Source organism: Collinsella sp. LCP19S3_H3, assembly GCF_052119145.1.
GTDB lineage: Bacteria > Actinomycetota > Coriobacteriia > Coriobacteriales > Coriobacteriaceae > Collinsella.
Genome location: NZ_JBQKFW010000004.1, coordinates 1 through 197,785, shown reverse-complemented (window position 1 = coordinate 197,785; position 197,785 = coordinate 1). Strand labels below are relative to the sequence as shown.

Annotated in this window: 170 protein-coding genes, 8 tRNA genes, 1 other RNA gene and 1 pseudogene; 154 read left to right on the top strand and 26 right to left on the bottom strand. The window is 59.9% G+C overall.

What is annotated here, in order from left to right; all coding sequences use genetic code 11:
- Positions 1–127 precede the first annotated feature (127 nt).
- The 27 genes from ACTQZF_RS03640 (at position 128) to ACTQZF_RS03510 (ending at position 29,057) form a co-directional block, all read left to right on the top strand.
- Positions 128–1,609, top strand: coding sequence for a DUF1846 domain-containing protein (locus ACTQZF_RS03640; RefSeq protein ID WP_154515227.1), 1,482 nt, complete (start codon positions 128–130; stop codon positions 1,607–1,609).
- A gap of 193 nt (positions 1,610–1,802) precedes the next feature.
- A complete protein-coding gene (locus ACTQZF_RS03635; protein WP_441048612.1) occupies positions 1,803–2,186 on the top strand; it encodes a hypothetical protein in 384 nt (127 codons plus the stop codon).
- 180 nt (positions 2,187–2,366) lie between these two features.
- Positions 2,367–4,028, top strand: a complete 1,662-nt coding sequence (locus ACTQZF_RS03630; RefSeq protein WP_154515231.1) for a CTP synthase — start codon at positions 2,367–2,369, stop codon at positions 4,026–4,028.
- Positions 4,029–4,069: 41 nt separating this feature from the next.
- Positions 4,070–4,972 carry a site-specific tyrosine recombinase XerD gene (gene xerD / locus ACTQZF_RS03625; RefSeq protein ID WP_441033218.1) on the top strand — a complete coding sequence of 301 codons (903 nt, stop codon included), beginning with the start codon at positions 4,070–4,072 and terminating at the stop codon, positions 4,970–4,972.
- A gap of 463 nt (positions 4,973–5,435) precedes the next feature.
- A complete protein-coding gene (locus ACTQZF_RS03620; protein ID WP_035137949.1) occupies positions 5,436–5,870 on the top strand; it encodes a division/cell wall cluster transcriptional repressor MraZ in 435 nt (144 codons plus the stop codon).
- A 20-nt stretch (positions 5,871–5,890) separates the two neighbouring features.
- Positions 5,891–6,856 (top strand): 16S rRNA (cytosine(1402)-N(4))-methyltransferase RsmH, encoded by a 966-nt coding sequence (rsmH, locus tag ACTQZF_RS03615; RefSeq protein WP_441554574.1) that lies wholly within the window; start codon positions 5,891–5,893, stop codon positions 6,854–6,856.
- 90 nt (positions 6,857–6,946) lie between these two features.
- Positions 6,947–7,417, top strand: coding sequence for a hypothetical protein (locus ACTQZF_RS03610; protein ID WP_441554573.1), 471 nt, complete (start codon positions 6,947–6,949; stop codon positions 7,415–7,417).
- 260 nt (positions 7,418–7,677) lie between these two features.
- Positions 7,678–9,300 carry a peptidoglycan D,D-transpeptidase FtsI family protein gene (locus ACTQZF_RS03605; protein WP_441554572.1) on the top strand — a complete coding sequence of 541 codons (1,623 nt, stop codon included), beginning with the start codon at positions 7,678–7,680 and terminating at the stop codon, positions 9,298–9,300.
- Between the two features lie 124 nt (positions 9,301–9,424).
- Positions 9,425–10,849, top strand: coding sequence for a UDP-N-acetylmuramoyl-tripeptide--D-alanyl-D-alanine ligase (locus ACTQZF_RS03600; RefSeq protein ID WP_427719184.1), 1,425 nt, complete (start codon positions 9,425–9,427; stop codon positions 10,847–10,849).
- A gap of 3 nt (positions 10,850–10,852) precedes the next feature.
- Positions 10,853–11,872, top strand: a complete 1,020-nt coding sequence (gene mraY, locus ACTQZF_RS03595) for a phospho-N-acetylmuramoyl-pentapeptide-transferase (protein ID WP_441554571.1) — start codon at positions 10,853–10,855, stop codon at positions 11,870–11,872.
- A 9-nt stretch (positions 11,873–11,881) separates the two neighbouring features.
- Entirely contained in the window at positions 11,882–13,288 is a 1,407-nt protein-coding gene (gene murD, locus ACTQZF_RS03590; RefSeq protein ID WP_441554570.1) for a UDP-N-acetylmuramoyl-L-alanine--D-glutamate ligase, read from the top strand.
- A 36-nt stretch (positions 13,289–13,324) separates the two neighbouring features.
- A complete protein-coding gene (gene ftsW, locus ACTQZF_RS03585; RefSeq protein WP_441554569.1) occupies positions 13,325–14,818 on the top strand; it encodes a putative lipid II flippase FtsW in 1,494 nt (497 codons plus the stop codon).
- Positions 14,808–15,923 carry an undecaprenyldiphospho-muramoylpentapeptide beta-N-acetylglucosaminyltransferase gene (gene murG / locus ACTQZF_RS03580; RefSeq protein WP_441554568.1) on the top strand — a complete coding sequence of 372 codons (1,116 nt, stop codon included), beginning with the start codon at positions 14,808–14,810 and terminating at the stop codon, positions 15,921–15,923. Before ftsW ends, murG begins: the two co-directional genes overlap by 11 nt.
- 96 nt (positions 15,924–16,019) lie before the next feature.
- Entirely contained in the window at positions 16,020–17,438 is a 1,419-nt protein-coding gene (murC, locus tag ACTQZF_RS03575; protein WP_154515246.1) for a UDP-N-acetylmuramate--L-alanine ligase, read from the top strand.
- Positions 17,439–17,443: 5 nt separating this feature from the next.
- Entirely contained in the window at positions 17,444–18,355 is a 912-nt protein-coding gene (gene murB / locus ACTQZF_RS03570; RefSeq protein ID WP_154515248.1) for a UDP-N-acetylmuramate dehydrogenase, read from the top strand.
- 187 nt (positions 18,356–18,542) lie between these two features.
- Entirely contained in the window at positions 18,543–19,577 is a 1,035-nt protein-coding gene (locus ACTQZF_RS03565) for a cell division protein FtsQ/DivIB (RefSeq protein ID WP_441016687.1), read from the top strand.
- A 200-nt stretch (positions 19,578–19,777) separates the two neighbouring features.
- Entirely contained in the window at positions 19,778–20,929 is a 1,152-nt protein-coding gene (gene ftsZ, locus ACTQZF_RS03560; RefSeq protein ID WP_427719199.1) for a cell division protein FtsZ, read from the top strand.
- Between the two features lie 210 nt (positions 20,930–21,139).
- Complete coding sequence (locus ACTQZF_RS03555; RefSeq protein WP_441554567.1) at positions 21,140–21,940, top strand: polyphenol oxidase family protein; 801 nt, start codon at positions 21,140–21,142, stop codon at positions 21,938–21,940.
- Positions 21,937–22,773 (top strand): phosphate ABC transporter substrate-binding protein, encoded by an 837-nt coding sequence (locus tag ACTQZF_RS03550; RefSeq protein WP_427727615.1) that lies wholly within the window; start codon positions 21,937–21,939, stop codon positions 22,771–22,773. Before ACTQZF_RS03555 ends, ACTQZF_RS03550 begins: the two co-directional genes overlap by 4 nt.
- Before the next feature lies 1 nt (position 22,774).
- The gene (pstC, locus tag ACTQZF_RS03545; protein ID WP_441554566.1) at positions 22,775–23,701 is read left to right on the top strand and encodes a phosphate ABC transporter permease subunit PstC; all 927 of its coding nucleotides are present in this window, start codon (positions 22,775–22,777) and stop codon (positions 23,699–23,701) included.
- A gap of 3 nt (positions 23,702–23,704) precedes the next feature.
- Positions 23,705–24,610, top strand: a complete 906-nt coding sequence (pstA, locus tag ACTQZF_RS03540) for a phosphate ABC transporter permease PstA (protein ID WP_427727613.1) — start codon at positions 23,705–23,707, stop codon at positions 24,608–24,610.
- A 12-nt stretch (positions 24,611–24,622) separates the two neighbouring features.
- On the top strand, positions 24,623–25,426 hold the full coding sequence (gene pstB, locus ACTQZF_RS03535) for a phosphate ABC transporter ATP-binding protein PstB (RefSeq protein ID WP_089571588.1): 804 nt from the start codon (positions 24,623–24,625) through the stop codon (positions 25,424–25,426).
- Positions 25,427–25,518: 92 nt separating this feature from the next.
- The gene (locus ACTQZF_RS03530) at positions 25,519–26,376 is read left to right on the top strand and encodes a phosphate signaling complex PhoU family protein (RefSeq protein WP_427719211.1); all 858 of its coding nucleotides are present in this window, start codon (positions 25,519–25,521) and stop codon (positions 26,374–26,376) included.
- Between the two features lie 120 nt (positions 26,377–26,496).
- Entirely contained in the window at positions 26,497–27,234 is a 738-nt protein-coding gene (locus tag ACTQZF_RS03525; protein WP_441554565.1) for a YggS family pyridoxal phosphate-dependent enzyme, read from the top strand.
- A gap of 60 nt (positions 27,235–27,294) precedes the next feature.
- Complete coding sequence (gene sepF, locus ACTQZF_RS03520; protein ID WP_154515266.1) at positions 27,295–28,023, top strand: cell division protein SepF; 729 nt, start codon at positions 27,295–27,297, stop codon at positions 28,021–28,023.
- Positions 28,024–28,038: 15 nt separating this feature from the next.
- A complete protein-coding gene (locus tag ACTQZF_RS03515; protein WP_441041719.1) occupies positions 28,039–28,326 on the top strand; it encodes a YggT family protein in 288 nt (95 codons plus the stop codon).
- 62 nt (positions 28,327–28,388) lie between these two features.
- Positions 28,389–29,057 (top strand): DivIVA domain-containing protein, encoded by a 669-nt coding sequence (locus ACTQZF_RS03510; RefSeq protein WP_154515270.1) that lies wholly within the window; start codon positions 28,389–28,391, stop codon positions 29,055–29,057.
- Between the two features lie 166 nt (positions 29,058–29,223).
- On the opposite strand, the gene ACTQZF_RS03505 is transcribed toward ACTQZF_RS03510, so the two are convergent.
- The 3 genes from ACTQZF_RS03505 to ACTQZF_RS03495 all read right to left on the bottom strand — a co-directional run bounded on the left by ACTQZF_RS03505 (position 29,224) and on the right by ACTQZF_RS03495 (position 31,780).
- Complete coding sequence (locus ACTQZF_RS03505) at positions 29,224–29,754, bottom strand: nitroreductase family protein (RefSeq protein WP_441554564.1); 531 nt, start codon at positions 29,752–29,754, stop codon at positions 29,224–29,226.
- A 286-nt stretch (positions 29,755–30,040) separates the two neighbouring features.
- Positions 30,041–30,664 (bottom strand): DUF47 domain-containing protein, encoded by a 624-nt coding sequence (locus tag ACTQZF_RS03500; protein ID WP_427719219.1) that lies wholly within the window; start codon positions 30,662–30,664, stop codon positions 30,041–30,043.
- Between the two features lie 66 nt (positions 30,665–30,730).
- Positions 30,731–31,780 (bottom strand): inorganic phosphate transporter, encoded by a 1,050-nt coding sequence (locus tag ACTQZF_RS03495; protein WP_427719222.1) that lies wholly within the window; start codon positions 31,778–31,780, stop codon positions 30,731–30,733.
- Positions 31,781–32,065: 285 nt separating this feature from the next.
- On the opposite strand from ACTQZF_RS03495, the gene ACTQZF_RS03490 reads away from it, so the two are divergent.
- The 4 genes from ACTQZF_RS03490 (at position 32,066) to ACTQZF_RS03475 (ending at position 34,685) form a co-directional block, all read left to right on the top strand.
- Positions 32,066–32,368 carry a hypothetical protein gene (locus ACTQZF_RS03490; RefSeq protein WP_441554563.1) on the top strand — a complete coding sequence of 101 codons (303 nt, stop codon included), beginning with the start codon at positions 32,066–32,068 and terminating at the stop codon, positions 32,366–32,368.
- Positions 32,369–32,446: 78 nt separating this feature from the next.
- Entirely contained in the window at positions 32,447–33,142 is a 696-nt protein-coding gene (locus tag ACTQZF_RS03485) for a Bax inhibitor-1 family protein (protein WP_154515280.1), read from the top strand.
- A 136-nt stretch (positions 33,143–33,278) separates the two neighbouring features.
- The gene (locus ACTQZF_RS03480) at positions 33,279–34,394 is read left to right on the top strand and encodes a TIGR02452 family protein (protein WP_441536850.1); all 1,116 of its coding nucleotides are present in this window, start codon (positions 33,279–33,281) and stop codon (positions 34,392–34,394) included.
- A 78-nt stretch (positions 34,395–34,472) separates the two neighbouring features.
- Positions 34,473–34,685, top strand: coding sequence for a hypothetical protein (locus ACTQZF_RS03475; protein WP_441540647.1), 213 nt, complete (start codon positions 34,473–34,475; stop codon positions 34,683–34,685).
- An 80-nt stretch (positions 34,686–34,765) separates the two neighbouring features.
- On the opposite strand, the gene ACTQZF_RS03470 is transcribed toward ACTQZF_RS03475, so the two are convergent.
- A complete protein-coding gene (locus ACTQZF_RS03470) occupies positions 34,766–35,986 on the bottom strand; it encodes an MFS transporter (protein WP_002584949.1) in 1,221 nt (406 codons plus the stop codon).
- Between the two features lie 898 nt (positions 35,987–36,884).
- Here ACTQZF_RS03470 and ACTQZF_RS03465 point away from each other — a divergent pair.
- Positions 36,885–37,154: a hypothetical protein gene (locus ACTQZF_RS03465; protein WP_441540648.1), complete on the top strand. Its 270-nt coding sequence runs from the start codon at positions 36,885–36,887 to the stop codon at positions 37,152–37,154.
- A gap of 73 nt (positions 37,155–37,227) precedes the next feature.
- Here ACTQZF_RS03465 and thiD read toward each other — a convergent pair whose 3' ends face one another.
- Positions 37,228–38,058, bottom strand: coding sequence for a bifunctional hydroxymethylpyrimidine kinase/phosphomethylpyrimidine kinase (gene thiD / locus ACTQZF_RS03460; RefSeq protein WP_427719233.1), 831 nt, complete (start codon positions 38,056–38,058; stop codon positions 37,228–37,230).
- A gap of 177 nt (positions 38,059–38,235) precedes the next feature.
- Positions 38,236–39,570, bottom strand: coding sequence for a phosphomethylpyrimidine synthase ThiC (gene thiC / locus ACTQZF_RS03455; RefSeq protein ID WP_441554562.1), 1,335 nt, complete (start codon positions 39,568–39,570; stop codon positions 38,236–38,238).
- A 171-nt stretch (positions 39,571–39,741) separates the two neighbouring features.
- Between thiC and ACTQZF_RS03450 the strand changes: the two genes are divergently transcribed.
- Positions 39,742–40,257 (top strand): hypothetical protein, encoded by a 516-nt coding sequence (locus ACTQZF_RS03450; protein ID WP_441053950.1) that lies wholly within the window; start codon positions 39,742–39,744, stop codon positions 40,255–40,257.
- 40 nt (positions 40,258–40,297) lie between these two features.
- Here the strand turns inward: ACTQZF_RS03450 and ACTQZF_RS03445 are convergent, their stop codons facing one another.
- Both ACTQZF_RS03445 and ACTQZF_RS03440 read right to left on the bottom strand, forming a co-directional pair.
- The gene (locus ACTQZF_RS03445) at positions 40,298–41,107 is read right to left on the bottom strand and encodes a YaaA family protein (RefSeq protein WP_441554561.1); all 810 of its coding nucleotides are present in this window, start codon (positions 41,105–41,107) and stop codon (positions 40,298–40,300) included.
- A 103-nt stretch (positions 41,108–41,210) separates the two neighbouring features.
- Positions 41,211–42,608, bottom strand: coding sequence for an aminopeptidase (locus ACTQZF_RS03440; protein WP_441536913.1), 1,398 nt, complete (start codon positions 42,606–42,608; stop codon positions 41,211–41,213).
- A 166-nt stretch (positions 42,609–42,774) separates the two neighbouring features.
- Between ACTQZF_RS03440 and polA the strand changes: the two genes are divergently transcribed.
- Positions 42,775–45,525 (top strand): DNA polymerase I, encoded by a 2,751-nt coding sequence (gene polA / locus ACTQZF_RS03435; RefSeq protein ID WP_441554560.1) that lies wholly within the window; start codon positions 42,775–42,777, stop codon positions 45,523–45,525.
- 272 nt (positions 45,526–45,797) lie between these two features.
- On the opposite strand, the gene ACTQZF_RS03430 is transcribed toward polA, so the two are convergent.
- The gene (locus tag ACTQZF_RS03430; RefSeq protein ID WP_427727591.1) at positions 45,798–46,625 is read right to left on the bottom strand and encodes an HAD family hydrolase; all 828 of its coding nucleotides are present in this window, start codon (positions 46,623–46,625) and stop codon (positions 45,798–45,800) included.
- Between the two features lie 554 nt (positions 46,626–47,179).
- Between ACTQZF_RS03430 and ACTQZF_RS03425 the strand changes: the two genes are divergently transcribed.
- The 4 genes from ACTQZF_RS03425 (at position 47,180) to ndk (ending at position 51,150) form a co-directional block, all read left to right on the top strand.
- Complete coding sequence (locus tag ACTQZF_RS03425; protein ID WP_035138001.1) at positions 47,180–48,406, top strand: argininosuccinate synthase; 1,227 nt, start codon at positions 47,180–47,182, stop codon at positions 48,404–48,406.
- A gap of 234 nt (positions 48,407–48,640) precedes the next feature.
- The gene (locus ACTQZF_RS03420) at positions 48,641–48,811 is read left to right on the top strand and encodes a hypothetical protein (RefSeq protein WP_154515301.1); all 171 of its coding nucleotides are present in this window, start codon (positions 48,641–48,643) and stop codon (positions 48,809–48,811) included.
- 118 nt (positions 48,812–48,929) lie between these two features.
- Entirely contained in the window at positions 48,930–50,360 is a 1,431-nt protein-coding gene (gene argH / locus ACTQZF_RS03415) for an argininosuccinate lyase (protein ID WP_441068122.1), read from the top strand.
- Between the two features lie 385 nt (positions 50,361–50,745).
- Positions 50,746–51,150 (top strand): nucleoside-diphosphate kinase, encoded by a 405-nt coding sequence (gene ndk / locus ACTQZF_RS03410; RefSeq protein WP_441016258.1) that lies wholly within the window; start codon positions 50,746–50,748, stop codon positions 51,148–51,150.
- Between the two features lie 177 nt (positions 51,151–51,327).
- Here the strand turns inward: ndk and rpiB are convergent, their stop codons facing one another.
- Complete coding sequence (gene rpiB / locus ACTQZF_RS03405) at positions 51,328–51,795, bottom strand: ribose 5-phosphate isomerase B (RefSeq protein WP_427719257.1); 468 nt, start codon at positions 51,793–51,795, stop codon at positions 51,328–51,330.
- 266 nt (positions 51,796–52,061) lie between these two features.
- Between rpiB and ACTQZF_RS03400 the strand changes: the two genes are divergently transcribed.
- Positions 52,062–53,381, top strand: coding sequence for an L-cysteine desulfidase family protein (locus ACTQZF_RS03400; RefSeq protein ID WP_441554559.1), 1,320 nt, complete (start codon positions 52,062–52,064; stop codon positions 53,379–53,381).
- On the opposite strand, the gene ACTQZF_RS03395 is transcribed toward ACTQZF_RS03400, so the two are convergent.
- Positions 53,378–54,112: an HAD family hydrolase gene (locus ACTQZF_RS03395; RefSeq protein WP_441554558.1), complete on the bottom strand. Its 735-nt coding sequence runs from the start codon at positions 54,110–54,112 to the stop codon at positions 53,378–53,380. The two genes, ACTQZF_RS03400 and ACTQZF_RS03395, sit on opposite strands and share 4 nt — an antisense overlap.
- Positions 54,113–54,449: 337 nt before the next feature.
- Here ACTQZF_RS03395 and rpsA point away from each other — a divergent pair, with 337 nt between their 5' ends.
- The 3 genes from rpsA to ACTQZF_RS03380 all read left to right on the top strand — a co-directional run bounded on the left by rpsA (position 54,450) and on the right by ACTQZF_RS03380 (position 57,269).
- The gene (rpsA, locus tag ACTQZF_RS03390) at positions 54,450–55,616 is read left to right on the top strand and encodes a 30S ribosomal protein S1 (RefSeq protein ID WP_154515317.1); all 1,167 of its coding nucleotides are present in this window, start codon (positions 54,450–54,452) and stop codon (positions 55,614–55,616) included.
- A gap of 341 nt (positions 55,617–55,957) precedes the next feature.
- An RNA gene (gene rnpB / locus ACTQZF_RS03385) (RNase P RNA component class A) lies at positions 55,958–56,319 on the top strand.
- Between the two features lie 311 nt (positions 56,320–56,630).
- A complete protein-coding gene (locus ACTQZF_RS03380) occupies positions 56,631–57,269 on the top strand; it encodes a YigZ family protein (protein WP_195838524.1) in 639 nt (212 codons plus the stop codon).
- Positions 57,270–57,336: 67 nt separating this feature from the next.
- Here the strand turns inward: ACTQZF_RS03380 and ACTQZF_RS03375 are convergent, their stop codons facing one another.
- Positions 57,337–57,843, bottom strand: coding sequence for a C-GCAxxG-C-C family protein (locus tag ACTQZF_RS03375; RefSeq protein ID WP_427727569.1), 507 nt, complete (start codon positions 57,841–57,843; stop codon positions 57,337–57,339).
- A 170-nt stretch (positions 57,844–58,013) separates the two neighbouring features.
- On the opposite strand from ACTQZF_RS03375, the gene ACTQZF_RS03370 reads away from it, so the two are divergent.
- The 4 genes from ACTQZF_RS03370 to ACTQZF_RS03355 all read left to right on the top strand — a co-directional run bounded on the left by ACTQZF_RS03370 (position 58,014) and on the right by ACTQZF_RS03355 (position 60,810).
- The gene (locus ACTQZF_RS03370; RefSeq protein ID WP_441031847.1) at positions 58,014–59,297 is read left to right on the top strand and encodes an O-acetylhomoserine aminocarboxypropyltransferase/cysteine synthase family protein; all 1,284 of its coding nucleotides are present in this window, start codon (positions 58,014–58,016) and stop codon (positions 59,295–59,297) included.
- A gap of 141 nt (positions 59,298–59,438) precedes the next feature.
- Positions 59,439–59,810, top strand: coding sequence for a hypothetical protein (locus ACTQZF_RS03365; RefSeq protein ID WP_441554557.1), 372 nt, complete (start codon positions 59,439–59,441; stop codon positions 59,808–59,810).
- Positions 59,768–60,346 carry a xanthine phosphoribosyltransferase gene (locus ACTQZF_RS03360; protein WP_154515325.1) on the top strand — a complete coding sequence of 193 codons (579 nt, stop codon included), beginning with the start codon at positions 59,768–59,770 and terminating at the stop codon, positions 60,344–60,346. The genes ACTQZF_RS03365 and ACTQZF_RS03360 overlap by 43 nt, the downstream gene beginning before the upstream one ends.
- 65 nt (positions 60,347–60,411) lie before the next feature.
- Entirely contained in the window at positions 60,412–60,810 is a 399-nt protein-coding gene (locus ACTQZF_RS03355) for a peptide chain release factor-like protein (protein ID WP_441554556.1), read from the top strand.
- 87 nt (positions 60,811–60,897) lie between these two features.
- On the opposite strand, the gene ACTQZF_RS03350 is transcribed toward ACTQZF_RS03355, so the two are convergent.
- Complete coding sequence (locus ACTQZF_RS03350) at positions 60,898–61,860, bottom strand: diacylglycerol/lipid kinase family protein (protein WP_441554555.1); 963 nt, start codon at positions 61,858–61,860, stop codon at positions 60,898–60,900.
- An 87-nt stretch (positions 61,861–61,947) separates the two neighbouring features.
- Positions 61,948–63,366 (bottom strand): chloride channel protein, encoded by a 1,419-nt coding sequence (locus ACTQZF_RS03345; protein ID WP_441554554.1) that lies wholly within the window; start codon positions 63,364–63,366, stop codon positions 61,948–61,950.
- 210 nt (positions 63,367–63,576) lie between these two features.
- Between ACTQZF_RS03345 and ACTQZF_RS03340 the strand changes: the two genes are divergently transcribed.
- From ACTQZF_RS03340 to ACTQZF_RS03195, 30 genes are all read left to right on the top strand, one after another.
- Positions 63,577–64,839 (top strand): molybdopterin molybdotransferase MoeA, encoded by a 1,263-nt coding sequence (locus ACTQZF_RS03340; protein ID WP_441554553.1) that lies wholly within the window; start codon positions 63,577–63,579, stop codon positions 64,837–64,839.
- A gap of 10 nt (positions 64,840–64,849) precedes the next feature.
- A complete protein-coding gene (locus ACTQZF_RS03335; protein ID WP_441554552.1) occupies positions 64,850–65,329 on the top strand; it encodes a MogA/MoaB family molybdenum cofactor biosynthesis protein in 480 nt (159 codons plus the stop codon).
- 205 nt (positions 65,330–65,534) lie between these two features.
- A complete protein-coding gene (gene modA / locus ACTQZF_RS03330; protein WP_441554551.1) occupies positions 65,535–66,407 on the top strand; it encodes a molybdate ABC transporter substrate-binding protein in 873 nt (290 codons plus the stop codon).
- 115 nt (positions 66,408–66,522) lie between these two features.
- Positions 66,523–68,004 carry a molybdate ABC transporter permease subunit gene (gene modB, locus ACTQZF_RS03325; RefSeq protein WP_441554550.1) on the top strand — a complete coding sequence of 494 codons (1,482 nt, stop codon included), beginning with the start codon at positions 66,523–66,525 and terminating at the stop codon, positions 68,002–68,004.
- Between the two features lie 3 nt (positions 68,005–68,007).
- A complete protein-coding gene (locus tag ACTQZF_RS03320) occupies positions 68,008–69,078 on the top strand; it encodes a sulfate/molybdate ABC transporter ATP-binding protein (protein ID WP_441554549.1) in 1,071 nt (356 codons plus the stop codon).
- Between the two features lie 429 nt (positions 69,079–69,507).
- A complete protein-coding gene (locus ACTQZF_RS03315; RefSeq protein WP_441540662.1) occupies positions 69,508–70,791 on the top strand; it encodes a double-cubane-cluster-containing anaerobic reductase in 1,284 nt (427 codons plus the stop codon).
- A gap of 148 nt (positions 70,792–70,939) precedes the next feature.
- Entirely contained in the window at positions 70,940–72,103 is a 1,164-nt protein-coding gene (locus tag ACTQZF_RS03310) for a double-cubane-cluster-containing anaerobic reductase (RefSeq protein ID WP_441554548.1), read from the top strand.
- A 155-nt stretch (positions 72,104–72,258) separates the two neighbouring features.
- Positions 72,259–73,023 carry an acyl-CoA dehydratase activase gene (locus ACTQZF_RS03305; RefSeq protein ID WP_441554547.1) on the top strand — a complete coding sequence of 255 codons (765 nt, stop codon included), beginning with the start codon at positions 72,259–72,261 and terminating at the stop codon, positions 73,021–73,023.
- Between the two features lie 84 nt (positions 73,024–73,107).
- Positions 73,108–74,157, top strand: a complete 1,050-nt coding sequence (gene selD / locus ACTQZF_RS03300) for a selenide, water dikinase SelD (protein ID WP_441554546.1) — start codon at positions 73,108–73,110, stop codon at positions 74,155–74,157.
- A gap of 60 nt (positions 74,158–74,217) precedes the next feature.
- Positions 74,218–74,844, top strand: a complete 627-nt coding sequence (yedF, locus tag ACTQZF_RS03295) for a sulfurtransferase-like selenium metabolism protein YedF (protein WP_441053910.1) — start codon at positions 74,218–74,220, stop codon at positions 74,842–74,844.
- 19 nt (positions 74,845–74,863) lie between these two features.
- Positions 74,864–75,115, top strand: a complete 252-nt coding sequence (locus ACTQZF_RS03290) for a DUF3343 domain-containing protein (protein ID WP_427795782.1) — start codon at positions 74,864–74,866, stop codon at positions 75,113–75,115.
- Entirely contained in the window at positions 75,112–76,251 is a 1,140-nt protein-coding gene (locus tag ACTQZF_RS03285) for an aminotransferase class V-fold PLP-dependent enzyme (RefSeq protein WP_441554545.1), read from the top strand. Before ACTQZF_RS03290 ends, ACTQZF_RS03285 begins: the two co-directional genes overlap by 4 nt.
- A 66-nt stretch (positions 76,252–76,317) precedes the next feature.
- Positions 76,318–77,676, top strand: coding sequence for a branched-chain amino acid transport system II carrier protein (gene brnQ / locus ACTQZF_RS03280; RefSeq protein WP_441554544.1), 1,359 nt, complete (start codon positions 76,318–76,320; stop codon positions 77,674–77,676).
- Positions 77,677–77,767: 91 nt separating this feature from the next.
- A tRNA-Pro gene (locus ACTQZF_RS03275) sits at positions 77,768–77,844 on the top strand.
- 6 nt (positions 77,845–77,850) lie between these two features.
- A tRNA-Gly gene (locus ACTQZF_RS03270) sits at positions 77,851–77,924 on the top strand.
- A gap of 329 nt (positions 77,925–78,253) precedes the next feature.
- Entirely contained in the window at positions 78,254–78,508 is a 255-nt protein-coding gene (locus tag ACTQZF_RS03265) for a hypothetical protein (protein WP_427727528.1), read from the top strand.
- Positions 78,509–78,519: 11 nt separating this feature from the next.
- Entirely contained in the window at positions 78,520–78,729 is a 210-nt protein-coding gene (locus ACTQZF_RS03260) for a hypothetical protein (protein WP_427727526.1), read from the top strand.
- A gap of 39 nt (positions 78,730–78,768) precedes the next feature.
- Positions 78,769–79,608 carry a formate/nitrite transporter family protein gene (locus tag ACTQZF_RS03255; RefSeq protein ID WP_441554543.1) on the top strand — a complete coding sequence of 280 codons (840 nt, stop codon included), beginning with the start codon at positions 78,769–78,771 and terminating at the stop codon, positions 79,606–79,608.
- 140 nt (positions 79,609–79,748) lie between these two features.
- Positions 79,749–81,206 carry an L-seryl-tRNA(Sec) selenium transferase gene (gene selA, locus ACTQZF_RS03250; protein ID WP_441554542.1) on the top strand — a complete coding sequence of 486 codons (1,458 nt, stop codon included), beginning with the start codon at positions 79,749–79,751 and terminating at the stop codon, positions 81,204–81,206.
- Complete coding sequence (selB, locus tag ACTQZF_RS03245) at positions 81,203–83,170, top strand: selenocysteine-specific translation elongation factor (protein ID WP_441554541.1); 1,968 nt, start codon at positions 81,203–81,205, stop codon at positions 83,168–83,170. Before selA ends, selB begins: the two co-directional genes overlap by 4 nt.
- Positions 83,171–83,206: 36 nt before the next feature.
- Positions 83,207–83,303: transfer RNA gene (locus ACTQZF_RS03240), tRNA-Sec, on the top strand.
- Positions 83,304–83,652: 349 nt separating this feature from the next.
- Entirely contained in the window at positions 83,653–85,008 is a 1,356-nt protein-coding gene (gene gdhA / locus ACTQZF_RS03235) for an NADP-specific glutamate dehydrogenase (protein ID WP_441554540.1), read from the top strand.
- Positions 85,009–85,141: 133 nt separating this feature from the next.
- On the top strand, positions 85,142–86,044 hold the full coding sequence (locus tag ACTQZF_RS03230; RefSeq protein ID WP_441041645.1) for an FAD binding domain-containing protein: 903 nt from the start codon (positions 85,142–85,144) through the stop codon (positions 86,042–86,044).
- The gene (locus ACTQZF_RS03225) at positions 86,044–88,875 is read left to right on the top strand and encodes a molybdopterin-dependent oxidoreductase (RefSeq protein ID WP_441554539.1); all 2,832 of its coding nucleotides are present in this window, start codon (positions 86,044–86,046) and stop codon (positions 88,873–88,875) included. Before ACTQZF_RS03230 ends, ACTQZF_RS03225 begins: the two co-directional genes overlap by 1 nt.
- A 269-nt stretch (positions 88,876–89,144) precedes the next feature.
- Positions 89,145–89,228: transfer RNA gene (locus tag ACTQZF_RS03220), tRNA-Leu, on the top strand.
- 88 nt (positions 89,229–89,316) lie between these two features.
- Entirely contained in the window at positions 89,317–90,618 is a 1,302-nt protein-coding gene (gene tig, locus ACTQZF_RS03215) for a trigger factor (protein WP_441554538.1), read from the top strand.
- A 163-nt stretch (positions 90,619–90,781) separates the two neighbouring features.
- Positions 90,782–91,402 (top strand): ATP-dependent Clp protease proteolytic subunit, encoded by a 621-nt coding sequence (locus tag ACTQZF_RS03210; RefSeq protein WP_022095182.1) that lies wholly within the window; start codon positions 90,782–90,784, stop codon positions 91,400–91,402.
- Between the two features lies 1 nt (position 91,403).
- Positions 91,404–92,819 carry an ATP-dependent Clp protease ATP-binding subunit ClpX gene (gene clpX, locus ACTQZF_RS03205; protein WP_154515377.1) on the top strand — a complete coding sequence of 472 codons (1,416 nt, stop codon included), beginning with the start codon at positions 91,404–91,406 and terminating at the stop codon, positions 92,817–92,819.
- Positions 92,820–93,128: 309 nt separating this feature from the next.
- Positions 93,129–95,825, top strand: a complete 2,697-nt coding sequence (locus ACTQZF_RS03200; RefSeq protein ID WP_441554537.1) for a valine--tRNA ligase — start codon at positions 93,129–93,131, stop codon at positions 95,823–95,825.
- A gap of 246 nt (positions 95,826–96,071) precedes the next feature.
- Positions 96,072–97,415, top strand: coding sequence for a bifunctional folylpolyglutamate synthase/dihydrofolate synthase (locus tag ACTQZF_RS03195; RefSeq protein ID WP_441554536.1), 1,344 nt, complete (start codon positions 96,072–96,074; stop codon positions 97,413–97,415).
- A gap of 239 nt (positions 97,416–97,654) precedes the next feature.
- On the opposite strand, the gene ACTQZF_RS03190 is transcribed toward ACTQZF_RS03195, so the two are convergent.
- From ACTQZF_RS03190 to ACTQZF_RS03175, 4 genes are all read right to left on the bottom strand, one after another.
- Positions 97,655–98,743, bottom strand: coding sequence for a M24 family metallopeptidase (locus ACTQZF_RS03190; protein ID WP_441554535.1), 1,089 nt, complete (start codon positions 98,741–98,743; stop codon positions 97,655–97,657).
- Positions 98,744–99,209: 466 nt separating this feature from the next.
- Positions 99,210–99,608 (bottom strand): DUF1667 domain-containing protein, encoded by a 399-nt coding sequence (locus tag ACTQZF_RS03185; protein WP_441554534.1) that lies wholly within the window; start codon positions 99,606–99,608, stop codon positions 99,210–99,212.
- 2 nt (positions 99,609–99,610) lie between these two features.
- Positions 99,611–101,035 (bottom strand): NAD(P)/FAD-dependent oxidoreductase, encoded by a 1,425-nt coding sequence (locus tag ACTQZF_RS03180; RefSeq protein WP_441554533.1) that lies wholly within the window; start codon positions 101,033–101,035, stop codon positions 99,611–99,613.
- Position 101,036: 1 nt separating this feature from the next.
- A complete protein-coding gene (locus tag ACTQZF_RS03175) occupies positions 101,037–102,509 on the bottom strand; it encodes an NAD(P)/FAD-dependent oxidoreductase (protein ID WP_441554532.1) in 1,473 nt (490 codons plus the stop codon).
- Positions 102,510–103,307: 798 nt separating this feature from the next.
- Between ACTQZF_RS03175 and ACTQZF_RS03170 the strand changes: the two genes are divergently transcribed.
- The 4 genes from ACTQZF_RS03170 to ACTQZF_RS03155 all read left to right on the top strand — a co-directional run bounded on the left by ACTQZF_RS03170 (position 103,308) and on the right by ACTQZF_RS03155 (position 107,196).
- Positions 103,308–103,739: a double zinc ribbon domain-containing protein gene (locus tag ACTQZF_RS03170; RefSeq protein ID WP_006234085.1), complete on the top strand. Its 432-nt coding sequence runs from the start codon at positions 103,308–103,310 to the stop codon at positions 103,737–103,739.
- Positions 103,740–103,996: 257 nt separating this feature from the next.
- The gene (thrS, locus tag ACTQZF_RS03165; RefSeq protein WP_441554531.1) at positions 103,997–105,760 is read left to right on the top strand and encodes a threonine--tRNA ligase; all 1,764 of its coding nucleotides are present in this window, start codon (positions 103,997–103,999) and stop codon (positions 105,758–105,760) included.
- Between the two features lie 118 nt (positions 105,761–105,878).
- On the top strand, positions 105,879–106,124 hold the full coding sequence (locus ACTQZF_RS03160; protein WP_441053866.1) for a hypothetical protein: 246 nt from the start codon (positions 105,879–105,881) through the stop codon (positions 106,122–106,124).
- A gap of 172 nt (positions 106,125–106,296) precedes the next feature.
- Positions 106,297–107,196 (top strand): abortive infection family protein, encoded by a 900-nt coding sequence (locus ACTQZF_RS03155; RefSeq protein WP_441554530.1) that lies wholly within the window; start codon positions 106,297–106,299, stop codon positions 107,194–107,196.
- A gap of 255 nt (positions 107,197–107,451) precedes the next feature.
- Here the strand turns inward: ACTQZF_RS03155 and ACTQZF_RS03150 are convergent.
- A pseudogene (locus ACTQZF_RS03150) lies at positions 107,452–107,897 on the bottom strand (transposase); the annotation flags it as partial.
- 395 nt (positions 107,898–108,292) lie between these two features.
- On the opposite strand from ACTQZF_RS03150, the gene ACTQZF_RS03145 reads away from it, so the two are divergent.
- The 4 genes from ACTQZF_RS03145 (at position 108,293) to rfbB (ending at position 113,508) form a co-directional block, all read left to right on the top strand.
- Complete coding sequence (locus ACTQZF_RS03145) at positions 108,293–108,889, top strand: hypothetical protein (protein WP_441554529.1); 597 nt, start codon at positions 108,293–108,295, stop codon at positions 108,887–108,889.
- 155 nt (positions 108,890–109,044) lie between these two features.
- Positions 109,045–109,302: a hypothetical protein gene (locus ACTQZF_RS03140; protein WP_427719873.1), complete on the top strand. Its 258-nt coding sequence runs from the start codon at positions 109,045–109,047 to the stop codon at positions 109,300–109,302.
- A 325-nt stretch (positions 109,303–109,627) separates the two neighbouring features.
- A complete protein-coding gene (locus ACTQZF_RS03135; RefSeq protein ID WP_441055834.1) occupies positions 109,628–111,628 on the top strand; it encodes a hypothetical protein in 2,001 nt (666 codons plus the stop codon).
- An 860-nt stretch (positions 111,629–112,488) separates the two neighbouring features.
- Complete coding sequence (gene rfbB, locus ACTQZF_RS03130) at positions 112,489–113,508, top strand: dTDP-glucose 4,6-dehydratase (protein WP_441554528.1); 1,020 nt, start codon at positions 112,489–112,491, stop codon at positions 113,506–113,508.
- Positions 113,509–113,683: 175 nt separating this feature from the next.
- On the opposite strand, the gene ACTQZF_RS03125 is transcribed toward rfbB, so the two are convergent.
- On the bottom strand, positions 113,684–114,025 hold the full coding sequence (locus tag ACTQZF_RS03125; protein ID WP_441554527.1) for a hypothetical protein: 342 nt from the start codon (positions 114,023–114,025) through the stop codon (positions 113,684–113,686).
- Between the two features lie 423 nt (positions 114,026–114,448).
- Here ACTQZF_RS03125 and ACTQZF_RS03120 point away from each other — a divergent pair, with 423 nt between their 5' ends.
- The 3 genes from ACTQZF_RS03120 to ACTQZF_RS03110 all read left to right on the top strand — a co-directional run bounded on the left by ACTQZF_RS03120 (position 114,449) and on the right by ACTQZF_RS03110 (position 117,885).
- Positions 114,449–114,820: a hypothetical protein gene (locus ACTQZF_RS03120; RefSeq protein ID WP_441554526.1), complete on the top strand. Its 372-nt coding sequence runs from the start codon at positions 114,449–114,451 to the stop codon at positions 114,818–114,820.
- 776 nt (positions 114,821–115,596) lie between these two features.
- Positions 115,597–116,040: a hypothetical protein gene (locus ACTQZF_RS03115; RefSeq protein ID WP_441055333.1), complete on the top strand. Its 444-nt coding sequence runs from the start codon at positions 115,597–115,599 to the stop codon at positions 116,038–116,040.
- Positions 116,041–116,892: 852 nt separating this feature from the next.
- Entirely contained in the window at positions 116,893–117,885 is a 993-nt protein-coding gene (locus ACTQZF_RS03110; protein ID WP_441554525.1) for a PLP-dependent transferase, read from the top strand.
- A gap of 237 nt (positions 117,886–118,122) precedes the next feature.
- Here the strand turns inward: ACTQZF_RS03110 and ACTQZF_RS03105 are convergent, their stop codons facing one another.
- Complete coding sequence (locus ACTQZF_RS03105) at positions 118,123–118,470, bottom strand: winged helix-turn-helix domain-containing protein (RefSeq protein WP_441554524.1); 348 nt, start codon at positions 118,468–118,470, stop codon at positions 118,123–118,125.
- A gap of 193 nt (positions 118,471–118,663) precedes the next feature.
- On the opposite strand from ACTQZF_RS03105, the gene ACTQZF_RS03100 reads away from it, so the two are divergent.
- The 27 genes from ACTQZF_RS03100 (at position 118,664) to ffh (ending at position 150,353) form a co-directional block, all read left to right on the top strand.
- Positions 118,664–120,175, top strand: a complete 1,512-nt coding sequence (locus tag ACTQZF_RS03100) for an IMP dehydrogenase (protein ID WP_154515410.1) — start codon at positions 118,664–118,666, stop codon at positions 120,173–120,175.
- 259 nt (positions 120,176–120,434) lie between these two features.
- The gene (gene leuS / locus ACTQZF_RS03095) at positions 120,435–123,011 is read left to right on the top strand and encodes a leucine--tRNA ligase (protein WP_154515413.1); all 2,577 of its coding nucleotides are present in this window, start codon (positions 120,435–120,437) and stop codon (positions 123,009–123,011) included.
- 256 nt (positions 123,012–123,267) lie between these two features.
- On the top strand, positions 123,268–123,762 hold the full coding sequence (rimP, locus tag ACTQZF_RS03090) for a ribosome maturation factor RimP (RefSeq protein ID WP_441554523.1): 495 nt from the start codon (positions 123,268–123,270) through the stop codon (positions 123,760–123,762).
- A 1-nt stretch (position 123,763) separates the two neighbouring features.
- Entirely contained in the window at positions 123,764–125,011 is a 1,248-nt protein-coding gene (nusA, locus tag ACTQZF_RS03085; protein WP_154515419.1) for a transcription termination factor NusA, read from the top strand.
- Positions 125,012–125,102: 91 nt separating this feature from the next.
- A complete protein-coding gene (gene infB / locus ACTQZF_RS03080; RefSeq protein WP_441033496.1) occupies positions 125,103–127,778 on the top strand; it encodes a translation initiation factor IF-2 in 2,676 nt (891 codons plus the stop codon).
- 11 nt (positions 127,779–127,789) lie between these two features.
- Positions 127,790–128,200 carry a 30S ribosome-binding factor RbfA gene (gene rbfA / locus ACTQZF_RS03075; RefSeq protein WP_006234038.1) on the top strand — a complete coding sequence of 137 codons (411 nt, stop codon included), beginning with the start codon at positions 127,790–127,792 and terminating at the stop codon, positions 128,198–128,200.
- On the top strand, positions 128,193–129,236 hold the full coding sequence (locus ACTQZF_RS03070; protein ID WP_427719632.1) for a DHH family phosphoesterase: 1,044 nt from the start codon (positions 128,193–128,195) through the stop codon (positions 129,234–129,236). Before rbfA ends, ACTQZF_RS03070 begins: the two co-directional genes overlap by 8 nt.
- A 15-nt stretch (positions 129,237–129,251) precedes the next feature.
- Positions 129,252–130,184 (top strand): tRNA pseudouridine(55) synthase TruB, encoded by a 933-nt coding sequence (truB, locus tag ACTQZF_RS03065; RefSeq protein WP_441048819.1) that lies wholly within the window; start codon positions 129,252–129,254, stop codon positions 130,182–130,184.
- Positions 130,181–131,188, top strand: coding sequence for a riboflavin biosynthesis protein RibF (ribF, locus tag ACTQZF_RS03060; RefSeq protein ID WP_441554522.1), 1,008 nt, complete (start codon positions 130,181–130,183; stop codon positions 131,186–131,188). The genes truB and ribF overlap by 4 nt, the downstream gene beginning before the upstream one ends.
- A complete protein-coding gene (gene dnaG / locus ACTQZF_RS03055; RefSeq protein ID WP_441554521.1) occupies positions 131,181–133,289 on the top strand; it encodes a DNA primase in 2,109 nt (702 codons plus the stop codon). The genes ribF and dnaG overlap by 8 nt, the downstream gene beginning before the upstream one ends.
- A gap of 110 nt (positions 133,290–133,399) precedes the next feature.
- Complete coding sequence (gene rpoD / locus ACTQZF_RS03050; protein WP_441554520.1) at positions 133,400–134,743, top strand: RNA polymerase sigma factor RpoD; 1,344 nt, start codon at positions 133,400–133,402, stop codon at positions 134,741–134,743.
- A 342-nt stretch (positions 134,744–135,085) separates the two neighbouring features.
- A tRNA-Asn gene (locus ACTQZF_RS03045) sits at positions 135,086–135,160 on the top strand.
- A gap of 33 nt (positions 135,161–135,193) precedes the next feature.
- Positions 135,194–135,268: transfer RNA gene (locus tag ACTQZF_RS03040), tRNA-Asn, on the top strand.
- A 161-nt stretch (positions 135,269–135,429) separates the two neighbouring features.
- The gene (locus ACTQZF_RS03035; protein WP_187361832.1) at positions 135,430–135,819 is read left to right on the top strand and encodes an Asp23/Gls24 family envelope stress response protein; all 390 of its coding nucleotides are present in this window, start codon (positions 135,430–135,432) and stop codon (positions 135,817–135,819) included.
- A gap of 27 nt (positions 135,820–135,846) precedes the next feature.
- The gene (locus tag ACTQZF_RS03030; protein WP_441554519.1) at positions 135,847–137,508 is read left to right on the top strand and encodes a DAK2 domain-containing protein; all 1,662 of its coding nucleotides are present in this window, start codon (positions 135,847–135,849) and stop codon (positions 137,506–137,508) included.
- A 10-nt stretch (positions 137,509–137,518) separates the two neighbouring features.
- Positions 137,519–139,696, top strand: a complete 2,178-nt coding sequence (recG, locus tag ACTQZF_RS03025; protein WP_441554518.1) for an ATP-dependent DNA helicase RecG — start codon at positions 137,519–137,521, stop codon at positions 139,694–139,696.
- Positions 139,693–140,337, top strand: a complete 645-nt coding sequence (rsmD, locus tag ACTQZF_RS03020; RefSeq protein WP_441554517.1) for a 16S rRNA (guanine(966)-N(2))-methyltransferase RsmD — start codon at positions 139,693–139,695, stop codon at positions 140,335–140,337. Before recG ends, rsmD begins: the two co-directional genes overlap by 4 nt.
- Entirely contained in the window at positions 140,330–140,827 is a 498-nt protein-coding gene (gene coaD / locus ACTQZF_RS03015) for a pantetheine-phosphate adenylyltransferase (RefSeq protein ID WP_154515440.1), read from the top strand. Before rsmD ends, coaD begins: the two co-directional genes overlap by 8 nt.
- A gap of 68 nt (positions 140,828–140,895) precedes the next feature.
- The gene (locus ACTQZF_RS03010; RefSeq protein ID WP_154515443.1) at positions 140,896–141,393 is read left to right on the top strand and encodes an ATPase; all 498 of its coding nucleotides are present in this window, start codon (positions 140,896–140,898) and stop codon (positions 141,391–141,393) included.
- Positions 141,393–141,947 (top strand): YceD family protein, encoded by a 555-nt coding sequence (locus ACTQZF_RS03005; RefSeq protein WP_441554516.1) that lies wholly within the window; start codon positions 141,393–141,395, stop codon positions 141,945–141,947. The genes ACTQZF_RS03010 and ACTQZF_RS03005 overlap by 1 nt, the downstream gene beginning before the upstream one ends.
- Positions 141,948–142,011: 64 nt before the next feature.
- On the top strand, positions 142,012–142,191 hold the full coding sequence (gene rpmF / locus ACTQZF_RS03000) for a 50S ribosomal protein L32 (protein WP_022094017.1): 180 nt from the start codon (positions 142,012–142,014) through the stop codon (positions 142,189–142,191).
- 88 nt (positions 142,192–142,279) lie between these two features.
- Positions 142,280–143,296 (top strand): phosphate acyltransferase PlsX, encoded by a 1,017-nt coding sequence (gene plsX / locus ACTQZF_RS02995; RefSeq protein WP_154515449.1) that lies wholly within the window; start codon positions 142,280–142,282, stop codon positions 143,294–143,296.
- 117 nt (positions 143,297–143,413) lie between these two features.
- Positions 143,414–143,656 carry an acyl carrier protein gene (locus tag ACTQZF_RS02990; protein ID WP_441548341.1) on the top strand — a complete coding sequence of 81 codons (243 nt, stop codon included), beginning with the start codon at positions 143,414–143,416 and terminating at the stop codon, positions 143,654–143,656.
- Between the two features lie 3 nt (positions 143,657–143,659).
- Positions 143,660–144,385 (top strand): ribonuclease III, encoded by a 726-nt coding sequence (rnc, locus tag ACTQZF_RS02985; protein ID WP_154515455.1) that lies wholly within the window; start codon positions 143,660–143,662, stop codon positions 144,383–144,385.
- A 10-nt stretch (positions 144,386–144,395) separates the two neighbouring features.
- Positions 144,396–147,932, top strand: a complete 3,537-nt coding sequence (gene smc, locus ACTQZF_RS02980; RefSeq protein ID WP_441554515.1) for a chromosome segregation protein SMC — start codon at positions 144,396–144,398, stop codon at positions 147,930–147,932.
- Complete coding sequence (gene ftsY, locus ACTQZF_RS02975) at positions 147,932–148,849, top strand: signal recognition particle-docking protein FtsY (RefSeq protein ID WP_271807278.1); 918 nt, start codon at positions 147,932–147,934, stop codon at positions 148,847–148,849. Before smc ends, ftsY begins: the two co-directional genes overlap by 1 nt.
- Before the next feature lie 10 nt (positions 148,850–148,859).
- Positions 148,860–150,353 carry a signal recognition particle protein gene (gene ffh / locus ACTQZF_RS02970; protein ID WP_441016333.1) on the top strand — a complete coding sequence of 498 codons (1,494 nt, stop codon included), beginning with the start codon at positions 148,860–148,862 and terminating at the stop codon, positions 150,351–150,353.
- A 116-nt stretch (positions 150,354–150,469) separates the two neighbouring features.
- Here the strand turns inward: ffh and ACTQZF_RS02965 are convergent, their stop codons facing one another.
- On the bottom strand, positions 150,470–151,234 hold the full coding sequence (locus ACTQZF_RS02965; protein ID WP_441554514.1) for a NifB/NifX family molybdenum-iron cluster-binding protein: 765 nt from the start codon (positions 151,232–151,234) through the stop codon (positions 150,470–150,472).
- 216 nt (positions 151,235–151,450) lie between these two features.
- Between ACTQZF_RS02965 and thyA the strand changes: the two genes are divergently transcribed.
- The 4 genes from thyA (at position 151,451) to ACTQZF_RS02945 (ending at position 155,327) form a co-directional block, all read left to right on the top strand.
- Complete coding sequence (thyA, locus tag ACTQZF_RS02960; protein ID WP_441554513.1) at positions 151,451–152,299, top strand: thymidylate synthase; 849 nt, start codon at positions 151,451–151,453, stop codon at positions 152,297–152,299.
- Positions 152,300–152,308: 9 nt separating this feature from the next.
- Entirely contained in the window at positions 152,309–152,827 is a 519-nt protein-coding gene (locus ACTQZF_RS02955; protein ID WP_441554512.1) for a dihydrofolate reductase, read from the top strand.
- Positions 152,828–152,936: 109 nt separating this feature from the next.
- A complete protein-coding gene (locus ACTQZF_RS02950) occupies positions 152,937–153,851 on the top strand; it encodes a TrmH family RNA methyltransferase (protein WP_441033339.1) in 915 nt (304 codons plus the stop codon).
- A 126-nt stretch (positions 153,852–153,977) separates the two neighbouring features.
- Positions 153,978–155,327, top strand: a complete 1,350-nt coding sequence (locus ACTQZF_RS02945; RefSeq protein ID WP_427728135.1) for an MATE family efflux transporter — start codon at positions 153,978–153,980, stop codon at positions 155,325–155,327.
- An 85-nt stretch (positions 155,328–155,412) separates the two neighbouring features.
- On the opposite strand, the gene ACTQZF_RS02940 is transcribed toward ACTQZF_RS02945, so the two are convergent.
- Positions 155,413–155,898, bottom strand: a complete 486-nt coding sequence (locus ACTQZF_RS02940; RefSeq protein ID WP_441083342.1) for a cob(I)yrinic acid a,c-diamide adenosyltransferase — start codon at positions 155,896–155,898, stop codon at positions 155,413–155,415.
- A gap of 92 nt (positions 155,899–155,990) precedes the next feature.
- Here ACTQZF_RS02940 and ftsH point away from each other — a divergent pair, with 92 nt between their 5' ends.
- Positions 155,991–157,883: an ATP-dependent zinc metalloprotease FtsH gene (gene ftsH, locus ACTQZF_RS02935; RefSeq protein WP_195838531.1), complete on the top strand. Its 1,893-nt coding sequence runs from the start codon at positions 155,991–155,993 to the stop codon at positions 157,881–157,883.
- Positions 157,884–157,959: 76 nt separating this feature from the next.
- Positions 157,960–158,412 (top strand): DUF523 domain-containing protein, encoded by a 453-nt coding sequence (locus ACTQZF_RS02930; protein ID WP_441554511.1) that lies wholly within the window; start codon positions 157,960–157,962, stop codon positions 158,410–158,412.
- Between the two features lie 130 nt (positions 158,413–158,542).
- On the opposite strand, the gene ACTQZF_RS02925 is transcribed toward ACTQZF_RS02930, so the two are convergent.
- Positions 158,543–159,631, bottom strand: a complete 1,089-nt coding sequence (locus ACTQZF_RS02925; RefSeq protein WP_441554510.1) for an iron-containing alcohol dehydrogenase family protein — start codon at positions 159,629–159,631, stop codon at positions 158,543–158,545.
- Between the two features lie 510 nt (positions 159,632–160,141).
- Here ACTQZF_RS02925 and ileS point away from each other — a divergent pair.
- The 25 genes from ileS to ACTQZF_RS02800 all read left to right on the top strand — a co-directional run bounded on the left by ileS (position 160,142) and on the right by ACTQZF_RS02800 (position 186,101).
- Positions 160,142–162,919: an isoleucine--tRNA ligase gene (ileS, locus tag ACTQZF_RS02920; protein ID WP_441554577.1), complete on the top strand. Its 2,778-nt coding sequence runs from the start codon at positions 160,142–160,144 to the stop codon at positions 162,917–162,919.
- A gap of 415 nt (positions 162,920–163,334) precedes the next feature.
- Entirely contained in the window at positions 163,335–163,916 is a 582-nt protein-coding gene (lspA, locus tag ACTQZF_RS02915; RefSeq protein ID WP_427717279.1) for a signal peptidase II, read from the top strand.
- The gene (locus ACTQZF_RS02910) at positions 163,916–164,929 is read left to right on the top strand and encodes an RluA family pseudouridine synthase (RefSeq protein ID WP_441554509.1); all 1,014 of its coding nucleotides are present in this window, start codon (positions 163,916–163,918) and stop codon (positions 164,927–164,929) included. The genes lspA and ACTQZF_RS02910 overlap by 1 nt, the downstream gene beginning before the upstream one ends.
- Before the next feature lie 82 nt (positions 164,930–165,011).
- Positions 165,012–166,307 carry a glycosyltransferase family 2 protein gene (locus ACTQZF_RS02905; RefSeq protein WP_154515488.1) on the top strand — a complete coding sequence of 432 codons (1,296 nt, stop codon included), beginning with the start codon at positions 165,012–165,014 and terminating at the stop codon, positions 166,305–166,307.
- Positions 166,308–166,386: 79 nt separating this feature from the next.
- On the top strand, positions 166,387–166,809 hold the full coding sequence (locus tag ACTQZF_RS02900) for a prepilin peptidase (RefSeq protein WP_441554508.1): 423 nt from the start codon (positions 166,387–166,389) through the stop codon (positions 166,807–166,809).
- 31 nt (positions 166,810–166,840) lie between these two features.
- Complete coding sequence (locus ACTQZF_RS02895) at positions 166,841–168,088, top strand: deoxyguanosinetriphosphate triphosphohydrolase family protein (protein WP_441069285.1); 1,248 nt, start codon at positions 166,841–166,843, stop codon at positions 168,086–168,088.
- 60 nt (positions 168,089–168,148) lie between these two features.
- Positions 168,149–169,498 carry a replication-associated recombination protein A gene (locus ACTQZF_RS02890; RefSeq protein WP_441535923.1) on the top strand — a complete coding sequence of 450 codons (1,350 nt, stop codon included), beginning with the start codon at positions 168,149–168,151 and terminating at the stop codon, positions 169,496–169,498.
- Between the two features lie 100 nt (positions 169,499–169,598).
- Positions 169,599–170,189 (top strand): hypothetical protein, encoded by a 591-nt coding sequence (locus ACTQZF_RS02885; RefSeq protein ID WP_441547269.1) that lies wholly within the window; start codon positions 169,599–169,601, stop codon positions 170,187–170,189.
- The gene (locus tag ACTQZF_RS02880) at positions 170,182–170,559 is read left to right on the top strand and encodes an ATP-binding protein (protein ID WP_441554507.1); all 378 of its coding nucleotides are present in this window, start codon (positions 170,182–170,184) and stop codon (positions 170,557–170,559) included. Before ACTQZF_RS02885 ends, ACTQZF_RS02880 begins: the two co-directional genes overlap by 8 nt.
- Before the next feature lies 1 nt (position 170,560).
- Entirely contained in the window at positions 170,561–171,349 is a 789-nt protein-coding gene (locus ACTQZF_RS02875; protein WP_441554506.1) for an RNA polymerase sigma factor SigF, read from the top strand.
- Complete coding sequence (locus tag ACTQZF_RS02870) at positions 171,349–172,758, top strand: AI-2E family transporter (protein ID WP_427747351.1); 1,410 nt, start codon at positions 171,349–171,351, stop codon at positions 172,756–172,758. The genes ACTQZF_RS02875 and ACTQZF_RS02870 overlap by 1 nt, the downstream gene beginning before the upstream one ends.
- 148 nt (positions 172,759–172,906) lie before the next feature.
- Positions 172,907–175,564 (top strand): alanine--tRNA ligase, encoded by a 2,658-nt coding sequence (alaS, locus tag ACTQZF_RS02865; protein WP_441554505.1) that lies wholly within the window; start codon positions 172,907–172,909, stop codon positions 175,562–175,564.
- 17 nt (positions 175,565–175,581) lie between these two features.
- Positions 175,582–176,010, top strand: coding sequence for a Holliday junction resolvase RuvX (gene ruvX / locus ACTQZF_RS02860; protein ID WP_035138185.1), 429 nt, complete (start codon positions 175,582–175,584; stop codon positions 176,008–176,010).
- Entirely contained in the window at positions 176,003–177,436 is a 1,434-nt protein-coding gene (gene mltG / locus ACTQZF_RS02855) for an endolytic transglycosylase MltG (RefSeq protein ID WP_441554504.1), read from the top strand. Before ruvX ends, mltG begins: the two co-directional genes overlap by 8 nt.
- Positions 177,437–177,438: 2 nt before the next feature.
- The gene (locus ACTQZF_RS02850) at positions 177,439–177,936 is read left to right on the top strand and encodes a YqeG family HAD IIIA-type phosphatase (RefSeq protein WP_117646451.1); all 498 of its coding nucleotides are present in this window, start codon (positions 177,439–177,441) and stop codon (positions 177,934–177,936) included.
- Between the two features lie 8 nt (positions 177,937–177,944).
- Positions 177,945–178,478 (top strand): shikimate kinase, encoded by a 534-nt coding sequence (locus ACTQZF_RS02845; RefSeq protein ID WP_154515515.1) that lies wholly within the window; start codon positions 177,945–177,947, stop codon positions 178,476–178,478.
- Positions 178,475–179,584, top strand: coding sequence for a hypothetical protein (locus ACTQZF_RS02840; RefSeq protein WP_441554503.1), 1,110 nt, complete (start codon positions 178,475–178,477; stop codon positions 179,582–179,584). Before ACTQZF_RS02845 ends, ACTQZF_RS02840 begins: the two co-directional genes overlap by 4 nt.
- Before the next feature lie 132 nt (positions 179,585–179,716).
- On the top strand, positions 179,717–180,847 hold the full coding sequence (locus ACTQZF_RS02835; RefSeq protein ID WP_154515521.1) for a M24 family metallopeptidase: 1,131 nt from the start codon (positions 179,717–179,719) through the stop codon (positions 180,845–180,847).
- A gap of 159 nt (positions 180,848–181,006) precedes the next feature.
- Positions 181,007–181,570 carry an elongation factor P gene (efp, locus tag ACTQZF_RS02830; RefSeq protein WP_154515524.1) on the top strand — a complete coding sequence of 188 codons (564 nt, stop codon included), beginning with the start codon at positions 181,007–181,009 and terminating at the stop codon, positions 181,568–181,570.
- 24 nt (positions 181,571–181,594) lie between these two features.
- Complete coding sequence (locus tag ACTQZF_RS02825) at positions 181,595–181,957, top strand: Asp23/Gls24 family envelope stress response protein (RefSeq protein WP_154515527.1); 363 nt, start codon at positions 181,595–181,597, stop codon at positions 181,955–181,957.
- A gap of 3 nt (positions 181,958–181,960) precedes the next feature.
- Positions 181,961–182,545 (top strand): transcription antitermination factor NusB, encoded by a 585-nt coding sequence (gene nusB, locus ACTQZF_RS02820; protein WP_441554502.1) that lies wholly within the window; start codon positions 181,961–181,963, stop codon positions 182,543–182,545.
- Positions 182,546–182,547: 2 nt separating this feature from the next.
- A complete protein-coding gene (locus ACTQZF_RS02815) occupies positions 182,548–182,814 on the top strand; it encodes an exodeoxyribonuclease VII small subunit (protein ID WP_154515533.1) in 267 nt (88 codons plus the stop codon).
- 8 nt (positions 182,815–182,822) lie between these two features.
- The gene (locus tag ACTQZF_RS02810; protein WP_441554576.1) at positions 182,823–183,626 is read left to right on the top strand and encodes a TlyA family RNA methyltransferase; all 804 of its coding nucleotides are present in this window, start codon (positions 182,823–182,825) and stop codon (positions 183,624–183,626) included.
- Positions 183,623–184,483, top strand: coding sequence for an NAD(+)/NADH kinase (locus ACTQZF_RS02805; protein WP_427728169.1), 861 nt, complete (start codon positions 183,623–183,625; stop codon positions 184,481–184,483). Before ACTQZF_RS02810 ends, ACTQZF_RS02805 begins: the two co-directional genes overlap by 4 nt.
- Positions 184,473–186,101 (top strand): DNA repair protein RecN, encoded by a 1,629-nt coding sequence (locus ACTQZF_RS02800; RefSeq protein WP_441056201.1) that lies wholly within the window; start codon positions 184,473–184,475, stop codon positions 186,099–186,101. The genes ACTQZF_RS02805 and ACTQZF_RS02800 overlap by 11 nt, the downstream gene beginning before the upstream one ends.
- Positions 186,102–186,321: 220 nt before the next feature.
- Here the strand turns inward: ACTQZF_RS02800 and ACTQZF_RS02795 are convergent, their stop codons facing one another.
- Positions 186,322–187,179 (bottom strand): MurR/RpiR family transcriptional regulator, encoded by an 858-nt coding sequence (locus tag ACTQZF_RS02795; RefSeq protein ID WP_427795869.1) that lies wholly within the window; start codon positions 187,177–187,179, stop codon positions 186,322–186,324.
- Positions 187,180–187,450: 271 nt separating this feature from the next.
- Between ACTQZF_RS02795 and ACTQZF_RS02790 the strand changes: the two genes are divergently transcribed.
- From ACTQZF_RS02790 to ACTQZF_RS02750, 9 genes are all read left to right on the top strand, one after another.
- Positions 187,451–189,460 carry a fructose-specific PTS transporter subunit EIIC gene (locus ACTQZF_RS02790; protein WP_441048795.1) on the top strand — a complete coding sequence of 670 codons (2,010 nt, stop codon included), beginning with the start codon at positions 187,451–187,453 and terminating at the stop codon, positions 189,458–189,460.
- A 506-nt stretch (positions 189,461–189,966) separates the two neighbouring features.
- On the top strand, positions 189,967–190,230 hold the full coding sequence (locus ACTQZF_RS02785) for an HPr family phosphocarrier protein (protein WP_154515548.1): 264 nt from the start codon (positions 189,967–189,969) through the stop codon (positions 190,228–190,230).
- A gap of 133 nt (positions 190,231–190,363) precedes the next feature.
- Positions 190,364–192,067: a phosphoenolpyruvate--protein phosphotransferase gene (gene ptsP / locus ACTQZF_RS02780; protein ID WP_441554501.1), complete on the top strand. Its 1,704-nt coding sequence runs from the start codon at positions 190,364–190,366 to the stop codon at positions 192,065–192,067.
- 74 nt (positions 192,068–192,141) lie between these two features.
- Positions 192,142–193,074 carry a 1-phosphofructokinase family hexose kinase gene (locus ACTQZF_RS02775; protein ID WP_441554500.1) on the top strand — a complete coding sequence of 311 codons (933 nt, stop codon included), beginning with the start codon at positions 192,142–192,144 and terminating at the stop codon, positions 193,072–193,074.
- Between the two features lie 228 nt (positions 193,075–193,302).
- On the top strand, positions 193,303–194,235 hold the full coding sequence (locus ACTQZF_RS02770; RefSeq protein ID WP_427795365.1) for a 1-phosphofructokinase family hexose kinase: 933 nt from the start codon (positions 193,303–193,305) through the stop codon (positions 194,233–194,235).
- A 192-nt stretch (positions 194,236–194,427) separates the two neighbouring features.
- Positions 194,428–195,822: a CCA tRNA nucleotidyltransferase gene (locus tag ACTQZF_RS02765; RefSeq protein ID WP_441554499.1), complete on the top strand. Its 1,395-nt coding sequence runs from the start codon at positions 194,428–194,430 to the stop codon at positions 195,820–195,822.
- Between the two features lie 226 nt (positions 195,823–196,048).
- A tRNA-Glu gene (locus ACTQZF_RS02760) sits at positions 196,049–196,125 on the top strand.
- A 22-nt stretch (positions 196,126–196,147) separates the two neighbouring features.
- A tRNA-Glu gene (locus ACTQZF_RS02755) sits at positions 196,148–196,224 on the top strand.
- A 151-nt stretch (positions 196,225–196,375) separates the two neighbouring features.
- Entirely contained in the window at positions 196,376–197,668 is a 1,293-nt protein-coding gene (locus ACTQZF_RS02750) for a lysylphosphatidylglycerol synthase transmembrane domain-containing protein (protein WP_427793548.1), read from the top strand.
- A 46-nt stretch (positions 197,669–197,714) separates the two neighbouring features.
- On the opposite strand, the gene ACTQZF_RS02745 is transcribed toward ACTQZF_RS02750, so the two are convergent.
- Positions 197,715–197,785, bottom strand: a 71-nt coding sequence (locus tag ACTQZF_RS02745; RefSeq protein ID WP_441554575.1) for an IS3 family transposase, incomplete at its 5' end; no start/stop codon positions are given.

Below are 197,785 nucleotides of genomic sequence, written 5' to 3'. Positions count from 1 at the left end.
ACCCTTTATGTGGGGGTAGTCAAAAAAGCCCCGTCCCAAATTAGCTGCCCCGGCCTCGTCGGTGGGGGAGGGTCTGCTCCGCTATAATCGCCTAGGACATTAAATGGAAACGGGACGGGAGCCATACATGCGCCAGGGTTTCGACAACGCGAAGTATATCGAGCTGCAGGCTGCTCACATTAAGGAGCGCATCTCGCAGTTTGGCGGCAAGCTGTATTTGGAGTTTGGCGGCAAGCTGTTCGATGACTATCATGCGAGCCGCGTGCTGCCGGGTTTTGAACCGGACAGCAAGTTCCGCATGCTCAAGAGCATTGCCGACGACGTCGAGGTCATCATCGCAATCAATGCAAACCATATCGAGAAGAACAAGGCCCGTGGCGACTTGGGCATTACCTATGACGAGGACGTCCTGCGTCTGGTCGATCTGTTCCGCGGGAACGGATTTGCCGTTGCCGCCGTGGTCATCACGCAGTATGCCGGTCAGCCCGCTGCCGACGTCTTCCGCAATCGTCTAAACGCGCTCGGCATTCCCGCCAAGCTGCACTATCCCATCGAGGGCTATCCGCACGATGTCGACCTGATCGTTTCTGATGAAGGCTACGGCAAGAACGAGTTTGTCGAGACCACGCGTCCGCTCGTTGTCGTGACGGCGCCCGGCCCTGGCTCGGGTAAGCTCGCCACCTGCCTGTCGCAGCTGTATCACGAGCACAAGCATGGCACCGCTGCCGGCTATGCCAAGTTTGAGACCTTCCCGGTCTGGAATCTCCCCCTCACGCATCCGGTGAACATTGCCTATGAGGCTGCCACGGCAGACCTCGATGACGCCAACATCATCGACTCGTTCCACCTTGAGGCATATAACAAGACCACGGTCAACTACAACCGAGACGTTGAGGCGTTCCCGGTTGTTCGCGCCCTCATGGAAAAGATCTTGGGCGAGAGCCCCTATCAGAGCCCTACGGACATGGGCGTCAATATGGTCGGTTTTGCCATTACCGATGACGATGCATGCCGAGATGCCTCCAAGATGGAGATCGTGCGCCGCTATTTTGCCGCGGTTGAAAGCGTGCGCCGTACTGGCGTGGGCGATGAGCAGGTCGACCGTCTCAAACTCATTATGAAAAAAGCCGGCATCGACAAGAACTATTCTCCGGCACGCTCGGCTGCTCTCACCAGGGAGCAACTGACGGGCGGTCCCGTGGGTGCCATGGTGATGCCGGACGGTTCGGTGGTGACCGGAAAGACCTCAACGCGTCTGGGTGCCGCGAGCTCGCTCATCATGAACGCGCTTAAGCATGTTTCGGGCGTCGATCTTGAGCTCGAGGTCATCAGCGATGAGGCGATTGAGCCTATCAGCAAGCTCAAGACGCATTTCCTTGGCAGCAAAAACCCGCGTCTCCACACCGACGAGACGCTCATGGCGCTCTCTATCACCTCGGCCACGAGCGAGACGGCTACTCGTGTTCTTTCGGGTCTTGAGCAGCTGCGCGGCTGCGACGCCTTCTTTAGCGTGATTATCTCGCCTACGGACGAGACGGTGCTGCGCAAGCTGGGCATTAACGTGTGCTGTGAGCCCAAGTTTGAGCGCCGCGGCTTCTTCCATCGCTAAGATTGAGATGAGACGCCGCATCGGAGTGCGCACCCGATGCGGCGCTTAGGGGTTTTTAGGGCTTAATTTGCCGAAATTTAGGCCGTTTACCTGCCCAAAAGCGATTTGCGCGGTATACAATTACCTCAGTGGATACATCCTTTGCGGGGCTACCCATGATGGATGTTACCGGCCATCGAGGGATGCGCCGGTCATGCGCGGTGCTTTTGATGCTCGTGCTCGGTTTGAGGAGGCTGCCATGGCGGGCAAGGGTCGTGCGAGTGTCAACGATATGAAGCGTGTCGAGGTGCTGGTGCTGATGGAGATCGCTCGGCAATCTAAGGGAAACGGTGCGCCGTACGGTTTCTCGCGCAAGACACTCTCCGAGTGCGTAGGGGTTTCGCCGTATCGTGCCCGCGCTGCAATCGACCGTTTGGATTCTGATGGCCTTATCGAGGTCGTTTCTCGTTATAACGATGATGGCGGCCAGCTTGCAAACGGCATATGCCTGACCGGGCGAGGCGAGTGGTACCTTAAGGGTGTTCGTGCCGGCATGCTTGTTCAAGATATGTTGAAGGATGAGACTGCCGATCGGTAACAACACGGCAGTTTCGACGAGCCTGCACCGCCCAAAGCTACTTGGGCGGTGTTTTGTTTCGAGATGGAGAAATGCGGGCATGCGGGTGAAAAATAGCGAGCGGCTTGCTTTTCGAGTATTACAATGAAGACCCGTAAGATGTGAATGGAAAACTTCTACGGGAAGCGCAGGTAATTCAATATGACCAAGCATGTGTTTGTAACCGGCGGCGTAGTTTCGTCCTTGGGTAAGGGCATCACCGCGGCCTCGTTGGGCCGTCTGCTCAAATCGCGCGGCTACAAGGTGACGATGCAGAAGGCCGACCCGTATCTGAACGTCGACCCCGGCACCATGAGCCCGTTTCAGCATGGTGAGGTCTTCGTGACCGAGGATGGCTACGAGTCCGACCTGGACCTGGGCCATTATGAGCGCTTCATTGACGAGAATCTGACCCGTGATTCCAACTTTACGACCGGCGCTATCTACAAGAGCCTGATTGCCCGCGAGCGTCGCGGTGACTTTTTAGGCGGCACCGTTCAGGTGATTCCGCACGTCACCAACGCCATTAAGGATAAGTTCCGCCGCATCGAGGAGCAGACCGGTTCCGACGTGGTCATCACCGAGCTGGGCGGCACGATTGGCGATATCGAGTCGCAGCCGTTCGTGGAGGCCATCCGCCAGTACCGTAAAGAGGCCGGTCCCGAGAACGTCTGCTACATCCACGTGTCGCTCGTCCCCTATATCGCCGCCGCGCACGAGGTCAAGACCAAGCCCACGCAGCATTCGGTCAAGGAGCTTCGCAGCTTTGGCATTCAGCCCGACATCATTGTGCTGCGTTCTGATCACCACATCGACGATGCCATCCGTGGCAAGATCGCAAGCTTCTGCGACGTCGATACCGACTGCGTCTTTACCAACGAAGATTGCGCGAGTATTTACGATGTGCCGCAGCTGCTCGCCGAGCAGGACTTTGACCTGCGCATTTGCGAGCGCCTGGGCTTGGACCCGCGCGAGCGCGACATGAGCGAGTGGAACGAGTTCCTGCGCAAACAGAATCATGCCAACCACCATGCCGACAAGGTCAAGATCGCCGTTGTGGGCAAGTATACCCAGCTCCCCGATGCCTACCTGTCGGTCATCGAGGCCCTGCATCATGCAGGCGTTTTCTATGATCGTCATGTGGACGTGCAGCTGGTCGACGGCGAGAGCCTCGACGAGCAGAACGTCTCCGAGGTGCTGGGCGACGCATCGGGCATTTTGGTGCCCGGCGGCTTTGGCAAGCGTGCCCTGGAGGGCAAGATTCTTGCTGCCGAGTTTGCTCGCGAGCATAAGATTCCGTATCTGGGCATTTGTCTGGGCATGCAGGTCGCCGTGTGCGAGTTTGCCCGCAACGTGGTCGGCCTTGCCGGCGCTAGCTCCTCCGAGTTCGATCCGGACGGTCCGTTTAGCGTAATTGACCTGATGAGCTCGCAGGAGGACGTGACCGAGAAGGGCGGCACCATGCGCCTGGGCGCCTATCCGTGCAAGCTCGCTGCCGATACCCTTGCGCGCGAGGCCTATGGCGAGGAGCTTGTCTATGAGCGCCACCGTCATCGCTTTGAGTTCAACAATGCCTTCCGCGACCAGCTCGAGGACGCGGGTTTGGTTATCTCGGGTCTTTCGCCTGACGAGCGTCTGGTCGAGATGGTCGAGCTGCCGCGTGACGTGCATCCGTGGTATGTGGCCACCCAGGCCCACCCCGAGTTTAAGAGCCGTCCGACCAAGCCGCAGCCTCTGTTCCGCGAGTTCGTGCGCGCCTCGATTGGCCAGCACGAGGGTGTCGATCGCCTGCAGGTGACGCCCATGAACCTCGCGACGGACTAAGGGTGCCAGCGAACGAAAGACATACCGAAGATACTCCCTCGTTGCTCGATACGGTGACGGGGGAGTATCTTGATTACCTTGCGGTCGAGCGAGGCTTGGCGCGCAATACGATCGCGGCATATCGTCGTGACTTGACGACTTACTGTTCCTACCTGGAGCGGGCCGGTGTTGAGTCCTTTGAAGGCGTGAACCGTCAGATAATAGAGGGTTTTGTCGGTGATCGGCGCGACGGGGGCTACTCCGATGCCTCGGTGGAGCGTGCAGTTGCGGCCGTGAAAGGTTTGCATGCCTTTTTGGTTCGCGATGGAATCGTCGCCCAAAACCCGACGGCTGCACTGCGCCTGCCCAAAAAGGCGGAGCGCCTTCCGGAGTGTCTCTCGGTAGGGGATGTCTCGGCGCTCCTCGACCAAGATTTCCCGGAAGGGGAGATGGGTTTGCGGGACCATGCCATTTTGGAAGTGCTCTATGGATGTGGCCTGCGCGTGAGCGAGTTGGTGGGGCTCGATGTGGGCGACGTTCATTTTGACGACGGCTTTGTGCTGGTGCGCGGCAAGGGCTCGAAGGAGCGGCTTGCCCCACTCGTGGGAAGTGCCGCACGGGCTATGGCTCAATATATTGCTGATGGGCGTCGGCGCCTGGCCGCTCATGCCCGCGGGTCAAAGACGCCGGCAGTCTTTTTAAATAAGAACGGTGGTCGCCTGTCGCGTCAGAGTGTTCACGTCATATGCGAGCGATACGGGCGTCAGGTGGGACTGGTGGGGCTTCATCCTCATACCTTGCGTCACTCCTTTGCGACCCATATGCTTGCGGGCGGTGCCGACCTGCGCGTGCTACAGGAGATTTTGGGACATGCCGACATTTCGACCACACAGGTCTACACGCATGTCGACCGCACGCAGCTGACCGAGGTCTACCTGGCGGCTCATCCGTTGGCGCATCGCTAGCGACTCTTTGACCTGCATATTTACAACTAATGGGGGACGGACCCCAGGTTGTCGTGACGCGGTTTTGTGCGCGTATCGGCAATCTGGGGTCCGCCCCATCTTTTGTCTTGCGCCGATGCGCCGGTGGGTCGCGCGTGACGTTGGTGGGGAAGTTTGGGGGGTGATGTGAACGGCGCGTAAAGGGACACAAAATTCGCCTCAAGGTCAACTTGAAGGTTGAGGTTGAAAGCCGGGCTGCTACAGATGGCATCCCGGCTTTGCAGTAAACACAACATATTGTGTTTTCGAACATATGAACGAGGGTGTTTTACAGCATATAGAGGGTGGAGTGGTGGGGTGTTGTGGGGGAAGGTGTGGGGAAAGATGTTGAAAAATGGGGCAGTTCCCCATATTATTAATGACGTCGACAGGCGGGGTGGTTCCCCGCGTACGTGCCATCTGAGTAACCGAGGGGAGGGCGCACATGGGAATGACGGGTGCATACGAGCGCAATCTCGATGCAAAAGGTCGTCTGTCCCTGCCTGCACCCCTTCGCGAGGAGCTTGGAGAGCATGTTCGCGTGTTCAAAGCCCTGGATGTCGATGCTCTGTACGTGTTCTCTGCCGAGGCCTTCGATAAGTGGGTCGAAGGACTCTTCGCGGGTCGTGAGGGCCACGAGGGTTTTAACCCGCGTGACATCAACGACCAGAAACTCATGAGGGCGATCAACAAGCGCACCACCTCGATGGATGTGGACAGCGCCGGTCGTATCGGTCTTTCTGAGTCTCTCCGCAAGCAGGCGAACCTCGACCGCGAGGTCACGGTTGTGGGCAACTACGACCACCTCGAGGTTTGGGACCGTGCTACGGCCGATGAGGACGATGACGATGAGGCTCTGCTGGACCTCTTCTTCTCGTAAGGGCAAGGCATGAGTAACGGATGGAGCGTGGGATCTTGACACAAGAATATCGGCATGAACCTGTCATGCTCGGCGAAGTGCTTGAGTCGCTGCAGCTAAAGAGCGGATCTGTCGTCTGCGATTGCACCCTTGGCGGTGCCGGTCATTCGGTAAAGATGGCCGCGCAGGTGGGGGAGACGGGTCTTTTGCTTGGCGTCGATCAGGACGACATGGCCCTCGAGGCCGCTGGTGCCCGTCTGGACCGCGAGGTCCCCGGCGTCCCGCATCAGCTGCTGAAGGGCAACTTTGGCGACTTGGACGAGCTGCTTTGCTCGGCCGAGGTGCCCGGGGTCGATGGCTTCCTGTTCGACTTGGGCGTTTCGTCACCGCAACTCGATATCCCTGGCAGGGGCTTTTCGTATAACGAAGATGCCCCATTGGACATGCGGATGGATCCGGGTAACAACACCCTAAACGCAGCTGAGGTCATCAACACCTATAACGAACACGACCTCGCCCGGATTCTACGCGTCTATGGCGAAGAGAAGTTCGCCTCGCAGATCGCACGCGAGATCGTGCGTCGACGCGAGTCCGAACCGATTGAAACCACCGGTGAGTTTGTCGAGATCATCAAGGCTGGCATTCCGGCTGCCGCTCGTCGGCATGGCGGACACCCGGCCAAGAAAAGTTTCCAGGCCATTCGCATCGAGGTCAATCGTGAACTCGATGTGCTCGAGAGAGGACTTGACGCCGCCACCAGGTGGCTCAACCCGGGCGGACGCATCTGCGTCATCTCGTATCACTCGCTCGAGGACCGTATCGTAAAGAACCACTTTAAGGAGATGAGCCAGGGGTGCACGTGTCCGCCGGAGATTCCGGTGTGCGTGTGCGGCAACGTGCCGATACTCAAGGTCATCACCCGCAAACCCTTGGTTGCCCAACCCGATGAGGTTGCGCGCAACCCTCGGGCGAGATCAGCCAAAATCCGCGTGGCGGAGCGCTTGTAGCGTTACGCGCGCGATATTGGACCTCCCGCTCGCACCATAAACGAAGCTTAAACACACTACCAACGTACTCGGGATGGGAGGCGGCATATCATGGGCTACAACACCTCAAACGCAGCACTCGCCTATGATATGAACGCCATGCCCGCCTACCGCGAGGCACCGCAGGCGCCCGCTGCTCCCCGTGAGCAGCGCACACCGCGCTTTGATGTCTACACGGGCGCGGGCCGTCAGGCAAACCAGGCGGTAAGCCCGGTTTTCATGAGCGTTCTTAAAACGTTTTGCATCATTGCGGCTATCTTCATGACGATTGGCGTCGCCCGCGTGGCGCTTGCAAGCGTTACGGCCCAGGTGCTCAACAGCAACGCCGAGCTTACCAACACGCTCGAGAAGGCGACCGATGAGAGCTCTGACCTTGAGGTCATGCACTCTGTTTATGGTGCCGATACGCGCATTCGCGATCTTGCGGGCGCTTATGGCATGGTGGAGCCCAGCGAGAGCGTTACACTTGATTTTTCGCAGGATGCAGCCACGGGCGCTAGCTCGGTTGCGGCTGTCCAGTAATAAGACGGTAGCTGAGTATGACAAATGATTATCACCGCGGTCCAGACGGGAGTCGCGGGCAGGGACGTCCCTCTTCGCGGGGACGTTCTGGTTATCAAGGATCGGGTCGGTCATCTTACAACTTGGGGTCGAATCGTGGCAACGATCCAACGTCGCGCCTTCGCGGCTCGGATGACCCTCAAGTACGCAATAGCAGATCGAATAGACGATCTTCGACCGAATGGCTTACGGGGACGCCATTGCCTCGCCGTAATGTCGTCATGGGTTGTATCGGTTTGGGCCTGGCTGCGGGCGCCATCCGCCTTGCCGACTACCAGATCGTAAATGCCGATGAGCTGCGCGGGCGCGCCGATGCTCGACGCCTGCTTGCGGAGACGCTTTACGCCAAACGCGGCACGATCTACGACCGAAACGGCAACGTGCTGACGTCGTCGGTCGAGTGCAGCAATGTCGCCGTGAACCCACAGCTGATCGAGGATGTCGATAAAACGGTGTCGGCCTTGGTTAAGGCGACTGGAATCGATAAGAAGACTTGCCGCAAGCTGGTTCAGTCCGATGGCACCTGGGTGTATATCAAGCGCCAGGTGGACGAGGACGATGCCGCGGCATTGAAGAAGAAAAATCTGCCCGGCGTGCTCTTTGAGCAGGCGATGAAGCGCGTGTATCCATACGGCAATCTGGCTTCGCAGGTTCTAGGCGTGGTGAACGTTGACAACGTGGGCCTAACGGGCCTTGAAAAGCAATATGACAAATTGCTGACCGGAACAAACGGTACGCTGGTACGAGAGCGCGCGAGGGACGATAGCTATATTGCGGGTGGCGCCTATAAAAAGGTTGCCGCCATCGATGGCGTTGACATCGTGACGACGCTGGATGTCAATATCCAGCGTGCAGCAGAGGACGCTCTGGCGGAGGCGGTTGAGAAGACCAAAGCCAAGAACGGTTCGGCTTTGGTGACAGACCCTACTACCGGCGAGATTCTGGCCGCCTGTTCGTATCCGACCTACGACCCGACCAATTTGGAGAACGCCAAGACCGAGGATATGAACTTGCGCTTGGTCACCGATGCGTATGAACCCGGTTCGGTCTTTAAGACGCTCGTTGCAGGTGCGGGTTTCGACTTGGGCGTCGTGCGCTCGAGTACGTCGTTTGAGGTGCCGGCGAGCATTAAGGTCGGCGACGATACCGTCACCGATGCCGATAAGCGTGACTACGCCATGACCATGGATGTGCGCGAGATGATGCGCCGCTCATCCAATGTTGGCTTTGTATTGGTCGGGCATAAGATCGGCGCGGACGATTTTGCCGCGTACGTGGACAAATGGGGCGTTGGACACAGTTCGGGCATCGATTTTCCCGGCGAGAGCCTTGGCATTGTCAAGGAGCGTGACCAGTATGACGGTGCCACGTTGGGCTCGATGAGTTTTGGCCAAGCGCTGTCTGTCTCGCCGATCGAGATTGCGCGCGCCGTGGGTGGCATTGCCAACGACGGCGTGATGATGACGCCGCACTTTTATAAATCCAGCAAAGGCGAGGAGAAGGACTGGGGTGAGGGCGAGCAGGCGATTTCTGAGGATGCCGCCGCCCAGGTGACATCGTGCATGCAGACGGTCGTTTCCGAGGGCACGGGTGTCGGGGGCGCCGTCGACGGTTACGACGTGGCGGGTAAGACCGGTACGGCCGAGCGCGCCGATGAAAAGGGCGGCTACCTCAAAGCGAGCTATATGTCGTCCTTTATGGGGTTTGCCCCGGCGCAAGCACCCAGGGTTTTGTGCTATATCACGCTCGACGGAACGCCGAGCGGTTCGGATGCCGCCGCCGTGCCGTTCCAGGTCATTATGGCTAACGCGCTCGATGTGTTGGGTATCCCACGCACCAAGTAGGGGGTTACAATCCTGAAAAGGGCTGCCGATTAATCTGGAGGGTGTTCACATGCCCTGCACCACGCATGCGCGGCGCTGGGATACAATACGCCGATAGCATTATTAGGTTTACAGGGGAGCTGCAATGATAGAGATCGCCGTCAACAACCTCGCGGCCGCAACAGGGGCCCGGACCGTGACGGGAGAAGCCGATCGGGTATGCCGTGGGTGCGTTATCGACTCGCGCCAGGTTGAGGAAGGCACGATTTTTGTTGCCTTTCCGGGTGAAAAAGTCGACGGCAACGATTTTGCTTCCCGCGCCATCGAATCGGGCGCCGGCGCTGTTGTGATGACGCGCGAGCCCAACGCCGAGCTTGTATCGCTGGCTCAGCGTAAGGGCTGCGCCATCCTACACACCGATGATCCCGAGGAATTTTTGCTGCGCCTGGCACATGCCTATCGCACGCAGCTTGGCTGCCTCGTGGTTGGCATTACCGGCTCTATCGGTAAGACGACGACCAAGGATGTCCTTGCGGCAGTGCTTGCCAAGCGCTATCGCGTTTGGGCCACCAAGGGTAATTTCAACAATCTGATCGGTATGCCGCTCACGGTTTTGGCCGCTCCTGCCGACACCGAGGTGCTGGTTCTCGAGATGGGTATGAACCATTTTCACGAGATCGAGCGCCTTTCTCGGTCCGCCAATCCCAACCTTGCCATCGTGACCAAGATCGGCACCTCTCATATTGGAATCCTGGGAAGTCGCGAGAATATCGCCCGCGCTAAGTCCGAGATTGTTGGGGGCATGTGTGCCGCCGACGACCTTCTCCCGTTGCTGGTTTTGGGCGGCGAAGACGACTTCACCCCGTTCATTCGTGAGACGTTTGCCGAGCCCGCGGGTATCGACGTGATGCTGGCGGGTGTTTCGGATGTTGATGAGGTTTGCGCCCGCGGCATTCACATTGATGACGAGGGCCGCCCGGTCTTTACGCTTGACTTTGGCATGGGTGAGTCCGTTGACACCATGCTCGCCATTCCCGGCGTCCAGTCCGTTCCCAATGCCGTTAAGGCCGCCGCAGTTGCCTATCGTTTGGGTGTGACCCCCGAGCAGATCGACGCTGCCTTTAGGGGTATCGCGATTACCGGTCATCGTCAGGAGATCAAACACGCCAAGAGCGGTGCCCGCATTATCGACGACTCGTATAACGCCAGCGCCGAATCCATGGCTGCTGGCCTTGACCTGCTGTGCTCGCTTTCGTGTTCTGGCTCTCGAATGGCGATTCTGGGCGAGATGGGCGAAATGGGCGACGAGGCCCCCCGCATGCATGAACTGGTGGGCGCCTATGCCGCGGCTAAGAAGCTCGATATGCTGGCGTGCGTGGGCGGTGAGCTGGCCGCTCGTATGGCCGAAGCCGCGCGCATGATGGGCATGGATGAGGACCGCATCCAGGTGTTCTCCGATTATCAGCAGGTGCTCGACCGTATGGCCGGCGCACTTGAGAAACATGACGTTGTGCTGGTCAAGGGCTCTCGCTTTGTCGAGCTCGACCGCTTTGTGGAAGGTGTGTGCTAGCCCATGTTCGGGAACCCCGCGTATCCTACATACCAGGCCTTTTTGGGACTTGGCATCGCCGCCGCCATTGCGCTGCTGCTCATGCCGTGGTGGATCAAGCTTCTTAAGGTCGAGGGTATCGGCCAGCAGGTCCGCGCCGATGGACCCAAACGCCACCTGATTAAGCAGGGCACGCCCACCATGGGCGGCGTTGTCATTCTCGTAGCCGTTTCGCTGACGTGTCTTTTGATGGGCAAGCTCACCACCGAGCTTGTGCTCGTGCTGCTTGCCACGCTTGCAACCGGCGTTCTGGGCCTTATCGACGATTTGACCTCTGTCACGCACGGTCGTTCGCTCGGCCTGACGCCCCACGCCAAGATGATCGGTCTCACCATCATCTGCGTCACGTTTACCGTGCTTGCCGTCAGCTGGTGCGGCGTTGCCCCCGAGATTCGTTTTCCTGGCGGTCTGACGATTGACCTCGGTATCTTCTCGACCACCGTTGGTGGCCTTACCTTTCCGTGGCTCTACATCGTCTTTTGCTGGCTGATGATCGCCGGTCTTTCTAATGCCGTGAACCTGACCGATGGCCTGGACGGCCTTGCCGGTGGCACCTCCATGATTGCCATGCTTGCCATGGCTGCCATGGCGTTTTTGCACGGTGACGTAAACCTGTCTATCTTCTGTACCGCATGTGCTGGTGCTTGCCTGGGCTTCCTTTGGTTCAACTGCTATCCGGCGAGCATCTTTATGGGTGATACCGGCTCTCTTGCCTTGGGTGCGGCCTTTGCCTGCACGTCCATTATGACCAACACCGAGGTCGTCTCGCTCATCATCGGCGGCCTGTTTATCGTCGAGACCCTGTCGGTCATGATTCAGGTCGTCTACTTCCACTTTACGCATAAGCGCGTCTTCCTTATGGCGCCCATTCATCATCATTTCGAGAAGAAGGGATGGGCCGAGACTAAGGTCGTCATCCGTTTTTGGATTGTCGCTGCCGCTTTTGGCGCTCTGGGCCTTGCCCTGTTTTTCCAGTTGGGATAGTGGTTTTTCATGCCTCTTGCAGATTCCTTTAGCCTGCTCGTCTTGGGCCAGGGTAAGTCCGGTCTTGATGTCGCTCGCTGGGCGCTTGCGCACCCCGAGCGCGTGAGTACCGTTACCGTGTACGGTGGCGGCACGTCCGAGCCCAATGATGCCACGCGCTCGCTCGAGGCGCGCGGGGTATCGTTTGTCTACGGAACCGAGCAGGTCGAGGGCGCGTTTGATGTATGCGTGACGTGTCCGGGCATCTCGGAGTTCTCGTCATTCTTTAAGGCTGGCCGCGATCACGCTGTCCAGATCATGGGTGAGCCCGAGTTTGCCTACCGCCTGTCTCCCCAAAATTGGATCGCCATTACGGGCACCAATGGCAAGACGACCACCACGTCGCTGACCGACTACCTGCTTAAGGCAGCGGGCGAGGCGAGCGTTGCTGTCGGTAATATCGGTGAGCCTCCGGTGAACGAAATCGACGACCGCGCGCATAACGAGTGGTTTGTAGCTGAGCTTTCGAGCTATCAGATCGCAACGATCCAGGAGCTTCACCCCCGCGTGGCGGTGCTGCTCAACATTACCCCCGACCATCTGGGCTGGCACAAGAGCCATAAGAACTATGCGCTCGCCAAGATTAAGCTCTTCGAGAATATGGTCGATGATGACCTTGTGGTTATCGACGTCGAGGATGCCGGTATCCATGAATTCGATGAGTATGTCTACACGCCGGGTCGTCGCATCTGCAAGGTCGCCTTTGACGAGCCTGCGGGCGAGGACGCCGCATTTGTGCGCGATGGCAAGATGGTCATTCGCTTGAAGGGCGTCGAGACCCCGCTCATCGCCACGTCCGAGCTCAAAATCTCCGGACATCACAATGTCATCAATGCCCTGTGCGCTGCCACGGCTGCCCTGGCCGTCGGTGCCGATGTCGACGGTGTGTGTCGCGGCCTGGCCTCATTCCAGCCGCTGGAGCACCGCGTTGAGCCCTGTGGCGAGATCGATGGCGTGCGCTACGTCAACGATTCCAAGGCAACGAACACCGATGCGGTCGAAAAGGCCCTGACGGCGTTTCCCGACGACGACGTGATCTTGCTGCTCGGTGGTCACGATAAGGGCACGCCACTCGAGTCCTTCGCCCGCGTTGTCATGGACAACGTGCGATCGGTCGTCTGTTTTGGCGATGCGCGCGAGCGCTTTACCGCCGCTATGGACGAGGCCGATGTCGATGGTGACGTTGATATCGCTCAGGCTGACGACCTGCGCGACGCCGTCGACGTTGCCCGTTCGCTGTCGAGCCGAGGCGACGTGATCCTGCTTTCTCCCGCCTGTTCTTCGTTCGATGAGTTCTCGGGCTACGAGGAGCGCGGCCGCGTGTTTAAGGACTACGTGGCCCAGCTTGCCGCCGCAGCGAAATCGCAAATGGAATAGGGGCCGCCGGTGAGAGAGGAGAGCCCCCGACAAGGTATGAGGAGGCCCGACTCGGACCGCGCTTCCTCGCAGCGCAGTACGCCGCGTTCCGGTCGCGGCGGGCAGACGCTCAGCGAACGCTATATTGCCGGCGTCCCCGCCCGCATCATGCGCCCTCGTTTGATATTCATGGCGTGCCTGTTTACTTTAGTGTGCTTTGGTCTGCTGATGGTGTACTCGGCGTCATCGGTCGAGGCATTGCACGAGAACGGCTCGGCGACGTTTTTCCTGGTTCGACAGGCTACCTTTGCCGGGGTTGGCGTGCTTGCCATGGTTGCGATCGTTCGCGTCTTGCCGGACAGCTGGTTTGGGGAAGATGTACTTAGGATCTTCCTTATCGGCATGATTCTCTTGCTGTTTGCGGTATTTCTTGTCGGCAGTGGCAGCCGTGGCGCCACGCGCTGGCTCAACATCGCCGGTATTCAGTTCCAGCCGTCTGAGTTTTTAAAGCCGTTTGCCATCGCGTATTCGGCCATCATACTCGACCGTTTCTTTTCGCCCGGTGGCAACATCAACGAGTTCCTTCGTAAGATGGTCGTCTACTTGGGCATTTCGCTCTTTTTGATCTTTATCCAGCCCGATTATGGCACCGTCTTGATCATCTCGCTGACCCTCATGTGTATGGCGTTATTTGCGGGCCTAGATCCCAAGTTTATCATCGGCGTGATCATTCTCGTCGTTGTCATGAGTGTGTTTGCGCTTGTTGCAGAGCCGTACCGTATGGTGCGTGTTCAGGTTGCCCTGAACCCTTGGGCCGACGAGTATGGCGATGGCTATCAGGCAACGCTTGCCATCATGGCGTTTGCTTCGGGCGGCTTGTTCGGCCGCGGCATCGGTAACTCCACCATGAAGTATTCGTATCTGCCCGAGGCACACAACGACTATATTCTGGCCATTATCGGCGAGGAGGTCGGTTTTGTCGGGACCGCGCTGCTCTTCCTGGTCTTTGCGATGCTGATTTACTCAGCGTTTCGCATTGCCGAACAGGCTGCGGACCGTCGCGGAGCGCTCATGGCATCGGGTTCCGCAGTCATTATCGCGGTACAGTTTTTGATCAATGCGCTGGGCATTCTCAACGTGTTTCCCATGACGGGTAAGCCGCTGCCGTTTATCAGCTACGGCGGTTCGTCGATTATCGTATCGCTTATGCTTGCGGGGCTGATCTTGCGCGTCTCGCACGAGAGCGCCCGTCGTGATGAGTACGACCGTCGCCGCGAGAGCTTTGCCGTTATGGACGAGAGCACCGCCGGCGTGCCCCATGTGCGCGGCGATCGCCCTTCGCGCAACGGTTTTACCGTCTTGGATGGCTCTGCGTCCGAGCCGTCGGCTCGTCCGCGCCCGCGAACGGCTCCGCAGGGGCGTCCCCAACGCCCGAACCCCCGAAGCTCGGGCGGCGGATATAATCGAATCAATTTGAATTCGGACCCGTCGGCGCGTCTGCGCACCGACGATCAGGGACCGCGCGTACGAAGGGATTATCATGACCGATAGGATGACCGTTGCTATCGCAGCCGGCGGCACGGCGGGACATATCAACCCCGCGCTTGCCTTGGCTGAGGAGTTGCGCGACCGCGGACATCATGTTGTGTTCGTGGGCCAGTCGCACAAGCTCGAGGGTCGTTTGGTTCCCGAGGCCGGGTTCGATTTTGTACCTATCACGGTCACGGGCTTCGACCGTTCCCGTCCTTGGACCGCGTTGAGCTCGCTGTGGCGCGTCAATAAGGCCAAGCGCTCGCTCGCCAGCCATTTCTCAAAGGTTGGCAAGCCCGATGCTGCCATCGGTTTTGGTGCCTACGTCGAGGTCCCGCTGCTGGGCTGGTGCAAGGATGCGGGCGTTCCGTATCTGCTGCACGAGCAGAACTCTGTTCCGGGCCTGGCCAATAAGATGATGAGCTCCCATGCCGCCCGCGTGTGTATCTCGGTGCCGGCTGCGCGCTCTGTCTTTGAGCGCGAGGGCGACCCCGAGCATGTGCTCATGACCGGTAATCCGGTGCGCCGCTCGGTCATTGAGGGCGATCGCGCCCGCGGCCGCGAGGCACTTGGCATGCCCGAGGGCGCTGTGCTTCTGCTCGTCTTTGGTGGTTCGCTCGGTGCCCAGCATCTCAACGAGCGCGTAGCCTCGCTCAAGAGTGAGCTGCTGACCCGCGAGAATCTCTACATTTTGCATTCGACGGGAGCCGACGGCTTTGAGGACACCGAGCGTGCTTTGGCGCTGACGTCCGATGAGACGAAGCGCTATCGCGTCCAGCCCTACATTGACAACATGGGCGACATGCTAGCTGCAGCTGACCTGGTGCTCTCGCGCTCCGGCGCCTCGAGCGTGGCCGAGATTGCCGCCCTCGCCGTGCCTTCGGTGCTCGTGCCGTATCCGCATGCCACGGCCGACCACCAGACGACCAATGCGCGTTATCTGGTCGATGCCGGTGCCGGCGTGCTTTGTGCCGATGCCGATATCGATGCTCCGGCGTTTGCCGAGGAGCTGCTGCATCTGGTCGATGACGCCGCAGCGCGCGATGCCATGCGTCAGGCGGCGCGCGGGTTGGCTCAGGACCGCGCCGCCGCACTTTTGGCCGATGCGGTAGAGGGTTTGCGTTAGTTAGACGGGATATCGAGCTTGCGCTCGCGCGGATGCGGTAGGTGCGGTACAGTTAACGGGTTACAGGCAGTGTTTACGCAAGGAGTACACGAGCACATGGCTGATTCCCAGACTGCAACCTCCGCGCCCGAGTTCAAGAGCGCCCACTTTATCGGTATCGGTGGCGCCGGCATGAGCGGTATCGCTCTCGTTTTGCACGAGCGTGGCTATGCCGTTACCGGTTCCGACCTTAAGACCTCGCGCTACATTCGTCAGCTTACCCGTGCTGGCGTGAAGGTTCATGTGGGCCACGAGGCCGCCACGATCGATGAGGTCAAGCCCGACGTGGTCGTGGTCTCTACCGCTATTCCCGAGTCCAACCCCGAGCTTGTGCGTGCTCGCGAGCTCGGTATTCCTGTGTGGCCCCGCGCCAAGATGCTCTCGGCTCTGGGCCACGGCTACACCACCATCGCTGTTGCCGGCACACACGGCAAGACCACGACGTCCTCGATGTGTGCCACCATGCTCGACCGCATGGGTCTGGATCCCAGCTTTTTGATCGGCGGTATCGTCGAGGGTTACGATACCAACGGAAAGAACGGCTCGGGTGACTACTTTGTCGCCGAGGCCGATGAGTCCGACAGCTCGTTCCTGTTCCTGAACCCCAACGTGGTCATCGTGACCAACGTCGAGGCCGACCATCTCGACCACTACTCGGGCATCGAGGAGATCGAGGCCACCTTTGCCAAGTTTATGGGCCTGGTTGGAGAGAGCGGTACCGTCATCGTTTGCGGTGAGGACCCGCATCTGGTCGAACTCGCCAAGTCGACGGGTCGCCACGTGCTTTCCTATGGCTTTGCCGAAACCAACGACGTCGTCTGCGTGCATCCGGATGTCAAGGGCATTCAGAGCGACTTTATCGTTCGCTTTGAGGATGGGACCGAGCATGCTGTCGAGATCAAGAGCAACCCCGGTCGCCACAACATGCTCAACGCCACGGCAGTGCTAACCGTTGCCCATGTCCTGGGTCTCGACGTCGATGCCGCAGCCGAGGCGCTTTCGAGCTTTGAGGGCGTCCGCCGCCGCTTTACCCATGTGGGCGATATTGACGGCATCACCGTGGTCGATGACTACGGCCATCACCCCACCGAGATCAAGGCGACGCTTGCCGCCGCCTCGTCGCTGGGCTATAAGCATGTTGACGTCGTGTTCCAGCCGCACCGCTATTCGCGTTTGCAGGCGCTGTGCGATGATTTTGCCGATGCCTTCGCCAATGCCGATAAGCTGCTGCTCATCGATGTGTTCTCTGCCGGCGAGATGCCGATTCCGGGCGTTACCTCCAAGATGCTCGCTGACACTGTGCGCGCCAAGCACCCTGGCAAGGAGGTCGTGTACTGCTCCAGCCGTCTCGAGCTCAATCGTGAGCTCGAGAAGATGGTAGGTGAGGGCGATCTGCTGCTTACTATGGGCGCCGGCGACGTTACGACCGTTGGCCCTGAGTTCATCGAGTATCTGACTGCCAAGAAAGACGCTTAGCCCCTATGGGTCTGTTTAACGCCGTCATGGCGCTTTCGGGCATGATCGACACGGATGTAGTCGAGGATGAACGCCTTGCGCGTCATACGAGTTATCGTATCGGCGGCAAGGCCGACCTCTTCGTGACGTGCCATAGCTATCATGCCCTTCGTCGTGCCGTGGCAGTGCTCGACCGTGAGCAGGTGCCGTGGGTCATTATCGGCAAGGGATCTAATCTGCTCGTTGCCGATGCGGGCTATCGCGGCGCTGTCATTTCGCTGGGGCGTGAGTTTCAGCGCACCGTTGTTGCCGAGGACGGTTGCACGCTGACCGTTGGCGCGGGCGTTATGTTCGCACGTTTGGTCAACGATGCCCTGTCGCGCGGGCTTTCGGGCCTTGAGTTTGCGGTTGGCATCCCCGGCTCGGTCGGCGGCGCCGTATCTATGAACGCCGGTACGCGTACCGAGTGGATAGGTTCGCTTGTCGAGGATGTGGTCACGTTTGACCCGGCATCCGGCATTAAGCATTATGCGGGGTCCGAGATTGCCTGGGGCTACCGTGAGTGCAGCCTGCCGCGTAACGAGATTATTCTCGAGTGCGTGCTTAAGCTCAAGCCTGCGCCTAAGGCCGACATTCGCGAGCGTATGGAGCGGTACCTGACGAGGCGCAAACGCACGCAGCCCATGGGTCGCGCTTCTTGCGGGTCGGTCTTTCGCAATCCACCCGACGCGAGCGTTGGCAAGCTGATTGAGGATTGTGGATTAAAGGGTTTTTCGGTTGGCGGTGCGGAAGTTTCGCCCGTACACGCTAATTTTATCGTTAATAACGGTACCGCCTCGGCCGACGACGTGGCCGCGGTTATCAGGCATGTGCACGGAAAGGTGAGGGAGGCGTATGGCATCGAGCTCAGACCGGAAGTCAAATTCCTCGGCTTCTAGAGCATCGAAACCTACCTTCCGCCGCGCCGGAGGGCGTTCCGGCGCACCCATCCAGCCTCAACGCAAACCCCCTGTGTCCCCCAAGCCCGCTGGATCCGTACGGTCCGCCAAACGTCCGGTCGTCGGCTCGCAACTTGGTGGACGCCCTGCCGCAAAAAAGACGGTTCACCCGGCTCCGCGCCCCTCGGTGACGTCTAAGTCGGCGATGGGTGCCAAGCCCTCTCGCCCCATAGTGACGCCCAAGCCCTCGCTGGGGGCTAAAGCGACGCATCCCGGTCGTACGTTGGGCGCTGCCAAGCCGCGCTCGTTGACGTCGGTGCCCGCCACTAAGGCACCTGCGACCAATAAGGGTATCAATCCGCTGTCGTCGCTTGGCGCCATGGCGAGTAAGACGTCCGAGGCCGCCTCTGCCGTTAAGGGCAAGGGCAAAATCGTGGGCGGTATCTTGGCGGCTGTGGCCGTGCTTGCCGTCGTTGCCATCGTCGTTATCAATTCCGGCCTGTTTGCCGCTACCGATATTCAGATCGAGGGCAGCGAGCATGTGACCAAGCACGATGCCATGCAGCTGATCAGTCTGCCCGAGAACACATCGCTCTTCAACGTAAATCCCGACCAGATTACCGAAGATCTCAAGCAGAACCCGTGGGTTTCGGGCGTGGACGTTCAACGGCAGTTTCCCCACACGCTCGTCATTACGCCGACGGAGCGCAAGGTCACCGCGATCGCTTATATAAGTTCCGACGATCTTGCCTGGGCCATCGGCGACGATGACACCTGGATCGCACCGCTTTCGACCTCTGTGGAGGTGGACGACCAGGGAAATGTCGTCACTTCGGGTGAGGGCGCCAACACATTGAGCGGTATCGATGCTGCGTTGGCGCTGGCCAAGCACTACGGGGCCGTGCTGCTTACCGATGTCTCGGCTGATGTCGAGCCGGTCTCGGGGCGGGCTGTTTCTTCCAAGGCCGTTAAAGCGGGCCTGGATTACGTGCGTGGTTTTTCCGGCGAATTCTTGGCGCAGATCAAGGATATTTCTATACCTTCGGTCGAGGCCATCTCGGCGAATCTTGATAATGGCGTTGAGGTCTCGCTGGGCGATTCTGATGATATCGCCAAGAAGGAACGCGTCGTGACCAAGCTTCTGTCGCAGGTAGAGGGCGTAACCTACATTAACGTTCGGTCTCCCGGCAACTATACGTTTAGAAACGCACCGACCGCTTAGCGTCGGTGCGTGGCTTTGTTGAGGGGCCATACCACGCCGTTTATCTGGTTTGTTTGGTTTTCACGGTCAATTATTTGACTGATACGTTCATAATGTGCAAACATAATACGGTTTACCTTTGCATTTACTTTCAACCTGAAGGTTAATGTGCGCAGGGGTCAACCCATGCTATGGCTATAACCTTTGTTCGGAGGACCGACATGCACGAGACAGAGATCAACAACTACCTTGCCGTCATTAAGGTGGTCGGCGTCGGCGGCGGCGGTACCAACGCGGTCAATCGAATGATCGAAGAGGGCATTCGTGGCGTCGAGTTTGTTGCCATCAACACCGATGCTCAGGCGCTCGCGATCTCTGATGCCGATATCAAGGTCCACATCGGTACCGACCTTACCCGCGGCCTGGGCGCTGGCGCCAACCCCGAGGTTGGTCGCAAGGCTGCCGATGAGTCCCGCGATGACATCGCCGAGGCGCTCGCTGGCGCCGACATGGTGTTCATCACCTGCGGTGAGGGCGGTGGCACCGGCACCGGCGCCGCTCCCATCGTTGCCGATATCGCGATGAACGAGGTCGGTGCGCTGACCGTCGCCGTCGTGACCAAGCCCTTCACCTTCGAGGGCCGCAAGCGTAAGAAGAGCGCCGAAGAGGGCATTAAGACCCTTTCCGATTGCGTCGACACCATGATCGTTATCCCTAACGACAAGCTGCTCGACATCGCCGAGAAGAAGACCACCATGCTCGAGGCCTTCGCTATTGCCGATGGCGTCCTTTCCCAGGGCACCCAGGGCATCACCGACCTCATCACCGTCCCGGGCATCATCAACCTGGACTTCGCTGATGTTAAGACCATCATGAAGCAGGCCGGCACCGCCATGATGGGTATCGGTACTTCTTCTGGGGACACCCGTGCCGTCGACGCCGCCCAGCAGGCTATTTCCAGCCCGCTGCTCGAGAGCTCTATCGATGGTGCTACGCGCGTCCTGCTCTCCATCGCCGGCTCCAAGGATCTGGGCATCCAAGAGATCAGCGACGCTGCCGACGTTGTCGCCAACGCCGTCGATCCCGAGGCCAACATCATCTTCGGTACCGTTGTCGACGAGTCCCTGGGCGATCAGGTGCGCATCACCGTTATCGCTACGGGCTTCTCCGACTCTAATGTCAACCGTCAGGACGAGCTCTTCGCTGCCCAGCAGTCCCAGAGCAAGGCTTCCGTTGTCGAGCCTCAGCGTACCGCTCCCGCTGCAAGCTCTGCTCAGTCTGCCCCGACCCGCAACGTCGGCGGTACGGAACTTCCCAATTTTGGTAACGACCAGTTTGAGCTTCCCGACTTCCTTAAGCGTGGTAGCTTCTAGTTCGTTTTTCTCAACGACCTGCACGGGGTGTATCCATTTGGATGCACCCCGTTTTGTTTCTCGTTTGTAAACGAAAGCCTCCAATCTCTTTACGTTCCCCTTACGTTTGGTCCCTACCGCTGCGGGTATCCTTTTGTAGAAGTATGGCAGCCGTATGGCACGGACTGCTGCGGCTTGGCCGCGATACTTGTGTTATTAGGAGGCTTTAGTATGGCAGCACGTGCGGACAACGTTTCGCGTGTCGACCATGATGGAGTTACGTTGGTAGAGGGCGCGACGCACGATGTCCGCTTTGCCTTCACCGAACGCACTGGCGGTGTTTCCGAAGATGCGTACTCCTCACTCAATCTGGGCTCGCATGTTGGCGATGACCCCTTTGCCGTTCAAGAAAATCGTCGCCGCGTACTCGAGGCCATGGGTGCCGCCGAGTGCGAGCACAACCTGCTTGTCCCCAATCAGGTACACGGTGACAATGTCGTGACGGTGACCTCGAACGGCGCCGATGATCTCGAGAACATTCGCGAGCAGATTGCCGAGGGCTGCGATGCCCTCGTCTGCACGGCGCATGAGGTGCCCGTGATGCTTTGCTTTGCCGATTGTGTTCCCGTTGTGCTGGTGGCTCCCGGCGGCTTTGCCGTGGTGCATTCTGGCTGGAAGGGCACGATTGCGCGCATTTCCGCCAAGGCGTGCCAAGCGCTCTGCGAGGCGGCTGGCTGCAAGCCAGACGACATCTCTGCCTATATTGGGCCCCATATCCTGGGTGACGAGTACGAGGTGTCCCAAGAACTTATGGACCGCTTTGCCTCCGAGTTCGCGTGCATCGATGCTGCCGCTTCTCGTATGCTCGATCTTTCCGCCGCCATTCGCGAGGCGCTGATGGACGCCGGCGTCGAAGCGAACGGCATTGTGGACGCCAAGCTCTCCACCGTTCGTCAGAACGACCGCTTTTATTCCTACCGCAACGAGGGCGGCACCTGTGGGCGCCATGCTGCGATCGGCGTGATGCTATGAGAAAGATCGCATCGGTCCTAAGCGCGGCAGTGCTCACGCTTACGCTGTGTGCCTGCTCCTCGGGATCTTCCACGTCTTCTATCACCGTGGCCGGCTCGACCACCTGCCTTCCCATTGCCGAGATTGCGGCCGAGGGCTTTAAGGAGGAGACCGGCACCGACGTGCTCGTCTCTGGCCTTGGCTCTTCTGCCGGTATCGAGGCCGTCAGCAACGGCACGGCTGACATCGCCAGCTCGTCTCGTGGCCTCAATGCCGACGAGCAGGATCTGGGCCTGACCCCGATTGTGATCGCGCACGACGGCATCGCAGTCATCGTGAACGACGATAATCCGGTCGACAACCTCTCGACCGAGCAGCTTCGCGACATATACGCCGGTAAGATTACCAACTGGAAGGAAGTCGGCGGAGAGGACCTGAAGATTCAGGTTATTAACCGCGATGAGGCATCCGGTACGCGCGAGGCCTTCCGTACCATCGTGATGGACGGCACGCCGTTCGATCGTCGCTCTGCCGTTCTTTCGGGCACGGGCCAGGTGCGCGATGTCGTGTCCCGTTCGCGTGGTGCCATTGGCTACATCTCGCTGGGTTTTGTCGAGAGCCTCAACGCTAAGACTTCGGTTAAGGCTGTTTCGGTCAACCATGTCGAGGCATCCGAGAAGACGGTCGCAAGTGGCGGCTACCCCATCTCGCGCGACCTTTACTTCTTTGTGAAGGGTACGCCTTCGCAGCGTGCACAGGACTACATTGACTATGTGACGTCGGAGAAGATGGACAAGCAGATTCGCGAGGCGGGCTTTATTCCCGTCACCAACGACGGAAAGGGGAGTGAGTAGCATGGAAGCACAGGAACCCCCCCAGATTGAGCGAGAGGCTCAGGCGCCCAAAAAGCGTGAGTTGGCGTTGGTGTCGCGCAGCACCTATCTCAAAGAGAAGGCGCTGCAGTGGATTTTCTTTGCTTGCGCGTTCTTGGCGGTCGTTACCGTCATCCTGATTTTTGTCTTTACCACGTACTCGGCGTTGCCCGTCTTTACCGACATCGGTCTGGCGGACTTCTTTAGCTTTACGTGGGCGCCCTCCGAGGGCCACTACGGCATCATGTCGCTGCTGGCGGGCTCTGGTCTGGTGACGGTCGGTGCGCTCGCCATGGGTGTGCCCCTGGGTGTGGGCACGGCCGTGTATCTGGTCGAGATCGCCGGCAAGCGCGTGCGCAGTCTCATCAGCCCCGCCGTCGACCTGCTGGCGGGTATCCCCTCCATCATCTACGGTTTCTTTGGCATGGTCATCATCCGTCCGTTTATCGCGCAGCTGACCGGCGGTCTTGGCTTTGGTGCGCTGACAGCGTGGTTCGTGCTCGCCATCATGATCGTTCCCACCATCACCACGCTCACCATCGATGCCCTCAATTCCATTCCCATGGGCATTCGCGAGGCATCCTATGCCATGGGTGCCACCAAGTGGCAGACCATCTACAAGGTCGTGCTGCCTGCAGCCAAGTTGGGCATCGTCGATGCGATTGTCTTGGGCATGGGTCGTGCCATCGGTGAGACCATGGCCGTGCTCATGGTCGTTGGCAACGCTCCGGTCATCCCGGACAGCATCTCGAGCCCCATCTCGACGCTCACGAGCCAGATCGCGCTCGACATGAGCTATTCCTCGGGCCTGCACCGCTCGGCTCTGTTTGGCATGGGCGTGGTCCTGTTTATCATTTCCGCCGCATTGGTGGGCATCGTCCGTCTGATTTCCAAGAAGAAGAGGGGGTAGGCTATGTCCGATTCCGTTGACACGACGGTCGATACGACCTCGTCGCGCGAACGCATCAAGCGTGCCCTTTCCCATGGTAAGAAGGGACGCATCAACAAGGATCTGTCCAACAAGATTATGCTCGGCGTGTTTCGCGCCGCGGCCTATATCACCACGCTGGTGCTGGTCGCCATCATCGCCTACGTAGTTATCAACGGTCTGCCGCACATCTCGCTCGACTTTATCTTTGGCTGGCCGCAGGGCGTAAACGCCGAGGGCGGCATTTGGCCCACTATCGTCTCGACCGTCTACGTGACGGCGCTCGCCATGCTCATCTGCACGCCAGTTGCCGTCTTGGCTGCGGTCTATCTGGCTGAATATGCCAAGCAGGGCAAAGTTGTCGACATCATTCGCTATGCTGCCGATGCCCTGGCCTCGGTGCCCTCCATTGTTATGGGCCTTTTTGGCTACGCCTTGTTTGTCGAGGCCATGGGCCTGGGTCTTTCGATGGTTTCGGCCGCCCTGGCGCTCGCACTTCTGATGCTGCCCATTGTCATGCGTACCACCGAGGAGGCAATCCGCGCCGTTCCGCGCTATATCCGTTGGGGCGCATATGGCCTGGGTGCCACCAAGTGGCAGGTCGTCTCCAAGATCGTGCTTCCTTCGGCTTTTGGCCGCATCGCCACCGGCATCGTACTTGCCATCGGCCGCGCCATCGGCGAGACCGCTGTGGTGCTCTACACCATGGGCCAGGCCATCAACCTGCCTATTTCGCCGCTCGATTCCGGTCGCCCCATGACCGTTCACCTTTATCTGCTTGCCAATGACGGCATCAACATGAACGCAGCCTACGGCACCGCGCTTTTGCTGATGGCGATTATTCTGGCCTTCAACCTGTTTGCGCGTTATCTGTCGCGCAAGCGCCGCTAGTTAAGGAGTCCCATGTCCGTCTATCAGTCCGCTCCCACGCTGGAGCAAGCGGCCATCACGGCCAAGGATTTCAACTTTTGGTACGGTGACTTTCATGCGCTGACGGGGCTCGACCTCAACATCGCCAAAAACGCCATTACCTCGTTTATCGGCCCTTCGGGCTGCGGCAAATCGACGTTTTTGCGCTGTATCAACCGTATGAACGACCTTATCGAGGGCACGCGCGTCGAGGGCACCATGACGCTCGACGGCAACGATATCTATGCCGAGGGCGTCGACCCGGTCGACCTTCGCCGCCGCGTGGGCATGATTTTTCAGCAGCCCAACCCGTTCCCTAAATCCATCTACGAGAATGTTGCTTTTGGCCCTCGTCTGCAGGGCGTGACTAGCAAAAGCGACCTCGATGACATCGTGGAAGAATCGCTCAAGCGCGCCAACCTCTGGAAAGAGGTATCCAATCAGCTCAACAAGGATGGTTTGGCGCTCTCGGGTGGTCAGCAGCAGCGTCTGTGCATCGCGCGTGTGCTCGCGGTGCAGCCCGATGTCCTTCTGATGGACGAGCCCTGCTCCGCCATCGACCCCACGTCCGTCTCCAAGGTCGAGGATCTGATGGCCGAGCTGGCGCCCGAGATGACGATCATCATCGTCACACATTCAATGCAGCAGGCAGCTCGCATTAGCGACTACACCGCCTTCTTCTTGCAGGAGGTTGCCGGCGAGCCCGCCACGCTCATCGAGTATGGTCAAACCGACGCGATCTTCACCAGCCCGGTGGATTCGCGGACGGAAGACTATATCACCGGCCGCTTTGGCTGATCGGTGCGACTAGTCCCAAGCCGATCGGACCTGGTCCGGTGCGTATTCACTGTGCGGGCGGCATGACCGCACCCAACTGATTGGAGTGAACCATGCGCAAACTGTTTTCCCGTCAGCTCGTCGAGGCTCGTCACGAGATGTTGAGCATCTACGAGGCTGTAGACCTGGCTCTTCACGACGCCGTGAAGGCCTATGTGACCGACGACCGCAAGCTCGCCACCAAGACCAAGAAGCGCACGCTTTCGATTGACGCGCGCTGCGCCAACCTGGAGGCCGTGTGCTACAACCTGATCGCTACGCAGTCGCCGGTCGCCTCCGACTTCCGCTTGCTGCAGACAATCATCTACGTCGACTTTAACCTGCAGCGCATGACCGATAAGGTTCGCCAGATCTGCCGCGCCACGCGTCATATGGTCAAGGCCGATATCTCGCTGCCCCAGGAGCTCGTCGGTACGGTTGAGGCCGAGGCCGAAGCCGTATACCAGGTGCTGGGCTCGTCGCTTTCCGCGCTCGTCACCAACGACATGTCCATCATCTGCAACCTGGCCGTCGAGGACGAGCCGGTGCATGCGGCCTATGAGAAGTTCTTCCGTACCTTCAACCGCATGGACGCGGGCGAGTTTATGGACGACGACAGCAACTATGACGATCTGCGCCGCGCCATCATGGTTTCACGCTACCTCGATCGCATCGCCTCGATTTCCATCGATGCCGCCTGCCGTCTGACCTTCCTTTTGACCGGCCAGCGCATGAACGCCGGCGATATCGCCCGTACGGACGAGGATGAGCTCGAGAGCATGCGCGTACCTTCGGGCGAGGGCGTCATCATGAGGCCCGCTGTCGATGCGCGCTTTGTTGCCAAGGTGCCCGCTAACGAGGTGAGCGAGGGTCTTCGCTACCTGCTCGAGCACCTCGAGGACGAGGACGATACCGAGGATGACGAGGAGTAGGGTAGCTCCGTTCGTCGAAAGATTGTAAATACCTAAGTGAGCGCGGCCTTGCACATGCAGGGCCGCGCTCTTGCGTTAGCATGGGACTACTTGTATGGCTGTTAGCGGAGGCGATTGGCAATGGATAATTATTTGGACTTGATGCGCGCTCGCCGCGAGCAGATTCTCGAACGCTTTTATGCCGCACTCGATCGCGCGGGGCGTTCTCACGATGCCGCCCGCCTGATTGCCGTCTCCAAGACCGTTGGCGTCGATGAGACCGTTGCCGCCATCCAGGCAGGGTATCGTCATTTTGCCGAGAACCGTCCGCAGGAGCTTGTTCGCAAGCTTGCGGGGCTGGCGGAGCATCCGGAGCTGCCCGAGGTGCGCTTCGATATGATCGGTAATCTTCAGACCAACAAGATCAATGCGGTGCTGGGTGCGGCCGAGCTGATTCATTCGGTGGGGTCGCTTCATTTGGCGCAGGCTATCTCGAGCCGTGCCGTCCGCAAGATTGAGGCGGGCGAGCTTGCCGGTCCTCAGCATGTGCTGATCGAGGTCAATGTAAGCGGCGAGGAGTCCAAGGGCGGCTTTTCGCCCGATGAGGTTCGTGTCTCCGCCGGCGAGCTTGCGGAGCTTGAGGGAATTTGTGTGCAGGGGCTTATGACCATGGCGCCCCGGGGGAATAAGGATGTGGCGCGCCGCACCTTTGCCGGGCTGCGTGAGTTGAGGGATGAGCTGGAGACGGCACACCCCGATCTGTGTCTGCCTGAGCTATCTTGCGGCATGAGCGAGGACTTTGAGCCTGCCCTTGAGGAAGGCTCGACGCTTGTTCGCCTGGGCAGGGTAGTATTTAGCCCGGAGTTTGAAGTAAAATAAGAGCCTGAAGTGCGCGCTGATTGTCAGAGCGCCTGCATTAGACCGTGAGAGGACACAACCATGGGTTTCCTTGACGAAATTAAAAATAAAATGCACCTAGGCGGCCAGCAGGGTTATGACCAGGGTTATGGCCAGGATGATGACTACGGTTACGATGACGGCTATGACGACGGCTATCAGAACAACGGCTACAGCGGTGCTTCGGGCGAGGGCTTCTACACGCAAGATGAACCGAGCAATGGACTGCTGGGGCAGACACGCCGCGGAGAGGCTGAGTCGGTTGCTGTGTACACGCGTTCCGGTCAACTGATCGGCGACGACTCCCGTCACGCTACGACGTACAATCCGCCTTCGCGCTCTCAGGATGCCGCTGCGGGCGGTTATCGTCCCGGCGCCTATGACACGCCGTCAAGCTACGCCGAGAACGCTCGGGTCCGCGCTGCCGCTGTGCCCGCTCCTGCTTCAACGCCGAGCGATGCCTCTGCCTATGCGAGCAATATCATCAACGCCACGCCTCAGTTGCCGGCCTACGTTCTTCGTCCGGAGAGTTATGACGACGTGGAGACGGTCGTGCGCCGCGTGCGTACCAAGCAGCCTGTCGCGCTGATCTTTGTGGGCGTTCGCACCGAGGTCGCCAAACGCGTCCTGGACTTTAGCTATGGCTTTGCCTGCGGCCTGGGCGCTTCGGTCAAAGAAGTGGGCGACCGCGTGTTTATGGTGCTGCCCGCCGGCTGCGAGGTCAAGGATTCGGATCTTAAGAAGCTTCGCGCCGACGGCTATCTCAAGTAAAGACAAGGTGAGGAGATTCCCATCAACATCTACACCATCGTTCAGCTTGTCAACACGCTGTTTAATTTTTATTCCACGTTGATTGTGGTCTACTGCTTTATGACGTGGATTCCCATGAAGCAGGGTGGTTTGCTACAGGATATCGCGGCGGTGCTCGACGGCGTTTGCGGCCCTTGGCTCAACCTGTTTCGCCGGTTTATGCCGCCGATGGGCGGTATCGATTTTTCACCGGTCGTTGCGATTATTGCGTTGCAGTTGGTGCAGAAGCTGATTCTGCAGCTACTTATAGGTATACTCGTATAGGACTGGCTCAGTAACCTATGTCGGGCGCTTAGCGCCAAGGCGATGATAAAGGAGAACTTGTTATGGCTATTACCCCTGCTGACATCCAGGCTCAGACCTTCTCTGAGGCCAAGCGCGGCTACGATCCCGCCGAGGTCGACGTCTTCCTGGAGACCCTGTCCTCCGAGGTCGACGCTATGCTTGCCAAGATCGTTGATCTTAAGGGTCGCCTGACCGCCACCGAGCAGCAGCTTGCCGATACGCAGGCTCAGCTTGCGCAGGCCCAGGATTCTGCCGCTCAGGCTGCCCCTGTCGCCACTCCCGCTCCCGATTTCTCCGCTCAGGAGCGTCAGATTTCCGCCGCTCTCATTGCGGCTCAGCAGACCGCCGAGGCGATTGTCAACGACGCTAACGAGAATGCTGACCGCATCCGCAACGAGGCCGACGCCAAGGCCCGCGAGGTCATCCGTCAGGCCCTGACCGAGAAGCAGGCCGAGCTCGAGGAGATTGACCGTCTGAAGGCTTCCCGCGAGGAGTTCAAGGCCGAGTATCTTAAGCTCATTCAGCACTTTATGGACGATGCTCAGAATTCCTTCCCGGCCGATCTGCTGGCTTCTACGCCGGTCGGTTCCGCGGCTTCTCCTGCCGTGACCATGCCTGCTGCCGAGCCGCTGCCTGTCGCTGATCCGGTTGTCCCCGTGGCCGACCCCTTCGCCCCGATTGACAACTTTGCCGCGGACGACCTGGACTAGCGCCAAAACTACAATCTAGCTCTTAAAAGGAGCTCGCGCTTGCGAGCTCCTTTTTTGTAGCTGTATACGGGTTGGGAAGCAAAACGCCGAGCTCTGCGTGCGATAGGGCAGAACTCGGCGAACGCTTGAGCGGTAAAAGGTAGATTTTAGGGCATGGGCCAAAAAACTACTTGAGGAGGAAATTGGATAGGGGAATGGTGCGGGCCTCGCGATGCTCGGGGTCGGCGATATGGTCGGCGGGATAGCCGCAGACGAGCATGTGGTAGGGATAAACGCCCTCGGGCAGGTTGAACTGCTCGCGGGCTAGCTCGGGCTTAAAATGGCATACCCAGCACGTTCCCAGGCCCTGTTCCTCGGCCTCCATCATCATTTGATCGCAAGCAATCGAGGTGTCGATAGCGCTGGAGTTCATCTGATCATAGGGACGCACCCAAGCATCGTTGGTAACGCTGCAAACGAGGAAGATGAGCGGAGCGCCAAAGATGGACCCATCACGAGCAAACCGAGGCTGACAAGCAGCTGCCTTTTCCAGAAGCTCAGGCGTATCCAACACCATCACACGGGTTGGATGATTATTGCAAGCAGAAGGAGCAATGCGCCCAGCCTCAACAATGGTATCCACCACAGCCTGCTCAACAGAACGATTCTCAAACAAACGACAAGAATACCGAGACCGAGCCAGATCCATATACGACATACAAGCCCTCCAACAATTAAAATTCAAACAAACCCAAAGTAACCCAAAGAGTACCCAAAGCAGCAATCAGTCAAACGCTCACCAAGGGCCAAAGTGTCCGAGCGGGTACCAAAGGTCCCTTCAGCCAAACCCCCATTGCGCTAAAACTATCAGCCAAAGTTCCAATGGTGGTACACAAGGGAGCGGGCCCGACCACTGATAACCTTTTGAACGACTCTGCTTGCAGCCGGAGTGAAAAAAGGTTATCAGTGGTCGGGCCCGCGACCGGTGGGACGCGTACCCCCAATTAACTGTTCTTCATGACAATCGAATCCACGACATCGGCCACATTCTCGCAGCAGTCGGCGCAGTACTCCAAGAAGGCGTACACGTCACGCCAGGCGATGACCTCGAGCGGGTCCTTGCCGTTGACGTGCAGGTTACGCATGGCGTTGATGTAGAGTTCGTCGGCCTCGGACTCGATGGTGTTGATCTGGATGACGAGCTCGCGCAGCGTTTTGGACTTGCGGTAGTTGGGCAACTCGACCATCAGGTCCTTCATGGCGCGGCAGGCGTCGGTCACCTTGTGGGCGATCACGATGGCATCGGGGTGGATGCTCTGGATGTTGGTGAAGTAGAGGCGCTGTACGACGCCCTCAATACGGTCGAGCACGGTATCGAGCGAGCAGCTCATTAGGTTAAGGTCCTCGCGCTCAAGCGGGGTGATAAAGGCCGTGAGCAGGGCGTCTTCGAGCTCATGATGCTTCTTGTCTGCTGCATGCTCAATCGCATGCATCTTCTCGAGCATGTCGTGGATCTGCGCGGGGTCAAAGTTCTCAAAAATCTTGGTGAGCAGCTCGGCTGCCTGAACGGCGAAGTCGGCGCAGGCGACGTAGTTGTCAAAGTAGAACGAATCGGGTTTCTTTGCCATGAGTGATCCTTTCGGGGCGAAGACGGGTGGGCGAGGTAATGCGGTCCGGATGGACGTTCGGTTTGACTAGAGGAACATCATGAACAGCCTGGCCATAACAAAGCTGATGAGTCCACAGGCGGGGAAGGTGAAGAACCACGTGAACATCATGTCCTTGACCACGCCGAAGTTGATGGCCGAGAGGCGCTTGACGGCGCCAACGCCCATGATGGCGCAGGTCTTGATGTGCGTGGAGGACACGGGGATACCGGTGAGCGTGGCAAGCAGCAGGTTTGCGGCTCCTGCCAGGTCGGCAGAGAAGCCCTGATACTTCTCGAGCTTAACCATGCTCTGGCCGACGGACTTGATGATACGCTCACCGCCCACGCTGGTGCCGATGCCCATGGTGGCCGAGCACAGCAGCATGATCCAGATGGGGATGCCGGCGTCGCCGACGCCGGTCTGTCCGTTGGCAAAGGCGACACCTAAAAAGAGCACGCCGATGAACTTTTGTCCATCCTGCGCGCCGTGCATAAAGCTCATGGCCGCGGCGCTCGCGATCTGAGCATATTTAAAGAAGACGTTGGCACGTCGCCTGTTGGCGGCAGCGAAAAGAATCGAGACGAGCTTGCACAGGACCCAGCCCATGACAAAGCCCAGACCGATGGAGAGCGCCAGGCCGTAGATGACCTTCATCCACTCGTGGACATTGACGCTGCTGGCGCCGCCGAGGGCGATGGCAGCGCCGGTCAGACCGGCGATGAGGCTGTGGCTCTGCGAGGTGGGGATGCCAAAACGCGATGCCGTGGCGCCGTAGACGACGATGGAGAACAGGGCCGCGCAGAGGCACGCGAGCGCCATGGTGCTGTTTCCGCCAAAGTCGACGATATGGGAGATGGTGTTGGCAACGCTGGCATTAAAGTGCGTCATGATGAGCACGCCCAAAAAGTTGAACGCGGCACTCATGAGAATGGCGGCGCGGGCGGGCATGCAACGCGTGGTGACACAGGTCGCGATGGCGTTGGGCGCGTCGGTCCATCCGTTGACGAAGATGGCGCCGAGCGCGAGGAACACGGTGACGGCAAGGACTGGGTTCGAAACAAGTTGGCCGAGGAAGGCTGAGAACGTTACGTCCATATATGGGCTTTCTCGAAGTTTGCAGAAACGTTACAAAAACATGATAAATCGTATCACCTCCTGCGGGTTTCTTTACCGAGTTCTGACGGGAGAAGTGAATTTTTTGGCACTAAAATTGAATATTAGCCCTGTTGACCGCGGGTGTTCTTTTTGCTAACACGCCGTGAGGACACGTGCGCTCGCTCCGACACCCCAAAACCACAGTCTGTTCGCTTTACAATATGCAAACATGCGTTCGATAATAGGGGCATGGAATATCGACAGACAGATGGCAAAACTCGGCGCGTGCACAAGCAGTATGTGGACGTCGTGGCCCGCATCCTCGCGGGCGGACAAGTTGTGCCGGTTACCGTCTGCTGGGTCGACGGTCGCTGCTTTACAATTGACGAGATTGTCTCGTCTACCGGTTTTGGCCTGACGGTTCACGGCATTCGTACGGCAACCTATAAGATTCGTTTTGGCGGACATACGACCGAGCTGTATCTGGAAGACCAGGCGCGTGAGCGACCGGATGGCTTACAGGCTCATCTGATGCGGTGGTGGGTGTGGGCGTTCGACCGCACACTCGAGAGTGAGCGCCGCGGGTAAGAGCGCGCCATTCGGGTACAATGGCAGGAATCTTGTCGCCTACGGCGCTGTCGCGGCGCTTTTTGAAAGGACGAAATTATGAACGATATCCAGGGCTATCAGAACGGCCCCATCGAGACCGGCGCAAGCCGTGCCAAGGAGATGTCGCCGCGCGCGTACAACCTTGCCATGTCTGCCCTGATCTTTTTGGGTTTTTGCGCTATGGGCGCTGGCGCCTACTTTACGGGCACCATGTCGTTTGCGCGCATGATGATGAGTGGCGCCGCCCTGCCGCTGGTCTTTGGCTCGTTTATCCTGACCATTGTCGGCATCGTCATGATGTCGGCCGCCGCCAGCAAACAGTCCGTGGGCCTGTCGCTCGCGGGTTACGCGATCTTTGCGAGCACCTTTGGTCTGACCGCGTCGTTTGGCCTTGCCAACTACGACCTGCCCACCATCAACACCGCCTTTATCGCCACTGCCGCCATCACCTTTGTCTTTGGCGCACTGGGCGTGACCTTCCCCAAATTCTTCCAGCGTGTGTACGGCATTGGTTTTGGCATTCTGCTTGCCACGATTCTGGTCGAGATCGTGCTGATGTTCATGGGCGTCTCGCAGACCATCACCGACCTGATCGTGATTGTGGTGTTCGCCGGCTTTATTGGCTACGACACCTATGTGGCCACGACGGTGCCGCCCACGCTGCCCAACGCCGTGCTCATGGCGTCCAACCTGTTCGTGGACATTATCAACGTGTTCCTGCGCATTCTGAACATCCTTGGTCGTCGCGACTAGTGCCAGATTGCAGCGGTGCTTGCCGCGCGCAAATCGATGCGAAAGGCGGTCCTTCGGGGCCGCCTTTTTTGTACGCGGCGGGGTATCATGGATGGGAAAAGCCGATAGCGGCAGCGACCGAGAAAGGTGACCACTTATGGCAGACGTCGACAACAGGAACCGTAACCGTAGGCCCAACCGCGCGGGACAGCCCAATCCCAAGCGCGAGGCCCGTGCCAAGGCCGCCGAGCGTCACGTGGCGACTGTGTCCGAAGCGTGCGCAAAGGATATCGAGCGCTCGCTTGCCGGCGTGCGCGAGTTCGAGGGCATGCCTGCCGGATTTGTCGCGGCGATGAAGGCTAAGGCCCAGGTGGCTGCTGCCGAAGAGCAGGTTGCCGATGAGTCTGAGGCCGCCGAGGTTGCGCCTGCCGAGACCGAGGTCGTGGCCGAGCCTGTGCCCGCAGAGGAAGCCACGGAGACCGAGCCCGCGCCTGCTGCCGAGGAGCCCGCTCCGGTCCTGCCCGAGGTCACCGTGCTCGACGCCTCTGCCACGCAGGCCATTCTGGATAACGGCCGAGGCTACGCGCAATTCTGCGACATGGCCGTACTCGCCTTTGCCTCGTTCACCAACCCGGGCGGCGGCTACATCCAGGGCTATCTGGGTCAGGAGGCCACGCTCTGTGCCGATTCGTATCTGTACAATGTGCTCGATAAGCAGCGCAAATGGTACGGCGAGAACCGTCGCCGCAACATCAACTGTGAGCTGTACCGCAACCGTGCGCTGGTGGTGCCTGCGGTGCGCTTCGACCGCAACCACGTGCATGCGTACGCCGACGTGATCGTTGCCGCTGCGCCCAACGCCAAGCGCGCTCGCCAGGAGTATCGCGTGGGTGACGATGCCCTGCTGGACGCCCTGCGCGATCGTATCCGCTTTGTGCTGGCCATCTGCGACGAGCTTGGTCGCGAGAAGCTCGTGCTGGGCGCCTGGGGCTGTGACAACAACGGCTTTGACGCCGAGGCCGTGGCCGAGCTCTTCCGCAAGGAGCTCGCATCGGGCGACTTTAAGGTCAAGCAAGTCTTCTTTGCCGTGCCCTCTACGCGCTGGGACGAGGATTTTGCCAAGTTCGAGCACGTGCTGGCAAGCTTCCCCGAGCGCAACGAGGAGTCCTATGCCCAGGTTGCCGCCCGTGCCGCGGCCGCTCGTGCCGCCGAGCAGGCTCATGCCGCTGCCGAGGACGACGAGGATGATGACGACTGGCGCAAGTATCTGTAATCGGTGCGCGCTGACAGATAGGTCGAGCCGGCGGGAGGGGCTGCTCCCGTCGGCTTTTTGCTGAAGGAGGGGTTTGCGATGAAAAACGTCCTGTGCTTTGGTGACAGCAAAACTGCTGGTGAAATCGTCAGCCAGGACAGCGACACGGAACAAGCGTACTTGGCGTTTATCTGCAAACGGCTCAAGCTGAATTTTAGGAAGCTGTCAGTAGAAGAACGGAAGTGGCTGAAAAAGATTGCGGAAAAATCCGACTTGCTGAAGAATCCAAAACCGCAGAGAGGACGAAGATAAAAAATGCCTGAACGGCGGTTCTGGTTTTTCAGAACCACCATCCAGGCATTTTGTTTAGTAATAGAAAAAGGTGCAGTTGATTATTGCGTATTGTCAATCTCTCTCAAACCGGGTAGTAAAAATACGGCAAGCGCAACGATGATAATGCCAATTCCGCAAATGACAAACCATTTCTCAACTCCCAGCCGCTCCGCCAGAGGCCCGGAAATGACAAGGCCAAACGGCATGGCGAGGGAAGCGGCGCTTGTCAGTAGAGAAAAAACTCTCCCCAGATATTCTGGTTTGACCGTTTCTTGAAAAATCGCATTTTGCACACCGTAAAATGGAGCGGAAATTCCCATAACAGTACAGCACACAACAAAGACAAGAAATGCGTCTGGCGGCAAAAGCCCGGAGAGCATATTGCTAACGCCCATCAGGAGAACGGAAAGACCGATGGTGTACCGCCGTTTCTTAAAACCGCCCCAAATGCTCAGAATGACTCCGCCAAGCAGCATACCAACCGCAAAAGCAATTTCAGCGGCAGAGGCATGGGCCGGTGTTCCTTTGAAGTATGACATACAGATGAGAGGAAAAAGCGTACTGATTGGCATATAAAAGAACATATAAATTACACCAATCCAGAGCAGAGCAAAGAGGCCCCTGTTTTGCTTTAATACCACATACCCCTCTTTCATATCCTGTAAAAACTGTTGTCTTTTCGTTTCTGGACATAGTTCAGGCGTTGGTATGGACGAAATCGCAACAGTCACACAGGCAAGGATTGCACCCACAATATCTAACAATATAATTGCATTAAGAGGCCAAACAGCATATAAAAACGCTGCGGCAGCTGGACTGATAATCGCACTTACTGCTTGCATGGTCTGCGTGTAACCAGCGCATTTTGTAAGTTCCTCTTTTGGCACAATCATAGGTGTTGCTGCGCTGAATGCTGGAGAATGAAAAGCAGTTCCCGCACTTCGGATTAACAGGACAACCATAATAGACCATACGGGCAATTCCATGTAAAACGCCACCAGCGCCAGAATACCGCCAGCGGCGGCAATTATCAAATCCGCACCAATCATTACGCTTTTACGGCTGTGCCGGTCAACAAAAGCACCTGCAAACGGGCCTAAACAGGCTTGCGGCAAAAATCCAATCAGTGTTGCCGCCGTCAATATGATTGCAGAATTAGTTTTCGCAACCAAATAAAAGATAATGGCCATTTGCAAAATACCGCTGCTAATAAAGGATATTGCTTGTCCGGCAAGAAGTGTAAAATAAGTTTTTCTCCATGAATTGTTGTTTTGGGTCATAATGCGAACCTCCTTTTTTATTGCATTGTTCCTTTGTTTCTGCAATAAAAAGCAGGCGTTGTCCCACAGAGAGGGCAGACGCCTGCATAACAACAAAGCACGAAAAAACACCACGATACAGTTCAAAGACTGCTCGTGTCAAACCTACGTGTTCCTTTGCATACGCACGCAAAAAAAGCCCACCATCATGTGGAAAGGTACTTCTACTTTTTATTGCTTATTAGCGTACACAAATTAACACACGTAAGCCTCCTTCCAATCTCAAACTGTCGCACAGTATAACACACATGCCAGGCGAGCCAGTCAACGGTCAAGATGAACGGCGCTTTCAGCGCCGCCGTTGACAGTCTCGCCCGTCTTTGCTAATGGGTAATCAAGGCGGGAAAGCCATTTTAGGGCTTTCCCGCCCATTTCAATTTTGGGAGAAGAAAGGCCCCAAAATGAACGAGTGCGGCCAAACACTTTTAGGGATTGGCCGCCTTGTCCACCCATCCAGCGGGGCGGCGGGGAACGGTCAAGGCCGGGCGTCAGCCCATTCATTTCAGCCTTGACGGTTTCCTGCCGTCCTGCTACTTTTCCCGGAGTGTGGCCACACATCTGGTCACGGTGTCCAGAGCTTTGGGACTTTTTGTCCCATAGGCCGGGGGCGGAGGACGAGGGACGGGGGCTTTCATAATACGCCCTGTCTGCTGCTGAAATCAGCCCTTTGTTTCCGGCTTACCAGCCCCAAACAAAGCCCTGCTTTCCTGCCGCGTCAAATGCCCTTGCCCTCCCCGGCGGCAACGGTATTTTCAGGGCAACGCCGACAGAGCGTATAACACACTACACTTTGCTCCGCAAAGTCGTGTGCCAAATGGGGCGCTGCCCCCTTTGGAAACCCCCGCAACAAACAGGTGCTATGCACCCAGCCGGGAGCATAGCGCCGTTTGTTGTCAGCAGCCCGTTTCACGGTCTGCGTGTAGTTCCTTGTAAACTGACCTATACCTATGGCTACGATCCGGCGGGCATGCGCGATGGCACCGCGGTGCGCTATGCGCACGATGTGCGCTGGTGCGGCGTGGCCCAGCGCGACCTGGGCGATATCGATTATCTGCACATGATGCCCGAAAGCCACGAGAGCCTGGGCCACGCCGTGGCAGCCAAGCTCCAAGAGATGCTCGGTCAGTAGCGCGACCCCAAACCACCACAAAGGGACAGGCGCCTTTGTGGTGGTTTGGGCGGTGGTTTTGGCTGCTGGCTTTTTAGTACTGCCACATGTGGTTGACGGGGCCGGAGCCCTTGCCCATGTTCAGGCCGGCGGCGAGAGCTCCTGTTAGGTAGGCCTTGCCGGCGTTGACGGCATCGGCAAGATCCATGCCCTGGGCCAGCGCGCAGGCGATGGCGGACGAGAGCGTGCAGCCGGTACCATGCGTGTTGTCGGTCTCGATGCGTTTGTGACGGAACCACGTGGTGAGCGGATCGCCCAGGTGGTTGCCCTCGTCATCGAGCGGCGCGGGCTCTGCTAGCACATCGTTGGCCTCGTTGACAAAATGCCCGCCCTTAACGAGGGACGCGCAGCCAAAGCGGCGGGTGAGGAGCATAGCAGCGTTTTGCTGTGTGCGCTCGGAATCGACCTCGTAGTCGAGCAGCGCCATGGCCTCGGGAATATTGGGCGTGATGACGGTCGCAAGCGGGAACAGGCGGCGTGTAAGCGCTTCGGCGGCGTCCTCGGCGATGAGACGAGCGCCCGAAGTGGCGACCATGACGGGGTCGACGACGATATTTTGTGCGTCCCAGGCGCTCAGGCGGTCGGCTATGACTTCGATAATCTCGGCAGAAGAAACCATGCCGATCTTGACGGCACTGGGGCGGATATCGTCAAAAACGGCATCGATCTGCGCCGCGACAATATCCGGGGAGATGTTCTGCACGGCGGTGACGCCTAGGGTGTTCTGTGCGGTGATGGCCGTGATGACCGTCTCGGCATACAGGCGGTGCGCCGTGATGGTCTTGATGTCGGCCTGAATGCCGGCACCGCCGCTGGAATCGGATCCTGCGATGGACAGGACGGCAGGTACCTTACTACGATCCATGTTCGCTCCCTTGTTCGGTCGGATTCAAATGGGTCTCCTGCCCGCATTATAAAGTTGCCCGGGCCGGCTGTATGCCGATCCCGGGCGGGTGGCGCAATCTTTACGTAAATGTAAGAAAATGTTCACACGTCAACAATTGACGAACGCCTTGTGGCCGATTATGGCTCCGGTGACGAGTTAGTCCTCCATGCCGAGGTCGATCGTCGTGCCCTCGAATACCTTGTTGACGGTGCGGACGGCGCACATCTTGCCGCACATGGTGCAGGTGCCCTCGGTGGCAGCAGGGGATTCCTCGTAGCGCTTCTTGCCGGTGACCGGGTCGAGCGCGCACGTCCACATGGCGTCCCAGTCGAGCTTGCGGCGTGCCTGGCCCATCTTGTCGTCCATGTCGCGGGCGTGGGGCACCTTTTTGGCGATGTCGGCGGCGTGTGCGGCAATCTTGGTGGCCATGAGGCCGTCGAGCACATCCTGGGCGTTAGGCAGGCATAGGTGCTCTGCCGGTGTCACGTAGCACAAAAAGTCGGCACCCGAGCTCGCGGAGATGGCGCCACCGATGGCTGCGGTGATGTGGTCGTAGCCCACGCCGATATCGGTCACCAGCGGCCCGAGCACGTAGAACGGGGCGTTGTGGCACAGGCGCTTCTGCAGTTTCATGTTGGCGGCGATCTCGTCGAGCGCCATGTGCCCCGGGCCCTCGACCATGACCTGGACGCCGGCGGCCCAAGCGCGCTTGCACAGCTTGCCCAGCTCGATCATCTCGGCGGTCTCGGTGGCGTCGTTGGAGTCGTAGAGGCAGCCCGGGCGGCAGGAGTCGCCGAGCGAAATCGTCACGTCGTACTCGTGGCAGATCTCGAGCAGCTCGTCAAAGTACTCGTAGAAGGGGTTCTCGTTGCCGGTGACCTCCATCCAGCCAAACAGCAGTGAGCCGCCGCGGCTGACGATGTTCATGAGACGGCCGGTCTCCTTAAAGGTTTTGGTGACCGACTTGTTGATGCCGCAGTGGATGGTCATAAAGTCCACGCCGTCCTCGGCGTGCGCGCGCACGACCTCGAACAGGTCGTCCTTGGTAAGCTTGACAAGCGGCTTTTCCATGTAGCCGATGGCGTCGTACATGGGGACGGTGCCCACCATGAGCGGCGTCTCGTCGATGAGCTGCTGGCGGAATTGGCGCGTCTTGCCCGAGTTGGAGAGGTCCATGATGGCGTCGGCGCCAAAGTCCTCGGCGATCTTGACCTTCTTCCATTCCTCGGCGGCATCGGCCTTGTCGCCCGAGATGCCCAGGTTGACGTTGACCTTGGTAGACAGGCCCTCGCCGACGCCAAAGGCACGCATGCCCTTTTTGATATGCACGATGTTGGCGGGAATGGCGATGCGGCCGTCGGCCACGCGCTCGCGGATGTACTCGGGGTCGCGATGCTCGCGTTCGGCAACCTCCTTCATCTGCGGTGTGATTTGCCCGGCGCGGGCGAAGTCGATTTGCGTGACGAGCTTGGGCTCGGTCTGTGTGCTCATTGGCACGGCTCCCTTCGTTGGCATTACCCATATCAGGTTTGCGGGTCAGGGCGGGCGCGCCCAGTCTCAGCCTGCCGTCTTGTCCTGCAAGCTCCCCGTTTATGTGGTGGGCTCAAGTATAGCTCGAATGGGTACGATTGACGCGACGAGCATGCCCGCGGGGAGGCGAACATGGAAGACAAGCATCTGTATCGAGAGACGCAGTGGGATGTGTCGGCCGAGGAGAGCCGCGCCCATCATGGGCTGGTCGCAATTGGTTTCGCGATTCTTGTCGTGATGGTGATTGCCTGTTGTATCTGGACATTTGGCGGGCGTGGGGGAGTTTCCTGGACGTTTGAGGCGGACGATAGCCTGCCGATTATGACGGCGAAGGTCGCGGGTGGCAATACTGTTGCCGCGCCGGGCGACTATTGGTATCCGCGCGACAAGTTTGTGCAACTGCAGCTGAGCGGTGGTTCCATTCCTGGTGAAGAGATCGAGCGTGTGACCTTCGATGCGTCGCTTAGGACGCTGTCGGTCGAGCTCAAAAATCAGGGGGATGTACCCACGACCATGGATATAGCCCTGACGGAATGGCGCCTGGAGCCTCCGTCGGGTGTTGAGGCGTCCGAGGTGGAGCACGTTAAGGTTACCTACCAAGATGGCTCGACGAGCGAGATTGCAAAAGCTGACGGCCTGGCGGAATAGACGCCGTGCCTAGGCAGCACATTCAAAAGTAGCGGTAGTCCTACAAGGCCTGTTCGTTCAGGAAGACCAAAGTGTTTTTATTTGAAAGCTCGGGAAAGTAACGATAACCAACGTCGAACGCGGTGAGCCCGCTTACATCCTCGAACTTGTTTTCTGCCATCCAGCGCACCATGGAGCCGCGCGCTTTTTTGCTGGCGGTCGAGCGTTGGATGGGCTTGCCGTTGCGGATGCCTTCACCAAAGAGACATGTGACGACCGTGGTGTCGGTGGTGAGGCGGGTCAGAACGGCTTTGGCGTATTCCGCGCTGGCGAGGTTGACGATCGTGGCGTTGGAGCCTGCCGGAGCGATGACCCGTGCGAGCTTGTCGCCCCAAAACGCGTAGAGGTCTCGGGCATCGTCGACGGCAAGCTTCGCGCCCATCTCCAGCCGATACGGTTCAACGGCATGAAAGGGGCGTACGCATCCGTAAAGGCCCGAGAGGATCCACAGATGGTCTTGCAGCCATGCGAGCTGTGCGGAATCCATCACCTCGGGCGCCATGCTTTGGTATTGAATGCCGTGATAGGACATGACGGCAGGGGAGAGGTGACGGGCGAGTGCGGGATTGTCGAGATCGCCGCTTTGCAAGATGGGCTCGAACTCATGCAGGGTGTTGAGGCAGGGCCCCAGCAGTTTGTCACTCACGTTCCATAGCGCCTGCAGGCTGCCGCTGCCTTCATTCCGCTCGATATCTAGCAGTGCGCGGTGGAGGTGAGCCGTCTCGCGCGCAAAAGGTGGAATGCCCAGGACTTCAAAAGCATCTTGGGCCGCGCGCATCTGCTTGGCGGGCGAAATGATGACCTGCAGCATGGACTCTCCTCTGTCAAAAAGGAAGTTGCGGTGTAATACGGTCTGTTTTGGCCGTTTATGGGCCAGTTTAGTCCGTATCTCACCGCAACTGATGAAGGGTTGATTAGGCGCGCTCGATGAAGGCCTTGTAGCCGCGATAGGCCTCGTAGATATCGGCCTTGTTGGCGACCTCCCACAGGGCGTGCATGGACAGGACGGCAACGCCGGAGTCGATGACGTTCATGCCGTACTTGGCCATGATGTAGGCGATGGTGCCGCCGCCGCCCGCGTTGACGCGACCGAGCTCGCAGGTCTGGAAGTCCACGCCGGCCTCGTCCATAATGTCGCGGATGAGGGCCATATACTCGGCGTCGGCGTCGTTGGAGCCGCCCTTGCCGCGGCTGCCCGTGTACTTGTTAAAGCACAGGCCGCGACCCATAAAGGCTGCATTCTTGGTCTCGAACTTGCCGGCGTAGCCTGGGTCGAAGCCGGCGGATACGTCAGAGGAGAGCATGCGGCTGCGGGCGAGTGCGCGGCGCAGGGCCAGCGGGCTGCCCTCGCCGGCGAGCGTCATGATCTCGGCGACGGTGTTCTCGAAGAAGCGGCTTGTCATGCCGGTGGCGCCCACGGAGCCAATCTCCTCCTTGTCGACGATGAGCGTGATGCTCGTGCGCTCCACGTTGGCCACATTGATCTGGGCGAGCATGGAGGGGTAGGCGCAGACGCGGTCGTCGTGGCCATAGCCCAAAATCATGGAGCGGTCGAGGCCCATGTCGCGGGCGGGGCCGGCGGGCACGACCTCGATTTCGGCGGAGAGGAAGTCCTCCTCCTCGACGTCGTACTGCTCCTTGAGGATATCCAGGAACATCTGCTTGACGGGCTCGGTGGGGGCGTCTTTGTCGTCCTCGTCAAATTTTACGGGACGGCCGCCCACGATCACGTCGAGGATCTCGGCGTCGACGGCGTCCTTGGCGGGCTTGGACATCTGCTCGCTCGAGAGGTGGATCAGCAGGTCGGAGATGGTAAAGACCGGATCGTCGGCCTTGTCGCCGATGTTGATGTCGACGGTGGTGCCGTCCTTTTTGCAGATGACGCCCACGAGTGCGAGCGGGGAGGCCACCCAGTGGTAGCTCTTGACGCCACCGTAGTAGTGCGTGTCGAGGTAGGCCATGTCGCCGGCCTCGAAGGCGGGATTCTGCTTGAGGTCCAGGCGCGGCGAGTCCACGTGGGCGCCCAGGATGTTAAAGCCCTGCTCGAGCGGGGCGGTGCCCAGATTGACGAGCATAAGATCCTTGCCGTGGTTGGCGGCGTACACCTTGTCGCCTGCCTTGAGCGCGCGGCCTTCGGCGATCACGGTCTCCAGGTCGACGTATCCCGCCTCCTCGGCCATCTTGATGCCGGTCTTGACGCACAGGCGCTCGGTCTTGTTCTCGCTCAAAAACTGCTTATAGCCGCGGCAAAGCTCCTCGAGCTCCTCGATTTGCTGTGGCGTGTACTTTTTCCATGCGCAGGGACGCTCCATGACGCAGGCTCCTTTCGGATCGATCGTGCTGGTTGTTGTACCGTGAGCCATCGTATCACGCGCGGGCTCACGGTGGCGGGGGAGCTTGATGTGCGGTGGCCGCGGGGCGGGGAGCGTGTAAACTGGAGTGAGCAAACCGTGCCCAGCCCAAAGCGAGGTATTCAATATGTCTGACAAGCGCCGCACCTTTGCCGTTATCGACGGCAACTCGCTCATGCACCGCGCCTTCCACGCCGTGCCGCCGACCATGAACGCGCCGGACGGTCGTCCCACCAACGCGATCTTTGGCTTTCTGAACATGTTTCTTAAGATGATCGATGCCTTTAACCCCGACGGTGTGGTCGTGGCGTTTGACAAGGGCAAGCCGCGCGTGCGCATGGAGATGCTGCCGCAGTACAAGGCGCAGCGCCCGCCCATGGACCCCGATCTGCATGCGCAGTTTCCCATGATTAAGGAGCTGCTCACGGCGCTCAACGTGCCAATTCTGCAGTCCGAGGGCTGGGAAGGCGACGATATCCTGGGAACCATGGCGCGCCTGGGTGAGGAGGCCGGCTGCGACATGCTGCTGGTGACCGGCGACCGTGACATGTATCAGCTTGTGACCGAGCACGTCAACGTGGTCTCGACTCGCAAGGGCCTGTCCGACGTGGCGATCATGACGCCCGAGAGCGTGGACGACCTGTATCACGGCATTACGCCGGCGCTCGTGCCCGATTTTTACGGTCTGAAGGGCGATACGTCGGACAACATTCCCGGCGTACCGGGCATCGGCCCCAAAAAGGCGAGCGCGCTCATCGCGCAGTACGGCAGCTTGGACGAGGTCATTGCGCATGCTGACGAGGTCAAGGGCAAGATGGGCGAGAACCTGCGTGCACACATCGACGATGCGCTGCTGAGCCGCAAGGTTGCGACCATCCGCACCGATGCACCTGTCGAGCTCGACTTTGACGCGACGTCCTTCCCATCGTTTTCTGCCGATGAGGTGTCCGCGGCGCTGGGCGCCCTTGGCATTACGGCCATGCAGAACCGGTTCCTGGCGCTGATTGGCGGCGAGGGCGGGGTCGTGCCCGCTGCCAGCGCGTTCGAGATACCCGCGGTTTCGCGTGCCGCCGCCGGCGATGCTGAGGCACTTGCTGCTGTGGCGGCCGAGATCTCTCGCGCGATTGATGCGGGCGAGTGGGTCGCCGCCGTGGTGGACGATGACAAGGAGGAGGGTGCGCTCTTTGGCCTGACGCGTACGCTGTGGCTGGCGACGCCCAAGGGGCTCTTTGCGCTCGAGGAAGCCGATGACGGCACGCCTGCCGCTGTCGAGGGCTTCAATTCTGCCCACGGCGTTATCGCTGGCGTGCTCGCGCGCCTGTTTATGGAGGGCCGCGTGGCGAGCCCGGACATGAAGGCGTTGCTGCATGAGCTTTCGCCCATCGATTCTTCTGAGCCCGAGCTCATGGACCCGCTGGCAGTCGATTCCGTGCGCATCTTTGATACCGTGGTTGCCGCGTACCTGTTGGATTCCGACCGTTCCGAGTTTGACGAGGCATATCTGGCCGATACCTATCTGCAGATGGCGCTGCCTGCGGCGCGCGGTGCGGATGGTGCTGGCGAGGACGCTCCTGCTCCTGCTGCCCGTACCGTGGCGTTGACGCTGGCACTCGTGGCGCCGCTTCGCGACCGCATGGCCCGCGAGAACGCCGCCAACGTGTTCGATGGCATTGAGATGCCGCTCGTGCCGGTGCTTGCCAAGATGGAGCGCGCGGGCATGCTCGTAGATCCCGACCGGCTGCGCAGCCTGTCCGAGGGCCTGGCGACTCAGATTGCCGAGGTCGAGCGCAGCATTCGCGACCTGGCAGGTGATGAGACGTTTAACATCGGCAGTCCCATGCAGCTCTCGCACGTGCTCTTTGACGTTATGGGGCTTCCGACCAAGGGCCTCAAAAAGACCAAGCGCGGGTACTATTCGACCAACGCCAAGGTGCTGAGCGACCTTGCCCGTGACCACGAAATCGTGCGCCTGATTTTGGACTGGCGTGAGAAGTCCAAGATTAAGTCGACCTATCTGGACACGCTAGGTCCGCTGCGCCGTGGTGACGGTCGCGTGCACACCACGTACAACCAGACCATCACGGCAACGGGTCGCCTGTCCTCGAGCGACCCGAACCTGCAGAACATCCCGACGCGCTCTGAGCTGGGCCGTACCGTTAAGACGGCGTTTTCGGCAGGCGAGGGCAGCGTCTTTTTGGCGGTGGACTACTCGCAGATCGAGCTGCGTCTACTCGCGCATCTCTCGGGTGACGAGCACCTGGTGCGCGCCTTTAACGAGGGCGAGGACTTCCATGCCGAGACGGCCGCGCGCGTGTTTGGCGTTTCCGTGTCCGAGGTAACGCCCGACCTGCGCAGTCGCGCCAAGGCCGTGAATTTTGGCATTGTGTATGGTCAGCAGGCGTACGGTCTGTCGCAGTCGCTGCACATCTCGATGGCCGAGGCGCGTGGCATGATCGATCGCTACTACGAGGCCTACCCGGGCGTGCGCACGTTCCTCGACAACGTGGTGGCGCGCGCCAAGCAGACGGGCTACGCCGAGACCATGTATGGCCGTCGTCGCCATATTCCGGAGCTCAGGGCCAAAAACCCGCAACTCCGTGGCTTTGGTGAGCGTACGGCCATGAATCACCCCATGCAGGGCACCGCCGCCGACATCATCAAGATCGCGATGGCCCGCGTAAGCCGCCGCCTGGAAGAAGAGGGCTTTGCCGCCCACATGATCTTGCAGGTGCACGACGAACTGGACTTTGAGTGCCCCGTCGACGAAGTCGAGCGCCTGACCGCCATGGTCCAAGACGTCATGGAGCACGTAGTAGACCTCCGCGTACCGTTGATCGCCGAAGCCAGCACCGGCATAACCTGGGCCGACGCGAAATAGGAAAGCGCCCACAATTCCAAAGTAATTAAAGGCAGAAGGGGGCTCCTTGCCAACAAGGAGCCCCCTTCATTCCAAAAAATCAGCCAAGTATCTAGACACCCAAGACGCCATCTAGGCGGCAAGCAAGTCAACATAGCCATGCCCGGGGCCGGCCGTTTGATTTTTGTAGATTCCGCACGAGCCGAAGGCCACTTAATGTGGCCTTCGAGCGAGCCCAGGACCTGACCGAGCAAAAATCAAACGGCCGGCCCTGGGCATGGCGACGAGATAGATTACCGAGCCGCCAAGATGGCGTCGATGAGCGTCAGTACGCCCCCGTCGTTGTTGCTCGGAATGCGCCACTTGGCGTGCGCATTCATATGCTCTTCGGCATTGTCCACGATAAAGCTATGCCCGACGCGCTCGAGCATAGGGATATCGTTGTAGGTGTCGCCCACGGCGGCGGCATCGGCGATATCGATGCCCAAGTGCTCGCACAGGTGCGCGACGCCGGCGCCCTTGTCGACGCCCAGGTTCATAAAGTCGATCCACTCGCGGCCCGCATTGGTGACGTAGAGCTGATCCGAGAACGCGGGGTTATAGGTCTCGCGGAACGCAGGCTCAGCGTCGTAGGCGGGGAAGAAGATCGAAATCTTGTTGGACTCGACGTCAAGACCCTCAAAGGTGTCGATGTAGTTGATGGCAGAATAGTAGATGCTGATCTCGTCGTGGTACTTGTGGTCGCGCGCCAAAACGTAAGCATCGTCATAGCAGCACAGGACGGGAACGGCACGCGGGTCCTCCACGGCATGTGCCAGGACCTTGTGGTAGAGCGCCACATCGATGTTGCTCTTATAGATATAGTTGCCGCGATAGATGACGCAGGCTCCGTTGTCGGGACAAAAGGCGAGGCGGTTCTTGATGTCCTCAAACATCTCCTCGAGCTTGGGGGCGGGACGTCCGCTGGCGGGGCAGAATACGATGCCGGCTTCGGCGAGCTTGTCCAGGCGTTCGTCAAGGCCTTGCGGCAGCACGCGCTCGTCGGTCAGCAGCGTCTTGTCCATGTCGACGGCGATGAGCTTAATGTTTCCGATATTGGCGTCCGATTCGTAAGTTTGCATAAAAGCGAGCCTTTCGTTTCGAAATTGTTTCAGACGTTATAACCATCAACTCGTAATCAGGCGTATTTTCGCAGGAACGGAGCGTATTTGCACTGCATTTCACAAACTAATGAAAAAACTTTTCAGAAATTTGAATTTGTCGCTTGTGCAGCGGGCACTTTAGCGTAATATAGCGACCATCGAAAACGGAGACGGCAAAAGAGCCGCTTACCGAGGAAAAGGTACCGTTTGCGATATTAGAATTGCGCCCGGCGATGTGTGAAAGGAGAGGCAGATGCAGTTCGTAAAGATCATAACCACTGCAGACAATGCCATCCGACGCCAGCGCGCAATTTCCCGACGACGATAACAATCGTCTCTGTCCGCATGGGGCGAATTGCCTCAACAGAGTCATTTTAAGGTCGTTGGGTTTTAGCACGACATTGCTGCATGTTTCTAGGGCATGTATGTGCTGATTTTTGCTATTTAACCTGATATTGCACGGTACGTGACCTTGAAATGACTTGCAACTGACCGATGTTCTAACTAGCTACCAAGGGCGAAAGGAAACAGCCATGAGCAAGGAAAAAGTCGTTCTCGCATATTCCGGTGGTCTTGATACATCCGTATGTGTCAAGTGGCTCCAGGACGAGAAGAATCTCGATGTCGTTTGCGTCTGCGGCAACGTGGGCCAGGAGGAGACCGGCCTGGATGCCAAGAAACAGAAAGCGCTCGACCTGGGCGTTCTTGATTGCCAGGTGCTCGACCTGCGCGATGAGTTCTCCGATGAGTTCCTGACCAAGGCCATCGCCGCAAATTCCATGTACGAGAACAAGTACCCGCTGCTTTCCGCTCTGTCTCGCCCGCTGCTCGCCAAGAAGCTTGTCGAGGTCGCCCACGAGTTTGGCGCGACCTACGTCGCCCACGGCTGCACCGGCAAGGGTAACGACCAGGTTCGTTTTGAGGCTGCCGTCAAGGCCCTCGACCCCGAGCTTAAGGTTATCGCCCCGGTTCGCGAGTGGGATCTGAAGTGCCGTCCCGACGAGGTCGCCTATGCTCACGCCCACAACGTGCCGGTTCCCGAGGGTGCCAACGACAACCCCTATTCCATCGACGACAACCTGTGGGGTCGTGCCATTGAGTGCGGCCACCTGGAGGATCCCTGGAACGAGCCGCTCGATGACGCCTGGGTTATGACCAAGAATCCCGAGGACACGCCCGACACCCCGACCTACACCGAGATTGAGTTTGAGGCCGGCAAGCCCGTCGCCGTCGACGGCAAGAAGATGAAGCTCTCCGAGATCGTCATCGCCCTCAACAAGATTTCGGGCGATAACGGCTTTGGTCGTCTCGACCTGGTCGAGGATCGTCTGGTGGGCCTCAAGAGCCGCGAGTGCTATGAGGTTCCCGGCGCCCTGACGCTTATCACCGCCCACAAGGCGCTCGAGGATATTTGCGTCGAGGGCGATCTGCTCAAGACCAAGATTAAGCTCGAGCAGGATTGGGCCACCGCCGTGTACAACGGCCAGTGGTACAGCCCGCTCAAAAACGCACTCGACGCCTTTATGGCCGATACCCAGAAGTTCGTGACCGGTACCGTTCGTCTGAAGTTCTTTAAGGGCAACTGCCATGTTGTCGGCCGCAAGAGCCCCTTCAGCCTCTATGACTACGGTCTGGCCACCTACGACCGCGACACCACGTTTGACGAGAAGGCCAGCGCCGGCTTTATCGAGATCGACACGCTGTCGCTCAAGACGTGGGCCAAGGTCCAGGGTCCCAGCTCTGCTGCCGCTCAGGCTTAAGTCTTTCTCCCTTGGTATCCGCGCGGCCCATCCGCGTGATACATAACGGGCGCATGGGGTCCCTACCTTTCGTTATGCTTGCTGACACTTCTTAACATCGGTGGCCCCTACATTCCGCCCGCATATATGATGCCGCGTCTGCGGCTGAGTCCGAGCCCCGCCGGGGTTGTCCGGCGGGGCTCCTTCTATCAATTTGGCGGCTCTGCGCCTATATATATCTGAGGGGTATCCATTATGTTCAATGCTATCGCGCATGCTTTACTTGCCCTCGCGCCCGAGTTCGATGCTGCAAAGGTCGAGGATGTCCCTATGAGCCTGAAGGCATGGATTGACGGCTCGGCAAGCAACGGCTGGCGGGAGTCGATGGGCGCCAAGTGCCTGGTGCGTCACTTCTTTGCAAATTAGCCACATGGTCTCGCGCTCGGTGGGGAATGTGCAAAACTAGCGGTTGATAAATCGCTTTAGCGACATGGCGCTTTGCTTTGGGCGCTTGTTTTGGTATTTAGAGAAAGGGGACGGTTCCATGGCTCTTTGGGGCGGTCGTTTTGAGGCAGGCGTGGCCGAGGTCACGCAGGAGTTTGGCGCGTCGCTGCCGGTCGACAAACATCTCTATAAGCAGGATATCGCTGGCTCTAAGGCACATGCCAAGATGCTGGCGGCCCAGGGCATTATCAGTGCAAAGGACGAGCAGGCGATTGCCGAGGGTCTGACCGCAATCGAACAGGATATCGATGCCGGCAACTTCACCTTCGATATCAACGACGAGGACATTCATATGTCCATCGAGAGCGAGCTGACCCGTCGCATCGGCGAGGCGGGCAAGCGCCTGCATACCGGGCGTTCGCGCAACGACCAGGTGGCGACCGATACGCGCCTGGGCGTCAAGGCGCTGGCCAAGGAGCTCATGGAGGCCAATCTTGAGCTGCGCCACGTGCTGGTGGATGCGGCCAAACAGTACAACAAGGTGATTCTGCCGGGTTACACGCACATGCAGCATGCTCAGCCCGTGCTGCTGTCGCATCATCTGCTGGCGTATTCTTGGATGTTCGCGCGCGACTTTACACGCCTGAAGGCCGCCTTTGATGCTGCCGACAACTGCCCGCTGGGCGCTGCCGCGCTTGCCGGTACGAGCTATCCGCTCGATCGTCAGATGACGGCCGCCGAACTTGGCTTTGCGGGCGTGATTCCCAACTCGCTCGATGCGGTTTCCGACCGTGATTTCCTCCTCGATCTGCATTACGCCGGCTCCGTCATGGCGATGCACCTGTCGCGTCTTTCCGAGGAGATCGTGCTGTGGTCGAGCTCCGAGTTTGGCTTTATCACGCTTTCCGACTCGTATTCCACTGGCTCGTCCATCATGCCGCAGAAGAAGAACCCCGATTTTGCCGAGCTTATCCGCGGCAAGAGCGGCCGAGTCTATGGCAACCTGGTGCAGCTGCTCGTGACCATGAAGGGCCTGCCGCTCGCTTATAACAAGGACTTGCAGGAGGACAAGGAGGGCGCGCTCGATACCGCCCATACGCTCATGCAGTGCCTGTCCGTTATGGCCGGTATGATTTCGACCTGGACCGTCAACGAGGATGCCATGGCGCGCGAGTGCGGCGTGGGGCACCTTGCCGCCACCGATGTTGCCGATTACCTGGCCAAGCGTGGCCTGCCGTTCCGCGAGGCCCACGCCGTGGTGGGCCATTTGGTCCTGATGTGCGAGAAGCGCGGCTGCAATCTTGAGGACCTGCCGTTTGAGGTGTTCCAAGAGGCAAGCCCGCTCTTTGAGCACGACATTACCGAGGCGCTCGACATTCCGTCGATTGTCGCTGCACGCACGACCGAGGGCGGTACCGCCCCTGCCGCCGTTGCCGTGCAGCTGCAGCGTGCCCAGGCACAACTCGTTGCCGACGAAGGTGTGCTTGGATCGCTGACCAAGGTCGTCGAGATGGGCCACGGGGCAAAGTAAGGGCTTAGTTGAAGCGGCTTTGGCTATTTATTGATAAATCGTTTTTGCTTTTACGGGCGTCTGTTGCTGCGGGCGCCCGTATTTTGTTGCAATGGGGAAGGGGCTTGTCGAGAACTTCTGTAGGACCTTTGGGCAGGTTGTGAAGGGGGTACGTTCACGGGCGGCAACCGACCGTCCGCTCGGTTCGGCGCGGTTGATGCGCGGTCGGATGGTACTCTAATCAGGCTTCGAAACAGAAGTGACACATATGGAACGTTTTAATAAATTGTAATGTTTCAAAAAACAGCTTTTTGTTTAACTGCAGCTAAAACTCTGTTACGATGCAGTCCAGGCGGGTGCCGGAATGGGACTTGGGCACGCGCGAACCTACTTGAAAGGCTACCTTATGGCTATCGAGAAGACCTTCATCATGATTAAGCCCGACGCTGTGCGCGATCGCAAGATCGGCGAGATCGTCGCTCGCATTGAGCGTAGCGGCCTTGTCATCGAGCGCATGGAGATGACCACGCTCGAGCGCGCTACCGTCGAGGAGCACTACGCCCATCTGGCCGACAAGCCCTTCTTTGGCGATCTCTGCGACTTTATGACGAGCGGTCCGGTCGTCAAGATGGTCGTTTCCGGTCTCTCCGCTGTCTCCAAGATGCGCACCCTTATGGGCGCTACCAACCCGCTTGACGCTGCCCCCGGCACCATTCGCGGCGACTTCGCTGTCGATGTCAACGCCAACGTGATCCACGGCTCCGACTGCCTGGAGAACGCCGAGATCGAGATCAAGCGCTTCTTTGGCTAAACCAGCTTTGACTCCTCAAAGCTGTTAGCGTGTGGCTTTGGCGCCGCGGAATTCCATCCGCGGCGCCCTTTTTATTCCAGTAGATTTCTAGGTATATCCCAAAAATCTACGAAACAGCCCCCGTCCGGATGTGTGTTCCGGACGGGGGCTGTCGTTAACGTATGGTGTTGTAAGTCTTTAGGCCTCGTCGACGACCTTGAGTCCGCGGGTCTGGTCGATCTCGTTGATGAGATTGACGCGACGCTCGTGGCGGCCGCCCTCAAACTCGGCGTCGAGCCACTCGTCGACAATCATCTTGGCGAGCTCGGAACCCACGACGCGGGCACCAAAGGCGAGCACGTTGGTGTTGTTGTGCATGCGGGAGAGCTTGGCGCTGAAGGGCTCGGAGCACACGACGGCGCGTACGCCCTCGACCTTGTTGGCAGCCAGGCTAATTCCGACGCCGGTGCCACAGATGAGGATGCCCAGGTCGACGTCGCCGTTGGCAACGGCCTTACCCACCTTGTAGCCGGCGATGGGGTAGTCAAAGCTCTCGGAGGTGTCGGTGCCAAAGTTCACGACCTCGCAGCCGCGCTCCTTCAGGTGCTCGGAGATGATGTTCTTGAGCTCGACGGCGGCGTGGTCGTTACCGATACCGATCTTCATGGATGCTTCCTCTCTGGTCTGTGCGGCGAGATTGCTAAAGGTTTTACCGCGTTCGACTGCATGATAGCGCGACTTTTGTGTAAACGCTCGGGCGTTTGTTGCTCAAACGCTTTAGCATGCAATAAGACCGGCTTATCATAAATAATGCCATTTTGTGCTCGAGCGCCGTCCGCCGGAACCATGGTTGTGGTTTTTGATGCATTGTTATCAAATAAAATAGCGAACTATTTTGAGAGCCCAGCCCGTTATACAAGTAGGAGATACCTATGCCTGCCGATTCCCTTCGTGATACCGCGTTTTGCGATGTTTTGAACCGCGAGCTTGTCTGTGCGCTCGGCTGCACCGAGCCCATTGCCGTTGCCTATGCAGCGGCGCTGGCGAGCCAGACGCTCGGTTGCGAACCCGATCATATGGATGTTGCCTGCTCGGGCAACATCATCAAGAACGTAAAGAGCGTTACCGTGCCTAACTCGGGCGGTATGCATGGTATTGAAGCCGCGGCCGTGCTGGGTGCCGTGGGCGGCGACGCCAAGAGCGCGCTCGAGGTGCTCGAGAGTGTTGACGATAAAGACCGTGCTCGCGTGGCCGAGCTCCTCGCCGATGCCGGCTACTGCGATGTGTCGCTTGTCGAGGGTGTGCCCAACCTCTACATCAAGGTGATTGCCACGGCCGGGGGACATACCGCGGTCGTCGAGATTACCGACCACCACACCAATGTTACGTGCCATACACTCGACGGTATTCCGGTATGCGGCAAGTCGGTGGGGGAGTGTGCCGCCTGCGCCGAGCGCGTGGTGGCCGAGCGCGCGGCAGATAGCGCCGACACGCCCATGTCGATCGAGACCATCATCGACTTTATTGAGGACGGCGATGTTGAGGGTGCTCGCGCTGCCGTTGAGCGTCAGATCGAGCTGAACGGCGCCATTAGCGCAGAGGGCTTGGCGCACGCTTGGGGTGCCGAGGTGGGCCGTACGCTGCTGGGCGCTCGTGCCGATGACGTCGCCTGCCGTGCCCGTGCCCGTGCAGCCGCCGGGTCCGACGCCCGCATGAACGGCTGCGCACTGCCGGTCGCCATTGTGTGCGGCTCGGGCAATCAGGGCATTACCTGTGCATTGCCCGTTATGGAATATGCCGAGTACCTGCGCTGCGACCACGAGCGCTTGGTGCGCGCCGTGATGCTGTCCGATCTTATTGCCGTGCATATCAAAAGCTATATTGGTGCACTTTCGGCATTTTGCGGTGCTATTTGCGCCGCGTGCGGTGCCGGTGCTGCGATTACCTGGCTGTGCGGTGGCACGCGTGATCAGATCGGCGCGACGGTCTCGAATACGCTCGGCAACGTGGGCGGCATCGTGTGCGATGGCGCCAAGGCGAGCTGTGCCGCCAAGATTTCCGCAGCCGTTGATGCGGCGATTCTGGGCCACGATATGGCCATGCAGGGCCGCGGTTTCCGCGCCGGCGAGGGCCTGATCCAAGATACCGTTGAGCAGACAATCGCCAGCATGGGCTATGTGGGTCGCGTGGGTATGAAGGACACCGACGTCGAAATCCTCAACATCATGATCGGCAAAACCCAAGTTTGTTAGGACAATTCGTTGGCTACTTGGTGCTCGTAGAAGGCATCGATTACGGCGTTAAAGTCGCGGGCGAAGTCTTCCATGGTTCCGCGCCAGGTGGCTCGACTGGGTTTTCCCTGGCCAACATAGGCAGTTTGAATACCGCAGGCGGGGCTGGGGAAGTCGCGCTTGGGGTCGTTGCCCACCATAAGGACCTCGTGCGGTTCGAGCCCCATGGCCTGCAGCTGCTCCAGGTAATAGGTGGCATCGGGCTTGCAACGGGTGGCGTTTCCCATGTGCGTCACGAGCTCAAAGGGGGCGTCGGCCAGGTCACCCCAACCCATGCGGCATTCGATGGCCCCCTGGGGAAAGCTGGGGTTGGTAAAGAGTGCGCAACGCAGTCCTGCGTCCCGTACAGCCTGGAGCGCGGCGTGTGCACCCGGCATGGCGTGGGCATTGATGGCATCGTCATTCTTGTACGGGAGAACTTCGCGTTCATAGTAGGTAAAAGCCTCATAGATGAGTGGGTCCGAGAGGCAGATGCCGCACCTGCGCTCGACCTCGGCGCGGTAAAACTCAAGATTGGTGCGATTGTCCGTGCCGCTTCGGCGATTGGCGTTGAGGTCGACCAGGATGGTGCCGAGGCGTGCCATCGTGCCACCGCGGCTGCATCGTCCGATATCCGCGAGCATTGACGAGACATCCTTAAAATAGCGAAGGATAAACGCGTTGAGATTGATGCTGAGAAGCGTCTCGTCCATATCGAAAACGACTGCTTTGAGCACGCGGGCACCTTTCTCGAAAAATCGTTCAGAACGTTGGCTCCGGATACTTTACCCCAAAGCCGTATACTCAACTGCTTATCGTCAACTTATGGAGACGGTCGTTCACAAGATTGCGAAAAAGTCTCCATACGAGTAAAAAATCGCAGTTCACGCTTGAAATCGAAGTGATTTCCACGTAACCTATACGAACGTGATTGCATAAGCGTCACATTAGTATCTGTCGGCTCCCGAGTGTTCCTAAACGTTGTGTGCTTGTCGCACCCTTCTGTAGGTCCTAGCAATCGGGGCCCCGTAGTTCGAAAGGGGTCCACCTTTGAGTGAGATTCAGAACTCGTCCATTTTCTCTCTTGACGATGTCAACGAGGAGGAGATGAACAACCTCATCGACGGTACGATTACCGACTTTGATGAGGGCGATCTCGTTAACGGTACTGTCGTTAAGATCGAGCATGACGAGGTGCTCGTTGACATCGGATTCAAGTCCGAGGGCGTTATCCCGGTCCGCGAGCTGTCCATCCGCAAGGACGCTAACCCTGCAGACATCGTTGCACTCGGTGATTCCATCGAGGCCCTGGTTCTCCAGAAGGAGGACAAGGACGGTCGTCTGGTCCTTTCCAAGAAGCGTGCCGAGTACGAGCGTGCTTGGAACCGCATCGAGGAGAAGTTCAACTCCGGCGAGAACGTCGAGGGCGAGGTTATCGAGGTTGTCAAGGGCGGCCTAATCCTCGACATCGGCCTGCGTGGCTTCCTGCCCGCTTCCCTCGTCGACCTCCGTCGCGTCAAGGACCTCACCTCCTACATGGGCACCCGCATCGAGGCCCGCGTCATCGAGATGGACCGCAACCGCAACAACGTCGTTCTCTCCCGTCGCGTCGTGCTTGAGGAGTCCCGTAAGGCCGAGCGTTCCGAGATCCTGTCCAAGCTCAAGTCTGGCATGCGTCTCCAGGGCACCGTTTCCTCCATCGTCGACTTCGGCGCCTTCGTCGACCTCGGCGGTATCGACGGCCTCATCCACATCTCCGAGCTCTCCTGGAACCACGTCAACCATCCTTCCGAGGTTGTCAAGGTCGGCCAGGAGGTCGAGGTCGAGGTTCTCGACGTCGATCTCAACCGCGAGCGCATCTCCCTGGGTCTCAAGCAGACCACCGAGGATCCGTGGCGCGCACTGGTCAAGAAGTACCCCGTCGGCGCGATCGTCGAGGGCACTGTGACCAAGCTTGTCCCGTTTGGCGCTTTCGTCGATCTGGGCGAGGGCATCGAGGGCCTGGTGCACATCTCCGAGATGGCCAACAAGCACGTCGACCAGCCTTCTCAGGTCACCCACGTGGGCGACAAGGTTCAGGTCAAGGTCATGGAGATCGACCTCGACCGTCGTCGTATCTCCCTGTCTATGAAGTCCGCTGCTGAGACTCTGGGCGTCGAGATCGAGGTTACCCCGCTGCCTTCCGAGAAGAAGGACGAGGAGACCGACGCCGAGTAAATCGGTTTGACGATCACTTGCTTTAAGGGATCCGTCCGCAATGGACGGGTCCCTTTTTGCGTTTGCCGGTGAGGTGCGCAATGCTACTCGTGCGCAACGCTGTCCGGGCTGTTCACAGGCTATTGGGTTGTCGGTGCATGAAAATGCCGACATCCCGCCTCGGGGAGGAGGCGGGAACGCACCGAGTAGACGGAGGGGTGCGGAGCGCGGTCGCGTCTCGACTGGCGACGTTGCCCATCGACAACCCTATTGTACTGCATGGCATGGTTCTTGGTATATCGTGTCGAAGGCTTGTGTTGTGCCTTTGCCTGCGGCAACGGTGTGTTACACTCTTGCACTGCTGAGTGGGCCAGACGGTCGCGCGATGTGCTGCTTGCGGCACGCGTGAGGAAAGTCCGGGCTCCAGAGGGCGGGATGCCGGCTAACGGCCGGGCGGAGTGATCCGACGGAAAGCGCCGCAGAAAAGAAGACTCCCACCTGCGCCGCAAGGCGTAAAGGGAAAAGCTGAAACGGTGGTGTAAGAGACCACCAGCGTCGTGGCAACACGGCGGCTTGGCAAGCCCCATCCGGAGCAAGCGCGAATAGGAACGCTATGGGCCGGCCCGGTCCGCGTTCGGGTAGCGTGCGTGGAGCTGCACGGTAACGTGCAGACAAGATAAATGACCGTTCACGACAGAACCCGGCTTATAGGCCCACTCGGCAACTATGTTGACGCTGCGACGGCGTCAGCTGGCCGATTTGGCGCTCATTCGTCGGTCGCCGCCATAAGGCGTGCTCCCTCCTCTTTCGGGCCAAATCGACTCAGCTGACGCCGTCTCGCTGTTTTTGCCTGGTCATCGGCAGCCTCGTTTCTGTTGTAATCTCGTCTTTCAAGGCACCTTGCTCGCGCTGACGGGTTCTCGCTGTTGGTGACGGCATCATTGGCGTTTTCGCTCTTGTTGGCGAGGACAACGGTGCTGTCTTTGCCGTATTATTGAGGCTGTTTGTTGCCGCGCTTAGTTTTGTTGAGGGGCTTTGTTGGACAGCTATTTTACTCTGCGATCGAATATTGAGGCTTCTGGCGAGTTTGTGGATCGCAAGAGCCGGTTTATTGCCCAGCTGGTCCATATTGAATCCGAGGATGAGGCGAATGCCTTCATCGAGATGGTTCGCAAGCGTCATTACGACGCTCGACACAATGTTCCCGCGTGGATTTTGGTCGATGGACGCGAGCGTCAGAGTGATGACGGTGAGCCGAGCCGCACGAGCGGCATGCCGACGCTCGAGGTGTTGCGCGGCGCTGGGCTCAAAAATGTTTGCTGCGTGGTGACGCGCTATTTTGGCGGCACGCTGTTGGGGCCCGGTGGCTTGGTGCGCGCCTATACCGCGGCGACGCAGGCGGCGGTGGCAGCTGCTCAGGAGGCAGGGCAGGTCGTTGAGATGACGAGCGTCGTGCCTGTTGACGTGCACGTGGCCTATCCGCAGTATGAGCAGGTGCTTCGTTTGGCGCAGGATTCGGGTGCCAAGGTTTCGGATACCGATTACGCGGATGCCGTGACGATTCATTTGGTGTTTAAGGCGGGGGAGCAGGAGCCTTTTTGCGCTAAGATGCGCGAGCTTATGGCGGGGCGCGAGGAGATTGAGGTCGGCGCTCCCAAATTTGCCGAGTTCTAACGGCGACGGCCGGCGTGCTTTTGGATGAATCCCAAGCACGCCAGCCGTCGTTTTCTGTTGCCGCCGTTTACTCGGCGAGCTGCTTTAGCACATCGCAGGCGATCTCGATGGCGTCGTCGATGCAGCCGGGGCAGCTGCGGAGCGGACCATTGTCCGATCCGATGCCCTTGAGCGTGCCGCAGACGGTCGTCGTGTTTTTCGTTTTAAAACGCTTGGCGATTTCGCGCGACAGCTTGTAAGTCTGGCCCTTGGTCTTGGGGTTATCCATGCCGTCGCTCATTACAAAGCCCATGATGGCCACGGCGCCCGAGATAGCGCCGCAGGTCTCGGTCATGCCGCCCATGCCGGCGCCAAAGCCCTCGGTGAGGATAAAGGCGGTCTGGGGGTCGAGCCCGACGGCGGGTGCGAGCGTGCAGGCGACGGCCTGTGCGCAGTTAAAGCCACGGGCGTGGTATTCGGCAGCCTGAGCCTGACAGGCGGTGATGTCGAGCTGGGCAGTATCGATTTGCTTCATCGTTGTCTCCTCGGTAACGGTGTACTCGCCTATGGTACCCTTGCCGATGCATTTGTTCATCGAAAGCCTCATGTATGCCTCATTTTTATCTATCGAATAAATGCCAAGATCTGCGATAAATGCCCCCGGTTGATTTGTCTCATAACCTACCTTGGGGATGGGTTGAGAGGGGTGCGGGGTAGCGGTATCGTGAACCGGATAAAAATGTAACCCAGGCAAGGGAGCTAGATATGAGCGAGCAGACCATCGGTACTACATGTGTTCAGGGCGGCTATCATCCGGGAGATGCGGAGCCGCGCCAGGTGCCCATCTACCAGTCCACCACGTGGAAGTACGACACGTCGGAGCACATGGGCAAGCTGTTTGACCTGGAGGAGTCTGGCTATTTCTACAGCCGTCTGCAGAACCCTACGTGTGATTTGGTTGCCGCCAAGATCTGCGAGATGGAGGGCGGCACCGCTGCGATGCTCACGAGCTCGGGCATGGCTGCGAACTTCCTCGCGATCTTTAACGTGGCCGGCGCCGGCGATCATGTGGTCGCAAGCTCGGCCATCTACGGCGGTACCTACAACCTGCTTGCCCATACCATGGGTCGTATGGGCGTTACCTGCACGTTCGTTGCCCCCGATTGCACCGATGAGGAGCTCGAGGCAGCCTTTGAGCCCAATACCAAGCTCGTCTTTGGCGAGACGATTGCCAACCCCGCCCTTGCCGTGCTCGATATTGAGCGCTTTGCCAAGGCCGCGCATGACCACGGCGTGCCGCTGATGGTCGACAACACCTTCCCGACGCCCGTGATGTGCCGTCCCTTTGAGTGGGGTGCCGATATCGTTACGCACTCCACCACCAAGTACATGGATGGCCATGCGGCCTACCTGGGCGGCGTGATCGTCGACCACGGCCAGTTTGACTGGATGGCACATGCGGACAAGTTCCCGGGTCTCACCACGCCCGATGAGAGCTACCACGGCGTGACCTATGCCGAGAAGTTCGGTCGCGAGGGCGCCTTCATTACCAAGGCAACCGCTCAGCTCATGCGCGACCTCGGCCCCATGCAGAACCCGCAGGCGGCGTTTTTCCTGAACAGCTCGCTCGAGAGCCTACATGTGCGCATGCCGCGTCATTGCGAGAACGGCCTGGCTGTTGCCAAGTTCCTGCAGAGCCATCCCAAGGTGCGCTTCGTGAGCTATCCGGGTCTGGAGGGCGACAAGTACTATGACCTAGCTCAAAAGTACATGCCCAACGGTACCTGCGGCGTTGTGAGCTTTGGCTTTAACGGTGGTCGCGCGGCGGCCGAGACCTTTATGAAGAGCCTCAAGCTCGCTCAGATCGCCACGCATGTGGCCGACGCCCGCACTTGCTGCCTGCATCCCGCTAACGCCACGCACCGCCAGATGAACGATGAGGAGCTTATCGCCTGTGGTATCTCCGCCGACATGGTGCGCCTGTCGTGCGGCCTCGAGGACACGGCCGATATGATTGCCGACCTTGAGCAGGCGCTCGAGCAGTGCTAGGCTAGCGTTCGTGCAAGGCGCCGATGCCGGCAGAAAGCTTCGGTGACCTTTCGTCCCGATACCGTAGGCGGGGCCCCAATCGTGACTGTTTGCAGGCGATTGGGGCCCCGTTTTTGTGTTGCGCCACTCGAAAGGATGGATATGGAGAAAACCGCAGAGCAACTGCGCCGCGAACACATCGCTGTTGAGGGAGACACCCATGGCAAGAACAAATGGGCGATTCTGTTTACGGTGCTCATCATGACGTTTATGGTGTGTCTGGATTCGACCGTCGTGACCGTGGCGCTGCCCGTGATGCAAAAGGAGCTGGGCGTGGTCCTCGATCGCATTCAGCTGGTAAGCTCGGTTTATCTGCTTGCGACTTTGCGGTGCGATGCGGCTTGTGGGGCGGGCGGGGGTCGGTCCGTGGTAGACTATCGAACAACGTTTATTAATCGCGCGGTATCGTTGCCGCGAGAAGGGGTTGCGCCATGCAGGAGCTTGAGGACCGTATTCGCCATGACGGCATCGTAAAGGCCGGTAATGTCCTTAAGGTTGATGCTTTCCTCAACCACCAGTGCGACGTTGAGCTGTTTGACCACATGGGCGCCGAGTGGGCCCGTCTGTTCGAGGATGTCGAGATTAACAAGATCCTTACGATCGAGGCTTCGGGCATTGGCATGGCTTGCATTGCAGCCCAGCATTTTGGCGGCGTGCCGGTGGTCTTTGCCAAGAAGGCGCAGTCCATCAACCTCGACGGCGAGCAGTATGCCACGACCATCTATTCCTTTACCAAGCAGAGGGAGTACCCGGTCATCGTTGGCAAGCGCTTCCTGTCCGAGGGCGACAAGGTCCTGATTATCGACGACTTCCTGGCCAACGGATGCGCGCTCGAGGGTCTTATCAAGATCTGCGAGGCCGCAGGCGCCGAGGTGTCCGGCATTGGTATTGCGGTGGAGAAGGGCTTCCAGGGCGGTGGCGATAAGCTCCGCGAGCGCGGCTTCCGTGTTGAGAGCCTGGCCCGTATCGCCGATATGGACTGTGAGAACGGCGAGATCACCTTCGCCTAAGCGCGCAACACAAGCGATTGGTATGCGATGTGACAAAGGGACTGTCCCTTTGTCACATTTTTTGTATGAGGGGAGGTGTTGATATGGATGAGAACAAGATGGGATGGCGTGAGTATGCGCGCTATGCCGAGATGTCGGTCGAGGAGCTGGCGCGCGATTGCGAGATGCAAGTGTTTCGCGCGACGGGTCCGGGTGGGCAAGGCGTGAACACGACGGACTCGGCGGTGCGCATGAAACATATCCCTACGGGGATTACCGTGACGGCGCGCGAGAGTCGCAGTCAGTTCCAAAATCGTAGCTGCTGTTTGCGTAAGCTACGCGCTGAGCTTGAGCGTCGCGGGCATCCACCGCGTCGACGCGTAAAGACCAAGGTGCCTCAGCGCTCTCGCCAGCGCAGACTTAATGATAAGCACTTCAACGCCATTAAAAAGGCCAACCGCCGCAAGCCGGGCGGGGAGGAGTGATCTTCTGAATAAGTTGCGGTGAAATAGGGGCTGTTTTGCGGCTTTACCTGCATAAACAGTCCCTATTTCACCGCAACATAGGGGTGGTTAGCGGGTTGGACGCCAGACTTGGAGGGCGCCGGGTAGGATGTCGACTTCGATGCGCGAGGCGATAACAGGCTCGCCGTCGGCCTGGATGGGGTAGTCGGGCTCCTCAAAGGTGAGCTCGGCATGGCGGCAGCGACGCATGCAAACCGGCGGCAACTTGGTATGGTGGCCGTCCTTGGCCGAAAGGAACATGGGAAGCGCGACCGCGCGCGGAACGGGGCCGCAGGCGTAGCAAACGTCGAGCATGCCGTCGCACGGGTCGGCGTCGGGACAGATGCGATAGCCCGAGCCATAGGTGGGGCCCAGCTGAATCGCCATGATGATCGCCCTCACGCGCTCGGCGGGCGCGCCGTCAAAGCTGACTGTCATGGGGTAGTTGCGATAGCGCAGGCCAAACTGTTCAAGTCCCGAGAGGGTGTAGAGCGGAGCGCCGGTGAGGCCCGTCTTTTTGCGCAGCTCGGTGGTGCCCAGGCCGATGGCGGCGTCAATACCGACGGAGAGCGTCTGGTCGTAGTACTCAACGCAAGCCTCGCCGCTACCGCTTGCAGGGTTCCATGAGCGAATGCGACCGATGTCCTGACGCTGCAGCTCGCAGGTGAGCAGCGCGCCAAAATCCTTGCCGGAGAAATCTTCTATACCGAGCGTTTGGGCAAAATCGTTGCCGGAACCCACGGGTAGGATGGCAAGAGCGGGGCGGGGGTCCTCCTTTTGTGCCATAAGCCCGTTGAGGACCTCGTGGATCACGCCGTCGCCGCCAAGGGCGATAACGGTGCGATAGCCCTGAGCCTGTGCGGCCAGCTCCTTGGCGTGCCCCATACGCTCGGTCAATACCAGGTCAAACTGGGATGCGCGTGCAGTCATGTCCAAAAAGCGTTGCAGGCGCTCGGCAACTTCGCGCGCCGCACCCGATTGGGCGGCTGGGTTGGCGATGATGAGCGTTCGACCAAAATCAGTTGCGTGCATGGGCGACTCCCGGCATATGGCGTGACGGTGCGGTCGCGCTCGGGTCGAATTGCCCCCCGATTGTGGCTGCACGGCGAATACTTACGTCTACTCTATCAGGTCGTTGTGGCGCTCGATAGCATCCGCTACCGTACCGCCCTCATCCACTATAAGCGAACGGCGCTTGGGTGAGATGATGCGCTGGGCAGGGTACACGCCGCGGTGTCCGCCGGCGAGATAGCTGATAAAGGCCACGATGACAAAGAACCCGGCGGCCGTGCCGTGGAACAGGTCGATGGCCATCATGCAGGTGGTGATGGGCACGTTAAGGCCGGCACAGAACACGCCGAGCATGCCGAGAGCCGCCAGAAAACTGGGGTCGAGCCCGGTAAGGCAACCGATCCAGCCACCGAGTGCCGCACCGATGCCAAACAGGGGCGTGACCTCGCCGCCTTGGAAACCGGCACCCAGGGTGAGTGCCGTTACGACGAGCTTGATGACGGCGTCGGCGAGGGTGGTGTTGCCGGCAAACCCGGCGCCCGAAAGCCACGTGGAAAGGCCGGCGTAGTCCCAGGCGTCGAGGAGGGCATAGACAGCCAAAACCACGAGTGCGCCTATAAGGGCGCGAACGAGGTAATTGGTGATAAAGCGACCGTACAGGCTCTTGACGGTTCGAACCGACCAGGCAAAGAGGCGTGCCGTCAGACCGAAGATAATGGCGCTGACAACAACGATAACGACCGTTTTGGGCATCATGGCGGGAACGCTGGCGATGGCATTCGCTTCGTACTCGGTACCCAGGGCGAGTGATGTAAAGTAGCCGGTAAACGAGGCGACCAGGCAGTAGATGCCTGCGGTGTAGTCGATCTTGCCGATAAAGCACATCTCCATGCCAAAGAAAGCTCCGGCAAGGGGCGAACCGAATACGGCGCCAAAGGCCGACGAGATGCCTGCGAGCATGAGGTCGTGGTGGTCATGCTTTTTGAGGTGGGCGAGGCTTGAGATGTTGCTGGCGATGGTGCCGCCAATCTGTACCGCGGCTCCCTCGCGACCGGCCGATCCGCCCGTTAGGTGCGTGAGCGTGGAGCAGACGAAGGTGAGGACGGCCATGCGCTTATGGATGAGGCGTGTGCCCAGAGCGGAGTCGATGACCAGGTTGTTACCGCGTTTGGCGGCAAGACCGTGGTTTTTGTACGCCCATGCGGTGGCAACGCCCACAACGGGAAGCAGCGCGTAAATCCACGTATGGTGCTCGCGATAGTCGGTCGCGATTTTCAACGAGGCCAAAAACGCCCAAGCGGCAACGCCCATGGCGAGCGAGACGATGACGACGAGTACGAGCAACTTAGCGCTCGCGAGTAGGTTGTGGGCATTGCGGCGCGTGTCGGCAGCCAAGAGATGCTCGGAGCGGGTGAGCTGTTGCCTGCCTGCCATGATGACGTCGTTCAGGGAGAAAAAGCCGTCGTCGAGCGGCTGGGAATGATCCTGCGCCTCGTTTGCGCTTTCGGGTTTGTCGGTAAAAGCCATACGTTCCTCTTTTAGGTTGCAACACGAGCATTATAGAACGTGCCAAACGTGACAAACCGGCAGGTTGGTTTCGGTTCTGTTTCGCGGCTTGCGGCCGACAGGTGTATTCGAGAACGTGGGTCGTTTCGTCGTCGTGCGGCAGGGGATTATACTGAGACAAGCATAAAGAATTGGCGCCCCCGTTGTGCGCTGTGGCATTAAGAGGTGCATATGGCAGAGAAACTCATTCCGCTGGAGGACGCGCAGTCGATTGTTCTGTCGCACGTTGCTCCGACCGATCTCGTCGAGATTCCCGTGTGGCAGGCCGCCGGCCTTCCCTTGGCCGAGGACGCGGTGGCCGATATCGACATTTCGCCGTTTGCCAACAGCGCTATGGACGGATATGCCGTGCGCGCCGTCGACCTCGCCAAAGCGTCCACCGATGCGCCCGTGACGCTTTCTGTCGTGGGGCACGAGGCGGCGGGCCATGTCTTTGAGGGCGCAATCGGCGCGGGCGACACGGTTCGTATCATGACGGGCGCGCCGGTACCCGAAGGTGCCGATGCCGTGGTAAAGTACGAGATCGTCGATGTGCTCGACGGTGACGGCAACGAGGGCTCGCGTGTGAGATTCTCGGCGCCTGCCAAGGTGGGGGAGAACGTTCGATCGGCTGCTGAGGAAGCGCATACTGGCGACGTCGTGATGTACGCTGGAGAGGTTGTGGCTCCGGCGGGCGCCGGCTTGCTGGCGAGCGCCGGGTATGCGAGCGTGAAGGTGCATGCCGCGCCGCGCGTGGGCATTATCTCGCTGGGGACGGAACTGGTCGCACCGAGTAACGTGCCGGCGCGCGGGCAGATTCGCGACTCCAACTCGTCGGCGTTGATGGCCGAGGCGCTCGATGCAGGAGCCGAGCCCGTGTTCTACGGCATTGCGCCCGATGATGAGCAGGCGATTGCCGAGCTGGTGCATCGCGCCGCGCAGGAGTGCGATTTTGTCATTACGAGTGGTGGCGCCTCTGCGGGTGATTACGACTATGTGACGGCGCTCGTTCGGCGCGAGGGCGAGGTGCTGTTCGACCGCATCTCGATGCGTCCCGGCAAGGCCATCACGTTTGGCCTGCTTGGGGGCAAGCCATATTTGGGACTTTCGGGCAATCCCGCGGCGGCGTATGTGGGCTTTGAGATGCTTGCCCGCCCGGCGATCCGCAAGATGCGCGGCTTTGCCGAGGGCGTGCGTCCCGTGCAGCAGGCGAAGCTCACACACGGCGTGAAGAAGCGACAGCATCGCCGCTTCTTCGATCGTGCCACGGTTTTGCGCGACCCCGAGACCGGTGAGCTGTTGGTGACCGAGGCCAAGACGCAGAATTCGGCGCTGCTCGGCACGATGCAGCGGGCCAACTGCCTGCTGCGTATTGACGAAGGCCCGTGTGACCTCAGGGCGGGCGACGTCGTGGATGTCGTGCGTGTCGACTTACCTGAGGGCGCGGTGCTATAGGAGGAACGCTATGGAGTTGAAGATTTCGATTGTGACGTGCTCGGATACGCGCGATCTTGCCCAGGACGAGGCGGGTACTGCGCTCGAGGAACTCATCGCGGCGCAGGGCTGGACGGTCGCCTCGCATGTGGTCGTGCGCGACGACGTCAGCGAGATCGGTGATGCCATTGTGGAAGCGGCCGATGAGTGCCACGCCAATGTCGTGCTCACCTGCGGCGGCACGGGCCTTTCGATGCGCGACGTGACGCCCGAGGCGACGCGTGCCGTCTGCGACCGCGATGTACCGGGTATTGCAGAGGCAATCCGTGCGTACTCCATGACCAAGACGCGCCGCGCTATGCTTTCGCGCGCCGTGTGCATGCAGCGTGGGCATACGCTTGTCATCAACTTTCCGGGATCAACGAAAGCGGCCCGCGAAAGCTGGGAGGCTGTGAGCGACCAGCTGGAGCACGCAGCTCAAATGACGGCGGGGGGCAGGCACGCCAAATAAGCGCATTACCTGCGGCGGAGTGACCTTACGGGCTGCTCCGCCTTTTTTATGCAGCGACAGTGCGGGCCGTCTCGTGGTTATCGGTAAAGGAAAATTATTAGACGAGAAATATTTATCACAAACACTATTCGTGCAAAAGTATAATCTAGTAACAGAATAAAGCTTGCGGCGGGGTGCCCGGGCGTAGCGTTCGAAAGGGTTGAACATGTTCGATACGGTTTCTCGCCGCGGGTTCGTTTCACTTTCCGCTGTCGCCGCTGCCGGCCTTGGGCTTGCCGGCTGTTCCGGCAACAAGACGTCTGGGCCGACTGGCTCCGATGCCGGCTCCGCCAAGATTTCGTCCAAGAAGGCTGTCGAGCTGCAGGTCTTTGCCGCCAACTCGCTCGAGAAGGCCCTGCCCGAGGTTCAGGTGCTCTATACCGACCAGACCGGCACCACGTTTGCCGACACGCAGTTTAAGGCGTCTGGCGACCTTGTCGAGCAGATGCGCGCCGGTGCCGCCGTCGACGTACTCATCACGGCCTCCAAGGGCACCATGGACGACGCCGAGGCCGCCGAGCTCGTCGACGCCGACACGCGTGAGGACATGTTCGTCAATGACCTCGTGGTCATTCGTGCCGAGGGCTCCGACACCAGGGTCGAGGCCATCGCCGACGTCGCGAACCTGGACGGCAAGATCGCCATCGGTGACGCCAAGATCGTTCCCGCCGGCAAGTACGCCAACCAGGCGCTGGCTTCTGTGGGTCTCTACACCGGCACCGAGGGCGACGACGGCGAGTATGCGCCCGATCTCGCCGACAAGGTGGCTCTGGCCGACAAGGTCGGCACCGCTGCGTCTTACGTCTCTACGGGCGACTGCGTGGCCGGTTTTGTCTACAGCTCCGATATCTTCCGCTACGACGGCATCGAGGAGGCCTTCGTGTGCCCCGAGGACTCGCACAAGACCATCGTGTATCCCGGCGCTGTCGCCGAGAGCTCCGAGCACGCCGACGAGGCCAAGGCGTTCATCGACTTCTGCCTGACCAACAAGAAAGCCCAGAAGATTTGGGCTAAGTACGGCTTTGAGCTTTCCGCGTAGTTCGCAACATCGCTGCATAACGATATGCTTGAGGGCGGGCGTTCTCGCGATCGCCCGCCCTCTTGATTGAACCGGCGTGTCCGCGCGCCGTTGCCCTGTGTTTGAGGAGTCGCCCGTGTCAAGGAAAACGATTCGCCTGCTCGCCGTGCTGGCTGCGGTTCTGTGCGTGCTGACCGCACCGCCCGGGGTTGCTCGGGCCGAGGCGCTCTTCACTACCGCCGATGGCCGCCAGGCGACCGAAGATTCCGCGCTTATCGATGGCGTCGGGTTTGGCCTCAACGCGTTTGAGCGCAATGCCAAGGGCACAGCCCGTTCGTTTGCGGGTCAGCCCGAGGGTTACCGTTTTCCTATCTACAAGAAGACGACCCTCGTGACGGTGACGACGCCTGAGAGCATCGTGGTCTGGCTCGACGCCCATGCCGCCAAAGACGCGGGGCTCGACATCTCAAAGGCAGATGACCAAAAGGCGCTCAAGAAGATGCTCGTGGGGCTCGACAAGTCGCACTCCATGGGTGGTGCGTTGCTGGAGGACTCTAATCTCGAATGGGTCTTTACCTCGGATAACGCGCTGGTGCAAAGCGATTACCGCTATCAGTTTAAGGTGAAGGGCGGCAACGGCGATTACTACACGGTAGTGAATGCCGCCGACGCCGCGAATGCCGAGCTAGATTTGGGTGACGGCGTCCTGTGGAGTGATAACGCCGCCCTCGTGCGGTATGCGGACGTGTCGACGACGGTGCCGCCGTCGCTGGCGGAGCGCGCCGCAGCCTTCTTTGGCGACATCGACTATCGCCCGTTTTGGGTGTCCATTAAAACGAGCGGCCTTGCCCTGCTGATCTCCTTTGCGCTGGGCCTGTTCGCCGCGTGGAAGACTATGGGTACCTCGAGTCGCATCAAGGGCCTGCTCGATTCGGTTTTTACGATTCCTATGGTGCTGCCGCCCACGGTCTGCGGCTTTCTGCTCCTCATGCTGTTTGGCCGCTCGACCGGGGTGGGCCAGTGGCTTATCGCGCACGGCATCTCGATCGTCTTTACGTGGCCGGCGGCGGTGATATCTGCCGTGGTGGTGTCGTTTCCCCTGGTCTACCGTACGGCACTCGGTGTCTTCGAGAGCCTCGACACGCAGATGCTCGACGCCGCGCGAACCTTGGGATGGTCCGAACGTCGTATCTTTGCCAAGCTCATGATGCCGCTCGGCTGGCCCTCCATCGCCGCCGGTACGGTCCTCGCCTTTGCCCGCGCGATGGGCGAGTTTGGCTGCACCCTGTTCTTTGCGGGCAACTACGCCGGTATTACTCAGACCATTCCCATCGCCATTTACTTTGAATGGATGGGCGGCAATACGTCGGTGGCCCTCTTTTGGGTCATCGTCGTAATCGTGTTTAGTTTCCTAGTCATCCTGTTCATCAACATGTACACTGCGCATTCGCAAAAGTACCGCGAGCGCGGCCTTTCCCGTGCGGAGCGCAAGCAGGCCAAAGATCTCGCCGGACAGGGCGATTCGCTCGACCCGGCGGGCGGCGATGCCTTGCGTATCGATCGCGAGGCGCTGGCCGAGCTCATGCGCGATGACGCCGTCTCGAAGGGAGGTCGATAGGCCATGTCGCTCGTTCTGGACATCAAAAAGCGCTATCCCGGGTTTACGCTCGACATGCAGCTTGAGGCCGGCGAGGAGCGCGTGGCGCTGCTGGGTGCCTCGGGCTGCGGCAAGAGCTGCACGCTGCGCTGCATCGCCGGCGTGGAGACGCCCGACGAGGGCAAGATCGTTGTCAACGGCATGACCTTCTTTGACTCGGCGGCCGGCATCAACCTGTCGCCCCAGGAGCGCAAATGCGCCCTGCTGTTCCAAAACTATCAGCTGTTTCCCAACATGACGGTGGCCGATAACGTATGCGCCGGCGTAAAGGATGCGGGCGACGCCGCCGCGCGCAAAAAGCTCGCCGAGCGCTATCTGGGCATTTTCGGTCTGGCCGATTTTGCCAAACGCTATCCCGCGCGACTCTCGGGCGGCCAGCAGCAACGCGTGGCGCTTGCCCGCATGGTGGCGGCGCATCCGGGCATTTTTATGTTCGACGAGCCTATGAGCGCGCTCGATTCCTATCTTAAGAGCGCCCTCGAGCAGAACATGCTCGACCTGTTCGACGTCTGTAACCGCACCGTGCTCTACGTGAGCCACGACATTGACGAAGCGTGCCGCCTCTGCCAGCGCATCTGCGTGATGCATAACGGGCATGTGGAGGAGATCGGCTCTATCGAGGACGTGGTCCGCCGTCCGCAGACGCTGGCGGCGCTGCGCCTGACGGGCTGCAAGAACACAAGCCGGGCGCGCAAGATCGGCGACGAAGAAGTTGAGGCCCTCGACTGGGGCATGACCTTTAACGTGGGTCGCGAGGTTCCCGATAATGTGGTGTACCTGGGCATTCGCGCAAGTTACTTCCATGTGGACAACCGTGCCGAGCGGGGCCGCAACAGCTATGATTTGCACGTGGCCCGAGTGAGCGATTCGCGCTTTGAGCGCCTGGTGCTGCTGGACGTACCGCGCGTCGATGCGCCAACGCGTCTGCAGTGGAAGGTCAACAAGGTGAGCGTACCTGTAGAGGGGCTGCCACAGGCGGGGGAGACCTTGCGCATGCATTTTGATGCGAGCAGGATTCATTTGGTCTGTCGATAGCGCCGGGTAATGCCGTCGGGGATATAAGCCTCGGCGGCTTTGTCTTGCCGTTCGCCGAATGAGGGATGACAAACTCTTATCAATCAAGATAATTATTTATTAAACGACGGCACACGATGCTGTCGTACGAATGTCAACGGTGTTCGCATGGTCGATGACCGTTGATATAGTTGACCTCAACTGGTTAAGGAGGGTGCGCACATGCCGCAGACGACATACATTCGCCGCGTTGCCGCGCGTGCCCTATATATGGCTCGGAGCCGCATATGAGCAGGTATGTTCACGGCTCCGGGAGAGACGACGCACAACTAAATAATCGACCGCAAAGCAGGTTCCCCAAAATTCCGGGTTTGAGCGCGGCCGGGCAATCGCCGTCCGTCGTGCATCGATACCGCTGTTATCCGTTTTTGGTTCGAGAGGGGAACCGTTATGGCTGAAGAATTCGATTTCCATCCGATGTGGGAGAGCCTCGGCATGAATCTTGCCGACCACGACATGCTGCTGGGCGCCGTGGGCCAGATGTACGGCGACATGTTCCTGACGCAGAACAACCGTCCCAAGTCCACGTCCTACCTGGACTTTGTGGCCACCAACATCCATAGCGGCCGCATTAAGGAGATGCTCGACAAGAAGGAGGCCGGCGAGGCCACCAAGATTGTGGGCTCGTTCTGCGTCTACGTGCCCGAGGAGATCGTACTTGCCTGCGACGGTATCCCCGTGGGTCTGTGCTCTGGTGCCGATTGGGCAACCGATAAGGTCGAGGAGCACTTGCCCCGCAACACCTGTCCGCTTATCAAGAGCTTTGCCGGCTTTAAGCTGGGCGAGGTCTGCCCCTACATTGAGTCGAGCGACCTGGTGGTGGGCGAGAACACCTGCGATGGCAAGAAGAAGGCCTACGAGTTTTTTGCCACGCAAAAGAACATGTACGTCATGGATATTCCCAACGTACACAACGAGTCGACGCTCGTGACCTGGAAGGCCGAGGTCAAGAAGCTCGCCGCCAAGATTGAGGAAGAGTGCGGCGTCAAGATTACGCCCGAGCGTCTGAAGGCCGCCATCCACGCCGTCAATGAGAAGCGTCGCGCCCTGCAGCGCCTCGCCGCCACACGCGCTGCCGACCCGGCGCCCATCAGCGGTCTCGACAGCCTGCTAACCGTCCAGGCCGCCTTTATGGACGACACGCCGCGTCTGACCGGAGCCATTAACGATATGGCGGATGAGTGCGAGCAGCGTGTCGAGGCCGGCGAGGGCGTGGCGCCCAAGGGGACCAAGCGCATCCTGTACACCGGTACGCCCATGGCCGTGCCCAACTGGAAGCTGTTCAACCTCATCGAGAAGGCTGGCGGCGTCGTGGTGGGCGAGGAGTCCTGCACGGGCTCGCGCTACTACAAGGACTTGGTCGATGAGTCCGGCGAGACGGTCGACGAGATGCTCGACGCCATTGCCGAGCGCTACTTTAAGATCAACTGTGCCGTCTTTACGCCCAACGACCAGCGTATGAAGGACATTGTCCAGATGGCCAAGGACCTGCATGCCGACGGCATCGTCGACGTGGCCCTGCAGTTCTGCACGCTCTACGAGATGGAGTCGTTTGCCGTGGAGAAGGCCGCCGAGGAGGCCGGCATTCCGTTTATGCACATCACGACCGACTACGCCGGCGAGGATGCAGGCCAACTGCAAACCAGGATTGAGGCTTTCTTGGAAACCATTTAGGGCTATCCGTCTCGGCGGTTTCCCCAGGCACCCGATCTTGCCGTTCAAACCGTCGCTTGCTACCAAAGTATGCGGCGCTCCTCTTTCACGGCAACCTCGGGCACCTGGGAAAGCCGTTTCCTTGGTTGGTAAAAAGTTTAGGAGTTATATGTCGGAAAAAATTGAGCAGCCGTTGCCGTCCACGTTTGAGGAGTTCAACGAGCAGCGCAAGGCGGCGTTTATTCGCGTCAAGGATTATAAGCAGGCGGGTAATCGCCTGGTCGGCTTTTTGTGCAGCTATACGCCGCTCGAGATTATCGATGCCGCGGGGGCTGCAAGCGTGGCTCTGTGCGGTACGTCCGACGAGGTGATTCCCGAGGCCGAGAAGGTGCTGCCGTCAAACCTCTGCCCGCTCATCAAGTCGACGTACGGCTTTGCCTACTCGCAAAAGTGCCCGTTTACGTACTTTAGCGACATGATCATCGGCGAGACCACCTGTGACGGCAAGAAGAAGATGTACGAGCTGCTGGGGGAGCTCAAGCGCACGCACATTCTGCATCTTCCTCAGGGTCGCGACCGCGCCTACGAGCGTGAAGGCTGGTACGAGGAGTGCCGCCTGCTCAAGGAGGAGCTCGAGGGCTTCTACGGCATCACGATTACCGACGATGACCTGCGCGCTGCCGTCCGTCGTCGCAACCGCTTGCGTGCGGCCCAGCTCGAGATGTTTGTGCTGCAGGCTAACCAGCCGGCGGCCATGAGCGGCGTCGACCTGATGAGCACCATGTTTGCCGGCACGTTCAGCTTTGATATCGAGGCCTATACGCAGCAGTTGGAGCAAAAGGTTGCCAAGCTGCGCGAGGCCTACAACGCGGGCGAGCGTCCGGTTGCGGCGGATGCCAAGCGCATTCTGATCACCGGCTGCCCGGTGGGCGGCGTGATCAACAAGATCGGTCGCACCATCGAGTCCAACGGCGGCGTGGTCGTGTGCATGGACGATTGCTCGGGCGAGCGCACGGCGGCCATGATGATCGACCCGGACGCGCCCGACATGCTGCGCGCCATCGCCGACCGCTACCTGGACATCAACTGCTCGGTCATGACGCCCAACGACGGTCGTATGGAAAACACGCTGGCCATGTGCGAGAAGTACCACGTCGATGGTGTAGTGGAGAGCGTGCTGCAGGCTTGTCACACCTTTAACGTGGAGAGTGCACGCATGCAGGAGGCTGTTGAGGGCGCAGGCATTCCGTATATGAAGATCGAGACCGATTACAGCAACGGCGACATGGGCCAGATCGAGACGCGCATCGCCGCCTTCATCGAAACCCTCTAGCTTCCTCAGGCACCGGATCTTGCCCCTCAAACCGTCGCTTGCGTACCCAAAGTACGCTGCGCTCCTCTTTCGGGGCAATCTCCGGCACCTGAGAAACCTAGAGCTAAGGCGCCTGAACGCGCCGCTACCTTTGATGTTTAGATTAGGAGAGAGCCATGATAGGGATCGGGATCGATATCGGGTCTACGGCGGCTAAGGCCGCTGTGGTCGATGGGGAGGGTTTGGTGGCGTGGACGTGCGTGCAGCCAACCGGGTTCTCGTCGGTCGATGCTTCCGAGCGGCTGCGCGAGGCACTGGCAGCGGCTGGCTATGACGTGGCTACCGACGATGTGCGCGTGGTCGCGACCGGATATGGTCGTGTCGCCGTGCCCTATGCGCACAAGGTAGTGACCGAGATTACCTGCCACGGTACCGGTGCCGTGCGTCTGTTTGGCGACCATGGCACGGTGATCGACGTGGGCGGCCAGGACACCAAGGTCATTACGATCAAGGGCGGCCGCGTGGCAAAGTTCGCCATGAACGACAAGTGCGCCGCCGGTACGGGGCGCTTTTTGGAGATCATGGCCGACCGCCTGGGCATTTCCCAGCAGCAGATGGCCGACCTGGCGCGTTCCGGCGAGCCCACCAAGATCAGCAGCATGTGCACGGTGTTTGCCGAGAGCGAGGTCATTAGTCTGATCGGCCGCGGCGAGCCGCGCGAGAACATTGCGCGTGGCGTGATCGAGAGCGTCGTGTCGCGTGTGGCGACCATGGCCTCGCAAGCCGCGGGCGCCCCGTACTATCTGACCGGTGGTCTGTGCGAAAACGCCTATGTCGTCGAGCGTCTTGGCGCATTGGTGGGCTCGCCGGTCACCACCTCGCCCCAGGCCCGCTTTGCCGGTGCCATCGGTGCGGCCATTCGAGCCCAGGCGCTCGCGTAGGGGGCCGGTGCGATAAATTGCCCGCTCTCGGCGCCGCCATGCGTATACTGGGAGGAACTGATTGACCGATGAGAGGAGGAATCGATGGCTGACGATCTCATGAAGCTCACGCAGATGACTGCCGCGAGCGGTTGAGCCGCTAAGTTGGCTCCTGGAGCCCTCGCCCAGGTCCTGGGCGACTTACCCAATGTGCATAACGACAACCTGCTCGTGGGGTTCGATACCTCCGACGATGCGAGCGTCTTCCGCGTTGGCGATAACTTGGGCCTCGTGCAGTCCATCGACTTCTTCCCACCGATGGTCGACGACCCGTTCCTGTTTGGCCAGATCGCCGCGGCAAACTCGCTGTCGGACATATACGCCATGGGCGGACGGCCGAGCCATGCCATGAACCTGCTTTGCATACCCAGTTGCCTGGGCGTTGAGGTTGCCGGCCAGATTCTGGCGGGTGGCGCCGACAAGTGCGTCGAGGCCTGCTGTGCCATCGCGGGCGGCCACACCATCAACGACGACGAGCCCAAGTACGGCCTGTCCGTGAGTGGCTTTGTCGCGCTTGACCGTATGCTCACCAACAGCGGCGCACACGTGGGCGATGTTCTGCTGCTGACCAAGGCGATCGGCTCGGGCATCATCACTACGGCCATTAAGGGCGAGCTCATCGAACAGGATGATGCCAGCCCGATGTTCGACTCGATGCGGACCCTCAACGAGGCTCCGATTCGTCTGGCCGAGGACCTCGAGCTTCATGGCTGCACCGACATCACGGGCTTTGGCCTGATCGGACATGCGTGCGAGATGGCCGAGGGCTCGGGCGTGCAGATTGAGCTTGTGTCGGGGGCGGTGCCGCTCTTTGACCAGGTGCTCGACATGGCACGCCTTGGCATTATCCCTGCCGGCGCCTACCGTAACCAGGACTTTTTTGGCCCGCGCGTGGCGGTCGACGATGGTCTGGAGCCGGGGATGCTGGATGCGCTGTACGATCCGCAGACCTCGGGTGGTTTGCTCATCGCGGCACCTGCTGCCGATGTGGATGAGCTTGCGCGCCGTCTGCATGCCGAGGGGCGCGTTGCCGCCGTCGTCGGTCGCGTGTGCGAGCCGGTGCCAGGCGGTCCTGCCGTCCACGTTGTCCGCTAGCCCGCACGTTTATGTAACTGTTTACCGTTCTCTAGAACGGTTCTTTCGAAAGGAAATGCTATGTCTACCAAGATTGAAGTTAATGCCATGGGCGATGCCTGCCCGCTGCCCGTCGTCAAGACGCTTAAGGCGCTCAAGCAACTCGATGGCGAGGGCGTTGTCGTGACCTCGGTCGATAACGAGACCGCCGTCAAGAACATCTCCAAGATGGCGCAGGAGAAGGGTTGCACGGCCTCGGTCGAGAAGGTTTCTGACGCCGAGTGGCACGTGACCGTGGCGACCGCCGGTGCCGTGGCCGTTGCGGACCCCGAGCAGGATGGCGCTGCCTTCTGTGATGCCAGCGCCGGCAAGGGCAAACTCGTCATTTCCGTCTACACCGACTGCATGGGCAGTGGCGACGACGAGCTGGGCCACAAGCTCATGAAGGCCTTCATCTTTGCCGTGACGCAGCAGGAGGAGCTGCCCGCGACCATGCTGTTCTACAACGGCGGCGCCAAGCTCACCGTCGAGGGCTCTCCGGTGCTCGATGACCTGAAGGGCCTGGCCGAGCAGGGCGTCGAGATTCTCACCTGCGGTACCTGCCTGGACCACTTTGGCATCAAAGACCAGCTTGCGGTGGGCGAGGTCACCAACATGTACGTGATCGTGGAGAAGATGGAGCAGGCCGTGCGCGTCGTGCGCCCGTAGCGTATTGGTTGGAGTTGCCATGAGGGAGAAGCGCCCGGCGCTTGTCATCACGTTTCCCACCACGGCGGCCGCCATGGGGTGCGAGACCCTATGCATCGAGCGCGGCCTTCCCGGGCGCACGATTCCCGTGCCCGGGGAGGTCGCTGCCGGCTGCGGCTTGGCGTGGAAGGCGTTGCCTGCCGATGAGGAGCTGCTGCGCGCCGAGCTTGCCGCAGCTGGTGTTCCCACCGAGGGCTTTACGGTGATTGACATGTGGGAGGTCGTGCGATGATCTATCTGGATAACGCGGCGACGACCATGCATAAGCCGCAGACGGTCATCGATGCCGTGACGCAGGCGATGTGCTCGCTCGGCAATGCCGGGCGCGGCGCCACGTCGGGTGCTCTCGATGCGGCTCGTACGATTCACGGTTGCCGTGCCAAGCTCGCGCGCTTTTTGGGTTGCCCGAGAGCTGACCATGTGTGCTTTACGCCCAACTCCACGGCTGCGCTCAACACCGCCATCTGTGGCGTGGTGCGCCCCGGCGACCGTGTGGTCACGACGGTGCTCGAGCACAACTCGGTGTTACGCCCGCTCAATCGCCTGGCGGCGGAACAGGGTGTGGCGGTTGAGCATGCGGGCTGCGACGCGAACGGCGTGCTCGACTACGACGAGCTCGAGCGGTTGGTTACGCCGGACACGCGTGCTGTGGTGGTGACGCACGCCTCCAATGTGACCGGCAACGCGGTCGACATTGCGCGCGTAGCGGCCATGGCCCATGCGGCAGGTGCGCTGGTGATCGTCGATGCCTCGCAGTCTGCCGGTACGGCGCATATCGATATGCACGCCATGGGGCTCGATGTCGTGTGCTTTACCGGCCACAAAGGGCTCATGGGACCTCAAGGCACCGGCGGCCTGGCCGTGGCGGAAGGCATTGACGTGCCGCCCTGGGCCATGGGCGGCACCGGTGTACACAGCTTCGATGCGCTGCAGCCGCTTGAGTGGCCCACGCGCCTTGAGGCGGGCACGCTCAACGGTCACGGTATCGCGGGCCTTTCTGCCGGCCTCGACTTTATCGAGGCCCAGGGTGGGGTCGAGGCGATTGCGGCGCATGAGCGCTCGCTTGCAGAGCGCTTCCTTGCCGGCGTGCGCGAGATTCCGGGGATTAAGCTCTACGGTGCCTTTGACCAGCCCGTGCGCTCGGCGATCGTCTCACTCAACGTGGGAGATATCGACTCTGCCCAGATTTCTGACGCGCTTATGCAAGGGTGGGGGATTGCGACGCGCCCCGGCGCCCATTGTGCCCCGCTCATGCACCGCGCGCTCGGGACTGAGCGTCAGGGTGTCGTTCGTTTCTCGTTTGGGTATTTCAACACGGACGAGGAAGTCGACACCGCGATTGACGCGCTCCGCGATTTAGCCTGCTAGAGCGTATATACTTGCGGGACGGGTCTTTTGCCCGTCCCGTTTTGTTTCGACCCGAAAGGTGGTCCCATGGCCTCATCCGCCCCGCGCGGCCTGCGCTCCGACCATGTCGTTACCGTCGGCATCGCCCTGTTCTCGATGCTCTTTGGCGCCGGCAACCTCATTATTCCGCCGCTGTTGGCGCTGCAGGCAGGCTCTGCCACGCCGCTTGCCATGCTCGGCTTTCTGATTGCCGCCATCGGCCTGCCCGTCATGGGCTTTATCGCCGTGGCGCTTGCCGGAACGGCGCGCGAGCTGGCCGGGCGTGTGCATCCTAAGTTTGGCGAATTCTTCGTTGCGGCGGTGTATCTAGCCATCGGCCCGTGCCTGGCTATTCCGCGCACGAGCTCCACGGCCTTCGAGATGCTGGTGCCGCTGCTGCCGGAGGGCGTCTCGCTCGGCACGGCACGTCTGGTGTTTGCCATCGGGTTCTTCGTCGTCGCGTTTGTGCTCACGCTTCGTCCGGGCGTTATCACGCGCGTGCTCGGTCGCATTACGGGCCCCGCGCTCATTGCGCTCATCGTGCTGGTCGTGGGTGCCGCCGTGGTCTCGCCGTTGGGTCCCGCTGCCGCGCCTCAGGCTCCCTACGATGCAGGCGCCGCCGTGCAGGGCTTTTTGACCGGCTACCAGACCATGGACCTGCTTGCATCGCTCGCCTTTGGCATTATCATCGCCGAGACCATCCACGAGCTGGGCGTGACCGATGACAAGCGCGTGGCCTTCGAGATCTCGCGTTCCGGTGTGATCGCCGGCGTGCTCATGGCCGTCATCTACTGCGGCCTGGCGCTTGCCGGCATGCAGCTCGGCACGGTTGTGCCCGATGCCACCAACGGCGCTGCCATCCTTGCCCGTTCTGCCTCCATGCACTTTGGCCTTGTCGGCACGGTCGTGGTCTTTGCGATCTTTTTCCTCGCCTGCATGAACGTGTGCATCGGCCTCATCAGCTGCTGCTCGCGCTACTTCTGCGAGACGTATGTGGTCGAAGGGGGAGCGGAGGCTTCCGAGGAGGCTATGCGCCGTCCCTTTGCGGTTCTCGCCTTTGTGTTCGCGGCGTTTTCGTGCGTGCTCTCCAACGTGGGCCTCGACGCGATCCTCATGTTCTCGGTGCCTATGCTCAATGCCCTGTATCCCGTTGCCATCGTGCTGGTGCTTATGGGCCTGGTGCACGGCTTTTGCGACGCGCATCCGCAGGTGTGGGTCTGGGTCGGCGGCGTTGTCGCGGTACAGAGCGTAATCACTTCGGTCCGCGATGCGTTCTTTACGGGCGCGTGGCTGCCGTTCGATGCGCTGCCGCTGGCGGATATTGGAGCCGCGTGGGCGCCGGCCGCCGTTGTGGCGTTTGTGATTGGCCTGCTCCATAGCCAGTTTGTCACACATTCGAGGAGCTAGGGTATCGTCGCTTGCACAAGCGGGAAGTCTCCCCTATAATTTCCTTCACTTTGGGACACGCAAGGTTTAGACCTTAGCTGCTCAACACCTTCGGGACGTGGCGCAGTTTGGTAGCGCGCCTGCTTTGGGAGCAGGATGTCGCAGGTTCAAATCCTGTCGTCCCGACCATATCTTGCGGGCGTAGTTCAATGGTAGAACCCCAGCCTTCCAAGCTGATGACGCGGGTTCGATTCCCGTCGCCCGCTCCATAGGATAGTTTTAACGGCTTTGGCTCTATTTGGTGTCAGAGCCGTTTTCATAAGCGTGCCGGGCGACGGGAATCGAACTCGGCAGGGTGCGAAGCTGAGAAAATGCGTGAGCATTTTCCAGCGCAGCACGCAAGGGCCAATGGCCCGCAGCGAAACAAGGGTTTGCGAAGCAAACCCTTGGACTTCCCGTCGCCCGCTCCACAAGATGGATGAATGGCTCTGCTTCCTTTTGGAAGCAGAGCCATTCATCCATATATTTCCATATACATGCTGGGAACCCCACATCCCCTCCTAAGTTGCGGTGAAATACGGACTGTTTTCCGGCTTTTATGGCCCATGTAGTCCGTATTTCACCGCAACTTGCACCTGAGCTTCAGGTTGAGATTGCTCGGCCAGGAAACGCCGGCTATTATCTGGCAGATTATGGTTGGCACGTGCCGTCGCTACTCGAGGCCTGCGATGCGCTGCTCGACGAGCGCGGTTTTCGCGGGTCGGCCAAGGCCGGCATCTCGGTGTTTGACGACGACTTTGGCCTGCATGCTCAGCAGGTGGCACCATCCGCCTGCTCGACAAACGCGACGTAGCCCGCAAGTCGATGTTCACCACGCATTCGCTCCCTTTGTCGATTCTGATCGAAGAAATCGAGCAATCGTGCGATGATATCTTCTTCATAGGGATTCAGCCGGGCGACACGGAGTTCTACAACCCCATGTCCCCGGAAGTCTTTGACGCCGTTGACGCCGTGTACGACGCCGTGGCCGCCAACGACTTTTCCCACTTTGTCCGCTTGGGACAGGAGCTGTAGCAGCGCTTGTCCCTGGTGATTAGGAAAGAAGTGATTGACATGGCAGATTCCAAGGTGGAGTACCCTGCCCCCGATTGCCTGGCGCCCGCCGCGATCGAGGCCAAGACCGAGGCCGCCGGTGTGACCAAGGCTAACCTGCCGGTCGATAAGGCCTTTCTGTTGGCAATGTTCGCCGGTGCGTTTATCGCCTTCGGCGGTCTGTTCTTTACGGTGTTTTTGAGCGACAGCACGCTGGGCTGGGGTGCCCAGCGCGTCGTGGGCGGCCTGTGCTTTTGCCTGGGCCTGGTGCTGGTGCTGGTGTGTGGCGCCGAGTTGTTCACCGGTAATTCGCTTATGGTCTGCGCGCTCAAGAGCAAAAAGATCACCCTGATCCAGATGCTCAAGGCATGGCTCGTCGTGTGGCTTGGCAACTTTGCCGGTGCCTTGTTCATCGTCTTTTTGGTGTACATGGCCGGCGTTTACAAGCTCAACGGCGAGGCGGTCGCCAATTCCATGGTGGGTGTCGCCGCCGGCAAGGTGACGATCGACTGGCTGACGATCTTCTTCCGCGGCATCCTGTGTAACATCTTTGTGTGCCTGGCCGTGTGGATCGGTACCGCCGGCAAGACCGTGGTCGATAAGGTCGTGGGCATTCTGCTGCCCATCGCCGCCTTTGTGGCCTGCGGTTTTGAGCACTGCGTTGCCAATATGTACTTTTTGCCCATGGGTGCCGTGATGCACGCGTGCGGCTATGGTGCCGACGTCGCCGGCGCCGATGCGCTCAACGCCGCGGGCATTGCGTTTAACCTGTCCGCCGCCACGCTGGGCAACATCGTGGGCGGTGCGGTTCTGGTCGCGCTCGGCTACTGGTTTATCTACGCCAAGAAGTCTGAGGCGTAGGGTACCGTCTGTTTGACGTTGGACCTCCCGCGGGGCGTCGCCGTGCGAGGATAATAGCGATTGATTGACTCAGCCGATCGAATCGGCTGATAGTTTGACGTTCGAACGATTGATTCACCTTTGGTTTTGAAAGGCCGCACATGAGCGATAGCCAGAACATGTCCGATGAGGTTCGCGCCCGCCTGCGCGCCATTCCCTCCGTCAACGAGCTGCTCGCCGAGTGGCCGGTAGTGAAGGCGGCGGGGGAGACCTGCGACGCGGTGGTGCATGCCGCCGTCACGGCCGAGCTCGACGAGGAACGCGCCGCCATTCGCGCCGGTGCCGTCCCGCGCTCTAAGCGCGACCTGGCCTCGGCGATCGAGTGGCGTGCGCACCGCTCCGCGCTGCCGAGCCTGCGCCCTGCCGTCAACGCCACGGGCGTGGTCATCCATACCAACTTGGGCCGCGCCCCGCTCGCGGAGTCGGCGGCAAAGGCCGTGGCCGAGGTTGCGCGCGGGTACAGTACGCTCGAGTACAGCGTGGACACCTGCTCGCGCGGGTCGCGCAAGGAACACGCCGCGCATCTGATCCGCTCGCTCACCGGTGCCGAGGACGCGCTTGTGGTCAACAACAACGCCGCCGCGGTGCTGCTGGTGCTGGCTACTCATGCCGCAGGCAAGGAGGTCATCGTTAGCCGCGGCGAGCTTGTCGAGATCGGCGCCAGCTTTCGCATCCCCGATGTCATGGCGTCTTCGGGCGCCAAGCTCGTCGAGGTCGGCGCCACCAACCGCACGCACCTAGCAGATTATGAGCAAGCCATCACGCCCGATACGGCCATGATTCTCAAGGTCCATCCTTCCAACTATCGCATCGAGGGCTTTCACGAGGAGGTGAGCTCTCGGGAGCTTGCGGCGCTTGCTCACAAGCATGGCCTGCTGTTCTATGAGGACCAGGGTTCGGGCGCGCTCCTGCCCGATGACATCCTGGTGCGCGGTGGCGAGGAACCCACGCCGGCTTCGGTCGCGGCGGGGCTCGATATCGTGTCGTGCTCGGGCGATAAGCTGCTGGGCGCGGCGCAGGCGGGCATCATCATGGGCCGTCGCGATCTGGTCCAGGCCTGCGGCGCACATCCGCTCATGCGCGCTCTGCGTCCGGGCAAGTTGGCGCTTACGGCGCTCGAGGCCACGCTGCGTATCTACATGGACGGCGCCGATGTTGCCCATCGCGATATTCCGGTGCTCAACATGCTTACGCTGCCGCAGGCCCATTTGGAGCGACGTGCCCGCAAGCTGCGCGATCGTATGGTCGCCGGGCTCGATAAGGCCGGTTGCCCGTGCGCCGTTCAGGTGGAGATCGTCAAGGAATCGTCGACCCCCGGTGGCGGCTCGCTGCCTACCATGGAGCTGCCCACGATGTGCGTTGCCGTGCGTCTTGTTGACGCGCGCCTGACGGTCGATGCGCTCAAGCGCTCGCTTGTCCAGGACTTCGACACGCCGGTGGTCACGCGAACCTCGCACGATCGCATTTTGTTTGACGTCCGTACGCTCGTGGGCGACCGCGATATCGAGACGGCGGCGTCGACGCTTGCCGCATGCGTTGAGAAGGCGCTTGCTCGATGAGTGAGGTCCAGGCGCTGGTGGAGTGTCCCGTTATCGTTGGCACGGCGGGCCACGTCGACCACGGTAAGTCGGCATTGATCGAGGCACTGACCGGCAAGAATCCTGACCGTCTGGAGGTTGAGCGTCGTCGAGGTATGACCGTTGAGCTTGGCTTTGGCGAGCTGGCGCTGCCGAGTGGCAAGATTGTCGGCCTGGTCGACGTGCCTGGCCATGCCCACTACCTGCGCGCCATGGTGCAGGGCGCCACGGGTATCGACGTGGCCGTGCTGGTGGTTTCGGCCGTCGAGGGCGTGATGCCGCAGACCCGCGAGCACGCGCATGTGCTGGAGCTGCTGGGCGTTACGCATATGGTGGTCGCGCTGACGATGTGCGACCTGGCCGATGCCGAGATGACCGAGCTTGCCGAGCTCGATGTCGATGACTTTTTGTCGGGTACCGTGTTTGCGGGCGCGCCGATTGTGCCCGTGTCGTCCAAGACGGGCGAGGGGATCGACGGGCTGCTTGCGGTGCTCGACGAGCAGGTAAGTGCCTGCTGGGATGCTTGCCGCGACCGTTCCGATCGGAGCGATGCCTCGTCTCGCCTGCCGATTGACCGCTGCTTTACGATCAAGGGTGTCGGCACCGTCGTTACGGGAACGCTGCACGATGCGCCGGTTGCGGTGGGCGACGAGCTGATGGCTTTGCCGTCGCGTACGGTCTGTCGTGTGCGCGGGATTCAGGTGCATGGCGATACGCCGCGCGCGCTGCCTGGGCAACGCGTGGCGCTCAACCTGGTCGGTGACGGTGTCGCGGCGCTTGACCGTGGTGAGATGCTGGGCGTGGCGGGTCGCTTTGGTCAGACGTTGCGCTTTATGATGACGTTTACCTACCTGGGCCGCGAGGGCGCCAAGCCGCGCGTGCTCGAGTCGGGCGCGCGCGTGCACGTGATGGCCGGCACGGCCGAGGTCATCGGCCGCGTTATGCTTTTGGAGGGCGAGGCCCCCATGGCGGTGGGCGAGACCCGTACCGTGCAGGTGCGCCTGGAGGAGCCATTGCCGCTGCGCGCCGGAGACCATGCCGTGGTGCTGTCGTATTCGCCCGTTATGCTCATCGGCGGCGGGCGTGTGCTGCTTTCGCGCTGCCGTCGCTCGCGCGAGCTTTCGGCCGGCGAGCGTGCGCTGTTTGCGGCGCTTGAAGCCGGCGATGCCGTTGCTGGCGTAGACGCGTGGCTGGCGCTGCAAGCGCTGCCGGTTGCGGCGGCTGATGTTGCCGAGGCGCTCGATCTTGTTGCCGGTGAGGCTGAGGCAGCGCTGGGCGAGTTGGTGGCGCGAGGTGTTGTTTGCGAGCTTGCCGGCTCGGGCGGCACGTTGTATGCGAATGGCGCCGTGCTCGATGCCGCCATGGACGTGCTGGCGGCGACCCTGTCTGCCATGCACGCGGCGGCTCCCAAGGAGACGGGTTTTACGCCCGGCGCCGTTGCCCATGCTGCGTGGCCTGCCGCCGATGAAGGCGTTGCCGCGGCTCTGATTGCCGAGGGCTGCTCGCGTGGCGTGTGCGCCGCCGAGGGCACCGAGGTGTTCGACCCGCACTCCGCTGCTGCCGCGGCGCGTGTGGTGCGCGAGGCGTGTGAGCGCATTGCGGCGCTGCTCGACGGGGCCGGCCTCGATGCGCCGACGCTGCCCGAGGTGGGTGAGCGACTGCAGCTCGACCGCGACACCATGACGCGCGCCCTGCGCGAGCTTTCGCTCAACCGCTCGATCGTTAAGGTCGAGCGCGACGTTGCCCTGTCTGCCATGTCGGAAGCCCATGCGCGCGAGCTTGTCGCCGCCGCCATTGAGGCAGCCGGCGGCGCTGCCACCACGAGCGTGCTGCGCGAGGCGCTGGGTGTGTCGCGCAAACGTGCCATCAGCATCTTGGAGCACCTGGATGCCGTGCGCTTTACGGTGCTCGACAAGGAAGCCGGCGGCCTGAGGTCCCTGCGCTAGACTGGCTGCTCGGTTTGGTAAAATACCGCCGCACTTGGGAACGGATGGGCTCCGGTGGGCTCCGCGGTCCTCAAAACCGTTGCGAGGCGTGCAAAACGTCTTGGATGTGTTCGATTCACATACGTTCCCGCCACACGCCACCAGCGCTTTTGTGCTCGCGGTCTTGCTGCGTGCCGCAAAGGCGCTGTTTTGTTTTTGTGCGGGTCGGCCGTGTCGTCTGTCTTGCCGCCGGTGTGCCCGGGCGCATCATGTGTCCCCAATGTGGTGGTTTGGAACATGTGGACGAAACAGCTTCGAAACACGCGATTTGTACGTCGGGTGCTCAAAAACGCTTCTACCTGCATCGTAATCAAAATGAAACATCTGCTCGTCGGCTTATGCGAAACTTTGCTGCAACAGTGCGATATTATCCATACACGATAAAGTTCGCGGCGCATAGGGTGCCGTGACCGACATTTTCGTTTCCCATCATTGGAGGAAGCATGAGCTACACGCAGAAAGTTCTCGAAGAGCTCAAGGCCCGCTATCCCGAGCAGCCTGAGTTCATCCAGGCCGCGACCGAGATTCTCGGCACCATCCAGCCGGCGCTCGATGCCCACCCCGAGTACGAGGAGGCCGCCCTGCTGGAGCGCCTCGTCGAGCCCGAGCGCATCGTCATGTTCCGTGTTCCCTGGGTCGACGATCAGGGCAAGGTTCAGGTCAACCGCGGTTACCGCGTCGAGTTCAACTCTGCCATTGGACCCTACAAGGGCGGCCTGCGCTTTAACCCGACGGTCACCCTGGGTATGCTCAAGTTCCTGGGTCTGGAGCAGATCCTCAAGAACAGCCTGACCACCCTTCCCATGGGCGGCGGCAAGGGCGGCTCCGACTTTGACCCCAAGGGCAAGTCCAACAACGAGATCATGCACTTCTGCCAGTCCTTCATGACCGAGCTCTATCGCCACATTGGCCCCAACACCGACGTTCCCGCCGGCGACCTGGGCGTTGGCGGCCGCGAGGTTGCCTACATGTTCGGTCAGTACAAGCGCCTGACCAACGAGTGGACCGGCGTCCTTACCGGCAAGGGCCTCTCCTTTGGCGGCTCGCTCGCCCGTACCGAGGCCACCGGTTACGGTCTGGTCTACTTTGTGGACGAGTACCTCAAGAGCCGCGGCGACTCCTTCGAGGGCAAGAACGTTGTCGTTCACGGCTCCGGTAACGTCGCTATCTACGCGGTCCAAAAGGTCGCCCAGCTCGGCGGCAAGGTGCTCGCCTGCTCCGATACCCACGGCTGGGTCGAGGATCCCGACGGCATCGACTACACCGTGCTCGAGCACATCTACAACAAGAAGCGCTCCGGCCACGACAAGGGCGTCACGCTCGCCATGTATGTTGACGAGAAGCCCAACGCCGTGTGGCACGAGGGAGACGGCCGCGGCGTGTGGCAGCTGCCCTGCGACATTGCGCTGCCCTGCGCTCGCGAGAACACGCTGCTGCTCGAGGACGCCCAGGCGCTCGTCGCCAACGGCTGCAAGGTGGTCGGCGAGGGCGCGAACATGCCCACGACCATCGAGGCCACGACTTACTTCCAGGAGAACGGCGTCGCCTTTATGCCCGGTAAGGCTGCCAACGCCGGCGGCGTGCTCGTGTCCGGCCTGGAGATGAGCCAGAACGCCGAGCACCTGTCATGGACCTTCGAGGAGGTCGACGGCAAGCTCGAGCAGCTCATGCGCGGCATGTTCCACAACGTGGACGACACCGCCAAGGAGTACGGCCAGGAGGGCAACTTTGTCATGGGCGCTAACATCGCCGGCTTCCTGAAGGTCGCCGACGCCATGCTCGCCCAGGGCGTCTGCTAAATCTTCGCTTGACATAGCATGTGATGAGGCTCCCAGCCATCCGGCTGGGAGCCTTTTTCTATGGTGGCGAGGGCTGTGCGCCCTCGTTTGGTACACTTAGAGGTACTGGACAAGTGAAGAGATGGGGGAGAACGTGCTCAAGTTCGGTACCTACGTTCGCGTTGGAAACGCGGCCGAAGCCTATGAGCTCTTACAGAAGAACCGCAACAACAAGATTGTGGGCGGCGGCATCTGGATGCGCCTGGGTTCGCGTCGCGTGGCGACGGCGATTGACCTTTCGGCCTGCGGACTCGATCAGATCGAGGAGACCGAGACCGAGTTTCGCATCGGTGCCATGTGCACCCTGCGCCAGCTCGAGCGCCATGCCGAGCTCAACGCGCTTGTCAACCATGTCTTTGAGTTCGCCGTCCACGATATCGTGGGCGTGCAGCTGCGCAACACCGCCACGGTGGGCGGCAGCATCTACGGTCGCTTTGGTTTCTCGGACGTGCTCTCGGCCTTTTTGGCGCTCGATTCGTACGTTGAGCTGACGGGTGCCGGCCGCGTGCCGCTCGCCGAGTTCGTGGATATGGGTTACGTGCGCGACGTGATCGAGCACGTGGTGGTCGTTAAGCACGATTACCGCGCAAGCTACGAGGCCGTGCGCAAGGCCGCGACCGACTTCCCCTCCTTAAACGTCACCGCTGCCTGGTGGGACAACAGCTGGCATGTCACCGTGGGCGCACGCCCGCTGCGCGCGACCCTGCTGCAGGGCGAGGCGTGCGGCCTGGTGAGCGAGCAGCCTTCCGAGGACGAGCTGCGCGCCCTGGCCGCGTCCGTACGCGCACTGAGCTACGGCACCAACCTGTGGGGCTCGGCCGACTATCGCCGTTGCATCTCGGCGCCGCTTGCCGTGCAGGCCGTGCGCCGCGCCGCTGGCATCGAGCTTTCGGCCTCGCTTGCCCGCGAGCTCGAGGGCGTGCAAGTGCCTAAGTTTGCCACGGACGAGTATTCCTGCCGCCGCGTGCCCGGCGTCGATTCTAGCGAGGTGCGCTAATGGCTGCCAAACTCATCGATCTTTCCTTTACGCTCAACGGCCGCAAGGTCAAGGTTCAGATTGCCCCCGACACCATGCTCTTTGCGCTGCTGCGCGAGCAGGGCTGCGCGTCGGTGCGCTGCGCCTGCGAGACTACTAACTGCGGCCTGTGCACGGTGTGGCTCGATGGCGACCCGGTGCTGAGCTGCTCGGTTCCCGCTGCGCGCGTCGAGGGCCGCTCCGTCACCACACTCGAGGGCCTCAAGGCCGAGTCCGAGGCGCTCGCCCACGCAATGGCTGCCGAAGGCGCCGAGCAGTGCGGTTTTTGCGCCCCCGGCCTCATCATGAACGTGCTGGCGCTTGTCCGCGCCGCCAAGGAGGACCCGAGCCTCGTCGCCACGCGCGAGGAGCTCTCGCGCCAGCTCGCCGGCAACCTCTGCCGTTGCAGCGGCTACGAGAGCCAGCTGCGCGCCATCGTCCGCTTCCTTAACGAGTCCGGCGTGCAGGTGGGCTTTGAGATGCCCGAACTTCCGGTCAACGACACCAGCTGCGATGGCGTCTCGTACAAGCAGATCACCCATAAGCAGCCCAAGAAGGACTCGAAGGCCCTGCTCGAGGGGCGTCCCGTCTACACAGGAGACCTGGTGCCCGCCGGCGCCCTTATCGTCAAGCTCAAGCGCAGCCCGTATGCCCGTGCCAAGATCCGCTCCATCGATACGTCGCGCGCCCTGAAGGTGCCCGGCGTCGTGGGCGTCTACACCTACGAGGACGTGCCCAAGCGCCGCTTTACCATCGCCGGCCAGAGCTATCCGCAGCCGAGCCCCTACGACCGCCTGATCCTCGAGAACCTGGTGCGCTACCAAAACGAGGAGGTGGCGATCGTCGCCGCCGAGACCGAGGAGGCCGCCGACAAGGCACTCAAGCTCATCAAGGTCGACTACGAGGTGCTCGAGCCCCTGCTCGACTTTACCCAGGCGCTCGATAACGACATCGTGGTCCACCCCGAGGGCGACGTGACCTTTATGTTCCCGCAGGGCGGCGACGTTGCTCGCAACCTGGTGTGCAGCGGTACCAGCGATTTTGGCGACCTGGACGAGGCCTTCGCCCAGAGCGACATCGTCTTTGAGCGCACCTACACCAGCCAGGCCACGCAGACCGCGCCCATGGAGACCTTCCGTGCCTTCGCGACGACCGACGCGTTCGGCCGCATCTCGGTGACCACTTCCACGCAGGTGCCCTTTCATGTGCGCCGCATGGTCGCGCAGTCGCTCGACATTCCGCAGTCGCAGGTGCAGGTTATTAAGCCGCGCATCGGCGGCGGCTTTGGCTCCAAGCAGACGGGCTGCTGCGAGATCTTCGTGGCGTTCGTGACCCAGCAGACTGGCCGTCCGAGCTATTGCTGCTACACCCGCGAGGAGACCATCACTGCGGGCAACTCGCGTCACCAGATGCAGATGACCGTCAAGCTGGGCGCCATGAAAGACGGCACCATCACGGCCATCGACCTGCACACGTTGTCCAACGCCGGCGCGTATGGCGAACATGCCACCACGACGATCGGCCTCTCGGGTCACAAGAGCCTGCCCATCTACAACCACGTGAAGGCGAGCCGCTTTAGGTGGGACGCCGTCTACACCAACACCAACCGCGGCGGTGCGTATCGCGGTTACGGCGCCACCCAGGGCCAGTTTGCCGTGGAGAGCGCCGTCAACGAGCTCGCCGACATGCTGCACATGGATCCCGCCGACCTGCGTCTTAAGAACATCGTGCGCGAGGGCGAGATTATGCCGCAGTACTACAACGAAAAGCTCAACGCCTGCGCGCTCGACCGCTGCCTGCTGCGTGCGATGGACATGATCGGCTGGCGCGACAAGCCGCTGGCCGTGGACCTGGGCGACCGCGTGCGTGCTCTGGGCTGCGCGCTCACCATGCAGGGCTCGGGCATCTCCAACGTGGATATCGGCGGCATCGACATGCGCCTGGAGGAGGACGGCTTCATTACCATCGGCACCGGCGCCACCGATAACGGCATGGGTGTCGACACGATCCTGGCGCAGATTGCCGCCGAGGAGCTGGGCGTGGAGAGCTCGCTTATCGTGGTGCGCGGCGTGGACACCGACGTCTCGCCGTTCGATGCCGGCTCGTACGCGAGCTCGGGCACGTACGTGACGGGCCTGGCAGCCAAGAATGCCGCGACCGAGCTGCGCGAGAAGATCTGCGCCAAGGCCGCCCAGATGTGGGACGTGGACGCCGCCGACGTGGTCTTTGATGGCCAGTACGTGCGTCTGTCTGACGAGCGCGCCGCTCGCGAGTGCGGCCGCTACCTCACGCTGCGCGACTTTGCCAACCTGTGCGTCAAGAACATCGCGGGCGGCGACGCGCTCACCTCGCATGCTTCAGCCTGCCTGCCCGTTTCGCCTCCGCCGTTTATGGCCGGCATTGCCGAGGTCGAGGTCGACAAGGCCACCGGCAAGGTGACTGTGGTGGACTATGCGGCGGCTGTGGACTGCGGCACCGTGATCAACGAGGCGCTCGCGCGCGTCCAGGCCGAGGGCGGCATTGCCCAGGGCATCGGTCACGCGCTCTACGAGATTGTCGAGCACGACGACCGCGGCCGCCTGCGCACCGGTAACTTTATGAGCTACAAGCTGCCCACGCGCCTGGATATCGGCAGCATTCGCGTGGCCTTTGAGCCGAGCTACGAGCCGACGGGCCCGTTTGGCGCCAAGTCGATCGGCGAGGTCGTCATCAACACACCGCTCGCCGCCGTTGCCTCGGCCGTGGCGCACGCCACCGGGCACCAGGTTCGCTCGCTGCCGATCACGCCCGAGAAGGCCCTGCTGGGGGAGTAGGCGAGGCGCGGCAGCCGCCGCTCTTTGGCAAGCCCGAGGAAACTGCAGCCCACTTTTCAACCGAATTGTGGGCTGCGGGAGATAGCCGATGGGGGTAGCTAATTTGGGACGGGGCTTTTTTAGCTACCCCCACAAGCGGGGTAGCTAAAAAGCCCCGTCCCAAATTAGCTACCCTGTTCCGCTGTAACTCGTGGTGAGGTCGTGGGCCTAAAAAGGTGTGCGTGCGCTTGCCGTTCGTATCTGCTATCATTCCTAGTCTGTGCGCTCATGCGGGCGTGGCGGAATTGGTAGACGCGCCAGATTTAGGTTCTGGTGGGATTCCCGTGAAGGTTCGAGTCCTTTCGCCCGCACCAACGCACCTGCGTCGGCCTCGGCCGTCGCGACACTTTGTTGCATAAAGGTACCAGCACCTCAGATAAGCTGGGCAGTATGAGGAGGAACGTGTTGAACATCACCGCTTCTGACGTCAAGGACGCCAAGCTCACCGCTACGGTCACCATCCCGGCCGCCGACGTCGACGCCGCGATCAAGAAGGCCTACAAGGACACCGCCAAGAAGTACCGCTTCCCGGGCTTCCGTGCCGGCAAGGCTCCCCGTCCGGTCATCGACGCTGCTCTTGGCGCCGAGGCTACCCTCGCTCAGGCCACCAACGATCTGATCGCCGCCAACGAGCCCGCCGTCCTCAACGAGCTGGACATCGTCCCCACCAAGAACGGTGACTACAAGGAGCTCGACCTCGCCAAGGATCACGAGGACTACACCTACACCGTCGAGTTCTCTCTGCGTCCTGCCGCCGAGCTCTCCTCCTACGACGCCGTCGAGATCGAGATGCCTCCCGCGGAGGTCACCGAGTCCGAGATCAACAACCAGGTCGAGATGCTCCTCAACTACCGTGCCACCTTCGAGGACGTCGAGGATCGTGCCGTCGAGGCCGAGGACTACGTTACCGTCGACCTCAAGGCCGTCGAGAACGCCGACAACTTCGCTGCCGAGGGCCGCATGCTCATTGCCGGTAGCGACAGCAACCCCAAGGAGTTCAACGAGGCTCTGATCGGTGCTAACGTCGACGACGTCAAGACCGTCACCTGGACCGACGAGGTCGAGGAGGGCGAGGAGGCCGAGACCCACACCGTCGAGGTCACCGTCAAGGGCATCAAGGTCCGCAACACCCCCGAGCTCACCGACGAGCTCGTCAAGTCCGACTTTGGCTTCGACAGCATCGACGCTATGCGCGACGCCATCAAGCTCGAGATCGAGCAGGACAAGGCTTCCCGCCTTCCGGCCGAGAAGGAGAACCGTTGCGTCGCCGCTCTCGCCGAGCGCCTGCAGCTCGAGGAGATGGACGCCGACTACGAGCAGTCTGTCTTTGAGGAGCTTGGCCAGAACTTCCTGTCCAACCTCGCTGCCCGCGGTATGACGCTGGACACCTGGCTGCCCGCTTCCGGCCTGACCATGGAGCAGTTCATCGGCGACCTGCACAAGCAGGCCAACGACGTTGCCCGCGAGTCCCTGGCTCTCGATGCCCTCGCCCGTGAGCTCAAGATCGAGGTCACCGAGGACGACGTCAACGCCGAGTTCGAGAAGGCTGGCGTCAAGGACGTCGAGGCTTCCAAGGCCGAGTTCATCGCCGATGGACGCATGCCTGCCGTCCGCGATTCCATCCGTCGCTCCAAGGCCGTCGACCACCTGGTCGAGAACGCCAAGGTGACCGAGGTCGACGAGACCGCCAAGGACGCCGAGTAATTCTCGCCACCTTTCCCGCGAGCGCATGCAGGCGCCCGTGATGGGGTAAAGTTATAAACCGGTTATTCGGTTGCTTCGTACGGTGCCAGCCAATGCATAGCATGCGGGCACCGTACGTTTATCTAGAACCAATTTGGTCCGCAAGAGAGAAATGGAGATGCGTATGATCGCTAAGTTCGATTCCGCCCTCGTGCCATACGTTATCGAGCAGACGCCGCGCGGCGAGCGCAGCTACGATATCTATTCGCGCCTGCTCAACGATCGCATCATCTTCTTGGGCGAGGAGATCAACTCCGTCAGCGCCAACCTGGTCGTTGCCCAGCTGCTGCATCTTGAGAGCCAGGATGCCGAGAAGGATATCTCGCTCTACATCAATTCGCCCGGTGGCGAGGTCTACTCCGGCCTGGCGATTCTGGATACTATGAACTTTATCAAGCCGCAGGTCTCCACCATTTGCGTCGGTATGGCCGCGTCTATGGCCGCCGTGCTGCTTTCGGCCGGCGCCAAGGGCAAGCGCTTCTGCCTGCCGCACTCCAAGGTCATGATTCACCAGCCCAGTGGCGGTGCCCAGGGTCAGCAGACCGAGATCGAGATCGTGGCCGAGGAGATCAAGAAGACCCGTCGCGAGCTCAACCAGATCTTGTCCGACGCCTCGGGCCAGCCGATCGAGAAGGTCCAGGCCGATACCGAACGCGACAACTACCTGACCGCTGCCGAGGCGCTTGACTACGGCCTGATCGACCGTATCGTCACCTCGCGCGATCTTGCCGCGAAGGACGCCTAGGATGGCCGGTAACATGCAGGACAACTTTGACGAGAACGGCAACCCCATCCGCTGCTCCTTCTGCGGAAAAGAGCAGGGTCAGGTGCGCCGCCTTGTAAAGGGCCCTACCAACATCTTTATCTGCGACGAGTGCGTTGCCGCCTGCTCCGAGATCTTGGAGGAGTCGCTGGCTTCGGACTTTATGGACGCCGCCTGCAACGGCAAGCTGCCGGGCTTCCTCAACGACCACGGTCAGGCTGCCGGGCAGCCTGCCATGGATCCCGAGGCCGAGGGCTTTGAGCTCGAGGACGACGTGCGTCAGGTCATTACGCACGTGCCGACCCCGCACGAGATCTATGACGAGCTTTCGGCCTATGTCATGGGTCAGGAAGACGCCAAGCGCGCCATGTCGGTTGCCGTGTACAACCACTACCGTCGCGTGATCGAGGGCGGCGCCGCGCTTTCGGCCTTTGACGAGGCCTCGGGTGCGGGTTCGCGGCTCGACGACGATATGGACGAGGTGGAGCTCGCCAAGTCCAACATCTTGCTGCTCGGTCCCACCGGTACCGGTAAGACCTTGCTCGCCCAGACGCTCGCGCGCATCCTCGAGGTGCCGTTTGCCATCGCCGACGCCACCGCACTCACCGAGGCCGGTTACGTGGGCGAGGACGTGGAGAACATCCTGCTCAAGCTCATCAATGCTGCCGATGGCGATATCGAGCGTGCGCAGGTCGGCATCATCTACGTGGACGAGATCGACAAGATCGCCCGCAAGGCCGAGAACCTCTCCATCACCCGCGACGTTTCGGGCGAGGGCGTTCAGCAGGCGCTGCTTAAGATCCTTGAGGGCACGGTGGCAAGCGTTCCGCCCACCGGCGGCCGCAAGCACCCCCAGCAGGAGCTGCTGCAGATCGACACGACCAATATCTTGTTTATCTGCGGCGGTGCCTTTGTGGGTCTGGACAAGATTATCGCCGATCGCGTGGGCAACAAGGGCGTGGGCTTTAACTCCGAGATCGCCGGCCCCACCTCGGTCGACGAGAACGACCTGCTGCGTCAGGTGCTCCCGCAGGACCTTAACGCCTTTGGTATGATCCCCGAGTTTGTGGGACGTACGCCCGTCGTCACCCAGACACAGGCGCTCGACGAGGACGACCTGGTATCGATCCTGACCGAGCCAAAGAACGCCGTTGTGCGTCAGTACCGCAAGATGTTCCAGCTCGAGGACGTTGAACTTGAGTTTGAGGACGCCGCCCTGCACGAGATTGCCCGCATGGCGCTTGCCCGCAAGACCGGCGCCCGCGGCCTGCGCTCCATCTGCGAGGACGTGCTGCAGCAGACGATGTTCGACCTGCCGAGCGAGGAAGGAGTCGCCAAGGTCATCGTGACCGAAGCCTCCGTAAAGGGCACCGAACAGCCCCAGCGCATCTACGGCTAAACCTGCCAAAAAGGGACAGGTTTATTTTGGCAGGTTTTATCAGGGAGAATGACGTTTGCCCATATAAAACCGACCAAAATAAACCTGTCCCTAAATGGTAGGTTTCGCAAATGTGAATTTGAATAGCCTCCGACCACCCGCGGTCGGAGGCTATTTTATATATACGCAATAACCCCAACTACCTGTGTTATTCTGTGTGTTTGTTTAAGCCTCAGCGAAGTCGTATCAGACTGAAGTAATTGATACCTAAGGGGAGGAATGCAGACCCTGGCGGGCCTACATTCCTCCCCGGTGGGACGGGAGAGATATATGGAAGAGATGCCCAAAAACTACGATCCGTCGACCAACGAGCCGGCGATCCTGCAGAAGTGGCTCGACGGCGGCTACTACAAGCGCCGCGAGGGCGTGGGCGACTGCACTGTCACCATTCCGCCTCCCAACGTGACCGGCAAGCTCCACATGGGTCACGCCACCGACGACTCCATCCAGGATGCCATCATCCGCATGGCCCGCATGCGCGGCAGGTCCACCCGCTGGGTGCTCGGTACCGACCACGCCGGTATCGCCACGCAGACCAAGGTCGACAAGAAGCTCAAGAGCGAGGGCATCAGCCGCCTGGAGATCGGCCGCGATAAGTTTGTCGACGCCTGCTGGGATTGGACCCACGAGTACGGCGGCATCATCGTCGAGCAGATCAAGCGTATGGGCTGCTCCGTCGACTTTGATAACGAGCGCTTTACCATGGACGAGGACTACGCCCAGGCCGTGCGCAAGGTGTTCTGCGACTGGTACCACGACGGCCTGATCTACCGCGGCAAGCGCATCGTCAACTGGTGCCCCAACTGCACCACCGCCATCTCGGACGACGAGGCCGAGTACAAGGACGAGAAGGGTCACCTGTGGCACCTGCGCTACCCGCTGACCGAGCCGGTCAACGGCCAGGACTACATCGTCGTCGCCACTACGCGCCCCGAGACCATGCTCGGCGACACGGGCGTGGCTGTCTCCCCGAAGGACCCCGAGAAGGCCGCCTTTGTGGGTAAGACCGTCAAGCTCCCCATCGTCGACCGCGAGATCCCCATCTTTGAGGATTGGCATGTCGACGCCAACTTTGGCTCCGGCTTTGTCAAGGTCACCCCGGCCCACGACCCCAACGACTACGCCATGGGTCAGGCCCACGACCTGCCGCAGATCAACATCTTTGACGAGCATGCGGTGGTCGTCGAGGGCTACGGCGAGTTTACCGGCATGACCCGCGAGGAGTGCCGCGAGGCCGTCATCAAGTGGTTTGAGGAGCACGACCTGCTCGATCACGTCGAGGATCACGATCACTCCGTCATGCACTGCTACCGTTGCGACTCCGCACTGGAGCCGTGGCTGTCCGAGCAGTGGTTTGTGGCCGTCGACAAGCTCAAGGGGCCGGCGCTCGATGCCGTCAACTCCGGCAAGGTGACCTTCCACCCCGCGCGTTGGACGCAGACCTATACCACCTGGATGGAGAACCTCAAGGACTGGTGCATCAGCCGCCAGCTTTGGTGGGGCCACCGTATTCCCGTGTTCTACTGCGAGGACTGCGGCTGGGAGGATGCCCTTACCGAGGACACCGACGTGTGCCCTAAGTGCGGCGGTCGCCACGTGCATCAGGACGAGAACGTGCTGGACACCTGGTTCAGCTCGCAGCTGTGGACTTTCGCCACGCAGGGCTGGCCCCAAAAGCCGGAGCTGCTCGAGGGACATCACCCCACCACGGCACTCGTCACCGCGCGCGACATCATCGCGCTGTGGGTCGCCCGCATGGTCATGAGCTCGCTGTACTTCCTGGACGAGGTGCCGTTTAAGGATGTCGTCATCTACCCGACGATTCTTGCCAAGGACGGCAGCCGCATGTCCAAGTCCAAGGGCAACGGCGTTGACCCCATGGACCTCATTGGCATGTACGGTGCCGACGCCATGCGTTACAACCTGCTGACGCTCTGCACCAACAACCAGGACGTCAAGTTTGACGCGAACATCGACAAGAAGACCAAGAAGCTTATCGACAGCCCGCGTACCGAGCAGGCCAAGTCGTTTGTGACCAAGATCTGGAACGCCAGCCGCTTCCTGCTTATGAACATGGAGGGCTACACGCCCGGCGAGCCTGTCGTAGAGACGCCGGCCGACGCCTGGATGTTCAGTCGTCTGGCCAAGGCCGTCAAGATGGTTACCGAGGGCATCGAGAATTACACCTTTGGCGACATGGCCCGCGGTGTTCAGCAGTTCTTCTGGAACGAGGTCTGCGACTGGTACGTCGAAGTCACCAAGGCGCGCCTGAAGGGCGAGGGCCGTCTGCAGGCGCAGCGAAACCTGATCTTTGTGCTCGATACCTCTATTCGCCTGATGCACCCGCTCATGCCGTTTGTCACCGAGGAGATCTGGGACAACATGCCGGCGAGCGTGCTCGACCTGGACGCCGAGGGCAACGTGGACCGCGCCGAGGCGCTCATGATCGCCAAGTGGCCCGAGCCTGCCGACTATGTCAAGTATGTCGACGAGGACGCCGAGCGCGCGTTTGAGCTGTGTCGCGCCGTCGTTTCTGCCGCCCGCGCCACGCGTTCGCGTTATCGCTTGAGCCCCAAGGCCGAGCTCGACGTGGTCGTGCGTGCCGGTGCCGAGGATATCGAGAAGCTCGAGAGCCTGCGCTCGACCATCGAGCCGCTGGCCAATACCGCCTCGCTGGTCATGGGTACCGATGTTGAGAAGCCGGCTGCGAGCATCGCCGTGGTCGACAGCGGCGTCGAGGTCTTTGTGGTGCTCGAGGGAAAGGTTGACCTTTCGGCCGAGAAGGCACGTCTGGAGAAGGAGATTGCCGCGGCCCAGAAGGAGCTCGCCGGCTGCGAGAAGACGCTCGCCAACGAGGGCTTTGTGGCCAAGGCCGCGCCCGCGGTGGTCCAGAAGAAGAGGGACCGTGCAGCTGAGCTCAAGGAGATCCTGGAGGCGCTGACTGCTCAGGTTGCTGACTTCTCGTAGGGCTTACTGAGGGGCGCGTCCCGACGCTTTACTCTCCGCTGCGGACACCTATTCCGCCGTTCTAACGAACGGCGGCTGGCTCGACGCTGCAAACGCCTCTGATGGCCAATCTGCCGTTCAACTTCGGGCGCATGGGCATAAGCCCTATGCGCCCTTGTTTCACGGCACCTTGGCTCATCAGAGGCGTTTTCGCTGACTATCCTCAACCTATACTGTTTTATTTTTCTATGAATGGCGGTTCTGAAAATGCCTAAGTGTTCTGGCTTGTATACCGTTCCTTTTGAGTTTGATTTGCTTTCGTTTGGTGAGGCTGTGGGGCTTGCTGCCGATACGGGGCGGATTTCTGGGGATGCTGGTCCTCTGCTCGAGACGGTTGTCGATATGCTCGATGAGCTGGGGCGGCCGGACGAGTACTTTGATTGCATTCAGGTTGCCGGTACCAATGGCAAGACTTCGACGACGCGTTTTTCGGCTGCTATCCTTCGCGGCGAGGGGCTCAAGGCTGCGCTTTATACGTCGCCGCAGCTTGTTCGCTATCCCGAGCGCATGGAGGTCGATGGGCACGTCGTGAGCGATGAGGCGTTTGCCCGTGGCGTTTCTGCTGCTGTTGAGGCGGGGCATCGAGTGAATGCGCGCCGCGTGGTGGCGGGGGAGCGTGCCTATACCATCACGCCGTTTGACCTGCTGACGGCCGCCGCGCTTGTGGTGTTTGCCGAGGCTCGCGTGGATGTCGCCGTGCTCGAGGTCGGCATGGGCGGTCGCTGGGACGCCACGAGCGCGACCGATCCTGTCGCCGTTGCCATCACGGGCATCGGACTCGATCACACGCGCATTCTGGGCGATACGCTCGAGGCCATTGCGGGGGAGAAGGCCGCCGTCATTAAGCCCGGACGCCTGGTTGTGCTGGGCGAGGGCACGCATGAGCCGAGCGTTCAGCGCGTTATGGACAACCGTTGTCGCGAGTGTGGTGTGGTGCCGCTGGTGGTGAGCCACACCACGACCAAGGTGCCGGCGCATGTGGGCGATACGGTTGAGTTTAGCTGTACCACGCCGCGTGCGATTTATACGTCGAGCATGGTTAAGCCGGCGTATCAGCCGCAGAATGCCGCGTGCGCGATTATGCTCTGCGAGGGGTATCTGGGTCGCGAGCTCGACCACGAGGCGCTTGATGCTTCGCTTATGGGCTGTGCCACGCCGGGCCGTTTTGATGTGTTGGGAACCGACCCGCTCAAGCTGATCGACGCCTGCCATAACCCCCAGAGCTGCGAGAACTTTGTGAGCGCCTTGGACGAGATCGATCCGTGCGTAGAGAATCGCCCCACGTTGCTGTGCGCCGCGCTGGCAGACAAGGACGTGGCGGGTATCGTCGACGTGCTGATCCCGGCCTTCCCGCGCGTGGTCGTCACACAGACCGATTCCGATCGCGCCTTGCCGGCGGAGGAGCTTGCTGCCCTGGTGGACTCCGATAAGCTCGCAGGCGTGTACCCCAGCGTGTCCGAGGCCCTCGCAGCCTTTGAGGCCGCAGGCGAGCCCTTCATAGCAGCAGGTACCATCACCCTGGCCGGCGAAGTTGCCGGTCTGCTACGCTAGATCCCTTCCGCAGGTTAGCTAGTTTGCCTGCTCGCCACGAAATGGGCCTATCTACTACGTTTGACCGGCTACCCTCAACCATGCCGAGAATCGCAAAATCAAAACCGCAGGTAGAAGGCTTGCCAATTTTCAAAAAATACCCGCATGGTCGCCCCATGCGGGTTAAACGTAGTAGATAGGCCCATTTCGTGGCGACATTCATGTGATGCGGCAAAGGGGCTGTCCCTTTGCCGCATTGCCTAGTCTAGGCGGACCGGATCGTGGGGGTAGGCGTTGAGAATCTCGACGCCGCTGTCGGTGACCAGGGCAAGGTCCTCGATGCGGACGCCGGTGCGGCCGGGGAGGTAGATGCCCGGCTCGATGGAAAACGTCATGCCCGGCTCTACGACCTGCTCGTTGACGAGCGAGACGTCACCCGGCTCGTGGTCTTGCAGGCCGATCGAGTGTCCCAGACGGTGCGTAAAGTACTTGCCATAACCCGCGTCCTCAATCACGTCGCGGGCGGCACGGTCCAGATCGCACATACGCACGCCCGGTGCGATGAGCGCCTCAGCGGCCTCGTTGGCGCGGCGCACGATGTCGTAGATGCGTGCCGTCTCCTCGTCCGGCTCGCCCCAAAAGAACGTGCGCGTCATGTCCGAGCAATAGTTGCGGCGACGCCCGCCAATGTCGAACAGCACCACGTCGCCACGCTTGAGTACCGTATCGTCTGGCTCGTGGTGCGGGTCGCCGGCGTTGGCGCCAAAGCTCACGATGGGCGGAAAGCTAAAGCCCTCGCAATCGTGCTTGCGATACAGGCCAAGCATCTGGTCGGCGATCTCGCGCTCTGTCACGCCTTCGTGGACGAGCTCGATCGCGTCGGCCATCACGGCGTCGTTAGCGGCCGAGGACACGCGCATAAGCTCCTGCTCGCCGGCGTCTTTGTAGGTTCGCGCGGCGGTCACGGCAAAATCGCCTAGGAAGAATTCGCTCGCGGCATGGCGCTCCATGAGGGGCATCAAGAAGCCGGAGCGCATGACGGTGTCGATGCCGAGCGGTTTGGTCGGATCAACCTCGCGAGCGATGGCGTCGGCCACGACGTCGGTATCGGTGTGGTACGCGACGCGGGCATTGTCATACTCGGGCAGCTGATGCAGCGCGTTGACCAAGATCACTGGCTCGCTACCGCGTGCGAGCAGTACGCCGCAAAAACGCTCGAACATATCGGCATAAAAGCCGGTCAGGTAATAAATCGACCACGGGTCGTTTACGAGCAGCTGCGCGCCGGGGTGCTGAGCCTCGAGCGCATCGAGCACGCGTGCCACGCGCTGGTCATCGACATGTGCCATACATCGTCCTTTCGTTAGGTTGCCACCATGGTATCCCCAATGCCAGGGTAGTCAATTTGGGACGGGGCTATTTTAGCTGCGTTAAACATGCGAGCTGATAGGTAAAAGTAGTCAATATGGTCCCGTCCCAAATGGGCTGGTTTCAAAACTATGGCGGATTACGGGGCTGGACCTGTATTACTTGACCATGGGAAAAATCGCGAAATTAAAACCGCAGGTAGAAGGCTTATCAAAAATCGAAAAATGCCGGTATGGGTGAGGGTCTCCGAATCAGCCCCGTAATCCGGCATAGTTTTGAAATGGCACTAAAGTAGGCACAAGCTAAATACCGATCCCAAGGCAAGTTGCGGTGGAATAGTTCCTTGATGCCGGGGTTTTGGCGGAAATCGGGAATTATTTCACCGCAATTGAGGAGGGGCGGGGCGGATGCGGGGTAGCTAAAAGAGCACCGTCCCAAACGAGCTGCTTAGGCCGGGTCGATGTCCATGCTGGCGATGAGGTCGATGTTGGTGTTGAGGAGGTCCTCCAGCACGACGTCGCCCATGCGGATGGGGGCCTGGACGACCAAGCCGCGGATGAGGTCCATGGCTTGGGCGTGGAGTGCCAGCGGGATGGCCTCGGCCGTGCGAACGGGCAGCAGTGCCTCGTCGCCGCCTGATACTGCCACGGTGGTAGTGAGGACGCGCATGGGGCAGGTGAGCTCCTGATGTGCGAACTTATCGCCGCGCGGGCAGCTGTTGCCGGTCACGGCGCGCACCGTCGCCACGCGGTCGTCGGCCCCGCGCTCCACTTCCACCGTAAGGAGGCACTCGGATGGGCAGGTGGTGCAGTTGAACTGTAGCGTCTCGATCGCATTTGTGCTCATGGCTATGCCTCCTCGACGGGCTCGACGGAAAGGATAATCTCGCTGGCACCCAGGTCGAGCGCTCGCTGTATCACCTTTGCCGGCAGCGTGAAGCTTTCCATAACACTCGGTTTAAACGCGCGGACCTTGCCCGTAAGCAGTTCCTCGTCGCCCGCCAGAATGCGCACGCGGGCGGCATCGACCGGCCGGCGCACGCGGAAGTTGAGCCTGGTGAGTGCCACGGCCGTAATGCGTCCCGGCAGCGCGTAGCCGGCGATGCCGGCAGGGGAGACCGTGAGCTCGAAGCTCGTGCTCGCAGCACTCGCCCTGGCGTTGCCGCCCAACGCCCACGCCGCTGCAGCCGCACCGGCACGCTCGGACTCGGCCGTCACGTTATCGGCCAGGTCGTGCACGTGCAGCACGTTGCCGCAGGCAAAGATGCCCGGCACGCCCGTCTGCAGGCTCTGGTCCACCACGGCGCCGCGCGTGCGCGGGTCAAGCTCAACACCCGCGCCTACCGAAAGCTCGTTCTCGGGAATCAAACCTACCGAAAGCAGCAGCGTGTCGCACGGAACGATGCGCTCGGTCCCCGGAATGGGCGCCAGATTTTCGTCGACCTGGCTCACCTCGACGGCCTCCACGCGGTCGTGCCCAATCACGCGTGTGACGGTGGTGGACAGGTGCAGCGGAATGCCAAAATCGTCCAGGCAATTCTTTACATTGCGGCGCAGGCCGTTGGCGTATGGCATAAGCTCGTACACGCCCTCGACCGAAATCCCCTCGAGCGTGCAGCGACGCGCCATGATGAGCCCAATGTCGCCCGAGCCTAAAATGACGGCGCGCGAGCCGGGCTTGAGGTTGTCGATGTTGATGTATCGCTGCGCCAGGCCGGCGGTAAACACGCCGGCGGGGCGGCTGCCGGGAATCTTGATCTCGCTGCGCGTGCGCTCGCGACACCCCATGGCAAGGACGACGGCGCGCCCGGTGAGCTGCAACATGCCGGCGGGGCTCATGAGCGTGACGGTGTGTGCCGAGGCATCGCTCGCCGCGCCACTTGCGCCCGTGCCTGCGACTTTGTCCTCGCTTGAGTCGATCCCAATCACCGTACTGTCCAGGAACAGTGCGATATCGGTTTCGCGCACCTGGTCGATAAAGCGCTGTGCGTACTCGGGACCGGTCAGTTCCTGCTTAAAGTGTGAGAGGCCAAAGCCCGGGTGCATGCACTGGCGCAGGATGCCGCCCAGGTGCTGTTCGCGCTCCACGATGGCCACGCGCGCTCCGGCCTTGTGTGCGGCAAGTGAGGCCGCCATGCCGGCAGGTCCGCCGCCGATAACGACTACGTCGAACGCCTGCGTCTGCACGGCGCCAGCAGCAATTGATGCCCTGTCGGCATCTGCGCAAGTGCACTCGACGCCCGATACCGCACCCATATCGATACTCGTCGCCATCCTAGCGCACCCCCTTCAACGGTCCCTCTACCAGCCAGGAGCCATCGTCTTCCAACGGTACCTCGCTGGGATCGCAGCCCAGCTCGCGGGCCAGAATCCGCACCACGCGGCTCTGGCAAAAGCCGCTCTGGCACCGACCCATGCCGGCACGGCAGCGGCGTTTGACGCCCTCGACCGAAACCGCACCCGGGCGGCGTCGAATCGCGGCCACGATTTCGGCCTCGGGCACCGTCTCGCAGCGGCAGACGATCTGCCCCCACGCGGGGTCGGACTCGATCAGCTCTTCCTTGCGCGCAAGCGGCGCACGGTCGAAGTCGTCCGGCGCGCGGCGAATCGGATCCCAATCGGCCCGCTCGCGCAAAGCAACGCCCGCCTCGCGCAGCACCTGCTCCATTCGCTCGGCAATGGCCGGAGCGCTTGCCACGCCCGGCGACTGAATGCCTGCCGCCTGGAACAGGCCTGGCACCACGGCGGACTGCCCAATAAAGAAGTCGTTCGTTCCCTTAATGACCGGACGCCCGCCGGCAAACGCTCGCACCACGCGGCGCGTGTCCAGATCGGGCACCAGCTTGCGCGCGCCGCCCAGCAGCGCGTCGACATCGCTCGCATAGGTCTGCGTGTCGCCCGCCTCGCGCACGGCGGCGGTCGCGGTGATCACCGTGTTGCCGTGGACGGTGCCCGTAACGATGACGCCCTTGGAAACCGGCGTGGGAACGGGGTAGAGCGGCATGAGTGCGCGCGGCTCCTTGTCCAGCACCACAATGTTGCCCTGGCGCCAGACCATCTGGAACTCCTCGGCGCCCGCCATATGCGAGATGTCTGCGGCGCCGTTGCCCGCCGCGTTAATCAAATAGCGGCAGCGCACATCACCGGTCGGTGTCACCAGCGTAAAACGAGCAGTCCCGTCACCGCTCTTGTCGCCAACGTCGGGAGCTACCTCGATCGTCTCCACCGGTGCGGAGCGCACAAACGTCACGCCGTTGGCTACGGCGTTCTCCATCGCGGCGATGGCGACCTCAAAGGGATCGACATAGCCGGTCGAGGGACACCACAGCGCGCACGTGGCCTGGGCGCTGGCACGCGGCTCCAGCTCGTGGATGCGCTCGGCCCCGATGATCGCCAACTCGGGTACGCCGTTTGCCAGCCCGTTGCTTTGCAGCTGCTCCAGCTGCGCGCGGTCTTGGTCGCTAAAGCCCAGCACCATGGACCCGGTGCGGCAAAACAAAAAGCCCAGCTCCTGGGCCCACGTGCCATATAGCTCGCAGCCGCGGGCGTTGACCTGGGCCTTAACCGTGCCCGGCGTCGGATCGTAGCCGGCGTGCACCAGGCCGCCGTTGGCCTTCGACGCGCCTAGGGCAATGTCGTTGGCCGCCTCGACCACGCAGATGGACAGGTCATAGCGTGCGAGCTGCCGCGCGATGGCGCATCCGGTGATGCCCGCGCCCACAATCGCGATATCAAACGTTTCTGTCACAGTGCCTCCAAGACGAGTTGACAGGCTGTCAATAAGGCTATCCTACGGTGTGCGCATCCCCCGCGCAGCGGCAATGCGGCGAACAGCCCCGCTGCATCCGCCAACGGCAGGCGAGGGGAGACTCAGGTCCATCGGTGACCTCGTCTGGCACCCCTGTTGTCAAAGGTTTGTCTCGTTCTGTAACGGTAAGCAGAAGAGTTGGGTTCCAGATGTTACAGATCGAGACGTTTGCCAGGCGGGCCCTCTGTTTGTCTTGATTTGTAACAGTAAGAGTAGAAAATCGGTCCTATGTGTTACAGATTGAGATTTAAAGTCAGGGAGAGGTCATCTGTCTCGATCTGTAACATCTCGGTACCGTTTTGGGGTCTAGATGTTACAGATTTAGATGAACCCATCAGTCGGTTTCGAATGTCTAAATCTGTAACAGTTAGACCTGTTTTTGCCGAGTTGTTGTTACAGATTGAGATATTGGGATTGGACATTTTCCTTTGTCTTGATCTGTAACAGATAGAAGGGTTTCTGGCCCCTAGTTGTTACAGATTGAGATATCTTAACGGAGAGCTCACCGTTCATCTTGATCTGTAACAGTAGGGACTGATTCTGGAGCCAAGATGTTACAGATTGAGATTGTAGTCGGGGAGAGAACGGTTTGTCTAATCCTGTAACATCTGGACCCGGATTCCGCTCTCACCTGTTACAGATTGAGATGTTTCTATCCGCCCATGCCTGCGACCTGCCAAATCGTTAACCCCCGTGTTACACTAACTCGAGTTGTAACTACCCCGAAAGGTATCCGTAATGTCCAAGTACATCTCCGAGCTCATGTCGCCGCAGCTTATGGGCGTCATCTATGCCTTTGTTGGCTTTATCATCGCCCTGTACGTGCTGTCGGTCGTCTATGTGTTTATTGACGCCCGCCGCCGCGGCGCCAGCGCTTACGTGGCATGGGGCATCATTGCCCTCATCCCGTTTGTAGGCCTCATCGCCTACCTGGTCCTGCGCCCGCACTCCTATGCGGCCGACCGCGAGGAGCAGGAGCTGGACATGGCCCTGCGCGAGCGTCAGCTTGCCCAGTACGGCACCTGCCCGCAGTGCGGCGCGCCCATCGAGAAGGACTTTGTCGTCTGCCCGGTGTGCGACACCCAGGTTCGCAACGTGTGCCCCAGCTGCCATCGCCCGCTCGACGCGCACTGGAAGGTCTGCCCCTACTGCCGAACTCGCATCCAGTAGCGCATCCATCGCCGGGCCGGCCGCAAGCCACGGGCCCCGCGCGCCACGCGAACGCCGCGCGCCCTGCACCCGCCCCACGCGATGAAGCATGCGTAGAAATTCGCCCGCCGTGCCATTCAGGTGCGGCGGGCGCTTGTATACCTAGGTAACCTGCCTATAATGATGCAAGTCAAAACGCACGCGCCGGCAAGCGCAATGCACACCGCACGGCGCCAAGCAGCACTTGCACCAGGCATCCGAGAGGAGAAAACATACCCATGAAGGCACTCTACAATGACGGTTCGGTGGCCGAGCTCCCGCAGGACGAGGTCACGCACGTCATCCGCCACTCCGCCGCGCACATCATGGCGCAGGCCATCAAGCGCCTGTACCCCCAGGCCGATTTTGCCTACGGCCCCGCGACCGACAATGGCTTTTACTACGACGTCGACCTGCCCGAGGGCGTCAAGATCAGCGAGGACGACTTCCCCGCGATCGAGGCCGAGATGAAAAAGATCGTCAAGGAGAACCTCAAGTTCACCGTGTACGAGAAGTCCCGCGCCGAGGCCATCGCCCTTATGGAGGAGCGCGGCGAGAAGTACAAGGTCGAGCACATCGGCGATCTGGACGACGACGCCCGCATCACCTTCTACCAGCAGGGCGACTACATCGACATGTGCGTCGGCCCCCACATCTGCTACACCAAGGCTCTCAAGGCCTTTAAGCTCACCGGCGTCTCGGGCGCCTACTGGAAGGGTGACAAGGACAACAAGATGCTCACCCGCATCAACGGCGTCGCCTTTGCCACCAAGGAAGAGCTCGACGAGCATATGCACATGCTGGAGGAGGCCAAGAAGCGCGACCACCGCAAGATCGGCCGCGAGATGGACCTCTTTATGATGCGCGACGAGGCCCCCGGCTTCCCGTTCTTCCTGCCCAACGGCATGATCCTTAAGAACACGCTGCTGGACTACTGGCGCGAGATCCACCACAAGGCCGGCTACGTGGAGATCTCCACGCCGCTCATCATGAACAAGCAGCTGTGGAAGACCTCGGGCCACTGGGACCACTACAAGGACAACATGTACTCCACCGTCATCGACGACGAAGAGTACTGCATTAAGCCCATGAACTGCCCGGGCGGCGTGCTGGTGTACGCCTCCAAGCCGCACTCCTACCGCGAGCTGCCCATCCGCGCCGGCGAGATTGGCCTGGTGCACCGCCACGAGCTGCGCGGAGCCCTGCACGGCCTGTTCCGCGTGCGCTGCTTTAACCAGGACGACGCCCACCTGTTTGTGCGCCCCGACCAGCTGACCGACGAGATTGTGGGCGTGGTCAACCTTATCGACTCCGTGTACCAAAAGTTTGGCTTTAAGTATCACGTTGAGCTTTCCACCCGCCCCGAGGACTCCATGGGTTCTGACGAGGACTGGGAGCGCGCCGAGGAGGGTCTGCGCACCGCTCTGGAGCAGCTGGGCATGGACTACGAGGTCAACGAGGGCGACGGCGCCTTCTACGGCCCCAAGATCGACTTCCACCTGGAGGACTCGCTCGGCCGTACCTGGCAGTGCGGTACCGTCCAGCTCGACTTCCAGATGCCGCTCAACTTTGATCTGGAGTACGTGGATGCCGACGGCACCAAGAAGCGCCCCATCATGCTGCATCGCGTGTGCTTTGGCTCCATCGAGCGCTTCATCGGTATTCTGATCGAGCACTTTGCGGGCAAGTTCCCCACCTGGTTGGCTCCCGTGCAGGTCAAGGCGCTTCCCGTCTCCGAGAAGAGCCGCGACTACGCCCACGAGGTGTGCGCCAAGCTGGAAGAGGCCGGCATTCGCGTGGTCTGCGACGATCGCGACGAGAAGATCGGCTACAAGATCCGCGAGGCCCGCAGTATCGACCGCGTGCCCTATATGCTCATCCTGGGCGAGAAGGAGGTCGAGGCCGGCAACATCTCCGTCCGCGATCGTTCCAACGAGACCGTTCCGATGAGCGTTGACGAGTTTGTTGCCAAGGTGACCGAGGAGATTAAGACTCGCGCCTAAGACAAACTGCACAACAATTAACAAAGGCGACCGTCTACAAAGGGCGGTCGCCTTTTTCATACCCAAATAAGAAAAGCCGCTGGTTGAGCGGTTTTTTTGTTGCACAAAAAGGTACAACTTGTCTAATCACTATTCCGATATGGCTGCGCAGATTCCTTCGTCCCTGTCGAAGGTCGGCCTAGCGACTGATTCCTTTGCGAAGATTACGGCTATGGCTCAGCAGAATCAGCTTAATGCTTTGTGTTCATACCTTGAAGCGATTGATTCCATAAAGTGGAATCAGATTGGGCCCGCTTATTCGGCTTTGGACAACGTTGGCTTTGGCGAGATCGACGGAGAGGGCATCGAGGATGATGCCGAGTAGCATGGGCTATATGACCACCGTCATCAAGGTGCTTAAGATTGGAGATGAGCGCGGCTCATTTTCAGAACTGATGGAACGAGACGATTCAGCTGCTTGATTAGCGACGTGGCTTGACATGTGTTTTAGAGGGATACAATTGGCCAAGCATTTCAGTTCAAATTAAGGTGGGCCCATGTTTGAGAAAGAGCAGGCTGGATTTAACTTTCTTAAATCCAAAGACGTGTACGCTATCTTGGATGGAGATGCGTCATTTCGTTCAGACGCGCTTGATGAAGAGGTCTCCCTTCCGTATCAATCGGGCCCTAAGTTAGTTGAAGTGCTCAATAAGTTTGGAATAGACGCTTCGTATGGTTCATCTAGCCGGTGGATGTATGTTGAAGCCCTGCTCGAGCATTGTATCGAGAATAATCGTGTTTCTGATATGTTGGCCTATTTCTTTAACCTCGCGCGCTTCCAAAAAGAGTTTTCTGGCCTGACGCCGGAGGAAATAAAACGGAGACATGCCGTGATTGTTGAGGGTGCTATCGCTGCCATTAACAGCATTCTATTCTTTGGTGGGCATGAGCTGAGATGTTTCGGTAATAACTACGTCATTACGTCAGTCGATGACGTGCCCGCGATGTCTATTCCTTCAATCAACACGATTGACCGTTCTTATATTAAAGATATGGCCAATAGAGCCCAGGAAGATATTGAACTTGGGAATTTCGATAGCGCTCTCACTAAAGCGAGAACATTACTAGAAGAGGTCTTCTGTTGGGCTATCGAACGCAAAGGAGAACGGCCTTCGAGCAGCGGCGATGTCGGAAAAATGTTCTCTCAAGTCAAATGCCTCTATAATATTCATGCTGATAAGACAATGGATAGGAGAATTTGTGACTTGGTAAATGGACTCAATAAAATTGTCGACTCAATTGGTCAGATGAGAAATAAACAGGGCGATGCTCACGGAGTGGGGGCATCAAGGGTGAACATCGAGGACTATCATGCAAGGCTTGCTGTGAACGCTGCTGCCAACGTTGCGGATTTTGTGCTGTCGGTTGTTCATCGAGCGGAGAGAGATAGACACTAAGGTTTTTACGATGGTGTGTCGAATTGGCTAGTGGTCATCAGTTTGTTCGGCCGTCTTTGGTATTACAGCTCATCGTGGTTATGGCTGTTGAGGTGGCTAATTAACTGGTATCGATTGTGCCTAATAACGAATGTCTTGAATTGTTGTCCGCATCGGCGCTTAGAATCTAACCGGAGCAGCACGGACAGATTTAGCTTCAGGTACCGTCAATATTCTTTCTCAAATTGATTTTGCCGTCCTCGACACCGTTCTCTTCTAGCCCTCCGCCTTTTCCTTCAGCTCGTCCAACTCCTCTAGTTTGGACATGTCCAGGCACCTCCTCTTGTCCCAATCGTGCACCACTATGTACTTCAGCCCCGTCGTCATCAGCATGGGGACTGAGTTGCCGTCTGAGAAGGTCGCGACGACCCTCTTCCTCCTCCTGATCTCGCGGTTGATGCGCTCGATTCCATTGTCCGTTCTGGTCCGGCGCCAGCGCTCGGGCGGGAATTCCGTGTAGGTCAGCGTCTCGGCGAACCCGCCGCGCACCGTCCTCGCGGCCGCTCGAGCCACATCGACCCCAACTCGTCCGCTAGCTCCTCGGCCTTCTTGCCGCATGCCTCGCACGATTCCTGCGCGTGGATCGCCTTCAACATGCGCGCCACGGCCTTTCGCCTGGTCACGGGAACCCTTCCCAGCACGTTGCGGTAGTGTCTCAAGGAGCTTTGTAAAAGGGGGCTCATTATTTCGGATGAACATGTCTATAAGTTGATGGCCACGTCGGATTGGTTTGACCGTGAGCTTGTCCTCTTAAAATGGGATGGCGGAAAAAGGAGGCAAGGGTCTTTCCGCTTCCCACTCATCGCCGATGATATTCCTAGGGTCATTTCAAGTAGAAGGCTCGCGGGCATATGGCTGCGCTAAAACGTAATTGACTACTGGGAGGATTATCTGAACCGGGCAGTTGATGATCAAAAGAAACGATTTAAGCTCGAAAAGGAAATTGGGAAACGAATCGAAAAGCTACTAAACTAGCTATTTAACTTTTTTCTAAACTGGTTCAATTAACGCTAATCGCCTGTTGCGCCTGACTTCATTTGCGGAACTGGAGCCAACTATGATCGAGCAAAAACAGAACGGAGCGGCCTCGATCGATATTGCCGATATATTGGTTGCGATTTTAACTTCAGCTGCACTTCCTGTAGTTTCTCACATGCTTACTCTTGTGTTTGGGGATAGCTCACTGTGGTCGGTCGATCGCCTGATGATTCTCTATTTCTCTTCTCTTTCTGGATGGATATTACGAGAGAGTTTTCGGCTTGCAATGGTACAAAGTGGGCTAAAGGCCAGGGGCTATACTTTTATGGATTCTGACGCGGCCGGTAATGCGGTATGGACTTTTCCCGTTATGGTCGCACTTTTCTGCTGGGATACGGTTCCGGGGCTTATGGCTTTGTTGGTTATTTATTGCGCCGCGGCTTTCTTTCTATCTAAAAACAAAGGCATTATTTGCATTGATGCCGATAAGATGTGCTTTATTGGGGTTACGGCGTCCTTGACCGTTTCGCTAACTGAGGGATTGCTCCCGATTCAAGAAGTCGATATTTCCGGGACGGTCGTATTAATTGTTTTCATACTATTGCTTGTTTATTTAATAGCCTCTAACTATTTGGTTGATCGCATTCGAATTTGGCATAGGGAGCGCAAGCGTTAAAGCAGAATATGCTACAGATCTTGATTGACTAATTCTTCGTTATTTCAATTAGGAGCTCAGGCTTGTGTGTGTATCTTTGCACGCGAAATGGAGCATCCGTCTTGTTTTTCGTTTGTTTTTGATATACGCGCTAATAAGTAAAATAAGGCTAACACATGATTAAAAGAGTTATTTCTGAGTTAGTCCCAAGTGCACTAGCTGTTCTTGCTTTCTTTGAGCTTGTCTTCCCCAAAGTTGCCGAACGTGCTTTCGATCATGTCCTTAATAGGCGAATGGCGGAATTTAAATCCATCTTGGATACTTTTCTTGAGGCCTATAAGGATGAGCTTGCGCGCGCTTCATCTGCTCATAGGTTGATTTTCGATCAAGAGATACGTTTTTTGACAAAACGGACAATTTGCTGGCGAAGCTAATCCTGCTAATCCAAGAGATGCGGGATGCAATATTGGGTTCTGACTTTGGCGAACTGGAGAAGAGCTGTTTCCTTCGCTACCTTGAGATTATTCCCGAACTTAAGAATGCCGTGCTCGTGTACGAACCGGGGGTGCGTTTGTCACCAATGGAAATTGGCCCAGTTTGCACTGATTGCCATGCTCTAATTGGACAAATGTAAATGGCGTTTCGAGACATTGCCGAACTCTTTCGCGGTAGCGTATAGGGTCCCGTGCGATTCGCGAGCTCTTCCCTTGATATCATGGTCATAGCGTTTTATTTGCCGACCTTTATCGGAGATGCCCTATGGTCCAGATCGATCCGATGGAATATCCAAAGTTTTCCGATTATTCATCCCATGCCCAGTCTTCTCCCAATATTCCTGTTGGGAGTACGGGGATGATCGAGACTCTAAGAACGATTCTGGATGCCTTAAAGCGCGGTCAATCCCTAGACGATGCCATTTCAATTGAGGGCTCAACGGCCAAACTTTCTCTTGGCGAAGCTTGTCTTGCCCTGAGTCCGTGCGGATTGGTTGTTAAGGCTGCTGAGGGATACACTCCTTCTGCGGAAGCGGACCGTTGGATTGACACGGGAGATAACTCCTATCTGGCTGCGTGCCTGGCATGTCGTTGTAAATTCTTTAGCGGCATGATTGACGTGCTGGGCACGCCAAAGACTTCGGGCGAGCTGCGTTTAATCGCCAATGCCGAGTATGGAATGAGCTGGACCAAGAAGAGCGAGGTTCAGCGCCGTCTAAAATGGGCTCGCGAGCTCGGCCTTGTTGAATATCGAGAATACGAAGGATGTCGATATGCACGGACCCCTCTAGGTGACCAATGGGTTTCTCAGATTGAAGTGGAACCCAAGGGCGTCTTGGAGGAATCTGCTTCCTTAAACTGGGATGAGCCTTCAAATTGGGCCGTCGACCTTGCTTTAAATGCTAAACAATCTAATCGTTCGGATTCTATTGGATTTTTCGCTGGTGGAGCATCCGGTTTTATTGATGTCACAGCTGAGCTTCTTTCCATCGTTAAAAACGGTGGTGATGAGTCTGCAATCGTTCAGTTTTCTAACTTGTCCTATAAACTTTCCGAAAGCTCAACCAGGGCGGCGATTTCTTCACTTTCAAAATTGGGCTTTGTGCAGCGGTCATCACTTACGACGTACGAATTAACTTCAATTGGTGACGCTTGGCTGTCTGAAAAATCTGCAATTAATTTTGCTTGCTGTTTTCATGCAGCGTTCTCTTGGGTATTTGAGCTTTTGCCGCTTGTTGGCCACAGCGCGTTTGATGTTAGGTCAATCCAGCTGCATCTATTCGAACGTTTTAACGTCAACATCTCCCATGATGCGCTAAGAAAGCGTCTTAATGTGTTGTTGAAAGCCGGCTTGCTTAAAAAGAGAAGCCAGATGAGTTATCAGGCAACTGAGCACTGCGACTCATTTTTGAGTGGATATGGGTTTAATTTCATCGTTGATTCCATTGGCAAACAGGGGACGGGACCTGAGCAGCCCGTGGCTACCGATGTCGACAAACTGATTACAGAGCTTTGGGATGCTTCGCGCGATTCCGGTCATCCCGATCGGCTGGAACGAGCTGTGGAGCGGTGCTTTAGTCGCCTTGGGTTTAGAACGACTTTGTTGGGCGGGTCTGGTGATACAGATGTTTTAGCGGTCGCGAATGCTGCTTCGAGATTTTCTTATTCCGTGGTAATTGATGCCAAATCAACCTCTAATGGCGGGGTCTCTGCCTCACAAGTCGATTTTGATACCCTTGAGCTGCATCGTCGTAAACACGATGCGTCGTTCATCGCCGTTGTGGGGTCAAGTTTTTCTGAAAAACGGATCTGCGATAGGGCCAAGGAACATGACGTCGCGTTGTTTGGAATTAGCGAGTTGGAAAAGCTTCTTAAGCTTCAAGAGGAGATTCCGCTCGTCTCTCAAGACTACAAAGTTCTCTTCGAGTATTCGGGGTCTATCGATCTTGGTTTATTGGAACCCGCTATTGCCCGCTTTAGGCGAACAACCAAGCTGCTCGATTTGGTGCTCAGGGCGTTGCTTTCTCAAAACGAAGATAAAGAATTTGGCGGGTTGATGTCTAAGCGGGATGTTTACTGGTTCATGAAAAACGGAACGTCCTCAATTGAAGATTTGTCGATCAGCGAGGTTGGGGAAATGCTCGAGTTCCTGTCCTCTCCTTTTGTTGGGTGCATTGGCAAGGATAAAGACGGATATTACGCTGTGGGATCTTTCGATGATGCCGCTAAGAGGCTTGTTCTGCTGGCCAAGGCGTGTAATGGGTAGCGTTGGCTTGGTCGGGAACCTGATCTCACGTGCCCTTGTTTACTTGATGCGGTTTTGGGGATTCATATTTCGCCACGATTAAGAAAAACTGTTCCAAATCGAGGCCAGTTATGTCGAATTGAGCAATTAAGTATCCAATGATGGGGTCACCGTGGACCCTAAGCGAGTCGGAGCCAAAAAAGTCCCTGTTATTGCGAGCGGCGGCCCTTTGTTTTAATTAGGAGTTTATGGGCACGGAGGCGTTTGCTTCTGTCTGGGCTGCTTACTAGCTGTTTTCTGGCGCAGGTGATAGTGGGCTATTCCAGGCTGCAGCATGGCAACATCAAGATTGCCATGAAGCAACTCGGGCAGAGTCCGAAAACATGTAGTAGGCCGACAAGAACCAGTCGGCGTAGATTCCCATCCTGTACGGTAAAGGCGCTTCCATTGGATCGCTCTGCTCACCAGGCAGGCCATGGTAGCAGTCGGCTGCGTTCATACGGAGATAGCCGTCCGTTTGTTCGTCGATGTGCACCTTTTTGTACGAGAATTTCAGCAGGTAGGAGAAGTCGTTCTATATTGAAATCGCCTTTGAGTTATCCTGTCGTGCAATGAAAAACAGAGACTATCCGTAGTCTCTGTTTTTGTAAGGGGGTTCCTTTCAAAAGGAGGGCATCCCCTATTTTTGATTTAATCGTGCTGCTGACTGGATTGAAATGCTGGAAGTCATGCCGTTGGGCGTTGTCGTTTCCCGTCAAACTTGGAAAGAATGAATAATGGGGAAATGAGAAACTGTGAAGTTGGAATTGGATGACATTGGGGGCGGCGACGCAATTCTAGCGCCATCTTCGATTAACAGTGAGGCAGATAGGGGATAGGCCATGGCTGAAACGTTCAATCCCAAGAACATCATCGTCACGGGCGGCTGCGGCTTCATCGGCAGCAACTTCGTGCACAACGTCGTGAACAACCACCCGGGCGTCCACGTCACCGTCCTGGACAAGCTGACCTACGCCGGCAACCCCGAGAACATCGCCGGGCTTCCCGCCGACCGCGTGGAGCTCGTCGTGGGCGACATCTGCGACGCCGAGCTGCTCGATAGGATCGTGCCGGGCCACGACGCGATCGTGCACTACGCCGCGGAGTCCCACAACGACAACTCCATCGCCGACCCGGAGCCGTTCCTTCGCACGAACGTCGAGGGCACCTTCCGCCTTCTGGAGGCCGTGAGGAAATACGGCATCCGCTACCACCACGTCTCCACCGACGAGGTCTACGGCGACCTGGCGCTCGACGACCCGGCGAAGTTCACCGAGGAGACGCCCTATAAGCCGTCTTCCCCGTACAGCTCCACCAAGGCCAGCTCCGACATGCTCGTGCGCGCCTGGACCCGCACCTACGGGCTTCGCACGACCATCTCCAACTGCTCCAACAACTACGGCCCCTACCAGCACGTGGAGAAGTTCATCCCCAGGCAGATCACCAACATCGTCGACGGCGTCCGTCCCAAGCTCTACGGAAAGGGCGAGAACGTCCGCGACTGGATCCACACCGAGGACCACTCCTCGGCCGTCTGGGACATCCTGACCAAGGGCCGCATGGGGGAGACCTACCTCATCGGCGCAAATGGCGAGAGGAACAACATCACGGTCCTGCGCATGATCCTCGAGGCGATGGGACGCGACCCCGATGACTTCGACTGGGTCGCCGACCGCCCCGGCCACGACCGCCGCTACGCCATCGACAGCGCGAAGCTCCAGCGCGAGCTGGGCTGGAGGCCGGCCCACACCGACTTCGCCGAGGGCCTGAAGCAGACGATCGACTGGTACGTCGCCAACGAGTCCTGGTGGCGCCCGGCCAAGGAGGCCACCGAGGCCCGCTACCGCTCCCAGGGTCAGTAGGGGGCGTGGCGCTGGGTTTTTGACGTTGTTAATGCGCGCCTGTCAGATTCGCATTGCAATGGGTTGCTTGGGTTTTGGTGCCCCGTGCGATGGCATTGATATGCTTTTGCATGTGACCTAAGAGTTGCCGTGCCGACTAAAGTGCCGTCGACCTAAGGAAGTTATTCCAAATAGATCAAGCGGCTTTATCGGCTTCGGGCCATTTATTCGCCATGGTTCTTTTGCTTTTAGCCACGATATCCTGATTCTTGCCAGTATTGTTTTTGTATGCCTGTTCGTATTTCCTAATCTGGTCTTTGTATTCCTTAATGAGGACCTCTAAGGATTCATCGAGAAACAGCAGCATTTCGCTCCCGTCATATCCATCTACTGTATCGTCCATGAATCTGCATCCCGAGAGCGGGATATCGCAGGAGCATTTGCCGATCAGATTTTCTAGTATTTCTAGTCGACGGAGCAGTACTCCTGCATCGTCAAGAATGTCAAGCCAGCTTCGTACCTCTTTGCAAAACAGCATGTTGATTCCTTTCGCGTTATGGCTTCGCATGACGTAAGGAATCTAAAGATTCGTGCGGACACATATGCGCCTATCATTAATTGGTCCAAAGTTTTATGCATGAGCGTGGCGTTGTCACTTCGATGTGCGGGCGAAAAGCTATGGAGACTTCCGGTTGCCTTGTGTCAAGTCCAAAATTGGAGTAAATTTGTGTCAGTGAAATTGACGTGGAGCTCCTACGGGAACCACGTCCACCTGAAAGGCGGTCTCCGTTTGGCGGCCGCCTTTCGCATTTTCTATGAGGACTTGTGTCTAAGCCGTTTCTTACGATTGAGGAGCAGGTTGGACTGCTTATTTCTCGTGGCCTCATCGCCGATTCGGAAACTGATCGCCTTTTGATGAGGGTGATCTAACCTTCGGTAATCTCGAGCACTTTTTAATTTAATGAAACCTCAAGGAAAGAAAGACGTCGCGAAGATGATTGCACTTTCAACTCGTGAACTCAACGCTCCTAATCCGGGCTTCCTTGAGGTAAATGACATGAGGACGCATCTGGAGGTGCTTGTAAAGTTTCGCAATATTTGTGCTCATGACGAGCGCTTGTACTGCGCCAAGGTTGGTGGAAGAAAAGACGTTAATTACCTCAAGATGACCTGGATGCTCGAGCACTACTTAACTCACTCGGAATTCATGGAGTATTTGAAGGACTTGTTGGGGCTTATTTCTACGGTTGTTAACGACGCCTCTATTGGACACGTCTTGTCTGGACTTGGATATCGAGAGTTCAATGCTCAGCTCCAAAGGAGATTGTGCTAACTGAAATCGAAGTTCGCATACAATGATAATCAATACAAAGAAGTTGGTTGAGATCTTCTTATCGGGGACGCATTCGCTGAGTGTGCCCCCGTTTTCTTTATGGCCGAAGTGGCGTATATTCCGATAGGACGCTTGTCGCTCTGCCATTTGCTGCGAGGATGGGTTTATATTGGAGCATTTCGCATTAACTGAAAGCTGAGAGTCCTTCGGGTAACGTTTTCTGTTGTGTTGAAGGCTTATTACATGAGCTGTTTCCGGAAGTGCGGGGGGGAAATCGAGACCTGTCGACCACGATCGGTTATTCGTCATTAAAACCGCAGGTCACAATTGTTTAAAAGTGTGGCTTGGTTGGCTTGAAGTCGTTTCCCCCGCACTTCTGAGAACCGATGCCGGAAGTATGCGTCAAATTCTGGAAACTCTGAGCACACGCCCTATTTTATCCAAAGAACCCGCATGTAGATTGATTGCGGTGTTCCCGCGTGGTCGGCGTGTTTCAAATTTGCCGCATACTTCCGGATTTAACGTTCTGATGCAGCGCGTGCTGACGTATTTACTTGGCAAATTACTGCAATTTAGTGGGGTAAGTCGTTGAGTCACCCAAGTGTCATTCATTGCCCCGCCGTCCGCCGATTGCAAAAACGATTTACGCCGAATTGTTCGCTTGTCCCAGCGTACTTCGATTTGTTACGGATCCAATCTCGTTACACTAATAGATGCTGCTACCAGGCCATTTTCTGGTGCAGGTCTATTGGCTTTCCGTGGAGATCGGAGCGGCCATGTCAGTCGTTTTGTCCAGTCATCATCGTCGCCACATTCTGCTTGTCGCTATGGCCTGCCTATGCGTTTTGCTGAGCGGGCCTTCTTATGCCGCGGGTGCGGATAGCCTTACCATCGCGGGCCAGACCTACGACGAGCCCGGTGTCTCGGGCCCCGGCTGGGCCTGGACCGATGCTGGCCATCTGCAGCTTAATTGCTACGCGGGCGAGGCCATTGGCGCGGAGGGCGATCTGGTGGTAACGCTGGCGGGCCAAAACGTTGTGGACGAGGCACAGGCCGAGGATGCGGACATGCGTACGAGCGGCCTTGAGGTGTGGGGCAACCTTACGCTTTGTGGCGCGGGCTCGCTGCGCGCGACGGGTTCGCAGTGCGGCGTCTTTGCGCTGAGCGCGCTGGTGATCGACGGCTGCTTGGTCGATGGCCGGGCTGACGGCAGGGCATGATCGATGCCTCGGTGGCCGGCGTGCGCGGTGCCACTGTTACCGTGCGGGGCCGCACGCACTGCTAGCAGTGGATCGGGCGATGACTGCCGCTTCTTTGGCGTGTACGCCTCCGATGGCCAGTTTGCCGTGGATGCCTCTTGGGTGGATGCGACGGGCGCAAACGCCGGTGTTGCCTGCGAGACGGTTCACTTACGTCGGCGCAGTTTGTGACGCCGATGGGTGGGGCGTTTGGTAGCACCAGCGTGATTGATGCCAACGGGTCTGTGACGCAGCATGTGGTAATTGAGCTCACGGGCGCCAATCCGCCGGCAGGGTAGACCAAGCCCGGTACCGATGAGCCCGCCGGCGGCGATCCCGCGGGGGATACAAAGCCCGGTAGCGAAGAAAAGCTTGGAGATGAGACCAAGCCCAGCGAAGATTCCGCCCCCACGCCTGATCCGTCTCACAAGCGGGACGTAAAGCCCGCGCCCGCGTCCACCAAGACGCCTGCGATCAAGACTGCCAAGAAGACCAAGCCCGCATCGACGCCGGCCGCCGTGCTCCCCAAAACCGGCGACGGCGATTGGATAATTGTTTCCCTGGCATGCGTAACGATGGGGATGCTGCTACTTTGTTTAGCTTTACTGGCTGCGAAGTGATTGTCGCTAGACATGCCTCAAGTGGCTCATTAGTTTCCACGCGCATCTACCCTGCGACCTATGGCGTGTCCGTTGACGCCGCTGGCGAGAACGTGACTTACCACGCGCTCAACATCCAGGCGACTCGTCGCATATCGGCGCTATACTTCAGCCGTTGCCCACGATGCGGGAAACATCCGCATCGTGGGCTTTTGTTTTGAAGGGACGGTGTCACGTGGACGCACAACAGCTAGAAGAGGCCTGGGCTGCAAGGGCTGGCGCGCGCGAGGTGCGACTGGTTGCAGCCTCGCATGTGCCGGCGGCGCTTTCGCTTCTGGGGATTGTGCGCCCCGGCGATCGCCTGGTGGCCTTTGCGGATGACTTTGCCGAAGCGTTTGCTTGCGGCTTTGAGGGCTGCGATGTCGTGCTGGTGGGCTCGCCGTCCGCCGAGGAGTTTGCTGCTGCGTCCGAGGGCTTTGATGCTTCGCTTGATGCCGAGGGGCCGCACCTGTGGTGGTTCGCCAACTCCATTGGCGCGTTCGGTCTGCGTGTGCCCGATTTGCGCGCGTTAGGCCGCGCCGCGCGTGAGGCCCATGCGCTGCTGGTTGTTGACAACACCGTGGCTGACGTCTTTGGCTGCAATCCGCTGAGCTTGGGCGCCGTACTGTCGCTCGAGGCACTCGACCGCGTGTGTGCCGGTAAGGCCCCGCGTAAGCTCGTTGCCGCTTCGGTGGCGCGATCGCAGCTCAAGCGCCATCGTGTGGATGCCGCGGCTGAGTGCGCGCATGCGTTGTTTGCGGGCTGCGGTGCGTCGGCGTTCGATCTTTCTGCTGACGAGGCCGATGTGCTGGAGCGTGGGCTTTCCTCGCTCGACGCTCGCATGCAGGCTCACTTCGATCGCGCCCGTGCGCTGGCCGAGTATCTGGCCGCGAACGAGATGGTGCGCAACGTGCGCTATCCCGGGCTGAGCTCGCATCCTGACCATGCGGTTGCAACGGGAATCCTCGAGCATGGCTTTGGACCGGCAGTTGAGTTTGACCTTATCGAGCGTGGCGCGGGAGAGCTGTTCGACGCTTTGCCGGGGGAGTTCCGCACATCGCCTGCCGGCGGCGCAACGACGCGTCTTTCGGCCCCACGTGGCAAGCAGGGGGGCACCATCCGCCTCTTCGCCGGCACCGACGATCCCCTGACGGTAGCCGCTGCCCTCGATAACGCCCTCCGACAGTAGCTAATCTGTTGACTCATCGGGGCGCGTGCCACGAAAACGGCCTATCTACTACGTTTAAGCCCTAAGGGTCGACCATAATCGACTTTTTTGAAAATTGATAAACTGTCTACCAGCGGTTTTGTTTTCTTAATTTACGGTCTGGTCGGCGGTATTCGACTAAACGTAGTAGATAGGCCCGTTTTGTGTCTCGCGTCATAATTCGTGGGGGCAGTGGACTAAAAATCAGTTCCAAAAAGTCTACTCTGTGTTGATAGTGGCGATGAGGACGTCGGCTTTGGCAGCTATGACCTGGTTTATGTCGGCCTGCAGCTCCTCGTAGGCCGCTATGGCTCGCTCGCCGGCAGGGGTGAGCGAGCTCCCGCGGGCGCCGTCGCGCTCGATGAGCTTGCACCCCAGCTGCCCCTCGGCCTCGTTCACAATGCGCCATGCCTTGGAATAGGCCATGCCCATGCTCTTGGCGGCGCGGTTGATCGAGTGTTCGCGGGCGATACCCTGCAGCAGCAAGACGCAGCCGTGGCCGAACACGCCCGGCAGATCTTTGTCGCACGACTGAATGACCAGTCGCGCCGTCGTCTTGTACTCCATGCGCTCCACGTCTCTCCGCTAAAGTGTCTGCTGGGCAAACGCAAAGCCTGCGTTAAACCCTCGTGTGCTCTTCTTAAATCATGCATTGTAGCAGTCAAAGTGCGTTAAGATACTTGCCCAGTATTGGGCGCCCAAGGTTGGGCTGGGTCCTACGAGGCCTGCAGCCGACCGGTCGCATGGAAAAAGGAGAAACATGGCTACGTTCTTTCCCGGTGAGTCCCACACGTTTTCGGAGTATCTGCTGGTCCCTGGTTATTCGTCCTCGCAGTGCATCCCCAACAACGTCTCTCTTAAGACGCCGCTAACCCGCTTTAAGCGCGGCGAGAAGCCGGCAATCACCCTGAACATCCCCATGGTTTCCGCCATCATGCAGTCCGTCTCGGGCGTCGACATGGGTGTCGCGCTCGCTACCGAGGGTGGCCTGTCCTTCATTTACGGTTCCCAGACCCCCGAGTCCGAGGCCGCCATGGTCAAGGCCGTCAAGGATCACAAGGCCGGCTTTGTCCAGTCCGATTCCACGCTGACCCCCGATATGACCATGGAGCAGGTCATCGAGCTCAAGGAGAAGACCGGTCACTCCACCATGCCGGTCACCGACGACGGCACTCCCAAGGGCAAACTCCTGGGTATCGTTACCAGCCGTGACTATCGCCCCAGCCGCGATGACCACCAAAAGAAGGTCTCCGAGTTCATGACCCCGCGTGAACAGCTCATCGTGGGCGACAAGAACATCAGCCTCAAGGTTGCCAACGACGTCATCTGGGATAACAAGCTCAACGCCCTGCCCATCGTCGACGACAACGATCACCTTATGGGCATCGTCTTCCGCAAGGACTACGACAGCCACAAGACCAACCCCAACGAGCTGCTCGACGGCGACAAGCGCTACATGGTCGGCGCCGGCATCAACACCCGCGACTATGCCGAGCGCGTGCCGCTGCTCATCGAGGCCGGCGCCGATGTCCTGTGCATCGACTCTTCCGAGGGTTTCAGCGAGTGGCAGAAGCGCACCATCGAGTGGATCCGCGCCAACTACGGCGAGGACGTCAAGGTTGGTGCCGGCAACGTCGTTGATGCCGAGGGCTTCCGCTTTTTGGCCGACTGCGGTGCCGACTTTATCAAGGTGGGTATCGGCGGCGGTTCCATCTGCATTACCCGCGAGACCAAGGGCATCGGCCGTGGCCAGGCCACCGCGCTGATCGACGTCTGCCGCGCTCGCGACGAGTACTACGAGGAGACCGGCGTCTACGTGCCCGTGTGCTCCGACGGCGGTATCGTCTACGACTACCACATGACGCTCGCCCTTGCCATGGGTGCCGACTTTATGATGCTGGGCCGCTACTTTGCCCGCTTTGACGAGAGCCCGACCGAGCGCGTCAACGTCAACGGTCAGTACATGAAGGAGTACTGGGGCGAGGGTTCTGCGCGTGCCCGCAACTGGCAGCGCTACGACCTGGGCGGCGCCGCGAAGCTCAGCTTTGTCGAGGGCGTCGACTCCTACGTTCCCTACGCCGGCTCCCTTAAGGACGGCGTGGGCGGCACGCTCTACAAGATCAAGTCCACGATGTGCAACTGCGGTGCCCTCTCGATCCCCGAGCTCCAGAAAAAGGCACGCCTGACCCTGGTGAGCTCGACCTCGATTGTCGAAGGCGGCGCCCACGACGTAGTCGTCAAGGATTCGCAGCAGTCTGTGTCTTATCGATAGGATAAGAGCCGCACATAAAGGTTGAGTTCCAACCACGTTATTAAGATAAAGCGAGATGCCTGCAAGTCGCAGGCATCTCGCTTGTCGTATTTGCTATCATCAGTCAAGTTAACCTTAGGGTCGGTCGGCTTGGCTTTGTTCGCTACAAGTTCCGCACACAAAGAAGAGCACTTAATGTGCTCTTCGTCTTGCGCAGGACTGTCCGCAGTAGCGAATAAAGCCAAGCCGACCGACCCCAGCTAAGATTAAAGGAGCTGATATGTGCGATTGCACAGATCATAAGGACGAGATCCCTGCCTACGACGCGCAGGCCATTGAGTCCAAGTGGATGAAGGCCTGGGAGGACTCCAACCTCTTTGCCGTCGACACCGACGCCAGCAAGCCCAAGAAGTACGTGCTCGAGATGTTCCCGTATCCTTCGGGCGACCTGCACATGGGTCACGCGCGCAACTATACCATCGGCGATGCCATGGCCCGTCAGGCCCGTATGCGCGGCTTTGACGTGCTGCACCCCATTGGCTTTGACGCCTTTGGCCTGCCCGCCGAGAACGCCGCAATCAAGCACAACACGCAGGCTGCCGCCTGGACGTATAAGAACATGGACCAGGCGCTCGCCACGATGAAGCGCATGGGCTTCTCCTACGATCTGGATCGCATGGTCAAGACCTGCAGCCCCGACTACTACCGCTGGGGTCAGTGGATCTTTGAGAAGATGTGGGAAAAGGGCCTGGTCTACCGCAAGAAGAACCCGGTCAACTGGTGCCCCAACTGCAAGACCGTTCTGGCCAACGAGCAGGTTACCGAGGGCAAGTGCTGGCGCTGCGGCACCGAGCCCGAGAAGCGCGACCTTGAGCAGTGGTACTACAAGATTACCGAGTACTCCCAGGAGCTGCTCGACGATCTGGAGAAGCTCCCCGGCTGGCCCGAGCGCGTTAAGCAGATGCAGGCCAACTGGATCGGCCGCTCCGAGGGCGCCGAGGTCGACTTTACCCTGTGTGATGCCAACGGCGATCCCATCGAGGGCGACGAGGGCAAGATCACCGTCTTCACCACGCGTGCCGACACGCTCTTTGGCGTCTCCTTCTTTGTCCTGGCTCCCGAGTACGCTCGTCTGCACGAGCTCGTCGAGGGCACGGAGTACGAGGAGGCCGTGACCAAGATCGTCGAGGACTCCAAGCATATCTCTGCCGTCGAGCGTGCCCAGGGCACCCTCGAGAAGCACGGTGCCTTTACGGGCCGCTACGTGGTTAACCCCGTCAACGGCGAGAAGGTTCCCGTGTGGGTTGCCGACTATGTCGTTGCCGATTACGGCACCGGCGCCGTCATGGCCGTTCCCTGCGGCGACCAGCGCGACTTTGAGTTTGCCCGCAAGTACGACCTCCCGATCGTCCCGATCATCCTGGACGATGACGACCGCGCTGCCGTCGAGGCCAGTGGCGAGACCATCGATACCTTCCATGCCGAGACCGTCGACTGGGATTGCGCCCACGCTGCCGAGGGCACGCTCGTCCAGTCCGGCAAGTACACCGGCATGCGCGGCGGTAAGCACTCCGAGGGCGAGGCTGCCATCGTGGCCGACCTCGAGGCCATGGGCTGCGGTCGTCGCAAGGTCGAGTTCCGCCTGCGCGACTGGCTCATCAGCCGTCAGCGCTATTGGGGCAACCCCATCCCGGCCATCCATTGCGAGCACTGCGGCATTGTGCCCGTGCCCGAGGACCAGCTGCCGGTGACGCTGCCCGAGAACCTGGACCTGGGCGCCGGCGAGACCCTCGCCGAGTGCAAGGACTTCTACGAGACCACTTGCCCGGTCTGCGGCCGCCCGGCCAAGCGTGAGACCGATACCATGGACACCTTCACCTGCTCCAGCTGGTATTACCTGCGCTATACCGACCCGCACAACACCGAGCTGCCCTTCTCCCGCGAGGCGGCAGACCGTTGGATGCCCGTCGATAACTACATCGGCGGCATCGAGCACGCCATTTTGCACCTGCTCTACAGCCGCTTCTTTACCAAGGCGCTGCGCGACCTGGGTCTGCTCAGCGTGGACGAGCCCTTTACCAACCTGCTGTGCCAGGGCATGGTCAAGGACGAGAACGGCGACACCATGTCCAAGTCCAAGGGCAACGTCGTGCCTCCGAGCTCGGTTATCGAGCCCTACGGCGCCGACACCATGCGTCTGGCGATCCTGTTTATCGCCCCGCCCGAGAAGGACTTTGACTGGGATCCCAAGGCCGTCGAGGGTGCCAACCGCTTTATCAAGCGCGCCTGGCGTATCGTGTGGCAGCTTGTCCAGTCGGGTGATGCCAACGTTGCCTTCGACAAGTCCGTGCTCGACGAGACCGCGATGAAGCTCTATCGCGAGCGTCACCGCACCATCGCCAAGTGCACCGAGGACTTCGATCGCGGCCAGTTTAACACCGCGATCTCGGCCGTCATGGAGCTCGTCAACGCGGCGAGCGCCTACCTCAACGCCACCGAGGGCGCATCGCGCGACAAGGCACTGTGCTACGGCGTGGCCAAGGACATCGTGAGCGTCCTTGCCCCCATCTGCCCGTTCTGGGCCGACGAGCTGTGGCACGAGGCGCTCGGCTGCGAGGGCAACGCCTACACCGCCTCCTGGCCCGAGTTTGACCTGGCCGAGTCCATCGAGGACACAGTGCAGATCGTCGTCCAGGTGCTCGGTAAGGTCCGCGGCCGCATCGATGTGGCCCGCGATGCCTCCAACGAGGAGATGCAGGCTGCCGCCGAGGCCGCTGTTGCCAAGTGGCTCGAGGGCAAGACGGTCGTCAAGGCCATCTGCGTGCCCGGCAAACTGGTCAACCTGGTGGTTAAGTAAACCTTGTGCATATAGTTGATGCACAATAGACGAGGGACGATCCGGCTGGGTCGTCCCTCTTTTTGGATATGGATACTTGCGACTACACCCAATTATCCATTTCTTGTGGAGAACCTGTGCTCACGCTGACCTGCGGGTTTGTGCTATGGTTGCACGTTTTCGCAGGTATTGGTATAGTTTGCTTGCAAATGAAGTTGTAATTGAAAGAAGTGGGGTTTCGGCCCCGCTTCTTTTTTGTATGGATGGAGGTGCCGCAATGGTCAAGACCAAGACCGAGCAGGCGATCATCGATGCGCTCGAGGCCGTCGCTCCCCAGCACGATGTCGATATTGTCGACGTTGAGCTCGTGGGTGCCACCAAGGCCCCCTGCGTGCGTGTGCGTATCGAGGGTGCCGAGGGTCAGAGCCTGTCGCTCAACGACGTCACGGCCAACACCAAGTGGGTCGGCGACGTGATCGAGGAGCTCGACCCCATCTCTTCGAGCTATACGCTCGAGGTGTCGAGCCCGGGTATGGCGCGCCCGCTGCGCCGTCCGCGTGACTTTGCCCGCTTTGTGGGCGAGGACTGCGAGCTTTCCTCCACCGCCACCGAGGGCCGTCGCAAGTACTCCGGCAAGATTGTCGCCGCGACCGAGACCAACGTAACCCTCGAGCTCGAGGACGGCGAGTCTGTCACCCTCGATTTTTCCGATGTTAAAAAGTGCAAGTTGAAGCCCGTCTATGACTTCAAGCCCGCGAAGGAAGGAAACTAACATGGCAGCATCCGACATGATGTCCGCCCTGATGGAGCTTTGCCAGGAGAAGCACATCGACCAGCTCTACCTGATCGACCGCCTGGAGCAGTCGCTCGCCAAGAGCTATGCCGAGATCCTGCATCTTGAGTGGGGCGCCAAGGTGACCATCGACCGCACCACCGGCAAAATCTATGTCTACCGCCTGGAGCCGATCGACGATTCCATGGACGAGGAGGGCAACTTCACCGAGTTCGAGGAGATCGACGTCACCCCCAAGAACACCAGCCGCATCGCCGCCCAGCACGCCAAGGCCGAGATCAACGCCATCGTGCGCAACTCCGCCCGCGAGCAGATCTACGAGGAGTTCTCCGGACGTATCGGCGACCTCATCAGCGGTACCGTACTGCAGTCCACACCCGACTTTACGATCGTCAAGATCCGCGAAGGCGTCGAGGCCGAGCTTCCGCACTTTGATCAGCGCCGCTACGAGAACGAGCGCAACGAGCGCCCCATGGGCGAGCGCTATCTGCACAACCAGCACATCAAGGCCGTGATCATTGACGTTCGCGACCCCAACTCCACGCTTCCGCCGGTCCGCGGCGAGCACAGCCGTCCGCCGATCGTTATCTCGCGTACCCACCCCGAGCTTATGCGTCGTCTGTTTGAGCAGGAGGTGCCCGAGATCTATGAAGGCACCGTCCAGATCAAGTCGATCGCCCGCGAGCCCGGCCAGCGCTCCAAGGTCGCCGTCCACTCGCTCGATGACCGTCTGGATCCCGTGGGCGCCTGCGTCGGCCCCAAGGGCAGCCGTGTGCGCGCCGTCGTGGGTGAGCTGCGCGGTGAGCGCGTTGACGTCATCCTGTGGGATGCCGATCCGGCCGTCTACGTCGCTAACGCCCTGTCGCCCGCCAAGGTCACTCGCGTCCTTATCGACGAGGAGAAGGCCTATGCCGGCGTCATCGTGCCCGACGACCAGCTTTCGCTCGCCATTGGCAAGGAGGGCCAGAACGCCCGTCTGGCCGCACGCCTGACCGGCTGGCACATCGACATTAAGTCCGAGACCCTTGCCGCCGACATCCTCAAGAACGTTCCCGTTCACGAGGAGCCTGCCGCCGACCTGATCGGTGACGAGGAGGATGACGACGCCCGTCGCTGCGAGTACGTGTCCGAGGACGGCATCCAGTGCCGCAACCAGGCCCGTCCCGGTTCCCGTTTCTGCGGTGTCCACGACACCGACGCCTTCGATGATGCGGAGGACCTGATCTAGCGCGCGGTTGCGCTGGACAGGTTCCGGCGCACATCCCACGCTCGTTCAGTCTCTAGGCACCCAAGGTGCCAGAAAGGGTAGGTGAAGTCATATGGCAAAAGTCCGTGTGTCCACCCTGGCCAAAGAGTTCGGCATGACCTCCAAGGAACTGATGGGTCACCTCGCCGAAATGAAGATTCCAGCTAAGTCTGCTTCCTCCGCGCTGGAGGACGCTTATGTTGCCATGGTCCGCAAGCAGCTTGCCTCGGTGATCGAGGCCCGCGCCCAGGAAGTCGAGGCCGCCAAGCAGGCCGAGGAGGAGGCTGCCGCCGCCGAGGAGGCGGCGCGTGCCGCCGAGGCCGAGCGCGAGCGCATCGCCGCCGAGAAGGCACGCGAGGAGGAGCGCCGCCAGTTTGCCGCCGCCCAGGCTGCCGAGGAGGCAGCCCGTGCCGAGGCCGAGGCCAAGAAGAAGGCCGAGCAGGAGCGCCTTGCCCGCGAGAAGGAGGAGGCTGCTCGCGAGGCCCAGCGCCGCGCCGTTCCCGCTTCCGACTCCGGTTCGCGCTTCCGTTCGCTGCTCGATCAGATCGCCGCACAGGAGACTGTGCTCAAGGAGAAGAAGGACGCCGAGGACAAGGCCAAGGCCGAGCGCGGCAACCGTCGCGGCGGCAACAACGATCGTCGTGGCGGCCGTCGCAACGACCGCAACGCCTCCGAGAACCGCCCGCACAGCCATCGCACCAACGCCAGCAACAATGTCGCTGCCGGCATGGATTTTCCCAACCCCGATAAGCAGGGCAAGGGCAAGAAGCGCAAGGGTGGTCACAACAGCGAAGAGGACCACTACAGCCGCATGGCGCGCGAGGCCGAGGAGTACAGCCGCGAGAAGGTTCTCGAGGAGGCCCGTGCCGCCGTCGAGGAGGCCTCTCGCGAGTCCACCGGTCGCCGCAAGAAGCGCAAGGAGAAGCGCGAGCGCGAGGCCGCTAGGGCTCAGGAGGAGCGCAAGATTGAGGAGGCGCTGGCCCAGGGCGTGAACCCCGAGGAGCTCGACGCCATCAAGGTCTCCCAGGGCGTTACCGTCCAGGAGCTTGCCGAGGCGCTCGACGTTCCGGCTAACGACATCATCAAGCGCCTATTCCTGCTGGGCACGCCGCTCACCATGACGCAGTCCATGTCCGACGACCTTGTCGAGCTCGTTGCCGACGACTTGGGCCGTCAGATCAGGATCATCACCCCCGAGGAGGAGAACACCTTCTCGTTCTACGACGATCCCGCCGACCTTAAGCCCCGCGCCCCGGTCGTCACCGTCATGGGTCACGTCGACCACGGCAAGACGAGCCTGCTCGACGCCATCCGCCACACCGGCGTTGCTGCCGGCGAGGCTGGCGGCATTACCCAGGCCATCGGCGCATCGCAGGTCATGATCAACGACCGCAAGATCACCTTCATCGATACCCCGGGCCACGCTACCTTTACGGCCATGCGTGCCCGTGGCGCCAAGGTGACCGACATCGTCATCCTGATCGTCGCCGCCGACGACGGCGTCATGCCCCAGACGGTCGAGTCGATCAACCACGCCAAGGCCGCCGGCGTTCCCATCGTCGTCGCCGTCAACAAGATCGATAAGCCCGGCGCCAACCCCGACCGCGTGCGCCAGGAACTCACCGAGTACGGCGTTATCCCCGAGGAGTGGGGCGGACAGAACATGTTCGTCAACATCTCGGCCAAGCAGAAGATCGGTATCGACGACCTTCTGGAGACCGTGCTGCTCCAGGCCGACGTGCTCGAGCTCAAGGCCAATCCCGATACCTTCGCCTCGGGCAACGTCCTCGAGGCCAAGCTCGACAAGGGCCGCGGCTCGGTCGCTACCGTGCTCGTGACCCGCGGTACCCTGCACGTGGGCGATACGCTGGTCGCCGGCCTTACCTATGGCCGCGTCCGCGCCATGCTCGACCCCAAGGGCCGCGCCGTCACCGAGGCCGGTCCCTCCGACGCCGTCGAGATCCTGGGCCTGCAGTCCGTGCCCAACGCCGGTGACGAGTTCCGCGTGTTCGAGGACGAGCGCGAGGCGCGCGCCCTGGCCGATGAGCGCTCGCTCAAGGCCCGCATCGAGGAGCAGAGCCGCGTGAAGCACGTCACGCTCGAGAACCTATTCGAGACCATCGCCGACGCCGAGGTCAAGGAGCTCAACCTGATCATCAAGGCCGACGTCCAGGGCTCCATCGAGGCCCTTCAGGACTCGCTCGACAAGATGGATCAGTCCGAGGTCCGCATCAACACGATTCACTCCGCGGTCGGTGCCATCAACGAGACCGACGTCGTCCTGGCCGACGCCTCCAACGCCATCATCATTGGCTTTGGCGTGCGTCCCGACGGTAAGGCCCGCTCCGCTGCCGAGCGCGAGGGCGTCGAGATTCGTTGCTACGACGTTATCTACAAGTGCCTCGAGGAGCTCGACGCTGCCCGTATCGGCATGCTCAAGCCCACCGAGGTCGAGGTCTCCACGGGTACCGCGACCGTCCTGGACACCTTTAAGGTGCCCAAAGTCGGTATCGCCGCCGGTGTCCGCGTCGAGGAGGGCGAGATCGCCGCGACCGATTCCGTGCGCCTGGTGCGCGACGGCATCGTTGTCTTTAACGGTAAGATCGCCTCGATGCGCCACTACAAGGACGAGGCCAAGAGCCTCAAGAGCGGTTCCGAGGGCGGCATTGGCCTGGAGAACTTCCAGGACATCAAGCCCGGCGACCAGATCGAGGGTTACCGTATCGACCAGGTTGCCCGTACCGAGTAGGGGGTAGCGCTATGAAGCAAACGCAGGCAACCCGCCGTCTGGGCGAGCAGCTTCGCGAGAAGCTCGGTTATATCCTTCTCTTTGAGGTTTCCGATCCGCGTCTCGACCTGGTCACCCTGACCGCGGTCGAGGTCGCGGTGGACCGTTCGTTCGCGCGCGTGTACGTGTCATGCGATGCGAGCCGCTACGATGAGGTCATGGAGGCGCTCGCCAGCGCCAAGGGCCGCATTCGCAGCCTGTTGGCTCGCTCGCTCGACTGGCGCGTCACGCCCGAGCTCGATTTTCGCATCGATCGCTCGACCGATGAGGCCGAGCGCATTACGCGTGCGCTGGAGAATGTCCCGGCCACGCTGGCGATCGAAAAGGACGAGGACGGCTATCCCATAGCGGATGCCGCCCAGGAGGCAGCTTTAGATGACTAATTCCGCCGACCTCGTCTCGTGCGAGTCTGCAGATATTAAACGACGCATCCTCGAGCTTATCGAGGGTGCGTCCTCCATTGCGATCTCGGGTCATACCTCTCCCGACGGCGATGCCCTGGGCTCCGTGTTGGGCCTGGGCCTCTCGCTCATGAAGGCGTTCCCCGACAAGGACATCGCGCTGCTGCTCGCAGACGACGATCCCGTTCCGCGTATTTACCGCTTTATGGAAGGCGCCGATCGTCTGGTGCCGGCTTCGAGCTTTACGGGCGATCCCGACCTGTTTATCTCGGTGGATGTGCCGGTTGTCGAGCGTCTGAACAACTCGGCCGACGTGCTCCGCCGCTCCAAGCATGTGGTGTGCTTTGACCACCATCCAGCGCGCGAGGAGTTTGCCGAGGTAAGCCTGAGGCGTGTCGATGCTGCGGCGTGCGCCATGATCATCGACCGCTTTCTGGATGATTGCGGCATTGTCGTTCGCGATCGCATCGCCACCTGTCTGCTCTGCGGCCTGGTTACCGATACCGGTCGTTTTCAGTATCAGAATGCCGATGCCGCTGCGTTCCATGCGGCCTCGCGCCTGGTGGCGCACGGTGCCGACCCGGCGCGTGTCGCGCTCGAGGTCTATCAGAGCATGCGCGTCGAGTTCTTGCACCTCAAGTCCATCGTCATGGGCCGCATCAAGACGGTCGCGCACGGGCGCGTGGCGTATAGCTACGCGTACGAAAGCGACCTTAAGGAATGTGGCGTCACCTCGGATGAGTGCGACGGCTTGGTCGATGTGGTGCGCTCGGTGATGGGTGTCGAGGTCTGCCTGTTCCTTAAGGGCATCGAGGGCGATACCAAGGTGCGCGGAAACCTGCGCTCCAAGGGCGACATGGATGTCTCCGAGATTGCGGCCAACTTTGGCGGAGGCGGACATCACGCTGCCGCCGGCTTTACCAATAACGGAACGATTTTCGAGACGCTCACCGCGGCACTTCCCATGCTGGCCGAGCTGGTGGGGGAGGATCCCGCTTCGGTGACCGTCGAGCTTTAACTTTTTGGATGGTACATGGCTCGTCGTACGCCTTCTCAATTGAATATGCTGCTCGCCGTCGATAAACCGGTGGGCTGCACGTCCCACGACGTGGTATCGCGGTGCCGGCGCGCCCTCCATGAGCGGCGCGTCGGTCATGCCGGCACGCTCGACCCCATGGCGTCGGGTGTCATGGTGGTGGGCGTGGGCCAGGCTACGCGTCTGCTGGGCATGCTTACCCTCGATACCAAAAGTTACGTCGCCGATATCTCGTTTGGCGCCGAGACCAATACCGACGATGCGGAAGGCGAGGCCGTCCGTACGGTTGCCATTGCACCCGAGCTGCGCGATCCGGCCTATGCCCGTGAGCGCTTGAGCGCCATGCTGGGCCCTCAGATGCAGGTTCCGCCGGCGTTTTCGGCTATTTCGGTCAACGGCGTGCGCGCCTATAAGTCTGCACGTGAGGGCAATGCCGTTGAGTTGCCTGCGCGCCCGGTCGAGGTATATTCTGCCGACCTGATCGCCGTGAGTGGCGAGGGCGATTCCTGCATTTGGACCGTTGCCTTCTCGGTGAGCAAGGGCACCTATATCCGTGCGCTCGCTCGCGACCTGGGTCGCGCCTGCGATAGTGCCGCGCATATTTCCGCGCTGCGCCGTACCGCTTCTGGCATTGTCTCCATCGGTGCCTGCCATGCGGTCGAGGAGCTTTCTGCCGAGTCCGCTGCCGGCTTTGCCTTGGACCCCATTGCGGCCCTCGGCGCCACGCGCGTCGACTTGCCGGGCAATCTTGCCGACGATCTGCTGTGCGGGCGTCGTATTCCTATTGATCGCGCGCTCGCCGGCTTCGATGCGTCGAAGGCACCGTTTGCGCTGGTGCTCGATGGCGGGCTCAAGGCCTTGGCTCGTATCGAGGATGGTCGCTTTGTGATGGAGCACGTCTTTCCGCAGGCGATCGGCGGTGTTCGATGATGCTGGACCCTCGCGAGCTCGCGCGCACATTTTTTGTGGGCGCGGCGGCGGAGGCCCGCATCGTTTTGGCTGATGCTTTTGGTGACTGCGAGTCTATGGGTGCCGCCTCGATTGCCATCGGCGTTTTCGATGGCGTGCATAGGGGACATCGTGAGCTGATCGACGCGGTCATTCGCGATGCGCGCGTCCGCGGCTGCAAAGCGGTTGTCGTAACGTTTGACCCTGATCCAGATGTTGTGGTGAGCCTTGCGCCCGCTCAAAAATTGATGACGACGGCCGACCGCCTGCATGCCCTGGCTCAGACTGGGGTCGATGCCGTGGTGGCTGTTCCCTTTACGCCTGCGGTAGCGTCGCTCGACCACGTGGGCTTTCTTGAGCTGTTGGCGCATGTTGTCGACATTCGCTCCATTCGCGTTGGCAGCGATTTTAGGCTTGGCCGCGGCGGCGCCTCGGGCGTTGCCGAGATGCAGGCATGGGGTGTCGAGCGCGGTGTTGATGTGTATGGGCACAATTTGCTGTGCGAGGCCGGCGAGGCTATCTGCGCCACCCGCATTCGACGTGAGCTGAGCTTGGGCCACGTTGAGCTGGCAGCCGATCTACTCGGCCGTCCCTATATGGTGCGCGGCGGCGTGATTCGCGGTCGCCACGAGGGCTCCGATATGGGATTTCCGACGGCAAACCTGCTGGTGCCAAACGGAATCCAGCTGCCTGCCGATGGCGTCTACGAGGGCCTTGTGCTGGTCGACGATACCGTGTGGCCCGCTGCCGTCAACGTGGGCCTGCCGCCGACGTATGCCGACGATGCCGCTTCGGCGCATCTCGAGGCCAACTTGATCGGGTATGCGGGCGACCTGTATGGACGTTCGGTTTCGTTGGCGTTTACGCGTTGGCTGCGTCCTTCGCGCGTGTTCGATTCGCTGGACGAGCTTATCGCGACCGTCGAGGGTAATATTGACGATATCCGTTATAACTTGGGTGAGCAGGGGGTGAGCATCCGTGATTAGCGATGAGGAGAAAGACCAGGTGCGCGCTGCGTCCGACCTGGTTGCCATCGTGCAGGAAACGGTTGAGCTCAAGCCCCGCGGCCATGAGTTTTGGGGTTGCTGCCCCTTCCATGGCGAAAAGACCCCATCGTTTCACATTATCCCCGCTACGCAGGTGTGGCACTGCTTTGGCTGTGGCGAGGGCGGCGACGTTTTCACCTACATCATGAAGCGCGAGAACCTGAGCTTTCCCGAGTCGATTCGCTACCTGGCCGATCGTGCCGGCATTGAGCTGCACGATACCGGCGCGCAGCGCGATCGCGGCACCAAGCGCGCCCGCATCTATGACCTGTGCGCCGAGACGGCCCAGTTCTATCACACCATGCTCATGCGCGGTAAGGACAGCCGTCCGCGCGAGTACTTTGCCAGCCGCGGTATGGGTGGCGACGTCTGCCGTCGCTACTGCCTGGGCTTTGCGCCGGGTCGCAATATGTTGGTGGCCCATCTGTCGCAGAAGGGCTTTACCCCGCAGGAGATGATCGACGCCAACGTGGCCGTGAGCCGCGGGCGCGGACAGCTCGCTGATCGTTTTTACGACCGCGTGATGTTTCCCATCTTTGACGAACAGGGTCATAACATCGCCTTTGGCGGTCGTATTATGGGCGACGGCCAGCCCAAGTACCTCAACACCGCCGAGACGAGTGTGTTTCATAAAAAGAGAAACCTCTACGGCTTTAACTGGGCCAAGGAGTTTATCGTCGCGCAGGATACCGCCATCGTGGTGGAGGGATATACCGACTGCATCGCCTGCTGGGAGGCGGGGATCAAAAACGTCGTCGCCACGCTGGGTACGGCGCTGACGGAACATCACGTAAAGACACTCACCCGTTTTGCCAAGCGCATCGTGTATATGTTCGATGGTGACGCCGCCGGTCAAAAGGCCGCGCGCCGCGCGATTCAGTTTATCGAGCAGGACTCGATGGACCTGCGCTGCGTGGTGCTTCCCGACGGTAACGACCCCATGGAGTTCATCACGGCGCATGGTGGCGAGGCACTGCAGGCGCGTATCGACGCCGCCGATCCCCTCATGGACTTTGTGTACCGCTCACTGCAGGAGTCGAGCGACATTACCACGCCGGGCGGTCGCGCCAAGGCGCTCGAGGATGCGCTGACGCTCATCTATCCGCTGCGCGATAGCTACATGATCGATACGTACTTTATCCAGATCGCCGACCTTCTGGGCCTGGATTTGGAGACGGTGCGCTCGAGTTCGGGCCGTGTGTTTCGCGATGTCGCCAAACGCGAGGACGCCGAGCGTCGTCGCGAGCAGAACTACGAGCGCCAGCGGGCACAGGCCGAGCGCGCAGGCAGCGCGGGCGGTCGGGCGTCCGGTCCGCAGGGGGCATCTCGCGGCGCCTGGGCGTCGGGGGCGACACCGCCGGTATCCACACCGGTCGAGGAGGAACCGTACGACTATGTGCCGCTCGAGGCCTACGGGGCCGCGCCGGTCGAGGTCGTCGACGATATGCCGCCGATCGATGTGCCTGCTGGCATGGACGCGGCGCCCGCGGGGTCTGCTTCGACCGCTTCCGTTCCGGCGACGTCGATCGTGCTGACCGATCTGGAGCGGAAGTCTCTGGCGGGGGAGCGCGAGCTGTTGACGATGCTCACCAGCTACCCCGATCTATTCCGCACGTACGCCGATCGCATCTGCTCGATCGAGTGGGTAGACCCCCGTCACGAGTCCATCGCGTGGGCCGTGCTCGCGACGCCGCCGGGCACCGATCCCGCGGCGTGCATGGACGCCGCGCGCGCGGTGTGTCCCGAGGCGGCTTCGCTCGTCAGCGCCGGGCGCATCTCGGCGACGAGCAAGCACCCCACCGAGACGAACATCGTCTTTATGCTCGATACGCTTGAGCTTTACACCATCAAGCGCCGTATGCGGGCTGCTCAGGCCAAGCTGCGCCAGGACCGGTCGCTCGACGATGACGCGCGCCGTGCATTGACCATGCAGGCCGCGCAGGATTCTTTGCGCCAGCGCGAGCTCCAGAAGTCGATTGGCGGCGTGGCCGATCCGTTCCGGTTGATTGGTTTGGAGGCCGCGAGTCCCGATCAGGCCTAGATGTTGTGGTCAATCGGCATGTTATCTGCTATATCCAGTCTGAATTTTGGGTATAGACGTGTAAGTGTGTGCTAAAGTAATGTGTCCTGTGGACTACGAAGGGAGAATCTGTGCCAAATAAGACTGAGAGCACGGGTACTGGGCTGGAATCCTACGTTGCTAAGCTCATGGGCAACGGCTCAAACAGGACTTCGGTAACCGAGGACGAGATCCAGGTCGTCCTGAAGGATATCGATGTTTCTGACGAGCAGCTCAACGCGGTCTATTCCGCGCTGCGCAACAGCGGCATCCAGATTATCTCCGCGAGCGGAAACGACGACGCCCCCATGGACGTCGACGATGACGATAACGATACCGACGATTTCGATGACGACGAGGAGCACGATTCCGGCTCGCTCGACGATCATGAGCTTAAGATGGCCCGTCAGGCCGATGCCGAGATGGGTTCTTGCAAGAGCAAAAAGAAGCGCGCCGTCCGCACGTCCCGTTCGCGTTCTCGCGTGCGTGGCATCGATGCCTCCACGGTGATGCTGACCGGTGACCCGGTTCGTATGTACCTTAAGGAGATCGGCAAGGTCGACCTGCTGACCGCCTCCGAAGAGGTCGATCTGGCCATGAAGATCGAGGCCGGTCTCGAGGCCACCGAGAAGCTCGAGGCCGCCGAGGCGGGCGAGATCGAGCTCACTCGCGCCGAGATGCGTCGTCTGACTCGTATCGAGAACGTGGGCCTCGAGGCCAAGCAGGCGCTCATCAGCGCCAACCTCCGTCTGGTCGTCTCCATCGCCAAGCGCTACGTCGGTCGCGGCATGCTGTTCCTGGATCTGATCCAGGAGGGCAACCTTGGTCTGATTCGCGCCGTCGAGAAGTTCGACTACCAGAAGGGCTTCAAGTTCTCCACGTACGCCACGTGGTGGATCCGTCAGGCCATCACGCGCGCTATCGCCGACCAGGCCCGTACCATCCGTATTCCCGTGCACATGGTCGAGACCATCAACAAGCTTGTCCGCGTGCAGCGCCAGCTCCTCCAGGATCTGGGTCGCGACCCGACCCCCGAGGAGATTGGTGCCGAGATGGACATGAGTGCCGACCGCGTCCGCGAGATTCAGAAGATCTCGCAGGAGCCCGTGTCGCTCGAGACTCCTATCGGCGAGGAAGAGGATTCCCAGCTGGGCGACTTTATCGAGGACTCCCAGGCCATCGTTCCGCCCGATGCCGCCAGCTTCTCCATGCTGCAGGAGCAGCTCACCCAGGTGCTCGACTCGCTTGCCGATCGTGAGCGCAAGGTTATTGAGCTGCGCTTTGGACTTGTCGACGGACATCCCCGCACGCTCGAGGAAGTCGGCCGCGAGTTTGGTGTCACGCGCGAGCGCATCCGCCAGATCGAGTCCAAGACCCTGGCCAAGCTCCGCCACCCCAGCCGCTCCAGTAAGCTCAAAGACTATATTGAAAGCTAGTCAAGCAAGAAGCGCCCTCAAGCACATCCGCTTGAGGGCGCTTTCATGTAACAAGGGCCGGCAGTTGGGGCACGGGTAGTCTTTTTGGGACGGGGCTTTTTTAGCTGCCCTATCTCAATGAGCGGCTCAAGCTTTAAAGGCCCCAGATTGGGTAGCTAAAAAAGCCCCGTCCCAAAAAGACTACCCTGGGCGTCTGGTTGATTAGTCGTTGGGGACGTTCTTGAATGACTAGTCGTTTAAGAACGTTCCCAATGACTGGGTCGGAAAATTTCTTAAAAAAGTTCTTGCCCTGAGCTGATTCGTCCGTATAATAAACTTCGTTGCTTGAGAGCATGCACCTATTCCTCGGTAGCTCAATGGTAGAGCACGCGGCTGTTAACCGCGCTGTTGTAGGTTCGAGTCCTACCCGGGGAGCCAGAATTTCTCAGCCCAATCTGCTGGGCTTTAAATTCCTCGGTAGCTCAATGGTAGAGCACGCGGCTGTTAACCGCGCTGTTGTAGGTTCGAGTCCTACCCGGGGAGCCAGATTGTAAAACCCGTCGCTTTTGCGGCGGGTTTTTTCATGCCGCGATTGCTTAACGCAAACGTTGCCATATCAACATTTCGTGTCGAGGATGTAATCCTGCGACCCACCACCTCAACATGGCGCGGTCGTTGTAGAATATTGCAATGATTGCTCCCACGACATGGTGCCGCGAGCACCAGATAAGGAGATTCTTGTGTCTGAGACCATTAACGGCAGCCTGAGCGTCTCGAACGACGTTATTGCCGATATTGCCGGTTATGCTGCGATGACGTGCTATGGCGTCGTCGGTATGGCCGAGCAGCTCCAGGGCGCCGAGAGCGTGCGCCTGCTTGCCGGTCAGCGCCTCCGCAAGGGCGTACTTGTCTCCGCCGACGAGAACGGCCTTACGGTCGACCTTCACGTCGTGCTCGAGAACGGCGTCAACATGAAGTCCGTCTGCCACAATCTTTCGAGCTCCGTTGCCTTCACCCTGCAGGAGATCGCCCAGATCGATCCCGCCAGCCTTAAGATCGGCATTCACATCGACGCGCTCAAGAGCCGTCTGAACTAGCATCCGAAAACGGAGATTCAAATACTCATGATTGTAAAGACCATTCGCACCTGTTTTCCGATCGCTGCGGCTGCCGTTTCCGACAAGGCCGAGGAGATCAATAAACTCAACGTCTTTCCCGTGCCCGATGGCGACACCGGCACCAACATGTCGCTCACGCTCGCCTCGGTGACCAAGGAGCTTTCCGCCCTTCCCGCCGATGCCGATATGGAGGCCGTCGCCGGCGCCATCACCCACGGCTCCCTCATGGGTGCCCGCGGCAACTCCGGCGTTATCACCTCGCAGATCCTGCGCGGCGTGGCCGAGGGTCTCGTCTCTGCCGATGAGCCCATCACGTCTGCCGACATCGCGCATGCTTTCCGTCGCGCCGTCAAGGTCGCCTTCCAGGCCGTCCGCAAGCCCATCGAGGGCACGATTCTTACGGTCCTGCGCGACGTCTCGACCAAGGCCGACGAGTGCGAGAAGAAGAAGTTCTCGGCCGAGGACGCGCTCGACGCCATCGTCGTCGAGGCCTACCAGTCTGTGGCTCGCACGCCCGACCTGCTGCCCGTTCTGAAGGAGAACGGCGTGGTCGACTCCGGCGCCTTTGGCTTTGCCATCTTCCTGGAAAACTTCGTTGCCGCTGCTCTGGGCCGCAGCACCGTTGTCGAGGATTTCTCCGCCACGTTTGATTCCGCTGGCTCTGCCCGCGATGCGGCCCTCGGTCGCGTCGAGATCGAGGCCAACGACGACTGGGAGGGCTCGGAGTTCCGCTACTGCAATGAGTTCCTCTTTAAGGCCGACGCCCCGTTTGACGAGGACGAGTGCCTTAAGTTCCTGGGTTCCATGGGCGACTGCGAGCTGCTCGTGGGCGCCTACCCCGACTACAAGATCCACGTGCACTCCAACACCCCCAACCTGGTGCTCGAGCACATGCTGCAGCTTGGCCAGATCTACGAGGTCTTTATCCACAACATGGAGATGGAGGCCCACGACCGTACCGCTAAGATCCACGAGGACCAGGAAAAGGCCGGCGAGCCCGCGAAGGCCTTGGGTTTTGTCGCCGTTGCCGCCGGTTCCGGTGAGGCCGACATCCTCAAGTCCCTCGGCGTCGACGTAGTCGTTTCGGGTGGCCAGACCATGAACCCCTCGACCGCCGACCTGCTGGGCGCGGTGGACCAGGTCAACGCGACTTCGGTCATCATCCTGCCCAATAACGGCAATATCCGTATGGCTGCCGAGGCTGCTGCTTCTGCCTGCACCGACAAAAAGGTCGCCGTGGTTCCCACCAAGACCGTTCCGCAGGCGTTCTCCGCTCTGTTCGCGGTGCTGCCCGATTCCGAGCTCGAGGACGCCGTCGCCGCCATGGTCGATGCCATCAGCGAGGTTCGCGATGGCGAGGTCACCCGTGCCGTGCGCGATTCCAGCGCCTCTGACGGCTCGCCGATTCACTCCGGTGACGTCATGGGTATCATTGCCGGCTCCATCGACGTGGTCGGCTCCGATGTGAAGCAGGTCACGCTCGACTGCATCAACCGCATGCAGGAGGAAGAGGAGGGCGACGCGCTGACGATTCTGGCCGGCGAGGAGCTGTCCGATGAGGCCTTCCAGGAGATCGTCGACGCCATCGAGGAGGCTCAGCCCGACCTGGAGATTGACGCCCATCGTGGCGAGCAGCCGCTCTATCCCGTGATCTTCTCGATCGAGTAGGCATCTGCCCATGTCCGAGCTGTGCTCCGTGCCGCGCGTCTCGGAGCGCTTTGCCCAGAGCAATGCGCTCGACGAGGATATCGCGCGACTCAAATATGTTTCGGGTAAACGTGAGGAGGCCCTTCGCCGTCTGGGAATTAGGACGGTGGGGGACCTCCTTCTCCATATCCCTCATCGATATCTGGACTTTACACGCTCCTGGTCCATCGAGATGGCGCCTATCGGTACGGTGTGCACGATCGTCGCCACGGTCGATCGTATCGTTCAAAAGCAGCCCCGCCCGCGTATGCAGGTTACCGAGGTCTCGCTTGTGGACGAGACGGGCGTGCTGCAAGTCGCTTTTTTCCGCCAGCCCTGGATTGCCCAGCAGCTCAAGCAGGGCGACCGCCTGGCCGTGATGGGTAAGGTCGAATTTGCCTACGGCTTTAAGCAGATGGCCTCGCCGCATTTCGAAAAGCTCGAGGACGGGCGTGCCGCGGGCACCATCCTTCCGGTTCACTATGTGAGCGACGGTGTGAGCCAGGCTTGGATGCGCCGTATCGTGAGCGGCGCGCTCGAGATTGTCGGCAATCCCTTCGACCCGATTCCCGCGCCCCTGCGCGCCAAGCGACGCCTTATGAGCAGCGCCCGTGCGCTGCGTTCGATTCACTTTCCCTCAAGTATGGCCGAGCGCGATATCGCGCGCGCACGGCTTGCCTATGAGGAATGCCTCTATCTTCAGCTGGCGCTTCGTCTGCGCAACGACGGCGGTATGGTCGAGGTGGTTCCCTACACCCATACCGCGGGTGGTCATTTGACGGCGCTTAGGCGAGCCCTGCCGTTTTCGCTGAGCGACGAGCAGGAGGCCGCGTTCCAAGACATCCTGCATGACATGTGCGATGGCGACCACGTGATGAACCGCTTGCTGCTGGGCGATGTCGGTACCGGCAAGACCGCCGTCGCCGCCTGCGCGCTGGCAGTCGCGGCCGATTCGGGTACCCAGTCCTGCGTCATGGCACCCACGGGCGTGCTGGCGCGTCAATATGCCGATAAGACCGGCCCTTTGCTCTCGCAGGCCGGTATGTCCTGGGCGCTCCTGACGGGTGCTACCCCGGCCGCCGAGCGCGAGCGCATTCATGCACAGCTGCAGTCTGGTGAGCTCGATGTGCTCTTTGGTACCCATGCGGTCCTTTCGGATAACGTAACGTTTAAACATCTTTCACTCGTCGTTATCGACGAGCAGCATCGGTTTGGCGTGGGGCAGCGAAATGCCCTGCGTGCCAAAGGCCCAGGTGCGGACTTGCTCGTTATGACGGCCACGCCTATTCCGCGCACACTGGCGCTCTCGGTCTATGGCGACCTGGACACGTCCATCATTCGTCATCGCCCCGTTCCCGGGGCCGGCGTCTCGACGCGCGTGCTCACCGAGTCGAGCCGCGACCTGGCCTACGGTGCCATTCGCGAGGCGCATGCTCAAGGACAGCAGGCTTACGTTATCTGCCCGCTTGTGGAGCCGAGTGACTCCGCGGACGATTTGGAAGACGTTCCTGGCATTGCTCGCGACGATGAAGGTCGCGTGACGGTGCCCGTGCCGTTGCACGACACCGCGACCGAGCTCGAGCGCCTGCGTCTGGCATTGCCGGGGCTTTCCGTCGAGCGTCTTCACGGCCGCATGCCGGCGGGGGAGAAGGACCGCGTGATCGACGCCTTTAAGCGCGGCGAGATCGACGTGCTCGTCTCGACTACGGTGGTCGAGGTGGGCGTCGACGTACCTAACGCCACCGTCATGGTTATCGAGAACGGCGAGCGCTTTGGCTTGGCAGCCCTGCATCAGCTTAGAGGCCGCGTGGGCCGCGGCAGCGTGTCGGGCACGTGCCTGGTCATGACGCATTCCAAGGGCAATGGCGGTGTGTCTGCTGCGCAAGACCGCCTGCGGGCGCTCGAAAAGACCTCTGACGGTTTTGCACTTGCGCAGATGGACCTGCGTTTGCGCCACGAGGGCGAAATCTTGGGTTATCGCCAACATGGCGGTGTGACCCTGCGTTTTGTGGACCTGGACGCCGACGAGGATCTTATCGAATGGGCCCATTTGGACGCGGTCGAGCTCTTGCGGTATGCTTGCAACCTTGACTCCGTGGCGACGCGTCCCTTGCGCGATGCGGTCGCCACGCGTTATCGACATATCTTCAAGGAGGTCAGCGGAGGATGAGAATCATCGGCGGTGAATGGCGTGGCCGCAAGATCGAAGAGCCGCGTGGGCGCGATGTCACCCGTCCCACGACCGACCGCGTGCGCGAGGCATGTGCGTCCATGGTCATGTCGGCATTCGATTTCGATCTGGACGAGGTCCGCGTGCTGGATGCCTTTGGCGGCTCCGGTGCCCTGGGAATCGAGATGCTCTCGCGCGGCGCTCGCTCGCTCATCACGTTCGAGATCGATCGCAATGCCGCCCGACTGATCACTAAGAATATCGAGTCGCTGTGTCGCGACCGCTCGCGTTGGCGCGTCGTTACCGGCGATGTGTTGGCGAGCGCCTCGCGCGGCCGTGTTCCGGGCGGCCCCTTTGATCTGGTCCTGCTCGATCCACCCTATGCCTTTGGTGCCGAGCCGGTCGAGGAGCTGCTGCGCAATCTTGCCCAGCAGGGCTTGCTGGCACCAGGGGCCTTTGCCCTGTTTGAGCATGCCGCAAGCGACGCGGGCGCTCATCCGGCTGGTTTTGAGACCGTGCGAGAGAAACGCTACGGCATTACCTCGGTTGACTTGCTGCGCTGGGTGGCCGCGGACGAGTGCGACCATGCTAATGACAGCGATATTGACGAGGACGTGGCTTTGGAGGATACCCATGAATGACACTATCAACCGCGTGATCGTTCCGGGTACTTTTGACCCCATCACGTTTGGTCACATCGATGTAATCCGCCGCGCCCGCCGCATTTTTCCCAGCGTGATTGTCGCCGTGGCGGAGTCGCAGGGCAAAAACGGCGTGGGCACCACCTTTATGCTCGATGAGCGCGTGGCGTTGGCCCGCGAGGCCCTGGGCGATATTGACGGTGTCGAGGTACTACCCTTTACCGGCCTGTTGGTCGATTTTGCCCGTGAGCAGGGTGCGGGTGCTGTGGTCAAGGGCCTGCGCGCCATGACCGACTTTGAGTACGAGCTGCAGCAGGCGGACCTCAACTATCGCCTGGACAACGAGCTTGAGTCCATTTTTGTCATGAGTGCGCCGCAGTACGGCTATATCTCGAGCTCGGTGGTTCGTCAGATCGCATCGCTCGGAAGCGATGTGTCGACGTTTGTGCCGCCCAATGTGGTCGAAGCGCTTAAACATCGCTTTTCGTGACGTTTCATATTGCCTGATGGCATGTGGTAAACTAACACGATGACATGTTACCTATGAAAGGAGACCGGATGCCGGGCGAGAATTTTCCTGGCGACAGGATCGTGAGCCTTGTCGAGGAGCTCGAGGGGCTCATCGAAGAGGCTAAGACGCCGTTCGGCAAGAATGCCCAGATGAAGGTTATCGATGCCGACGTCTTCTTTAACATCCTTGACGAGATCCGTATGAGCTATCCCGAGGAGTGGCAGAAGTCCCGTCGCATCCTCAAGGAGCGCGACGAGCTTATGGCTTCCGCCGCCGCTCAGGCCGATTCCATCATTGCCGATGCTCAGCAGCAGGCACTCACCATTGCCGGTGAGCAGGAGATCGTCCGCTTGGCGCAGCAGCAGGCCGACGATATCCGTGATCGTGCCCAGCAGTACGAGCGCGAGACGCGCTATGCGGCCGAGGATTATGCCGAGCAGGTCTTTACGCACCTCGAGGAGAACCTCAAGAGCCTGACCGGCACCGTTACCCGTTGCCGTCAGCAGCTCAACGAGGGTGCCGCCCAGCAGAACGGTCAGTGGTAATGGCTGTGTACCCGAGCGTTACCGTCGATCTTTCCGAGCAGCTCGAGTTTCCCGGAGACTCGTATCCGCTGACCGGCAAGGTCGATGTCGCCACCTACACGGTGGGCGAGAAGGAGTACCAGCTGCAGGACGGCATTGCTTACGACGTGGTTTTTACCAATGCGGGCACCGGTGTTCTGCTCTCCGGCATGGTTCGAGCGCACGTCACCGGCGAATGCGACCGCTGCCTTGAGCTCGCCTCGTTTGATATCGCCGGCGAGATCGAGGAGTTCTATCTCTTTGAGGAGCCCGAGGATCCCGAGGCCTACGAGGACGGTTACGAGCTTTTGGGCGAGGACCGCATTGTCGATCTGGGGGAGCCCATTAACGACGCCGTTGTCATGGACACGCCGTTTGTGGTGCTCTGCAAGCCCGATTGCCGCGGCCTGTGCCCCACCTGCGGGATCAATCTCAACGTCGAGCAATGCGATTGCGCCGCCCAGGCCGAGGCCGAATGGGCCGCTGCCACGGAAAATCCATTTGCAGCATTGAAGAATCTCAATCTTGATGAGTAAAAATGTGGTAGTATCGCTACTTGCGCGTAATCGCCACACTGGATAGTTCATAAGGAAGGTCACTATGCCCGTACCTAAACAAAAGCAGGGTCGTATCCGTACCCATACCCGTCGTTCCGCCAACATGAAGATCTCGGCTGCGGCTCAGTCCACGTGCCCCCGTTGCGGCGCTGTCAAGCTCCCGCACCACGTGTGCCCCAGCTGCGGTTTCTACAAGGACCGCGAGGTTATCGTTACCGAGTAACTGTATACTCTGGATACGATGCCGTTCCAACTGGAACCACAATGGCCGGCTCAATGAGTCGGCCATTTTTGTATAAGGAGCACTTGAAATGAGTAACGTTCGCGTTTGTGTAGACGTTGTGGGTGGAGACGAGAAGCCCCAAGTTGTCCTCGACGGTATTGAGGCCGCGCTTGCCGCCGATCCCGATATCGAGGTCATTGCTGTTGGCCCCGCCGATATCGTCAACCCCTTTGCCGCGGCGCACGCGCGCGTGGAGGCTCTGGAGGCCCCCGATGTCATCGCCATGGACGACGATCCCATCCGCGCCGTGATGACCAAGCGTAAGTCTTCGATCGTGCTTGCCTGCCGTGCTATTAAGAAGGGCAACGCGGACGCGTTTTTCTCCGCGGGGTCGACCGGCGCCATGACGGCTGCCGCCACCGCCTACGTGACGCCGTTTAGATATTTGGTAGAGGGTAAGAAGCAGCCGGTGCGCCCATGCCTCACCAATGCGCTGCCCAACCGCGCCGGTGGCCTTACGGTACTGTGCGACATGGGGGCCAACCCCGATGTCGAGGTCGACGACATGGTTCGCTTTGCCCAGATGGGTGCAGCCTATGCCCGCGTGGTCCTGGGCATCGAACACCCGCGTGTGGGCCTGCTTGGCAACGGCACCGAGGACGAGAAGGGTTCTAACTTTACCAAGGCGTGCTTCCCGGCCATGAAAGCCGCGGTCCCCGGTTTTGTGGGCAACTGCGAGGGCACCGATCTTACGTCGGGCAATTTTGACGTTGTGGTCGCCGACGGCATGTCGGGCAATATTGCGCTCAAGGCAACCGAGGGCGCTGCCAAGTTTTTGCTGCAAGAGCTCAAGGGCGCCTTTATGTCTTCGCTCGGTACCAAGATCGCCGCGCTGCTCATCAAAAAGCAGATGCGCCAGATGAAAGCCAAGCTCTCGGGCGATGCCAAGGGCGGCGCGATCCTGCTGGGCCTTCGCGGCGTCGTTTTGATTGGCCATGGCGCCACGTCGGCCGAAGCCGTTAAGAACGGTACACTCGCCGCGGCTCAGGCCGTTCGAGCCGGGCTTATCGAAAGCATTGCCAATTCCATGGAAGGTATCGTTTAGCAAGAGCTCCGTTACGTGGCTCAAGCTATGCATCGTGGGGTAGAATCGGAGCCGTGCTGCAATGCGGCTTCCGCCCGCGCGACACATTGTATTCCACGACGTATGAGAGGATGCGCTATGGATCGCTCCGAAATCTTTGACAAGATCGCCGAGATCGCTGCCGACGTGCTGGGCATCGACGTTGCCGAGATCAGTGATGAGACGACTTTTGACGACCTCGATGCCAATTCGCTCGAGCGCCTGCAGCTGGTGACGGCCATCGAGGACGAGTTTGACCTCGAGATCGATGACGAGACCCTGTTGTCGCTCACCTCCGTTGCCGACGCCGTCGACGCTATCGAAAACGCCAGGGAGGCCTAGGTCTTGGCTTTATCTCAACGACTCACGCGCGCTCAGGAAATCCTGGGCCATGAGTTTAATAACAAGGTGCTGCTACGCGCGGCGCTCACCCACCCCTCGGCAGTAGAGGGGCAGCCGGTCTCTGCCAGCTATGAGCGGCTTGAGTTTTTGGGTGACTCCATTCTGGGCGCCGTGGTTGCCCGTTCGCTCTTTGAGTCTTATCCCGAGTTCGATGAAGGCAAGCTCACGCGTCTGAAGGTATCGCTTGTTTCGGGTGCCACGCTGTCCGAGGTTTCGCACGAGCTGGGCATCGACGACATCATCATCTTTGGTGCCTCCGAGACCGGTACCGGCGCGCGCGGCCTTAACTCGGCGCTCGAGAACGTCTATGAGTCGCTCGTGGGTGCGTTGTACCTCGATGCCGGCTGGGATGCGGCGGCGGAGTTCATCCATCGCACGCTTAAGCCCCATTTGGCCTCCGAGCGTGCTGAGCACCCCGCGAACCCCAAGTCGTTCTTGCAGGAGTGCGTGCAGGCAGACGGTCACGAGCCCCCGGCATACAAGCTGGTAGGCTCCGAGGGCCCGGCACATGCGCCCACCTTTACCGCCGTGGTGCTTGTCGACGGTATCCGTCAGGGCCGCGGCACCGGCGCCTCTAAGAAAGAGGCCGAGGGAGCCGCTGCACTCGAGGCGCTCGACCGCATGGGTTACACCACCAACGGTGTGATTCTCAACAAGAAGCCCGTTTAAGCGAGGAACCGTGTATCTCAAGTCCCTTACGCTCAAAGGGTTCAAGTCGTTTGCCGACCGCGCCCATATGACGTTTGAGCCGGGCCTGACCGTCATCGTCGGTCCTAACGGCTCGGGAAAATCGAATATCTCCGATTCGATTCTGTGGGTACTGGGTGAGCAGAGCGCCAAGCAGCTGCGCGGCCAGGCCATGGAGGACGTCATCTTCTCGGGCTCGTCGGCGCGCAAGCCGGTGGGCGTTGCCGAGGTCACGCTGGTGCTCGATAACTCGGACCATGTGCTGCCTGTCGACTTTGACGAGGTTGCCATCACCCGCCGCATGTATCGTTCGGGCGAGAGCGAATACCTCATCAACTCGAGTCCGTGCCGCCTGATGGATATCCAGGACATTTTGCACGATTCGGGCTTGGGTAAGGATACGCATTCCATTATCAGCCAGGGCAAGCTCGATGCCATTTTGCAGAGCCGTCCCGAGGAGCGCCGCGCCCTTATCGAGGAGGCTGCCGGCATTTCCAAGCACAAGCGCCGCAAGGAGCGTGCGCTCAAAAAGATTAAGTCGATGGACGAGCACCTTACTCGTGCCCGCGACATCAATAAGGAGATTGCCCGTCAGCTGCGACCGTTGGAGCGTCAGGTCGATCGCGCGCGCAAGTACAAAGAGCTGTCCTCGCGCGCGAACGAGCTTACGCAGATGCTGGCCGTTGACGAGCTTCGTTCGCTGCAGTCGCAGTGGAACGATCTGGAGAGCCGTTCCAAAGAGGGTGCCGCCGAGCTGGAGCTTGCGCAGTACCGCTTGGGCGAAAAGGAGCGCGAGCTCGAGAAGCTCCAGGTGATGCTCGAGGAAAAGGGCCTGTTTGTGGGTGACTTGGGCGAGCAGCGCCGTCATATGCAAGATGTGGTCGGCCGTATTAACTCCGATATGCGCCTGCTCGAGGAAAAGGGCCACAATATGGTGTCGCGCCTGTCCGATATGCGCGGCCAGATTTCGAGCTCCGAGCATCAGCGTCGTCGCGTGGTCGAGGAGCTCGAGGATGCACGTGCCCAGCTAGAGGAAGTGACCGGTGCGCACATGCAGGCCCAGGACGACGTTGACGCCGCCGGCCCTGCCGCTGCCGAGCTCCACGAGCGCCGTGTTGCGCTCGACCATCAGATTTCGCAGCTTACGCGCGAGCAACGCGATGTGCAGCGCGTGGCCGACAAGGCTGCGCTCGAGCTTGCCAAGGTGAAAGACTCGCTGAGCAATGCCGAGGTCGAGGACAACATGTACGCCTCGCGCCTGGAGCAGATTGACGAGCAGCTCGAGGAGGTCACGGCCTCGCTCGAGAGTCGTCGCGACCGCGCCGAGGAGCTCGACGGCGCGCTCGATCAGGCTCGCCAAGCCCAGGCCGATGCGCGCCAGGCCACCGAGGTCGCCCGTGCGGCGTTGAAGGACCTGCGCGCCCGTGAGAGCGAGTCGCGCAACAAGCTGTCCGAGGTGCGCTCTGAGCTTGCGAGCCAAAAGAAGCTCGATGCCCGTATGGCCGATAGCTCGCCGTTGGTGAGCCGTCTGGTAGGGGCATTGGGCGATGACGTAACGGGCCGTCTGGGCGACGTGCTCGAGGCGCCGCGTGAGCTTGAGGGCCTGGTCGAGCAGCTGCTTGCCGGCGATATCGATGCCCTGTTGTTTGATGACGCCGCCACGCTTGAGCGTGCCGGTCGTGCGGCTTTGGACCAAAAGAAGGCCTCGGGCGAGGCACTGCTGGTGGCGCGTGGTGTGAGCGGCTCTGCTGCTGCCGAGGGCGCTGCCGGTTCGCGTCTGGTTGATCGCCTGTCCGTGCGTGCCGGTTATGGCCCGATTGTCGAGGCACTGCTCGGCGGCTATTACGTGGTCGATGACTTGGCTGCCGCGCTGGCGGCACCAGTCGTTGACGGTGTGACCTATGTGACGCCCGATGGCGCTCGCGTGAGCTTTGGTGGCCTGGTGCGTGTGGGGCTCGATGCCGGCGAGGCCTCGGGTGCCCTGGAGCGGAAGCGTCGCATTCGCGAGCTCGAAGGCCTGGAGCCCGATTTGGCTGCCGTTTTTGAGCATGTGTCGAACCAGGTTATCGAGGCCAATGCGGCCGTCGAGGAGGCGCGTGCCGCCGAGGGTGATGCCGCCGGCGAGATCGCCCGTCTTGAGGGCGAGCGCCGCTCGCTGCTCTCCGAGATTGGCCGCCTGGAGCAAAGCGCCAACAACGCCGAGGTCGAGCGTGCGCGCATCTCCAGGCGCCGCGAGCAGGCGGCCGAGGCCGTTCGCGCCGCGCGCCCGCGCGTTGACGAGCTCACCCGTTCGCGCGACGAGGCCCGTGCGCAGGCAAGCGACCTGGGTCTCCAGATTGCCGAAGCCAACGACGAGCTCGATCGCGTGCGCCGTGACGATTCCGAGGCAGCCGGTAAGCTCGCCGATGCCAAGGTGCGCCTGGCCCAGACGGGCGAGCGCCTGCGTTCGCTGAAGGGCCGCGTGCCCGATCTGGAGCATCGCCTGGAGGGCATTGACCGCCGTATCCGCGGAACACGTCAGGCTTCGCGCTCGCTCGAGCTGCTGCGCCTCCGTGTCGATCCCATGCACGAGCGCTATTCGGCCCTGCTGGAGCGTGCATCTGATTGGGCTGCGCGCCTGCGTGACCAGGCCTCACTCGAGGAGGCAGACTCGGCTTCGCTCAAGAAAACCATCGAGGATGCCAAGGCCGAGGTCTCCCGCGCCAAGGAGCGGGTCGATGCCGCCACGGCGACACAAAACGAGTTCAAGGTCGCGCGCGGCAAGCTCGAGGTGCAGGTAGAGGCGGCCATCAAGGCCATTACCGCCGATGGCACCACCGTGCTCGAGGAAGCGCTCATGCTTCCTGCTCCCACCGATCGCGACGCCGCCGAGCGCGAGCTCAACCAGCTCGTGCGCCAGATCAACAACCTGGGCCCTGTGAACCAGGTTGCCATGGAGGAGTACGAGCAGCTCAAGCGCCGCGCCGATTACATCGAGGAGCAGCTGGCCGATCTGGAGAGCGCGCGCAAGGCGCTCACCAAGATTACCGTGGCCATCGACCGCAAGATGCGTAAAGCCTTCCTGGTGACCTTCGAGAAGGTCGATGCGAACTTCCGCGAGATCTTCGCCATGCTGTTCCCGGGTGGCCAGGCACATCTGGAGATGACCGACCCCGAGCACCCGGCCGAGACGGGCATCGAGGTCGTGGCGCAGCCGCGCGGCAAGCGTATCACCAAGATGATGCTCATGTCGGGCGGCGAGAAGAGCCTGACGGCGCTTGCCCTGCTCTTTGCCGTGTATCGCACGCGTACGGTGCCGTTCTATGTGCTGGACGAGGTCGAGGCGGCGCTCGATGACGCCAACCTGTCCAAGCTTATCGGCGCGCTCGACGTGCTGCGATCCGATACGCAGCTCTTGGTTATCTCGCATCAGCGCCGTACTATGGAGGACGCTGACGTCCTCTACGGCGTCTCGATGCAAGCTGACGGCGTCAGTCGCGTCGTCTCGCAAAAACTCGATCGCGAAACCGGAAAGGTCGTGAATGCATAATGGGATTCTTCGATGCTCTCTCGCGCGGACTTGAGCGCAGCCGCGAGGCCCTCAACGAGGTCTTTTACTTTGGCGGCGAGGTCGACGAGGATTTTTGGGAGGACCTAGAGGACACCCTCGTCATGGGTGACATGGGTGCCGAGGTCGCCATCCAGGTCTCCGACGACCTGCGCGATGCCGCGGCCAAGAAGAACCTCAAGACCGCCCCGCAACTCCGTCGGGCCCTGGCCGAGCAGCTCGAGCAGCATTTTGTACCCGTCGAGCGCGATCCGTTCGCCGACACGCCGAGCTGCGTGCTGTTTGTGGGCATCAACGGTGCCGGCAAGACCACTACGGTCGGCAAGATCGCGAGCGCCATGGCTGCCCGTGGCAAGAACGTCGTGATCGGCTCGGCCGATACCTTCCGCGCTGCCGCCATCGAACAGCTCGATGTGTGGGGCCAGCGCGCCGGCGTCCCCGTCATAAAGCGCGACCGCGGCTCAGACCCGGCAAGCGTTTGCTACGACGTACTCGACGAGGCCGATAAGCGCGGCAGCGACCTGGTGCTCATCGACACCGCGGGTCGTCTGCACACGAGCCCCGAGCTCATGCGCGAGCTTGCCAAGGTGGTCAACGTGACGCGTAAGCGCGCCGCCAATATGGCCGCCGGCCCCATGCCCGTCTCGGTCGTCCTCGTGATCGATGCCGCGACGGGCCAAAACGGCCTGAACCAGGCACTCGAGTTTAATGAGGCGCTGGGTCTGGACGGTATTATCATGACTAAGCTCGACGGCACGGCAAAGGGCGGTATCGCCATGGCCGTGGCCGAGAAGCTCAAGCTCCCAATTCTGCGCGTGGGCGTGGGCGAGCAGGTCGATGACCTGCAGGAGTTTAATGCCAAAGATTTCTGCCGCGCCCTGGTGGGCGAGTCCAACTAAGGAGTGACCAGTGTTTGATTCTCTGAGCGATCGCCTCAACGACACATTTGACCGCCTGCGCGGCAAGGGCAAGCTGACCGAGGCCGATATCACCTCGGCCATGCGCGACATTCGCATGGCGCTGCTCGAGGCCGACGTCAACTTTAAGGTCGTCAAGGAGTTTGTCGCCAATACCAAGGAGCGCTGCATGACCTCCGAGGTCATGGAATCGCTGACGCCGGCGCAAAACGTCGTCAAGATCGTGCTCGACGAGCTCACCGAGATGCTCGGCTCCACCGAGAGCAAGCTCGTCTTTAGCAACCGCATTCCCAACGTCATTATGCTCGTGGGCCTGCAGGGCTCCGGTAAGACCACGGCGGCTGTAAAGCTGGCATACCTGCTCAAGAAGCAGGGCCGCTCGCCGCTGCTCGCCGCGTGCGACGTCTACCGTCCCGCCGCTGCCGACCAGCTGGCCACGCTTGGTGGAGAGATCGGCGTGCCGGTCTTCCGCGGTGACGGCGAGCACCCGGTCGATATTGCCAAGGGCGCCATCCAGGAGGCCGTCGACCACCTGCGCGATGTGGTCATCGTCGATACCGCCGGTCGTCTGCAGATCGACGAGCAGATGATGCAGGAGGCCGTGGACATCAAGAAGGCCGTCAAGCCCGATCAGGTGCTGATGGTCGTCGATGCCATGACCGGCCAGGATATCGTCAACGTTGTCTCGACCTTCGCCGAGCGCACCGACTTTGACGGCGTGATTATCTCCAAGCTCGACGGCGATGCCCGTGGCGGCGGCGCGCTTTCGGTGCGCCAGGTGACCGGCAAGCCCATCAAGTTCGTGAGCATGGGCGAGAAGCCCGATTCGCTGGAGCCGTTCTATCCCGATCGCATGGCCAAGCGCATCTTGGGCATGGGCGACGTCGTCGGCATTATCGAGAAAGCCCAGGAGGCAGCCGATGCCGAGCAGCTCGAGGCTGCCGAGCGCATGCTGCGCGAGGGCTTTACCATGAACGACATGCTCGACCAGATGAAGGCCGTCAAGAAGATGGGCGGTATGAAGGGCATTCTGGGCATGCTTCCCGGCGGCCAGCGTGCGCTCAACCAGATGGGCGGCAACCTGGATGAGGGCATCTTCGACAAGAACGAGGCCATCATCATGTCGATGACCAAGGAGGAGCGCCTGCGTCCTTCCATCATCAACGGCCAGCGTCGCGCCCGCATCGCCAAGGGTGCCGGCGTGACCCCCACCGAGGTCAATAGCCTTATGAAGCAGTGGGGCGAGATGAACAAGATGATGGGCCGCATGCGCTCGATGGCCAACCAGGCGCAAGCCGGCGGCAAGAAGGGCAAGAAGGGTAAAAAAGGCAAAAAGATGCGCATGCCCAATATTCCCGGTCTGGATGCCATGGGCTTGGGCGGCATGGGCGGCCTGGGTGGCCTGGGTGGCATGGGAACAGGTGGTCCCAAGTCCGATATGGACCTGCTGCGCCAGATGGAAGCGCAGATGCGTAATAAAAAGTAACGACTGGTTGAGTCGAGTATGGCGAAGGCCGCCTGGATGGTACTCCAGGCGGCTTTCGCCGTTCGCTCGCAGGTTTTCTCACGCGCGCAAGCGTGTTGACGTTGAGGTGCTTGCCACTAGTGGCAGCCGCAGCCCTCGTGCCCATCATGGTCGTGGTGGCCGTGGCAGCCGCAGGACTCGCCATGCTCGTGGGCGTGCTCGTGGTCGTGGCCATGGCAGTCGCAGGTGGCCTCGCCGGTCTGCGCGAGCGTGCCGGCAATGAGGGCCTCGACGCAGGCGTCGCAGCTGCCCTGGGCGCCCGCATAGACCTTGATGCCTGCCTGGGTGAGCGCGTTGATGGCGCCGCCGCCGATACCGCCGCAGATGAGCGTATCGACGCCACCGTTGGCGAGCAGACCCGCTAGGGCGCCGTGACCAGTGCCGCCGGTGCCTACGACCTGCTCGTTGAGCACCTTGCCATCCTGGATGTCATAGATTTTGAACTGCTCGCTGCGGCCAAAGTGCATAAAGATGTTGCCGTTGTCGTACGTCGTTGCCACCCTCATGGTGTCGACCTCCTTTACTGGCCATATGGCCGTCGTCGTAGGTGTGGGGGAGTATGCGATATTGCCGCCCTCGATACTAAGTGCTCGCCCGTTGACCAGCGCGTTTGCCACCTTGCGATGTGCGCGGCTGCAGATGGCCGCAACGGTGGCACGGGCGATGCCCATTTGCTGGGCGACGGCCTCCTGATTGAGTCCTTCTAGGTCGCAAAGCCGTAGGACTTCGAGCTCATCGACCGTCATGTCGATGGCGTCTCCGCTGGCAAGGCCGTCAGGGGTAAAATCGCGATATTCGGGAACGATCCCAACACGGCGCAATTTTTCGCGTCTTCCTGCCATACACTCTCCAAATCTGACATATGTCAACAATAGGATAGCGCGTATACGAAACCGCTCAAGCTATTTTTGGCATATGTCAAAAAAGCTAAAGGTGCAGCATTTGCGAATGCGGTGCCGTACTGCCGTGCATTGCGTGTGCCGCCCCAAGTGTGCAATTCGATGCTGCGCGCCTGGGCTACAATAAAAATCGCTTATAGGCGACTGACAGGAGGGTCAATGAGCAAAGCTGATCAACAGTTTGTAGTCATGTGCCGCGATATTCTGGACCATGGCACCACTACCGAGGGCCAAAAGGTTCGTCCGGTGTGGGAGGACGGCACCCCTGCCTATACCATTAAAAACTTTGGCGTTACGGCACGCTACGACCTGCGTGAGGAGTTTCCGGCGCTTACCCTGCGTCGTACGGCCCTCAAATCTGCCATGGACGAGATCTTGTGGATCTATCAAAAGAAGTCCAATAACGTGCATGACCTCAACAGTCATATTTGGGATGAGTGGGCCGACGAGACCGGTTCCATCGGAAAGGCCTATGGGTATCAGATTGGGCAGAAGAGCCATTATGCCGAGGGTGACTTTGACCAGATGGACCGCGTGCTGTACGACCTTAAGCACACGCCGTACAGCCGCCGCATCATGACCAATACGTACGTGTTTAGCGACCTGTCCGAGATGCACCTGTATCCGTGCGCCTACAGCGTGACCTATAACGTCACGCAGCGCCCGCAGGACGATAAGCCAACACTCAACATGATTCTCAACCAGCGCAGCCAGGACATTTTGGCCGCGAACAACTGGAATGTGTGCCAGTACGCCATTTTGCTGATGATGGTCGCGCAGTCGGTCGATATGATCGCTGGCGAGTTGCTGCATGTGATCGCCGATGCCCATATTTACGACCGTCATGTCGATATCGTCCGCGAGCTTATCGAGCGTCCGCAGTTTGCCGCGCCCAAGGTAACGCTCAACCCCGATGTGCATGATTTCTACGCGTTTACGACTGATGATCTGATCGTTGAGGGCTATGAGCACGGCCCGCAGGTCAAGAACATCCCCATTGCGGTGTAGGTGACGCGCATGACGTGTAAGCTTTCTGCCATTGTCGCCGTGTGCGATGACTGGGGCATTGGGTGCGAGGGTGACATGGTCGTGTCCAACCGTGCCGACATGCGCCATTTTGTGGCGTGCACCAAGGGTTGTCCGGTCATTATGGGACGCAAGACCCTGCTGAGTTTTCCCGGCGGGCGTCCGCTTAAGAACCGTCGCAACATTGTGCTCACACACGACGAGGGCTTTGCCCTCGAGGGCGTCGACGTAGTGCATAGCGTTGACGAGGCCTTGGCCGCCGTGGTCGATGAACCTGTTGCGTGGGTGATCGGTGGCGGCGAGGTGTATCGGCAATTTTTGCCGTACTGCGTGGAGGCCGAGGTCACGCATAACCATTGCGTACATGACGTGGATACGTACTTTCCCGACTTGGACGCCGATTCCGCGTGGGAAGTTGCGAGGCGCGACGGGGTTGCCACGATTGCCGCGGGCGAGGGTGACGAAGGCCTCGATTATGAGTTCGTGACATATCGTCGTGTTGATGCTTAAATCGTCTGGCGGGAACGGTATCACCGGGTTGATTGAATGCATGGGGCGGCGCTTAGCGTCGCCTCGTTTGGTATAGATGTGCTGTAAAGAAGGGTACGGGCTGGCTGCTATGACTGATGCCGTTGAGGTGCTGCGAATCGATTCCCTTAATGATGAGCGGCTCGACGCCTACGTGCGACTGACGGAGCGCGAGCTGCGCTGCGTGCTGGAGCCGCAAAAGGGCATCTTTATCGCCGAGAGCGCCAAGGTCATCGAGCGCGCGGTGCGTGCCGGATACGAGCCGGTGAGCTTTCTTTTGGGTGAGCGCTGGCTCGATCAGATGATGCCGCTGTTCGAGCGTCTGGTTGTACGCGAGGGCGCAGGTCCGGTTCCTGTGTTCGTGGCCTCCATGGAGCTCATGGAGCAGTTGACGGGCTTTAACGTGACGCGCGGTGCGCTCGCGGCGTTCCGCCGCCCGCGTCAGATTCCGGTTGATGAGTTCTTGGGCGGCGTCGTCGAGGTGGCGGGTGAGCGCCCGGTGCGCGTGTGCGTCCTCGAGGGTATTGTCGACCATACTAATGTGGGTGCGATTTTCCGCTCGGCGGCAGCGTTGAATGTCGATGGCATTTTGGTGAGCCCCACTTGCTGTGACCCGCTGTACCGCCGCTCGGCCCGCGTGAGCATGGGCACGGTGTTCCAGGTGCCCTGGACGCGCATTGGCAGCGAGGCGCGCGTATGGCCTCATGATGGGCTGGCGGCGCTGCACGATGCCGGCTTTTCGTGTGCCGCCATGGCATTGACGGATGATTCGGTTTCGTTGGACGATCCTGCGCTGCAAGAGATTGACCGGTTGGCGATCTTTATGGGCACCGAGGGCGCCGGCCTGGGCGCCAAGACCATCGCGGGCTGTGACCGGGCTGTGCGTATTCCGATGGCGCATGGGGTCGATTCGCTCAACGTGGCCGCGGCGAGTGCTGTCGCTTTTTGGCAGTTGTGTCCGCACGTGAGCAACGAGTATCACTACCAGCCGGGACTGTATCACTAGGCAGATATTTTGCACCGGGCTCTGAGTCCGGGTGTTTCGGTTGACGCCGGTCGGTGCTAAGCTGGTGTCGGCTTTGGTCATAAAATTGACGTTTTGTTGTTTGACGTGCGCTGGTGGGGAGGGCGTGTGGCTAAGAAATCTACGGCTATCGATGTAACACAGGGTGTTATTTGGCAGCAGTTGCTTTCGCTGTGCGTTCCCATCTTTTTTAGTTCGTTTTTTCAGCAGGCCTACACACTTATCGGTACCTATATCGTCGGTCAGTTTGGCGGCAAGCTCGCGTTGGGCGGCATCCAGGCCACGATGGTGCTCACAGAGCTCTGCATTGGTTTTTGCGTCGGTGTGGGTGCTGGATGTGCTGTTATTACGGGTCAGTATTTTGGCCAGCACGATGATGAGCGACTGAGTCGTTCGGTCCATACGGCCATGACGCTCGCTCTGGTGGGCGGTATCGTCGTCTCGATTCTGGGCATAGTGTTCGTTGAGCCCATGCTGGTGCTTATGAATACGCCGCATGAACTATTGGCCGAGGGTGTGGCCTATGCTCGTTGCTATTTTGCCGCCATGGTTGCGGCGCTGCTGCTCAATATGGGAACGGCACTGCTGCGTGCCGTGGGCGACACGCGTGGCCCTGCCGTGATCATCGCTTCCGGCTGCCTCGTTAATGTGGTGCTGGATGTCATCTTCGTTGCCGTGCTTCATATGGAGGCTCTGGGCTGCGGCATCGCGGTGGCGCTGACCATTTGCTCCAACGCCACGATGATCGTGATTCGCATGATGCGCGCACCGGGTGCGTGGCGGCTTTCACTGTCCAAACTCGGCATTGATCCTGGTATTTGCAAGAGCATGATCTCGTGTGGTCTGCCGCTTGGCTTTCAGTCTGCTGCGTATTCGATTTCCAACGTCTTGATTCAGGTGTCGGTCAACTCGTTTGGTGCCGATGTCACCACGGCCTGGGGTCTTTCGGGCCGCTTAGATGGCATTGTCTGGATGGTTACCGAGGCGCTTGGCGTGTCGATCACCACGTTCTCGGCACAGAACTTTGGCGCGCGCAACTACGAGCGCATGCGCAAGGGCTACCATACGTCGCTCGTGCTGTCGTTTATGCTCATTGGTGGCCTGTCTGCCGTGCTGCTGGTGTTCTCGGGTCCTCTGTCGCGTCTGTTTGTCGACGATGCTTCGATCTCGGCCTACACCACGACCATCATCCATTTTATTGCGCCGTTCTATGCGATTTTCTCGATTATCGAAAACGCGTCGGGCTCCATTCGCGGTGCCGGCGTGAGCTTGCAGCCCATGATTCTCACGATTTTCGGCACCGTCGTGCTCAGGGTGATCTGGGTGTTTGCGATCATGCCTTTCGATCCGTCGCTTGAGCTCCTGCTGCTGGTTTACCCCGTAACCTGGCTCATCACGGCCACGATGTTCACCATCTACCACCACAGCGGCAACTGGCTAGGCCGCGCCACTGCCTAATGATCCGTATGAGACAGAGGAAAACGGATCATTGCTCTCCGTGGTGATGTCGATGATTCGTTTTCCTCCGTCCCCTTTGGATCAATTAGTATTCGATGCCTTGACGGGCTAGGAGGCCTTCGTCGAAGTAGTGTTTGACGGGGCGCATTTCGGTTACGAGGTCGGCAAGGTCGGCGAGGGGCAGCAAGCCGCGGCCAGTGAGCACGAGCTCCGTGGTGGTTGGTTTCATCGCGATCAACGCTTCGACATCTTCGCGCGTCACAAAGCCCCGTCGCATGGCTTCTCCCAGCTCATCCAAGATCAGCACGTCGACTTGGCTAATCTGCTCGCGCGCCAGCTCCATGATCTGTGCGGCACAGGCTTCGGGCGTTTCGCGGTCGGCTTGTACGATGCAAAGCCCCAATCGAGGAGCTGCGTCATGTTCGGCGCAGTGCAGCTTCTTGGCAAACTGAAGCATGAGCACGTTAAGTCCATAGCCCGTGGCGCGCAGCGCGAGCCCCAGCGCAGCCGTCGTCTTGCCCTTGCCGTCGCCCGTATAGATTTGAACCTTGCCGACTTCCAGTGATGCCATCTCTGTCCTTTCGTGCCCGGTGTCGGTTTATCGCCGGCCGGGTTGGGTATTCTAGTTAGCATTATCAACCCCAGTAGATGGAGTTCAAGCAGATGGAGATGGATGACAACAAACGTAGACGGAATATGATCCTCTACGTGCTCATCGCCTTCGTCGTCTACCTCGTGCTCTCGACCGTTCTGTTCCCCAACATCGGTCACACGCAGCAGATTACGAAGACCGATTACTCGACGTTTGTCAAAGCGCTCGACAAGAAGAGCGTCGATAAGGTCGAGTACAACACGGACGATTACTCGATTTATTACACCAAGAAGGGCGAGGACGAGAACATCGCCTACAAGACGACCGGTGTGCCGAATGATGCGGGCTTTACCGATCGCGTGCTTGAATCTGGCGCCTCGCTTGAGTCGGTCGTTCCCGATAAGAACTCGGGTCTGATGACTTACTACCTGCTCACCCTCATTCTTCCCATGGCGATTTTCTTCCTGATCGGCTGGTGGCTCAACCGCCGCATGAAGAAGGCCATGGGTGATGACGGTCCGTCGATGAACTTTGGCGGCGGCGGTTTTGGCGGCGGTGGACTGGGCAAGTCCGGCGCGCGCGTGATTGCCTCCAAGGATGTGGGCGTGACCTTTAAGGATGTCGCTGGCCAGGAAGAGGCCAAGGAGTCCCTCAAGGAGGTCGTCGACTTTCTGGAGAAGCCGCAGCGCTACGAGGAGATTGGCGCCAAGCTGCCGCGCGGTGCCCTCCTTGTCGGCCCTCCGGGTACCGGTAAAACCCTGCTTGCCAAGGCTGTGGCCGGCGAGGCTGGTGTGCCGTTCTTTAGTATTTCGGGCTCTGAGTTTGTTGAGATGTTCGTCGGCCGCGGCGCCGCCAAGGTTCGCGATCTGTTTAAGCAGGCCAAGGAAAAGGCCCCGTGCATCGTCTTTATCGATGAGATCGATACCATCGGCAAGAAGCGCGACGGCGGCGGCTTCAGTGGCAACGACGAGCGCGAGCAGACGCTCAACCAGCTGCTGACCGAGATGGACGGCTTCGATAACCACAAGGGTATCGTCGTCCTCGCTGCCACCAACCGTCCCGACAGCCTTGACCCGGCCCTGTTGCGCCCCGGTCGTTTTGATCGCCGCATCCCCGTTGAGCTGCCCGACCTTACCGGCCGTAAGAACATTCTTGAGCTGCACGCCAAGAGCGTGAAGACGCAACCGCCGATCGATTTGACCGCGATTGCCCGCGCCACGCCCGGTGCATCGGGCGCCGACTTGGCCAACATTATCAACGAGGGCGCCCTGCGAGCCGTCCGCGAGGGTCGCAAGCGCGCCACGCAGGACGACTTTGAGGAGTCGGTGGAGGTCGTCATCGCCGGTCAGCAGCGTAAGTCCACGGTGCTGTCCGACCACGAGAAGCAGGTCGTTTCTTACCACGAGATCGGTCATGCCATCGTTGCCGCACGCCAGAAGGGCTCTGCGCCGGTCACAAAGATCACCATCGTGCCGCGCACGAGCGGCGCTCTGGGCTACACCATGCAGGTCGAGGAGGACGAGCGCTTCCTGACCACGCGCCAGGAGATCCTGGACAAGCTCGCCGTCTATTGCGGTGGCCGTGCAGCCGAGGAGCTCATCTTTGGTGAGATGACGACCGGCGCCGCCAACGATATCGAGCAGGCCACCAAGCTCGCCCGTAACATGGTGACGCGCTTTGGTATGTCCGATGAGTTTGGCATGATGGCGCTCGGTACCGTGCAGAACGCGTACCTTAACCAGGATACGTCGCTCACCTGCGCCCCCGGTACGGCCGAGCGCGTGGACGCGATTGTCGCCAAGCTGATCGAGGATGCGCACGACCGCGCCCTGCAGATCCTGAAGGAGAACAAGTTTAAGCTCCACGAGCTGGCTCGTTATCTGTACAAGAAGGAGACGATCACGGGCGAGGAGTTTATGAATCTCCTCACGCGTGAGAATCCGCTGATGCCAAAGCAGCAGTAATACTAGTTGCGCAGTGTCAATCGCCCCATTTGAGTGTCCACCTCAAATGGGGCGTTTTGCTTGGGAAGAGTTGTATATGAAGATCGTGGTAAGTGCCTGCTTGATGGGCGAGAGCTGCAAGTATAACGGGCTCGATAATTACCATCGCGAGCTGGTTGAGGCTTGCGAGCGCACGGGAACCGAGGTGCTCCTCGTGTGCCCTGAGGTTTTTGGCGGCCTGCCCACGCCGCGCAAGCCGTCCGAGATTGTGAACGGCGAGGTCCGTACCTGCGAGGGCGCCTCGGTCGATCGTGAGTTTCGCCTGGGTGCCGAGCGCGCACTCGACATGTGCGAGCAGGCGGGCGGGCCGTCCGAGATCGTTGCGTGCGTCTTGCAGGACCGCAGCCCTTCGTGTGGTGTAGACCGCGTCTACGATGGCACCTTTAGCGGCACGCTCACCGCGGGCAACGGTGTCTTCGTCGACCTACTGCTGCGTCACGGGTATCGCGTGATTCCCGCAAGTGAATTTGACCCGAGCATGTTGGAATAGCAAAAGAATGGGGGCGGCCATCGAGTAGATGGTCGCCCCCTTTACTGGCAAGCTAAACAATTTCAACAGATGTTCAATGGCGTTTGCCCAGATAAAACCTGCCAAAACAAACCTGTCCCTTTTTGGTAGGTTAGGCGAGGAGGGTGTGGCCGTAGGCGTTGGCTGCCTTGATGGCGGCGGCGAACTTCTCGTCGGTGAAGGGCTCGGGGTTACCCTGCTTCCACTCGTTGGTGGCGTGCGCGTACTCGCACAGGGCAGGGATATCGGCCTCGGAAAGCCCGACCTGCTCAAGCGTCACGGGCAGGCCCATCTGCTTGTTAAAGGCGGCATAGCGCTCAAGGTTTTCGGTGTCGCCCGTGTAGGCGAACAGCACGAGCACGCCCAGGCTTACGACCTCGCCGTGCAGGTAGGTGCCCTCACGTGGAATGCTGCAAGTGGCGTTGTAGAACGCGTGTGCCACGCTCGAGTTGTAGTAGTAATCGTTCTGGTTGGTCAGGTTCGAGACATATCCCGTGTTGACCACGATGTCGAGCGCGATCTGCTTGACGGCCTCGCTCGACAGGTTCTGGCGCACGTCCTCAAGACCCTGGACGCCATAGGTAAACAGCGGCTCGGAGCAGGTGTGGGCGAGTGCCAGGCCAAGACCGGCGGTGTGCTCCAAATTTCCGGCGCTCGCGGCGTACTCGACCTCGGGCTGCTTGGACAGGGCATCGCCTACGCCAGCCCAGAAGTACTCTGCCGGTGCCTCGGCGATGATCTTGGGGTTGATGAAGATGTGCGCGGGGCGGTTGGGGTACGAATAGCCCTCGAGCGAGCCGTCGTCGTTGTAGACAACGGCAATGGCGGTCGCGGCGGAGCAGTTGGAGCAGATTGTCGGGACCGTAAAGACGATCTTCTTGAGCTCGATGGCCGCCGTCTTGACGGTGTCGAGCGCCTTGCCGCCACCACAGGCTATGAGCACGTCTGCCTGCTGGCAGGCGGGGGAGTTTACGACCTTGGCGATATTGGCGCGTGTGCTGTTGGTGCCGTAGACGCGCGTCTCCAGAACCTCGACGCCGGTTCCTGCCAGCGCGGCTTCGATACCGGGAAGTGCTGCAGCCAGTGCTCGCTTGCCACCGATGATTGCGACCTTGGTCGCTCCGTATTCGGCCAGCGCGCCGGGCAGCTCGTCGAAGCAGTCCTCGCCGACGGTATAGTCGCTCATTCCGATCGTGCGCATAGCAACCTTCTTTCGTCCGATAAAGTGCTTTCAGGTATTTTGCTCCTAGAGAAGGTCCACAGCCGCGAGAAATTTCGAACGTATAAAACCAGTGTTGAGGGTTTTTCGTCGGCGCGGAACGTGCTAGCATACTCCGCATAAGCGTTGATGGGGACGAGTAGTCGGCCGTCCGCATGCTACAGAGAGCGGGGAGCGCTGAGAAACCGTGCATGCGACCGATGAAAATCACCCCGGAGCTGCGGTCCCAACGGACGTGCCGCGCAGGCACGTCTTAGTAGATATCGCCGAGATGGTCGTCGATACAGGCCAGCCGAGTAACGGATGCGAGCGCGCGGCGACGCGGGCGAGGGCATCTAAGCTGGGTGGTTAAGCGAAGAGCTTTTACGGGCAGACTGCCTGTCTTGTGGCGCTTCGTCCCAGCTTGCAGGGACGGGCGCTTTTTTGGTGCCCAGAGGGCGTGCGCGCCCATGACAAGAAAGGGGTACCGTGGCAAACGAGTACAAGCAGACGATGAATCTGCCCAAGACCGGTTTTCCCATGCGTGCCGGTCTTTCCAAGTCCGAGCCCAAGCGACTCAAGGACTGGCAGGACAACAAGGTCTACGAGCAAGTTCTAAAGAAGAACAAGGGTCACAAGAAGTTCGTGCTGCACGACGGCCCTCCGTATGCCAACGGCCCGATCCACATCGGCCACGCCATGAACAAGATCTCTAAGGACATGATCAACCGTTACTGGATGATGCAGGGCTATGAGGTTCCCTATGTCCCCGGTTGGGACTGCCACGGTCAGCCGATTGAGCACAAGGTCGAGGAGAAGCTCGGCACCGAGAAGTTCAACCAGACCTCCACGGCTAAGATCCGCGAGCTTTGCAATAAGTTCGCTGTCGAGAACATCGAGCTGCAGAAGGCCGGCTTCCGTCGCCTGGGCGTGCTTGGCGACTGGGACAACCCGTATCTGACGCTCTATCACCAGCATGACGCCGCCGACATCGAGGTCTTCAAGGCCATGTTCGACAAGGGCATGATCTATCGCGGTCATAAGCCCGTCTACTGGTGCAAGCACTGCCACACCGCGCTGGCCGAGGCCGAGATCGAGTACTCCGACGAGACGAGCCCGTCCATCTTCGTGCGCTTTGAGATGACCACTAAGCCTGCCGGTCTTGAGAGCTTCGACGGCCCGGTTGACTTCATCATCTGGACGACCACGCCGTGGACCATCCCCTCCGACCAGGCCGTTTCCCTTAAGCCCGGCGCCGCCTATGTTGCCGTTGAGCACGATGGCCGTGCCGAGGTTATGCTCGAGGACCTGGCTCCCAAGTGCTGTGAGGAGTTTGGCTGGGAGTACACCCCGGTCATGGTCGACGGTAAGCCCTATGTGGTTCCCGCTGAGACCTTCCACCACATCCACTACAAGCAGCCGATCTTTGACGGTGTCGAGGGCGTGGCACTGCTGGCCGATTACGTCGGCGTCGATGACGGTACCGGTATCGTCCACAACTCGCCCGGCCACGGCGTCGACGACTACTTCGCCTGCCTCAAGGAGGGCATCACCGATATCTGCATGCCGGTTGATGACGACGGTAAGTTCTACACCGGCGAGGAGTTTGGTACCGGTGGCCCCTTCAGCGGTATGGATACCGACGAGGCCAATCCGCACATCATCGAGTTCCTGCGCGAGCGCGGCACCCTGGTCCTCGAGAAGAAGATCACGCACAGCTATCCGCACTGCTGGCGCTGCAAGCACCCGGTGCTCTTTCGTGCTACCGACCAGTGGTTTGTCTCGATGGACAAGACCGGTTTGCGCGAGCAGGCTGGCAAAGAGATCCGCGAGAACGTCAAGTGGTATCCGGCCCACGCGGCCAACCGCATCGGTGCCATGGTCGAGCAGCGTCCCGACTGGTGCATCAGCCGTCAGCGCAACTGGGGCGTGCCTATCCCCAGCTACACCTGCGCCGACTGCGGCGAGAAGGTAATGAACGACGCCACGCTCGACGCCGTCATCAAGCTCTTCCACGAGAAGGGCTCCGACGCCTGGTTCACCGACGCTCCCGAGAGCTACCTGGGCGAGGCTTGCGTCTGCCCCAAGTGCGGCGGCCATCACCTCAAGGCCGATAAGGACATCCTCGACGTGTGGTGGGACTCCGGCGTGTCCTGGAAGGCCGTCTGCGAGTATCGCCCCGAGCTTGAGTACCCGGCGGATGTGTACCTCGAGGGCTCCGACCAGCACCGCGGTTGGTTCCAGAGCTCGTTGCTCACCTCGGTGGGTGCCAACGGCCACGCTCCGTACAAGGCGGTCGTCTCGCAGGGCTTCACGCTCGATGGCCAGGGCCGCAAGATGTCCAAGTCGCTCGGCAACGTCATCGACCCCAACAAGGTCTGCGACGAGATGGGCGCCGATATCATCCGCCTGTGGGTCGCCTCGGTCGATACCAGCTCCGACGTCTCCATCGACCACGAGATCCTTGCTCGTACGTCCGATGCCTACCGTCGTTTCCGCAACACGCTGCGCTTCCTGCTCTCCGAGCTCGAGGGTCAGTTTGAGCCCGAGACCGACGGCGTCGCCTTTGCCGACCTGCTGCCGCTCGACAAGCTCATGGTTGCCCGTCTGACCCAGGTCCAGGCCGAGGTCGACGACGCCTACGCCAGCTACGAGTTCCCGCGCGCCTACCGTGCGCTCTACGACTTTGTGGTTACCGAGCTTTCCAACGTGTACCTCGACGCCCTGAAGGACCGTCTGTACTGCGACAAGCCCGGCTCGCTCGAGCGCCGCAGCGCCCAGACCGTGCTCGCTGAGCTCTTCTCGATGCTCATGCGCGACCTGCAGCCGATCCTGTCCTACACGGTCGACGAGGCCATGGCCTATGCGCCCGCCGGCTGCGTCGATCACCAGAAGTACGCCGCGCTGCTCGATTGGTACAAGTCGCCCATCACGGTCGACGAGGCCAATGAGTTCGAGGGCGTGCTCGAGGCCTCGCTCGAGCTCCGTGGCGCTGTGACCAAGGCCCTTGAGGATGCCCGCTCCGCCGGCACCTTCACCAAGAGCCAGCAGGTCCGCGTCAAGGCGGTCGTTCCCGCCGAGATGTATGCGCTGCTGACCGGCGACAAGGCCGTCGATCTGGCCGAGTTCTACATCGTCTCCGATGTTGAGCTAACCCAGGGCGAGGAGCTTTCCGTCGCTATTGAGGCCGCCGAGGGCGAGTGCTGCGACCGTTGCTGGAACTATCGCACCACCGTCGGCGAGTACAACGGTCACGCGCATATCTGCAAGCGCTGCGCGAATGCCTTGTAGTTACGCGGTTTTACCAAACCGCGTAACAGGTTGACGCTGCAAACCCGCCAGAGCGGCAATCTGCCTTTCAGCTTCGACGGCATGACCAGAAGGTCAATGCCGCCTCGCTTCAAGGCACCTTGCTCGCTCTGGCGGGTTTTCGGTGTCGGTAGTCTTTTTGGGACGGGGCTTTTTTAGCTGCCCTACCTCAAATAAGGACTTAATCTTCGAAAGCGCTGGACTGGGTAGCTAAAAAAGCCCCGTCCCAAAAAGACTGCCAAAAAGACTACCCGGTGAAGGGACAAGGGGACAGCCCCTTTGTCGCATTGGTGGATATGTCGTGCGTTCTGCGTATGGCAATATAAGATGGTTATTTGCGTTAAATGGAATTCGACGTTCTTGAGGGTAGGGGATTTCTTTGGGTCGTGGTGCGGATATGACGCCGCCTTTGCGTTGGCGGTTAGGTGTTGCTGGTGGGGTGGCGCTCTTTGTGTTGCTTGTTGACCAGCTGACCAAGCTTGCGGTTCGTGCCGTGGGCGATACCCTGCATATGACTGTTATCCCCGGCGTGATCGATTTTGTGTTTGTCCGCAATATCGGAGCTGCCTTTAGCATGGGCGAGGGCCATGGCATAGCGTTTGCCGTGCTGGCGCTTGCGGCCATTGCCGCCATTGCCGTGTACTTGCTCCGTGCTCCTCAGCTCGCTCGCCTAGAGGTCGTGGGTATGGCCATGGTTGCGGGCGGCGCCATCGGCAACGCGATCGATCGCCTGGCCATGGGCTTTGTGACTGATTTTATTGCCACTACCTTCATTGATTTCCCCGTCTTTAACGTGGCCGATATCGGCATTACCGCCGGTGTCGTGCTGGCGCTCATCGGATACATGTTCTTGAGTCCCGCCGCTCGCGAGGTCGATGCGACCGCCGAGCTCAATGCCCGTGACGAGGCCCGCGCCAAACGTAAAGCTAAGCAGCGTGGGGAGCGTGCCCGCAAGATTCGCGAAAGGAATGAGCGCTAATGGCCGACATCCATATCCTCGTTGCCGACGATTGCACCGGTCAACGTCTCGACGCCTATCTGGGCGCCAACGATGGCTGCCCCACGCGCTCTGCCTGCGCGCATCTGATCGAGGGAGGCGCTGTTGCCGTCAACGGCGAGACCTGCCTATCTAAAAAGTATGCCGTACGCTCCGGTGACCGCATCTCGGTCGACCTGCCCGAGCCGCATGACCCGACCGACGTGATCCCCGAGGCCATCCCGCTCGACATTCACTATGAGGACGACTATCTCATGGTGCTCTCCAAGCAGCGCGGCCTAGTGTGCCATCCTGCGCATGGTCATGAGAGCGGCACCCTTGCGAATGCCCTGGTCTATCACTGCGGCATCGACCATCTGGGTACCGTGCAGGGCGAGGACCGCCCCGGCATCGTGCATCGTCTGGATCGCGATACCTCGGGCCTTATGCTCGCGGCTAAAGACGACGACACCCAGCGCGCGCTCCAAAATCTCATCCGCACGCGCACGCTCGACCGTCGCTACATTACGCTCGTTCATGGGCACATTGCCATGGACGAGGGCACTATCAATACTGGTATCGCTCGCTCCACGCGCGACCGCGTGAAGATGGCGGTTTCCGATGACCCCTTTGCGCGCCAGGCCATCACGACCTTTAAGGTCCTTGAGCGCTTTGATTCCACGCGCTTCGACGACGGCTACACGCTTGTCGAGTGTCACCTGTTTACCGGCCGTACGCATCAGATTCGCGTGCACATGCGCCATATCAACCATGCCTGCGTGGGCGATCCACTCTATGGTAAGTGCGATGCTCGTGCCGATCAGGGTCTGACCAGGCAGTTCCTGCATTCCTGGCGTGTGGCGTTCGATCATCCCGTGACGGGGGAGCACATCGAGTGCCGTGACGAGCTGCCATGGGATCTTGCGGCGGTTCTGGATGATCTGGCCCCGCGTTCGCTCGGCCGCACTGCCGCTGGCAACGAAATCGTCCCTCAGCTCGGTCTGCTCGAGGCCTAGCCAGTATTAGGTGGTTTCTTGAACTCCGTAAGCCTGCGGTAAGATATACGGTTGTTTACGTCACGCGTTCCTGGGAGCCTGCATGCTCGCCTTTTTACAAACCAACACACCTATCGTGATCTTCAACCAGATTGTCGTCACGCTGCTTACGGTCTGTTTTCTGTACCAGGTGGTCTTCTTTGTCATCGGCGCTCTTCGTGGTGAGGTCGCGCCTCCCAAGGCCAAGAAGCTCCATCGTTATGCCTTCTTTATCGCGGCGCATAACGAGGAGGCCGTGATCGCCAACCTCGTGCGCTCCATTAAGGACCAAGATTATCCGTCCGAGCTTATCGAGGTCTTCGTGGTCGCCGATGCCTGCACCGACAACACGGCGCAGCTCGCGCGCGAGGCGGGCGCCGTCGTCTATGAGCGCAATGACTTGGCCCGTAAAGGCAAGAGCTGGGTCATGGACTATGGCTTCGACCGCATCCTTAACGAATATCCCGATACGTTTGAAGGCTACTTTATCTTCGATGCCGATAACGTTATCGCCCGCGATTACGTGTCCAAGATGAACGATGCTTTTGACCAGGGCTTCCATGTTGTTACGAGCTATCGCAATTCCAAGAACTTTGGCAGCTCGTGGATCTCGGCAGCTAATGCCACGTGGTATCTGCGCGAGGCGCGCTTTCTCAACAATGCGCGCAACATCTGTAAGACGTCTTGCGCCGTTTCGGGTTCGGGCTACCTCATCTCCGCCAGCGTTATCGAGGGTATGCACGGCTGGCAGTTCCACACGCTGACCGAGGATATTCAGTTCACCACGTTCTGTGCCATTCACGGCATTCGCATTGGCTATGCGCCGGCGGAGTTCTTTGACGAACAGCCCGTGACGTTTAAGGCATCCTGGAAACAGCGTATGCGTTGGACCAAGGGCTTCTACCAGGTGTTCTTTACGTACGGTAAGCACCTGGTCAAATCGACCTTCCGCTATCATCGCTTTGCCGCCTACGACATGTTTATGACGATCGCACCGGGCATGCTGCTCTCTCTGATCTCGATGCTCGCTAATGCGACGTTCCTCATCGTGGGCGGCCTTTCGCACGGTTTCTTGGCTACCGAAGTCGAGATGCAGGCGTGTGCCGCTTCGCTCATTATGACCTTCGCTATGATGTATCAGACTTTCTTTATCCTGGCGCTGCTCACGACTATCTTTGAATACAAGCATATTCACTGCGCGCAAAAGTGGCGTCTGGTAACCAACCTGTTTACCTTCCCGATCTTTATGTTCAGCTATATCCCCATTACGGTGGCAGCGCTGTTCTTGAAGGTCGACTGGGTGCCGACGCAGCACGCCGTAAGCGTTACCCTCGACGAGGTCATGCAGGGCGCCAAATAACCACCATCAAAACCACCACAAAGGGGATATAGAACCTTTGCGGTGGTTTTACGTTTGAGCGCTCAGTTAAGGGGTTTCGATGTTCTATATCCCGTTTTGGATTTGCATCTTTGCCGGCGCGGTGATTGATGCCCGCGAGCGGCGGTTTCCCAATGAGCTTGCCGGCGCGTGTGCGGTGGCGGCGTTTGCAGGCGTCTGGCTCGACAAGGGCGTTAACATGGCGCTTGATCACGCCGGTCTTGCGGTCATCGTCTACCTTGCCCTTGTGCTTACTGAGTCACTCTGGCGTCGCCTTCGCCATGCCCCTGGCGTTGGCATGGGGGATGCCAAGGCGCTCTTTGCCCTTTGCACCTTCGATCCCCTGGGCGGCGTCGTCGCGTTTGCGGTTGCGCTCCTGACCCTTGCCGCCGCCTGTCTCATCGTAAAATCGCGCTCGCTGCCTTTGCTGCCGTTTTTGGTGCCAATATTTGTCATAATCGAGTTCGTGGGTAGTACGCTGTAACCGTTTGCGCGCCCTTTTTAAGGAGCATGCCATGGCAATCAATCAACAGACAGCCGCCATCAAGGCGCGCCTGGATCGCATTCCCGCGGCGTTGTCGCCCGAGCTGGTCGAGCGCATTGCCGCCGACCGCGCCTCGGGTGTCGTTAATCCCTATCGATGCGGTGACGACCAGGCCATCCGCCGTGTCGATCGGGCCGCAGACGAGGGCACGCTTATGCGTCCGGCCTTTATGCGCGATATCGAAAAGATTCTGCATCTGCCAGCATACACACGTTATGCAGGCAAAACGCAGGTCTTCAGTTTTCGCAGCAACGACGATCTGTCGCGCCGCGGCCTGCACGTGCAGCTTGTCTCGCGCATCGCTCGCGATATCGGGCGTGCTCTGGGCCTCAACTGCGATCTGATCGAGGCGATTGGTTTAGGCCACGACTTGGGCCACACGCCCTTTGGCCATGCCGGTGAGCGTTTCCTCAACGATATCTATCACGAGCGCACGGGTCGCTATTTTTTCCATAACGTACAATCCGTTCGCGTGCTCGACGCACTGTACGGCCGCAACGTGTCGCTCCAGACGCTCGATGGCGTACTGTGCCACAACGGCGAGTACGAACAGCGTGTTTTTGAGCTTTCCGACACAGGTTCTTTTGACCAGTTCGACCGAACCGTCGAGGAATGCATTGCCACGGGTTATAGCGCAATTGAGCACCTGCGCCCCATGACGCTCGAGGGCTGCGTGGTTCGCATCTCGGATATCCTTGCCTACGTTGGGCGCGATCGCCAAGACGCCATTGCGGCGGGCCTGCTGTCACCCGACGCCTTTGACGATGACCTGGGCGGTGCATACAACAGCTGGATCCTTACGCATGCCTCTATCGATATCGTCGAGCACAGCTATGGCAAGCCGCGCATCGAGATGAGCGAGGACCTGTTTGAGGAGATTCGCCGGGCCAAGCGCGAGAACTACGAGAAGATCTATAGCAAGGGCGGCATAGAAGGCGACTCCGAAGCGGAGCTGCGCGAGGCCTTCGAAAAGCTCTATGACCGTTGCCTGCGGGACATAAACGAAGGCGACGAGTCCTCGTATATCTTTAAGCACCACATTTCTCGCATTGAGCAGCAGCTTTCCTACTACGATCGCACCTATGCATGGCAGGACGATAAGGACCAGACGGTCGTGGATTACATTGCGAGCATGACGGACGGTTATTTCTGCGAGCTCACGAGCAAGCTGTTCCCGGGATTGATGTTTCCGCACCGTACCTATATTAACGAACGGTAGTTCGTATATATTCGGTATACTGTTCGTGGAAAACGTTTTTGATTGATGCACGGGATGGCTATGGACGACCTGTTTTCTGCTTCGACGCGTGAGCGTTCCTTTCAGAATGCGCCGCTTGCGGTGCGCATGCGGCCCAATTCGCTCGACGAGTACGTGGGCCAGCAAAAGGCCGTCGGTAAGGGCTCGTGGTTGCGTGCCGCGATTGAGCATGACGTGCTGTCGAGTGTGATTCTGTATGGGCCGGCCGGTACGGGCAAGACGACGCTGGCCCACATTATCGCCAACCATACCAAGAGCGAGTTTGTCGAGGTCAGCGCCGTGACGGGCACTGTGAAGGATTTGCGCCGCGTGATTGACGAGGCCAAGACGCGCCTGAATACGTACGACCGTCGCACCATTCTTTTCATCGACGAGATTCACCGCTTCTCCAAGTCGCAGCAGGATGCCCTGCTGCATGCGGTTGAGAACCGTACCGTCATTATGATTGGCGCCACGACGGAGAATCCGTACTTCGAGGTCAACTCGGCGTTGCTCTCGCGCGGTCGCGTGGTAGAACTTGAACATTTAAAGGACGAGGATATCGCCACGCTTATCGAGCGTGCGCTCGAGGCGCCACAGGGTTTGAACGGCAAGTTCTCGGCCGATGAGGATACGGTTAAGACCATCTGCGCGCTGGCTGCGGGTGACGCTCGCTCGGCACTCACGACGCTCGAGCTTGCGAGCGAGATTGCCGTCACGCGTCCCGATACCGAGGGAACGCCAGCGCCGGCGGCGGGGGAGCGTTATCCCATTACCGTGGATGACGTAAAGATTGCCAATCCGCGCCGTGGTTTTTCGTATGACAAAAACGGCGACATGCACTACGACATCATCAGCGCGTTTATTAAGTCTATGCGCGGCAGCGACCCCGATGCCACGATCTATTGGCTCGCGCGCATGATCGATGCGGGGGAGGACCCTAAGTTTATCGCTCGCCGTATTATGATTCAGGCTTCTGAGGATGTTGGCAACGCCGATCCGCAGGCGCTATTGGTGGCGCATGCCGCGTTTAAGTCTGCCGAGGTCATCGGTTATCCCGAGTGCCGCATTAATCTGGCTCAGGCTGCACTCTATGTGTGCTTAGCGCCAAAATCCAACGCGTGTGAGGCCTCGATTGATGCGGCGTTGGCCGATATTCATTCAAGTGGGCTGCGCGAGGTGCCGAGCTATCTACGTGATCGTCATCGCCCGGGCAGTGACGAATACGGTGTGTATAAGTATCCGCATGATTATCCCGAAGGCTGGGTCGATCAACGCTATTTGCCCGAGGGGCTGGAGCGCGGTGCGTTTTGGCAGCCTGCCGGCCGCGGCTGGGAAGAGTGGCGTGTAGAGCAAAGCGAGCGCGACCGTAGCGGGAATGCACCGAAGTAGCTGCTGGTAATTTTGTCTCACGTTGCTGCTTTTGGCATGTTCGGTCACCTTTGGGGTACCATGAACAGCGTCTGTATTTCGATTCCTTCGGGAGGCTTGTATGAGTCCCATCCAAATCGCCCTGCTGCTGCTCGCCGTTGCCGGCGTGTGGGCTGTCATCGAGCTCGCGCTCACGCTGCGAAAGACCCGCACTGTCGTTGATTCGCTCGACAAGACGGTGAGCGACCTTAACAACACCATCGCCGAGGCTCAGCCCGTGGTAGCAAAGCTCGATGGCGCCGTCGATGAGCTCACCCCCGCGCTGGCGCAGGTTGAGCCGCTCCTCAAGTCGAGCAAGACCGCCGTCGACGCCCTTACCTCCAATCTCGTAGAGGTCGAAGCCGTGGTTCGCGACATTTCCGAGGTTACGGGCAGCATGGCCGAGGCCAGCAATGCCGTGTCGAGTGTGACCGACTCTGCGGCCGGTGCCGTTCAGAAACTCTTTAACAAGGTGAAGGCTCCCGCGGTCGAGGCCGAGCATAATCTTTCCGCTGCCGCCGAAGCCGAGCAGCCGACCGAGCGTGTCCTGATTGGCGAAGCCGGGGACGATGCCGCTGCTGGTGACGATGATGCACAGAAGCCTGCTGCTAAAGCAGCCCGGTATTACACCTACACGCCCGCCGAGACCTCCGAGGAGTCCTGCGATGAGTAGTGAAGCAACTTGCTCTATCACGCTGACTGTTGCCGGGGATCCGCGTCTGGCACGCCTGGTACGCATGACGGCGGCTAATGTCGGCGCGCTGTGTTCCATGTCCGTCGATCGCATCGAGGACATTCGTATGGCTGCCGAGGAGGCCTTCATCTTTGGCTGCACGGCCGTTGATTCTGACGTTATCTCGATCAAATTCGATGTCGACGAGTCTCACGTGGGCATGACCTTCACCTTTGGCGACCAGGCGGCTGTCGATGAGGATGACCAGGCCGCCGTATATGCCGAGCTCATTTTGGCAAGCGTGTGCGATTCCTACGAAAAGACTGCGGCACCTCTGACGCTTTCCCTCGATCTCAAGGCGGATATCTAATATGACCGAACGTTCCCGGAGCGGTAAGACCGCTTGGGACAAGGAGAAAACCCGCGAGCTGTTTCGTCGCTACAAAGAGACCGGTGATCCGGACGCCCGCGAGCAGCTCGTCATGTCCCATATGAACCTGGTAAGGTTTCTTGCCAACAAATTTAAGAATCGCGGCGAGCCGCTCGACGACCTCATGCAGGTCGGCTATCTGGGTTTGCTCAAGGCTATCGACCGCTTTGACCCCGAGCGCGGACTTGAGTTCACCACGTTTGCCACGCCCACCATCTTGGGTGAGATCAAGCGTCACTTCCGCGACAAGGGTTGGAGTGTGCGCGTTCCGCGTCGCCTACAGGAGCTCTCTGCCAAGGTTAACCAGGCCACCGACAAGCTCACTAACGAGCTGCAGCGCTCGCCTAAGGTTGAGGAAATCGCTGAGTACCTAGACGTGACCGTTGACGAGGTGCTGGAGGCCATGGAATCGTCCTCGGCCTATACCTCGGTGCCCATCGAGGCCCCCGGTGCGTCCGATTCTGACGACGCGCCTTCAATTCTCGACCGTTACGCCGACGACGACAACGAGCTCGACTTTACCGATGACCGCCTGGTGATTGAGGAGGCCATCCGCGATTTCTCGCCGCGCGAGCGCGAGGTTATCGAGCTGCGTTTCGTAAAGGGCATGACCCAGATCGAGATCGCCAAGAAGCTGGGCATCTCGCAGGTGCAGGTCTCGCGCCTGCTGCGCCGTACCCTTAAGAAGGTTCAGGACAAGATCGACCCCGACGGAGTGATGGTTCGTTAATGAGTGAACACCCCCAACAAACCGATCGCGCGCTGCGCGATACCCGTATTCTGACGCTTCGCATTTGGGCCGTCGTCGGCTGCATTGTCATCGCCGCCGTCATCTTTAACCTTATGGGTATCTTGGCGCCGGTTATCGAGTTTCTAGCTGTCGGTTCCATCATCGCTTTTGTGATGTCGCCGATCACTAACTGGCTCGAGCATCACGGCGTCAACCGTGGCATTGGTTCGCTTATCGCGCTGATCGTGGTCGTTGCTGTGCTCGTCGGTGTCGTTTGCATCTTGTCGCCGATTCTCTTTGGCCAGATCATGGAAGTCTTGAGCCGCCTGCCTGAGCAGCTTCGTGTTGCGGGCGGTGATCTCAACGAGATGGTCTCGCATGCCAAGACGCTCAACAACACGCCGCTCAAAGAGTATCTGGACGATAATCTTTCTTCGCTGGTTACCGTGGCGTCCAAGTATGTATCTCAGATTGCCGCCGAGCTTGGTCGCGGTGTATTCCCGTTCATTACCAATACGGCCTCGCAGCTGTTCGTCATCTTCCTCGGTCTGGTGCTTGCCTATTGGCTGGCCTGCGACTATCCCCGTATGCACCACGAGGTCTGCACCATCATCGGGCAGGAAAAGGAGACCTCGTACCGCTTTATGGTTGCGATTCTTTCGCGCTCGGTCGGCGGTTATATGCGTGGCATGGTCGTGACGTCCATCTGCGGTGGCATCCTCGCCTTTATCGGCTTTACGCTCATTGGCCATCCCTACGCGGCACTCATGGCCATCTTTACGGGCATTATGCACTTGGTTCCTGTTGTCGGTCCCTGGGTGAGCGCGGCGATCGCCACGGTGCTCGGCTTTATGTTCAGCCCGATGCTGGCTTTGTGGACTTTGGTCGTGACCATGGTGGCGCAAAATGTCACTGACAACGTCATTTCGCCTAAGGTCATGCAGAGCTCGGTCCAGGTGCATCCCATCATGAGCCTGACGGCCCTCGTTATCGGTTCGGCGCTTATGGGCGCCATCGGCATGGTCATCGCCATTCCGCTGTGCGCGGCCCTCAAGGGCATTTTCGTCTACTACTTTGAGAACGAGACCGGCCGTCAGCTCGTGGCATACGACGGCGCCGTGTTTAAGGGCACGCCGTATCGCGATACTGAGGGTAACCCGGTTGCCGCCTATGACGCGCTTGGAGACGATACATTCATCTATGAGTCCGAGCTCATCGGTAACGAGACTGCGCCCGAGGCCCAGGCCATGCCCAGGCCCGAGCTCGATAACCCCTGGATCAAGCTCTCGGGCCTTCAGCCCGATGCTACGGGCTTTTTCAAGAATCCCTTCGCCAAAGATGACGATTCCAACTCGGACGACGATACCAATACCGGCATCGACGGTTCCATGGACGATGATGAGCAGTAAGCCATTTCAAGTTCAAGTTCATAGGCAATAACGTGCAAATTCGCTGGAGGGTCGCTGTTTGGCGACCCTCTTTTTTGCACTTGCGCGGTGGGATGGTAATATCGTTACGTTTGAACTGTTTCGATGTGAAACCGAGGAGATTCCCTCTATGAGTGCTGACTACCCGTCAATGACTACGGCTGAGATTCGCTCTAAGTTCCTCAACTTCTTTGAGGAGCGCGGTCTTAAGCTCTATCCTTCTTCGTCCCTCGTCCCCGACGATCCTTCGCTGCTGCTTGCCAACGCCGGCATGAACCAGTTTAAGGAGTATTACCAGGGCAAGAAGACCATGAAGGAGATCGGCGCTATCTCCTGCCAGAAGTGCGTCCGCACCAACGACATCGACTGCATCGGCGAGGATGGCCGTCACCTGTCCTTCTTTGAGATGCTCGGCGACTTCTCCTTTGGCGGCGTCTCCAAGCAGCAGGCCTGCGCTTGGGCCTTTGAGCTCATCACCAAGGAGTTCAAGCTGCCGCTCGACCGCCTGTACTTCACCGTCTTTACCGAGGACGACGAGACCCATGACGTGTGGCGCTCTCTGGGCGTTGCCGAGGATCACATCTCGCGTCTGGGCGAGGACGACAACTTCTGGGCCGCCGGCCCCACCGGCCCCTGCGGTCCGTGCTCCGAGATCTACTTTGACATGGGCGAGGAGGTCGGCTGCGGCAGCCCCGACTGCAAGCCCGGCTGCGACTGCGACCGCTTCCTGGAGTTCTGGAACCTCGTCTTTACCCAGTACGACCGCCAGGAGGACGGCTCCATGCCGGAGCTGCCGCACCGCAACCTCGATACGGGCATGGGCCTGGAGCGCATGGCCGCTATCATGCAGCACAAGACCGCCAACTACGACGGCGATCTGATGCAGCACCTCATCAAGCTGGGCGAGGAGATCAGCGGCAAGACCTATGACGCCGACGATTACTCCGGTGCCAGCCGCTCGCTGCGTATCATCGCCGATCACTCCCGTGCCGTCGACTTCATGATCTCGGACGGCATCCTCCCCGGTAACGAGGGCCGCGAGTACGTCCTTCGCCGCCTGCTCCGCCGCGCCGTGTTCCACGGTCGCCTGCTGGGTATCGAGGGCGCCTTCCTGACCAAGTTCATCGACGAGGTCAACGCTCAGATGGGCGAGGCCTATCCCGAGCTGCTCAAGAACGTCGCGCTCGTCAAGGGTATCGTCGCTTCCGAGGAGGAGCGCTTCTCCACGACGCTCGACAACGGCCGCGTTTACCTGGACGAGGCCCTGGCCGCGCTCGCCGACGGCGCTGTCCTTCCGGGCGATGTTGCCTTTAAGCTGCATGACACCTTTGGTTTCCCCATCGACCTGACCGTCGAGATCGCCGGCACCGCTGGCCACGACGTCGACATGGACGGCTTTACCGCCTGCATGGAGGACCAGAAGGCCCGCGCCCGCGCCAATGCCAAGGGCGACGCCTGGGGCAGCTTCAACGACGTGTGGGTCGAGCTTTCCGACAAAGTTGCCGCGACCGAGTTCGACGGCTATGACAACGACGTCATCGAGGGCGCCAAGGTTGTCGCTATTGTTCGCAACGGCGAGTCCGTAGAGTCCGCCGCTGCGGACGAAGATGTCGAGGTTGTGCTCGACCGTACCCCGTTCTATGCCGAGATGGGCGGCCAGCAGGGCGACGCCGGTGAGCTTTCTGCCGAGGGCGTTGCGCTGACGGTTTCCGATACCAAGAACCACAACGGCCTGTATGCCCACGTCGCCCACGTTGCCGAGGGTACGCTGACCGTCGGTGCCACCGTGACCGCCGCGCTCGACGCCGAGCGTCGTGGCTTCCTGCGCCGCAACCACACCGCCACGCACCTGCTCGACGCCGCCCTTAAGCAGGTCCTGGGCGAGCATGTCTCCCAGGCCGGCTCGCTGGTGACGCCCGAGCACCTGCGCTTTGACTTCACGCACTTTGAGGCCCTGTCCTCCGAGCAGCTCAAGGCTGTCGAGGACCTGGTCAACCAGCAGATCTTCGCTTCCAAGCCGGTCGTTACCCGCGTCATGGGCATCGATGAGGCCAAGGCCGCCGGTGCTGTCGCCCTCTTTGGCGAGAAGTACGGCGACGTTGTCCGCGTTGTCTCCGTGGGCGCCGAGGACCAGCCGTTCTCCCGTGAGCTTTGCGGTGGCACCCATGCCGCCAACACTGCCGAGATCGGCCTGTTCAAGATCATTTCCGAGTCCTCCACGGGCTCCAACGTCCGCCGTATCGAGGCCGTGACCTCCAAGGGCGCTCTCGATTACATGGCCGACCGCCTGGCACTCGTTGACGCCGCTGCCGCTGCGCTCAAGTGCCGCGTTGACGAGGTTCCCGCCCGCGTGGAGAACCTGCAGGCCGAGCTGCGCGAGACGTCCAATAAGCTCAAGAAGGCCCTGACCGGTGGCTCCTCCGACGCTATCTCCAATGCTATCGAGGGAGCCGTCGAGCTCGATGGCTACAAGCTCGTCGTCGCTGAACTTCAGGGTCTCGAGGCCACCGATTTGCGCAACGTCTGGGATACCGTGCACCAGAAGGTCGCTGGCCCCGTTGCCTGCGTCGTCGCCAGCGTGACCGAGAAGGGCACCCCGGCGCTGCTCGCCGCCGGCTCCGATGACGCCGTCAAGGCCGGTTTCCATGCCGGCAATGTGATCAAGCAGATTGCGGGCCTGGTCGACGGTCGCGGTGGCGGCCGTCCCAACATGGCCCAGGCCGGTGGCAAGAATGCTGCCGGTATCGCCGATGCCCTCGCGGCCGCTAAGACCGCGCTGGGCGCCTAAGAACCTAGGTTGTCGCTGTGGTCGCGCTCGCACTGGACATAGGGGAGACCAGGATTGGCATCGCCGTCTCGAGCCGTGATGGCAAGATGGCGATGCCTGTCAAGGTACTCCCGGCCGCCGAGGTCACCGGTATGGCCAAGACGTTCCGTTACCTGGTCGAGGACTATGAGCCCGACATCCTGGTAAGTGGACGTCCCTTGACCATGGCCGGTGAGCCTGGCCCCCAGGCCGAGCGCGTTGCCGCCGTGGCGCAAAAGATCGCCGACGAGCTCGATCTTCCGCTCGAGTTTGAGGACGAGCGTCTGTCCTCGCAAGAGGCAAAGCGTATCTTGCGCGAGCAGGGCCTCAACGAAAAGCAGATGAGGGGCAAGATTGACATGATTGCCGCCAGCCTGTTTTTGCAGACATGGCTCGATCGCAAAAACGAGGAGGTTTCGCATGCCTAGCGCTTCCGATCCGCGCCAGCCGAATCGTACACGTCAGCCCGCGTCGCGCCCTGCCCAGCCTGGCCAGCGTCCGGCACAGCCGACGCAGCGCGCAGCTCAGCCTGGCGCGCGCCCGGTGCAGTCCTTCGCTCGTTCGGCCCAACCTGCTCAACGGACGGGTCAGCAGCCTTCTGCTCGTTCGGTTCAGCATCCGGCTTCTCGCGCGGCTCAGCAGCCCACTGCTCGTACGGCCCAGCCTGCAGGCGGTACCCGCTTTAAGCAGCAGGCACCTGTCCGGCGAACGCAGGCTACCCAATCGCATTCGCATCATGCTCGCGGTTTGCATGGCGTTGCTCCGGCGACCCGCTCGAGCTACGACACGCGTGCTCGTCGCGGTGCTCAAAAGAAGAGTTCTCCGGTTCCCATGATCATCGGCGTTGTGGTGGCGGTGCTCGCGCTTGCTGTGATCGCTTTCTTTGTCGTGCCGGCCGTCAAGGGCTTCTTTGCCGGTGAGGATACGAAGGTTACGGCTGGTCAGCAGGTTACGGTGACCATTCCCGACGGTGCTTCGGGCGATACCATCGCCTCGATCCTCTCCGAGAACCATATCGTCGAAAATCCCAAGGATTACTATGCGGCGGTCAAAAAGCTCAATGCCGATATGTCGCTCAAGCCTGGTACCTATTCGTTCACCACATTCATGGATGCGACCAAGGTTGTTCAGCAGCTCATGGAAGGCCCCAATGCGGGCTCCAATGCGCTTACTATTCCCGAGGGTCTAACGGTCGATCAAGTCGCCGACCGTGTGGCCCAGGCCTACGACAGCATCTCTAAGGAAGACTTCCTCAACCAGGCCAAGGCCTCCAACTACGTGGACGACTATAGCTTCCTTAAGGGCGCTGCCAACGATTCGCTCGAGGGTTTTCTGTTCCCCAAGACCTATTCGCTGGGCAAGGACCCGAGCGCCGATGACGTTATCCGCGCCATGCTCGATCAGTTCAACACCGAGTACAAGTCTCTCGATTTTGCCGGGTGCGAGGCCAAGATCAAAGAGCGTTACGGCGTGGAGATGTCCGATTACGACATCATCAATCTCGCTTCCATCGTTGAGCGCGAGGGTCTCAACGCCGAGCAGCGCGCACATGTCGCCTCGGTCTTCTACAACCGCCTTGCCGGCAAGCTCGACGGTCTGCGTTATCTCAACAGCGATGCGACCATGATGTATGTCACCGGTGGCGAGGTTTCCGCCGACGACCTGCAGAGCGATAGTCTGTACAACACCTATAAGCACGAGGGTCTGCCACCCACGCCCATCTGCTCCCCGTCGCTCGAGGCACTCAAGGCCACGCTTGAGCCGACCGACTCCGATGACCTGTATTTCTACATTACGCAGGACGAGGAGTACTTCTCGCAAACCTACGAAGAGCACCAACAGTCTTGGAATTAAACATGAGGATTTTCAGCCCCAAACGATATGTTGCATCCGTCGACCGCATCGACCTTGATACCCTGTGGGCCGACGGCAAACGCGCCATTCTGCTCGATCGCGATAACACCCTGGTGCCGCGCGACACCGAGCAGGTTCCCGCCGCGGTTTCCGCTTGGCTCGACGCCGCCCGTGCCAAAGGCTTTAAGCTGTGCATGGTGTCTAACAACTGGCATCGCGACCAGGTCATGAGCTCTGCGCGCGAGTTGGGACTCGAGGCCATTAGCCACGCCATGAAGCCGGCTCCGTTTGCCCTCAAGGCGGGTCTTAAGCGCCTCGGCGCCACGGCCGACGAGGCGGTGCTGATCGGTGATCAGCTCTACACGGACGTGTGGAGCGGCAATTTCGCCGGCGTCGATACCATCCTGGTAAAGCCGCAGGCCACTCAGGACCTGTGGTATACGCAGATCTTCCGTATCTTTGAGCGCCGGGCCCTGCGCGACCTTCCCTGCGAGGAATAGGTCTCGCTATGTCCCAGCACACCAAACACGGCTGCGACCATATCTTCTTTATCGGCTTTTTGGGCGCGGGCAAATCGACGCTTGCGCGCAACGTGGGCACTATGTTCAAACGTCGCTTTATCGATACCGACCGCCTTGTCGTGCGTCGTTGCGGTAAATCGGTGACCGAGATTTTTGAGACCGAGGGGGAGGAACGTTTTCGTGAGCTCGAGACCTCGGCGCTCCGTTCGCTCCAAAGCGAGCGCAGCCTGCTGGTTTCCTGCGGCGGAGGTATCGTCGAGACTCCGGTGAATATTGAGCTTATGCACCAGATGGGAATCTGTGTGTATCTCGAAGGTGACTTTGAGGATTCGATTCGCCAGATTCGTCGGTCCGACACGCGTCCCGATTTCCGTTCGCCCGAGCATGCCGCGCGCCTGTTTGAGCATCGCCGTCCGCTATATCGCCAGGCCGCCGATATTACCCTTGATATTCGCAACAAGTCCTTCGAGGACGTTTCCTACCTTTGTGCCGAGATGCTTTTGGAGCGTGGGCTGCTATGATTCGCCGTCAACTGATCAATTTCCAAAACCGCAGTGTCGATGTCCGCGTCGGATTGGGCGCGTTCGAGGAGCTGTCGCGCATGTTTGCCTCGGCTGTGGGCAAGCCTAAGCGCGCGTTGGTGGTTTGGAACGACGCCACGTCAGAGCGTTTTGGCGAGGTCGTCGAGCATGCTCTGGTTGATGCCGGTTTTGTCGTGTCGCAGCTCCCACTCGAGGTTTCGCCTGCTGGTGCCACGCTGGCCGATGCCGATGCCATCTTTGGCGCCCTATCTGCCAACGGCATTACCTGCGACGATCTGGTTGTCGCCGTTGGTGATGCCGCAACCTGCTCGGTTGTTAGCTGGTGTGCTAATCAGTGGTGCGGTCGCACCGAGTGCGCCTTGCTGCCGACAACGTTCGACGCCATGCTCACGGTCGCGACGACCATGAAGCCGCTCGTCGCCTCGTCGTCGAATGCGCTTCCCGCTATCGCGTTCCGTCCCGAATCGGGCTTGGTCGTGTGTGACCTCGACCTTGTTCGCGAGGCGGACCCCGAGGATCTCAAGCTCGGCTATGTGGTGCTTGTTGGCACCATGCTTTCGAGCAGCAAGTCCCGCTGGAATCAGTTTACCGAGACTATTCCCGAGATTCTTTCCGGCGAGGAGGTCGCGCTCGTCAATGCTGTGCAGTGGTCCCAGACCGCGCGCAAAGACGTGCTCATGGCCACGAACCCCAGTGCTCGCCATGCACTCGATTTTGGTAAGACAGGGGAGCGCACCCTTCGCGCCTGCCTGGGCGAGGCCGCGGCTAACGTTCCCGCATACCAGCTCCTTTCCGAGGGTATGCGCTTTGAGGCGCGCCTAGCACATGATGCCTGCGACTTCGATATCGACAATGTGTTTGATCTCGACGATTGCCTGGAGGACTTTGGCATCGAAGAGCTTGCCTTCGACTTGGAGCCCACCGCGTTTATCGAGGAGTTCCGCAAGCAGCAGTTTGCCCGCTCAAACCGCAGCATGCTGCCGCTGCCCGCGGCGCTCGGCGCCATTCGCCTGACAAATGTCGAGGACGAGATTCTCGAACGTCATGCGCAGGCGTATTTGGCTTCTCGCAAGGAACTTTTTTAACTTTATTGACATCCATCGTCTTTCGTATCATTTTGAGGGACGGGTTTTCAATCGGTTGCGAATCGCTTGTGGTTCGGCTATTCGTTTGAAGCCCGTCCTGCTCTTTTTGAGGACAATAAGAAAGGAATCTGAATGTCTGAGTTTGCTGCCGGTCCTGCCGGTCGTATCGAGCGTGTCCGTGCCCTGATGGTCGAGCGCGGCTACGATGCTATCGTCGTGCGCGATGAGGCCAACCTCCGTTGGCTCACGGGTGTGAAGGGCGTCTTCGATTACACCTTCGAGTTTCCGCACGCCGCATTTATTACGGCCGATCAGTGCCTGTTCCATACCGACTCGCGCTATCTCAACAGCTTTGAGGAGAACACGCCCGCCGGCAGCCCCTGGGTCTACGACATGGACGAGGGCACCATCCCCGGTTGGGTTGCCGGCAAGATCGCGGCCAACAAGTGTCGTGTCTGCGCCGTCGAGGATGACATGCAGATTAACTTTTACCAGGGTATTCAGCGTGGTCTTGAGGATCGCTCCGTCGCCTGCATGCTGCCGCTGATGCATGACGACATTCGTAAGATGCGCGCCATCAAGGATGCCGAGGAGATCGAGCTCATGCGACACGCGCAGTCGATCACCGATGCCGCCTTCCAGCACATGCTCGGCTTTATTAAGCCCGGTATGACCGAGAAGCAGGTCCGCAACGAGCTCGAGAACTTTATGTTCGCCAACGGTGCCGACAGCTTGGCCTTTGGCTCCATCGTCGCGAGCGGTCCCAACACCGCCAACCCGCATGCCGTCCCGAGCGACCGTGTCATCGAGAAGGGCGATTTCGTCCTCATGGATTATGGCGCGGGCTACTGCGACTATCGCTCCGATATGACGCGTACCGTCGTGATGGGCGAGCCCACGCAGGAACAGCTCGACCTGTACGAGCTCGTGCGCCGCACCCACGAGGAGTGCGTCGCCGCTATCCATCCGGGCGTCGAGGGTAACGATATCTTCAAGCTTTCCAAGAAGATCATCGGCGATGCCGGTTATGGCGATTACTACAACCATGGCCTGGGCCATGGTGTCGGTATCGACATCCACGAGCTGCCCAACTTCAACCGCAGCAAGAACATCATCGAGGTCGGCTCGGTTGTCACCATGGAGCCCGGCGTCTACCTGCCCGGCGTGGGCGGCGTGCGCTTGGAGGATTACGGTGTTGTCACCGAGAACGGCTATGAGCCCTTCACCAAGACCCCGCACGACTTGCACGTCATCGACTGCTAAGCCATTCAGTTTAATTTTGGAAGCGGGGCGTCCGAAATGATTCGGGCGCCCCGCGTTCTCTTTTTATGCGCTCGCCGCAGGCGCCGCCTGCAAGTGTATAATTTCGCTCGTATGTAATTTGGACGCTTGTGCGTTCTACCCATAACAAGAAAGGTCGCTATGCCTACCATTTCTACCGCCGACTTCAAGAACGGCCTCGGTCTCCGCATTAAGGACAAGGTCTACACCATCGTCGAGTTCCAGCACGTCAAGCCGGGCAAGGGCGGTGCTTTTGTGCGCTACAAGACCCGCGATATCAAGAGCGGTCGTGTCGTCGAGAACACCTGCAACGCCGGTACCAAGTTCGAGAGCGTCATGCTCACCACCCGTGAGTTCCAGTACCTCTACAACGACGGCGCCGACTACATCTTCATGGACAACGAGTCCTACGAGCAGGTTCCCGTTCCCGAGGACATGGTGGGCGAGAACTCCAAGTGGCTGCGCGAGAACGACACCTGCCAGCTGCTCTTCGCCGACGACGAGCTCATGGGCGTGACCCCGCCGATGTTCATCGAGACCACCATCGTCCAGACCGACCCGGGCTTTAAGGGCGACACCGTTCAGGGTTCCACCAAGCCGGCCACCATCGACACCGGTGCTGTCATCCAGGTCCCGATGTACCTCAACGAGGGCGAGGTCATCAAGGTTGACACCCGCGACGGCAAGTTCGTCTCCCGCGTCTAGCAACCAACTCTTCTAGGAGGACTCATGCCCCAGGAAATCAAGATTGACGGCATCGGTATTTCGCCCGATGTTCTGACCGCCATCGTCTCGCGCGCCGTCACGGATGTCGAGGGCATCGCCTCCGTGGGCGTCAAGGACCTTGCCACCAACCTTGTCTCCATGATGCTTTCGTCCAAGGCCCCGGCTTCCGAGCCGCCGGTAGAGGCCGAGGTCATCGGCGACAAGCTCGCACTCACCGTGCGCGTCGTGGTGTTCTTTGGCTATCCGTTCAAGAAACTCGCCGAGGCCGTTCGCTCCGCCGTGGTCGCAGCTATCGATGCCCAGGTAGGCGTCGAGGTCGAGCGCGTTGACGTTTGCATCGACGGCCTCGTTTTCCCCAAGGAGTAACCTTTGAGCCTTAAGGTTTATCGCGGGCGTACGCTTGCCCGCAGTCAGGCGCTGCAGCTGCTGTTCCAGGCCGAGGCCACGGACAGCCCGCTCGAGCGCGTCCTCGAGGGCGATTTCCTGATCTCGAAGGGTCCCCTCGACCCCTACGCTCTGGAGCTGTGCCGCGGTGCCTACGAGTATATCGACCGCATCGACTGCGCCCTGCGCTCCATCGCCAAGAACTGGGATCTTATGCGCATGCCCGGCGCCGATCGCAATCTGCTGCGTATCGCCGTCTATGAGATGCGCTTCCTCACCGACGAGGAGGTCTCGGACGCCATCGTGATCAACGAGGCTGTAGAGCTTGCCAAGGCCTATGGCACCGACCAGTCCGCGTCGTTTGTCAATGGCGTGCTGGGCAAGATCGCGCGTAGCGAGGAGCTGCCGGGCGAGGACCTGTATCAGGAGCTGCTGGCCGAGGACCGCGCCCGCGAGGAGGCCCAGGCCGCCGAGGCTGCCGCCAAGGTTGCCGCCGCTCAGGCTGCGGCCGGCGTTCTCGACGAGGGTGCCGAGGTCACCGAGGTCGAGACCGGTACCGTCGAGGAGTAGCCATGCCAGAGGGTTCCGTCCGCAACTTCGACGAGATCTCGGACCGCTTGGACCAGATTATCGCTACCGTTCGCTCCAAGGATACGTCCTTGGAGCGTTCGCTCGATTTGTTTGACGAGGCGATCGAACTTGGCTCCCGTGCGGTCGATATGGTCGACAAGTTTGAGTTGACGCCTCGTGAGGCCGATAAGCTCGAGCAGGAATACGATGAGGATGCGGCAAACGAATCCCAGGATAGCCAGGCCGCGTCTCCGGATACGAATGGTTGATGGCATTCATGAAACGCGTGCGTCTCGATGACGAACTGATTTCACAGGGCATCTGCGCCGACCGCGCGGATGCCCTTCGCACTCTTATGGCCGGCTCGGTCTCGAGTGGCGGCGAGCGTTTGACCTCGCCGGGCCTTAAGGTGGCGCCCGGTCTGCCCCTGCACGTGAAGGGCCGTATTCCCTACGTGGGGCGCGGCGGGCTTAAGCTCGAGGGCGCGCTCGATGCGTTTGGGATCGATCCCCTGGGACTTGCTTGCCTCGATGTGGGCTGCTCCACGGGCGGCTTTACCGATTGCCTGCTCAAGCGTGGCGCCGCAACGGTCGTTTCGGTCGATGTGGGTCGCGCTCAGTTTGATTGGTCGCTTCGCCAAGACGAGCGCGTGAGGCTCCATGAGCGCACCAACGTGACACAGCTGCCCGAGCTTGGCTACGGCGGCGCTATCGACTTGGCTGTCTGCGATGTGTCGTTTACGAGTATCGCGAATATCATCGACGCCGTGTTGGCGTGCCTGAAGCCTTCGGGTTCGTTCTGCACGCTCGTAAAGCCGCAGTTTGAGGCGCCGGCTGCGCTGGTGGGCGAGGGCGGTATCGTGACCGACCCCTCCGTCCGCCGCGATACGCTTGTGGCGGCGATTGAGCTCTTTGCCGCCAAGGGCCTGTTCCCGCTCGACGTGTGCGTGTCGCCCATCCATGGCGCCAAGGGCAACGTCGAATTTTTCCTGTACGGCACGAGGTTTTCCTCTGGCGAGCGTGCCGACGATGAGCTGCAATCACAGGTAACGGCTTTGAGCGAGAAAGCTGCAACGCTATGAAGGTCTTTCTGGTTCCCAATTACTACAAGCAAGAGGCGGTCGAGAGCGGCTTGATGCTCGAGCTTTGGCTTTCGCGCCAGGGCTACGAGGTTGCATGGGCTGCCGATCAGCGTTCCAAGATCCAGCGTGCGCCCGATGTTGACGATGCCGACCTGGTCATTACGCTCGGCGGCGACGGCACGCTGTTGCGGGCCGCCCGCATTCTCAACTACCGCGAGATTCCCATTCTGGGCCTTTCCTATGGTCATTTGGGTTTTTTGACGGCTGCGAGCCCCGAGGATCGCGATATTTTGCAGGTCGTGAGCGATGCCCTTTCCGGTGAGCTCCATGTGAGTCGCCGCGCCACCCTCGCCGCGGATATCGTTTCGGTGCGCGAAGATGGCACGAAGGATGTCGTGCGCACGTTTGCCCTTAACGATATGGCGCTTACGCGCGGGCCCCTGTCCGATATGGTTGAGTTCGACATCACGGTGTCCGGCCATCATATCGACCGCCTGCGCGGTGACGGCGTCGTCGTTTCGACAGCGACCGGTTCCACCGGCTACGCGCTTTCCGCCGGCGGCCCCATCGTCAGTCCCGATTACACGGGCATGGTTTGCGTGCCCATCGCCCCACATACCATTCAGGCTCGCGCCTTTTTGACCTCGCCAAGCGATGTCGTCGAGATTTTTATGTCCGATGACCGCCCGAGCGTGCCTGCGATCGCCATCGATGGACAGTTTATTACCTGCGATGGCACGGTCGAGAGCGTGGCCGTGCGTCGCGGTCCCGGCGATGTTCTGCTGCTGGATTACGGCCCCGAGAGCTTCTATAACTCGGTGAGCCGCGTGTTCTACGGAGTTCGTCATGATCGATGAGCTGCAGGTTTCCAACATTGCCCTCATTCGCGAGGCGACGTTGGTTCCGAGCGCGGGCTTAACGGTTCTGACCGGAGAAACCGGCGCCGGTAAGACTGCGTTGCTCTCGGCGCTTAAACTCATTCTGGGCGAGCGCGCGGATTCGTCGACGGTGCGCGAGGGCGAGACGCTTGCCAACGTCGAGGCGCGCCTGTTTGACGGCCCGCACGACACGGAGGGCTTCACCGTTCAGCGCAGCCTTTCTGCCGAGGGTCGCAGCCGCGTAAAAATTGACGGCCGCATCGCCAGCGTGCGTGAGCTTTCGGAGCGTGTCGGTGTGATGATGGATCTTTGCGGCCAGCACGAGCACCAGCGCCTGCTCGACCCTGCGCATCATGTTGCCATGGTCGATGCATGGGCGGGGCGCCCGGCGCTCGAGGCGCTCGATCGCTATCGTGCTTGCCTTAAGGCATCGCGCGCGGCTGCCAAAGAGGTCCGTCGCGTCGAAGAGGCCTCACGCGCGCAGGGGAGTCGTGTCGAGGAAGCGCGCTTCGCTCTGGAGCGCATCGCCGAGGTCGACCCCAAGCCGGGTGAGTATGAGGAGCTCGAGGAGCTGCTGCCGCGCTCCGAGCATGCTGAGGTGTTGGTGGCAACGGCCAACGATGCCCATGCGTCGCTTGCTGCCGAAGGGGGAGCACTCGATGCCGTGAACAGCGCCGTGGCGGAGCTTTCGCGCATGGCTACTGTCGATCGCAAGTTGGGTGATATCGCCGATGCGCTTTCGGATGCCTGCATCTCGCTCGAGGATTGTGCCAACGAGCTGCGTGCCTATCGAGATGGGGTCGCCTTCGACCCGCGCGAGCATGCTCGTATGCGCGAGCGGTATTCCGACCTTAAGGGACTTTTGCGTCAGTGGGGTCCCACCATGGACGACGTGTTTGCCATGCGCGATAGCTCCCGAGAGCTGTTGTCGCTGGTAGACGATGGTGATGAGCAGATTAAGAAGGCGCGCGAAGCGCTTGGCGCGGCGGAGCGCGAACTGTTCGCCGCCGCCAAGGCACTTAAGCGTGCACGCAATACGGCAGCCCCGCGCTTTTGTCACGAGGTTGGCCGTCAGATGGCGCGCCTGGAGATGGGCGGCGCCGAGCTCGTTTGGGACTCGCGCGATCTTCCGCGCGCCGAGTGGACGCCGGCGGGCCCTTCGAGCTACGAGCTTTTGTATCGTAGCGGTGCCGGATTGACGCCGCGCCCCCTGCGCCGCATTGCGTCTGGCGGCGAGCTGAGCCGTGTCATGTTGGCGAGCAAGGTTGTTTTGGGTAACGCGGACGGCGTGGATACGTTGGTGTTCGACGAGGTCGATGCCGGTGTTGGTGGCTCTACTGCACGCGCCCTTGCGAGCGTTCTGGCAGATCTTGCCGCAACGCATCAGGTGATTGTCGTAACGCACCTGGCGCAGGTCGCCGTCATGGCCGACAAACATTACGTGGTGAGCAAAGAGCCCGGCGACGTTCCCCAAACCCATCTGGATGAGGTGGCCGGGGACGCCCGTACCGCAGAGATCGCCCGTATGCTGAGCGGCGATCAATCGGAGGCGAGCTTGGCCCACGCTAAGCAGATGCTCGAGGAAGCGCGTGCTTAGGCCGAGCCGTTACATGTATGTTCGACCCGGCCGCCACGAAACCGGCCCATCTACTACGTTTAATAGGCTATCGGCAACCACGCCTTGAATTGCAAAAAGAAAACCGCAGGTAGAACGCCTGCGGTTTTTCTATTTTCGGTTTGTGGTTGGGCCATACTGATAAAACGTAGTAGATGGGCCGGTTTCGTGGCGAGTGGCGTTTGTCGGCTCGCCAAAATTTCTATTCCACGACCTTATCCGGCTGGATAAGCTCCTCGTAGTAGCTAATGTGCTCTCGGGCGTCCTCGATTTCGGGCAGCAGGAAGTTGTAGATAACCTCGATGATCATCGTGGCGCTGATCTTGGAGAACGCAAAGTCGCCCGTGGTGAGCAGCGCCTCGTGGTTCACGGTATTAAAGGTGTAGTCGGCTAGGCGAGCAAGCGGAGACTTGCTGTCGCTGCTGATGACGACTACGGTGGCACCACAGCCTCGAGCCGCTTTTGCCATGCGATTCAGTCGACGCGACTTGCCAGAGTTCGAGATCAGCACGATAACGTCGCCGGGGCGCAACGTGAGCGCAAAGCCGATTGATGTCTCGCTGATGGTGCTTGACATACAGCGAAGGCCCAGTTGCGAAAACTTAAACGTCGCGTCGAGCGCAACGGCGTTGGTATTACCTACGGCTGCAAACTCGATAGCCCCTGCGTTCTTAAACGCGTGGACGACGGCTGCCAGTGTATCGTGATCAATGCCATCGATGGTCGCATTGAGTTCACTGACCTTTGCGGCGAGGATGTTTTTGAGGCTCTGCTCCATATTATCGAGCGAGACCTCGTCTGTGAGGCCTTCACTGCGCTGGCTCTCCAGATCGCGCGCCAGCGAAAACTGAAAGCTGCGAAAGCTTCCAAAGCCCAGCTTGCGGCAGAAGCGCGAGACGGTGGCCTCGGAGGTTGCGGCGGCGCGCGAGAGTTGCGCGGCTGTTAGGAGCGGTGCCTCGGACTGGTGCTCTAGGATATAGTCGACAATGCGCTGCTCGGACTCGCTGTATCCCTTGTGCGTGCTAATAAGGGAGAGTGCGCTCTTGCTGCTATCGGACATGAATGACTCCTAGTTGGCATTAAAAGCTGTCTTGTTGTGTGCCGCTCTAGTATACGGGGAAATCAATTACAAGATACACCTTGCTGTTTCAAAAGTTGATGGTAAACTTTCATCGACCGTTTACGGTTGTGAAAGAACCTTTCACCGGAGAAATAGGCTTGATTGCTTCTCATATAAGCGGTGGCTTGGTATCTTTCAGGAGTGGAAAAGCGCGCACCGTAGCGCGTGTAGGGGAGCGCCCGCGGGCGCAGTACTCAAGAAGGAGGGACACATGGCTAAGTTTGACATCATCGCCGCCACCGGTTGCCCGACCGGCATCGCGCACACCTTCATGGCGAAGGAGGCGCTGGAGAAGGCAGCTGCCGAGCGCGGTCTGACCATTAAGGTCGAGACTCATGGCCAGGTCGGTGTCGAGAACGAACTCACGAAGGGTGAGATCGCCGGTGCCAAGGCCGTCGTCGTCGCAGCCGATAAGGATGTCCAGGCGGAGCGTTTCGCCGGTAAGCCCATGGTTTCCGTCGGTGTTTCCAAGGCACTGTCCGTCGAGGCTGCCGGTAAGCTGATCGACCGCGCTCTCGCCGCCAAGGGCGACGACACGGTTGCGGCTGCTGCCGATGTCGAGGATGAGGTCGAGGAGAAGGAGTCCATCGGTCACATCATCTATAAGCACCTCATGAACGGCGTCAGCCACATGCTGGTCTTCGTCGTTGCCGGTGGTGTTCTGACCGCCGTTTCGTTCCTGTGGGGCATCACGTCCTTCGACTCGACGGCTGCCGACTACAACAGCTTTGCCGCTATGCTCAAGATCATCGGCGGCATCGCCATGAACCTCATGGTTCCCGTGCTTTCCGCCTATATCGCCGAGTCCATCGGCAAGCGCCCGGCGCTCGTTCCCGGCTTTGTCGCCGGTATGATCGCCATCCAGGGCCTGCCCGTTAATGCCGAGACCGGCATGATCGATGCCGGTGGTGCCGGCGTGGGCTTCGGCTTCCTGGGCGGCATCGTCGGCGGCTTCCTCTCTGGCTATGTCATCCTGCTGCTCGAGAAGGTTTTTGCCAAGCTGCCCAAGAACCTGGACGGCCTCAAGGCCATCTTCCTGTACCCGCTGTTCTCGACCGCCATCGTCGGCCTGGTCATGCTCGGCATCTCCGGCCCCATGGCTGCCATTAACACCGCCATGATGGACTTCCTCAAGGGTCTGTCTGCCTCTGGCGCTGTTGTCCTGGGTCTTGCCATTGGCTGCATGTGCGCCTTTGATATGGGCGGCCCGGTCAACAAGGCTGCTTACGTCACCGGTACCGCTATGCTTACCGAGGCCCTGGCTGCCGGTGTCGGCACCGACACCTATAACTTCGGCACCAACTTCATGGCTGCCGTCTCCGCCGCCTGCATCGTTCCGCCGCTGATCACCACCTTTGCCGTTATCGTCGGCAAGAAGTATTTCAGCCAGGAGGATCATGACGCCGGTATCGTCAACCTCATCCTTGGTTGCACCCACATCACCGAGGGCGCCATTCCGTTCATGACCAAGAACATCTGGCCCGTCATGCCCATCATGATGCTCGGTTCCTCCATCGCCTCGATTCTGACCATTATGTTCAACGTCCACGATCCGGCGCCTCACGGTGGTTTCCTGGTCCTGCCCGTTGTCGAGAACGGTCCGCTGTGGGTCCTCGCGATCCTCATCGGCGCCGTGGTCGGTGGCATCCTGTTCGTTGCTTTCAAGAAGTATGACTTCGAGAAGAATCAGAAGGCCGCTCCCGCCGCTGCCGCTAAGCCGGTCGAGGCTCCCAAGGCCGCTGCCGTCGAGGCCCCCAAGGCTGAGGCTTCCGACTTCGTGAAGGTCGAGAACGTTTTTGTCGCCGAGGATTTTGCTTCTCGTGACGAGGCCCTGAGCTTTGTCTCCAACCAGGCTGTCAAGGCCGGTATCGCTGACGACGCCGACGCCGTAATGAACGCCTTCCTGGCCCGCGAGGCCGAGGGCACCACGGGCATGATGGAGGGCTTCGCTATTCCGCATGCCAAGTCTGATGCCATTACCGAGGCCGCCGTCATCGTCGTCAAGGACGACTCTGGCGTGACCGGTTGGGACACCATGGACGGCGCTCCCGTCAACGTGGCTATTGCCCTGCTCATCCCCGGTGCCCAGGCCGGCACCACGCACCTCAAGATCCTGTCCAAGGTCGCCGAGGCGCTCATGGACGAGGGCTTCCGTGCCACCGTTAAGGGTTCCACCGACGCTGCCGAGATCGCTAAGACGATCAACGCCCGTCTGGTCTAATCCCGCAGCTTGCGAATAACATCGCCCCCTGTATATAAGGCGGAGACTCCATCGGGGGTCCCCGCCTTTTTTCAAGTAAACCGGTACTGAGGGACGTTCCCTTTCTGCCGACAGTTCGGCATATTCCTCAGTTCACAAGAGGGCATAGACAACCGCATCAACCAGATCAACCAGGCGAATAAACTATCAGCCATAATTTCGTTCGCACGATATTGCTCTGGACCGACCGAGTTTCCGCAGCTCGCCTGCCGGACGGGGCGGTTAAGTTTGTCGCGAGTTCCGCACGCAAAGGAAAGCACTTAATGTGCTTTCCGTCTTGCGCAGGACTGTAGAGCAGCAAACTTAACCGCCCCGCCCGGCAGGCGAGCGTGCAGGAACGACATCTGTCCAACAATTCGTGCGAAACATAATGAAAAACCGTTTGATGTGAGTTAATATAATCAACGTCGTGAATATGGCTCCTGTCGCATTGCTGATAGGGGTTAAACACAAAAAAGGAGTCAATTATGGTTTCTGAGAAGGCTACCCTCATTAATCCTCAGGGTCTTCACATGCGTCCGGCTGGCCTCTTCGCCTCCACCATGGGCAAGTTCGCCTGCGACGTGACGGTCGTCACCCCCGAGAAGGAGGTCAACGGCAAGTCCCCGATGGCCCTCATGGCTGCCGGCATCCCCTGCGGTACCGAGGTCGAGGTCAAGTGCGACGGCGCTGACGAGGCCGAGGCTCTGGCTGCTGCCATCGAGCTCATCAAGAGCGGTCTTGGCGAGTAGAACTCAAACGGGTCGCATGTTGAACAACTAAGTTCATATTTGGGGGCGCAGTGACCTGTTTAAAGGGAACTGCGCTCTTTTGTCATGGATATGGCAAAACGCTTTATCACATGACACGGAGAGAGGAATAGGAATGTATCAGGGAGTCAACGCTTCCGAGGGCATCGGTATCGGCACCGTCATGGTTGCCGTCGAACCCGACTTGACGTTTGAGCCGCACGAGGTTGCTGATTCGGCAGCAGAGAAGGAGCGCTATCAGACCGCTCTTTCGGTCTTCTGCGAGAAGACCCAGGCTCAGGCCGACCACATGAAGGAGACGGTGGGCGAGGCCGAGGCCGAGATCATGAGCGGACACATTGTCCTGGCTCAGGACCCGGGCATGACCGACGCCATCAACGCCGCCATTGACGGCGGCACCTGCGCCGAGCAGGCGCTCATGGACACCTCGACCATGTTTGAGAACATGTTCCTGTCCATGGACGATGAGATGTTCCGCCTGCGCGCGGCAGACATCGCCGACATCCGCACCGGTATTCTGGCCGAGCTTTTGGGCAAGGAGGTCGTCGATCTCTCCGTCCTGCCCGAAAACACTGTCGTTGTCGTGCACGACCTTACGCCGTCCATGACCGCCACGATCGATAAGGTCCACGTTGCCGGTATCGTCACCGAGACCGGTGGCCGCACGTCGCACTCCGCGATCATCGCGCGCGCCCTCGAGATCCCGGCTGTCCTTTCGGTTGCCAACAGCTGCACCGCGCTGCGCAACGGCATGACCGTTGTCGTCGACGGTGGCAAGGGTATCGTCGAGGCCGATCCCGACGAGGAGACGCTTGCCGCCTACACCGCCAAGGCCGAGGCTTTCGCTGCCGAGAAGGCAGCCCTCGAGGCTTTCCGTGGCAAGCCGTCCGTGACTGCCGATGGCATCAAGAAGATCATTGCCTGCAACATCGGTAACCCCGATGACGTGCCCAACGCGCTCGATCACGACGCCGAGGCCATTGGCCTGTTCCGCTCCGAGTTCCTGTTCATGGACTCCGCCGAGCTTCCTTCCGAGGAGGAGCAGTTCAACGCCTATCGCAAGGTTGCCAGCGCGCTCAATGGCGCTCCGGTCATCATCCGCACGCTCGACGTGGGTGGCGACAAAGAGATCCCGTACCTGCACATGGTCAAGGAAGAGAACCCCTTCATGGGCTTCCGTGCCGTGCGTTACTGCCTGGCCAACCCCGACCAGTACAAGGTACAGCTCCGCGCTCTGCTTCGCGCCAGCGCCTTCGGTGATGTCAAGATCATGATCCCGCTCGTCACTTGCGTCGAGGAGGTCTTGGCCGTTAAGGAGCTCGTCGAGGAGTGCAAGTCCGAGCTGACCGAAGAGGGCCGCAAGTTCAACGAGAACATCGAGGTCGGCATTATGGTCGAGACGCCTGCCGCATCGCTGATCGCTGACCGCCTGGCCGAGGTCGCCGACTTCTTCTCGATCGGCACCAACGACCTGATCGGCTACACCATGTGTGCCGACCGTGGTAACGACACCATTTCTAACCTGTACCAGGTGTACTATCCCGCCGTGCTTCGCTCGCTCAAGAACATCATCGAGAGCGGCGTCAAGGCTGGCATCATGGTCGGTATGTGCGGCGAGGCCGCTGCCGATCCGCTGCTTGAGCCGCTGCTGATCAGCTGGGGCCTCGAGGAGTTCTCGATGAGCGCTCCGTCTATCCTTCGCGCCCGCAAGACCATCAGCCAGTGGACCAAGGCCGAGTGCGACGATCTCGCCGAGAAGGCGCTCGCCTGCACCACTGCCGAAGAGGTCAAGGCGCTGCTTGAGGCTGCCGCTCGCTAATTTGGTATCAGAGGTAACCGCGTGGTTGGAATGGGCTGGCCGCGCGGCCCTCAAATATACAGGGGGTACTGTAAATGTTCTACACGCTAACCGCTAACCCGGCTGTCGACATGACGGTTTCGAGCTCTCCGCTCGAGCCCGACGAGAACGTCCGCACCGGCTCGGCCAGCTACACGGCTAACGGCAAGGGCCTCGACGTGTCCTTCGCCTTTAAGAAGATGGGCGTCGACACCGTCGCGCTCGGCTTCTTCGCCGGCTTCACGGGCAAGTTCATCGTCGAGGAGGTCATGAACCTGGGTTGCCTGTGCCGCCCGGTTTGGACCGACGGCATCACGCGTATCAACACCTATGTCAACGATGGCCAGCACGAGTACGGCATCCTTAACCCCGGCGCCCCGATTACGCCGGAGCACCAGAAGGAGCTCTACAACATCCTGGACACCGCGGGCGATCTTGAGTGCCTGATCGTCTCCGGCTCCGTGCCTCCCAAAGCTACGCCCGACTTCCTGGCTCAGGTCATGGATCACGCTCAGGCTCGTGGCGCCGACGTCGTCCTGGACCTGTCTTCCGACAAGCTCAAGGAGCTCGCTCACAAGAAGCCGCTGCTCATCAAGCCGAACCATCACGAGATGAAGGCCATCTTTGGCGTGCAAGTCGACACCGACGACGAGGTCCGCGTTGCTATGAAGATGGCTCACGATGCCGGCGTCCAGAACGTGCTGCTCACCCGTGGTAGCCGCGGCGACGCTTACTTCTCCAACGGCGAGGACATCTGGTACGCTAAGCGTGAGTTCAACATCAAGCTGGTTTCTTCCGTCTGCGCCGGCGACTGCACGCTCGCTGCGTTCCTGCACAAGTGGTACAGGGATCGCGACAACGTCGAGGAGGCCATGAAGCTCGCTATGGCCACCGGCGCCAACGTTGCCGAGTCCGTGGGCATCGGCGACTTCGGTCACGTCGATGAGTATAGTAAGCGCGTTGCTGTCCGCAAGCTCGATCGCAAGTAAGCGAAACGCTACATATTCTTGACTATATGGCGCCCCGGTTTAAGCCGGGGCGCTTATTTGTAAATTGCAAATGAGCTTCAGGGCAAGCACTCCTGATTTTTTTTGCCCCGCCTTGCTGCTTTTCTGGCGACCTGCACGCGTTCTACACCGTTCGCCGAGTTGCTATGGTCTTTTCACAAGGTGTGGAATATACTTTCATTATCACGTTGCTTTGTGAAAGGAACATTCATGATTTACACGCTCACTGCAAATCCCGCCATTGATTACAACATTTCCTGCGACGGACTTTCCGCCAACACCGTCACCCGCACGCGCAACGCGGTCTATACGCCCAATGGCAAGGGTCTCAACGTCTCGTTCACCCTCGATCACTACGGTGTCGACACCACGATCCTGGGCTTTTTTGCCGGCTTCTCAGGCGAGTATATCGTCAAGGGCGCCGAGGCCCTGGGTGTGCCCGTCAAGCCCGTGTGGACTGACGGCATCACGCGCGTCAACGTTTTCCTCAACGCCGGTCCCGATACCGAGTACAACATGGTCAATGCAGGCGCTGCCATCAATGCTGCCAACGAGCAGGAGATGTTTGAGCTCATCGATTCGCTCGACGACATGACCTGCCTGGTCATTAGCGGCTCGCTGCCCCCCAACACCTCCGAGGGTTTCCTGGCCGAGGTTCTTCGCCGTGTTAAGGCAAAGGGTGCCGAGTTCGTGCTCGATATTTCGAGCCATCAGCTGGCTGATCTCATTGCCATGGAGCCGTTGCTCATTAAGCCCAACGACGACGAGCTGCTCGACATCTTTGGCATTAAGGTGAGCGGTGGCGACGACGAGACCGTTAAGTGCGCTATGGCTGAGCTGCATGCCAAGGGCGCTAAGAATGTGCTGTTGACCCTTGGTGGTGACGGCGCGTACTTCTCCAACGGCGAGCACATTTGGTTTGCCAAACGCACCTTTGAGGTCAAGCTGCTCTCGACGGTCTGCGCCGGCGATTCCTCGCTTGCCGCCTTCCTGTCCGTGTGGCATGATGCCCCCGAGTGCGTCGAGGACGCCCTGCGCCTCTCGATGGCAACCGGTGCCAACGTGGTCGAGTGCCCTGGTTTGGGCGATTTTGCCAAGGTGGACGAATATAAGAAGCACATCGACGTTCGCCAGGTCTGCTAACCGTTTAGACATATCGTTGCCGAACACCCGCTTTGGATCTCCGAGGCGGGTGTTTTTATCTGTTGGCCGCATGGGCTCTACTGTCTTGTTCGCGCGAATCGACGATGTGATTTCATGTGCGCTCACGGTTGTTTCTTGCTAGACTGCTTGAGAACCATCGTTTAACGCTTGCAAGCGTAGGAGGCCATAGGTATGTGTAATGTTTCGCTCAACGGTACGCAGCCCACAGATGCCTCCCTGCGTGTGCTACGTGCGCTTGAGGACGCCGGTCTCGAGGCCTGGTTCGTAGGCGGTTGGGTACGTGACGCCCTGATGGGACGTCCCAGCCACGATGTTGACATGTGCTGTAGCGGCCTGTGGCAAGAGTCCAAGGCGGCGCTCGAGGCAGCCGGCATTGCGGTAGTTGAGTCGGGCATAAAATTTGGCGGCATTACCGCCCTTTGTGACGATGAGCGTATTGAGGTCACGACGTATCGCCTGGACGGTTTTTACACCGATGGTCGCCATCCTCAGAGTGTGGAGCGTGCGGCGTCGCTTGAGGACGATCTGGCACGTCGTGACTTTACCGTTAACGCTATGGCTTGGCATCCCCAGCGCGGTCTTGTCGACCGTTATGATGGCCAGGGCGACCTGGAGCGTAAGCTGATTCGTGCCGTCGGAGATCCCAAGCGTCGCTTTAACGAGGATGCGCTTCGCATGCTGCGCGCCGTGCGTTTTGCCTGCCGTCTGGATTTTATGATCGAGCCTAAGACCAAACAGGCGCTTGCCGAGTGCTCGCCGCTGCTCGATGCCGTGGCACGCGAACGCGTGGGCATTGAGCTCGAGGGGATTCTATCGACCGGTCATGGGGGAGACGCGATGCTACGCTATCCCGAGCTTGTTTGCGCCGCCGTGCCCGAGCTTGCGCCGGCTCGTGGGTTTGACCAGCGCAGCGTCTACCACGCCTTTAATGTCTACGAACATATCGCTCGCGTTTTGACGGTAGCGGGGGAGCTGGCGCTGTGTGACGGTGTGGCGCCTTCGTCGAGCTTAATGTGGGCAGCGTTTTTGCACGATGTCTCCAAGCCCGATTGCTTTACGGTCGATCATGCGGGCAGCGGCCACTTTTACGGTCATCCTGAGCTTGGCGCCAAGAAAGCGCGCGCTATTATGGATCGCTTGGCGCTTTCGCACGATTTGGTTCGCGACGTGTGTCTGCTTATCAGGTTTCACGATAAGCCGTTGCGCCCCGAGCGCTCCTGTTTGCTCAATATGATGCGCTCGCTTTCGGGTGAGGGCGTCGACACACCGCGTTTGATTGACGAGCTTATGGACCTTAAGCGTGCCGATACGCTGGGTAAGGCACCGTCGTGCTTCTATTACGTCGAGACGATCGAGGAGATGCGTTCGCTCGCACACGAACTGTTGGAAGCGGGGGAGCCCTATACGCTTAAGATGCTTGGCATCAACGGAGGGGACCTAATTCGCGCCGGCGTCAAACCGGGGCCTGAGCTGGGACAGCTGCTCAACGTCGCCCTCGACGCCGTGATCGAGAATAACGTTCCCAATACCCGTGAAGCCCTTCTGGCTCACCTCAACCTGGGGTAGCTAATTTGGGACGGGGCTTTTTTAGCTACCCCCGCTGTTAATAGGACGAACAATAGTGATTCTGGCAGGGGTAGCTAAAAAAGCCCCGTCCCAAATTAGCTACCAGGTTGACCTGTGTGTTCCATAACCTCACGACAAAATTTGGCCAATTTGGAATTTCTTCTTGCGCTCGCGTTTTTTGTCCCGTAATATATGTCCTCGCAGCACGGCAGTGCAGGTGTCATGTGGCCCGTTCGTCTAGCGGTTTAGGACGCCGCCCTCTCAAGGCGGAGATCACCAGTTCGAATCTGGTACGGGCTACCACTTCTTTTCTGCTGAGGCTTATGGCCCGTTCGTCTAGCGGTTTAGGACGCCGCCCTCTCAAGGCGGAGATCACCAGTTCGAATCTGGTACGGGCTACCAAGTTTTGGATACCCGACCTTCTTTTCGAGGGTCGGGTTTTTTATTACCTGCGGGCTTGTCTGTTAATCCCATTTGCCCCACAGCTTTACGTTTTGCTTATCTCCCATACGGGTACAATAGGCCAGATACATTGACGGTCAGAAGGAGCCTCATGACGGAGTCCTCTCAGCATACCCCAAAGCCTCAAGTCGATGTTTCGGGCGGCGATGACAACAAGAGCGCACGTCGTGGTGCCATCTTTATTGGCATTGTGCTGGTGGGCTATATCGTCTATTTGGTCGTGACCGGTCAGATGGGTCAGTTCTGGGCCGCCATGGCTAGCGTTCAGGCGCCGTGGCTCGCTGCCGCGTGCTTCTGCATGTTCCTATACTTGTTTTTTGGCATCGTGGCGTACGCGATTGCCGTATGGCTCGATCCCAATTCGCCTGTCGGCATCCGCGACCTCATTTCGGTCGAGGCGAGCGGCATCTTCTTTGGCAACCTGACGCCCATGATGATGGGCTCCACGCCTGCCCAGATTTATCGCCTGACCAAAGCCGGCCAAAATGTGGGCGAAGCGGGTGCCACGCAGTTCACCCGCTTTATCGTGTACCAGTTTGGTTTGGTGGCATGGGGTGCCATTCTGCTGCTCGCCCGCATGCCGTTTTTCGCCGAGCGCTATGGCGACATGACGCTGCTTTGCGTCTTTAGTTTTGGCGGCCACTGCTGCATTCTTCTCGGCATCTTTGCCGTGGCGTTGATGCCCAAGACCGTCACGCGCGTCGCACATTGTATTATCAATTGGCTCGAGCGCATGGGCGTTTCCGCTACTAAGATCGAGGGCTGGCGTACCTTTGTCGATGGCGAGATCTACTCGTTTTCCGAGAAATTCAAACTCTCTGCCGGCCATTTTTCGTCCATGCTGCTCACGGTCGTCATCACCATGTTGCAGCTGGCGTTTTTCTACCTGGTTCCGTATTTTTTGATGCTTGCCTTTGGTCAGTACGACGTTGACTTTTTCTCGGTCATGGCGGCGAGTGCTTTTGTACAGCTGTTGAGTTCCGCCGTCCCGCTGCCTGGCGGCACCGGTGGTGCCGAGGGCGGCTTCGCGCTGTTCCTGGGTCACTTTTTTGGCACGGCAGCGACTGCCGGCTATCTGCTTTGGCGTCTGATCACCTTTATCGCGCCGACCATTTTGGCCGCCCCTCTTTTGGGCCTTAAGAGCGCTCATAACGAGAGTATCCATGCGCGCTGGGACCGTATGATGTGCAAGCTCGGGCGCACTCCTCAGAAGCCTTCTGCGTCCGTTAAGGCACATCCAGCCTCTCAGGTTACCGTGGACCCCAATCAGCATGCTCAAAAGACTGCTGTGGCCTCTAAACCGGCACGGAAGACCTATGTTCGTCAGACTGGCGACGGTATCCGCGTTTCCCCTGCGGCGCTCAATAAAAAGAAGCGGCCCTAGAGCCCAGTTGAACTGCACCCCAAAACTTGGACGGCTTAAATAAGAACTACGCCGCAAGGGGCTGGTTCCGGAACTCCTCCGGGGTCAGCCCCTTCAGTTTAACCTGCCTTCGCCTCG

Excerpts from the sequence above, each read along its gene's own strand:
- ACTQZF_RS03640 (WP_154515227.1), top strand. The coding sequence starts at position 128 with ATGCGCCAGGGTTTCGACAACGCGAAGTATATCGAGCTGCAGGCTGCT.
- ACTQZF_RS03635 (WP_441048612.1), top strand. The coding sequence starts at position 1,803 with ATGCGCGGTGCTTTTGATGCTCGTGCTCGGTTTGAGGAGGCTGCCATG.
- ACTQZF_RS03630 (WP_154515231.1), top strand. The coding sequence starts at position 2,367 with ATGACCAAGCATGTGTTTGTAACCGGCGGCGTAGTTTCGTCCTTGGGT.
- ACTQZF_RS03620 (WP_035137949.1), top strand. The coding sequence starts at position 5,436 with ATGGGAATGACGGGTGCATACGAGCGCAATCTCGATGCAAAAGGTCGT.
- rsmH (WP_441554574.1), top strand. The coding sequence starts at position 5,891 with ATGGAGCGTGGGATCTTGACACAAGAATATCGGCATGAACCTGTCATG.
- ACTQZF_RS03610 (WP_441554573.1), top strand. The coding sequence starts at position 6,947 with ATGGGCTACAACACCTCAAACGCAGCACTCGCCTATGATATGAACGCC.
- ACTQZF_RS03605 (WP_441554572.1), top strand. The coding sequence starts at position 7,678 with ATGGGTTGTATCGGTTTGGGCCTGGCTGCGGGCGCCATCCGCCTTGCC.
- ACTQZF_RS03600 (WP_427719184.1), top strand. The coding sequence starts at position 9,425 with ATGATAGAGATCGCCGTCAACAACCTCGCGGCCGCAACAGGGGCCCGG.
- mraY (WP_441554571.1), top strand. The coding sequence starts at position 10,853 with ATGTTCGGGAACCCCGCGTATCCTACATACCAGGCCTTTTTGGGACTT.
- murD (WP_441554570.1), top strand. The coding sequence starts at position 11,882 with ATGCCTCTTGCAGATTCCTTTAGCCTGCTCGTCTTGGGCCAGGGTAAG.
- ftsW (WP_441554569.1), top strand. The coding sequence starts at position 13,325 with ATGAGGAGGCCCGACTCGGACCGCGCTTCCTCGCAGCGCAGTACGCCG.
- murG (WP_441554568.1), top strand. The coding sequence starts at position 14,808 with ATGACCGATAGGATGACCGTTGCTATCGCAGCCGGCGGCACGGCGGGA.
- murC (WP_154515246.1), top strand. The coding sequence starts at position 16,020 with ATGGCTGATTCCCAGACTGCAACCTCCGCGCCCGAGTTCAAGAGCGCC.
- murB (WP_154515248.1), top strand. The coding sequence starts at position 17,444 with ATGGGTCTGTTTAACGCCGTCATGGCGCTTTCGGGCATGATCGACACG.
- ftsZ (WP_427719199.1), top strand. The coding sequence starts at position 19,778 with ATGCACGAGACAGAGATCAACAACTACCTTGCCGTCATTAAGGTGGTC.
- ACTQZF_RS03555 (WP_441554567.1), top strand. The coding sequence starts at position 21,140 with ATGGCAGCACGTGCGGACAACGTTTCGCGTGTCGACCATGATGGAGTT.
- ACTQZF_RS03550 (WP_427727615.1), top strand. The coding sequence starts at position 21,937 with ATGAGAAAGATCGCATCGGTCCTAAGCGCGGCAGTGCTCACGCTTACG.
- pstC (WP_441554566.1), top strand. The coding sequence starts at position 22,775 with ATGGAAGCACAGGAACCCCCCCAGATTGAGCGAGAGGCTCAGGCGCCC.
- pstA (WP_427727613.1), top strand. The coding sequence starts at position 23,705 with ATGTCCGATTCCGTTGACACGACGGTCGATACGACCTCGTCGCGCGAA.
- pstB (WP_089571588.1), top strand. The coding sequence starts at position 24,623 with ATGTCCGTCTATCAGTCCGCTCCCACGCTGGAGCAAGCGGCCATCACG.
- ACTQZF_RS03530 (WP_427719211.1), top strand. The coding sequence starts at position 25,519 with ATGCGCAAACTGTTTTCCCGTCAGCTCGTCGAGGCTCGTCACGAGATG.
- ACTQZF_RS03525 (WP_441554565.1), top strand. The coding sequence starts at position 26,497 with ATGGATAATTATTTGGACTTGATGCGCGCTCGCCGCGAGCAGATTCTC.
- sepF (WP_154515266.1), top strand. The coding sequence starts at position 27,295 with ATGGGTTTCCTTGACGAAATTAAAAATAAAATGCACCTAGGCGGCCAG.
- ACTQZF_RS03510 (WP_154515270.1), top strand. The coding sequence starts at position 28,389 with ATGGCTATTACCCCTGCTGACATCCAGGCTCAGACCTTCTCTGAGGCC.
- ACTQZF_RS03505 (WP_441554564.1), bottom strand. The coding sequence starts at position 29,754 with ATGTCGTATATGGATCTGGCTCGGTCTCGGTATTCTTGTCGTTTGTTT.
- ACTQZF_RS03500 (WP_427719219.1), bottom strand. The coding sequence starts at position 30,664 with ATGGCAAAGAAACCCGATTCGTTCTACTTTGACAACTACGTCGCCTGC.
- ACTQZF_RS03495 (WP_427719222.1), bottom strand. The coding sequence starts at position 31,780 with ATGGACGTAACGTTCTCAGCCTTCCTCGGCCAACTTGTTTCGAACCCA.
- ACTQZF_RS03485 (WP_154515280.1), top strand. The coding sequence starts at position 32,447 with ATGAACGATATCCAGGGCTATCAGAACGGCCCCATCGAGACCGGCGCA.
- ACTQZF_RS03480 (WP_441536850.1), top strand. The coding sequence starts at position 33,279 with ATGGCAGACGTCGACAACAGGAACCGTAACCGTAGGCCCAACCGCGCG.
- ACTQZF_RS03475 (WP_441540647.1), top strand. The coding sequence starts at position 34,473 with ATGAAAAACGTCCTGTGCTTTGGTGACAGCAAAACTGCTGGTGAAATC.
- ACTQZF_RS03470 (WP_002584949.1), bottom strand. The coding sequence starts at position 35,986 with ATGACCCAAAACAACAATTCATGGAGAAAAACTTATTTTACACTTCTT.
- ACTQZF_RS03465 (WP_441540648.1), top strand. The coding sequence starts at position 36,885 with ATGCACCCAGCCGGGAGCATAGCGCCGTTTGTTGTCAGCAGCCCGTTT.
- thiD (WP_427719233.1), bottom strand. The coding sequence starts at position 38,058 with ATGGATCGTAGTAAGGTACCTGCCGTCCTGTCCATCGCAGGATCCGAT.
- thiC (WP_441554562.1), bottom strand. The coding sequence starts at position 39,570 with ATGAGCACACAGACCGAGCCCAAGCTCGTCACGCAAATCGACTTCGCC.
- ACTQZF_RS03450 (WP_441053950.1), top strand. The coding sequence starts at position 39,742 with ATGGAAGACAAGCATCTGTATCGAGAGACGCAGTGGGATGTGTCGGCC.
- ACTQZF_RS03445 (WP_441554561.1), bottom strand. The coding sequence starts at position 41,107 with ATGCTGCAGGTCATCATTTCGCCCGCCAAGCAGATGCGCGCGGCCCAA.
- ACTQZF_RS03440 (WP_441536913.1), bottom strand. The coding sequence starts at position 42,608 with ATGGAGCGTCCCTGCGCATGGAAAAAGTACACGCCACAGCAAATCGAG.
- polA (WP_441554560.1), top strand. The coding sequence starts at position 42,775 with ATGTCTGACAAGCGCCGCACCTTTGCCGTTATCGACGGCAACTCGCTC.
- ACTQZF_RS03430 (WP_427727591.1), bottom strand. The coding sequence starts at position 46,625 with ATGCAAACTTACGAATCGGACGCCAATATCGGAAACATTAAGCTCATC.
- ACTQZF_RS03425 (WP_035138001.1), top strand. The coding sequence starts at position 47,180 with ATGAGCAAGGAAAAAGTCGTTCTCGCATATTCCGGTGGTCTTGATACA.
- ACTQZF_RS03420 (WP_154515301.1), top strand. The coding sequence starts at position 48,641 with ATGTTCAATGCTATCGCGCATGCTTTACTTGCCCTCGCGCCCGAGTTC.
- argH (WP_441068122.1), top strand. The coding sequence starts at position 48,930 with ATGGCTCTTTGGGGCGGTCGTTTTGAGGCAGGCGTGGCCGAGGTCACG.
- ndk (WP_441016258.1), top strand. The coding sequence starts at position 50,746 with ATGGCTATCGAGAAGACCTTCATCATGATTAAGCCCGACGCTGTGCGC.
- rpiB (WP_427719257.1), bottom strand. The coding sequence starts at position 51,795 with ATGAAGATCGGTATCGGTAACGACCACGCCGCCGTCGAGCTCAAGAAC.
- ACTQZF_RS03400 (WP_441554559.1), top strand. The coding sequence starts at position 52,062 with ATGCCTGCCGATTCCCTTCGTGATACCGCGTTTTGCGATGTTTTGAAC.
- ACTQZF_RS03395 (WP_441554558.1), bottom strand. The coding sequence starts at position 54,112 with ATGGACGAGACGCTTCTCAGCATCAATCTCAACGCGTTTATCCTTCGC.
- ACTQZF_RS03375 (WP_427727569.1), bottom strand. The coding sequence starts at position 57,843 with ATGAACAAATGCATCGGCAAGGGTACCATAGGCGAGTACACCGTTACC.
- ACTQZF_RS03370 (WP_441031847.1), top strand. The coding sequence starts at position 58,014 with ATGAGCGAGCAGACCATCGGTACTACATGTGTTCAGGGCGGCTATCAT.
- ACTQZF_RS03365 (WP_441554557.1), top strand. The coding sequence starts at position 59,439 with ATGGAGAAAACCGCAGAGCAACTGCGCCGCGAACACATCGCTGTTGAG.
- ACTQZF_RS03360 (WP_154515325.1), top strand. The coding sequence starts at position 59,768 with ATGCAGGAGCTTGAGGACCGTATTCGCCATGACGGCATCGTAAAGGCC.
- ACTQZF_RS03355 (WP_441554556.1), top strand. The coding sequence starts at position 60,412 with ATGAGGGGAGGTGTTGATATGGATGAGAACAAGATGGGATGGCGTGAG.
- ACTQZF_RS03350 (WP_441554555.1), bottom strand. The coding sequence starts at position 61,860 with ATGCACGCAACTGATTTTGGTCGAACGCTCATCATCGCCAACCCAGCC.
- ACTQZF_RS03345 (WP_441554554.1), bottom strand. The coding sequence starts at position 63,366 with ATGGCTTTTACCGACAAACCCGAAAGCGCAAACGAGGCGCAGGATCAT.
- ACTQZF_RS03340 (WP_441554553.1), top strand. The coding sequence starts at position 63,577 with ATGGCAGAGAAACTCATTCCGCTGGAGGACGCGCAGTCGATTGTTCTG.
- ACTQZF_RS03335 (WP_441554552.1), top strand. The coding sequence starts at position 64,850 with ATGGAGTTGAAGATTTCGATTGTGACGTGCTCGGATACGCGCGATCTT.
- modA (WP_441554551.1), top strand. The coding sequence starts at position 65,535 with ATGTTCGATACGGTTTCTCGCCGCGGGTTCGTTTCACTTTCCGCTGTC.
- ACTQZF_RS03320 (WP_441554549.1), top strand. The coding sequence starts at position 68,008 with ATGTCGCTCGTTCTGGACATCAAAAAGCGCTATCCCGGGTTTACGCTC.
- ACTQZF_RS03315 (WP_441540662.1), top strand. The coding sequence starts at position 69,508 with ATGGCTGAAGAATTCGATTTCCATCCGATGTGGGAGAGCCTCGGCATG.
- ACTQZF_RS03310 (WP_441554548.1), top strand. The coding sequence starts at position 70,940 with ATGTCGGAAAAAATTGAGCAGCCGTTGCCGTCCACGTTTGAGGAGTTC.
- ACTQZF_RS03305 (WP_441554547.1), top strand. The coding sequence starts at position 72,259 with ATGATAGGGATCGGGATCGATATCGGGTCTACGGCGGCTAAGGCCGCT.
- yedF (WP_441053910.1), top strand. The coding sequence starts at position 74,218 with ATGTCTACCAAGATTGAAGTTAATGCCATGGGCGATGCCTGCCCGCTG.
- ACTQZF_RS03290 (WP_427795782.1), top strand. The coding sequence starts at position 74,864 with ATGAGGGAGAAGCGCCCGGCGCTTGTCATCACGTTTCCCACCACGGCG.
- ACTQZF_RS03285 (WP_441554545.1), top strand. The coding sequence starts at position 75,112 with ATGATCTATCTGGATAACGCGGCGACGACCATGCATAAGCCGCAGACG.
- brnQ (WP_441554544.1), top strand. The coding sequence starts at position 76,318 with ATGGCCTCATCCGCCCCGCGCGGCCTGCGCTCCGACCATGTCGTTACC.
- ACTQZF_RS03265 (WP_427727528.1), top strand. The coding sequence starts at position 78,254 with ATGGCCCATGTAGTCCGTATTTCACCGCAACTTGCACCTGAGCTTCAG.
- ACTQZF_RS03260 (WP_427727526.1), top strand. The coding sequence starts at position 78,520 with ATGTTCACCACGCATTCGCTCCCTTTGTCGATTCTGATCGAAGAAATC.
- ACTQZF_RS03255 (WP_441554543.1), top strand. The coding sequence starts at position 78,769 with ATGGCAGATTCCAAGGTGGAGTACCCTGCCCCCGATTGCCTGGCGCCC.
- selA (WP_441554542.1), top strand. The coding sequence starts at position 79,749 with ATGAGCGATAGCCAGAACATGTCCGATGAGGTTCGCGCCCGCCTGCGC.
- selB (WP_441554541.1), top strand. The coding sequence starts at position 81,203 with ATGAGTGAGGTCCAGGCGCTGGTGGAGTGTCCCGTTATCGTTGGCACG.
- gdhA (WP_441554540.1), top strand. The coding sequence starts at position 83,653 with ATGAGCTACACGCAGAAAGTTCTCGAAGAGCTCAAGGCCCGCTATCCC.
- ACTQZF_RS03225 (WP_441554539.1), top strand. The coding sequence starts at position 86,044 with ATGGCTGCCAAACTCATCGATCTTTCCTTTACGCTCAACGGCCGCAAG.
- ACTQZF_RS03210 (WP_022095182.1), top strand. The coding sequence starts at position 90,782 with ATGATCGCTAAGTTCGATTCCGCCCTCGTGCCATACGTTATCGAGCAG.
- clpX (WP_154515377.1), top strand. The coding sequence starts at position 91,404 with ATGGCCGGTAACATGCAGGACAACTTTGACGAGAACGGCAACCCCATC.
- ACTQZF_RS03200 (WP_441554537.1), top strand. The coding sequence starts at position 93,129 with ATGGAAGAGATGCCCAAAAACTACGATCCGTCGACCAACGAGCCGGCG.
- ACTQZF_RS03195 (WP_441554536.1), top strand. The coding sequence starts at position 96,072 with ATGCCTAAGTGTTCTGGCTTGTATACCGTTCCTTTTGAGTTTGATTTG.
- ACTQZF_RS03190 (WP_441554535.1), bottom strand. The coding sequence starts at position 98,743 with ATGGCACATGTCGATGACCAGCGCGTGGCACGCGTGCTCGATGCGCTC.
- ACTQZF_RS03185 (WP_441554534.1), bottom strand. The coding sequence starts at position 99,608 with ATGAGCACAAATGCGATCGAGACGCTACAGTTCAACTGCACCACCTGC.
- ACTQZF_RS03180 (WP_441554533.1), bottom strand. The coding sequence starts at position 101,035 with ATGGCGACGAGTATCGATATGGGTGCGGTATCGGGCGTCGAGTGCACT.
- ACTQZF_RS03170 (WP_006234085.1), top strand. The coding sequence starts at position 103,308 with ATGTCCAAGTACATCTCCGAGCTCATGTCGCCGCAGCTTATGGGCGTC.
- thrS (WP_441554531.1), top strand. The coding sequence starts at position 103,997 with ATGAAGGCACTCTACAATGACGGTTCGGTGGCCGAGCTCCCGCAGGAC.
- ACTQZF_RS03155 (WP_441554530.1), top strand. The coding sequence starts at position 106,297 with ATGTTTGAGAAAGAGCAGGCTGGATTTAACTTTCTTAAATCCAAAGAC.
- ACTQZF_RS03145 (WP_441554529.1), top strand. The coding sequence starts at position 108,293 with ATGATCGAGCAAAAACAGAACGGAGCGGCCTCGATCGATATTGCCGAT.
- ACTQZF_RS03140 (WP_427719873.1), top strand. The coding sequence starts at position 109,045 with ATGATTAAAAGAGTTATTTCTGAGTTAGTCCCAAGTGCACTAGCTGTT.
- ACTQZF_RS03135 (WP_441055834.1), top strand. The coding sequence starts at position 109,628 with ATGGTCCAGATCGATCCGATGGAATATCCAAAGTTTTCCGATTATTCA.
- rfbB (WP_441554528.1), top strand. The coding sequence starts at position 112,489 with ATGGCTGAAACGTTCAATCCCAAGAACATCATCGTCACGGGCGGCTGC.
- ACTQZF_RS03125 (WP_441554527.1), bottom strand. The coding sequence starts at position 114,025 with ATGCTGTTTTGCAAAGAGGTACGAAGCTGGCTTGACATTCTTGACGAT.
- ACTQZF_RS03120 (WP_441554526.1), top strand. The coding sequence starts at position 114,449 with ATGAAACCTCAAGGAAAGAAAGACGTCGCGAAGATGATTGCACTTTCA.
- ACTQZF_RS03115 (WP_441055333.1), top strand. The coding sequence starts at position 115,597 with ATGTCAGTCGTTTTGTCCAGTCATCATCGTCGCCACATTCTGCTTGTC.
- ACTQZF_RS03105 (WP_441554524.1), bottom strand. The coding sequence starts at position 118,470 with ATGGAGTACAAGACGACGGCGCGACTGGTCATTCAGTCGTGCGACAAA.
- ACTQZF_RS03100 (WP_154515410.1), top strand. The coding sequence starts at position 118,664 with ATGGCTACGTTCTTTCCCGGTGAGTCCCACACGTTTTCGGAGTATCTG.
- leuS (WP_154515413.1), top strand. The coding sequence starts at position 120,435 with ATGTGCGATTGCACAGATCATAAGGACGAGATCCCTGCCTACGACGCG.
- rimP (WP_441554523.1), top strand. The coding sequence starts at position 123,268 with ATGGTCAAGACCAAGACCGAGCAGGCGATCATCGATGCGCTCGAGGCC.
- nusA (WP_154515419.1), top strand. The coding sequence starts at position 123,764 with ATGGCAGCATCCGACATGATGTCCGCCCTGATGGAGCTTTGCCAGGAG.
- infB (WP_441033496.1), top strand. The coding sequence starts at position 125,103 with ATGGCAAAAGTCCGTGTGTCCACCCTGGCCAAAGAGTTCGGCATGACC.
- rbfA (WP_006234038.1), top strand. The coding sequence starts at position 127,790 with ATGAAGCAAACGCAGGCAACCCGCCGTCTGGGCGAGCAGCTTCGCGAG.
- ACTQZF_RS03070 (WP_427719632.1), top strand. The coding sequence starts at position 128,193 with ATGACTAATTCCGCCGACCTCGTCTCGTGCGAGTCTGCAGATATTAAA.
- truB (WP_441048819.1), top strand. The coding sequence starts at position 129,252 with ATGGCTCGTCGTACGCCTTCTCAATTGAATATGCTGCTCGCCGTCGAT.
- ribF (WP_441554522.1), top strand. The coding sequence starts at position 130,181 with ATGATGCTGGACCCTCGCGAGCTCGCGCGCACATTTTTTGTGGGCGCG.
- ACTQZF_RS03035 (WP_187361832.1), top strand. The coding sequence starts at position 135,430 with ATGGTGCCGCGAGCACCAGATAAGGAGATTCTTGTGTCTGAGACCATT.
- ACTQZF_RS03030 (WP_441554519.1), top strand. The coding sequence starts at position 135,847 with ATGATTGTAAAGACCATTCGCACCTGTTTTCCGATCGCTGCGGCTGCC.
- recG (WP_441554518.1), top strand. The coding sequence starts at position 137,519 with ATGTCCGAGCTGTGCTCCGTGCCGCGCGTCTCGGAGCGCTTTGCCCAG.
- rsmD (WP_441554517.1), top strand. The coding sequence starts at position 139,693 with ATGAGAATCATCGGCGGTGAATGGCGTGGCCGCAAGATCGAAGAGCCG.
- coaD (WP_154515440.1), top strand. The coding sequence starts at position 140,330 with ATGAATGACACTATCAACCGCGTGATCGTTCCGGGTACTTTTGACCCC.
- ACTQZF_RS03010 (WP_154515443.1), top strand. The coding sequence starts at position 140,896 with ATGCCGGGCGAGAATTTTCCTGGCGACAGGATCGTGAGCCTTGTCGAG.
- ACTQZF_RS03005 (WP_441554516.1), top strand. The coding sequence starts at position 141,393 with ATGGCTGTGTACCCGAGCGTTACCGTCGATCTTTCCGAGCAGCTCGAG.
- rpmF (WP_022094017.1), top strand. The coding sequence starts at position 142,012 with ATGCCCGTACCTAAACAAAAGCAGGGTCGTATCCGTACCCATACCCGT.
- plsX (WP_154515449.1), top strand. The coding sequence starts at position 142,280 with ATGAGTAACGTTCGCGTTTGTGTAGACGTTGTGGGTGGAGACGAGAAG.
- ACTQZF_RS02990 (WP_441548341.1), top strand. The coding sequence starts at position 143,414 with ATGGATCGCTCCGAAATCTTTGACAAGATCGCCGAGATCGCTGCCGAC.
- ftsY (WP_271807278.1), top strand. The coding sequence starts at position 147,932 with ATGGGATTCTTCGATGCTCTCTCGCGCGGACTTGAGCGCAGCCGCGAG.
- ACTQZF_RS02965 (WP_441554514.1), bottom strand. The coding sequence starts at position 151,234 with ATGGCAGGAAGACGCGAAAAATTGCGCCGTGTTGGGATCGTTCCCGAA.
- thyA (WP_441554513.1), top strand. The coding sequence starts at position 151,451 with ATGAGCAAAGCTGATCAACAGTTTGTAGTCATGTGCCGCGATATTCTG.
- ACTQZF_RS02955 (WP_441554512.1), top strand. The coding sequence starts at position 152,309 with ATGACGTGTAAGCTTTCTGCCATTGTCGCCGTGTGCGATGACTGGGGC.
- ACTQZF_RS02950 (WP_441033339.1), top strand. The coding sequence starts at position 152,937 with ATGACTGATGCCGTTGAGGTGCTGCGAATCGATTCCCTTAATGATGAG.
- ACTQZF_RS02940 (WP_441083342.1), bottom strand. The coding sequence starts at position 155,898 with ATGGCATCACTGGAAGTCGGCAAGGTTCAAATCTATACGGGCGACGGC.
- ftsH (WP_195838531.1), top strand. The coding sequence starts at position 155,991 with ATGGAGATGGATGACAACAAACGTAGACGGAATATGATCCTCTACGTG.
- ACTQZF_RS02930 (WP_441554511.1), top strand. The coding sequence starts at position 157,960 with ATGAAGATCGTGGTAAGTGCCTGCTTGATGGGCGAGAGCTGCAAGTAT.
- ACTQZF_RS02925 (WP_441554510.1), bottom strand. The coding sequence starts at position 159,631 with ATGCGCACGATCGGAATGAGCGACTATACCGTCGGCGAGGACTGCTTC.
- ileS (WP_441554577.1), top strand. The coding sequence starts at position 160,142 with ATGAATCTGCCCAAGACCGGTTTTCCCATGCGTGCCGGTCTTTCCAAG.
- lspA (WP_427717279.1), top strand. The coding sequence starts at position 163,335 with ATGACGCCGCCTTTGCGTTGGCGGTTAGGTGTTGCTGGTGGGGTGGCG.
- ACTQZF_RS02910 (WP_441554509.1), top strand. The coding sequence starts at position 163,916 with ATGGCCGACATCCATATCCTCGTTGCCGACGATTGCACCGGTCAACGT.
- ACTQZF_RS02905 (WP_154515488.1), top strand. The coding sequence starts at position 165,012 with ATGCTCGCCTTTTTACAAACCAACACACCTATCGTGATCTTCAACCAG.
- ACTQZF_RS02900 (WP_441554508.1), top strand. The coding sequence starts at position 166,387 with ATGTTCTATATCCCGTTTTGGATTTGCATCTTTGCCGGCGCGGTGATT.
- ACTQZF_RS02895 (WP_441069285.1), top strand. The coding sequence starts at position 166,841 with ATGGCAATCAATCAACAGACAGCCGCCATCAAGGCGCGCCTGGATCGC.
- ACTQZF_RS02890 (WP_441535923.1), top strand. The coding sequence starts at position 168,149 with ATGGACGACCTGTTTTCTGCTTCGACGCGTGAGCGTTCCTTTCAGAAT.
- ACTQZF_RS02885 (WP_441547269.1), top strand. The coding sequence starts at position 169,599 with ATGAGTCCCATCCAAATCGCCCTGCTGCTGCTCGCCGTTGCCGGCGTG.
- ACTQZF_RS02880 (WP_441554507.1), top strand. The coding sequence starts at position 170,182 with ATGAGTAGTGAAGCAACTTGCTCTATCACGCTGACTGTTGCCGGGGAT.
- ACTQZF_RS02875 (WP_441554506.1), top strand. The coding sequence starts at position 170,561 with ATGACCGAACGTTCCCGGAGCGGTAAGACCGCTTGGGACAAGGAGAAA.
- ACTQZF_RS02870 (WP_427747351.1), top strand. The coding sequence starts at position 171,349 with ATGAGTGAACACCCCCAACAAACCGATCGCGCGCTGCGCGATACCCGT.
- alaS (WP_441554505.1), top strand. The coding sequence starts at position 172,907 with ATGAGTGCTGACTACCCGTCAATGACTACGGCTGAGATTCGCTCTAAG.
- mltG (WP_441554504.1), top strand. The coding sequence starts at position 176,003 with ATGCCTAGCGCTTCCGATCCGCGCCAGCCGAATCGTACACGTCAGCCC.
- ACTQZF_RS02850 (WP_117646451.1), top strand. The coding sequence starts at position 177,439 with ATGAGGATTTTCAGCCCCAAACGATATGTTGCATCCGTCGACCGCATC.
- ACTQZF_RS02845 (WP_154515515.1), top strand. The coding sequence starts at position 177,945 with ATGTCCCAGCACACCAAACACGGCTGCGACCATATCTTCTTTATCGGC.
- ACTQZF_RS02840 (WP_441554503.1), top strand. The coding sequence starts at position 178,475 with ATGATTCGCCGTCAACTGATCAATTTCCAAAACCGCAGTGTCGATGTC.
- ACTQZF_RS02835 (WP_154515521.1), top strand. The coding sequence starts at position 179,717 with ATGTCTGAGTTTGCTGCCGGTCCTGCCGGTCGTATCGAGCGTGTCCGT.
- efp (WP_154515524.1), top strand. The coding sequence starts at position 181,007 with ATGCCTACCATTTCTACCGCCGACTTCAAGAACGGCCTCGGTCTCCGC.
- ACTQZF_RS02825 (WP_154515527.1), top strand. The coding sequence starts at position 181,595 with ATGCCCCAGGAAATCAAGATTGACGGCATCGGTATTTCGCCCGATGTT.
- ACTQZF_RS02815 (WP_154515533.1), top strand. The coding sequence starts at position 182,548 with ATGCCAGAGGGTTCCGTCCGCAACTTCGACGAGATCTCGGACCGCTTG.
- ACTQZF_RS02810 (WP_441554576.1), top strand. The coding sequence starts at position 182,823 with ATGAAACGCGTGCGTCTCGATGACGAACTGATTTCACAGGGCATCTGC.
- ACTQZF_RS02805 (WP_427728169.1), top strand. The coding sequence starts at position 183,623 with ATGAAGGTCTTTCTGGTTCCCAATTACTACAAGCAAGAGGCGGTCGAG.
- ACTQZF_RS02800 (WP_441056201.1), top strand. The coding sequence starts at position 184,473 with ATGATCGATGAGCTGCAGGTTTCCAACATTGCCCTCATTCGCGAGGCG.
- ACTQZF_RS02795 (WP_427795869.1), bottom strand. The coding sequence starts at position 187,179 with ATGTCCGATAGCAGCAAGAGCGCACTCTCCCTTATTAGCACGCACAAG.
- ACTQZF_RS02790 (WP_441048795.1), top strand. The coding sequence starts at position 187,451 with ATGGCTAAGTTTGACATCATCGCCGCCACCGGTTGCCCGACCGGCATC.
- ACTQZF_RS02785 (WP_154515548.1), top strand. The coding sequence starts at position 189,967 with ATGGTTTCTGAGAAGGCTACCCTCATTAATCCTCAGGGTCTTCACATG.
- ptsP (WP_441554501.1), top strand. The coding sequence starts at position 190,364 with ATGTATCAGGGAGTCAACGCTTCCGAGGGCATCGGTATCGGCACCGTC.
- ACTQZF_RS02775 (WP_441554500.1), top strand. The coding sequence starts at position 192,142 with ATGTTCTACACGCTAACCGCTAACCCGGCTGTCGACATGACGGTTTCG.
- ACTQZF_RS02770 (WP_427795365.1), top strand. The coding sequence starts at position 193,303 with ATGATTTACACGCTCACTGCAAATCCCGCCATTGATTACAACATTTCC.
- ACTQZF_RS02765 (WP_441554499.1), top strand. The coding sequence starts at position 194,428 with ATGTGTAATGTTTCGCTCAACGGTACGCAGCCCACAGATGCCTCCCTG.
- ACTQZF_RS02750 (WP_427793548.1), top strand. The coding sequence starts at position 196,376 with ATGACGGAGTCCTCTCAGCATACCCCAAAGCCTCAAGTCGATGTTTCG.